Origin of the sequence: Citrobacter sp. ABFQG, assembly GCF_004322975.1 — a bacterium.
Taxonomy (GTDB): Bacteria; Pseudomonadota; Gammaproteobacteria; order Enterobacterales; family Enterobacteriaceae; genus Citrobacter; species Citrobacter freundii.
Genome location: NZ_CP036435.1, coordinates 3108338 through 3339023, shown reverse-complemented (window position 1 = coordinate 3339023; position 230686 = coordinate 3108338). Strand labels below are relative to the sequence as shown.

General features: G+C 50.9%; 204 protein-coding genes and 8 pseudogenes (2 of these 212 cut by a window edge). 107 read left to right on the top strand and 105 right to left on the bottom strand.

The window, feature by feature from the left end; translation table 11 throughout:
- The 7 genes from osmB to fabI form a co-directional block, all read right to left on the bottom strand.
- Positions 1-10, bottom strand: the beginning of a protein-coding gene (osmB, locus tag WN16_RS16390; RefSeq protein ID WP_003020583.1) for an osmotically-inducible lipoprotein OsmB. The gene continues 209 nt to the left of window position 1, outside the view; the window shows 10 of its 219 coding nt (coding positions 1-10); it begins with the start codon at positions 8-10; its stop codon lies off the left edge, out of view.
- A gap of 268 nt (positions 11-278) precedes the next feature.
- On the bottom strand, positions 279-1031 hold the full coding sequence (locus WN16_RS16385) for a DNA-binding transcriptional regulator YciT (protein WP_003020580.1): 753 nt from the start codon (positions 1029-1031) through the stop codon (positions 279-281).
- Between the two features lie 95 nt (positions 1032-1126).
- A complete protein-coding gene (locus tag WN16_RS16380) occupies positions 1127-1309 on the bottom strand; it encodes a hypothetical protein (protein WP_003020577.1) in 183 nt (60 codons plus the stop codon).
- 183 nt (positions 1310-1492) lie between these two features.
- The gene (pdeR, locus tag WN16_RS16370) at positions 1493-3484 is read right to left on the bottom strand and encodes a cyclic di-GMP phosphodiesterase (RefSeq protein WP_103790850.1); all 1992 of its coding nucleotides are present in this window, start codon (positions 3482-3484) and stop codon (positions 1493-1495) included.
- A gap of 264 nt (positions 3485-3748) precedes the next feature.
- Positions 3749-5683: an exoribonuclease II gene (locus tag WN16_RS16365; RefSeq protein WP_044700145.1), complete on the bottom strand. Its 1935-nt coding sequence runs from the start codon at positions 5681-5683 to the stop codon at positions 3749-3751.
- Between the two features lie 89 nt (positions 5684-5772).
- Positions 5773-6918 carry a carboxymuconolactone decarboxylase family protein gene (locus WN16_RS16360; protein WP_044700143.1) on the bottom strand — a complete coding sequence of 382 codons (1146 nt, stop codon included), beginning with the start codon at positions 6916-6918 and terminating at the stop codon, positions 5773-5775.
- Positions 6919-7115: 197 nt separating this feature from the next.
- Positions 7116-7904: an enoyl-ACP reductase FabI gene (gene fabI / locus WN16_RS16355; RefSeq protein WP_003020565.1), complete on the bottom strand. Its 789-nt coding sequence runs from the start codon at positions 7902-7904 to the stop codon at positions 7116-7118.
- 442 nt (positions 7905-8346) lie between these two features.
- Here fabI and WN16_RS16350 point away from each other — a divergent pair, with 442 nt between their 5' ends.
- A complete protein-coding gene (locus WN16_RS16350; RefSeq protein WP_044700140.1) occupies positions 8347-9036 on the top strand; it encodes an EAL domain-containing protein in 690 nt (229 codons plus the stop codon).
- Positions 9037-9073: 37 nt separating this feature from the next.
- On the opposite strand, the gene sapF is transcribed toward WN16_RS16350, so the two are convergent.
- Genes sapF through sapA form a run of 5 tightly spaced genes read right to left on the bottom strand, consistent with a single transcriptional unit; the run spans position 9074 to position 14356 of the window.
- The gene (gene sapF / locus WN16_RS16345) at positions 9074-9880 is read right to left on the bottom strand and encodes a peptide ABC transporter ATP-binding protein SapF (RefSeq protein ID WP_003020558.1); all 807 of its coding nucleotides are present in this window, start codon (positions 9878-9880) and stop codon (positions 9074-9076) included.
- A gap of 1 nt (position 9881) precedes the next feature.
- Positions 9882-10874 (bottom strand): peptide ABC transporter ATP-binding protein SapD, encoded by a 993-nt coding sequence (gene sapD, locus WN16_RS16340; RefSeq protein WP_003020556.1) that lies wholly within the window; start codon positions 10872-10874, stop codon positions 9882-9884.
- A complete protein-coding gene (sapC, locus tag WN16_RS16335) occupies positions 10874-11764 on the bottom strand; it encodes a peptide ABC transporter permease SapC (RefSeq protein WP_044700138.1) in 891 nt (296 codons plus the stop codon). Before sapC ends, sapD begins: the two co-directional genes overlap by 1 nt.
- Positions 11751-12716, bottom strand: coding sequence for a peptide ABC transporter permease SapB (sapB, locus tag WN16_RS16330; RefSeq protein WP_003020545.1), 966 nt, complete (start codon positions 12714-12716; stop codon positions 11751-11753). Before sapB ends, sapC begins: the two co-directional genes overlap by 14 nt.
- Positions 12713-14356, bottom strand: a complete 1644-nt coding sequence (sapA, locus tag WN16_RS16325; RefSeq protein ID WP_103790849.1) for an ABC transporter substrate-binding protein SapA — start codon at positions 14354-14356, stop codon at positions 12713-12715. Before sapA ends, sapB begins: the two co-directional genes overlap by 4 nt.
- Before the next feature lie 311 nt (positions 14357-14667).
- Here sapA and WN16_RS16320 point away from each other — a divergent pair, with 311 nt between their 5' ends.
- A complete protein-coding gene (locus WN16_RS16320) occupies positions 14668-14991 on the top strand; it encodes a hypothetical protein (RefSeq protein ID WP_044700125.1) in 324 nt (107 codons plus the stop codon).
- A gap of 8 nt (positions 14992-14999) precedes the next feature.
- On the opposite strand, the pseudogene WN16_RS16315 reads toward WN16_RS16320, so the two are convergent.
- A pseudogene (locus tag WN16_RS16315) lies at positions 15000-15287 on the bottom strand (pentapeptide repeat-containing protein); the annotation flags it as partial.
- A 44-nt stretch (positions 15288-15331) separates the two neighbouring features.
- Positions 15332-16321, bottom strand: coding sequence for a phage shock protein operon transcriptional activator (gene pspF, locus WN16_RS16310; RefSeq protein ID WP_161799276.1), 990 nt, complete (start codon positions 16319-16321; stop codon positions 15332-15334).
- Positions 16322-16476: 155 nt separating this feature from the next.
- Between pspF and pspA the strand changes: the two genes are divergently transcribed.
- From pspA to WN16_RS16235, 15 genes are all read left to right on the top strand, one after another.
- The gene (gene pspA, locus WN16_RS16305; RefSeq protein ID WP_003020532.1) at positions 16477-17145 is read left to right on the top strand and encodes a phage shock protein PspA; all 669 of its coding nucleotides are present in this window, start codon (positions 16477-16479) and stop codon (positions 17143-17145) included.
- A gap of 54 nt (positions 17146-17199) precedes the next feature.
- Entirely contained in the window at positions 17200-17424 is a 225-nt protein-coding gene (gene pspB, locus WN16_RS16300; protein WP_003020509.1) for an envelope stress response membrane protein PspB, read from the top strand.
- Positions 17424-17783 carry an envelope stress response membrane protein PspC gene (gene pspC / locus WN16_RS16295; protein ID WP_003020497.1) on the top strand — a complete coding sequence of 120 codons (360 nt, stop codon included), beginning with the start codon at positions 17424-17426 and terminating at the stop codon, positions 17781-17783. Before pspB ends, pspC begins: the two co-directional genes overlap by 1 nt.
- Positions 17784-17791: 8 nt before the next feature.
- Complete coding sequence (gene pspD, locus WN16_RS16290; protein WP_003020493.1) at positions 17792-18022, top strand: phage shock protein PspD; 231 nt, start codon at positions 17792-17794, stop codon at positions 18020-18022.
- Positions 18023-18186: 164 nt separating this feature from the next.
- Positions 18187-19893 carry a sugar phosphorylase gene (locus WN16_RS16285; protein ID WP_071682003.1) on the top strand — a complete coding sequence of 569 codons (1707 nt, stop codon included), beginning with the start codon at positions 18187-18189 and terminating at the stop codon, positions 19891-19893.
- 16 nt (positions 19894-19909) lie between these two features.
- Positions 19910-21202 carry an ABC transporter substrate-binding protein gene (locus tag WN16_RS16280; RefSeq protein WP_003840753.1) on the top strand — a complete coding sequence of 431 codons (1293 nt, stop codon included), beginning with the start codon at positions 19910-19912 and terminating at the stop codon, positions 21200-21202.
- Between the two features lie 20 nt (positions 21203-21222).
- Positions 21223-22104: a sugar ABC transporter permease gene (locus WN16_RS16275; protein ID WP_003840754.1), complete on the top strand. Its 882-nt coding sequence runs from the start codon at positions 21223-21225 to the stop codon at positions 22102-22104.
- On the top strand, positions 22091-22933 hold the full coding sequence (locus tag WN16_RS16270) for a carbohydrate ABC transporter permease (RefSeq protein ID WP_003020474.1): 843 nt from the start codon (positions 22091-22093) through the stop codon (positions 22931-22933). The genes WN16_RS16275 and WN16_RS16270 overlap by 14 nt, the downstream gene beginning before the upstream one ends.
- Positions 22934-22960: 27 nt before the next feature.
- Entirely contained in the window at positions 22961-24013 is a 1053-nt protein-coding gene (locus WN16_RS16265; protein WP_003843972.1) for a zinc-binding alcohol dehydrogenase, read from the top strand.
- A 16-nt stretch (positions 24014-24029) separates the two neighbouring features.
- Entirely contained in the window at positions 24030-24818 is a 789-nt protein-coding gene (locus WN16_RS16260; RefSeq protein ID WP_044700120.1) for a sugar phosphate isomerase/epimerase, read from the top strand.
- A gap of 10 nt (positions 24819-24828) precedes the next feature.
- Entirely contained in the window at positions 24829-25884 is a 1056-nt protein-coding gene (locus tag WN16_RS16255; protein WP_044700118.1) for a Gfo/Idh/MocA family oxidoreductase, read from the top strand.
- Positions 25881-28157 carry a glycoside hydrolase family 65 protein gene (locus WN16_RS16250; protein WP_129994014.1) on the top strand — a complete coding sequence of 759 codons (2277 nt, stop codon included), beginning with the start codon at positions 25881-25883 and terminating at the stop codon, positions 28155-28157. Before WN16_RS16255 ends, WN16_RS16250 begins: the two co-directional genes overlap by 4 nt.
- Positions 28154-28822: a beta-phosphoglucomutase gene (gene pgmB, locus WN16_RS16245; protein WP_016150319.1), complete on the top strand. Its 669-nt coding sequence runs from the start codon at positions 28154-28156 to the stop codon at positions 28820-28822. The genes WN16_RS16250 and pgmB overlap by 4 nt, the downstream gene beginning before the upstream one ends.
- A gap of 10 nt (positions 28823-28832) precedes the next feature.
- A complete protein-coding gene (locus tag WN16_RS16240) occupies positions 28833-29915 on the top strand; it encodes an ABC transporter ATP-binding protein (RefSeq protein WP_044700116.1) in 1083 nt (360 codons plus the stop codon).
- A 65-nt stretch (positions 29916-29980) separates the two neighbouring features.
- The gene (locus WN16_RS16235; protein WP_088169095.1) at positions 29981-30886 is read left to right on the top strand and encodes an OmpG family monomeric porin; all 906 of its coding nucleotides are present in this window, start codon (positions 29981-29983) and stop codon (positions 30884-30886) included.
- A 31-nt stretch (positions 30887-30917) separates the two neighbouring features.
- On the opposite strand, the gene WN16_RS16230 is transcribed toward WN16_RS16235, so the two are convergent.
- Complete coding sequence (locus WN16_RS16230; protein WP_003840773.1) at positions 30918-31928, bottom strand: LacI family DNA-binding transcriptional regulator; 1011 nt, start codon at positions 31926-31928, stop codon at positions 30918-30920.
- 228 nt (positions 31929-32156) lie between these two features.
- On the opposite strand from WN16_RS16230, the gene pspE reads away from it, so the two are divergent.
- The 4 genes from pspE (at position 32157) to tyrR (ending at position 36764) form a co-directional block, all read left to right on the top strand.
- Positions 32157-32474: a thiosulfate sulfurtransferase PspE gene (gene pspE / locus WN16_RS16225; RefSeq protein WP_003020447.1), complete on the top strand. Its 318-nt coding sequence runs from the start codon at positions 32157-32159 to the stop codon at positions 32472-32474.
- Positions 32475-32616: 142 nt separating this feature from the next.
- Positions 32617-34014: a YcjX family protein gene (locus tag WN16_RS16220; RefSeq protein ID WP_044700128.1), complete on the top strand. Its 1398-nt coding sequence runs from the start codon at positions 32617-32619 to the stop codon at positions 34012-34014.
- The gene (locus WN16_RS16215) at positions 34011-35072 is read left to right on the top strand and encodes a YcjF family protein (RefSeq protein WP_003840778.1); all 1062 of its coding nucleotides are present in this window, start codon (positions 34011-34013) and stop codon (positions 35070-35072) included. The genes WN16_RS16220 and WN16_RS16215 overlap by 4 nt, the downstream gene beginning before the upstream one ends.
- A gap of 147 nt (positions 35073-35219) precedes the next feature.
- Positions 35220-36764, top strand: a complete 1545-nt coding sequence (gene tyrR, locus WN16_RS16210; protein ID WP_032935606.1) for a transcriptional regulator TyrR — start codon at positions 35220-35222, stop codon at positions 36762-36764.
- A 53-nt stretch (positions 36765-36817) separates the two neighbouring features.
- Here tyrR and tpx read toward each other — a convergent pair whose 3' ends face one another.
- A complete protein-coding gene (gene tpx / locus WN16_RS16205; protein ID WP_003020437.1) occupies positions 36818-37324 on the bottom strand; it encodes a thiol peroxidase in 507 nt (168 codons plus the stop codon).
- A gap of 115 nt (positions 37325-37439) precedes the next feature.
- On the opposite strand from tpx, the gene ycjG reads away from it, so the two are divergent.
- Positions 37440-38405: an L-Ala-D/L-Glu epimerase gene (gene ycjG, locus WN16_RS16200; RefSeq protein WP_044700112.1), complete on the top strand. Its 966-nt coding sequence runs from the start codon at positions 37440-37442 to the stop codon at positions 38403-38405.
- Here ycjG and mpaA read toward each other — a convergent pair.
- Positions 38380-39108 (bottom strand): murein tripeptide amidase MpaA, encoded by a 729-nt coding sequence (mpaA, locus tag WN16_RS16195; RefSeq protein ID WP_003020433.1) that lies wholly within the window; start codon positions 39106-39108, stop codon positions 38380-38382. The two genes, ycjG and mpaA, sit on opposite strands and share 26 nt — an antisense overlap.
- Positions 39109-39292: 184 nt before the next feature.
- Here mpaA and mppA point away from each other — a divergent pair, with 184 nt between their 5' ends.
- Complete coding sequence (gene mppA, locus WN16_RS16190) at positions 39293-40906, top strand: murein tripeptide ABC transporter substrate-binding protein MppA (RefSeq protein ID WP_003840789.1); 1614 nt, start codon at positions 39293-39295, stop codon at positions 40904-40906.
- A gap of 37 nt (positions 40907-40943) precedes the next feature.
- Here the strand turns inward: mppA and WN16_RS16185 are convergent, their stop codons facing one another.
- Complete coding sequence (locus tag WN16_RS16185; RefSeq protein ID WP_044700109.1) at positions 40944-41507, bottom strand: MarR family transcriptional regulator; 564 nt, start codon at positions 41505-41507, stop codon at positions 40944-40946.
- 114 nt (positions 41508-41621) lie between these two features.
- Here WN16_RS16185 and WN16_RS16180 point away from each other — a divergent pair.
- Positions 41622-41852: pseudogene (locus tag WN16_RS16180) on the top strand (glutaredoxin domain-containing protein).
- Positions 41853-41918: 66 nt separating this feature from the next.
- Positions 41919-42203, top strand: coding sequence for a Rho-binding antiterminator (locus WN16_RS16175; protein ID WP_044700107.1), 285 nt, complete (start codon positions 41919-41921; stop codon positions 42201-42203).
- Here WN16_RS16175 and WN16_RS16170 read toward each other — a convergent pair.
- On the bottom strand, positions 42200-42970 hold the full coding sequence (locus tag WN16_RS16170) for a DeoR/GlpR family DNA-binding transcription regulator (protein WP_003843948.1): 771 nt from the start codon (positions 42968-42970) through the stop codon (positions 42200-42202). The two genes, WN16_RS16175 and WN16_RS16170, sit on opposite strands and share 4 nt — an antisense overlap.
- A 120-nt stretch (positions 42971-43090) precedes the next feature.
- Between WN16_RS16170 and WN16_RS16165 the strand changes: the two genes are divergently transcribed.
- From WN16_RS16165 to WN16_RS16150, 3 genes are all read left to right on the top strand, one after another.
- The gene (locus WN16_RS16165; protein WP_044700105.1) at positions 43091-43474 is read left to right on the top strand and encodes a VOC family protein; all 384 of its coding nucleotides are present in this window, start codon (positions 43091-43093) and stop codon (positions 43472-43474) included.
- A 333-nt stretch (positions 43475-43807) separates the two neighbouring features.
- Positions 43808-44215 carry a cupin domain-containing protein gene (locus WN16_RS16155; protein ID WP_044700102.1) on the top strand — a complete coding sequence of 136 codons (408 nt, stop codon included), beginning with the start codon at positions 43808-43810 and terminating at the stop codon, positions 44213-44215.
- A gap of 43 nt (positions 44216-44258) precedes the next feature.
- Positions 44259-45311 (top strand): NAD(P)-dependent alcohol dehydrogenase, encoded by a 1053-nt coding sequence (locus tag WN16_RS16150; RefSeq protein WP_044700101.1) that lies wholly within the window; start codon positions 44259-44261, stop codon positions 45309-45311.
- 36 nt (positions 45312-45347) lie between these two features.
- On the opposite strand, the gene WN16_RS16145 is transcribed toward WN16_RS16150, so the two are convergent.
- Complete coding sequence (locus WN16_RS16145; protein ID WP_044700098.1) at positions 45348-46379, bottom strand: mechanosensitive ion channel family protein; 1032 nt, start codon at positions 46377-46379, stop codon at positions 45348-45350.
- A 244-nt stretch (positions 46380-46623) separates the two neighbouring features.
- Between WN16_RS16145 and WN16_RS16140 the strand changes: the two genes are divergently transcribed.
- A complete protein-coding gene (locus tag WN16_RS16140; RefSeq protein ID WP_003020403.1) occupies positions 46624-46884 on the top strand; it encodes a DUF2534 family protein in 261 nt (86 codons plus the stop codon).
- A gap of 48 nt (positions 46885-46932) precedes the next feature.
- Here the strand turns inward: WN16_RS16140 and uspE are convergent, their stop codons facing one another.
- From uspE to ogt, 3 genes are all read right to left on the bottom strand, one after another.
- Positions 46933-47883 carry a universal stress protein UspE gene (gene uspE, locus WN16_RS16135; protein ID WP_003840808.1) on the bottom strand — a complete coding sequence of 317 codons (951 nt, stop codon included), beginning with the start codon at positions 47881-47883 and terminating at the stop codon, positions 46933-46935.
- 151 nt (positions 47884-48034) lie between these two features.
- Positions 48035-48787: a fumarate/nitrate reduction transcriptional regulator Fnr gene (gene fnr, locus WN16_RS16130; RefSeq protein WP_003020397.1), complete on the bottom strand. Its 753-nt coding sequence runs from the start codon at positions 48785-48787 to the stop codon at positions 48035-48037.
- A 194-nt stretch (positions 48788-48981) separates the two neighbouring features.
- Positions 48982-49497: a methylated-DNA--[protein]-cysteine S-methyltransferase gene (gene ogt, locus WN16_RS16125; RefSeq protein WP_032935619.1), complete on the bottom strand. Its 516-nt coding sequence runs from the start codon at positions 49495-49497 to the stop codon at positions 48982-48984.
- Positions 49498-49722: 225 nt separating this feature from the next.
- Between ogt and smrA the strand changes: the two genes are divergently transcribed.
- Positions 49723-50286, top strand: coding sequence for a DNA endonuclease SmrA (smrA, locus tag WN16_RS16120; RefSeq protein ID WP_032935621.1), 564 nt, complete (start codon positions 49723-49725; stop codon positions 50284-50286).
- Between the two features lie 12 nt (positions 50287-50298).
- Here the strand turns inward: smrA and WN16_RS16115 are convergent, their stop codons facing one another.
- Entirely contained in the window at positions 50299-51531 is a 1233-nt protein-coding gene (locus WN16_RS16115) for a sensor domain-containing diguanylate cyclase (RefSeq protein WP_003020387.1), read from the bottom strand.
- A gap of 67 nt (positions 51532-51598) precedes the next feature.
- Complete coding sequence (locus WN16_RS16110; RefSeq protein WP_044700095.1) at positions 51599-53701, bottom strand: EAL domain-containing protein; 2103 nt, start codon at positions 53699-53701, stop codon at positions 51599-51601.
- Between the two features lie 411 nt (positions 53702-54112).
- Between WN16_RS16110 and WN16_RS16105 the strand changes: the two genes are divergently transcribed.
- The 4 genes from WN16_RS16105 (at position 54113) to dbpA (ending at position 58205) form a co-directional block, all read left to right on the top strand.
- Positions 54113-55222: a methyl-accepting chemotaxis protein gene (locus tag WN16_RS16105; protein ID WP_016150306.1), complete on the top strand. Its 1110-nt coding sequence runs from the start codon at positions 54113-54115 to the stop codon at positions 55220-55222.
- 154 nt (positions 55223-55376) lie between these two features.
- Positions 55377-56360 carry a zinc transporter ZntB gene (zntB, locus tag WN16_RS16100; RefSeq protein ID WP_003020379.1) on the top strand — a complete coding sequence of 328 codons (984 nt, stop codon included), beginning with the start codon at positions 55377-55379 and terminating at the stop codon, positions 56358-56360.
- A gap of 275 nt (positions 56361-56635) precedes the next feature.
- Complete coding sequence (locus WN16_RS24670) at positions 56636-56803, top strand: hypothetical protein (RefSeq protein WP_085951593.1); 168 nt, start codon at positions 56636-56638, stop codon at positions 56801-56803.
- Positions 56804-56831: 28 nt separating this feature from the next.
- Positions 56832-58205, top strand: coding sequence for an ATP-dependent RNA helicase DbpA (gene dbpA, locus WN16_RS16090; RefSeq protein WP_003843930.1), 1374 nt, complete (start codon positions 56832-56834; stop codon positions 58203-58205).
- 93 nt (positions 58206-58298) lie between these two features.
- Here the strand turns inward: dbpA and ttcA are convergent, their stop codons facing one another.
- From ttcA to nifJ, 5 genes are all read right to left on the bottom strand, one after another.
- Complete coding sequence (gene ttcA / locus WN16_RS16085; protein ID WP_003833209.1) at positions 58299-59234, bottom strand: tRNA 2-thiocytidine(32) synthetase TtcA; 936 nt, start codon at positions 59232-59234, stop codon at positions 58299-58301.
- Positions 59235-59432: 198 nt separating this feature from the next.
- Complete coding sequence (uspF, locus tag WN16_RS16080; RefSeq protein WP_003020369.1) at positions 59433-59867, bottom strand: universal stress protein UspF; 435 nt, start codon at positions 59865-59867, stop codon at positions 59433-59435.
- A gap of 81 nt (positions 59868-59948) precedes the next feature.
- Entirely contained in the window at positions 59949-60161 is a 213-nt protein-coding gene (locus WN16_RS16075; protein ID WP_003020366.1) for a KTSC domain-containing protein, read from the bottom strand.
- 145 nt (positions 60162-60306) lie between these two features.
- Positions 60307-61461, bottom strand: a complete 1155-nt coding sequence (gene ompC, locus WN16_RS16070) for a porin OmpC (RefSeq protein WP_032935630.1) — start codon at positions 61459-61461, stop codon at positions 60307-60309.
- 365 nt (positions 61462-61826) lie between these two features.
- Positions 61827-65351: a pyruvate:ferredoxin (flavodoxin) oxidoreductase gene (gene nifJ, locus WN16_RS16065; RefSeq protein WP_044700093.1), complete on the bottom strand. Its 3525-nt coding sequence runs from the start codon at positions 65349-65351 to the stop codon at positions 61827-61829.
- Positions 65352-65625: 274 nt separating this feature from the next.
- On the opposite strand from nifJ, the gene WN16_RS16060 reads away from it, so the two are divergent.
- Positions 65626-65892, top strand: a complete 267-nt coding sequence (locus WN16_RS16060) for a DUF333 domain-containing protein (protein ID WP_003840828.1) — start codon at positions 65626-65628, stop codon at positions 65890-65892.
- A 13-nt stretch (positions 65893-65905) separates the two neighbouring features.
- Here the strand turns inward: WN16_RS16060 and hslJ are convergent, their stop codons facing one another.
- Positions 65906-66325 carry a heat shock protein HslJ gene (gene hslJ / locus WN16_RS16055; RefSeq protein ID WP_003840829.1) on the bottom strand — a complete coding sequence of 140 codons (420 nt, stop codon included), beginning with the start codon at positions 66323-66325 and terminating at the stop codon, positions 65906-65908.
- 112 nt (positions 66326-66437) lie between these two features.
- Positions 66438-67427 carry a 2-hydroxyacid dehydrogenase gene (locus WN16_RS16050; protein ID WP_003020354.1) on the bottom strand — a complete coding sequence of 330 codons (990 nt, stop codon included), beginning with the start codon at positions 67425-67427 and terminating at the stop codon, positions 66438-66440.
- 615 nt (positions 67428-68042) lie between these two features.
- On the opposite strand from WN16_RS16050, the gene WN16_RS16040 reads away from it, so the two are divergent.
- The 4 genes from WN16_RS16040 (at position 68043) to WN16_RS24705 (ending at position 71518) form a co-directional block, all read left to right on the top strand.
- Positions 68043-70682, top strand: a complete 2640-nt coding sequence (locus WN16_RS16040) for a YdbH family protein (protein WP_044700090.1) — start codon at positions 68043-68045, stop codon at positions 70680-70682.
- Positions 70679-70870, top strand: a complete 192-nt coding sequence (locus WN16_RS16035) for a YnbE family lipoprotein (protein WP_003020350.1) — start codon at positions 70679-70681, stop codon at positions 70868-70870. The genes WN16_RS16040 and WN16_RS16035 overlap by 4 nt, the downstream gene beginning before the upstream one ends.
- A 7-nt stretch (positions 70871-70877) precedes the next feature.
- Positions 70878-71204, top strand: a complete 327-nt coding sequence (locus WN16_RS16030) for a YdbL family protein (protein ID WP_003020347.1) — start codon at positions 70878-70880, stop codon at positions 71202-71204.
- 122 nt (positions 71205-71326) lie between these two features.
- The gene (locus WN16_RS24705; RefSeq protein WP_003020344.1) at positions 71327-71518 is read left to right on the top strand and encodes a hypothetical protein; all 192 of its coding nucleotides are present in this window, start codon (positions 71327-71329) and stop codon (positions 71516-71518) included.
- A 43-nt stretch (positions 71519-71561) separates the two neighbouring features.
- Here WN16_RS24705 and azoR read toward each other — a convergent pair whose 3' ends face one another.
- Positions 71562-72167, bottom strand: coding sequence for an FMN-dependent NADH-azoreductase (gene azoR, locus WN16_RS16020; protein WP_003843763.1), 606 nt, complete (start codon positions 72165-72167; stop codon positions 71562-71564).
- A 201-nt stretch (positions 72168-72368) separates the two neighbouring features.
- Here azoR and hrpA point away from each other — a divergent pair, with 201 nt between their 5' ends.
- The 3 genes from hrpA to aldA all read left to right on the top strand — a co-directional run bounded on the left by hrpA (position 72369) and on the right by aldA (position 78788).
- Complete coding sequence (gene hrpA / locus WN16_RS16015; RefSeq protein ID WP_044700087.1) at positions 72369-76271, top strand: ATP-dependent RNA helicase HrpA; 3903 nt, start codon at positions 72369-72371, stop codon at positions 76269-76271.
- A gap of 80 nt (positions 76272-76351) precedes the next feature.
- Positions 76352-77149 (top strand): YdcF family protein, encoded by a 798-nt coding sequence (locus tag WN16_RS16010; RefSeq protein ID WP_170864055.1) that lies wholly within the window; start codon positions 76352-76354, stop codon positions 77147-77149.
- A gap of 199 nt (positions 77150-77348) precedes the next feature.
- Positions 77349-78788, top strand: coding sequence for an aldehyde dehydrogenase (gene aldA, locus WN16_RS16005; RefSeq protein WP_032935657.1), 1440 nt, complete (start codon positions 77349-77351; stop codon positions 78786-78788).
- A gap of 41 nt (positions 78789-78829) precedes the next feature.
- Here aldA and WN16_RS16000 read toward each other — a convergent pair whose 3' ends face one another.
- Positions 78830-79756, bottom strand: coding sequence for an alpha/beta hydrolase (locus WN16_RS16000; protein ID WP_044700086.1), 927 nt, complete (start codon positions 79754-79756; stop codon positions 78830-78832).
- A 126-nt stretch (positions 79757-79882) separates the two neighbouring features.
- Positions 79883-80884 (bottom strand): type I glyceraldehyde-3-phosphate dehydrogenase, encoded by a 1002-nt coding sequence (gap, locus tag WN16_RS15995; RefSeq protein ID WP_003020325.1) that lies wholly within the window; start codon positions 80882-80884, stop codon positions 79883-79885.
- A 189-nt stretch (positions 80885-81073) separates the two neighbouring features.
- Between gap and cybB the strand changes: the two genes are divergently transcribed.
- From cybB to WN16_RS15980, 3 genes are all read left to right on the top strand, one after another.
- Complete coding sequence (cybB, locus tag WN16_RS15990) at positions 81074-81604, top strand: cytochrome b561 (RefSeq protein ID WP_044700084.1); 531 nt, start codon at positions 81074-81076, stop codon at positions 81602-81604.
- Between the two features lie 172 nt (positions 81605-81776).
- A complete protein-coding gene (locus WN16_RS15985) occupies positions 81777-82196 on the top strand; it encodes a translesion error-prone DNA polymerase V autoproteolytic subunit (protein WP_003020321.1) in 420 nt (139 codons plus the stop codon).
- Between the two features lie 2 nt (positions 82197-82198).
- Complete coding sequence (locus tag WN16_RS15980; protein WP_047715763.1) at positions 82199-83467, top strand: Y-family DNA polymerase; 1269 nt, start codon at positions 82199-82201, stop codon at positions 83465-83467.
- A gap of 122 nt (positions 83468-83589) precedes the next feature.
- Here the strand turns inward: WN16_RS15980 and fdnI (WN16_RS15975) are convergent, their stop codons facing one another.
- Genes fdnI (WN16_RS15975) through fdnG (WN16_RS15965) form a run of 3 tightly spaced genes read right to left on the bottom strand, consistent with a single transcriptional unit; the run spans position 83590 to position 88186 of the window.
- On the bottom strand, positions 83590-84243 hold the full coding sequence (gene fdnI / locus WN16_RS15975; protein WP_003843753.1) for a formate dehydrogenase-N subunit gamma: 654 nt from the start codon (positions 84241-84243) through the stop codon (positions 83590-83592).
- Entirely contained in the window at positions 84236-85123 is an 888-nt protein-coding gene (gene fdxH / locus WN16_RS15970) for a formate dehydrogenase subunit beta (protein WP_003020306.1), read from the bottom strand. Before fdxH ends, fdnI (WN16_RS15975) begins: the two co-directional genes overlap by 8 nt.
- Positions 85124-85135: 12 nt before the next feature.
- Positions 85136-88186 carry a formate dehydrogenase-N subunit alpha gene (gene fdnG / locus WN16_RS15965; protein ID WP_016150294.1) on the bottom strand — a complete coding sequence of 1017 codons (3051 nt, stop codon included), beginning with the start codon at positions 88184-88186 and terminating at the stop codon, positions 85136-85138.
- Positions 88187-88361: 175 nt separating this feature from the next.
- On the opposite strand from fdnG (WN16_RS15965), the pseudogene WN16_RS15960 reads away from it, so the two are divergent.
- The 6 genes and pseudogenes from WN16_RS15960 to WN16_RS15930 all read left to right on the top strand — a co-directional run.
- A pseudogene (locus tag WN16_RS15960) lies at positions 88362-88537 on the top strand (DUF4113 domain-containing protein); the annotation flags it as partial.
- Positions 88538-88713: 176 nt separating this feature from the next.
- The gene (gene rclC, locus WN16_RS15955) at positions 88714-89313 is read left to right on the top strand and encodes a reactive chlorine resistance membrane protein RclC (RefSeq protein ID WP_032939118.1); all 600 of its coding nucleotides are present in this window, start codon (positions 88714-88716) and stop codon (positions 89311-89313) included.
- Positions 89314-89347: 34 nt separating this feature from the next.
- Entirely contained in the window at positions 89348-89806 is a 459-nt protein-coding gene (locus WN16_RS15950; protein ID WP_008322331.1) for a DUF302 domain-containing protein, read from the top strand.
- A gap of 121 nt (positions 89807-89927) precedes the next feature.
- Complete coding sequence (locus WN16_RS15945) at positions 89928-90203, top strand: metal/formaldehyde-sensitive transcriptional repressor (RefSeq protein WP_003020296.1); 276 nt, start codon at positions 89928-89930, stop codon at positions 90201-90203.
- A 32-nt stretch (positions 90204-90235) separates the two neighbouring features.
- Positions 90236-91354, top strand: a complete 1119-nt coding sequence (locus tag WN16_RS15940; RefSeq protein WP_003020293.1) for an S-(hydroxymethyl)glutathione dehydrogenase/class III alcohol dehydrogenase — start codon at positions 90236-90238, stop codon at positions 91352-91354.
- Positions 91355-91523: 169 nt separating this feature from the next.
- A complete protein-coding gene (locus WN16_RS15930) occupies positions 91524-93212 on the top strand; it encodes a methyl-accepting chemotaxis protein (RefSeq protein ID WP_003836088.1) in 1689 nt (562 codons plus the stop codon).
- 49 nt (positions 93213-93261) lie between these two features.
- Here the strand turns inward: WN16_RS15930 and WN16_RS24585 are convergent, their stop codons facing one another.
- From WN16_RS24585 to pcaQ, 7 genes are all read right to left on the bottom strand, one after another.
- Positions 93262-93837, bottom strand: a complete 576-nt coding sequence (locus WN16_RS24585; protein ID WP_225990731.1) for a hypothetical protein — start codon at positions 93835-93837, stop codon at positions 93262-93264.
- A 520-nt stretch (positions 93838-94357) separates the two neighbouring features.
- Positions 94358-94939 carry a fimbrial protein gene (locus tag WN16_RS15920; protein ID WP_003836094.1) on the bottom strand — a complete coding sequence of 194 codons (582 nt, stop codon included), beginning with the start codon at positions 94937-94939 and terminating at the stop codon, positions 94358-94360.
- Positions 94940-94947: 8 nt separating this feature from the next.
- The gene (locus WN16_RS15915; protein WP_003843747.1) at positions 94948-95490 is read right to left on the bottom strand and encodes a fimbrial protein; all 543 of its coding nucleotides are present in this window, start codon (positions 95488-95490) and stop codon (positions 94948-94950) included.
- Between the two features lie 3 nt (positions 95491-95493).
- Positions 95494-98079: an outer membrane usher protein gene (locus WN16_RS15910; RefSeq protein WP_088169150.1), complete on the bottom strand. Its 2586-nt coding sequence runs from the start codon at positions 98077-98079 to the stop codon at positions 95494-95496.
- A gap of 24 nt (positions 98080-98103) precedes the next feature.
- Positions 98104-98826 carry a fimbria/pilus periplasmic chaperone gene (locus WN16_RS15905; protein ID WP_044702362.1) on the bottom strand — a complete coding sequence of 241 codons (723 nt, stop codon included), beginning with the start codon at positions 98824-98826 and terminating at the stop codon, positions 98104-98106.
- An 86-nt stretch (positions 98827-98912) separates the two neighbouring features.
- On the bottom strand, positions 98913-99470 hold the full coding sequence (locus WN16_RS15900) for a fimbrial protein (RefSeq protein WP_044702361.1): 558 nt from the start codon (positions 99468-99470) through the stop codon (positions 98913-98915).
- A 387-nt stretch (positions 99471-99857) separates the two neighbouring features.
- Positions 99858-100781 (bottom strand): pca operon transcription factor PcaQ, encoded by a 924-nt coding sequence (pcaQ, locus tag WN16_RS15895; RefSeq protein ID WP_003843743.1) that lies wholly within the window; start codon positions 100779-100781, stop codon positions 99858-99860.
- Between the two features lie 231 nt (positions 100782-101012).
- Here pcaQ and WN16_RS15890 point away from each other — a divergent pair, with 231 nt between their 5' ends.
- The 4 genes from WN16_RS15890 to WN16_RS15875 all read left to right on the top strand — a co-directional run bounded on the left by WN16_RS15890 (position 101013) and on the right by WN16_RS15875 (position 105620).
- Positions 101013-101915, top strand: coding sequence for a manganese-dependent inorganic pyrophosphatase (locus WN16_RS15890; protein WP_003020285.1), 903 nt, complete (start codon positions 101013-101015; stop codon positions 101913-101915).
- 120 nt (positions 101916-102035) lie between these two features.
- Entirely contained in the window at positions 102036-103379 is a 1344-nt protein-coding gene (locus WN16_RS15885; RefSeq protein ID WP_044702360.1) for a VOC family protein, read from the top strand.
- A 193-nt stretch (positions 103380-103572) separates the two neighbouring features.
- Positions 103573-105228, top strand: coding sequence for a glucan biosynthesis protein (locus WN16_RS15880; protein ID WP_003836107.1), 1656 nt, complete (start codon positions 103573-103575; stop codon positions 105226-105228).
- Positions 105229-105395: 167 nt separating this feature from the next.
- Positions 105396-105620: a YdcH family protein gene (locus tag WN16_RS15875; RefSeq protein WP_003020276.1), complete on the top strand. Its 225-nt coding sequence runs from the start codon at positions 105396-105398 to the stop codon at positions 105618-105620.
- A 66-nt stretch (positions 105621-105686) separates the two neighbouring features.
- Here WN16_RS15875 and alr read toward each other — a convergent pair whose 3' ends face one another.
- The gene (gene alr / locus WN16_RS15870; protein ID WP_003020268.1) at positions 105687-106913 is read right to left on the bottom strand and encodes an alanine racemase; all 1227 of its coding nucleotides are present in this window, start codon (positions 106911-106913) and stop codon (positions 105687-105689) included.
- Between the two features lie 218 nt (positions 106914-107131).
- Between alr and rimL the strand changes: the two genes are divergently transcribed.
- Positions 107132-107677 carry a 50S ribosomal protein L7/L12-serine acetyltransferase gene (gene rimL, locus WN16_RS15865; RefSeq protein ID WP_044702358.1) on the top strand — a complete coding sequence of 182 codons (546 nt, stop codon included), beginning with the start codon at positions 107132-107134 and terminating at the stop codon, positions 107675-107677.
- Here the strand turns inward: rimL and ydcK are convergent.
- Positions 107669-108649 carry a YdcK family protein gene (gene ydcK, locus WN16_RS15860; protein WP_044702357.1) on the bottom strand — a complete coding sequence of 327 codons (981 nt, stop codon included), beginning with the start codon at positions 108647-108649 and terminating at the stop codon, positions 107669-107671. The two genes, rimL and ydcK, sit on opposite strands and share 9 nt — an antisense overlap.
- Before the next feature lie 113 nt (positions 108650-108762).
- Between ydcK and tehA the strand changes: the two genes are divergently transcribed.
- From tehA to WN16_RS15845, 3 genes are all read left to right on the top strand, one after another.
- Entirely contained in the window at positions 108763-109764 is a 1002-nt protein-coding gene (gene tehA / locus WN16_RS15855) for a dicarboxylate transporter/tellurite-resistance protein TehA (RefSeq protein WP_044702354.1), read from the top strand.
- Positions 109764-110360: a tellurite resistance methyltransferase TehB gene (tehB, locus tag WN16_RS15850; RefSeq protein ID WP_044702353.1), complete on the top strand. Its 597-nt coding sequence runs from the start codon at positions 109764-109766 to the stop codon at positions 110358-110360. The genes tehA and tehB overlap by 1 nt, the downstream gene beginning before the upstream one ends.
- Before the next feature lie 168 nt (positions 110361-110528).
- Positions 110529-111200 (top strand): DUF3313 domain-containing protein, encoded by a 672-nt coding sequence (locus WN16_RS15845; protein ID WP_003020253.1) that lies wholly within the window; start codon positions 110529-110531, stop codon positions 111198-111200.
- A 37-nt stretch (positions 111201-111237) separates the two neighbouring features.
- Here the strand turns inward: WN16_RS15845 and WN16_RS15840 are convergent, their stop codons facing one another.
- Positions 111238-112146: a DMT family transporter gene (locus tag WN16_RS15840; RefSeq protein WP_003836122.1), complete on the bottom strand. Its 909-nt coding sequence runs from the start codon at positions 112144-112146 to the stop codon at positions 111238-111240.
- Positions 112147-112331: 185 nt separating this feature from the next.
- Between WN16_RS15840 and WN16_RS15835 the strand changes: the two genes are divergently transcribed.
- On the top strand, positions 112332-113201 hold the full coding sequence (locus WN16_RS15835; protein WP_044702351.1) for a helix-turn-helix domain-containing protein: 870 nt from the start codon (positions 112332-112334) through the stop codon (positions 113199-113201).
- Here WN16_RS15835 and WN16_RS15830 read toward each other — a convergent pair.
- The gene (locus tag WN16_RS15830) at positions 113184-114350 is read right to left on the bottom strand and encodes a benzoate/H(+) symporter BenE family transporter (protein WP_003020244.1); all 1167 of its coding nucleotides are present in this window, start codon (positions 114348-114350) and stop codon (positions 113184-113186) included. The two genes, WN16_RS15835 and WN16_RS15830, sit on opposite strands and share 18 nt — an antisense overlap.
- Positions 114351-114454: 104 nt before the next feature.
- Here WN16_RS15830 and WN16_RS15825 point away from each other — a divergent pair, with 104 nt between their 5' ends.
- Together WN16_RS15825 and rlhA are read left to right on the top strand one after the other, a co-directional pair.
- The gene (locus tag WN16_RS15825; protein WP_003836127.1) at positions 114455-114991 is read left to right on the top strand and encodes an XRE family transcriptional regulator; all 537 of its coding nucleotides are present in this window, start codon (positions 114455-114457) and stop codon (positions 114989-114991) included.
- A 79-nt stretch (positions 114992-115070) separates the two neighbouring features.
- Positions 115071-117038, top strand: a complete 1968-nt coding sequence (gene rlhA / locus WN16_RS15820) for a 23S rRNA 5-hydroxycytidine C2501 synthase (protein ID WP_044702349.1) — start codon at positions 115071-115073, stop codon at positions 117036-117038.
- Here rlhA and WN16_RS15815 read toward each other — a convergent pair.
- From WN16_RS15815 to WN16_RS15800, 4 genes are all read right to left on the bottom strand, one after another.
- The gene (locus tag WN16_RS15815; RefSeq protein ID WP_003020233.1) at positions 117035-117265 is read right to left on the bottom strand and encodes a DUF2554 family protein; all 231 of its coding nucleotides are present in this window, start codon (positions 117263-117265) and stop codon (positions 117035-117037) included. The two genes, rlhA and WN16_RS15815, sit on opposite strands and share 4 nt — an antisense overlap.
- A gap of 189 nt (positions 117266-117454) precedes the next feature.
- The gene (locus tag WN16_RS15810; RefSeq protein WP_003020230.1) at positions 117455-117580 is read right to left on the bottom strand and encodes a DUF2474 domain-containing protein; all 126 of its coding nucleotides are present in this window, start codon (positions 117578-117580) and stop codon (positions 117455-117457) included.
- Positions 117580-118590: a cytochrome d ubiquinol oxidase subunit II gene (gene cydB, locus WN16_RS15805; RefSeq protein ID WP_003020227.1), complete on the bottom strand. Its 1011-nt coding sequence runs from the start codon at positions 118588-118590 to the stop codon at positions 117580-117582. Before cydB ends, WN16_RS15810 begins: the two co-directional genes overlap by 1 nt.
- Entirely contained in the window at positions 118590-119993 is a 1404-nt protein-coding gene (locus WN16_RS15800; RefSeq protein ID WP_003843730.1) for a cytochrome ubiquinol oxidase subunit I, read from the bottom strand. Before WN16_RS15800 ends, cydB begins: the two co-directional genes overlap by 1 nt.
- A gap of 243 nt (positions 119994-120236) precedes the next feature.
- Here WN16_RS15800 and WN16_RS15795 point away from each other — a divergent pair.
- The 7 genes and pseudogenes from WN16_RS15795 to patD all read left to right on the top strand — a co-directional run.
- A pseudogene (locus tag WN16_RS15795) lies at positions 120237-120419 on the top strand (type II toxin-antitoxin system HicB family antitoxin); the annotation flags it as partial.
- 92 nt (positions 120420-120511) lie between these two features.
- A complete protein-coding gene (locus WN16_RS15790; RefSeq protein ID WP_044702348.1) occupies positions 120512-121921 on the top strand; it encodes a PLP-dependent aminotransferase family protein in 1410 nt (469 codons plus the stop codon).
- A 328-nt stretch (positions 121922-122249) separates the two neighbouring features.
- Positions 122250-123395, top strand: coding sequence for a putative ABC transporter substrate-binding protein YdcS (gene ydcS, locus WN16_RS15785; RefSeq protein ID WP_003020212.1), 1146 nt, complete (start codon positions 122250-122252; stop codon positions 123393-123395).
- A 16-nt stretch (positions 123396-123411) separates the two neighbouring features.
- Complete coding sequence (locus WN16_RS15780) at positions 123412-124428, top strand: ABC transporter ATP-binding protein (RefSeq protein WP_003020210.1); 1017 nt, start codon at positions 123412-123414, stop codon at positions 124426-124428.
- Complete coding sequence (locus WN16_RS15775) at positions 124429-125373, top strand: ABC transporter permease (protein ID WP_003843727.1); 945 nt, start codon at positions 124429-124431, stop codon at positions 125371-125373.
- Positions 125363-126169 carry an ABC transporter permease gene (locus tag WN16_RS15770; protein ID WP_003020204.1) on the top strand — a complete coding sequence of 269 codons (807 nt, stop codon included), beginning with the start codon at positions 125363-125365 and terminating at the stop codon, positions 126167-126169. Before WN16_RS15775 ends, WN16_RS15770 begins: the two co-directional genes overlap by 11 nt.
- 21 nt (positions 126170-126190) lie before the next feature.
- Complete coding sequence (patD, locus tag WN16_RS15765) at positions 126191-127618, top strand: aminobutyraldehyde dehydrogenase (RefSeq protein WP_003020201.1); 1428 nt, start codon at positions 126191-126193, stop codon at positions 127616-127618.
- 886 nt (positions 127619-128504) lie between these two features.
- On the opposite strand, the gene WN16_RS15750 is transcribed toward patD, so the two are convergent.
- Entirely contained in the window at positions 128505-128672 is a 168-nt protein-coding gene (locus WN16_RS15750; RefSeq protein ID WP_164846956.1) for a hypothetical protein, read from the bottom strand.
- Positions 128673-128823: 151 nt separating this feature from the next.
- A complete protein-coding gene (yncL, locus tag WN16_RS15745; RefSeq protein ID WP_071524268.1) occupies positions 128824-128919 on the bottom strand; it encodes a stress response membrane protein YncL in 96 nt (31 codons plus the stop codon).
- 192 nt (positions 128920-129111) lie between these two features.
- On the opposite strand from yncL, the gene WN16_RS15740 reads away from it, so the two are divergent.
- Entirely contained in the window at positions 129112-129285 is a 174-nt protein-coding gene (locus WN16_RS15740) for a GhoT/OrtT family toxin (protein WP_003020198.1), read from the top strand.
- A gap of 19 nt (positions 129286-129304) precedes the next feature.
- On the opposite strand, the gene WN16_RS15735 is transcribed toward WN16_RS15740, so the two are convergent.
- From WN16_RS15735 to WN16_RS15725, 3 genes are read right to left on the bottom strand one after another with little or no spacing between them, the layout of a single operon-like run.
- A complete protein-coding gene (locus WN16_RS15735) occupies positions 129305-131467 on the bottom strand; it encodes a virulence factor SrfC family protein (protein WP_044702346.1) in 2163 nt (720 codons plus the stop codon).
- On the bottom strand, positions 131464-134445 hold the full coding sequence (locus WN16_RS15730) for a virulence factor SrfB (protein WP_088169048.1): 2982 nt from the start codon (positions 134443-134445) through the stop codon (positions 131464-131466). Before WN16_RS15730 ends, WN16_RS15735 begins: the two co-directional genes overlap by 4 nt.
- Before the next feature lie 4 nt (positions 134446-134449).
- The gene (locus tag WN16_RS15725; RefSeq protein WP_044702343.1) at positions 134450-135757 is read right to left on the bottom strand and encodes an SrfA family protein; all 1308 of its coding nucleotides are present in this window, start codon (positions 135755-135757) and stop codon (positions 134450-134452) included.
- A gap of 282 nt (positions 135758-136039) precedes the next feature.
- Here WN16_RS15725 and WN16_RS15720 point away from each other — a divergent pair, with 282 nt between their 5' ends.
- Positions 136040-137638, top strand: coding sequence for an ABC transporter substrate-binding protein (locus tag WN16_RS15720; protein ID WP_044702342.1), 1599 nt, complete (start codon positions 136040-136042; stop codon positions 137636-137638).
- Between the two features lie 17 nt (positions 137639-137655).
- On the top strand, positions 137656-137889 hold the full coding sequence (locus WN16_RS15715; protein WP_003020183.1) for a YdcY family protein: 234 nt from the start codon (positions 137656-137658) through the stop codon (positions 137887-137889).
- Between the two features lie 60 nt (positions 137890-137949).
- Here WN16_RS15715 and WN16_RS15710 read toward each other — a convergent pair whose 3' ends face one another.
- Positions 137950-138399, bottom strand: a complete 450-nt coding sequence (locus WN16_RS15710; protein WP_003836163.1) for a DMT family transporter — start codon at positions 138397-138399, stop codon at positions 137950-137952.
- Positions 138396-138914 (bottom strand): L-methionine sulfoximine/L-methionine sulfone acetyltransferase, encoded by a 519-nt coding sequence (gene mddA, locus WN16_RS15705; protein ID WP_044702337.1) that lies wholly within the window; start codon positions 138912-138914, stop codon positions 138396-138398. The genes WN16_RS15710 and mddA overlap by 4 nt, the downstream gene beginning before the upstream one ends.
- A 37-nt stretch (positions 138915-138951) precedes the next feature.
- Between mddA and WN16_RS15700 the strand changes: the two genes are divergently transcribed.
- The 4 genes from WN16_RS15700 (at position 138952) to WN16_RS15685 (ending at position 142305) form a co-directional block, all read left to right on the top strand.
- Entirely contained in the window at positions 138952-139527 is a 576-nt protein-coding gene (locus WN16_RS15700; RefSeq protein WP_044702336.1) for an XRE family transcriptional regulator, read from the top strand.
- A gap of 58 nt (positions 139528-139585) precedes the next feature.
- On the top strand, positions 139586-140620 hold the full coding sequence (locus tag WN16_RS15695; protein ID WP_044702335.1) for an NADP-dependent oxidoreductase: 1035 nt from the start codon (positions 139586-139588) through the stop codon (positions 140618-140620).
- 264 nt (positions 140621-140884) lie between these two features.
- Positions 140885-141946 (top strand): YncE family protein, encoded by a 1062-nt coding sequence (locus WN16_RS15690; protein WP_003843717.1) that lies wholly within the window; start codon positions 140885-140887, stop codon positions 141944-141946.
- Positions 141947-142083: 137 nt separating this feature from the next.
- Entirely contained in the window at positions 142084-142305 is a 222-nt protein-coding gene (locus WN16_RS15685) for a YgdI/YgdR family lipoprotein (RefSeq protein WP_003020157.1), read from the top strand.
- A 41-nt stretch (positions 142306-142346) separates the two neighbouring features.
- On the opposite strand, the gene ansP is transcribed toward WN16_RS15685, so the two are convergent.
- Both ansP and WN16_RS15675 read right to left on the bottom strand, forming a co-directional pair.
- Positions 142347-143789, bottom strand: coding sequence for an L-asparagine permease (ansP, locus tag WN16_RS15680; RefSeq protein ID WP_003843715.1), 1443 nt, complete (start codon positions 143787-143789; stop codon positions 142347-142349).
- A gap of 279 nt (positions 143790-144068) precedes the next feature.
- A complete protein-coding gene (locus WN16_RS15675) occupies positions 144069-145610 on the bottom strand; it encodes a PAS domain-containing methyl-accepting chemotaxis protein (RefSeq protein WP_044702330.1) in 1542 nt (513 codons plus the stop codon).
- Positions 145611-146117: 507 nt separating this feature from the next.
- Between WN16_RS15675 and WN16_RS15670 the strand changes: the two genes are divergently transcribed.
- From WN16_RS15670 to WN16_RS15640, 6 genes and pseudogenes are all read left to right on the top strand, one after another.
- On the top strand, positions 146118-147116 hold the full coding sequence (locus tag WN16_RS15670) for an MsnO8 family LLM class oxidoreductase (protein ID WP_044702329.1): 999 nt from the start codon (positions 146118-146120) through the stop codon (positions 147114-147116).
- Positions 147116-148237, top strand: coding sequence for an amidohydrolase (locus WN16_RS15665; RefSeq protein WP_044702327.1), 1122 nt, complete (start codon positions 147116-147118; stop codon positions 148235-148237). The genes WN16_RS15670 and WN16_RS15665 overlap by 1 nt, the downstream gene beginning before the upstream one ends.
- Positions 148238-148262: 25 nt before the next feature.
- Positions 148263-150521 (top strand): annotated as a pseudogene (locus tag WN16_RS24380) (NtaA/DmoA family FMN-dependent monooxygenase).
- A gap of 10 nt (positions 150522-150531) precedes the next feature.
- Positions 150532-151041: a GNAT family N-acetyltransferase gene (locus WN16_RS15650; protein ID WP_032949329.1), complete on the top strand. Its 510-nt coding sequence runs from the start codon at positions 150532-150534 to the stop codon at positions 151039-151041.
- 9 nt (positions 151042-151050) lie between these two features.
- Complete coding sequence (locus WN16_RS15645) at positions 151051-151977, top strand: amino acid ABC transporter permease (protein ID WP_047715770.1); 927 nt, start codon at positions 151051-151053, stop codon at positions 151975-151977.
- On the top strand, positions 151961-152734 hold the full coding sequence (locus tag WN16_RS15640; RefSeq protein WP_044702321.1) for an amino acid ABC transporter ATP-binding protein: 774 nt from the start codon (positions 151961-151963) through the stop codon (positions 152732-152734). Before WN16_RS15645 ends, WN16_RS15640 begins: the two co-directional genes overlap by 17 nt.
- 36 nt (positions 152735-152770) lie before the next feature.
- On the opposite strand, the gene WN16_RS15635 is transcribed toward WN16_RS15640, so the two are convergent.
- Both WN16_RS15635 and WN16_RS15630 read right to left on the bottom strand, forming a co-directional pair.
- The gene (locus WN16_RS15635) at positions 152771-153760 is read right to left on the bottom strand and encodes a zinc-dependent alcohol dehydrogenase family protein (RefSeq protein ID WP_103790855.1); all 990 of its coding nucleotides are present in this window, start codon (positions 153758-153760) and stop codon (positions 152771-152773) included.
- A 98-nt stretch (positions 153761-153858) separates the two neighbouring features.
- On the bottom strand, positions 153859-154779 hold the full coding sequence (locus WN16_RS15630; RefSeq protein ID WP_044702317.1) for a LysR family transcriptional regulator: 921 nt from the start codon (positions 154777-154779) through the stop codon (positions 153859-153861).
- A 112-nt stretch (positions 154780-154891) separates the two neighbouring features.
- On the opposite strand from WN16_RS15630, the gene WN16_RS15625 reads away from it, so the two are divergent.
- Positions 154892-155509 carry a glutathione S-transferase family protein gene (locus tag WN16_RS15625; RefSeq protein ID WP_044702315.1) on the top strand — a complete coding sequence of 206 codons (618 nt, stop codon included), beginning with the start codon at positions 154892-154894 and terminating at the stop codon, positions 155507-155509.
- A gap of 69 nt (positions 155510-155578) precedes the next feature.
- On the opposite strand, the pseudogene WN16_RS15620 reads toward WN16_RS15625, so the two are convergent.
- Positions 155579-155692 (bottom strand): annotated as a pseudogene (locus WN16_RS15620) (glucarate transporter); the annotation flags it as partial.
- 289 nt (positions 155693-155981) lie between these two features.
- On the opposite strand from WN16_RS15620, the gene pptA reads away from it, so the two are divergent.
- Entirely contained in the window at positions 155982-156209 is a 228-nt protein-coding gene (gene pptA / locus WN16_RS24575) for a tautomerase PptA (protein WP_044702368.1), read from the top strand.
- Positions 156210-156237: 28 nt separating this feature from the next.
- On the opposite strand, the gene WN16_RS15600 is transcribed toward pptA, so the two are convergent.
- Positions 156238-156810 (bottom strand): flavin reductase family protein, encoded by a 573-nt coding sequence (locus tag WN16_RS15600; RefSeq protein WP_044702312.1) that lies wholly within the window; start codon positions 156808-156810, stop codon positions 156238-156240.
- A gap of 157 nt (positions 156811-156967) precedes the next feature.
- On the opposite strand from WN16_RS15600, the gene nhoA reads away from it, so the two are divergent.
- Both nhoA and WN16_RS24570 read left to right on the top strand, forming a co-directional pair.
- The gene (nhoA, locus tag WN16_RS15595) at positions 156968-157813 is read left to right on the top strand and encodes an N-hydroxyarylamine O-acetyltransferase (RefSeq protein ID WP_003843702.1); all 846 of its coding nucleotides are present in this window, start codon (positions 156968-156970) and stop codon (positions 157811-157813) included.
- Positions 157814-157857: 44 nt separating this feature from the next.
- A pseudogene (locus WN16_RS24570) lies at positions 157858-157956 on the top strand (hypothetical protein); the annotation flags it as partial.
- A 37-nt stretch (positions 157957-157993) separates the two neighbouring features.
- On the opposite strand, the gene WN16_RS15590 reads toward WN16_RS24570, so the two are convergent.
- The 11 genes from WN16_RS15590 to WN16_RS15540 form a co-directional block, all read right to left on the bottom strand.
- A complete protein-coding gene (locus WN16_RS15590; protein ID WP_032935715.1) occupies positions 157994-158407 on the bottom strand; it encodes a hypothetical protein in 414 nt (137 codons plus the stop codon).
- Positions 158385-159515, bottom strand: a complete 1131-nt coding sequence (locus tag WN16_RS15585) for a hypothetical protein (RefSeq protein WP_242670824.1) — start codon at positions 159513-159515, stop codon at positions 158385-158387. The genes WN16_RS15590 and WN16_RS15585 overlap by 23 nt, the downstream gene beginning before the upstream one ends.
- Before the next feature lie 326 nt (positions 159516-159841).
- A protein-coding gene (locus tag WN16_RS15580) for an IS1-like element IS1B family transposase (RefSeq protein WP_095033700.1) occupies positions 159842-160539 on the bottom strand; the annotation gives its coding sequence in 2 pieces (ribosomal slippage) (positions 159842-160290 and positions 160290-160539; 699 coding nt in all).
- Positions 160540-160589: 50 nt separating this feature from the next.
- Complete coding sequence (locus tag WN16_RS15575; RefSeq protein WP_242670818.1) at positions 160590-160952, bottom strand: hypothetical protein; 363 nt, start codon at positions 160950-160952, stop codon at positions 160590-160592.
- 555 nt (positions 160953-161507) lie between these two features.
- Positions 161508-162401, bottom strand: a complete 894-nt coding sequence (locus WN16_RS15570) for a PhzF family isomerase (RefSeq protein ID WP_044702414.1) — start codon at positions 162399-162401, stop codon at positions 161508-161510.
- Positions 162402-162499: 98 nt separating this feature from the next.
- On the bottom strand, positions 162500-163180 hold the full coding sequence (narI, locus tag WN16_RS15565; protein ID WP_044702415.1) for a respiratory nitrate reductase subunit gamma: 681 nt from the start codon (positions 163178-163180) through the stop codon (positions 162500-162502).
- A complete protein-coding gene (narW, locus tag WN16_RS15560) occupies positions 163177-163872 on the bottom strand; it encodes a nitrate reductase molybdenum cofactor assembly chaperone (protein ID WP_044702417.1) in 696 nt (231 codons plus the stop codon). Before narW ends, narI begins: the two co-directional genes overlap by 4 nt.
- The gene (gene narH, locus WN16_RS15555) at positions 163872-165416 is read right to left on the bottom strand and encodes a nitrate reductase subunit beta (RefSeq protein WP_003020103.1); all 1545 of its coding nucleotides are present in this window, start codon (positions 165414-165416) and stop codon (positions 163872-163874) included. The genes narW and narH overlap by 1 nt, the downstream gene beginning before the upstream one ends.
- On the bottom strand, positions 165413-169153 hold the full coding sequence (locus WN16_RS15550; RefSeq protein WP_044702419.1) for a nitrate reductase subunit alpha: 3741 nt from the start codon (positions 169151-169153) through the stop codon (positions 165413-165415). The genes narH and WN16_RS15550 overlap by 4 nt, the downstream gene beginning before the upstream one ends.
- 49 nt (positions 169154-169202) lie before the next feature.
- Positions 169203-170588 carry a NarK family nitrate/nitrite MFS transporter gene (locus WN16_RS15545; RefSeq protein ID WP_003020098.1) on the bottom strand — a complete coding sequence of 462 codons (1386 nt, stop codon included), beginning with the start codon at positions 170586-170588 and terminating at the stop codon, positions 169203-169205.
- A gap of 211 nt (positions 170589-170799) precedes the next feature.
- Positions 170800-171378, bottom strand: a complete 579-nt coding sequence (locus WN16_RS15540) for a TetR family transcriptional regulator (RefSeq protein WP_003843697.1) — start codon at positions 171376-171378, stop codon at positions 170800-170802.
- 116 nt (positions 171379-171494) lie between these two features.
- Between WN16_RS15540 and WN16_RS15535 the strand changes: the two genes are divergently transcribed.
- Positions 171495-172979: an MFS transporter gene (locus WN16_RS15535; RefSeq protein ID WP_003836218.1), complete on the top strand. Its 1485-nt coding sequence runs from the start codon at positions 171495-171497 to the stop codon at positions 172977-172979.
- Between the two features lie 3 nt (positions 172980-172982).
- Here the strand turns inward: WN16_RS15535 and WN16_RS15530 are convergent, their stop codons facing one another.
- From WN16_RS15530 to yddG, 3 genes are all read right to left on the bottom strand, one after another.
- Positions 172983-173363, bottom strand: coding sequence for a GFA family protein (locus WN16_RS15530; protein WP_085951544.1), 381 nt, complete (start codon positions 173361-173363; stop codon positions 172983-172985).
- 143 nt (positions 173364-173506) lie between these two features.
- Positions 173507-174589, bottom strand: coding sequence for a porin OmpD (gene ompD / locus WN16_RS15525; RefSeq protein WP_003836220.1), 1083 nt, complete (start codon positions 174587-174589; stop codon positions 173507-173509).
- A gap of 461 nt (positions 174590-175050) precedes the next feature.
- Complete coding sequence (yddG, locus tag WN16_RS15520; RefSeq protein WP_003020082.1) at positions 175051-175932, bottom strand: aromatic amino acid efflux DMT transporter YddG; 882 nt, start codon at positions 175930-175932, stop codon at positions 175051-175053.
- Between the two features lie 287 nt (positions 175933-176219).
- On the opposite strand from yddG, the gene fdnG (WN16_RS15515) reads away from it, so the two are divergent.
- The 4 genes from fdnG (WN16_RS15515) to WN16_RS15500 all read left to right on the top strand — a co-directional run bounded on the left by fdnG (WN16_RS15515) (position 176220) and on the right by WN16_RS15500 (position 181546).
- Positions 176220-179267 (top strand): formate dehydrogenase-N subunit alpha, encoded by a 3048-nt coding sequence (gene fdnG, locus WN16_RS15515; protein WP_088169047.1) that lies wholly within the window; start codon positions 176220-176222, stop codon positions 179265-179267.
- 13 nt (positions 179268-179280) lie between these two features.
- A complete protein-coding gene (gene fdnH, locus WN16_RS15510) occupies positions 179281-180165 on the top strand; it encodes a formate dehydrogenase N subunit beta (protein WP_003833024.1) in 885 nt (294 codons plus the stop codon).
- Positions 180158-180814, top strand: a complete 657-nt coding sequence (gene fdnI / locus WN16_RS15505; RefSeq protein ID WP_003020054.1) for a formate dehydrogenase-N subunit gamma — start codon at positions 180158-180160, stop codon at positions 180812-180814. The genes fdnH and fdnI (WN16_RS15505) overlap by 8 nt, the downstream gene beginning before the upstream one ends.
- 129 nt (positions 180815-180943) lie before the next feature.
- Positions 180944-181546, top strand: a complete 603-nt coding sequence (locus WN16_RS15500) for an inorganic diphosphatase (protein ID WP_032935729.1) — start codon at positions 180944-180946, stop codon at positions 181544-181546.
- Positions 181547-181625: 79 nt separating this feature from the next.
- Here WN16_RS15500 and WN16_RS15495 read toward each other — a convergent pair whose 3' ends face one another.
- The 3 genes from WN16_RS15495 to sra form a co-directional block, all read right to left on the bottom strand.
- Positions 181626-183341 carry an ABC-F family ATP-binding cassette domain-containing protein gene (locus tag WN16_RS15495; RefSeq protein WP_032935731.1) on the bottom strand — a complete coding sequence of 572 codons (1716 nt, stop codon included), beginning with the start codon at positions 183339-183341 and terminating at the stop codon, positions 181626-181628.
- 309 nt (positions 183342-183650) lie between these two features.
- The gene (gene maeA, locus WN16_RS15490) at positions 183651-185348 is read right to left on the bottom strand and encodes a malate dehydrogenase (RefSeq protein ID WP_003020042.1); all 1698 of its coding nucleotides are present in this window, start codon (positions 185346-185348) and stop codon (positions 183651-183653) included.
- Between the two features lie 179 nt (positions 185349-185527).
- Positions 185528-185668, bottom strand: coding sequence for a stationary-phase-induced ribosome-associated protein (gene sra, locus WN16_RS15485; protein ID WP_003020039.1), 141 nt, complete (start codon positions 185666-185668; stop codon positions 185528-185530).
- Between the two features lie 227 nt (positions 185669-185895).
- On the opposite strand from sra, the gene osmC reads away from it, so the two are divergent.
- On the top strand, positions 185896-186327 hold the full coding sequence (osmC, locus tag WN16_RS15480) for a peroxiredoxin OsmC (RefSeq protein ID WP_003020036.1): 432 nt from the start codon (positions 185896-185898) through the stop codon (positions 186325-186327).
- A gap of 47 nt (positions 186328-186374) precedes the next feature.
- Here osmC and WN16_RS15475 read toward each other — a convergent pair whose 3' ends face one another.
- From WN16_RS15475 to WN16_RS15450, 6 genes are read right to left on the bottom strand one after another with little or no spacing between them, the layout of a single operon-like run.
- Positions 186375-187145: a 3-hydroxybutyrate dehydrogenase gene (locus WN16_RS15475; RefSeq protein WP_003843689.1), complete on the bottom strand. Its 771-nt coding sequence runs from the start codon at positions 187143-187145 to the stop codon at positions 186375-186377.
- 11 nt (positions 187146-187156) lie between these two features.
- The gene (locus WN16_RS15470; protein WP_196491835.1) at positions 187157-188551 is read right to left on the bottom strand and encodes a GntP family permease; all 1395 of its coding nucleotides are present in this window, start codon (positions 188549-188551) and stop codon (positions 187157-187159) included.
- 37 nt (positions 188552-188588) lie between these two features.
- A complete protein-coding gene (locus tag WN16_RS15465) occupies positions 188589-189512 on the bottom strand; it encodes a 3-hydroxyacyl-CoA dehydrogenase family protein (protein ID WP_044702425.1) in 924 nt (307 codons plus the stop codon).
- Positions 189502-190707 carry an acetyl-CoA C-acetyltransferase gene (locus tag WN16_RS15460; RefSeq protein WP_044702426.1) on the bottom strand — a complete coding sequence of 402 codons (1206 nt, stop codon included), beginning with the start codon at positions 190705-190707 and terminating at the stop codon, positions 189502-189504. Before WN16_RS15460 ends, WN16_RS15465 begins: the two co-directional genes overlap by 11 nt.
- Positions 190708-190717: 10 nt before the next feature.
- On the bottom strand, positions 190718-191374 hold the full coding sequence (locus WN16_RS15455) for a CoA transferase subunit B (RefSeq protein WP_003020022.1): 657 nt from the start codon (positions 191372-191374) through the stop codon (positions 190718-190720).
- A gap of 2 nt (positions 191375-191376) precedes the next feature.
- Positions 191377-192084: a CoA transferase subunit A gene (locus WN16_RS15450; RefSeq protein ID WP_044702428.1), complete on the bottom strand. Its 708-nt coding sequence runs from the start codon at positions 192082-192084 to the stop codon at positions 191377-191379.
- Between the two features lie 142 nt (positions 192085-192226).
- Between WN16_RS15450 and WN16_RS15445 the strand changes: the two genes are divergently transcribed.
- A complete protein-coding gene (locus WN16_RS15445; RefSeq protein WP_003020016.1) occupies positions 192227-193117 on the top strand; it encodes a LysR family transcriptional regulator in 891 nt (296 codons plus the stop codon).
- Positions 193118-193136: 19 nt separating this feature from the next.
- On the opposite strand, the gene WN16_RS15440 is transcribed toward WN16_RS15445, so the two are convergent.
- The 7 genes from WN16_RS15440 to WN16_RS15410 are packed head-to-tail and all read right to left on the bottom strand — an operon-like array spanning position 193137 to position 200054.
- On the bottom strand, positions 193137-194072 hold the full coding sequence (locus WN16_RS15440; protein ID WP_032949300.1) for an ABC transporter ATP-binding protein: 936 nt from the start codon (positions 194070-194072) through the stop codon (positions 193137-193139).
- Entirely contained in the window at positions 194065-195051 is a 987-nt protein-coding gene (locus WN16_RS15435; RefSeq protein WP_003836252.1) for an ABC transporter ATP-binding protein, read from the bottom strand. The genes WN16_RS15440 and WN16_RS15435 overlap by 8 nt, the downstream gene beginning before the upstream one ends.
- Positions 195048-195944, bottom strand: coding sequence for a D,D-dipeptide ABC transporter permease (gene ddpC, locus WN16_RS15430; protein ID WP_003020010.1), 897 nt, complete (start codon positions 195942-195944; stop codon positions 195048-195050). The genes WN16_RS15435 and ddpC overlap by 4 nt, the downstream gene beginning before the upstream one ends.
- Positions 195941-196963, bottom strand: a complete 1023-nt coding sequence (locus WN16_RS15425) for an ABC transporter permease (RefSeq protein WP_103790818.1) — start codon at positions 196961-196963, stop codon at positions 195941-195943. The genes ddpC and WN16_RS15425 overlap by 4 nt, the downstream gene beginning before the upstream one ends.
- 44 nt (positions 196964-197007) lie before the next feature.
- The gene (locus WN16_RS15420; RefSeq protein WP_044702431.1) at positions 197008-198570 is read right to left on the bottom strand and encodes an ABC transporter substrate-binding protein; all 1563 of its coding nucleotides are present in this window, start codon (positions 198568-198570) and stop codon (positions 197008-197010) included.
- 15 nt (positions 198571-198585) lie between these two features.
- A complete protein-coding gene (gene ddpX / locus WN16_RS15415; protein ID WP_044702432.1) occupies positions 198586-199173 on the bottom strand; it encodes a D-alanyl-D-alanine dipeptidase in 588 nt (195 codons plus the stop codon).
- Positions 199174-199187: 14 nt separating this feature from the next.
- Complete coding sequence (locus tag WN16_RS15410; RefSeq protein WP_044702434.1) at positions 199188-200054, bottom strand: MurR/RpiR family transcriptional regulator; 867 nt, start codon at positions 200052-200054, stop codon at positions 199188-199190.
- Positions 200055-200455: 401 nt separating this feature from the next.
- Between WN16_RS15410 and hdeB the strand changes: the two genes are divergently transcribed.
- The 5 genes from hdeB (at position 200456) to WN16_RS15385 (ending at position 205215) form a co-directional block, all read left to right on the top strand.
- On the top strand, positions 200456-200785 hold the full coding sequence (gene hdeB / locus WN16_RS15405) for an acid-activated periplasmic chaperone HdeB (protein ID WP_003019999.1): 330 nt from the start codon (positions 200456-200458) through the stop codon (positions 200783-200785).
- 155 nt (positions 200786-200940) lie between these two features.
- Positions 200941-202884 (top strand): methyl-accepting chemotaxis protein, encoded by a 1944-nt coding sequence (locus tag WN16_RS15400; RefSeq protein WP_044702437.1) that lies wholly within the window; start codon positions 200941-200943, stop codon positions 202882-202884.
- A gap of 179 nt (positions 202885-203063) precedes the next feature.
- Positions 203064-203378, top strand: a complete 315-nt coding sequence (locus tag WN16_RS15395) for a helix-turn-helix transcriptional regulator (protein ID WP_003836258.1) — start codon at positions 203064-203066, stop codon at positions 203376-203378.
- On the top strand, positions 203371-204642 hold the full coding sequence (locus WN16_RS15390; RefSeq protein WP_044702438.1) for a type II toxin-antitoxin system HipA family toxin: 1272 nt from the start codon (positions 203371-203373) through the stop codon (positions 204640-204642). The genes WN16_RS15395 and WN16_RS15390 overlap by 8 nt, the downstream gene beginning before the upstream one ends.
- Positions 204643-204696: 54 nt before the next feature.
- Positions 204697-205215 carry a hypothetical protein gene (locus WN16_RS15385; protein WP_044702439.1) on the top strand — a complete coding sequence of 173 codons (519 nt, stop codon included), beginning with the start codon at positions 204697-204699 and terminating at the stop codon, positions 205213-205215.
- Here the strand turns inward: WN16_RS15385 and WN16_RS15380 are convergent.
- The 5 genes from WN16_RS15380 to WN16_RS15360 all read right to left on the bottom strand — a co-directional run bounded on the left by WN16_RS15380 (position 205212) and on the right by WN16_RS15360 (position 215422).
- Positions 205212-206579 (bottom strand): glycoside hydrolase family 10 protein, encoded by a 1368-nt coding sequence (locus WN16_RS15380; protein ID WP_046155116.1) that lies wholly within the window; start codon positions 206577-206579, stop codon positions 205212-205214. The two genes, WN16_RS15385 and WN16_RS15380, sit on opposite strands and share 4 nt — an antisense overlap.
- Before the next feature lie 12 nt (positions 206580-206591).
- Positions 206592-206879 (bottom strand): VF530 family protein, encoded by a 288-nt coding sequence (locus tag WN16_RS15375; protein ID WP_003019974.1) that lies wholly within the window; start codon positions 206877-206879, stop codon positions 206592-206594.
- 134 nt (positions 206880-207013) lie between these two features.
- Positions 207014-208342 (bottom strand): HlyD family type I secretion periplasmic adaptor subunit, encoded by a 1329-nt coding sequence (locus WN16_RS15370; protein ID WP_170864050.1) that lies wholly within the window; start codon positions 208340-208342, stop codon positions 207014-207016.
- Complete coding sequence (locus WN16_RS15365) at positions 208342-210081, bottom strand: type I secretion system permease/ATPase (RefSeq protein ID WP_044702443.1); 1740 nt, start codon at positions 210079-210081, stop codon at positions 208342-208344. Before WN16_RS15365 ends, WN16_RS15370 begins: the two co-directional genes overlap by 1 nt.
- 10 nt (positions 210082-210091) lie before the next feature.
- The gene (locus tag WN16_RS15360; RefSeq protein WP_044702445.1) at positions 210092-215422 is read right to left on the bottom strand and encodes a peroxidase family protein; all 5331 of its coding nucleotides are present in this window, start codon (positions 215420-215422) and stop codon (positions 210092-210094) included.
- A gap of 1001 nt (positions 215423-216423) precedes the next feature.
- Between WN16_RS15360 and WN16_RS15355 the strand changes: the two genes are divergently transcribed.
- From WN16_RS15355 to WN16_RS15320, 8 genes are all read left to right on the top strand, one after another.
- A complete protein-coding gene (locus WN16_RS15355; RefSeq protein ID WP_080941992.1) occupies positions 216424-216978 on the top strand; it encodes a fimbrial protein in 555 nt (184 codons plus the stop codon).
- A 14-nt stretch (positions 216979-216992) separates the two neighbouring features.
- Positions 216993-217706 (top strand): molecular chaperone, encoded by a 714-nt coding sequence (locus WN16_RS15350; protein ID WP_224770006.1) that lies wholly within the window; start codon positions 216993-216995, stop codon positions 217704-217706.
- Positions 217693-220170, top strand: a complete 2478-nt coding sequence (locus tag WN16_RS15345) for a fimbria/pilus outer membrane usher protein (protein ID WP_044702449.1) — start codon at positions 217693-217695, stop codon at positions 220168-220170. The genes WN16_RS15350 and WN16_RS15345 overlap by 14 nt, the downstream gene beginning before the upstream one ends.
- On the top strand, positions 220167-221510 hold the full coding sequence (locus tag WN16_RS15340; RefSeq protein ID WP_044702450.1) for a fimbrial protein: 1344 nt from the start codon (positions 220167-220169) through the stop codon (positions 221508-221510). Before WN16_RS15345 ends, WN16_RS15340 begins: the two co-directional genes overlap by 4 nt.
- Before the next feature lie 7 nt (positions 221511-221517).
- Positions 221518-222174: a molecular chaperone gene (locus WN16_RS15335; protein WP_044702455.1), complete on the top strand. Its 657-nt coding sequence runs from the start codon at positions 221518-221520 to the stop codon at positions 222172-222174.
- A gap of 55 nt (positions 222175-222229) precedes the next feature.
- Complete coding sequence (locus tag WN16_RS15330; RefSeq protein WP_044702451.1) at positions 222230-222994, top strand: winged helix-turn-helix domain-containing protein; 765 nt, start codon at positions 222230-222232, stop codon at positions 222992-222994.
- The gene (locus WN16_RS15325; RefSeq protein ID WP_016150237.1) at positions 222981-223451 is read left to right on the top strand and encodes a hypothetical protein; all 471 of its coding nucleotides are present in this window, start codon (positions 222981-222983) and stop codon (positions 223449-223451) included. The genes WN16_RS15330 and WN16_RS15325 overlap by 14 nt, the downstream gene beginning before the upstream one ends.
- Before the next feature lie 694 nt (positions 223452-224145).
- Positions 224146-225186 carry a hypothetical protein gene (locus tag WN16_RS15320; protein WP_000368395.1) on the top strand — a complete coding sequence of 347 codons (1041 nt, stop codon included), beginning with the start codon at positions 224146-224148 and terminating at the stop codon, positions 225184-225186.
- 517 nt (positions 225187-225703) lie between these two features.
- Here the strand turns inward: WN16_RS15320 and WN16_RS15315 are convergent.
- Positions 225704-226465 (bottom strand): hypothetical protein, encoded by a 762-nt coding sequence (locus WN16_RS15315; protein WP_001176973.1) that lies wholly within the window; start codon positions 226463-226465, stop codon positions 225704-225706.
- 104 nt (positions 226466-226569) lie between these two features.
- Positions 226570-227575: pseudogene (locus WN16_RS15310) on the bottom strand (IS3 family transposase).
- 263 nt (positions 227576-227838) lie between these two features.
- Between WN16_RS15310 and WN16_RS15305 the strand changes: the two are divergent.
- Positions 227839-228594: a DUF2971 domain-containing protein gene (locus WN16_RS15305; RefSeq protein WP_042199392.1), complete on the top strand. Its 756-nt coding sequence runs from the start codon at positions 227839-227841 to the stop codon at positions 228592-228594.
- 391 nt (positions 228595-228985) lie between these two features.
- Here the strand turns inward: WN16_RS15305 and WN16_RS15300 are convergent, their stop codons facing one another.
- Positions 228986-229240: a hypothetical protein gene (locus WN16_RS15300; protein ID WP_000876161.1), complete on the bottom strand. Its 255-nt coding sequence runs from the start codon at positions 229238-229240 to the stop codon at positions 228986-228988.
- Positions 229241-229524: 284 nt separating this feature from the next.
- Positions 229525-230686 carry the end of a chromate transporter gene (locus WN16_RS15295; protein ID WP_000467150.1) on the bottom strand. It continues 1952 nt past the right edge of the window, so 1162 of the gene's 3114 nt are visible here — the last part of the coding sequence; its start codon lies beyond the right edge, outside the window — the gene reads right to left on this strand; it ends in the stop codon at positions 229525-229527.

Below are 230686 nucleotides of genomic sequence, written 5' to 3'. Positions count from 1 at the left end.
TTACTAACATAATACTTTCTCCTGAATTATTGATTCACGGAATCCAGTGTTCTTTAAGAATAGCGCTAAATTTAGGCTAACGAAGATATTTCCGTGAAACCGTTTAGCGAAGGCATTACAAACACTATCCTGAAGTTGGAGGTTCGTTCCTGTTATATCGCTAACATTAATTTTACGACTTAATCCTGTTAACGACAGGTAAAAAGTCTTAATTGGACTGTCAGATAACTCTCAGAGAGGAGATGATTTGCCAACTGACAAATCATCTGCTGAAGATGTTACGCGTGGGCATCAATGATATTGACGGTTAATCCGGAATGCTCAAGCTGCATTTGTACGCTGGCGCTAAGCCTGGAGTCCGTGACTACGCGGCTGAATCGCTCTAATGGACCCAGCGTGTACGGGTGAATGGCTTCGAATTTTGAGCTGTCAGTAAGCACAATAACTTCTGCACCTTTTTCCAGCACCGCGTTAACCACATCAGAACGCATCATGTCGCGTCCGGTGAAGCCGGTGTCAGCCTGCCAGCCATCAATGCCGATAAAGGCCTTGCTGAAGTGTACCTGCTGGATAAACTGGCGAGTTAAGGGCCCAACCATACTTTCGCTTTTTTTCTGATAGATGCCGCCAAGGAGAATCACTTCGCAGGGGGTTTCTTTCAGCAGATGGGCTATATAGCTGCTGACGGTAATGATGGTGACATCTTTTTGCTCCGCGAGCGTTCTGGCTAAGAGCGCATTGCTGCTGCCGTTTTCAATGAATACGGACTCACCTGGGCTTACCAGCGATGCGGCGAATTCAGCCAGCTCACGCTTCAGCGTAAAATTAGTCATCATGCGCGTTTCCACATCATCGCTGTTCAATGAAACAGCAAAACCGTGCGCACGGCGTAAATAACTCTGTTTTTCCAGTGTGTTCAGATCCTGTCGAATCGTCACTTCTGAGACACCGGTGATTTTTGCCAGTTCGGCAACGCTCATCTGACCTTTATCAGTCACCATCTGCAAAATAGATTGTTGTCGGGAATTCATAATATTAATTTTATTGCGATATCGTATCGGAAATTAAACGGAAACTGCCTCACGTGCAGTTTGCTTATAGCAGCGACATTAAAGGGTTAATGTCGTCAGATCTCCCAGGGAGCCTTGTGCTTTTTGGGCAAGGATTCGGCATCTTCTTTGGTCATGTTTAGCAGCTCAGCCTTCAGAATTTCGAGATTATGGATAGCTGAGTGGTAATCACCTGCAACGAGGATATCCAGCACGGTATCAATGCGTTCGGCCAGACGCTGAGCGTCGATATCAGACATGGTTATCATCCTAATGGCAATAGAGTTTGAATTTCATGATGCAGAATTTCATGGCAAAAGAGAAGGGAAAAATAGTATTAACTATCAACGATAGAAGAATATTATATATTCTGTGATTACATGCAGATAGGATCGTTACGTAATGTCCATTTATGGCTATTTTCAACGTTTGATCCCACTGCATTAGCGTGTTTTTTTATTGAGGTGCCGTCGATACCAACGCTCAAACGCGGCGGCTGGCATTGGTTTGGCAAACAAAAAACCCTGACGCTCGTTGACGCCATTTTTGGTTAAAAACGCATCCTCTTTCGCGCTTTCAACACCTTCGGCGATGACCTGCAGGTTGAGTGCCTGTGCGACCGCAACAATGGCACGTACCAGCGACTGCGAAACAGGTTGTTTGTGTACATCCCTGACAAAGGTTTGATCCAGTTTAATTGCATCAAGTGGGAACCGGGCCAGTTGAGACAGTGACGAATAACCGGTACCAAAATCATCCAAATGGATTTGCGCCCCCATCTGGCTAAACTGCTGAATCACGGACAGTGCCAGTTGCTCATTTTCAATTAAACTGCTTTCCGTTAACTCGACATCGATGGGGCAATATTCAAAGTCGAGCTCATGAAGCACCTGCTTGAGATCGGTAAATAGCGTCTGATCGGCGAGCTGCCGGGCAGAAACGTTTACCGCCACGCGCAGATTGATTCCCTTTGCGCGCCATTTTGCTATCTGACGCACAACGTCCAGAATAACCCAGCGACCCAGAGGAACGATAAGCCCTGATTCTTCGGCGTAGGAGATAAATTCCAGTGGTGGAATGAGGCCACGTTCCGGAGACTGCCAGCGAACCAGCGCCTCCAGGCTGCGCACTTCGCCTCGCCAGGTTATCTTTGGCTGATAATGGATAACCAGTTGATCGTTTTCCAGCGCCTTGCGCAGATTAGTATCCAGCCACAGATATTCAAATACCCGCTGATTCATTTCCGGAGAGAAAACACAAAACTGTCCACGGCCACCTTCTTTTGCGGTGTACATGGCCGTATCGGCGTTACGAATGACGCTCTCGCAGTCCTGACCATGTTGTGGGGCGAGGGAAATACCAATAGAGCATCCGGTATAGATTTCAATCAGGCCGATGCGAAAAGGTTGACGCAGGCGTGTCAGAATACGCGACGCGGTGGCTTCCAGTGAACCCTGGGATGTTTCGGTGGCAAGGACAATAAACTCATCGCCGCCAAACCGTGCCAGTAACTGGTTTTCGCTAAGGCAACTGAGTATTGCCAGCGATACGCTTTGCAATAGCTGATCGCCAAACATATGCCCGTAGGCATCGTTTACCTTTTTGAAGTTATCCAGATCGAGGTACACAATCCCGACCTGCGTATCGCCCGCGTTCTCAATCGCATTGCTGATCAGATTATGAATAGCGTTGCGATTGGGTAATCCAGTGATCGAGTCAGTATTCGCCAACACCCGCAAACGCTCCTGGGCGCGGCGTTCTTCAGTGATATCGGTCCCGGAACAGATCAGAAATATTTCGTTCTTGCCGCTACCGTTATGCACAAATTTATTACGAAATAAAAACAGACGCTGTCCTTTGCAGGTCTTCACCCAGCGTTCAACTTCATATGAGTTACCTTCGCGAAAAAAGACCTCGATATTGCATCGTGACGCGGCAGCTTCACGTCGACTCATAAATAATGTGAATACACTTTGGCCAATGACTTCACGTTCTTTGAGTCCGGTATACTCTTCGCACAGTCGATTAAACCGCTGAATGTTGCCCATGCGATCAAGAATGACAATGACTGAATTGGCTTCAGAAACCACCTGTTCGGCAAAAGAGAGGCCATGAGCCAGGTCACGGGCGACGGAAGGGGTGTCATCCCAGGCGGATGCGCTACCGGCCCATTCACGCTTATTGATTTTTCGGCCGACCAGATGCACGGGAATGTTGTCATCTTCAATCGGTAACGTCATTAATAAACTTGACGTAATTACCGTCATCTCGCGAATGCGTTCGGCTTGTTCCGGGGATAATTCGATGGTCTGATCGGCCTCTGACGTTTCTTCGACAGAGAAATGCAGGATGTTGCAATCCTCTGACAAACGCCAGTAAGGGTTATTAGTGCCAACATAGCTATACAACGTAATCAGCTCCCGGACGTCTTTCATGATGTGTACTATCCCGTTTAAAGCGCATAGAGCCTCAAAAGTATGGGTAGCCATGATTCATTCAGGGTGATTATGGCTGAACGTATTGTTTTTTTTATATATTTATGTGTAATCCAGAATCCGTAAAAAGCAAAGCCAACGGAGCTGAAAAATAGTAAATAAATTTTTTGACTGGATGAAAGAAGTGTAGTGCGCGGTTGAAATTTGGGAGGTAAAAAGAAAACGACCTTTCAAAAATGAGAAAGGTCGCTTGATTTATGCGTGTTACGCGGCTGGACGCGCGATAACGCTGCGGGTTTCCATCCGTACTTCAGCGATAGTTACGTCAATCACATCTGTGACTTTGTAAACCACTTCACCTTTAATTTGCACGGTGCCGCTTTCCTGGCTGCATACCAGTTCATCACGAACGGCGTGCAGGAAGGGAGCAGGAATAAAGGCAACAGCGCCATTATCAACTAAACGCACGCGCATGCCACCGCGGCTGACGTCAATGATCTCGGCCGCAAAGCGGGTGTCGGTACCGGCTTTATCACTCAGGAAACGGGCGTAAAGCCAGTCACCCACGTCACGCTCAGCCATCCGGTTCAGGCGACGACGTTCTGCCATTTGCACGGTGGTATCATCCTGAGGTCGGGCGATGGTTTCGCCTTTGATGACAGCCTTAAGCAGACGGTGGTTGATCATATCGCCATACTTACGGATTGGGGAAGTCCAGGTGGCATATGCCTCCAGACCCAGCCCAAAGTGTGGACCTGGCTCAATACTTATTTCAGCGTAAGACTGGAAGCGGCGAATTCGGCTGTCGAGGAAGCCTGATGGCTGAGCATCCAGTTCGCGGCGCAGTTTGCAGAAACCTTCCAGAGTCAGGACTTCTTCGGCATCGACGTGCATACCGTGGGTTTTCAGCAGCGCGGCCAGAGCGTCGGCGTTGGCCGGGTCGAATCCCATATGGACGTTATAAATACCGAAGCCCAGCTTGTCGCGAAGCACACGGGCGGCGCAAATATTTGCCGCAATCATGGATTCTTCCACGATACGGTTTGCGATGCGACGTGGTTCAGCGACGATGTCCAGTACTTCACCTTTTTCACCGAGAACGAAACGGTAATCCGGGCGATCTTTAAAGACCAGCGCGTGGTTATGGCGCCACTCTCCTCGGCTCAGACAAATACGATGCAGCAGACGGATCTGTTCCGCAATCGCGTCGTTTTCTGGTTGCCACTCGCCTGTACCTTCCAGCCAGTCGGAAACATTGTCATAGGCCAGCTTCGCTTTTGACTCAATTGTCGCAGCGAAAAAGGTGATGTTGTCTTCAATCGCGCCATCGGCGGTAATGCTCATACGACAAGCTAAAACCGGGCGCACTTCGTTCGCGCGCAGAGAGCAGAGATCGTCAGACAATTCACGTGGCAACATCGGGATATTGAACCCCGGTAAATAATTGGTGAACGCGCGAATTTTTGCCGTTTTATCCAGCTTACTGCCTTCTGCAATCCAGGCTGTTGGGTCGGCAATGGCGACGGTTAATTGTAGCGTGCCGTCAGCTTGTTCTTCAGCATACAGCGCATCGTCCATATCTTCGGTGCTGGCGTTGTCGATGGTGACGAAATTAAGGGCGGTTAAATCTTCACGAACCAGGCCTTCGTCCAGCATTTCGGTTGCTACGCCGTCCGGTGCTTCTTTTTCCAGATTATGGCGTGCCAGTGTGACCCACCACGGGACAAAGTGGTCATCAGCAAAAGTGATAAATTGGGTTAACTCGGCGTAGAAGGTGCGATCGCCTTTCAGCGGGTGACGGCGCATTTCTGCAACTGCCCAGTCGCCTTCTTTAAATTCATGTTCAACGCCACGGGTGGCACGACAAGGAATAGCATCTTTCAGTAACGGATGATCCGGCACGATGGACAGACGATCATTTTTGCCCTGAACTTTACCCACGAAGCGCGTCAGGAAGGGTTCGATCAGTTCTTCCGGCTCTGCAGACTCACGATCTTTTTCTGTATGGATAACCGCAACAATGCGGTCGCCATGCATCACTTTTTTCATCTGCGGCGGTGGAATGAAATAGCTTTTTTGTGCATCGACTTCCAGGAAGCCAAAGCCTTTTTCCGTGGCTTTTACCACCCCTTCAGCACGTGGCGTCTGGGAATGTAGTTGCTGTTTAAGCTGCGCTAGCAGCGGGTTGTCCTGAAGCATAATTGTCTATTTTCGTGGCTAAAAGAGCGGCTGACAGTTTTACGCGATTCTGCCAGTGGCAGCAAGCGCTCTTTCAGTAAGTGGATCGGTTAATCAGTGTCGCCCAGCGCGATTTTCAAGCGATTCAACCATCCGCACAATCCACTCCAGGCTAGCAGGTTGATGGCCTGCTCTGAAGAGATTCCCTGATCGAACAAAGACGTTAACAGTGCGGTGCTAAAGCGGTCGGGCGCCCGGGTCAGCCATTGTACCGCCTGTAGGGTGACGCGCTCAACCGGATGTCGTTGTTCCCAACGTTGTAATTCACGTTCATCCAGGCGAAGCAGGGCGATAACGTCGACTAATTCATTTGCTGTATGCGCCTGCTCGTTAAAGCAGGCCACGCTGCCGTTAATTCGTGACGTCACCAGCGCTGCCAGTGAAAATTCCTGTACTGATACAGTGCTGCGCCGGACAGCGGAAATCAGCGTCGTGAGTAAATCTAAAATGACCGGTGAATGTATCAATAATGGCACCAACGCTTGCAGTTCATCGGGATATCCTCTGGCAGAATTCTCAGCATGGGGGGGATATTTTTCGATCGGGAATGGTGCAGCATGCCAGGTTGTCTTTGTAGCGTTAAATAACGAAGCGTGAGCAAATTGCTGAATATCCAGCCCCGGTATTCGGCGTACCGGATGACCAGACCAGGCCTGAAACAGGGCCACGGTTCGGGCCTGAAAACCGATGAAGCCGATGATTTGATTCATCAGAATATTATCGCTGGTGGTCAGTCCGACCGCTTCCAGATGCTGACGGTCGCGTTCGCCTATCACGGCAGGAGAGCTGGCAAGTTGGCGAGCATATTGGGTGATTTGTGCCAGTCGATGGTTACTTTCCCGCGAGGAGTCCGGACCGGGAAGCGGTGTTAAACGCGCGGCATAGTGATTACATAATCGCTGCACACCATACACCTGAGCGACGGTCAGGGCTGTACTCATCCGTTCATAGGCACTGAACGTATGCATCTGATTCAGGTTTACATGAGCCGGGAAGAGCATCTGGGCAAGTTTACGGGCAGGGGTTAACCAGGATTGAAAGGGCGAAAGAGCGTCATCAGGTAATGCCAGATCCAGTAAAAAACTGTCGTCGACATGAGCGGCTTCCGGGACCAGCGGCAGAACATCATGCGGATACGTGCTGGATTGCGTCTCATGATACCAGTGGCTTTTGCCTTCAATTCGGCGTTGTTCCATGGGCGTTCCTTGGTCTAAAAGTGGCGACCCGGACTTGTCGTCATACTACTACGCCGGATCGTTTGCGCTGCAATATCCTGACGTAAGCAAATGAGGGGATGAAAGATTGTTACGTGATAATAAATATCAGAAAGGCATATGTGGTGGCTGAGGGGAGTGTCATGGGCGGTGCAAGACCGCCCATCGAGGTCTTAGGATTATTTAAGTTCCAGCTCGTTCATTGCGGCGATGCTGAAGCCACCGTCAACGTGTACGACTTCACCAGAGATACCGGCAGAGAGATCGGAGCACAGAAATGCTGCGGAGTTACCCACATCTTCAATGGTAACGGTGCGTCGAATCGGTGTAACCGCTTCACAGTGCGCCAGCATTTTACGGAAATCTTTAATGCCAGAAGCGGCGAGTGTACGGATTGGACCTGCGGAAATGGCATTCACACGCACGCCTTCAGGTCCCATCGCATTAGCCATATAACGGACGTTCGCTTCCAGGGAGGCTTTCGCCAGGCCCATGACGTTATAGTTAGGGATTGCACGCTCTGCGCCCAGATAGGACAACGTCAGTAGCGCAGAACCAGGGTTTAGCATGGAACGACATGCTTTTGCCATCGCAACAAAGCTGTAAGCGCTAATGTCATGCGCAATTTTAAATCCTTCGCGGGTAACTGCATTCACATAATCGCCATCCAGTTGGTCAGCAGGTGCGAAGCCGATTGAGTGTACGAAACCGTCGAATTTCGGCCAGGTTTTGCTCAGTTCAGCAAACATGGCGTCAATGCTGGCATCTTCAGCCACATCACACTGCAAAACAATGTTGGAGCCTAATTGCGCTGCAAATTCTTCCACACGACCTTTCAGCTTGTCGTTCTGGTAGGTGAACGCCAGTTCAGCACCTTCGCGATGCATCGCCTGAGCGATTCCCCATGCGATAGACAATTTACTGGCAAGGCCTGTCACCAGAATACGCTTACCTGATAAAAAACCCATGGCTTTAATCCTTTTTGTTAACACTTATCTTTTACCAATCAATGAATTATGATTGACGCGTTAAGCTCACTCGAAATTGGTCTGAAATTATATCCCACGCCTTTTCCCTGAGGAATGGTTATCAACCTCACGTGACCAGTCACTTCATTGCATGTGGGGAGTATATCATTCCCCTCCGGTTATGCTTCGTTCAGGCATTTAACGTCGGTGAATCAGAGAAAATGCAAGGTTTCAAAGGCATTGAAATGGTATTATTTCATTGCTAGCTGATGTTAATAAACATAGCAAGGTAGGAACTTTCTTAAAACAAAAAATATGACAATATTCAGCTTGTTATGATATATTGTTTTTATCGATCAATATCGACACATTGATCGATATTATTGATTGATTGTGATTAGAAGTGCATTATCAGGATGTTATGATCAATTGGAGTGGTCTTATGCACTATCATTTCATCGCGGAAACGATGAGAGACACAACAGATAAATTACTGGGCGTAGAGATCAACGCCCGGTTTACTTCAGATACGGTTCAACCGTTGCATCCAGATTTCATCATTTCAGCGTGGGATAGCGAACAAAAGCGTAATTTCATGCTCGAGCAAATTCGATTAATTGCCGAAAAGCGTGACTGGTTTGAGCGCAACAACCTTATTTGTACCCTGAAACTCATTGACGAAATGGCGCTGTTGGCGATTGGTGATCCAGCCATCAAGTCGGCCTTACAGGCACTACCATTTATTGCGCTGGAACTTTCAGAACGTTTTTTGACGAATACCGTGTGCCTGAATAGTCTGTTGATTAATTCACTTCGCGGCGGCCCAAACGCATTGTGGTTAGGCGATCTTGGCTCCGGCAGCGTAGGGGCCAGCCCGCTGGTTTGCGGTCATTTTGACGTTGTTAAACTGGATCGCGGTTTCTTCCTGGAACAGGTAGAAAAACCGATGTTCCCGGTGCTGATCAAAAATATCAGGGAATATTGCAACCGTGTTGTCGTGAAGGGAGTCGAAACAGCACAACTTGTCGACGAGGCCAGTGCTGCAGGTGTCTGGGCAATGCAGGGTGCCCTTTACCCGTCAGTCACGTTTACCGAAGTTGATACGCTGCTCTTACCTACGTTGTGTCACTGATGGCAGAATGCCCCCCGGTTAAGGGGGCATTCGTTTGTTAGCGATCTTTCCGCCAGGCGTCGGCGGTAAGCGCTTCGCCGAAATGACCTGCAATCAGGCGACGGGTAAGTTCATGCAACGGGGAGGCCAGAACGTCCGCTGTACTGCCGCGCTCAACAACTTCGCCCTGATGCATGACTAATACCTGGTCGCTGATGTGCTTCATCATGCCAATATGCTGAGTCACATAGATATATGAAATCCCCTGTTTTTCCTGTAATTCCAGCATCAGATTGATGAGCTGCGAACGCATCGACATGTCCAGAGAAGCCAGGGCTTCGTCGGCGATAATGACTTTGGGTCGTAAAATGAGCGCACGGGCAAGGCCCAGACGCTGTTTTTGCCCCGGCGCTAACATATGCGGGTAATAGCTTACGTGATCCGGCAGCAGTCCGACCATGCGCATGGTCTCCACGATCTGTTTACGACGCTGCTCAGGCTCGAGGTCGGTATTCAGACGTAGTGGAAAATCGAGGATCTGTGAGATACGTTGCCGAGGATTAAGCGATGTTGACGGATCCTGGAAAATCATACGGATCCGCTGACTACGAAATGAATAATCACCATATTTTAACGGATGATCGTCAATCAGCAGCTCACCGCTGGTAGGTTCAATCATACCCGCCAACATTTTTGCCAGCGTAGATTTCCCTGAACCGTTTTCACCAATGACGGCGAGCGTCTGACGTTCGCGCAGGGTGAAACTCAGGGGCTTGACGGCCTCCACGGTCTGGCGGCGAAATAAACCTGTCCGGTAGCGAAAGGTTTTGCTCAGATTACGAACTTCGAGCAGGGTTTCTACCATGTCACTCTCTCTCCATGTTCAGCGGGAAATGACAGGCGTAGAGATGATTCTTTGCTCCGGTCAGTCTTGGGGTTTCAATACATTCGCGTTGTGCATAAGGGCAGCGCGGCCCCAGACGACAGCCGATGGGTAATTGTTCCAGCAATGGAATTGCTCCTGGCATGGTATTCAGGCGGCTTTTGTGCGGCATTGCGCTACCAAAATCAGGAATAGCGCGAATCAACGCTTGAGTATAAGGATGATGCGGAATGGTCACCAAATCTTTACTTGGCGCGGTTTCCACCGTTTGTCCGCAGTACATCACGTTGATTTTGTCAGCCCACTGGCTGAGCATTTGCAGGTCATGGCTTATCAACAAAATGGTGGTATTGCTGTTTTGATTCAGACGGGTTAGCAGACGGAAAATTTGCGCCTGGGTGGTTGGCTCCATCGCGTTCGTCGGTTCATCGGCAATCAGCAAACGCGGCTGATTCGCCAATGCGATAGCGATCATGACCTTCTGGCATTCGCCGTCGGTTAGCTCATATGGGAAGCTGCGCATGGCATCTTTATGGTCTTTTATCCCGACGCGGTGTAAGAGTTCAATCGCACGGCGTTTGCGCCAGCCAATGCGCTGCCACCAGCGGCCCTTGTAAGTCCAGGCGGGAATATTTTGCATTAGCTGCCGTCCGATCCGCTCGGACGGATCGAGACATGACTGTGGCTCCTGAAAAATCATGGAGACGTTATGACCGACCAGTTTGCGTCGTTCACGCGCGGAAAGGCGTAGCAGATCGATATCATCAAAACGCATACGGTCTGCGGTTACGCGCCAGTTATCTTTAGCGACGCCGCAAATGGCCTTAGCGATCAGACTTTTGCCGGAACCAGACTCGCCGACCAGCCCGCGGATTTCACCCTCGTTGAGGGTCATGCTGACGCGATCAACTGCCTTAACCCAGTCGTCACCGGTTCTGAATTCAATCGTCAGGTTGCGGATATCCAGTAATGGCATTATTCCACCCCCGCAATAATTGCGCGGCGCACGCCGTCACCCAGTAGGTTAACCAGCAGCACGCTTATCATAATTGCTGCGCCTGGCAGCATGACCGTCCACGGTGCGACATAAATCAGCTCCAGCGCGTCGCCGAGCATGGCCCCCCATTCCGGGGATGGCAGCTGTGCGCCAAGGTCGAGAAAACCCAGCGCGGCGATATCCAGAATCGCCATCGACAGTGCGCGGGTGATTTCAGTAATCAGACCGGCGGTAATATTGGGCAGAACGGCAAACCACAGAATATTCAGTGTGGTTGCACCATCCAGGCGAGCGGCAATGACGTATTCTTTCTCCAGCTCGTCATGCACCATGCTGTAAACGGAGCGCACCATGCGCGGCAGCAACGCCAGCCAGACCGCAAACATGGCGTGTGTCAGATGCGGTCCGGCAAAGGCCACCACAATAATCGCCAGCAGCAGAGAAGGGATCGACAGCAGGGTGTCCAGAATGTGGTTCAGCACTGCGGAGCGCAAGCCGTGCGTCGCACCGGCAACTACGCCCAATACAAGGCCACACAGTGTGGCGGCAAGAGTGACGACAAACGCGCCTCCAACGGTCGGGGCCGCGCCGCTGAGCAGACGACTTAAACCGTCTCGTCCCAGATCGTCAGTTCCGAGGAAGAAAGAGACTTCGCCATAGCGTGACCATGACGGCGGTAAAAGCTGATAGCCGAGAAATTGCTGATCGATGCCGTAAGGGGCAAACCAACCACCAAAAATACACAAAACAGCCAATCCCGCGCAGCCGTACAGGCCGATCATCGCAGTTGCATCACCATAGAAATTGCGCCATGCGGTGCGCAACGTACCTGGCGGGCGTTTTTCGCTATAGACGCTATCGTAAGGCATACCATTCCTTATGTTTCAGAGGGTTAGCCATAGCACCCAAAATATCAGAGATAACGTTGACGATGATAACCAGTGAGCCAATAACCATAACGCCCGCTGAAATCGCCGCGTAATCCTGCTGGCGAATCGCGTTAATCAACCAACGGCCAAGACCAGGCCAGCTAAAGACCATCTCGGTGATCATCGCCAGCGTCAGCATGGTGGAAAACTGTAAGCCCAGACGCGGGATCACCGGCGGGAGGGCGTTGTGCAGAACGTGACGGCGCAGAATCGTTAAGCGTGACAAACCGCGTGTGGCCGCCGCTTTGACGTAGTTCTGATCAAAGACCTCAATGGTGCTGATACGCATCAGGCGGATGACTTCGGTGGTGGGCGCAACGGAGAGCGTTAGCACCGGGAGCACCATATGACGGATAGCGCTGACCAGCATTTCATCGCGCCAGGGTGAGTCGGAGATCCACGCATCAATAATGGCAAAACCGGTAACGGGTTTCACCTCGTAGAGAAGATCAAAACGCCCGGAAACGGGTAACCAGCCGAGGGTCAGTGAGAAGAGCAATGTCAGCAGCAGAGCCAGCCAAAAAACGGGGATAGAAAACCCCATCAGAGCCAATGCGCTGATGCAACGATCCTGCCATTTGTTGCGCGTGATGCCTGCCAGCATACCAACGGGGATCCCGACCATTAGTGCAAAACCAAAGGCAAGAATGCACAGTTCCATTGTGGCCGGGAACACCTCTTTCAGCTGTTCTGAGATCAACTGACCGTTGATACTGGATACGCCGAAATCCCAGTGAATGAGACCATTGAACCAGAATACCCAGGCGTTCCACAACGATGCGCCCTGTAACGGCGCATGAGGTGTGAAGTAGCTCAGGCTGAATCCAATAAAGGTCAGAAAGAACAGGGTGACCAGCAGCAACAAAAATCGACGCAGGGTGAAGATAATCATGGTTTTTTCACCTCATCTTTCTTTTCCCGGGACACCCCGGCAAAAGAGGAATTGCCGAACGGACTGAGTACCAGCCCTTTGATGTCGTAGCGGTAAGCCTGTAGACGCAGTGAAGAGGCCAGCGGCAGGATCGGTAACTCTTGCGCCAGAATATTTTGCGCTTCGTCATAGGCATCTATTCGCGATGAAAGCTGCTGCGAAGAGAGGGCTTTGCGCAGAATGCTGTCAAACTGCGGATTACACCAGTGGGCAAAGTTGGTCTGTGAATTGATGGCGGCACAGCTGAGCAACGGCCGGAAAAAACTGTCAGGATCGTTACTGTCCGTCGCCCAGCCGGATAACGTCAGATCATGGTTCATATCCATTAATCTTGCCTCCTGAAAACGGCCTTCTACCGGGATGATCTTCACTTTCACACCCACCTGAGCCATATCTGCCTGAATCAGCTCTGCGGTTTTCAGCGGACTGGGGTTCCAGGCCTGAGAGCTGGTAGGGACCCAAAGTTGTAACGTCAGATTCTCCAGCCCCAGCGCTTTTAGCTGCTCGCGCGATTTTGCCGGGTTGTACTCTGTAATTTTAGCTTCGTTATCATAAGCCCACGAGGCGCGAGGCAAAATAGATGCCGCGGTTTCTGCCGTCCCGTAGTAGATAGACTGCATTAACCGTTGGTTGTTGATCGCTAGCGCCAGCGCATGCCGCACGGCAGGGTTATTCAACGGCGGTTTATTGGTGTTGAACGCCAGGTAGGCAATGTTCATCCCCGGGCGCAGCGTCAGACGCAGGCGAGGGTCATCACGCAATATGCTGAGCTGGCTGGCGGCAGGCCAGGCTAAAACGTCACATTCGCCGGTCAGTAACTTTGATAACCGTCCGGTTCCGCCAGAACCGAGGTCCACTACCACCTGCGGCATCAGAGGAGTGCCACGCCAGAATTTTTCATGCCGCTGCAACCGAATATATTGGCCGGCACGATTCTCCGAAAGTTGGTACGGTCCTGTGCCGACAGGTTGTCTGTCGAGCAGTTCCTGACGATCCTGTTTTGCCAGGTTAGCCGCATATTCCGCCGACATTACGGAGGCATAGTGTGTGGCAAGATGCCACATGAAGGAGGCATCAGGTTGAGTTAAGCGGAATTCAACGGTGTTGTTGTCCAGTTTGCGCACACTTTGGACGTTATCGGCGAACTGCAGGCTGTCGAAGTAGGGGAAATTGCTGCCGTTCACATTGTGCCATGGATGGTGGCGATCAAAAATGCGCTCGAAGGTAAACACCACATCGTCTGCATTCAGTTTGCGGGTGGGAGTGAACCAGGCGGTCTTTTGAAACTGTACGTCACGACGCAGATGGAAGCGGTAGGTTGCGCCGTTATCCAGCACCTCCCAGCTTTCAGCCAGCTCAGGCACCAGTCGATAGGTGTAGGGATCTACATCAAGCAGTCGGTCATACAATTGGGCCGCTAACGTGTCGACGATGAGACCACTGCTCGTTTTTTGCGGGTTGAACGTATTGACCTGCCCGCTGACGCAATAGACAAACCCACTGTCACTGATATCAGCGTGCGAAGCTTGCTCAGGCGCAGCAGCAGCCTGACCACTCAGAAATCCAGCCATCACGATCAGAGATGATAAAACCAGGCGCATAATTTTAATGGATTATATAAAGAGGCTATCTTACTAATACTTAATGACATTTGCCATTACCGTTTGTTTTTGGGAGCAACAGGTTCGATAAGCGCGAGTTCAACACCGCGTCATGGTCAAAATTCATACCTGCTATCCACTTTGAATCTACTCTGTTAACTATCTTAGCATTTTCATGCCCCATCTGACTTGCTATAAACGCGGTGCAGGATGTGGACAGTTGGCGTAATTTGTTACGGTTTCCTCGCTGTGACAAAATGCGTAAGCGATTACAATGCGTTAGTGTACGAATCAACGGGAATATTTAATAAATGAGCAACTTAGCGGATTATGTCAATGCTATAAAAATAGGCAAAAATGTTATTTGTATTGAGGATGTCAGTAAACGGGATGACATGGCTGAAGTTGAGATTATAAATAAGACATGGCTTCATGATTCGGGAGTGGTTATTCGTTATTCTCGCGAAAATGAATTGGTTAAATATTCATCAAATGCCTGTCCGGAATGCAGCATTAGATGGCATGTCGTTGATGCGGCAGGTCAGGATATTCGTCCACTGGAGAAAACGTTTCACAATGCTTGCCAGGAGTCGTACTGGTTAAAAGTAAATCGTCAAACGCATCTCCCGGTGTAAACGCTGGGCTAACCAATCACAGCGATACCAAGCCGCTCCATGAGCAACGATGCCCGGTAGTTGTCTAACTTAACGCCTTGTAAATCAACACCCCGAATATCTAAGTCACCTAACTCCGAATTGGTCAGATCGCAATGTGCGAAGTTTGCTGCTTGCCAGTCGAAAGTAGAAAACTCGCCGCCGGAGAGATCTGAGCCACTGAATGTCGCACCCAGTACCTGAGTCCCCATCCAGCGGTTCTCCCGCAGCTCACACTTTTCCAACACGACTTTCGAAAAATTGGCGTAGCTTAGATGAGGTTATGCGTCAAACCCGCCAGTATGACACTTGCAAATGCGTGCTAGATCTGGTGCTTCTTCAGCAAGGCTCGTAGCTGATGATAAGTGAGACCCAGTAATTCAGCGGCTTTTTTCTGGTTAAATTTAGCCAGCAGTAAGCTGGTTTGTAGAAAGTCTTTCTCTTGTTGCTGCTGGAATTCACGAAGATCCAGCGGTAATGCTACAGATGTTGGTTTTGCTTCCTGCACCTGAGATTCCACGACATGACGGCGGAAGGGGTCAATGATTATCTCATCCAGCGGGTAATCACTGGTCCCATGTCGATAAACGGATCGCTCCACGACGTTTTTCAGTTCACGAATATTGCCCGGCCAACGGTAGTGGAGGAGCGTTTCTCTGGCTTCGGCACTAAACCCTGGAAACAGTGGTAACCCGATCTCGCGGCACATCTGAATGGCAAAATGCTCGGCCATTAACATTATGTCGCTTTGGCGTTCGCGTAACGGTGGGAGTTGCACTACGTCAAAGGCCAGACGATCCAGCAGGTCCGCGCGAAAAGTACCTTCGTTGACCATGCGAGGTAAGTCGGCATTGGTTGCACAAACAAGTCGTACGTTAACCTGCAACGGCTGGCTGCCGCCAACACGTTCCAGCTCTCCATATTCAATAACGCGCAGCAATTTTTCCTGCACCAACATCGGGGCGGTTGCCAGTTCATCGAGAAACAGTGTACCGCCGTCGGCGCGTTCGAAACGTCCAGGATGGCGTTTTTGAGCGCCGGTAAAGGCACCTGCTTCGTGACCAAACAGTTCGGAATCAAGCAAGTTCTCGTTGAGCGCTGCGCAGTTAAGCGAAATAAACGGGCCTTGCCAACGGGTGGACAGATAGTGCAGGCGGTTGGCAATAAGCTCTTTCCCAGTACCTCGCTCACCGATAACCAGGACAGGCTTATCCAGCGGTGCCAGATGAGAAACCTGCTCCAGCACTTCAATAAAGCTGTTTGCTTCACCCAGAAGATTGTCTTTGTATCCTGCCATGATGAAATTCACCATTTGTTAGTGTTATTCACCAATTTACCCTAATTCTCTCGCCAGGTAAAATTAGATATAATTATTAAAATCAATGAGATAAAAAGTTGGCACGCCAAGTGCATTACGAAATCAGCAGGGCTTAGCCCGATATCAGAACAGTAAGTGAGGATTACATTATGGGTATTTTTTCTCGTTTTGCCGACATCGTGAACGCCAACATTAATGCGTTGCTGGAAAAGGCTGAAGATCCGCAGAAGCTGGTGCGGTTAATGATCCAGGAAATGGAAGATACGCTGGTTGAGGTGCGTTCAAACTCCGCACGCGCTCTGGCAGAAAAGAAACAATTATCTCGTCGTATCGAACAGGCCAGCGCGCAACAGGCAGAGTGGCAAGAAAAAGCTGAGCTGGCGCTGCGCAAAGAGAAAGAAGATTTGGCGCGTTCTGCGTTAATCGAAAAACAGAAATTGACTGACCTGATTGCCTCTCTGGAGCATGAAGTCACGCTGGTCGACGATACGCTGGCGCGTATGAAAAAAGAGATTGGTGAGCTGGAAAATAAACTCAGTGAAACCCGTGCTCGTCAGCAGGCACTGATGTTACGTCATCAGGCAGCGAGTTCTTCACGTGATGTTCGTCGTCAACTGGACAGCGGTAAACTTGATGAAGCGATGGCGCGCTTTGAATCTTTCGAGCGTCGTATCGATCAGATGGAAGCTGAGGCTGAAAGCCATAATTTCGGTAAACAGAAGTCCCTGGATCAGCAATTTGCTGACCTGAAAGCAGATGATGAAATCAGCGAGCAGCTGGCGCAACTTAAAGCCAAAATGCAGCAAGACAAGCAATAATAACATCTGGCGGCGCCCGAACGCGCCGCCGCTCATCACCTGTAAGGAGTACTCATGAGCGCGCTATTTCTGGCTATCCCGTTAACTATCTTTGTGTTGTTTGTTTTACCGATTTGGCTCTGGCTGCATTACAGCAACCGTTCCAGTCGTGGCGAACTGTCGCAAAGTGAACAGCAACGTTTGGTCGAACTCAACGATGACGCACAGCGGATGCGCGAGCGCATTCAGGCGCTGGAAGACATCCTTGATGCTGAACATCCAAACTGGAGGGACCGCTAATGGGAGGCGTTAATCTGAACAAAAAACTGTGGCGTATTCCGCAGCAGGGCATGGTGAAGGGGGTTTGTGCAGGTATTGCGCATTATCTCGATGTGCCTGTGAAGCTGGTACGGATCCTGGTGGTGCTGTCAGTCTTTTTTGGTCTGGCCTTTTTCACCTTCGTCGCCTATATCGTGCTGACATTTGTGTTGGATCCGATGCCGGACAATGTGGTTTCCGGCGAGCAGCAGCCATCAAGCGGTGAGCTGTTGGATGCCGTCGATCGCGAGCTGGCGGCTAGTGAAAAGCGTTTGCGTGAAATGGAACGTTATGTGACGTCCGATACTTTTTCCTTACGTAGTCGTTTCCGCCAATTGTGAGGTTAGAAATGAACAATCGCTGGCAACGTGCCGGGCAAAGGGTTAAGCCGGGCTTTAAAATAGCAGGTAAGCTGGTGCTTTTAACGGCGCTTCGCTACGGCCCGGCGGGGGTAGCAGGGTGGGCGGTGAAATCCGTCGCCCGACGCCCGCTAAAAATGCTGCTGGCGTTGGTTCTGGAACCTGTGTTGAGTCGGGCTGCGGCAAAATTGTCGAAACGATATTCCGGTAATCGAACCTGATATTTGAATCAGTAAAAGCAAGCAACAATTAATCAACATTCCCTCAGTTAATTTGCGGCAGCTCACAAATACGATTTTTTGGCTGCCAAAATTCTTTTTTTACCCCCCTTCAGACCACCTCAGCTAATTGACAGCTTATTTTACGCAGAGTAGTCTCTTGGTTCATGGGACCGCTACCACGAGAATCGAAGGTGAACCAAAAAATCCAAAAATGCCTGACAGAAGTTTATGGTCATACATTTACTTCATGCCACTATGAAGCGCTGTTTGCACGTTTAGAGAAATCACAGGGATTAATTAAAAAAATCCGTAAAGCGCATTGGGATGAGGGCGATGTGGTGCTTATTACCTACGCCGATCAATTCCACGGGGTTGGTAAAAAACCGTTGCCGACGTTTAATCAGTTTTATAATGAATGGTTTAAGTCGACATTTTCTCATGTGCATCTTCTGCCATTTTATCCGTGGTCATCGGATGATGGTTTTTCCGTGATTAATTACCATCAGGTTGCCGAAGAAACCGGTGACTGGAATGATATTAAGGAATTAGGTGAGTCCAGTCGACTGATGTTTGATTTTGTTTGTAACCATATGTCAGCTAAAAGCGAGTGGTTTAATAATTATTTGCAACAACTTGACGGTTATGAAAATTTCTTTATTGCAATGGATCCTGATACGGACCTGAGCAACGTCACACGTCCACGCACATTACCGTTACTGACACCATTTACGCTAAAAGATAACACCGTGCGCCATTTATGGACGACGTTCAGCGATGACCAGATCGATCTCAATTATGCCAACCCGGTGGTGTTACTGGCAATGGTCGATGTGCTGCTGAGCTATCTTGAGCAGGGCGCAGATTATGTTCGCCTGGATGCGGTTGGCTTTATGTGGAAAGAGCCTGGAACGAGCTGTATTCATCTGGAAAAAACGCATCAGCTTATCAAACTATTCCGCGCTATTGCGGACTGCGCGGCGCCTGGTACGGCGATTATTACCGAAACCAACGTCCCGCATAAGGATAACGTGTCCTACTACGGTAATGGCCATGATGAAGCGCATATGGTGTACCAGTTCTCGCTGCCGCCGCTGGTGCTGCATGCGGTACAACGCCAGGACACGTCGATATTGTGCCAGTGGGCGCAATCACTGGAGCTGCCGTCTGGTGAGACAACCTGGTTTAATTTTCTCGCATCACATGATGGCATTGGTCTCAACCCATTACGCGGTTTGTTGCCTGAAGACGAGATCATGCGGCTGGTGACAGAACTACAACAGGAAGGTGCGCTGGTTAACTGGAAAAATAATCCTGATGGCAGTCGCAGCCCGTATGAAATTAACGTGACATATATGGATGCGCTAACCCCTGGTAATTGTAGCGATGCCGAACGGTTTTCTCGCTTTATTCTCGCACATGCCATTTTGCTGAGTTTTCCAGGCGTGCCGGCGGTTTACATTCAAAGCATACTTGGATCACGCAATGATTATAAAGGTGTTGAGACGTTCGGTTATAACCGCGCGATCAACCGCAAAAAATATCAGGTGAGACAAATAGAAGCGGAGCTGGCAGATGAAACCAGTTTGCGTCACGCTATTTATCATGAGTTATCCCGACTAATTGTAATACGTCGTAATAATAAAGCATTTCATCCTGATAGTGATTTTCAAATTAACAGTATTACACCAGCCGTAATGCAAATTAAACGTACTGCGGAAACAGGTGAGGAAATTACCGGGTTATTTAATGTCAGCGGTCATACTCAAACCATTTGTATTGATATAGAAAATGGAGTTGATTTGATTGGCGGTAAAACTATTTCCGGTAAGGAATTAACGTTGTACGCCTGGCAGGTCATGTGGGTTAAGTAATAAAAAGGAACATTTCATGCTTAAAGCTAAAATTGTGCTGATTTCAGCACTGGTTTCCTGCGCCCTGGTTTCCGGGTGTAAGGATGATAAAAAGTCCTCTGTCGCGATTGAATTTATGCACTCTTCTGTTGAGCAGGAGCGGCAGGCGGTCATTGCAAAACTGATTGAGCGTTTTGAAAAAGAAAACCCGGGCATCAGCGTCAAACAGGTTCCTGTGGAAGAAGATGCTTACAACACCAAGGTCATCACCCTGGCGCGCAGCGGTTCACTACCTGAAGTCATTGAAACCAGCCATGACTACGCGAAAGTTATGGATAAAGAATCCCTCATCGACCGTAAAGCGGTAGCGCAGGTCATCAACGGTGTAGGTGAGGGTACTTTTTATGATGGTGTCCTGCGTATTGTACGCACTGAAGACGGTAGTGCATGGACCGGGGTTCCGGTCAGCGCCTGGATTGGCGGGATCTGGTACCGCAAAGATGTGCTGGCAAAAGCCGGACTGGAAGAGCCAAAAGACTGGCAGCAATTGCTAAACGTGGCGCAGAAGCTCAACAATCCTGGCAGTAAGAAATACGGCATTGCGCTGCCGACGGCAGAAAGCGTTTTGACCGAACAGTCATTCTCCCAGTTTGCGCTCTCTAACCAGGCCAACGTTTTTGATGCGCAGGGAAAGATTACGCTCGACACACCTGAAATGGCGCAGGCGTTGCAGTATTACCGCCAACTTGCCATGAACACTATGCCTGGCTCGAACGACATCATGGAAGTCAAAGATGCTTTCATGAACGGCACGGCGCCAATGGCGATTTATTCCACCTATATCCTCCCGGCGGTGATCAAAGAGGGCGATCCTAAAAATGTTGGCTTTATGGTGCCGACGGAAAAAAATTCCGCTGTTTACGGCATGCTGACGTCGCTGACCATTACCGCAGGTCAAAAAACCGAAGAAACAGAAGCGGCAGAGAAATTTGTCACCTTTATGGAGCAGGCAGACAACATTGCGGACTGGGTCATGATGTCGCCAGGGGCGGCGCTGCCGGTCAACAAAGCGGTGGTGAATACTTCGACGTGGAAAGATAACGCTGTTATCAAAGCGCTGGGTGAATTACCCGATCAACTGATTGCCGAACTGCCAAATATTCAGGTCTTTGGTGCCGTCGGTGATAAGAACTTTACCCGCATGGGCGACGTAACCGGCTCCGGCATCGTGAGTACCATGGTGCACAACGTCACGGTAGGAAAAGCTGACCTTTCATCGACCATCAAGGCAAGCCAGACAAAACTGGATGACCTCGTTGAACAACGCTAATGGGGAAATGGAAAGCCGTGATGAATAAGTTCTTTTCAGGTCGATCTGATATGCCATTTGCCATGCTGCTGCTGGCGCCCAGCTTGCTGTTATTGGGCGGTTTAGTGGCGTGGCCAATGATATCTAACATCGAAATCAGCTTTATGCGTTTGCCGCTTAATCCGCAAATTGAGTCTACGTTTGTCGGGCTGAGCAACTATATCCGTATCTTATCCGATCCCGGATTCTGGCATTCGCTGTGGATGACGGTCTGGTATACCGCGCTGGTTGTGGCAGGGAGCACGGTGCTGGGGCTGGGAGTGGCGATGTTTTTTAACCGTGAGTTTCGTCTGCGGAAAACTGCGCGCTCACTGGTCATCCTCTCTTACGTAACGCCATCAATTTCGCTGGTGTTTGCCTGGAAATACATGTTCAACAACGGCTACGGCATTGTGAACTACCTCGGCGTGGATCTGTTGCATCTCTACGATCAGGCTCCGCTGTGGTTCGACAATCCCGGTAGCAGCTTCGCGCTGGTCGTGTTGTTCGCCATCTGGCGCTACTTCCCGTATGCCTTTATCTCGTTTCTGGCGATTTTACAGACTATTGATAAATCGTTGTATGAGGCGGCAGAAATGGATGGCGCGAACGCCTGGCAACGGTTTCGCATCGTCACGCTGCCAGCGATCATGCCGGTACTGGCGACCGTAGTCACACTGCGTACGATCTGGATGTTTTATATGTTCGCCGATGTTTATCTGCTGACCACTAAAGTCGATATTCTCGGGGTCTATCTCTATAAAACAGCGTTTGCATTTAATGACTTAGGAAAAGCGGCCGCGATTTCTGTTGTCCTCTTCGTCATCATTTTCGCTGTTATCCTGCTGACCAGAAAACGGGTGAACCTCAATGGCAACAAATAAGCGCACGCTTGGCCGCATTGGCTTTTACTGTGGATTAATTGTCTTCCTGGGCATCACGCTATTTCCATTTTTTGTGATGCTGATGACCTCATTTAAAAGCGCAAAAGAGGCGATTTCGCTGCATCCGACGCTGTTACCGCAGCAATGGACGCTGGAACATTACATCGACATCTTCAACCCGATGATTTTCCCGTTTGTTGACTACTTCCGTAATAGCCTGGTGGTATCGGTGACTTCTTCGGTGGTGGCGGTATTTCTGGGCGTGCTCGGGGCGTATGCGCTTTCCCGCCTGCGTTTTAAGGGACGAATGACCATCAATGCCAGTTTTTACACGGTGTACATGTTTTCGGGGATCCTGCTGGTGGTGCCGTTATTCAAGATCATTACGGCACTCGGCATCTACGACACCGAAATGGCGTTGATTATCACTATGGTCACCCAGACGCTGCCGACCGCAGTGTTCATGTTGAAAAGCTATTTCGACACCATTCCGGATGAGATCGAAGAAGCCGCGATGATGGATGGGTTGAACCGTCTGCAGATCATCTTTCGTATTACCGTGCCGTTGGCAATGTCTGGTCTGGTTTCGGTCTTTGTGTACTGCTTTATGGTGGCGTGGAATGACTATCTGTTTGCTTCGATTTTCCTTTCCAGCGCCAGCAATTTTACCTTACCGGTCGGTCTGAACGCGCTGTTCAGTACACCTGACTATATCTGGGGACGCATGATGGCTGCATCGTTAGTCACTGCATTGCCGGTGGTCATTATGTATGCGCTTTCCGAACGTTTTATTAAAAGTGGTTTGACCGCTGGCGGCGTGAAAGGCTAAGCGGCCAGTTTAATTAAGGAGTTGTAAATGAAGAAGTTAGTTGCCACAGAACCGCGCGTTGCAGCGCTGGTGGAATATGAAGACAGAGCGGTATCCGCCAATGAAGTTAAAGTTCGCGTTAAATTTGGCGCGCCGAAACATGGCACGGAAGTAGTCGATTTTCGCGCTGCCAGCCCGTTTATTGACGAAGATTTTAACGGTGAATGGCAAATGTTTATGCCGCGTCCGGAAGAGGCACCACGCGGGATCGAATTCGGTAAATTCCAGCTTGGCAATATGGTGGTGGGCGATGTTATTGAGTGTGGCAGCGATGTGACCGAATACGCCGTTGGTGATTCAGTTTGCGGCTACGGTCCTCTGGCTGAAACGGTTATTTTTAATGCGGTGAACAACTACAAACTACGCAAAATGCCTGAAGGCAGTTCGTGGAAAAATGCCGTGTGCTATGACCCGGCACAGTTCGCCATGAGCGGTGTGCGCGACGCCAATGTGCGCGTCGGTGACTTTGTGGTCGTCGTGGGCTTAGGCGCAATTGGCCAGATTGCCGTGCAACTGGCTAAGAAAGCGGGAGCCTCAGTGGTCATCGGCGTGGATCCGATTGCCCATCGCTGCGATATCGCGCGTCGCCATGGCGCGGATTTCTGTCTGAATCCGATTGGCACCGATGTAGGCATGGAAATTAAGAAGCTGACCGGTAAGCAGGGCGCAGATGTGATCATCGAAACCAGTGGCTATGCAGATGCGCTGCAGTCGGCGTTACGCGGTCTGGCCTATGGTGGAACCATTTCCTATGTCGCTTTCGCGAAACCTTTTGCTGAAGGTTTCAACCTGGGGCGTGAAGCGCACTTCAACAACGCCAAAATTGTCTTCTCTCGCGCCTGCAGTGAACCGAATCCAGATTATCCGCGCTGGAGCCGCAAGCGTATTGAGGAGACCTGCTGGGAACTGTTGATGAACGGTTACCTGAACTGTGAAGAACTGATCGACCCGGTAGTGACTTTCGCCAGCAGCCCGGAAAGCTATATGCAGTATGTCGATCGCCATCCGGAAAAGAGCATCAAAATGGGTGTGACGTTTTAATTAAGGAATGCAGAAGATGAAAATTGGAACACAGAATCAGGCTTTTTTCCCGGAAAATATTCTCGAGAAATTCCGTTACATCAAAGAGATGGGATTCGACGGTTTTGAAATTGACGGTAAGTTGCTGGTCAATAACCTTGATGAAGTAAAAGCGGCGGTCAAAGAAACAGGTTTGCCTGTTACCACTGCGTGTGGAGGATATGACGGTTGGATCGGTGATTTTATCGAAGAGCGTCGTTTAAACGGGTTGCGGCAGATTACCCGCATTCTCGAAGCGCTGGCCGAAGTTGGCGGACAAGGCATTATTGTACCTGCTGCATGGGGCATGTTTACCTTCCGCCTACCGCCGATGACCTCTCCGCGTAGCCAGGAAGGCGATCGTAAAGCTATCAGTGATTCATTGATTTATCTTGATAAAGTTGCCCAGCGTACGGGTACGGTGGTGTATCTGGAACCGCTCAACCGCTATCAGGATCATATGATCAACACCCTGGCGGATGCCCGTCGCTATATCGTGGAAAATAATCTGAAGCATGTGCAAATCATTGGTGATTTTTACCATATGAATATCGAAGAAGACGATATGGCACAGGCGCTGCACGACAATCGCGATCTGCTGGGTCACGTCCATATTGCGGATAACCATCGTTATCAGCCGGGAAGCGGTACGCTGGATTTCACTGCACTGTTTGACCAGTTACGTGAAGATAATTATCAGGGCTACGTTGTGTACGAAGGGCGCGTACGAGCAGAGAATCTGCCGGAAGCGTATCGTCAGTCACTGGCCTGGCTGCGTACTTGCTAAGAGGATTTCCGTGAAAAGTGCACTGACAAGCGCTCCGTTACGTGTCGCCATTATTGGTGCCGGGCAGGTGGCGGATAAAGTTCATGCTTCGTACTACTGCACCCGCAACGATCTGGAACTGGTGGCTGTCTGCGACAGCCGCCTGTCACAGGCGCGGTTGTTTGCAGAAAAATACGGTAATCCGCAGGTTTGGGACGATCCGCAAACGATGTTACGCGAAGCTAAGCCAGGTATCGTCAGCATCTGCTCGCCCAATCGCTTTCATTATGAACACACCATGTTGGCATTGAACGCTGGATGCCATGTGATGTGCGAGAAACCTCCGGCAATGACGCCAGACGAGGCGTTGGAAATGTGTAAAACGGCGCGTCGGGTGGGAAAAGTACTGGCTTATGATTTTCATCATCGTTTTGCGCTGGATACGCAACTACTTCGTGAGCAGGTGATGGCCGGTATTCTGGGTGAAATCTATGTCACCAATGTCCGCGCTTTGCGCCGCTGCGGCGTGCCCGGCTGGGGAGTGTTTACCAACAAAGAACTGCAGGGCGGCGGGCCGCTGATTGATCTCGGTATTCATATGCTTGATGCCGCCATGTATGTGCTGGGGTTCCCGGCGGTAAAGCGTGTTAACGCGCACAGCTATCAACGCATTGGCACGATTAAAAACAGCGGTCAGTTTGGGAAATGGGATCCCACTACATATACCGTGGAGGATTCTTTGTTCGGCACGATTGAATTTCATAACGGCGGTATCCTGCGCCTGGAAACCTCTTTCGCGCTGAATATTCCTGAACAATCGATTATGAACGTTAATTTCTGCGGCGATTTGGCGGGGGCGACGTTATTCCCGGCCCAGGTTTACACCGACCGTGATGGTACGCTTGACGTGCTGCTTGCGCGCGAGATGGCTGATGACAACCGTCATTATCGCAGCATGGAAGCCTTCGTTAACCATGTCCAGGGCGAGCCTGTCACTATTGCTGACGCAGAGCAGGGCGTCGTTATTCAACAACTGGTTGCCGCACTGTACCAATCGGCTGAAACAGGGACCTACGTAGACTTATGACGAAGCCAGTAATGCTAACTGAACCGGCTTTTTGCCCACACAGCCTGAATAAATATGCGTCACTCATGACGACCGGTAACGGGTATATGGGAATTCGCGCCAGCCACGAGGAAGCTTACACCTTACAGACTCGTGGCATGTATCTGGCTGGGTTGTATCACCGTGCGGGTAAAGGCGAAATTAATGAACTGGTTAATCTACCCGATGTAGTCGGAGTGGAGATCACGCTTAATGGCGAGATTTTCTCGCTAACCAGCGGCGTGATTGAAAGCTGGCATCGCGAACTGGATTTTGCCAGCGGGGAATTGCGCCGTGCGCTTATCTGGCATGCGCCTGGCGGGGCGCGTTTCGCTATTGAGAGTCGGCGGTTTGTCTCAGCACAGAAGCTGCCGCTGTTTGCTATGGAAGTGGTCGTAACGCCGCTGGATGCCGATGCCAGCATTGGTATCTCAACCGGTATTGATGCCACGATCACCAATCATGGTCGTCAGCATCTGGATGAAACACAGATTAGAGTATTTGGTCAGTATCTTCTGCAGGGCATTTACACAACCCAGGACAATCGCAACGATATCGCGATCACCTCATATTGTGACGTCGACGGCGCAGCGCAGCGCTGCTTCACCGCGAAAGAACGTCGGTTGTTACAACACAACACCGTGCAGGCGCAAGCCGGGCAGCGCGTCACGCTGACGAAAATGAGTTGGGTTGACTGGACGAGCGAACGCAACCTGTCGCTTGAGACCTGGGGACGCCAGTCGCTGCGTAACATTGAAGCATGCGCGCAACAGGGATATGACGCTCTGTTGGCTGAGTCGAGCGCCAACTGGCATGCCTGGTGGCAAACTCGTCGCGTTCAGGTTACCAGCTCTGATATTAGCGATCAGCGCGCGCTGGACTATGCCCTCTATCATCTGCGTGTGATGACCCCAGACCATGATGAGCGCAGCAGTATTGCGGCCAAAGGTCTGACGGGTGAAGGGTATAAAGGCCACATCTTCTGGGATACTGAGGTGTTTTTGTTACCGTTTCACTTGTTTACCGAACCGAAAACCGCGAGAAGTCTATTGCGTTACCGCTGGCATAATTTGCCGGGCGCGCGTGAGAAAGCCCGCCGTAACGGTTGGCAGGGCGCGTTGTTCCCGTGGGAAAGCGCTCGCAGCGGTGATGAGGAAACGCCTGAATTCGCGGCGATCAACATCCGTACCGGGCTGCGGCAAAAAGTGGCCTCCGCACAGGCTGAACATCACCTCGTGGCGGATGTTGCCTGGGCGGTAATCAATTACTGGCATGCCACAGGGGATCTAAACTTCATGACCCGTGAGGGCATGACGCTACTGCTGGAAACGGCGAAGTTCTGGATTAGCAGGGCTGTCATGGTCAACGATCGTTTAGAGATCCACGATGTGATTGGCCCGGATGAATACACTGAGCATGTGAACAACAATGCGTTCACCAACTACATGGCCTGGTACAACGTAGAGCAGGCGCTGGGTTTTGCCCGTCGGTTGGGCTGTGGCGATGACACGTTTATTCATCGCGCAGAGCATTTTTTACAGTATCTCTGGCGACCGGAAGTGCAGCCCGATGGCGTGCTTCCTCAGGATGATACCTTCCTGAACAAACCGGTTATCGATCTGTCGCAGTACAAAGCCAAAGCGGGCAAGCAGACCATTTTGCTCGATTACTCCCGTGCAGAAGTCAATGAGATGCAAATTCTCAAACAGGCTGATGTCGTGATGCTGACCTACATGTTGCCGGAGCAATTTAGCCCGCAAACCTGTCTGGCTAACCTGCGTTATTACGAGCCACGTACGATTCACGACTCCTCTTTGAGTAAGGCGATTCACGGGATTGTGGCTGCGCGTTGTGGTGATTCGGCTCAGGGGTATCGGTTTTGGCGCGAAGGTTCGCTAATCGATCTCGGGGATGACCCGCACAGCTGCGATGATGGTATTCATGCGGCGGCAACGGGCGCAATCTGGTTGGGCGCTATCCAGGGATTTGCCGGAGTGAATGTTCGCCATGGGGAGTTACATCTTGCCCCTGCATTACCGGAACATTGGCAAACACTGTCTTTCCCACTGCGCTGGCAGGGTATCGATTTGCAGGTAACCATCAATGCAACTGAAATCCGTATTAACAGCGCCGAGCAGATTACTCTTTGGGTAAAAGGGGAAGAGATCTCTGTTCAGGGGGAGATAGTTATCTGCAATAACGCCATTATTTCGCCCACTTATGGGACCGCTACCACGAAAGGGGATGATGAATGATCCTCAAACCACAGGCCATCATTTTTGATTTAGATGGCGTGATTACCGACACTGCACATCTGCATTTTCTCGCCTGGCGGCAGGTAGCCGGTGAAATAGGGATTGCGATTAACGAGGCATTTAATGACAGCCTGAAAGGGATTAGTCGCGGCGAATCGCTACAGCGTATTTTGCAATATGGCGGGAAAGCGGGGGAGTTTACACCTGAGGTTTGCGCACAATTGGCCGAGAGAAAAAACAGACTGTATGTCCATTCTTTGCGCCAGTTGACGGTGAACTCGGTATTGCCGGGAATACGTGAGCTGCTGATGACGTTGCGGGAAGAGCGGATTCCGGTGGGGCTGGCCTCTGTGTCGCTCAATGCCCCTGCGATTTTACAAGCGCTTGATCTTAAATCTTATTTTGATTTCTGTGCGGATGCCGCGCTAATTTCTCGCTCGAAACCGGATCCGGAGATTTTTCTGGCAGCCTGTGCGGGCCTTGGCGCTGACCCGCAGCAGTGTATTGGCATAGAAGATGCTCAGGCGGGTATTGATGCGATCAACGCCTGCGGCATGCTCTCTGTTGGCATTGGTACGGGGCTGAACGGAGCAAGCTTGCAACTTCCTTCAACCGAATTTCTGACGTGGCCGTGCTTATCGGCTCTCTGGCAACACGACAAGTAAAGGATTCAACATGGCACAGCTTTCGTTGCAACACATTCAAAAAATTTACGACAACCAGGTACACGTCGTTAAAGACTTCAATCTGGAAATTGAAGACAAAGAGTTTATTGTTTTTGTTGGCCCTTCAGGCTGTGGGAAGTCAACGACGTTGCGCATGATCGCCGGTCTGGAGGAGATCAGCGGTGGCGATCTGCTGATTGACGGTAAACGGATGAACGATGTGCCGGCGAAATCGCGCAACATTGCGATGGTCTTTCAGAACTATGCGTTGTACCCGCACATGACAGTCTATGACAACATGGCGTTTGGCCTGAAAATGCAGAAAATTGCCCCTGCAGTGATTGAGGAACGTGTCAACTGGGCGGCGCAAATCCTTGGCCTGCGCGATTATCTGCAACGTAAACCGGGTGCGTTATCCGGTGGTCAGCGTCAACGAGTGGCACTTGGGCGTGCGATTGTTCGTGAGGCAGGGGTCTTCCTGATGGATGAACCCTTATCGAATCTCGATGCCAAACTTCGCGTACAGATGCGGGCAGAAATAAGCAAGCTGCATCAGAAACTCAATACCACCATGATATATGTTACCCACGATCAAACAGAAGCCATGACGATGGCGACGCGTATTGTGATTATGAAGGATGGTATTGTTCAGCAGGTCGGTGCGCCGAAAACAGTTTATAACCACCCAGCAAATATGTTTGTCGCAGGATTTATTGGCTCACCGGCCATGAACTTTATTCGTGGCGCGATTGACGGTGATAAGTTTGTTACTGAAACACTAAAATTAACGATTCCAGAGAATAAATTAGCACAATTAAAAACGCAGGGTTATGAACATCAGGCGATCACGCTGGGTATTCGCCCTGAGGATATCCATCCGCAGCTTAATAATGAAAATAGTGTATCGGCAAAAATTAGCGTTGCAGAACTCACTGGCGCTGAATTTATGCTTTATACCATTGTTGGGGGGCATGAGTTGGTGGTCCGTGCCGGTGCAGTGAATGATTATCACGCAGGAGAAAATATCACTATTCATTTTGATATGGCGAAATGCCATTTCTTTGATGCTGAAACTGAAGTGGCTATTCAATAAAATTTCGGGGGGTATCCCCCCCAAGCCTTGGGGCATTTTTGCGAGTATTTTAACAAGGAATAATAATGAAAACCCTACTGTCCGCGACTGCGCTGATTATCAGCGCAGGAATGGCCTGTGCGCAGGCTGCTGAAAAGAATGACTGGCACTTTAATATTGGTGCTATGTACGAAATAGAAAATGTTGAAGGTCAGGGCGAAGATATGGATGGGCTGGCTGAGCCGTCCGTCTATTTTAATGCGTCCAATGGGCCGTGGAAAATATCGCTGGCCTATTACCAGGAAGGACCGGTTGATTACAGCGAGGGTAAGCGCGGTACGTGGTTTGACCGCCCTGAACTGGAAGTCCGCTATCAATTCCTTGAAAGCGAAAATGTTAATTTCGGCCTGACCGGTGGCTTCCGTAATTACGGTTATCACTATGTCAATGAACCCGGAAAAGACACAGCTAATATGCAGCTCTGGAAAGTGCAGCCAGATTGGGATGTTAAACTTACCGATGACCTGCGCTTTAGCGGCTGGTTTGCGATGTATCAATTCGTTAATGATTTGAGCACCACCGGCTACTCTGATAGCCGCGTCGAAAGTGAGAGCGGGTTGAATTATACGTTTAACGAAACAGTAGGGTTAACGGTCAACTATTACCTTGAACGCGGCTTTAATCTGGCAGATTCGCGTAATAATGGTGAGTTCTCAACCCAGGAAATTCGTGCTTATCTGCCTCTGTCCTTCGGCAATACAACCCTGACGCCGTATACCCGTATCGGGCTTGATCGCTGGTCAAACTGGGACTGGCAGGATGATCCTGAACGCGAAGGCCATGATTTCAATCGCCTCGGTTTACTGTATGCGTATGATTTCCAGAACGGTTTATCAATGTCTCTGGAGTATGCTTATGAGTGGGAAGATCATGACGAAGGTGAAAGCGACAGGTTCCATTATGCTGGTATAGGCGTGAACTACGCATTCTAAAAATGAACAGGGCATTATTATGCCCCTGTTTTTACACCAGTGAATCGGCCAACGATATTTGCGTGCTCACCGTGATATTCTGTAATCCTTTTTCACCTGCAATCAGATTAAATAATAAATTACAACTTTGTTCACCCAACTGCTGAGTAGGTACATCAATTCCACCAGGAACTGGTGTGAGCATAAAAGAAAGTAGCTCATTACTATAGCCTACAACGGCAAGTTGCTTTGGAATGGAAATGTTTTTCTCGGCCGCTACGCGATATAAACTCATTAACTTCAAGCTGTCTGTCGCAAATACGGCATCGGGTAACGGTTGCTGACTAAGTAATTTTCGAGAAGCAAGTAGGGCGGTTTCATGAGTATACCCCCCGTCAATAACCCACTCATCGCGCATTTTAATATTATGTGCCTGAAGGCTGGATTTATAACCGTTAACGCGATCGATAGAAACATGAACGTCAAGCGGTGCATGCAAACAGGCTATATTACGGTGGCCACTCTCAATCAGCGCATTTGTCAGCGTAATACTGTCGCGATAATTATCGGTGTCTACAGAATAGACATTAGTGTAGTCACCTTCAACCTTCCCGATAACCACAACCGGGACGTTGTATTTATCCAACCGAGCAAAAAATGATTCATCGGCAGGAGAGCTCAGCATAATGATCCCTTTGATCAACTTCTGCTTAATTTTGCTCTCACATTTTTGTAAATCATCTTCGGTGCTTCGCGACGTCTGTAATATGACATCAAAACCGACTTCTTCAGCCTTGGCAGTAATTGCATGCAACACTTCAGAGAAAAACGGATTACCGGCAGTTGTTTTTGCAGAACGGGTAGATATCACCATTATTGCATCAAACCCGGAAGAGGTAAGCGCGCGAGCAAGCTTATTAGGCTGATACTGTAACTCATCAATTGCGCGCAGCACCTTTTCAAGCGCCTCCGGCGAGATGTTGGTTTGCTTATTAAGCACGCGCGATACCGTGGATTTTGATACGCCAGCGGCTCGTGCAATATCATAAATGGTAGGAGACATAGATCCCAAGCTCCGTCCGAGAGTCAATGGCGGACATATTATGGAGTTAAGTGGCGAATGACAACAATCTCGGAATGCGGGTAGGAAAATCAAAAGGCTAATCGCACTATGTGCGTGCTGAGGAACAATCGTCCACGGGTGCGGACGGTGATAATGCGGTCGCAATATTTTCTTAAGAACTGGCGTATAGTGTAGGGGTTAAATCCAACTATCAGTCAGGAAGATATTATGTTGAAGAAAAGCGTATTAGCGTTGGCACTGGTTATTGGCATGCCGGTTTATGCTGCCGAGCACTGGATTGATGTTCGCGTTCCTGAACAGTACCAACAGCAGCATATTCAGGGGGCTGTCAACATCCCGTTAAAAGAGATCAAGGCGCGTATCGTAACTGAAGTTCCAGATAAGAACGATACCGTGAAGCTCTATTGCAACTCCGGGCGTCAATCAGGGCAGGCGAAAGATATGCTGACTGAAATGGGCTACACGCAGGTGACCAACGAAGGTGGCATCAATCAGATAGCGCTTCCTAAAGTAGAGAATAAATAAACCGCCCACATTCATTCTGCTACAGGCGGTAAGAATAATGCCGCCTGATACAGCTCAGGTAGTTGATAAGTAAGAATTGCCCCCTATCTTTACTCCCTGTTTGTTATAATTTCTTCGGTTCCTTCAGCAAAACGGGATGGCGATGAAGCGACTTAAAAATGAATTCAATTCGCTGGTTAATCGTGGCGTAGACCGGCATTTGCGCCTGGCTGTCACCGGACTTAGCCGGAGTGGCAAGACGGCGTTTATCACCGCAATGGTTAATCAGTTACTCAATATTCATGCCGGTGCGCGTTTGCCGTTGCTCAGTTGCGTGCGCGAAGAGCGTCTGCTTGGTGTGAAACGGGTTCCACAACGCGATTTTGGTATTCCGCGCTTTACCTATGATGAAGGACTGGCGCAGCTGTATGGCTCTCCGCCGACCTGGCCGACACCAACGCGCGGTGTGAGTGAAATTCGTCTGGCGCTGCGTTACAAGTCTAATGACTCATTACTGCGCCACTTTAAAGACACCTCCACGCTGTACCTGGAAATCGTCGATTATCCGGGGGAGTGGCTACTCGATTTACCGATGCTGGCCCAGGATTATTTGAGCTGGTCGCGGCAAATGACCGGATTATTACAGGGTCAGCGTGGCGAATGGTCGGCAAAATGGCGGCAGTTAAGCCACGGGCTGGATCCACTGGCACCTGCTGACGAAAACCGTCTGGCGGAAATCGCTGCTGCCTGGACGGAGTATCTGCATCAATGCAAGCAGCAGGGACTGCACTTTATTCAGCCGGGCCGTTTTGTTCTGCCAGGAGATATGGCGGGCGCGCCTGCGTTGCAATTCTTCCCGTGGCCGGACGTTGATGCCTGGGGAGAATCGAAGCTGGCGCAGGCAGATAAACACACCAATGCGGGCATGCTGCGCGACAGGTTTAATTACTACTGTGAAAAAGTCGTGAAGGGATTTTATAAGAATCACTTCCTGCGCTTTGATCGTCAGATTGTGCTGGTCGATTGCCTGCAACCGCTCAACAGCGGGCCACAGGCGTTTAACGACATGCGTCTGGCGCTGACCCAACTGATGCAAAGTTTCCATTATGGACAGCGCACGCTGTTTCGTCGGCTGTTTTCTCCGGTGATCGACAAACTGCTGTTTGCCGCCACCAAAGCTGACCATGTCACGGTCGATCAGCACGCCAATATGGTGTCGCTTTTACAGCAGTTGATCCAGGATGCCTGGCAAAACGCTGCGTTCGAAGGTATCAGCATGGATTGTCTGGGCCTGGCATCGGTGCAGGCAACCACCAGCGGCCTGATCGATGTGAAGGGTGAGAAGATCCCCGCGCTGCGTGGTAATCGTCTGAGCGATGGCGAACCGCTGACGGTCTATCCTGGTGAAGTCCCCGCGCGTTTACCTGGACAGGCATTTTGGGACAGCCAGGGCTTCCAGTTTGAGGCATTTCGCCCGCAGGTGATGGATGTCGATAAGCCCTTACCGCATATTCGTCTTGATGCCGCGCTGGAGTTTTTAATAGGAGATAAATTGCGATGAGCGAGCCGTTAAAACCGCGTATCGATTTTTCAGGTCCGCTGGATGTGGAACAAAATGCGGCGTTTAAAGCGCAGCAGATGTTTAACGAAACGGAGGCGCAGACTTTTTCTCCGGCGACAGTGGATGAACCACTGGAAGACGAAGGTCAGGCAGAAGCCGTTATTGATGCGGCCCTTCGCCCTAAACGTAGTCTGTGGCGTAAGATGGTGATGGGTGGCCTGGCGCTGTTTGGCGTGAGCGTTGTCGCTCAGGGTGTGCAGTGGACCATGAATGCCTGGCAGACTCAGGATTGGGTCGCGCTGGGAGGATGTGCCGCAGGCGCATTGATTATCGGTGCAGGGGTTGGATCAGTGGCGACCGAATGGCGTCGGCTATGGCGATTGCGTCAGCGCGCGCACGAGCGCGATGAAGCGCGAGATCTGCTCCACAGCCATGGAACCGGAAAAGGCCGTGCATTTTGTGAAAAGCTGGCGCAGCAGGCGGGCATCGATCAGTCTCATCCGGCATTGCAGCGCTGGTATGCCTCAATTCATGAAACGCAGAACGATCGTGAAGTGGTTAGTCTGTACGCCCATCTGGTGCAGCCGGTGCTGGATGCGCAAGCCCGGCGTGAGATTAGCCGTTCAGCGGCAGAATCCACACTGATGATTGCCGTCAGTCCGCTGGCGCTGGTGGATATGGCGTTTATCGCCTGGCGCAATCTGCGGCTGATTAATCGTATTGCTTCGCTGTATGGCATTGAGCTGGGTTATTACAGCCGCCTGCGTTTGTTCCGTCTGGTGCTGTTGAATATCGCTTTTGCCGGGGCCAGTGAACTGGTGCGGGAAGTAGGAATGGACTGGATGTCGCAGGATTTAGCCGCCCGCTTATCTACGCGTGCAGCTCAGGGCATTGGCGCGGGGTTATTAACGGCGCGTCTGGGCATTAAAGCTATGGAACTTTGCCGACCATTGCCGTGGTTCGATGATGATAAGCCACGGCTGGGTGATTTCCGCCGCCAACTGATTGGTCAGGTGAAAGAGACCTTACAAAAGAATAAATCTCCGCGCGAAAGTTAACTATAAAACAGGCGCCGATCGTTTAACTTTACGCCCCGGCGCCCAATTTTCCAGCTCGCTGTCAATATTTGTTGACAGAGTTCTTCCTGCAAACCAAATACTGGCTTATCATTTAACACATAATCCCTTGTCCAGGTGAAGGTTCCTATGCGTTTGGAAGTCTTTTGTGAAGACCGTCTTGGTCTGACCCGCGAACTGCTCGATTTACTGGTGCTGAGAAGCATTGATTTACGCGGTATCGAGATTGACCCCATCGGGCGAATTTACCTTAATTTTGCGGAGCTGGAGTTCACCAACTTCAGCAGTCTGATGGCTGAAATCCGCCGTATATCAGGCGTTACGGATGTGCGTACTGTACCCTGGATGCCTTCAGAGCGTGAACATCTTGCGCTGAGCGCGCTGCTTGAGGCGCTACCAGAACCGGTCCTTTCTCTGGATATGAAAAGCAAAATCGAGATGGCGAATCCTGCGAGCTGTCAGCTTTTCGCCCACAGTCAGGAACGGATGCGCAATCATACCGCTGCCCAGTTAATCAATGGGTTTAACTTCCAGCGCTGGCTGGAAAGCAATCCGCAGGATTCCCATAGCGAACATGTCGTGATTAACGGACAGAATTTCCTGATGGAAATTACGCCTGTCCATTTGCAGGGCGAAAATCAGGAGCAGATGCTGACCGGTGCGGTGGTGATGTTGCGCTCCACTATCCGAATGGGACGCCAACTGCAAAATATGACTACGCAGGATCTCAGCGCGTTTAGCCAGATTATTGCCGTCAGCGCCAAAATGAAACATGTGGTGGAACAGGCGCGTAAGCTGGCGACGCTGAGCGCGCCGCTGCTGATTACCGGTAATACCGGCACCGGCAAAGATCTCTTTGCTCATGCCTGCCACCTGGCAAGTCCGCGTGCGTCAAAACCGTATCTGGCGCTGAACTGCGCGTCAATTCCTGAAGATGCGGTTGAAAGCGAGCTGTTTGGCCATGCGCCAGAAGGTAAAAAAGGCTTCTTTGAGCAGGCGAATGGCGGTTCGGTTCTGTTAGATGAAATTGGCGAAATGTCGCCGCGTATGCAGACCAAATTGCTGCGTTTTCTCAATGACGGCACGTTCCGTCGTGTGGGAGAAGATCACGAAGTTCATGTTGATGTTCGCGTGATTTGCGCAACGCAAAAGAACCTTGTGGAACTGGTGCAGAAAGGACTTTTCCGTGAAGACCTCTATTATCGTCTGAATGTACTAACGCTAAACCTGCCGCCGCTGCGCGATTGCCCACAAGATATTATGCCGCTTACCGAACTGTTTGTGGCGCGTTTTGCCGACGAGCAGGGCGTGCCGCGTCCGAAACTGTCCGCAGATCTCAGCACGGTACTAACTCGTTATGGTTGGCCGGGCAACGTGCGTCAGCTTAAAAATGCGATCTACCGGGCGCTGACCCAGCTAGAAGGCTATGAGCTGCGACCACAGGATATTTTGCTGCCGGATTACGATGCGGCAACGGTTGCTGTCGGAGAAGAGGTGATGGAAGGGTCGCTGGATGAAATCACCAGCCGCTTTGAACGCTCCGTGTTGACGCAGCTGTATATGAATTATCCCAGCACGCGCAAGCTGGCCAAGCGCCTAGGTGTTTCGCATACTGCGATTGCTAACAAATTGCGTGAGTATGGACTGAGCCAGCAGAAAAAAAGCGAAGAGTAATGCCGTAAATGAAAATGCCTCCATGCGGAGGCATTTTTGTATGCAGACGCAGCTTACGCTTTCAGTACGTCCAGCGCAGCGGTGTAGTCTGGTTCGTTGGTGATTTCATTGACCAGCTGGCTGAAAACAACGTTATCATTTTCATCAATAACGACCACGGCACGTGCGGCCAGGCCTTTCAGCGGACCTTCAGCGATTTCAACACCGTAGTTTTTCAGGAATTCAGCGTTGCGCAGGGTGGACAGCGTGATAACGTTGCTCAGACCTTCCGCGCCGCAAAAACGAGAGTGGGCGAATGGCAGGTCGGCTGAGATGCACAGTACGACGGTATTGTCGATTTCTGTCGCCAGTTGGTTAAACTTACGTACCGATGCCGCGCAAACGCCGGTATCAATGCTTGGGAAAATATTCAGCACTTTGCGCTTGCCTGCGAACTGGCCCAGCGTAACGTCAGACAGGTCTTTAGCCACAAGGGTAAAAGCCTGAGCTTTGCTTCCAGCCTGAGGAATAGAGCCGGCAACTGCAACCGGGTTGCCCTGGAAATGAACGGTTTGTGACATGGTTATCTTCCTGTTTACATATAGTTAACGTCGAGGCTAGTTTATGCCATCAGCAGTTAACACGGCAAACGCTATTTGCGGATATCCGCTTCAGGGACTGCATTAAGGAAAACAAATGAGAACAGTTAAGGTATATGAGGAAGCCTGGCCGCTGCACACTCCCTTTGTCATTGCCCGTGGGAGCCGGACCGAAGCGCATGTGGTGGTTGTCGAAGTGGAAGAAAACGGCATCACAGGTATAGGCGAGTGCACACCGTACCCGCGCTACGGTGAAAGCGATGCCTCAGTGCTGGCGCAAATTATGAGCATTGCGCCACAACTGGAAAACGGAATGACGCGTGAAGAGCTGCAAAAGCAGCTGCCAGCGGGTGCAGCGCGTAATGCCGTGGATTGCGCGTTGTGGGATCTAAGCGCGCGTCAACAGCAGCAGTCGCTGGCGGAACTAGTGGGAAGTGAACTGGCGGAAGTGGTGACTACGGCGCAAACCGTAGTGATTGGCTCGCCGGAACAAATGGCTGCGAGCGCGGCTGCGCTGTGGGAAAATGGCGCGAAATTGCTGAAAGTTAAACTGGATGCTCGCTTGATTAGTGAGCGAATGGTTGCCATTCGTGCAGCTGTTCCTGACGCCACGATTATTGTCGACGCCAACGAATCCTGGCGGGCAGAAGGCCTTGCGGCACGCTGTCAACTGCTGGCTGATTTAGGGGTTGCGATGCTGGAGCAGCCGCTGCCGGCGCAGGATGATGCCGCGCTGGAGAATTTTGTACATCCGCTGCCCATCTGCGCAGATGAAAGCTGCCACACCCGTAGCAGTCTGAAAGCGCTGCACGGACGCTATGAAATGGTCAATATCAAACTGGACAAAACAGGCGGCCTGACGGAAGCGCTCGCGCTGGCAACCGAAGCACGCGAGCAGGGATTTGCGCTGATGCTGGGCTGCATGCTGTGTACCTCCCGGGCGATCGGCGCGGCATTACCCCTTACGCCACTGGTTAGCTTTGCCGATCTTGATGGTCCAACGTGGCTTGCCACCGATGCGGTGCCAGCCCTGCATTTTACGACCGGGCAGCTCCATCTCTAGGGTGCCAGCGCAGGAGATTGGACATGGCCAGCAGGTATTTTTCGCTCGCTTCATCCGATGAAATGGGCGGAAATTCGGCGGTTATACAGTGTAAGTTTAGGTCTGCGCACCAGCTACCAAAAGAGCCGGGCGTTTCATAACCTACACTGGTGACCAGAGGCAATTCAAACGATTGTGCCAGCCACGCGCCCAGCTCGCTGCTTCTGGGATCTTCAATACAGGCCAGTGGATCGTGAAAAGAGACTACCCAGGCGGGATGAATTCGGTGAATAAGCTGACACAATGCCTGGGTTTCTGGTTCCGAGCCTGGATGATCGCCGGTCAACAACACCACATCACGCTCTTCTGCGCTACTGTTCCAGCGATACACCGTTTCGCCTGCTTTCCAGTTTGCGGCGGGAAAGTTACGGTTAAGATCGACGCCGTTCGCATTTGCGCGCAGCCCAAGCTGGCAACCGTCAGGGTTTACGGCTAGCACCACATGATGGCGACGCAGGGAAGGGTTAAGCGTACGCAATGCGCAGGAAAGGGTAACTACCGAGGAGTTTTCGTCGCCGTGCGTTCCCGCCAGTATCAGGCCGCTTTCACGATCGGCTGCCAGTGCAGGAAACCAGATTAGCGGTGCGCCTAACAATGAACGTCCGTAATGTTCGGTTCCAGGTGGGAATGCGCCGCGCTCGGCACGGGGACGGGTAACGGTCATAGTCATCTCTGAATGCTTGGATTGTTACTCGCAGTGTTGTGCAAAATGTATGGATAATCAAATCGTTTTCACACACTTATCTTTTCAGGTGTAATATCACTTTCTTGTCGGAAGTTAATTGCATTTCCTGCTGGCGATACAAATAATTACACATTCACTTAGTAGCCGGAATCGAGGGTATCTTATGCAGCATTCTGTTTCAGTAACCTGTTGTGCGTTGTTGGTTAGCAGCATTTCTTTATCCTGGGCTGCTGATGTTCCCAGCGGAACGGTTCTGGCAGAGAAACAAGAACTAGTGCGTCATATAAAAGACGAACCGGCGTCGCTTGATCCGGCAAAGGCCGTCGGGCTCCCTGAGATTCAGGTAATTCGTGATTTATTTGAAGGGCTGGTCAACCAGAATGAGAAGGGTGAGATCGTACCTGGCGTCGCTACCCAGTGGAAGAGTAACGATAACCGCATCTGGACGTTTACGCTGCGCGACAATGCGCAATGGGCGGATGGTACGCCCGTAACGGCGCAGGATTTTGTCTACAGCTGGCAGCGTCTGGTTGATCCAAAAACGCTGTCGCCGTTTGCCTGGTTTGCTGCGCTGGCGGGTATTAATAATGCTCAGGCTATTATCGATGGCAAAGCCACGCCTGATAAACTTGGCGTTAGTGCTGTCGATGCACGGACATTGAAAGTTCAACTGGATAAACCGCTGCCCTGGTTTGCCAATCTGACGGCGAGTTTTGCATTTTATCCGGTACAAAAAGCCAACGTTGAGAGCGGCAAAGAGTGGACCAAACCGGGCAACCTGATTGGTAACGGCGCCTATGTGCTAAAAAATCGCGTCGTGAACGAAAAACTGGAAGTTGTCCCGAACACGCATTATTGGGACAACGCCAAAACAGTGCTGCAAAAAGTCACATTCCTGCCAATTAACCAGGAATCGGCAGCGACCAAGCGCTATCTTGCTGGTGATATTGATATCACGGAATCCTTCCCGAAAAATATGTACCAGAAACTGTTGAAGGATATCCCGGGTCAGGTTTACACCCCGCCGCAGCTTGGTACTTATTATTATGCCTTTAATACCCAGAAGGGACCGACTGCCGATTCACGCGTGCGTCTGGCGCTCAGCATGACTATCGACCGTCGCCTGATGGCGGAGAAGGTGCTGGGTACCGGTGAGAAGCCTGCATGGCATTTTACGCCGGATGTAACGGCAGGATTTGTGCCGGAACCTTCACCGTTTGAGCAAATGAGTCAGGAAGAATTGAATGCGCAGGCGAAAACGCTGCTGCGTGCGGCGGGTTATGGCCCACAGAAACCGCTTAAACTGACGCTGCTGTACAACACCTCAGAAAATCATCAGAAGATTGCTATCGCAGTGGCTTCTATGTGGAAGAAAAACCTCGGTGTTGACGTGAAACTGCAGAACCAGGAATGGAAAACGTATATCGACAGCCGTAATACCGGTAATTTTGATGTGATCCGTGCCTCCTGGGTGGGCGACTACAATGAGCCTTCTACGTTCCTGTCATTATTAACATCGACCCATACGGGCAATATCTCCCGCTTTAATAATCCGGCATACGATAAAGTGTTGACCCAGGCTACTCTGGAGAATACAGAAAAAGCGCGGAATGCTGATTATAACGCTGCGGAGAAGATTCTGATGGAACAGGCACCTATTGCGCCGATCTATCAGTACACTAATGGGCGTTTAATTAAACCATGGCTAAAAGGGTATCCGATTACTAACCCTGAAGATGTGGCCTATAGCCGCACAATGTATATCGTTAAGCACTGACAGAGATAATGGCTGGTGTGATTTTGCATCAGCCATTCTACGTTTCCGGCGGTTGATGCTCACGGCAAATCAGCAACGAGTCTTCTTCACTTAATCTCTCTTTCGTCAGATTACAAAATCCCTGGCCGTCAATTTTTTGGTGGAACCGACAGCTATGGCAAAGACCAAAGCCAGGCACATTGTTGGTCCTCTGGATCCCGCGTAACAGTTCTAACAGCAGCTCTCTGAGTACGCTCGCCCGTTCACCCATTGCCGATTCACCCTCCACTAAAAACGTGGGGGGCAGCAGGGCTTCCAATAAGGTATTGGCCGACTCACTTAAGTGTAGATGGACGCTACGTTTATCACGGTCATCCGGTTTGCGAACAATCAACCCTTTGTTTTCCAACAGCTTCAGCGATTGCGACACGGTACCTTTGGTGAGACCAAGGTAGTCTGTCACGCCAAGCGGCGTATTGGAATAACGGTTACAACGGGCCAGATACATTAACGCACTAAGTTGTACTGGCTGAAGATCCACCAGTAAAGGATGCTGGCGAAACCACATCCGTGTCAGGCTGGAAAGCCGGTCAAGTACGTCGAAAAGTGACATGTCGGGCATAACAAATCCTCCTCGGCATATAGTATCGATTAAAAACTATATTGACAAAGAATAAAAGCAACGTACTATAAATTATAGTATCGAATCGATACTATAATTTAAAGGAGATGTATCATGACTAAAGCTCGTTTCTATCATGCAGGTTGCCCGGTTTGTGTTTCCGCAGAACAAGCTCTTCTGTAGCACTTGTCTGCGGATGTTGAAATCGATGTGGTTCATCTGGGAGAGCATCCTGATCGGGTTGCCGAGGCTGAAGTGGTTGGCGTGAAATCTGTACCGGCGCTGGTGATTGACGGCAATGTGCTGCATATTAATTTTGGCGCTCCCATTGAAGCGTTGAAATAGCTGGATAGTTCGGGAAGTTGCGTTGGCGATTTCCCGAATATACAAGACGTTGGGGAAGGTAACGCGATGAACACGACCGAAGAGTATCACCCGATAGATTGCGATCTTCATGATTATCTGGAAATCGCCTGCATGTACCACTATTGGTTGCGCACTGAACTAACGGATGGCACATGTTTTGATGCTAAAGCGCTGACGACGTGTACCACCGTGGAAAAAGAAGAATTTCTGGTAGTGGGGCAATCTGAAAATCAGCAAAAAATCCGTCTGGATTGTCTGTCAGCTATCACCGCGCTGACGCCAGGAGCGACGTTTAGCACAGTAAGTTTTCAGAGAGCCTGCCGCGGTTAGACGGTATAAATCCGAATGTCGTGCGCCTGGAATGCTGTGGCGTACTCTTTGCTGATGTTGTCCTCTACAACAATTACATCAATATTGCTGCTTTCGGTAACGACATATCGGGCGACGGCTGGGATTTTTTCAGCGGTTAGCGCGACGATAGTTTCATTACATTGTTTGATCACCGCTTTTTTGAACTCACAATCCGCGTAATCAAACCCCGTTAAGCCGGATTCAGGCGACATCGCACAGCCGCCAATAAATCCCTGATCGAATAAAATGTCCTGCACTTGTGCGATGGCGGAAGCTCCCACACACCCGCCTGAAGATCTCTGTACCGCGCCGCCCAGCATAATGACCTCAAACAGCGGTTTTTTTAGCAAAACGGCGGCAATCTCCGGTGAATTTGTCACCACGGTTAACGCTAGTTCGGCGGGCAGAGCTTCTGCCATCGCCAGATTGGTGCTACCCGTGTCGATAAAAATACAGCTTCCGGATTTGACCAGTCTGGCACATCGCTGCGCGATGTTGCTCTTTTTGGCCACATTAATACCCTTGCGCACGGCAATGTCTTCGGATTCAGGGAGTGCAATTACCGCGCCACCATAGACCTTCTTGCATACGCCATCTTTGCTCAATTCATGCAAGTCACGACGAATTGTATGTTCAGAAACGCCTAATCGGTTCGCGAGTTCAGAACAAATGACTCTGCCGTTTTCTTGCAGGATCTGATAGATAAGCGCCTGGCGCTGTTCCGGGAATGCGGCGTAATCGAGCATAGATACTCCAGGTAAAATAAACATCGAGCAATAAAGTGCATGATCGTGCATTATGATTAACGATGTCAACATCCCTTACAGGGACCGTACTATTCTGGATACAACGGAAAGAGGTAAGCTATGAAAATTGCGCATATGGCGTTATGGACACAGAATCTCGAGCAGCAAGCTCGCTTCTGGGGCTCATTTTTTGACGGTAAGATCAACGAGAAATACTGCAGTAAAACCAACCCTGGGTTTGAATCTTATTTTGTCAAAATTGGCGAGGATATTGCAATTGAGTTAATGACCAAACCGGGTCTTGTCGGGCAGCAACCTGACAATAATCGTTGCGGATGGGTACACCTCGCCATTTCTGTTGGCGGCAATGAAAATGTTGATGCCGTTGCAATGCAAGCGCAGAAACAGGGGATATTAGTCTCAGGTCCGCGCACTACGGGCGATGGTTATTACGAAGCGGTGATAAAAGATCCTGACGGCAATTTAATCGAGATTGTGGCGTAAGCCATCAATCAGTAACCTGCAAATAAAGAGTACCTGCTGCTTATTATTGATGAGCTCAGCTCATAAGTTTGTCCTTCTTTTCCTCTCTAATCACCGACACGTCGAGTCTCTATAATTTTACTGTTTTCAGCCCCCGGTGGTGCAATGTTGCCACCGCTCTGGAGAGTCGAATATGCAATACCAACTGGATGCGGGACTCACGCTCAATGAAGCACAGCTCTATGCATACTGCGGTTTCCCTCGCAGTCTGAACGGCCGGTCCTGCTATGCCCGTACGGTTTTTGATGAATGTCTTGCACGAACACCGCAGACATTATTCATACTGGAGTCACTATGAACGAACAATTTGATGGTAACAGCGTCTTTCCGCGAGGCGAGAAAAATGAAGCTTATGCGAAGTATTTCACTGGTGATAGCTATCTGACCATGCTCTCCATGGAAGGTGTGGTAATTGGCAATGTCGCATTTGAACCGGGTTGTCGTAACTTCTGGCATGTTCATCATGAGGGCGGACAAATATTGCTGGTGACCGGTGGTAGAGGCTGGTATCAGGAATGGAATCAACCGGCGCGCGAGCTGGAAACCGGTGATGTCGTGCATATTCCGGCGGGAATGAAACATTGGCACGGCGCTGCGTGTGATAGTTGGTTTGCCCATATCGCCGTGGAAATCCCTGCCCCTGGCGCGTCGAACGAATGGCTGGAACCGGTTAGCGACGCTGAGTACAACCTGCTGCCCTGAACTATGCTGGTTCTGGTAACACCTAATCCCTGAGGAGATCTCAATGGTCATGAACGTGAAGGGTTATGCTGCTCTGGCAGTGAAAGAAGATTTAGTCCCCCATAGTTTTGTTCGTCGTGACCCGCGTGAAGATGATGTGGTTATCGATATTTTATACAGCGGTGTTTGCCACTCGGATATCCACAACGCCTACAACGATTGGGGCGGTGCTAAATATCCGATGGTACCAGGGCATGAAATCATTGGCCGCGTGGTGCATGTTGGTAAATCGGTAACGAAATTCAACGTGGGCGATCTCGCAGGGGTAGGCTGCATGGTTGATTCATGTCAACACTGTAGCGCCTGTGAACAAGGGCTGGAACAATATTGCGAAGAAGGCAACACGCTAACGTATAACGATATCGACCGTCATGACGGTCTGCCCACTTTCGGCGGCTATTCTGACAAAATTGTCGTTACCGAAAAGTTTGTGGTGAAGGTCCCTGAAGGGATCGATTTACGCGGTGCGGCACCGCTGCTCTGCGCCGGGATCACGACATGGTCGCCTCTGCGCCATTGGCAGGTAGGCGAGGGCAGTAAAGTCGCGGTTGTTGGTCTGGGTGGACTTGGGCATATGGCAATCAAACTTGCAAATGCACTGGGCGCGGAAGTTACGCTGTTTACGCGTTCACCGGGCAAAGAAGCTGATGCCAGACGTTTGGGTGCCAGTCATGTTGTGCTTTCCACTGACAGTGAGCAGATGAAAGCGACAGCGAATCAGTTTGATCTGATTATCGATACTGTGCCCTACGTTCATGACCTGAACCCGTATATCCCAACCCTGGCACTAAGCGGTACGCTGGTGCTGGTTGGTTATCTCGGTGCGTTGGATCCGTTTCTGAATACGGTTCCCCTGATCCTTGGACGTAGGTCTGTGGCGGGTTCAGTTATCGGCGGTATTGCCGAAACGCAAGAGATGCTCGATTTTTGCGGTCAGCATGGTATTACCGCCGATGTCGAAGTGATCAATATTCAGGATATTAATCATGCCTGGCAGCGGATGTTGAAAAGCGATGTGAAATACCGCTTTGTAATTGATATTGCCTCATTGAAATAAGTACAAAAAAGACGCGGATTTCCGCGTCTTTTTTTGTTAGTGTGTCGACGGCGATGCTTCAGGATTATCCATATACAGCGTCTGGCTGGGGAACGCAAAGTCGGCGCCATTTGCCTGGACTATCGTGATAATCTTTAAATAAACGTCTTGCTGTACCGTGAGCCATTCCTTCCAGACGGTGGTTTTCGTGAAGCAATACACCATGATATTCAACGATGAATCGGCAAATTCATTAAAATAGACCAACAGAGTTTGTTTCTGGTCTATTCCTGGATGGTTTTGCAGCATTTCTCTGACCGACTCGACAACAGCACCGACTTTATCGGCATCCTCATATCGTAACCCGATCACCGTTTTAATACGCCGGTTGGTCATGCGCCCTGGATTTTCTACGCTGATGGAGGAGAAAATCGAGTTTGGCACATACAACGGACGATGGTCGAAGGTGTTTATTTTAGTCATTCGCCAGCCAATTTCGGCCACAGTGCCTTCAATATTGCGGTCCGGGGAGCGGATCCAGTCGCCGATGCTAAACGGTCTGTCGAAATAGAGCATAATGCCTGAGAAGAAGTTGCTCAGAATATCTTTCCCCGCCATACCCACAGCGATACCGCCGATGCCGCCAAAGGTTAACAGGCCGGATAAGCTCATACCGAAGTGTTCGCCATACAGTAAAATGATGGCAACCACGATGGTAATCTTGATGATACGCGACAAGATCCTCGCGCTGGTGATATCTCTACCTTTATTAATCTGCGTCTTTTCAAACTGATTAATCACCAGAAAAAGTTTGATGGTCAGGATTAACGCAATCAATGAGGTGCAGATAAAGTCGACCACGCTGGGGGAGATAAATTTCAGGCTGTAACTTTCGATAACGTTATTAGCAATGCTGCCAAACGTCCCAATGATAATGGCATAGACAAAAAATTGTGCGGCATGAAATATGAATCCTTTGCAGCGACGCTCTTCACGATGATACCAGACGCTCATCAGGACCAGCGCGGCACAGCAACTGAGAATTACCGTCAAATTAAACGCATTATTCATAAACAGTTCAGCGATCATGATTCTTCCTGGCAACTCCATGTTATCTAAATATCATCTGACATCTTAATCCCCGGATATTTTACTCAGTTAGGGTGGTCAGATCATTAATCAAAAGGAGAGATAAATAATGCAATCAGCGTTATTTTCAGCGAAATAATGCTGACGTCAACCCTGTATGCGGTTTATGTAGCAGACAGTCAGTTGATGTCATGGTATTGTTAGCGCAAAGTAACAAGGTTTTCATCTGCAAAAGGACAGTACTATGATCATGGCTAAGCTGAAAACAGCGAAGGGACGGAAGTTTCTGTTGTGCCTGCTTGGAGTGTTTATTATCGCAGCGTCGGTCGTGACGCGCGCGACGATCGGCGGCGTTATTGAACAGTATGACATTCCGCTATCCGACTGGACCGCTTCAATGTATGCCATTCAATCTGCAATGATTTGTGTCTACAGCATGGTGTTTACGATTCTGTTGGCTATCCCGCTTGGTATCTATTTCCTCGGCGGCGAGGAGCAACACTAGGCGTTTAAAATGCCGGATGATATCGCCATCCGGCATTTTATTATGTGGTTAATCGTCTTCTTCGTCGTCCAGTTCAACTGGCGTCTGATATTCATCTGGCTTGATGACCAGCAGGTCACAGCGTAGATGATCGATAACCTGTTCCGCGGTATTACCAAGGAACGCGGCAGAAATACCGGTACGTCCGACGGTCCCCAATACCACAATACCTGCCTGTAGGTGCTCGGCTAAATCAGGAATGACCTCTTCAGGTAAGCCTTTTTCAACGTGCGTCACTTTCTCATCAATACTGAATTTCTGGCGTAGCGCCTTCATGGCCAGCAGATGCTGTCCACGGATTGCGTCGTTATAAACGCTGGGATCAAATTCAGGCAGTTCAATCGCGATGTTGATTGGCGTAACAGGGTAGGCGCCTACCAGATGCACTTCGGTATGGTTAACCTGTTCTGCAAGCTGTAGCGTCTCTTTGACCAGTTTTTCATTGAGCGCGTTGTGATAAGCCTCTTCACTGGCGAGGTTTACTGCAACCAGTGCTTTACCCCCTTCAGGCCATGGCTGGTCTTTCACCATCCATACCGGACTTGGACATTTACGCAATAAATGCCAGTCGGTTGGCGTAAATATTACGGCTTCGAGGCGGTCGTGTTGGTGCGCCATCTTGAGGACCAGGTCATGCTTGGCGCTGATGACTTCCTGGATAATGGCTTCAAAGGGTCGGTTATGCCAGACCACTTTAATCTCCAGAGGGATCCCTGCTTCGATATAGTATTTCGCTTGTTCACGTATCCATGCAGTTCGCTGGCTGATAACCCCCTGACGCATTGCCGTACGCTCATCGGGCGACAGCAGGGTAGTCATCTCATAGGAAAAGTCATAGATCGGCAAAAAGGCTTTAATTTTGCCACCAATCCGTTGATGCAAATAAACAGCTCGCCGTAATGCTGGTTGATCGTCCTGGTTCGGGTCGATGACGACCAGCATATTTTTATACATAGCCATACAGGGTCTCCTTACAACTGTCATCGCAGTTTGTAACTAAAAGAGTAACCCAATAATGTGGTTTGAAACAGGGAATAACCTCCTGCCAGATCAATAAATCGGGATAATTTAGCGATTTGACAGAAGGATAACAGAGAGGCTTGCGGAAAGATTACGCAACGTTACGCGTATGGCCAGCAAGAACTGCCAGCGCGTCGCTATTCTCAATAGTGATGTATTTGCCTTTCACCGCCAGCATACCGCTTTTCTGGAAACGACCCAGCAGGCGGCTGATGGTTTCAACCGTCAGACCGAGGTAGTTACCGATGTCGCCACGGGTCATGGTCAGGCGGAATTCACGAGGCGAGAATCCACGCTGGGCAAAGCGACGAGACAAATTGTAGATAAAGGCCGCCAGGCGCTCTTCAGCGTTTTTCTTCGACAACAACAGGATCATATCCTGGTCGCCTTTGATTTCGCCACTCATCAGACGCATCATCTGCTGACGCAGATTTGGCATTTTGCCGGACAGGTCATCAAGGGTTTCGAAAGGAATTTCGCATACCATCGAGGTTTCCAGCGCCTGAGCAAAGCTCGGGTGATGTCCGCTGCCAATCGCGTCAAAACCGACCAGATCGCCCGCCAGATGGAAGCCAGTAATCTGCTCATCGCCTTGTTCGGTAATGGTATAGCTTTTAATCGTTCCGGAGCGGATAGCATAGAGTGATTTAAGCTCATCACCTGCTTTAAAGAGCGTCTGCCCCTTTTGGATAGGCTTTTTGCGCTCGATGATGTTATCGAGCTGGTCAAGCTCATGCTCGTTAAGTGTGAACGGGATGCAAAGCTGGCTGATGCTGCAATCCTGGCAATGGATAGCACAACCGCCAGACTGAATGCGCCGTATAATTCGCTTTTCCGGGATCATAGGTCTGCTCAAGCCGTAATTGATATTTGTCAATTTTAACATCTTTTTGGTGAGCACGTAAGCCTGAGCTACTCCCAAGAGAGAATAATTCAAGCATAACTGGAGTGAATATTTGTATCTGCTTGATTAACCACAATTAATTTGGGATCGCATTATGCGGAAGTGTGATGGATAAGGCATTAATTGCCTGGAATCTAGAGTAGCAAATAACCTTCGTGACGCAATAACCACTCTTTTCGTTGTACGCCACCGGCATATCCGGTCATGGTGCCGTTACGTCCAATGACGCGATGACAGGGGACCACAATGCTTACTGGATTGGAGCCATTAGCTGCGCCGACGGCTCTTGCAGCACCGGGGCGTCCCAACTGTTCGGCCAGTTGACCATAATGCATGACCTGCCCGCAGGGGATAGTGCGTAACGCTTGCCAGACTTCACGCTGGAAAGGCGTCCCAGCGGTTGCCGTTTCCAGCGTGTCAATGATGCTGAGGTTTCCGGCAAAATACTCAGCGAGTTTGTCGCTTAATCCACCTGGGTTTTTGGCGGTAATGCGCTGATAACCTTCTGTGCGGTAATGAATATTAAGCAATTGTTCCATGCGATCGCTGTGCTGATCCCATTCCACTGCGCGCAGGCGAAATTGCTCATCACAAATAACCCACAGCGGGCCCAGCGGCGTGTCGATGGTGTCTTCCAGTAAGTTAAGCATCCGTTTCTCTCATTACAGCATTCAGGCGAGGCTACACATTATCACGCCAGTGACCGTCGCAGCTATACCTCTAAAAATGGATATCAACTTGTCGTGAGTAGATCGGTTCAGCGCGACGGATCCGGTTAATTATTGGAAATAACCGTAAACCGTTACCGGTATAGTTGTCGGTATAATAGTGCGCGGTTATGATAATGCCCGTCGCAATACGCTGGAGGATGAAACATGAACCTTGATGATGCATCGTTGTTTCTTGACGCTATGGGGGATGTTCAACCGCTGAAAAGCCATTCCGATGTACACTGGCAGCCCATGCGCAATCTTCGCACTCCGGCGCGTATCGATACGCTTCAACTGGATAATTTTCTCTCGACGGGATTTCTCGATATTGTCCCGTTAAGTGTGCCGCTCGAGTTTCGTCGCGAAGGTTTACAGAACGGTGTGACTGACAAGCTGCGAAACGGAAAATACCCGCAGCAGGCGAGTCTTAATCTTATTCGCCAACCTGTTGAAACATGTCGTCAGATGCTCTTTAGCTTTATTCTGCAGGCGCAGCAAGAAGGGTTGCGTAACGTGCTGGTGATACACGGCAAGGGACGTGACGATAATTCTCATGCCAATATTATTCGCAGCTACGTAGCGCGCTGGTTGACGGAATTTGACGACGTGCAAGCATACTGCGCCGCACTGCCGCATCACGGCGGCAGCGGGGCATGCTATGTGGCATTGCGTAAAACCGCGCAGGCAAAACAGGATAACTGGGAGCGTCACGCTAAACGTAGTCGCTGAACGACGTAATCATCAGGCGGCCAGCACTCTGTTCCTGCCTTCGTTCTTGGCTTTGTACAACGCGTCGTCAACACGTTTGAATAACTCATCGATACTTTCATTTGTTTCGTGCCGTGCTACACCAATGCTGACGGTAAAGCGGGGAAGGCCAGGGAGAGTCACCTTTGCCACTGTTGCACGGATCACTTCTGCGAGGTTGAGAGCGACATCCAGCGACGTTCGCGGCAGGAGCAGCACAAATTCTTCACCACCCCAGCGAAAAATAAGATCGTCTTTTCGCGCACAGGATTCCAGGGTGCGTGCCAGAGCACAAAGCACTTCGTCGCCTTTTAAATGGCCAAACAGATCGTTAATGCTTTTAAAGCGATCCGTATCGATCAACAACAGGCTGTAGTCCTGCGTCAATGATATCGCATGCGTCTGTTCCGGCTCGGTTACCTGATAAAAATGTCGGCGGTTAAGTAATCCCGTTAAAACATCTCGCAGGGCCGCACGCTCCAGCTCCTGTTCCAGCCGCTTTTGTTCGGTAATGTCATGAATAATGCACAACATCAGTTTATTACCGTAAATTTCGATCGGTCCGGCGTAGGTTTGCACATGACGGGAAGTCCCATCAGCCAGTTTATGGACAAAATGTAAAGGTTTATGGCCGCCGGGCAGATGGGCGATTTCATGCATCACCGGAAGTATATGGCGGCCCAGCATATTGATTTCCCATGTATGTTTCTGACACATCACATCATGAGTGTATCCATAAAAATTGAGCGCACTGAGGTTTGCATCCACGATCAACCCATCGCGTGACGGATCAATAAGTAACATTGGCGCGGAATTAGTCTGGAAGAAGCGTGCATAAAATCCCTGCTTTTTCCGCTGATAGGTTGCTGAACGGCTCGCTTTCAGACCCTGTGCAGTAGGCGTTTCAATGCCTTCGAAAAGGATGACTTCACCCATGCCTGGTAGGGGTTTAATGGAAAGGCGACTTGCCATCGCAATCTCTTCACCGTCGCGGTAAACCGTGAGAATTTCCACTACATGGTGATGATTTCTCAAGTCGCTGAGATACATAGTTAAATCATTTTGAGCATGCGTTGAAAATGTTCCCTTGCGGAGCGGGGAAAAACAGAGACCCTGCATTAGCTCCCGTGCAACGTTATTAGCGAACACCAGCTCTTCGGTATGTGGCAAAACAATCCACACCGGAATGGTTAATAAATCCAGTGAATGCAGCTCGGTTGTGCTCATCGATAATCCCGTTATTTTTATCTGCTGTGTTGCCTGTTAAATGGCGAATATTTTTAGATATTACGTCTCACAATGTTATTGATTGTCGGTGAGACAAGGGGTGTACAACTGGCTTTTGCTTGATACTGTTTTCTTGTTGTATCAGTTCATGAATCTTATGTGCTGGCAGCGGTTTTGCAAACAAGAAACCTTGCAGCATGCTACACCCCATCTGAGTAAGGAGTATTTCCTGTTCCTGGGTTTCTATTCCTTCTGCCACCACACGCATATTCATGGAGTGAGCTATGTCAATAATGGTAGACACAATTTTTGTGTTTTTGCTGTTCTCGCTGATATCTTTGACAAATATCCTGTCAATTTTTAATTCGCGCGCCGGAAGAGACTTCAGCATCAATATATTTGAATAACCTGTACCGAAATCATCAATAGATACGGTGATCCCCAAAGCAGAAAAAGCATTCAGGACTTCCACACTGCGTTTCAAATTTTTAAGGGCGGTGCTTTCAGTGAGTTCCAGCGTGAGGCAAGCAGGTGACAGTTGATACTGCGCCAGGGCGTTACAAACAACATCAATAATATCATGCTGTTCAAACTGGGCGGGTGAGAGGTTAACGGCGAGCGTCCATTCTGTATTTCCCTGTAATTTCCATTGATGCAACTGCAGGCATGCCTGCTGGATAACCCATTTCCCAACGGGAATAATCAGGCCCGTATCTTCCAACGCAGAAAGAAATTCGGCTGGCAGCAGCATGCCGCGTTCTGGATGATGCCAGCGTAATAATGCTTCAAAACCGGTTAGGGAATGATCTCCAGCGGTATATTTAGGCTGATACCATAGCTCAAACTGGTTGCGTTCAAGCGCTTGCGACAATTCTTGTAAAAATGTCGGCGGTGTATCCGCGATAGCTTCCATTTCCGGATGATAAATAGCCCAGCCGTTTCTGCCCGCCTGTTTGACATGATACATCGCCATATCGGCCTTCACTTTTAGCTCATGCAGCGTTGAGCCATGCTCAGGGTAAATACTGCTCCCCGCACTTAACGAAACCCGAATGGTATGTTCGAACAAGGTAAAGGGTTCACCGATCACATCGGCAATCCGCGTCAGCAGGGCGGAGATATCCTGCTGGTTGCAGTCTGGAACCAGTAGGATAAATTCATCGCCCCCCAGTCTTGCCAGCGTCATTGAGTCATCAAGGCAAGTGAAGATTCGCTGTGTACTGGCTATCAGTAGCTGATCGCCAATGTGATGTCCCCAGGTATCGTTAACGACTTTAAAACGATCGAGGTCGATAAATACCAACGCGAAATGCTGCTGATGCAGTTTAGAATGCCGCAGGCAGGCCAGTAAGCAGGTGTCTATTTGCGTACGATTAGCGAGACCGGTCAGCGCGTCGAAGTGAACCTGATGCTCAAGCTGGCAGTTCAACTGATGCAGATTGTCAGCCAGTCGGGAGGTACGGAGTTGCGAATCCACCAGCATGATCCCCAAAATAACAAGCGTGACGGCGCAGACCCAGATAGAAAGTTCCAGCGTGCTGAGACCATCGTGCGCAGTGTGTCCAAAATGGGTGAACGTAGCTGCTCCCATACCGGTGTAATGCATAGAGGCTATTGCCAGCGCCAAAATAAAGGCAGCAATAAGCCGATTTATTAGCGCTCGACGGCTATTTTGGCGTAAGTGAAAGGCCAGCCACAAACCCACGCCAGACGCAGCGACGGCAATAATCACGGAGAGCAGGATCAGCGAGCGATCCCAGGTTATAGCCACATGTTCGATAACGGCATACATACCAACGTAGTGCATTGTAACAACACCGGCACTTAATATGCTGGTAGCAATGAGCAGGCGTTTTGTTGATAGCGTATTACCAGAAATGGCGATATTGATGGCGACTGTCGCAGAAATGAGCGCAATAAAGAACGAAAACGCGGTGAGGGATAAATGGTAATTTATTGGCATACTCATTTTCATGGCCAGCATACCGATAAAATGCATCGACCAGATCCCCATACCCAGCGTAGCGCCGCCAGAGAGTCGCCAGAAGGTAGATTCACGTCTGCTGGAAATTGCCACTTTGCCCGCGCTGTCGAGAGCAATAAAGGAGGCAATAAACGCGACAATAAAGGAAATCCCAATCAATACAGGGTCCCACGACACGTGCAACATCTTACTACCTATCAAAAAAAAGACGTGATGATAAATTTAGCAGGTTTTGTCCAGTTAACCTGATAAAACCTGGGATGTTCTTGTGTTTTTACAATGACTATTAGGGGGAAGGGGCAAACATCGAAAATGATAGACCTTTACTTATACAAATATTCATCAGATTTATAATTCTGTGCATTTTATGCACACGACGTGCTTGTCATCACAATAATCTAACGACAAGCGCCAGTCTCATCCTTTGTAGGATAAAACACTTGGTTAATGTAAAGTAATAGTGTGATTACCTGTCTTAAGTGAAAGGATTGCAGACTCTCATTGAAAGTTCGTCTTTCGTCTCCGCGTTATGGAAATCTGCATTGCAGATGCTATAAAAAATAATATCCACGTTATTTCTTAGCGCACAGGACTAAAATGTTAAATGATATTAGCGTCAGAACCTTTATTATTTTATTTCTGCTCATTACGGCGGTCGCTCTCAATGTTTTTGAAATAATATTTTCCGCTCCCCCGGTAATTATCATTGGAACTAATTTGGTCAGTTTTACTTCTATATTATGTTTGTGGTGGTACATGACGAAATATTTGGTCGTGCCAATTAATACAGTTAAAAGAAGCATTGAGGAGGTAACCTCCGGGAATCTGGCGATTAGTATTCCAGAGTTTGGCAATAACTGTGCGGGGAGATTAATACCGGGCATTAATAGTTTATCAAGTAATATTTCAACACTCGTTAATGAGATCAGAACATCTTCGCAAACGGCGATGGCGCTCTCTGAACAGCTCGCGGAACGCAGCGCTGAGTTATCAGTAAAAACAGAGCAGCAATCCGGAGCATTAATGCAAACGGCTGCCAACATGGATGAAATAGCGGTCAGCACGCGTAACAATGCAGAGAATACGCAAATGGCGAGTGCTAAGGCCAATATTGCAACACTATCTGCCCGGCAGGGCGGTGATTTAATGGTGCAGGTCGCAACCAATATGCAGTCGATCACCGAGTGCGCCCAGCAGATGACAGAAATTATTACCCTGATAGATGGTATTGCATTCCAGACAAATATTCTGGCATTGAATGCCGCCGTAGAAGCGGCGAGAGCGGGAGAACATGGCAAAGGTTTTTCCGTGGTGGCCGGAGAGGTACGAATGCTCGCGCACCGTAGCGCAGATGCCGCTAAGAATATTAAACATCTGATTGCCCAAACTCATGAAAACGTTCAGCAAGGTGCGGCTATTGTGCGTGAAGCTGAAAAAAATATGCAGGATATTGTTGGTGGTGCCGGGCAATTAAACCAACTGATGGGCGAGATATTAACCACTACGCAGGAGCAGGAGAAAGGGATCATCAGTATTACTCATGCGCTCGCGGAACTGGAAAACGTTACCCAGAGTAACGCCATTATGGTGGATGAACTGTCTGACTCTTCGGATATTCTGAAAAATCAAGTGACTGACCTCCAGTCGCGAACGCACAAGTTTCGTTTAAGTCACGCTTTTGAATCTGAGAGACGCCAGCGGGCTTAACAGGGTGCCTCGCAACAAGCGCCACATTTGTCGGCGCTTTTTTTGTTATCAGATACTTTTATGAGTCATTTCAGCACAATGGGACAATGAGATATTGCTTAACATATTCTGACGGCTAGACTAACGAAAAAAGCTGAATGTTTGTGGAGGCGCTGTGGAAGCCATTAAGGGAACGGATGTTAATGTGCCGGATGCCGTGTTTGCCTGGCTGTTGGATGGGCGTGGTGGGGTGAAACCACTGGAAGATAACGATGTTATCGACACTCAGCATCCCTGCTGGCTGCATCTTAATTATACTCACCCTGAAAGTGCGCAATGGCTGGCGACAACGCCCTTACTTCCCAATAACGTGCGTGATGCGCTGGCGGGTGAAAGCACGCGCCCGCGTGTCAGCAGGGTAGGAGAAGGTACGTTAATCACGCTGCGCTGTATCAACGGCAGCACCGACGAGCGGCCTGACCAACTGGTAGCGATGCGTTTATATATGGATGAACGTCTGATTGTCTCAACGCGTCAGCGCAAAGTGCTGGCACTGGATGATGTGGTCAGCGACCTCCAGGAAGGTACAGGGCCGGCTGATTGTGGCGGTTGGCTGGTGGATGTTTGTGATGCGCTGACCGATCATGCCAGCGAATTTATCGAACAGTTGCACGACAAAATTATCGATCTGGAAGATAACCTGCTCGATCAGCAGATCCCGCCGCGTGGCTTCCTGGCATTACTGCGTAAGCAGTTAATTGTGATGCGCCGTTATATGGCGCCACAGCGTGATGTCTATGCCCGGCTGGCGAGCGAAAGGTTGTCCTGGATGACTGACGACCATCGGCGACGGATGCAGGATATCGCTGACAGGCTGGGGAGAGGGCTGGATGAAATCGATGCCTGTATTGCCAGAACCGGTATCATGGCGGATGAAATTGCGCAGGTGATGCAGGAGTCTCTGGCTCGCCGAACGTATACAATGTCATTGATGGCAATGGTTTTTCTTCCCAGCACATTCTTAACCGGGCTTTTCGGCGTTAACCTCGGCGGTATCCCCGGCGGTGGTTGGCAGTTCGGTTTCTCACTTTTTTGTATTCTGTTAGTGGTCCTGATTGGTGGTGTTACTTTATGGTTGCATCGTAGTAAATGGTTGTAACAACAACGTTTTTTAGTGACTTTTGCGCATGAAAACGTCCTGAATTTTGAGCGAGGTCAATAAACCATCTACCTATTCGGGGCAATATCTCTCTCGCAGGTGAATGCAACGTCAAGCGATGGGCGTTGCGCTCCATATTGTCTTACTTCCTTTTTTGAATTACTGCATAGCACAATTGATTCGTACGACGCCGACTTAGATTAGTCGGCTTTTTTTTGCCTGCAGGAAATCAGCGTCTACCCTAAAAGAGTCAACCTGAATGACTGGAGGAGTATATGACCTGTCTGATTGCAACTGCGCACACGGATTCGCTCCCGACTGACCCGGTTCCCATTCCCGATCCCATTCCTCGTCCGCAGCCAATGCCGGATCCGCCGCCGGATGAAGAACCTATTAAATTGTCGCATCGTGGGCGTAGATCTGCGAGGATACGCGCCTGCTGAATGTGAGTTTTTACCGCGAGATTAAATTGTGACCGCTTTTTCAACCCTGAATGTTTTACCTGCTGCTCAACTCGAGAACCTTAACGAGCTGGGTTATCTTGAAATGACGCCTGTTCAGGCTGCCGCATTACCGGCAATCCTGGCGGGGAAAGATGTTCGCGTGCAGGCTAAAACCGGCAGTGGCAAAACGGCTGCTTTTGGTCTTGGGCTATTACAGCATATTGATGCCGCGCTGTTTCAGACGCAGTCTCTGGTGCTGTGCCCAACCCGAGAGCTTGCCGACCAGGTGGCGGGTGAACTGCGTCGTTTAGCGCGCTTTCTGCCAAACACCAAGATCTTAACGCTATGCGGTGGGCAGCCCTTTGGTGCACAGCGTGACTCTCTGCAGCATGCACCTCATATTATTGTCGCCACGCCGGGGCGTTTACTCGACCACCTGCAAAAAGGCACCGTTTCTCTGGAAGCCCTGAATACGCTGGTTATGGATGAAGCCGACCGCATGCTGGATATGGGCTTTAGCGATGCGATTGATGATGTCATTCGCTTTGCACCAGCTTCTCGCCAGACCTTGCTGTTTTCTGCGACCTGGCCGGAAGCCATTGCCGCCATCAGTGGCCGGGTGCAACAAAATCCATTAACCATTGAAATTGATACGGTCGATGCGTTACCGGCGATTGAACAGCAGTTTTTCGAAACCTCCAGCCACGGAAAAATTCCGCTGCTGCAAAAATTGCTCAGCCAGCATCAGCCTGCTTCATGCGTCGTTTTTTGCAACACCAAAAAAGACTGTCAGGCCGTGTGTGACGCATTGAATGCGGCGGGGCAAAGCGCACTTTCACTGCATGGCGATCTTGAACAGCGCGATCGCGACCAGACGCTGGTGCGTTTTGCCAACGGCAGCGCACGCGTTCTGGTTGCCACCGATGTGGCCGCACGTGGCCTGGATATTAAATCACTCGAACTGGTAGTTAACTTCGAACTGGCGTGGGATCCGGAGGTTCATGTCCATCGTATCGGACGTACCGCGCGAGCCGGTAACAGCGGTCTGGCGATTAGTTTCTGTGCGCCGGAAGAAGCACAGCGTGCCAATATTCTTTCTGAAATGCTGCAATTGAAGCTGAACTGGCTGCCAGCGCCAGCTAACGTGTCAATCCTGCCGCTGGAAGCAGAGATGGCGACATTATGCATTGATGGTGGCAAAAAGGCTAAAATGCGTCCTGGTGATGTTCTGGGGGCTCTGACCGGTGATATTGGCCTGGATGGCGCCGATATCGGCAAAATTGCCGTTCATCCGGCACACGTCTATGTCGCCGTTCGCCAGAACATAGCGCACAAGGCGTGGAAACAATTGCAAAACGGTAAGATTAAAGGCAAGACTTGCCGAGTTCGTTTATTGAAATAAATACCCATTGGAGTGCCTGATGGCGCTCCGCTTATCAGGCCTACAACGGGTATATGCTCGTTGTAGGCCTGATAGGGCGTTTACATAATCGACTTACTTCACTTCCACCACGTTCAGGCGTAACTCATCCAGTTGAGCATCATCTTCTTCTGGCTGCCAACCCGCAGGCTGCAGCGGGATCTCTTCACGATCGAACGCTAAATCACCGCCGTCCACAACCTCTGAACCGTGCTTAATGCCTTTAAAATCGAACAGATTGATATCGCTCAGATGTGAAGGCACAACGTTCTGCATCGCACTGAACATGGTTTCAATCCGACCTGGATAGCGTTTGTCCCAGTCACGCAGCATGTCAGCAATGACCTGACGCTGCAGGTTAGGCTGTGAGCCACACAGATTGCACGGAATAATCGGGAAACCTTTCGCTTCGGAGAAGCGCTCGATATCTTTCTCACGGCAGTAAGCCAGCGGGCGGATCACGATGTGCTTACCGTCATCACTCATCAGCTTCGGCGGCATACCTTTCATTTTTCCGCCGTAGAACATGTTTAAAAACAGCGTTTGCAGGATGTCGTCGCGATGGTGGCCGAGCGCAATCTTGGTGGCACCTAACTCGGTTGCCGTACGGTACAGAATGCCGCGACGCAGGCGAGAGCAGAGCGAGCAGGTCGTTTTGCCTTCAGGGATTTTGTCTTTGACGATCCCGTAAGTGTTTTCTTCGACAATCTTGTACTCAACGCCCAGCTGTTCCAGATACTCCGGCAGAATGTGCTCTGGGAAGCCAGGTTGTTTTTGATCGAGGTTAACCGCAACCAAGGAAAAACTGATCGGGGCGCTTTGCTGCAAATTACGCAGGATCTCCAGCATGGTATAGCTGTCTTTCCCGCCGGAAAGACACACCATAATGCGATCGCCGTCTTCGATCATATTGAAGTCGGCAATGGCTTCGCCCACGTTACGACGCAGACGTTTTTGCAATTTGTTCAGGTTGTATTGTTCTTTCTTGCTAATATCTTGATTTTGCGACATTTAATAGAGGCTCAATTCATAGTGTGGCATCAGAAGAGTATGCATCACGCCGGATAGTCCGGCAAAAGAAGTCTGATATAAAAACTGTGGCGTGTATGGTACGGATAAGCGGGAAAAATGTCAGCACATTTAGGACAGGAATCGTGGGGTATAAGTGGTAGAAACAAAAAGCCCGCAGCGATGTGCGGGCCTGAAAGCTTAGCGGACTACCAGTACCGAACACTCCGCATGACGCACTACTGCTGCGGCGTTAGAGCCCAGCAGGTAGGTGGTGATGTCAGGTCGGTGTGAGGCAATAATGACCATATCAGCCGGTAATTTTTTGGCGATCTCCAGAATCTTATCTTTCGGCGCACCTTCTGCGACATGAATGTGCACTCTGTCCGTTGGGATATTGAACTTCTTGATAATCTCTTCCAGTTGAGATTTTGCTTCGGCTTTCAGATCGTCCATGGCCGGTAACTCTGCCGAGTAGGCCAGTCCCAGAGAAGCGTAGTAGGGCAGTGACGGAATTACGGTCAGAAAATGGACCTGCGCATCGTCAATTTTGGCCTCTGCTTCAACATGGGCAATAACGCGTTGAGTTAATTCTGAGTCTGAAATATCGATGGGTACAAGAATCGTTCTGTTCATAAAACCTCCTGTTTAAGTATCCACCTAAAGCTTACCGCGTAATGGCACTTTATGTACAATGACAAAGATCACATTTTGGCATCACTTTATTTTGATTTCAGGAAACTTGCCTTTTATTACGCCGTCGTAAAATCGACCTTTCGAGACCACGCTCAGGAAATCACGAAAAATACGGGCAGGGACAGGCTGATATTGCAGGGTAGCCAATTGGTGAAAGCGAATTTCCAGCGTGTGAGAGGATTCGTCATAGCCGACGGATGCAATACGGGATGATTTTACAGGATGATGATTCATTGCAGGTATCCTCTACTACAGGTCTTAATGCAAGATATCATCTATCAGAGAGATGTTTTAACGCAACAGATATAATGTTTTGATCTGGATAAAACAGAATTGTTAGAACATAAAGAGAGCCCGCTGTTGCCAGCGGGCTGACGGATTAGAACTGGTAAACCATACCCAGTGCTACAGTGTCATCAGTAGAGATGTCATTGCGAGTGTAGAAGCTGTCGTCTTCGTCCAGCAGGTTGATTTTGTAATCAACATAGGTGGAGAAGTTTTTGTTGAAGTAGTAAGTAGCGCCTACAGAAGCATATTTGACCAGATCTTTGTCACCGCTTGTTCCTGCTGGGCTTGCAGCAGTACCTGGCATAGTCAGATCCTTACCTTTAGACATCAGGAAAGAAACTTCCGGACGCAGACCGAAGTCGAACTGGTATTGCGCAGTCACTTCAAAGTTCTGAGTTTTGTTGGCGATAGTATTATCACTACCGTCAGAACCACCATACGGAGTCATATTGCGGGTTTCAGAGTACATGGTTGCCAGGTAGATATTGTTCGCGTCGTATTTCAGACCAGCAGTCCATGCGTCAGCTTTATCACCACCTGCAGTTGAATGGTTTACCTGCTCGTTAGTACGGTCAGAAGAAGTGTATGCGGCACCGAAGCTTACGCCCATACCCAGATCGTAGGTAGAGGAGATACCGAAGCCGTCACCGTTAGAGTTCTTCATGTTACGATCGTCGCCACCGTTATTGGTGCCTTCTTGTTCTGGTGACTGATTTTCGTTCGCGCCTTGGTACTGCAGCGCAACGTTCAGACCGTCAACCAGACCAAAGAAGTCGGTGTTACGGTAGGTTGCAACACCGTTTGCACGACCGGTCATGAAGTTGTCTGCTTTGGTGTAAGAGTCGCCACCGAATTCTGGCAGCATATCGGTCCAGCCTTCAACGTCGTACATGACGCCGTAGTTACGGCCGTAGTCGAATGAACCGTAGTCGCCGACTTTAATACCTGCGAATGCCAGACGAGTCCAGGAGTCGCCTTTATCGCCTTCGGTGCCGTTGGCCTGAACCTGATATTCCCACTGGCCATAACCGGTGATCATATCGTTAACCTGAGTTTCGCCTTTGAAGCCCATACGCATATAAGTCTGATCGCCATCGCTGTTAGCATCGTCAGAGAAATAATGCAGGCCGTCTACTTTACCGTAGAGATCTAATTTGTTGCCGTCTTTATTATAAACTTCAGCAGCGTGAGCAGCGCCTGCAGCCAGCAGGGCAGGAATTATGAGAGCCAGTACTTTTCTGTTCATTGAAATAATCCTTTAGTTTTTTTATTAACCTGTGACTACCCATGTAGGGAGTAAAAGCATGCTAAAGGAGAAGTTCCGTAAAGAGATAAATATGAATTGTTACGCCTTAAGTAAAACCTTAAATAAATAATTCTACGGAAATGATGATAATTGCGATGAATGTGTTGCGTGAAAATATATAAAATAAAAATTATACAATTGAATTTTGTTGGGCTATTCTGCGCGTGTTATATGCCTTTATTGTCACGTTTTATTTTTCGTTGGTATATTGATGGTAATTATTAATTAGCCAGCGAATAAATTGACAAGCCCGAACAACTGTTCGGGCTTTTTTTTGGTTCCAGGCAAATACTGAGATAAATGTATTACTCGGCACCGCTCTTTTCTGCTTTACCTGCCAGTTGGGCCAGGAAGTCGTAGCGTTTTTGCAGATCGGCGGCGGCGTCTTTCCACAGCTGCTCAGCAACTTCTGGCTGTTGGGCATTCAGGCGGCGGAAGCGCTGCTCGTTAAGCAATGTTTCGGCCAGCGCGTCTGACGGTGGGCGAGAGTCCAGCGCCAGCGGCAATTTACCTTCATTTGCACGACGCGGATCAAAGCGGTACAGCGGCCAGAATCCGGTCGCCGTCAGCTGGCGCATCTGATCGTGGCTTAGCGCGAGATCGTAACCGTGCTCCTCACATGGGCTATAGGCGATAATCAGTGACGGACCTGGATAGGCTTCCGCTTCCTGAATCGCTTTCACTGTCTGGTTCAACTGTGCGCCCAGAGAGATCTGCGCGACATAAACATGCCCGTACATCATCATACTGACGCCAAGATCTTTACGCGCCTTGCGCTTGCCGTGTTCGCCAAATTTGGTGACAGCCCCGAGCGGTGTGGCTTTCGACGCTTGTCCACCCGTGTTGGAGTAACATTGAGTATCCAGCACCAGAATATTGACGTTCTCGGTCAGACTCAGGACGTGATCCAGACCGCCAAAACCAATATCGTAAGCCCAGCCGTCGCCGCCAATCAGCCAGATGGATTTCTCGACCAACGCGTCGGCATCGGTTAACAGCTGCTGTGCGCCTTCGACATCTTTCAGGTGCTGGCGCAGCGCGGCAACTTGTTCACGGCGTACTTCTGGCGTCGCTTCAGCGTGCAGGGCGTCATTCAGTTCAGCCGGAATGTTATCGGCAAACTGTTCCAATAAACGCATAACGCGCACACGGTGCTGATCTACCGTCAGACGGAAGCCCAGACCGAACTCGGCGTTATCCTCAAACAGTGAGTTTGCCCACGCGGGCCCACGACCGTTAGCGTCGGTGGTATACGGCGTTGAGGGCAGGTTACCGCCATAAATCGATGAACAGCCGGTCGCATTGGCGATCAGCATGCGGTCGCCGTACAGTTGCGTAAGCAGCTTGATATACGGCGTTTCACCACAGCCCGAGCAGGCGCCGGAATATTCAAACAGCGGCGTTATCAACTGTGAGGTACGAATATCAATGCGTTCCAGTTTAGTGCGGTCTATTTCCGGCAGATTGAGGAAGAAGTCGTAGTTAACTTTTTCTTCTTCAACATGCTCAAGGCGCGACATCATATTGATGGCCTTGATCTCCGGATTCTGCCTGTCTTTCGCCGGGCACACTTCGACGCACAGATTACAACCGGTGCAATCCTCAGGCGCAACCTGCAGGACATATTTCTGACCGCGCATATCGCGTGATTTCACATCCAGAGAATGCAGGCTGGCAGGGGCGTTTTCCATCGCTTCTGGTGAAACCACTTTGGCGCGGATTGCCGAGTGCGGGCAAGCGGCAACGCAGTGGTTACACTGGGTACACAGCTCTTCCTTCCAGATGGGGATCTCTTCGGCGATATTGCGTTTTTCCCAACGCGTGGTGCCCATTGGCCAGGTGCCGTCTGGCGGCAGCGCGGATACGGGAAGAGCATCACCCAGACCGGCGAGCATTGCCGCGGTAACGGTTTTCACGAAATCCGGCGCGGCATCAGAAACCACCGGTGGGCGGTTAGCGCTGTGCGGGTCAACTGGCTGGAGTGCCACTTCGGCGACGGATTCACGCGCCAGAGCCAGCGCCTGCCAGTTACGTTCAACCAGATCCTGACCTTTACTGCTATAGCTTTTCGCAATAGCACCCTGCAATTCAACCAACGCGCTGTCGCCGGGTAAGATTTGCGTCAAATGGAAGAATGCCATTTGCATAACGGTGTTAATACGCGCTGCCAGACCGCATTCGCGAGCGATTTTGGCCGCATTAATCACGTAGAAACGGGCCTTCTTCTGATTCAGTACTGCCTGAACTTCCTGCGGCAAACGCGCCCAGACTTCATCCACGTTGTAAGGAGTATTAAGCAGGAAGATCCCGCCTGGTTTCAGGCGCTCGGCCATCTGATACTTATCGATAAATTGTAGCTGGTGACAGCCAACAAAATCGGCTTGTGAAACCAGATACGCTGATCGAATAGGCTGCTCGCTGACGCGCAGGTGAGAAACCGTCAGACCGCCTGCTTTTTTCGAGTCATACACGAAATAACCCTGCGCATACCACGGCGTCGAGTTACCGATAATCTTGATATTATTTTTGGTGGCCGACACGCTGCCGTCACTGCCCAGACCGTAGAACAGCGCTTCGAGCTTCGCGGTACCGGGCAGGGTGTTTTCCGGTAGCGGTAGTGACAGGTTGGTGACATCATCATAGATACCAACCGTAAAGCGAGGTTTCGGCTTCGCGCTACTCAGCTCAGTAAATACCGCCATGACGCAGTCCGGGCCAAACTCTTTGGAGGAAAGGCCATAACGCCCGCCAATTACGCGTGGTAGGGTTTCCCGCTCTCCGCAGTTAAAGGCTTCCGCCAGCGCGGTCATTACATCCAGATACAGCGGTTCTGCCTGGGCACCCGGCTCTTTAGTGCGATCCAGAACGGCGATGCTGCGTACGGTTTCCGGCAGGGCGCGCAGTAAATGTTTGGCAGAGAATGGGCGGAACAGCCGAACTTTCAGGACGCCAACTTTCTCTCCACGAGCAAGTAACTCTTCGACGACTTCTTCGCAGGTACCAATTGCAGAACCCATCAAGATAATGACACGTTCCGCCTGTGGATGACCGTAATACTCAAAGGGTTGATACTGGCGGCCCGTCGCCGCGGCGAAGTCGTTCATCGCCTGTTCGACGTTTTCGTAAACCGCGTTGTACCAGGGATTTGTCGCTTCACGCGACTGGAAGTAGGTATCCGGGTTCGCAGATGTCCCGCGAATAACGGGATGTTCAGGGTTCAGCGCGCGGGCACGATGCGCATCAATTTCAGCTTGCGGCATCAGGCTGAGGATCGTGTCATCGGCCAGCGGCACAATTTTATTGATTTCATGCGATGTGCGGAAACCATCAAAGAAATGAATAAACGGAACCCGACTTTTCAGAGTGGCCATTTGTGAAATGAGCGCAAAGTCCTGTGCTTCCTGCACGCTGCTGGCACACAGCATCGCGCACCCTGTCTGGCGCACTGCCATTACGTCGGAATGGTCACCGAAGATAGACAGCGCATGAGTAGCAATGGTACGCGCGGCAACGTGCAGCACAAATGGCGTCAACTGACCGGCCAGTTTGTACAGCGTTGGGATCATCAGCAACAGGCCCTGCGATGAGGTAAACGACGTAGAGAGCGCACCGGTCTGCAATGCACCGTGAACGGTCGCGATTGCGCCGCCTTCTGACTGCATTTCTACGACGCGAGGGGTATCTCCCCAGACGTTTTTAAGCCCGTTTCCGGCCCAGGCATCTGCCTGTTCAGCCATTGTCGAACTGGGCGTAATCGGGTAGATGGCGATAACTTCGCTGGTACGAAATGCGACTGAAGCAACCGCACCATTACCGTCAATTGTGATCATACTGACACCCTTACATTGCGCAAAAAGAGGGACTCGCGTAACTGCGGCGAATCCTGTAGTTATCTTTCTATTTTAGCAAAAGCGCTAAAGACAGATTTTCGCTTTTGTGTCCTGGGAATAATCAGAATGAATGGTTTGATCAAAGGAGTAGCCAAAAAATTGCCAGAAAATGTAAATAGCACGCATAAATGCGCATTTTGCCTCTCGACGGCAGTGTTTCCGCTGCCTATTATTTATGGCTGTGTCGTTTGGTTAATATTCAGAGGGGAGTAAGATGCGCGCAGCGTTTTGGGTAGGGTGTGCCGCGTTATTATTATCGGCGTGCAGCAGTGAACCTGTTCAGCAGGCAACCGCCGCTCATGTCGCACCGGGAATGAAGGCCGTAATGTCCAGTTCTGGAGAGGCAAATTGCGCCATGATTGGAGGTTCGCTCTCCGTGGCACGCCAACTGGATGGTTCTGCCATCGGCATGTGTGCATTACCTAACGGCAAACGCTGTAGTGAGCAGTCGCTTGCCGCCGGAAGCTGTGGGAATTATTGAGCCACTGCTTTTATTACATTAAATCTGCCAGTTTAAACGTCAACGTTTGTTCTGCCGTAGCCAGTGTTAACTGGTCAGCAGTCAGATCAACTTGTGCGCCTTGCTTAAACATCTCGCTGACGATGCCGTCGAGCGCGTTAAGCTGTGGATCGGCGCACATCATGCGCGTCATTGCCATGTCTTTCACTTTTAATTCACCGTCGGACAGCTTGCCCTGACCATGGAACTGATTACACATTTTTCCCGACACCGTCATATTTTCACCGAAACTTAATTCAGGTGGGTTATTGGCGACGGTTACCGGCTTACCATTGACGCTCTGCAAAACGAAGCGGTGATGCTGCAACTGTTCGCGATTGACGGACACTTTTCCATTGCTCACACAGCCAGCCATCAGCATGCTGAGCGCAATCAACGTGACAACTTTCTTCATTCTATTTCTCTGGGTTTGTGACGGGAATACATTCAATATAATAATGATACTGAGTGTTTTATCATCGGTGATTGTCTGAAAATGCTCCCCTGAATCCAGGGGAGCACGGAAATCAGAAGAGGGCGTTTGGACAGGTTTCGCCTTTGGAGATTTGTGCCAGATTCTGTAGCGTAGTCTCAGAAATGCTGGTTAACGCTTCGGCGGTCAGGAACGCCTGGTGCCCGGTAAACAGCACGTTATGACAGGCCGACAGACGACGGAACACATCATCCTGAATCACGTCATTGGATTTATCTTCAAAGAACAGATCGCGTTCGTTTTCATACACGTCCATACCCAGAGAACCAATTTTCTGGTTTTTCAGCGCATCGATAGCGGCTTGCGAGTCGATCAATGCACCACGACTGGTGTTAATAACCATCACGCCGTTTTTCATTTGCTCAAAGGCTTCGTGATTGAGCAGATGATAATTCTCCGGTGTTAACGGGCAGTGCAGAGAGATGACATCGGACTCGGCAAATAGCGTTTTAAGATCGACATATTCAACGCCTAACTCCAGCGCAGCAGCGCTTGGGTAGGGATCAAACGCCAGCAGGCGCATACCAAAACCTTTCAGGATCCGCAGGGCCGCAATACCGATTTTACCGGTACCGATCACCCCAGCCGTTTTGCCATACATGGTAAAGCCGGTCAGCCCTTCAAGAGAGAAGTTGGCATCACGGGTACGCTGATAAGCGCGGTGAATGCGGCGATTCAGCGTCATCATCATGCCAATCGCATGCTCAGCGACGGCTTCCGGTGAATAGGCTGGCACACGTACGACCTGCATACCCAGCTCTTTTGCAGCGTCGAGATCGACGTTGTTGAACCCGGCGCAACGTAGCGCGATATATTTCACGCCATGCTTTTTCAGCTCTTCCAGAACAGGGCGGCTACCATCGTCGTTGACGAAAATGCACACGGCTTCGCAGCCATGGGCGGTTTTGGCTGTTTTTTCCGTCAACAGAAAGTCAAAGAATTCAAGTTCAAAACCAAAAGCCTCGTTAACCTGCTGCAGATACTTCTTGTCGTACTGTTTTGTACTATAGATGGCGAGTTTCATAAGACTTTCTCCAGTGATTTTGACGTCACATTAATCCAATTCAAATTATTTTACAAAATATAAAAAGTTATTGATAGTCATAGACGTAATGAATAATTCCAACGTATATCTGGTTAGTGTGGGCAGATTACGCGTTTTCAACAACTGGAGAATTTTCATCCAGCTCATGCCGGTAAAGACAACGTGGTTAAAAAGCCAGCCGAATCACATCCTGACAGCTACGCTTATACAGGTAGCAAATATCGGGAGGAGTCATGCTAACTCATTCTGAAGCAAAACGATGGGCCACCTTAATGCTGAAGGCGGCATTATGCGATGGTATGAAACCTGATGAGATTTCCCGGCAGGTACATCTGGTCTGCGATCATCATGGTAGGGAGTGCCTCGAAGAACTCATTGAAGAAATTCTGATAGAAGCTGGTCGTATAGGACCTAAACATAGCGATGGACAACTGAGGCCCCATTGAGTCTGAATCTTAATATCCCCGACGGCACGTGTAACAGCGTGCCTATAAAACGGTTATCTATCCTTAATGTGGGCATATCCAGTTAAACATGCCACAATACAGGCCTAAACCGGCTTAAATTTTTGCTAAATCAGGATATTAACTACCCATGAAGGGTAAATATAAAGCCGTTCTGGCACTCCTCTTATTATTGATTCTCGTGCCGCTGACGCTAGTGATGACGCTTGGCCTGTGGGTGCCTACGTTGGTGGGTATCTGGTTACCCGTTGGAACACGCATCGCGCTGGACGAGAGCCCGCGGCTGACACGGCATGGGTTACATATACCTGAACTCCGCTATCTGGTTGAAGATTGTCCGCTAGCGCGTATTACTCAGGCGGATCTGTCTCACCCCAGCCGCTGGTTGCTGAATGTCGGGACCATCGAGCTGGACTCAGCTTGCCTGGCCAAATTGCCACAGACAGAGCCGTCGCCAGTAGCGCCCAAAACGCTGGCTGAATGGCAGTCAATGCTGCCTAATACCTGGATTAACATCGACAAACTTATTCTCTCTCCATGGCAGGAATGGCAGGGAAAACTGTCACTCTCGCTCACTCCCTCCACTCAACAGCTGCGTTACCAGGGGGAAAAAGTTAAATTCCAGGGGCGTTTGCACGGGCAAAACCTCACAGTAACTGAGCTGGATGTTGCGGCATTTGAAGGCCAGCCGCCGGTAAGACTGGTCGGTGAATTCACTATGCCACTGGTGCCCGATGGACTGCCGGTAAGCGGTCATGCGGTTGCGACGTTAAGTTTGCCGCAAGAACCTACGCTTGTGGACGCCGAACTGGAGTGGCAACAAAACAGCGGACAACTGATCGTCATGGCGCGGGATAATGCCGATCCGCTGCTGGATCTCCCCTGGGAAATCACCCGCCAACAGCTGACTATCAGCGACGGACGCTGGAACTGGCCTTATCAGGGATTCCCGTTAAGTGGCCGGCTGGGCATGAAAGTTGAAAACTGGCAGGCAGGACTGGAAAACGCGGTGGTGAGTGGGCGTCTGAACGTTCTGACGCATGGCGACGCCGGTAAAGGAAATGCCGTATTAACGCTGGGGCCGGGTAAGCTTGGCATGGATAGTAGCGAGATGCCGCTACAGTTGACCGGTGAGGCGAAACAGGGCGATCTGATCTTCTACGCGAAATTACCCGCGAGACTCACCGGAAGTCTGAACGATCCGCAGCTGGCTTTTGAGCCAGGCGCGCTGCTGCGTTCCCGTGGACGGATTATTAACTCGCTGGATATTGACGAAATCCGCTGGCCGCTGGCTGGTGTCAAGGTGACCCAGCGCGGGGTGGACGGGCGTTTACAGGCTATTTTACGCGCTCACGAAAACCAGATGGGCGGCTTTGAACTGCATCTCGATGGTCTGGCCAATGATTTCCTTCCTGACGCCGGTCGCTGGCAGTGGCGATATTGGGGCGAAGGCAGCTTTACGCCGATGCATGCCCGCTGGGATGTGGCAGGCAAGGGCGAATGGCACGACAACACCCTGAAGCTATTTGATCTTTCTACCGGATTCGATCATCTGCAATACGGCACCATGAAAGTGGAGAATCCGCGTCTGGTGATGGATGAACCGATCGTGTGGGTGCGGGACGCGGCACAGCCGACGTTTAGCGGCGCGTTGTCGCTGGACGCAGGGAACACCACCTTCACCGGGGGAAGCGTGTTACCACCATCGACGCTGAAGTTCAGCGTCGATGGTAGCGATCCGACAATCTTCCAGTTCAAAGGCCAGCTTCACGCTGGGGCGATTGGGCCCGTACAGTTGAATGGTCGTTGGGACGGTATCCGCCTGCGCGGACAGGCCTGGTGGCCAAAACAATCGCTCACCGTATTCCAACCGCTGATCCCACCTGACTGGAAAATGAAGCTACGAGAAGGTGAGCTGTATGCGCAGGTCGCGTTTTCGGCAGCCCCGGAGCAGGGCTTTGAAGCGGGCGGTCATGGAGTGTTAAAAGGCGGTAGCGCCTGGATGCCCGATAACCAAATCAACGGTGTCGATTTTGTATTGCCTTTCCGGTTTAGTGAAGGTGCATGGCAACTGGGTACGCGTGGACCTATTTCATTGCGTATTGCGGAAGTGGTGAATCAGGTGACGGTGAAAAATATCGCCGCCGATCTGCAGGGGGCATACCCCTGGAGTGAAAACAACCCGTTACTGTTGAGCGATGTCAGCGCTGACCTGCTGGGGGGCAAAATCATCATGCAGCAACTGCGGATGCCGCAGCACGATCCGGCCTTATTGCGAGTGCAGAATATCTCTTCCAGCGAGCTTATCAGTGCGGTTAACCCCAAACAGTTCGCCATGTCTGGCCCGGTCAGTGGCGCGTTGCCATTATGGCTGGATAATGAAAAATGGATCATTAAAGACGGCTGGTTGACTAATCCAGGGCCGATGACGTTGCGTATTGATAAGGATACCGCTGATGCGGTCGTCAAAGATAACATGGCGGCGGGGGCGGCCATTAACTGGCTGCGTTATATGGAAATAAGCCATTCGTGGACGAAAATAAATCTGGATAACCTCGGTGTCTTAACCATGCAGTCAACCGTGACTGGCAATAGTCGGGTGGATGGCAAAGTAGGTACAGTTAATTTGAATTATACCCACGAGGAAAACGTCTTTACGCTATGGCGCAGCTTGCGTTTTGGCGACAATTTACAGGCATGGCTTGAACAAAATGCAGCGCTGCCGGAAACCCATTGCCCGGAAGGCAAGGAATGTGAGGAACAACAATGAAAACGATAGCTGCCATGCTGGGTCTGCTGGCTTCATCTCTGTTGGTAGGGTGCACTCCCAGAATCGAAGTGGCTGCGCCAAAAGAGCCCATCACTATTAATATGAACGTCAAAATCGAGCATGAGATCCATATCAAAGTTGATAAAGACGTCGAAAGCTTATTGAAATCGCGCAGCGATTTGTTCTGAGGTCATGATGAGAAAACAGTTTGCAGTGGCGCTGGTCGTTCTGAGTTTACTCAGTAGCAATGCGTGGGCATTGACCCTGAATGAAGCCAGAACTCAGGGTCGAGTAGGAGAAACGCTCAATGGCTATCTGGTTGCATTGCAAACCGATGCCGAAACGCAGGCACTGGTGAGTGAGATTAATAAAGCGCGCAACGCCAGCTATCAGCAACTGGCAGAGAGCAATAATATTCCGCCAGATGAAGTGGCAAAAATGGCCGGGCAAAAGCTGGTTGCTCGCGCTAAACCGGGTGAATACGTTCAGGGTATAAATGGTAAGTGGTTGCGGAAAGAATAAATCTCTTTGTACACAACCCCTGGTCACGACGCTGACTTACTCATCGACATCGCAATAGTTGCCACACGGCATAAAATGGATGCTGATATAGTCCAACACCGGTCGCGTTGTGGGGTGAAATCATGTGGCTTCTCAAGTGGTATGTCTGGAATCGTTGGGTATTCAAACTGTTAAGCCGGGATGTCGCGGAGCCTGAACAATTTTTGCTTCATTGCTGGGAAGAGAATCTGGCGAAATGCAGGGATTATGCAACCATCTGGCGTGATATTAATCGCATTCACGGCAAACAGATACGGGTACAGGTAAAGAAGTAAGTGCCGGAGAAACCCTCTCACCGGACGGTGAGAGGGGAAATTATCAGGCAGCGACTACGCTGTCGATAGCGGCTTTCGCGTCGGATTGTGCTTTAGACGCCACTTCCGGGCCGTAAGCAATACCTTCAGCAAAGACGACATTCACGTCGGTGATGCCGATAAAGCCCAGGAATACGTTCAGGTACGGCGTGATCAGGTCGGTTGGTGTATCTTTATGGATACCACCACGGCTGGTCAGCACCACAGCGCGTTTACCCGTCACCAGACCTTCCGGGCCTTTCTCGGTATAACGGAAAGTCACACCAGCGCGGGCAATCAAGTCAAAGTAGTTTTTCAACTGAGTTGGGATGTTGAAGTTGTACATCGGCGCGGCGATAACAATCACATCATGCGCTTTCAGCTCAGCAATCAGCTCATCGGACAGCGCCAGCGCTTCCTGCTGACGCGGCGTCAGCGGTGCATCGCTCGGGCGCATCGCACCCACCAGTTCGCCATCCAGTACCGGTACAGGATTTGCTGCCAGGTCACGGACAGTGATTTCATCAGCAGAGTGCTTTTCACGCCACTGTTCAACAAAATAATCAGACAACTGACCAGACTGAGAGTACCCTGCCAGAATACTGGATTTAAGAACTAATACCTTGCTCATGGGTGTTTCCTTTTATGTGTTTGAAGGGGGTGAGCCCCGTTGCTTGTTGACACTTTATTCACAATCCTGTCGCAGTGATAGCGCAATATATCGAATCCTATGTTCGAAATTATTGAACAACACATGAAAAGCGCCGATGTGGTACTCTATACCCATCATCTAAAAGAGATTTAACCCGGCAGAGCACTGCCTTTTAACGCTATGACAGAACAACAAAAATTAACCTTCAACATGTTGCAGCAACAGCTGGATTCATTGATGCTGCGTGACAGACAGCGTTTTGCCCGCCGCCTGCACGGCGTGAAGAAGGTTAAAAATCCTGATGCACAACAGGCCATTTACCAGGAGATGGCGAAAGAGATTGAGCAGGCAGCCGGTAAAGTTGTGCTGCGTGAAGCGGCGCGTCCGGAAATCAGCTATCCGGAAAACCTGCCCGTCAGCCAGAAAAAACAGGATATTCTGGACGCAATTCGCGATCATCAGGTGGTGATTGTTGCTGGCGAGACCGGCTCGGGGAAAACCACCCAGTTACCCAAAATCTGTATGGAACTGGGGCGCGGGGTAAAAGGGCTGATCGGCCATACCCAACCGCGTCGTCTGGCGGCGCGCACCGTGGCGAACCGTATTGCGGAAGAGCTGCAGACCGAGCCGGGCGGCTGTATTGGTTATAAAGTTCGTTTCAGCGATCATGTCAGTGATAACACCATGGTCAAGCTGATGACGGACGGTATCCTGCTGGCGGAAATCCAGCAGGATCGACTGCTGATGCAGTACGACACCATCATCATCGATGAAGCGCATGAACGCAGTCTGAATATCGACTTTCTGCTCGGCTATCTGAAAGAACTTCTGCCGCGTCGCCCGGATCTAAAAATTATCATCACTTCGGCGACCATCGATCCTGAACGCTTTTCAAAGCATTTCAATAACGCGCCGATTATCGAAGTCTCCGGCCGAACGTATCCGGTGGAAGTGCGCTATCGCCCGATTGTTGAAGATGCAGATGACACCGAGCGTGACCAACTGCAGGCGATTTTTGATGCCGTAGATGAGCTAGGCCGTGAAAGTCAGGGCGACATTCTGATCTTCATGAGCGGCGAACGTGAAATCCGTGATACCGCCGATGCCCTGAATAAACTGGATTTACGCCACACCGAAGTGTTGCCGCTGTATGCGCGTCTTTCAAACAGTGAGCAGAACCGTGTATTCCAGTCGCACAGTGGTCGCCGTATCGTGCTGGCGACCAACGTGGCAGAAACGTCGCTGACCGTTCCGGGAATCAAATACGTCATTGATCCAGGCACCGCGCGTATCAGTCGCTACAGTTACCGCACCAAAGTTCAGCGCTTGCCGATTGAACCGGTGTCGCAGGCTTCTGCCAACCAGCGTAAAGGCCGCTGTGGTCGTGTTTCGGAAGGGATCTGTATTCGTCTGTATTCCGAAGACGATTTCCTGTCGCGTCCGGAGTTTACCGACCCGGAGATCCTGCGTACCAACCTGGCATCCGTTATTTTGCAGATGACCGCGTTGGGGCTGGGCGATATCGCGGCGTTCCCGTTTGTTGAAGCGCCGGATAAGCGCAATATTCAGGACGGTGTACGCCTGCTCGAAGAGCTGGGGGCGATAACCACCGACGAACAGGCAACAGCTTACAAGTTAACGCCGTTGGGCCGTCAGCTGTCGCAACTGCCGGTGGATCCGCGTCTGGCGCGCATGGTGCTGGAAGCGCAAAAACATGGCTGCGTACGTGAGGCGATGATCATTACCTCGGCGCTGTCCATTCAGGATCCGCGCGAGCGTCCAATGGACAAGCAGCAGGCTTCCGACGAGAAGCACCGCCGTTTCCACGACAAAGAGTCTGATTTCCTCGCGTTTGTGAACCTGTGGAACTATCTCGGCGAGCAGCAAAAAGCGTTGTCGTCAAACCAGTTTCGTCGCCAGTGCAAAGTCGACTTTCTGAACTATCTGCGCGTGCGAGAGTGGCAGGATATCTACACACAACTGCGCCAGGTGGTGAAAGAGTTGGGTATTCCGGTTAACAGCGAACCTGCTGAATATCGGGAGATCCACGTCGCGTTGCTGACCGGTTTACTGTCTCATATCGGGATGAAAGATACCGATAAACAGGAGTTTACCGGGGCGCGTAACGCTCGCTTCTCGATCTTCCCGGGGTCAGGTTTATTCAAAAAACCGCCGAAGTGGACGATGGTAGCGGAGTTGGTGGAAACCAGCCGCTTGTGGGGACGCATTGCCGCGCGTATCGATCCTGAATGGGTGGAGCCGGTAGCCCAGCATCTGATCAAACGTTCATACAGTGAGCCGCACTGGGAACGCGCGCAGGGTGCTGTGATGGCGACAGAAAAAGTCACTGTCTACGGCTTACCGATTGTTGCGGCCCGTAAGGTGAATTACAGTCAGATCGATCCTGCGTTATCGCGTGAACTGTTCATTCGTCATGCGCTGGTGGAAGGTGACTGGCAAACGCGCCATGCGTTTTTCCGCGATAACCTGAAACTACGAGCGGAGGTGGAAGAGTTAGAGCACAAATCACGCCGCCGCGACATTCTCGTCGATGACGAAACGATGTTTGAGTTCTACGACCAACGTATCAGCCATGAGGTGGTTTCTGCTCGTCACTTTGATAGCTGGTGGAAAAAGGTCAGCCGTGAAACCCCGGAGTTGCTCAACTTTGAAAAGAGCATGCTCATCAAAGAGGGCGCGGAGAAAATCAGTAAGCTGGATTATCCGAACTTCTGGCATCAGGGTAACCTTAAGCTGCGCCTGAGCTACCAGTTCGAACCCGGAGCCGATGCGGACGGTGTGACCGTACATATTCCACTCCCGCTGCTCAACCAGATCGACGAGAGCGGTTTTGAATGGCAAATTCCAGGGCTGCGCCGCGAACTGGTGATCGCCCTGATTAAGTCGTTACCAAAACCGGTACGACGCAACTTTGTACCCGCACCGAACTATGCGGAAGCGTTTTTAGGCCGCGTCACGCCGCTGGAACTGCCGCTGCTGGACTCGCTGGAGCGTGAACTGCGCCGCATGACCGGCGTCACCGTTGACCGTGAAGACTGGCACTGGGATCAGGTGCCCGATCACCTAAAAATCACCTTCCGGGTGGTGGATGATAAGAACAAGAAGCTGCAGGAAGGGCGTTCGCTACAGGATTTGAAAGATGCGCTGAAGGGCAAAGTTCAGGAAACATTGTCTGCGGTGGCCGATGACGGCATCGAACAGAGTGGATTGCACATCTGGAGCTTCGGCCGGCTTCCGGAAAGTTACGAACAAAAACGCGGTAACTATAAGGTGAAAGCGTGGCCGGCGCTGGTCGATGAGCGTGACAGCGTTGCCATCAAACTGTTTGATAATCCGCTGGAACAACAGCAGGCGATGTGGTGCGGTTTACGCCGCCTGTTGCTGCTGAATATTCCATCGCCAATCAAATATTTGCACGAGAAGCTGCCCAATAAAGCCAAGCTGGGGCTGTACTTTAACCCGTACGGTAAAGTTCTGGATTTGATTGACGACTGTATCTCCTGCGGTGTGGATCAGCTAATTGACGCCAACGGTGGTCCGGTGTGGACCGAAGAAGGCTTTGCGGCGTTGCATGAAAAAGTGCGCGCCGAACTGAACGACACCGTGGTGGAGATTGCCAAACAGGTCGAACAGATCCTGACGGCGGTGTTTAATATCAACAAACGCCTGAAAGGTCGCGTGGATATGACCATGGCGCTGGGGCTTTCGGATATCAAAGCGCAAATGGGCGGGCTGGTCTACCGTGGATTCGTCACCGGCAACGGTTTCAAACGTCTGGGCGATACGCTGCGTTATTTGCAGGCGATTGAAAAACGGTTGGAGAAACTGGCCATCGATCCACACCGCGATCGCGCGCAGATGCTGAAAGTGGACAGCGTGCAGCAGGCCTGGCAGCAGTGGTTCAATAAACTGCCGCCCGCGCGCCGCGAAGATGACGATGTCAAAGAGATCCGCTGGATGATAGAAGAGCTACGCGTCAGCTACTTTGCCCAGCAGCTTGGCACGCCGTATCCGATTTCGGATAAGCGTATCCTGCAGGCAATGGATCAGATTACGGGTTAATGCAGTGCTGGACCGTAGGCCGGATAAGGCGTAGTCGCCATCCGGCATCTGTATCCGGTAAAGCATAAATTCCAGGAGTCATGAACATGAGACAGTTTCCGCCACTTTCCGCTAGCACCCTTGCGGCGATTAACACCGTGGGGCAATGGCTGGCGCAAAATGATTTCGCTGAAAATATTACGGTGCAGACAGATTGCGTGATTCTGGCCGGGAACGCAGTGATCCCGACCATCGATGCAGCCTGTCGGATAGCGAAAGAGCAACAGGTTCCCTTGCTGATTAGCGGCGGTATCGGTCACTCAACGACCTTTCTGTATGCCGCCATCGCAGAGCATCCACGCTACCACACGATTCGTACCACTGGTCGCGCGGAAGCGGCGATCCTTGCCGATATCGCGCACCAGTTCTGGCACATTCCTGGTGAGAAGATTTGGGTAGAGGATCAGTCCACCAACTGTGGGGAGAACGCCCGGTTTAGCTGTGCGTTACTGCGTCAGGCGACCCAAACCATGGGGACCGTCATTGTGGTGCAAGACCCTACCATGCAGCGCCGCACCATGGCGACATTTGAACGCGTCACGCGTGACGACCCTCAGGCCCCACGCTGGATCAGTTTCCCCGGTTTTGTCCCCGAGTTGACTGAGCAGGGCGACGGCGTGGATTTTGCCCCGACCGCCGAAGGTCTGTGGTCGGTGGATCGTTACCTGTCTCTCATTACCGGTGAGCTTCCGCGCCTGCGTGATGATGCAACCGGCTACGGGCCTTGCGGCCGCGATTTTATCGCCCATGTTGATATTCCTCAGGACGTTGAGCAAGCCTGGCTGCAGCTAAAAAATGATACCGCGCTGACCGACTTACTTGAGAGCCGTTCTCTGTAATCCCTTCTGCCCGTTTGTCGGCGTTTTACGGCAAACGGGCAGAAAGCCCACCCGTTTTTTCTCTTCATAATCACTTTGCCAGGCGCTTTTATGAAGCAGTTCACAGAACCGCCACTCCAGCGATAATGCGCCATGCATGATTGATATTAATTAACAATAGTTTTACTTGTTGAAAACAAATCAATCACAGGAGAGCCGCATGTCAGTACCCGTACAACATCCTATGTATATCGATGGGCAGTTTGTGACCTGGCACGATGACGCCTGGATTGATGTCGTCAATCCGGCCACGGAAGAGATTATCTCGCGTATTCCCGATGGGCGTGCCGAAGACGCACGTAAAGCGATCGATGCCGCGGATCGCGCTCAGCCGCAATGGGAAGCGTTGCCTGCCATTGAACGGGCAAACTGGTTACGCAAAATTTCTGCGGGTATCCGCCAGCGAGCCGATGAAATCAGCGCGTTGATTGTGGCGGAAGGTGGAAAAATTCGACAACTGGCTGACGTTGAGGTCGCGTTTACCGCCGACTATATCGATTACATGGCGGAGTGGGCGCGTCGCTATGAAGGTGAGATCCTGCAAAGCGATCGCCCGGGTGAGAATATCCTGCTGTTTAAGCGTGCACTGGGCGTGACGACGGGCATTCTGCCGTGGAACTTCCCGTTTTTCCTGATTGCCCGCAAACTGGCTCCCGCCTTGCTGACGGGGAATACCATAGTCATTAAGCCGAGTGAATTCACACCGAATAACGCCATCGCCTTTGCCAAAATTGTTGATGACATTGGTTTACCGCGCGGGGTCTTTAATCTGGTGCTGGGACGCGGTGAAACGGTCGGTCAGGAGCTGGCCGGAAACCCCAAGGTGGCGATGGTGAGTATGACCGGCAGCGTCGGCGCGGGCGAGAAAATTATGGCCGCAGCGGCCAAAAACATCACTAAAGTTTGTCTGGAGTTGGGTGGTAAAGCTCCGGCTATCGTGATGAACGATGCTGATCTTGAGCTGGCGGTGAAGGCCATTGTTGACTCGCGGGTGATCAATACCGGACAGGTATGCAACTGTGCTGAGCGCGTATACGTTCAGAAAGGTATCTATGACCAGTTCGTTAATCGTTTGGGTGAGGCGATGAAAGCCGTGCAGTTTGGCAATCCGGCCGAATGCAATGACATTGCGATGGGGCCGCTGATTAACGCCGCTGCGCTGGATCGTGTGGAGCAGAAAGTCGCACGAGCGGTGCAGGAAGGGGCCAGAGTGGTGCTGGGCGGTAAGGCTGTTGTCGGCAAAGGTTATTACTACCCGCCGACGTTACTGCTAGACGTGCGCCAGGAGATGGCGATTATGCACGAGGAGACGTTTGGTCCGGTGCTGCCGGTGGTGGCGTTTGATACGCTGGAACAGGCGTTGACAATGGCCAATGACAGCGACTACGGTCTGACCTCATCGATCTATACGCAGAATCTGAATACGGCAATGAAGGCGATTAAGGGGCTGAAGTTTGGCGAAACCTATATTAATCGTGAAAACTTCGAGGCGATGCAGGGCTTCCACGCTGGCTGGCGTAAGTCCGGGATTGGCGGGGCTGATGGTAAACATGGTCTGAACGAATACCTGCAAACGCAAGTGGTGTATCTGCAGTCCTAAGTTTTTCGCCGGGTGAGTCTGTACGCCACCCGGCGCAATCTTCACACTTTAGTGGCTACCCAGTTCATCATCATTTCCGGCCAGATTGCCAGCGGTAACCCTTGCGCATCACGAATACCAAATCCGTGCTTACCGCGTTCAAACAGATGCATTTCGACCGGAACGCCCTGCTCACGTAGCGCATTAAAGAAGACCAGGCTGTTTTCTACCTTCACCGCCGGATCGTCAATGGCGTGTAGCAGGAATGTCGGCGGCGTTGTGCTATCCACGCGTTCTTCCAGAGAATAGTGGCGCAGATCTTCCTTTTCGGGCTTAGCGCCAACCAGCTCAAGACGAGATCCCGGGTGACCGATGTCTTCGCGCAGAGTGACAACCGGGTACACCAGTGCCATAAACGCAGGGCGCGCAGGTTGCTCGTCTACGTTATCTATCGGCGTATAAACCGTTTCGGCAAACCGGGTTCCCAGACTGGCGGCCACGTGACCACCGGAAGAGAAGCCCAACACACCGATACGATCAGGGTTAATTTTCCATTCATGGGCGTTGGCGCGAATGTAGCGTATGGCGCGCTGGGCATCGGCCAGCGGCGCGTTTGCGCCTTCCTCATGGCCATCACCCGGCATGCGGTAGGTCATCACAAACAGGGTATAACCGCGAGCGTTAAAGAACGGTGCCAGTACGCTGCCTTCTTTATCCATCACCACGCGACGATAAGAGCCGCCTGGCGTGACAAGGATCCCTATGCCGTTAGGTTTTACGGGGGCATAAACGGTAATTTCCGGGGCGCGAATACCGGTGACCGCACGATCATACTGAGATGTTCCTGTATGTCGGGGTTCAGGCGTAAACACCGCATCGCTGTTTTTTGCTCCGGGGGCTTCACCCTGCGGCCAGAATGAGACGGTGGTGGCCTTAGCAACGGCTTGCTCCATCATGTTTTCTAACGTTTCACGACTCAGTGCTTCCATTACTATGCTCCCTCAGTGGCAAAGGTTAGCTATAGCACAGTCAGTGAATCGAAAACGGGGAGAGACTCACAACGTATTGAATTCGCGGGAAATGAAAGAGGGCGGAGGCGAGCCTCCGCCAGAACATTAGAGCTTGATAAATTTATCCAGCGTACGAATAAGTTGGGTGACAAAACCGTATTCGTTATCGTACCAGGCGACTGTTTTTACCAGTTGCAGATCGCCCACTTCGGTAATTTCGGTTTGTGTCGCATCAAATACCGAACCGAAATGCGAGCCAATGACATCTGACGAGACGATTTCCTCATCGGTATAACCAAATGACTCATTGTCTTGCGTGGCTTTTTTCAGCGCGTTGTTGACCTCTTCAGCAGTGACTTTTTTCCCCAATACCGATACCAGTTCCGTGACGGATCCTGTTTTCACCGGAACACGCTGGGCGTGGCCTTTTAATTTTCCGCTCAATGCCGGAATGACCAGACCAATGGCTTTGGCGGCTCCGGTGGTATGGGGAATGATATTCTCCGCTGCTGCCCGTGAGGCGCGCAGATCTTTCCCGCGAGGTCCATCAACCAGCGACTGCGTTCCCGTGTAGGCGTGGATGGTGGTCATGGTGCCAAGCTGAATACCGAAGCTGTCGTGCAGGGCTTTCGCCATCGGTGCGAGGCAGTTAGTGGTGCACGATGCGACCGAGATAATCCGATCGTTCGCATCCATTGTATCGTCGTTGACGTTAAAGACGATGGTTTTCATATCGCCAGCCGGGGCGGATATCAGCACTTTTTTGGCCCCTGCATCCAGGTGCGCGTTGGCTTTTTCTGTCGAGGTATAAAAACCGGTGCATTCGATGATTATCTCAGCGCCAGTCGTTTTCCACGGAATATTTTTGGCCTCTTTTTCTGCGTAAACCGCGATTTTTTTACCGTCGACAATCAGCGCGTCTTCGGTAAAGTCGATGCTCCAGGGAAACGGGCCGTAGTTTGAATCGTGCTTTAACAGATAGGCGAGAATTTTGGGCGAAGTGAGGTCATTAATGGCCACAACCTCCACGTTGCTTTTGACTTCCAGTAGTCGACGCAATACCAGACGACCGATACGACCAAAACCGTTAATGCCAATTTTACTCATGGTTTTCTCCTGTCAGGATGAGGCGGTACGACATATTTTCCCTACCAGGCTTAGTCCAGACAGGCATCCTCGGCAATAGCGGTTCTTGCGGTTAAGCGTAAGCGACTGAAAATGGGTGAACAAAAGTTAATGAATTTTTAACAAAAGCCCGTTATGTTGACGCATTATTGTTTTTATTCAGGAAGTGTTATGGGGAATAAGTATTCTGGCCTGCAAATCGGTATTCACTGGCTGGTCTTTTTGTTGGTTATTGTGGCGTACAGCGCCATGGAGTTTCGCGGATTTTTCCCGCGCAGCTATCGCCCCTTGTTCAACATGGTGCACGTCTCCTGCGGTATCACTATTTTAACGCTGATGGTGGCGCGTCTGCTGGTCAGGCTGAAATACCCGGCTCCGCCGATTGTGCCAAAACCGAAGCCGATGATGACCGGAATGGCGCATCTGGGGCATCTGGTTATCTATCTGTTGTTTATTGTCCTGCCGATTATTGGGCTGGTGATGATGTACAACCGGGGTAACCCGTGGATTGCATTCGGCATCGTTATGCCGCATGCGCCAGAGGCGAACTTTGATTTAGTGGATATGCTGAAGTCCTGGCACGTGACGCTGGCAAATCTGGGTTATTTTGTTATTGCTCTGCATGCTGGTGCTGCCCTGATGCATCACTATTTCTGGAAGGACAATACGTTGTTGCGCATGATGCCGCGAAAACGCTCCTGAGGTAATGCCCCGCAAATGTGGGGCATTTTTTTAGCCGATTATTTTTCCAGACATCATAAAAGCTTATCGACAAGATGGTTAAACAACGCTCAATTCGCCACACTTGTCACTTGATCACTGTCTTCATTAAAACTACTGTATATAAATACAGTTACATGAGAGGCAGATTATTATGTTGTTTTTCCAGCCAGTTGAACACCGCGAAATCAAACACTTCCCGCTATTTAGCGATCTCGTGCCCTGCGGTTTTCCCTCTCCTGCGCAGGATTACGTTGAGAAACGTATCGATCTCAACGATCTGTTGGTGCAGCATCCCAGCGCAACCTATTTTGTTAAATCGTCTGGCGACTCCATGATGGGGGCAGGGATCGGTGCTGGCGACTTGCTGGTAGTCGACAGTGCCAGAAAAGCGGCCCACGGAGACATTGTGGTTGCTGCTATTGAAGGCGAATTCACCGTTAAGCGCCTGCAATTGCATCCGGTGGTGATGTTGAAGCCAGAGAACAGCGCCTACGCGCCGATCATGATCGGCAGCGAGGACACGCTGGATATATTTGGCGTGGTGACATTCATCATTAAATCTGCGGGCTGATTATGTTTGCGCTGGTGGATGTTAACTCATTTTATGCCAGCTGTGAGTCGGCATTCCGGCCCGATCTGAAGGGCAAACCCGTTGTCGTTCTTTCAAATAACGATGGCTGTGTCATTGCCAGTAGCGCGGAGGCAAAAGCGCTTGGCGTTAATATGGGCGCACCATATTTCAAACAGAAAGATCTGTTCAGGCGCTATGGCGTGTTCTGTTTTAGTTCGAACTACGAATTGTATGCGGATATGAGCAGCAGGGTGATGTCGATTCTGGAGGAGCTGTCGCCGCGTGTGGAGATGTACAGTATTGATGAAGCCTTTTGCGATTTAACGGGCGTGCGAAACTGCCGGGATCTGACGGATTTTGGTCGGGAAATCAGAGCAACCATTTTACAAAAAACACGCCTCAAGGTTGGGGTCGGTATCGCCCAGACCAAAACCCTGGCCAAGCTGGCTAACCATGCGGCCAAAAAGTGGCAGGAACAGACTGGCGGGGTGGTGGATCTCTCGAATATTGAGCGCCAGCGTAAGCTGATGACTGCGCTCCCGGTTGATGAAGTCTGGGGTGTTGGACGCCGTATCAGTAAAAAACTTGACGCTATGGGCATTAAAACGATCTGCGACCTGGCAGATACCGATATTCGCTTTATCCGCAAACATTTCAACGTTGTGCTTGAGCGCACTGTGCGGGAATTGCGCGGTGAACCTTGCCTGGAGCTGGAGGAGTTTGCGCCAGTTAAGCAGGAAATTATCTGCTCAAGATCGTTTGGTGAAAAACTCACGGATTACAACGCGATGCGAGAGGCAATTTGTACCTATGCTTCACGTGCTGCGGAAAAGCTGCGCAGAGAGCACCAGTTCTGCCGGTTTATCTCTACGTTTATCAAAACCAGCCCATTTTCCCTGAATGAACCGTATTACGGTAACAGCGCATCGATAAAACTGCTGACACCAACCCAGGATAGTCGGGAAATTATAAGGGCGGCCACATGTAGCCTGGACGCAATATGGCGAGAGGGGCTACGTTATCAAAAAGCAGGGGTCATGCTGGGCGATTTTTTTAGCTCAGGTGTTGCACAGTTGAATCTTTTTGATGACAACGCTCCACGGCATAACAGCGATAAGCTGATGGCCGTTCTGGATACGCTCAATGCTGAAAAGGGTAAAGGAACGCTCTATTTTGCCGGACAAGGTATACAACAACCGTGGGCGATGAAGCGAGATATGCTCTCACCGCGTTATACCACGAGATACAGTGATTTGCTGCGGGTTGGATAGGGTTTGTTCATTATTGAATGGAGGGCCTTTTATTCGCCTGATAATCAGGTCTTGCAGCGCCGCAGTATATCACTGGGCCATTGAGAGAATAAGACCGCTGAATAACAGCGGCCTTATTGCTTTTATTTAGACTCTAATTCCGGTGCTTTTTCTTCATTAAGTTCAACCTCACGATACCAGCGAGGATGGTGTTTCTTCGCCCAGCGTCGACTCACTTTCCCTTCGATCATCCCTTTAATTGAACCTTTTACCCAAAACGCCATGTACATATGGATCAGAATGGCGTGGATCAGCACAATGGCTGCTGTCGCGTGGATTAACAAACTCCAACGAACAATGTTAATTGAGAAATAATGGGCAAAGTAGGGCCTCCAGATAATAACGCCGGTAATCAGTAATACCAGAATTAGACTCATGATGCTCCAGAACATCATTTTCTGCCCTGCGTTGTATTTCCCCACATCAGCGACTTTATGCTCATTGCCTTTAAGTACCTCAACGATCCCTTTAATCCAGGGAAGGTCCTGTTTATCGGGAATGTTGTGGTGTACAAAACGGACGAACATAAACATCAGCACGATGAAAATCATCACCCCGAAAAACGGATGTAGAATTCGCCCCATTTGCGGTGTACCGAAAGTTTCGGTGAGCCATTGCAACGTCGGGAAGAACAGCGCAATACCGGAAAGCGACACCAGGAAGAAGCTTATTACCACCGTCCAGTGACAAGCACGGTCGATGAATTTGGTGCGCAGAATCATTTTGCTTTTACTCATGACCGTTCTCCTCTTCATCATCATCCGTCTCTTTGTTTGGGCCGACTCCCACGTAGTGGTAAATCAGCCCGGCAAAGGTGGCGATAAATCCGGCGGCGGAGAGTGGTTTTAAAATCCCCTTCCAGAGGTTCACTGGTGCGGCGATTTTTGGCTCATCCGGCAGATTGTGGTACAGCGATGGTTGATCCGCGTGATGAAGTACATACATCACGTGGGTGCCGCCGACCCCTTGTGGGTTGTAGATGCCCGCATTGGCATAGCCGCGTTTTTTCAACTGCGCCACGCGAGTTTCCGCTACATTGAGCATCTCTTTTTTGGTGCCAAACTGGATAGCGCCGGTCGGACAAGTTTTCACGCAGGCCGGTTCCTGGCCCACGCTGACCCGGTCAACACACAGCGTACATTTGTAGACCCGGTTATCTTCGGGATTAAGTCGCGGAATATTGAACGGGCAGCCAGCAATGCAGTAGCCACAGCCAATACAGTGCTCGGACTGAAAGTCGACAATCCCGTTGGCATACTGAATGATTGCTCCAGCGGATGGACAGGCTTTCAAACAGCCGGGATCGGCGCAGTGCATGCAGCCGTCTTTGCGGATCAGCCATTCCAGCTTGTCGTTCTGGGTGGTTTCGCTAAAGCGCATCACCGTCCAGGACTTAGCGCTGAGATCGGTCGGGTTGTCGTAGACGCCGTTGCAGTAGCCCACTTCATCGCGAATATCGTTCCACTCTGAGCAGGCGACCTGACAGCCTTTACAGCCAATACAGGTAGTGACATCAATTAATTTTGCCACTTCTGCACGGTAATCCCGCGCCTGGGGCGGCGGCGTGATGCTGTTCGTCGCCGAGCGTTTAATAATATCTTGTGATTGCATAGCCATGAGTTCCCTTCCTTACGCTCGCTCGATGTTGACCAGAAACGCTTTATACTCCGGTGTTTGCGAGTTCGCGTCACCCACCGATGGCGTTAACGTATTGGCGAGGAACCCTTTGCGTGTGGCGCCTTCAAAGCCCCAGTGACAAGGGATACCGATAGTATCGACTTGCTTACCATCGATCGTCAGCGTTTGCAGACGTTTGGTGACCACCGCCTTCGCTTTGATAAAGCCGCGTTTCGACATCACTTTCACCGTATCACCTGCCGCAATGCCTTTTTTGCTCGCCAGCGCCTCACCGATTTCGATGAATTGATCGGGTTGAGCAATGGCGTTGAGCAGTGCATGTTTGGTCCAGTGGCGGAACAGTTCGGTAATGGAGTAAGTTGTGGCGACGTACGGGAAGGCATCCGCTTTACCCATATTGGCGATATCGTCATGGTAGATACGCGCAACCGGGCTGGATACAACATCCGGGTGCAGCGGGTTGGTACCAATAGGCGACTCAATGGGTTCGTAATGTTCCGGGAATGGCCCGTCGTTCATTTTGTCGATGGAGAACAGACGCGCTACGCCTTCCGGATTCATGATAAACGGACCAACGTTGCTGCCCGGTGCGGCCTGGCCGTAGTCGGCTACGTCCATACCGGCCCATTTTTTGCCATTCCAATGCAGCAGGGTTCGTTTGGGATCCCACGGTTTTCCTGATGGATCGGCCGAAGCGCGATTGTAGAGAATACGGCGGTTGGCAGGCCATGACCACGCCCAGCCCGGTGTGCAGCCCAGACCATACGGATCGCTGTTGTCGCGATTGGCCATCTGGTTGCCTTGTTCTGTCCAGCTTCCGCAGTAGACCCAGCAGAAACTGCTGGTCGAGCCGTCATCGCGCAACTGTGCAAAGCTGCTGAGCTGCTGGCCTTTTTTGGCTATAAGCTGGCCTTTGTCATCATAAAGGTCTTCAAGCGCCTGGCCATTTGCTTCACGCGCAATCTCTTCTGGGTGTGGGTCGTAGGGATCTTTATAATTCCAGGCAATATTCAACAAGGGTTGCGGATTCGCTCCACCTTCCTGTTGATACAACTCGCGCAGCCGCATAAACAGGCGACCAAGGATCTTCCCGTCATGTAAGGCTTCACCTGGTGGTTCTGCCGCAGCCCAGTGCCACTGCAACCAACGCCCTGAGTTAGCGATTGAACCATTTTCTTCAGCAAAGCAGGAAGAGGGCAGACGGAAAACTTCGGTCTGAATATCTGCCGGGTTTACATCGTTCATCTCGCCATGATTTTGCCAAAAATTGGACGACTCAGTGACCAGCGGATCGATAACCACCATATATTTCAGTTTTGAAAGCGCGCGAGTTGATTTGTTTTTATCTGGAAACGCCGCCAGCGGATTGAAGCCCTGAACGATGTAACCATTAATCTTCCCTTCGAGCATCAATTCAGCCTGGGTCATTACGTCATACAGGCGATCCCATTTAGGTAGCCAGTCGTAGCCCCAGTTATTTTCCACTGTTGCATTGTCGCCCCAGAAACTTTTCATCATGCTAACAAAGAACTTCGGCGTATTTTGCCAGTAATTGACCTCATTCACGCCTAGCGCAGGCGGCGTGATTTGCGAAATATAGGTCTGGTAGTCTGGCTGTTTTTCCGACGGCAGCGGCATATAGCCCGGCAGGTTCGTCGACAACAAGCCAAGATCGGTATAGCCCTGAATATTGGAGTGGCCACGTAAGGCGTTAACGCCACCGCCCGCCATGCCTATATTGCCCAGTAGCAACTGGAGCATAGCGGCGGCGCGGATAATCTGTGCCCCGGCGGAGTGGTGTGTCCAACCCAACGCATACAGAATAGTAGCGGTGCGGTCAGGCACGCTGGTGCTGGCGAGAATTTCGCAGATACGATTGAAATCTGCCACTGAGGTCCCACACAACCGGTTAACCATTTCTGGCGTATAGCGGTCGACGTGGGCTTTCAGCAAATTCCACACGCAGCGTGGATGAGACAATGTTTCATCACGCAGGGCATTACCCTGTTCGTCAAGCTGATAGAACCAGCTCGATTTATCGTACTGGCGTTTTTTGTCGTCATAGCCGCTGAACAAGCCGTCGTCGAACTGATAGTCATCGCGGATAATCAGGCTGGCGTTGGTGTAATGGCGCACATAGTCGTGCTGCACCTGGTTGTTTTCGAGCAGATAACGGATTACACCGAGCAGGAATGCGGTGTCGGAACCCGCGCGTATTGGCGCATACAGATCGGCGACGGCGGCGCTACGGTTAAAACGCGGGTCGACTACCACCACGGTGGCGTCGTTTTTAGTTTGCGCTTCGACTACCCATTTAAAGCCTACCGGATGTGCCTCAGCGGCATTACCGCCCATAATAAGCACTACGTTGGCATTTTTAATATCGACCCAGTTGTTGGTCATCGCACCACGTCCAAACGTTGGTGCAAGAGCAGCAACCGTGGGGCCATGACATAACCGTGCTTGACAGTCGATAGCGACCATACCTAGTCCGCGAGCAAATTTACCGTCGAGGATCCCGGTTTCATTACTTGCCGCTGAGGAGCATAGCATGCCCGTGGTGGACCATCGGTTGACGGTAACGCCCTGGGCATTTTTCTCAATAAAGTTGGCATCGCGGTCATCTTTCATAAGTCGGGCAATACGATTAATCGCATCATCCCAGCTAATACGCTGCCATTTATCCGAACCCGGTGCGCGATATTCGGGATACTGCAGACGGGTTTCACTATGAATATAATCCAGCACGCCAGCGCCTTTAGGGCACAACGATCCACGGCTCACCGGATGATCCGGATCGCCCTCAATATGGTAGATACTTTCTTTGACGTTTTTGGCTGTATCGCCAAGGCTGTACATCAGCATGCCGCAGCCTACTGAGCAGTACGTACAGTTATTACGTGTCTCTTTTGCTTTTAAGAGTTTGTATTGACGGGTTTCCGCGTGAACGGAAAAAGATGATAAGAATCCGAGAGATGCAACAGTTGTTCCTGCCATACCGCCCGCGCAGATTCGAAAGAACTGCCTCCGGCTGAGCTCCATTTTTTTCTCCAGCTTAAACTTAAGACATGAAAAAGTATGGTTATTGTAAGGTTAAATTGTTTTATAAACCATTAACTTTTAGTGGTTATTGACGTGGGAGCATATTAATGCTGTAAGCCTGGGGTATGGATTGGTAAAAATTGATCATGTCAGGTTGGTTGCCGATACGTACGGTGAACTGAATCTTTTTGACGACAACCTAACGCCGCGGCGTAACAGCGATAAACTGATGGAGGTATCTGGGAAAAGGGTAAAGGAACGCTCTGCTTTGCCGGACAAGGGATACAGCAACCGTGGGCGATGAAGAGAGACATGCTTTCACCACGTTATACAATCAGTTGCTGCAAGTAGTTTGATAGCCAAACTGAAAAACAAGGAGTTCATTCCACTCAACCGAACTTATCCATAGTCTATATTTTGACCTATCCAGACGATCTAACAAAAATTATAGATTCCTGAACATATAGGCATATAAATAACAAGGTTATAAAGGTCGTGATTTCTACAACACAGGACCTCTGGATATGATGGATAAACTATACCAATATGTTTCAACGAAAGAAAACGTGGGAATAAATCTTTGTCGCATTTCTATTGCCATTGTATTTATGTGGATAGGATTGTTGAAGTTCATTCCCTATGAAGCAGATAGCATCGTTCCTTTTGTAGCTAATAGCCCATTTATGTCTTTCTTTTATAACGATCCGAGTAATTATACTCAGTTTATGAACCATGAGGGCGAATTAATAGAGGCTAACCGCGCATGGCATCATGCGAATAATACTTATGGGTACTCTACCGGACTTGGTATTGTTGAAGTCATTTTTTCATTATTAATCCTTGCTCATTATGTATCACCAAAAATCGGTTTTTGGGGGGCGACACTTGCCTTCTTAACTCCTTTTGTCACTCTGACATTCCTGATATTTACACCAGAAACATGGGTAAGTGGCCAGGATTCTCACACCGGGTTTCCCTATCTTTCTGGCGCCGGGCGACTGGTCTTAAAAGACACGATAATGATGGCTGCGGGTCTTATTGCGATGGTGCATTCTGCCAAATGTATCCTTGCACAGAATCAGCACGAGAGAGATTACACCGGCAAAGTATCCGCTGGTCTTAGATAGCTTTCCAGACTATCGTTAAATTAAGGATGTTGTGATGCTTCGGTCTCTAAAAAATATATTTATTACAGCTGCACTGTATCTGCTTATGACGGTAACCAGTCATGCTGCCAACACCGGGAATACTATGATCAAAACGTATAGTACTTATAATTACCAGCAGACCAGAGAGCATCTCATTGCTGCCATTGAGAGTAATAATCTTGTTTTTTTTGGAGAATTTGATCATGCGAAAGAGGCTAAAAATGCTGGACTAACCATGTTACCCACAACCGTCATTATTTTTGGCAATCCTAAAGGTGGCACATCATTAATGCAGGCATATCCTGATATGGCGCTCGATCTTCCCTTTAGAGTATTGATTCGGGAAGAGTCGGATGGACGTGTAGTCGTTGGATATCATCCGGTTGAGATATTACAGACTTATGGACCAGATACTGCGGCAATTCAACCCTTAAAAAATCTGGAAAAATTAGTTCAGAAAGCCATTCAGTGACCTGGCGACCAGGGCTCATCTGACGAGGCCTGGTCGTCACCCTTTCATTAAATAGATGTTAGTTTTTTACAATTACATAAAAATTCTGATAGTATACCCCCCTATAGTATATGGAGGGCGTATGCCGCATTCACCCGAAGATAAAAAACGCATTCTCACTCGTGTACGCCGTATTCGCGGTCAGGTTGATGCGCTTGAGCGCGCACTGGAATCTGGCGAACCATGCCTGTCGATCCTGCAACAAATTGCCGCCGTACGCGGCGCATCCAATGGTCTGATGGGCGAAATGGTTGAGATCCACCTGAAAGATGAACTGGTCAGTGGGGAGACAACACCAGACCAGCGAGCTGTGCGCATGGCTGAGATCGGCCATCTTCTGCGTGCTTATCTAAAATAACACCATCACCTTGCAATAATGGGAAGAGACAAATGAAATCACGTGCAGCAGTTGCATTTGGCCCCGGCCAACCGTTAAAAATTGTTGAAATCGACGTCGCACCACCAAAGAAAGGTGAAGTGCTGGTTAAAATTACCCACACCGGCGTGTGCCATACTGACGCTTTTACGCTCTCAGGCGACGATCCGGAAGGCGTGTTCCCGGCGGTACTGGGCCATGAAGGCGGCGGCATTGTGGTTGAAGTGGGGGAAGGCGTCACCAGCCTGAAACCGGGCGATCATGTGATCCCGCTGTACACCGCAGAGTGCGGCGAGTGCAAGTTCTGTAAATCGGGTAAAACTAACTTGTGTCAGGCCGTGCGGGCGACACAGGGCAAAGGTCTGATGCCTGATGGCACAACGCGCTTCTCGTATAACGGCGAGCCGATTTATCACTATATGGGCACCAGTACCTTCAGCGAATATACCGTTTGCGCAGAGATCTCGCTGGCGAAGGTTAACCCGCAGGCTCCGCTGGATAAAGTGTGTCTGCTGGGATGTGGCGTGACCACCGGTATCGGAGCGGTCCATAACACCGCGAAAGTGAAGGAAGGCGATACCGTAGCCGTATTTGGTCTGGGCGGTATTGGCCTGGCGGTGATTCAGGGCGCAGTGCAGGCAAAAGCCGGGCGTATTCTGGCTGTTGATACCAATCCGGAGAAATTCAAATTGGCTGGTGAAATGGGCGCGACCGATTTCATCAACCCAAACGATTACGATAAGCCGGTGCAGGACGTGATTGTTGAGCTCACCGACGGTGGCGTGGACTTTAGCTTTGAGTGTATCGGCAACGTTAACGTGATGCGTGCGGCGCTGGAGTGTTGCCATAAAGGGTGGGGCGAAAGCATCATCATTGGGGTGGCGGGTGCCGGTCAGGAGATCAAAACACGTCCGTTCCAGTTAGTAACCGGTCGCGTGTGGCGCGGTTCCGCGTTTGGCGGCGTAAAAGGGCGCACTCAGTTGCCGGGTATGGTCGAAGAAGCAATGAGCGGAAAAATTCAGTTAGATCCGTTTATTACGCATCGCCTGCCTCTGGAGCAGATTAACGAAGCGTTCGATTTAATGCATCAGGGTAAATCCATCCGTACTGTTATCCATTTTGGTGATAACTGATTCATTGGCCAGCGGATTTCACCGCTGGCACTTTCCTGAATTTTTTAGAATTATGTTGTGAAAGTGTGACGAATCCGGCGCTTTTCACGGTAAGTAAACTTCCCGGATTGCCGATGACTATCTAACGGGCGTGTTTTCACGCATAAACCCTACAAGAGAGTCGACGGTCATGGACAACACTACATCGATGCAAGCCCTGCATAAACTGGGCTTTCTGCATCAAATCCGGCTGGTTCCGCTGTTTTCCTCCATTCTCGGTGGCATCCTTCTGCTATTCGCCTTAAGTTCCGGGCTGGCAGGTTATTTTCTTATGCAGGCCGATCGCGATCAGCGCGATGTAACCGATGAGATTCAGGTCCGGATGGGGTTATCTAACAGCTCTAACCACTTACGCACCGCGCGTATCAACATGATCCATGCTGGTGCGGCGAGCCGTATTGCTGAAATGGATGACATGAAGGCCAATATTGCCGAGGCAGAAAAACGTATTAAGCAATCGCAGGACGGTTTCAATACTTATATGGCTCGTGCGGTGAAAACTACTGCCGGAGAGGCGTTAGACGCTGAACTGAGCGCCAATTTCAAAGCCTATATCGATGGCTTACAGCCTATGCTCAAGTACGCTAAAAACGGCATGTTCGAGGCGATCATCAACCATGAAAATGAACAGGCCAGACCGCTGGACTCTGCTTACAACAAGGTATTGTTAAAGGCGATCGATATTCGTACCGCCAGGGCGAATCAGTTAAGCGAACAGGCGCACCAACGTACACAGCTTGGCATGGCCTTTATGCTGGGGGCATTCGTTCTTGCGCTGGCACTGACCGTGATGACGTTTATTGTTCTGCGCCGTACCGTTATTCATCCTCTGTTACGTGCGGCCCAGCGCATTGAGCAAATTTCAGAAGGGGACCTGACAATGCCAGAGGAACCAACCGGGCGCAGCGAAATTGGGCGCCTGAGCCGTCATCTGCAGACAATGCAACGGTCGCTGGCGAAAACAGTGGGCACGGTACGTCAGGGCGCGGAAGAAATCTACCGCGGTACCAGTGAGATTTCGGCGGGTAATACCGATCTGTCTTCACGTACCGAACAACAGGCCGCGGCGATTGAACAAACGGCGGCCAGCATGGAAGAGCTGACGGCTACGGTGAAGCAAAACGCCGACAACGCGCATCATGCGAGTACGCTGGCGGAAGATGCATCCGGCAAGGCCAGCCGGGGCGGTCAGATGGTCTCTGGTGTGGTGAAAACCATGGGCAATATCTCAACCAGCTCGAAGAAAATCTCCGAAATCACCGCCGTTATTAATAGCATTGCTTTCCAGACCAATATCCTGGCGCTGAACGCGGCGGTTGAGGCGGCGCGGGCAGGAGAGCAGGGGCGTGGGTTTGCAGTGGTGGCTAGTGAGGTCCGTACGCTGGCAAGCCGCAGCGCTCAGGCGGCAAAAGAGATTGAAGGATTGATCAGCGAATCTGTCCGACTGATTGACCAGGGTTCCGGAGAAGTCGTCGCAGCGGGCAATACGATGACGGATATTGTCGATGCGGTAAAACGCGTGACCGACATTATGTTGGAAATTGCGGCGGCCTCTGATGAACAAAGCCGGGGCATCGTCCAGGTAAGCCAGGCGATTTCAGAGATGGATAAGGTCACACAGCAAAACGCCTCATTGGTTGAAGAAGCATCGGCTGCTGCGGCCTCTCTTGAAGAGCAGGCCGCACGCTTAACGGAAGCCGTCGGCACATTCCGTTTAACCGGGACAAGCGCAATTAGACGCGTTACACCTGCCGTTCATCCATCGGTTTCACTGCCAAAATCAAACACGGTAAATACGGATAACTGGGAAACATTCTGACAGGCCAGCCATCCGGTAATACGATCCTTTGTATTACCGGATTTACTATCTATTTGTACGTGGCACTAATAGTTCCCGCTGCGGTGAACGCGCCAGGGGTGTAGTCATCGCAGGTACTGTTATTGCTGGCGGAGGTGCAGGTGAGTAACCCGGCCATGGTGATATCTTTCGCCGTTACGATGGAACCAAAGTCGATGGACACTGAAGAATTTGTGTCATTCGCCGACAGATATTGCCGGGACGATCCCTCGTAAGAAACCGCCACTCCCCGTCCGCCCGCTGCTGAGGTGCCAGTTGTGGTATTGGCGAGAATAGACAACCCGCTATTATCATAAGCCGCTTTGGTCGACGTCAGTTTAAGGGTAACCCCTGAAGCATTAACGCAGTTGCTATTTTTCAAGGTGAAGGTTTTTCGTGGTTTGTCATTACCCACATCGCCAAAGTCGATGGTGGTGGGGGATACGGATAAATTACAGGTTGGCGTGGCGAATTTTACGGTGAATGAAGATGCGTTTACTGTAGCGACAACCTGTTGACTACTTACATCTTCATTCCCTGCTTTAAACCTGCCTACTTCACCATTTATAACAGGATGCGCTTCACCATTACCTATTGAGGAAACCACCCCACGCTGCCAAACTTCGATGTATAATCCAACAGGAAAACCTCCTTCTGCGGCATTATCGATCTCACGTGTCCAACTCGTATTAGACGGAATGTAAGCTGTATAAGTAGCATTAATAGAATTAGCTATGTAAATGTTATAATATATTCTAGGTATGCTCGTTGGAAAAAAACTCTGTTGTAGCTATATTTTGTACTACCACTGGTGCTGGTATAACTATCGTATTGCGTACCGCTTGTTGCTGTGGATCTTCCATAAAAATCAGAACCATCATTACCTGTATTACAAGTTATGTGACCATATTCTCCCGCACTGAGCGTCCCCAATAGCACGGGTGTTGTACTGGATGGGTTATAATTATTCACGACTAACGTTCCCGCGCTTACCGTGCTGGTATTAATTTTGTCAAAATAACACTCCTTAGCCTGCACCTGATATGAATAAATTCCGTTCAACAGCAATGCCACAAAAGAAATTGATCGTGAAATCATCGTGCTCATATTAACCTGCCGTTTATCCATTATTTGTAGCTCACGCTGATTTGCACCTGACTTAATACGCCACCTGGAGTGACCGTTTTTGCTGAATCCACTTTTTGAAAACGAGCCGAAAGGGTGATATCAGAATAGGTAGTGGTTGAACCTTTATAGTTAACAATATTGACGGCAGAGGTATTGTCTTTATTAAGCACATTAATAGCAACTGGACTTGTTCTCCCCTCAAAGACCACAACGCCCACGTTTCCCGCTGCAGTCATCGGACCGGTATATTCATTCGGGAATATCTGATTACCGGTGAGTTGCGCTTTTTGCGGCTTAAAGCTCAACACCAGCGTTTTGGCGAGAGAGCCTGAATCACAGCGGAAGCTAATCTTTAGGGGCTGTGTGGGGACGTTACCCTTCGTTGTTGCTGATAAATTCGCCCATGCGCCGCCAGCGGCGAACTCGCTCGCGTCTAAGTCGCCCAAATCAACATCGGAGGCGGTGATGTCACAGCTACCAGTAACCAACTCCGCCTTAACCGTTAATACATTTGTATTGGTACTGTTCGCGGCCCATAGCGGCGTGGATATCAGCAATAAGGCTATTGGTATAAATTTCATGGTGGCTCCTACTGATAGGTGGTGGTGAACGTCAACGAACCGTTGAAGGTGCCACTTGTCGCGGTGGTTGAGTAAGACGTTGGACGCAGAGATAAAACCAGGTTCAGGGCCTTATTGGTGCGCTCAGTTGAGGTCCAGTCAAACGGCGTACTGCTATTGAGAACTAACAGAGAATTTGGGGAGCCAGAACGATACAAAACTGCTGCGGCCCCGTTATTCCCACCATAGAGTTCGGTTGGATAGCCGTTGTACCACGAAGAGGCTTTAATACCCGTTTTCATCCAGGTAACCGTCTGGTTTGTACTGGATCCGATCGTGCAGTTGCTGTACTGCAACGAAAAATCTTTCAGCGTATTAGCGCCCTGAGCTTCCAGTTCTGCGCGGGTTAATACACCAAAATCAATGGTCTGGTTCACCGCTTTGCTTGAACCAACAACAATATTGACGGTGCAGGTCATAGCAAGCAAATTGGCTTTAAAGTTAACCACGACATCTGCCGCAAAGAGATGTGGGCTGCATAATAGAAAAGAAACAAGCATTACCTGGCGCATAAGCTATTTCCCGGCTCCTGGCATCTGGCAAATTAACGTCTCCAGACGAATTGATTTTCCGATCATCGCGGGCGCGTCAGGGATCTGGTAGCTCACATCGCAGTAGCTTGCGGCGTCGCTCCCCCAAATAACCTTCAGGCTGCCACGTTGTTCGATCCCACGTAAAAAGGCGCGGCCCGCCTGACCCATTGCGCCAACGGATTCTCCCTGTTCATTGAGAATGTTCGCGCCCAATGGAATGAAACTGTTATCACTACGTCTGAGCGTGACAAACACCGATTGACCTTGCTGGGTGGCGAAAGTGACTTTCACCACGGCACCATCGCGCGGAACCACGGCGGCGGAGGTGTTTTTCACTTCGACATCTGCCTTGATGGTGCTGAGATCCAGCCCGACGGTATTCTCGGCATAAGGCGAAAGACTGGTGGCAACTGCATATCCGGCGCTGTCAATCTCACCATACCCATTGGTGGTGGTCGCGCCATCTGCACCTTGCGCTTCAATAAGGGCTATGGCGCTTTGTGCGTTGACATTACCCGGTAACAGCGTCAATCCACCGCTGTGTAACAGCACACCGCCGTTATTGTTTAGGGAATACTGCTGGTTATGATTTTTATCGACTGTAGCGGAAACGCTGGTCGCTCCATGCGCGCCGTTATAGGTGGAATATCCGCTGACGGAATAGGTGTCTTCTCCCTGGCTGGCCTGGTTAGCGGTAGTACTGAGGCTGTAGTTCCATTTATTGTTGCTACTGTTACCACTGGCCGTACTGGTGAAACCGTTGTTGCCGCTAAAGTCGCTATTGGCGCTGAGGTTCAGACTGGAGAATGCTGGTTGATCGTTTTGAGCGTTGCTACCAAAAGGAATACTCAACCCAACGTACAGGCTGTCATCTTCATCACCCCATTCGTTATAACTACGCTGCAGCGAGATATTCCACGAGATGGTGCGGAAAGTATTGCTGTAGCCCAGCGAATACTGAGACGTTTTGTCTGAGCTACCCCAATAACTCGTCCAGGTGCCGCTGAGATAAAATGAACCGTAATCTTCTCCGTTAAGGTTGATCGGTTGATTGACGTTAGCCTGAAGCTCATTTTTGGAATGGCTGTAGCTGTTGCGATACGCATCGTTACGGTTAGTATCGTGATCGTCGCTATAACTATCGATGCTATTTTGCAAAGAGATGACGTCATTAAGCGAGAGGTAATCTTTGGTGCTGTATCGATAGGCGCTAAAGCTGAAATTGGTCTGTGTTGCGTCCAGCACATTACTGTAGCTTACACGGTAACTCTGCCCCTGCAGAGCGCCAATATCTTCAAGTGAAGCGCGAGAGTGGATAACATCGACTGCGATAGCACCAAGACGCGTATTCATCGCCAGACCCAGCATCCCCGCCAGATAGTCTTCTTCCATTGACTGTATGCCGCCATACAGCGTGAAAATATCGCTCAGTCCATAATTACCGTTCGTGGTGAGCACCCATGGGGAGTCGCTGTTGTCATTGTTGTCTAATGTCCCAACGGCAAAATCCCAGTCAACTTCACCCTTGGTCATTAACTGAGCAACAGAGGCATACGGTACGGTGAATAACCGTTTTGACCCATCAGCTTCTTCCACGGTAACGTCGAGGTCAGCGCCGTTGATTGCCACATAATAATCCTTCAGAGCAAAAGGACCTGGGGGAACGGTGGTTTCATAGATGATGCGCGACTGCTGTCGTACGGTAATTTTGGCATTACTGTTGGCCACGCCGTTGATGACGGGAACGTAGCGACCATCATGCGGATCCATGCGTTTGTCGTTATACAGATGTATGCCTTTAATGCCGATACTATCCAGTACTTCGCTGCGAGAGGTGACCTGGCCCAGTTCCATTTGTGCCCGCATAGGGGGTAAATCCCGTGCTAAATAGAGATCGTAGTTGTCCCAGGTTGCACTATCGTCTTTTGTCCAGTTCAGCGCGCCGCTGGAGCGTAACCGCCATGCTCCAAGGTTGAGACCATAGCCGAGCCCCAGATAACCACTGTCAGAGGCGCTACCGTCATTTTCACTGTGATAACCGCTGAAGCTCCAGTTCAGTATTGCAGCAGGAATACCGGCATCCCAGCGTGCGGGGTTGACATAACCCGCAGGGTGGCTGACGAGAAACAGTTGCGGAATTGTGAGCATCAGGATCTGTGAATTAGGATCGTAACTCACGCTGGATGAGGGGTAATAATCCGCCAGGATATAGCATTGCGATTCACCTTCGTCCGCATCTGCCGTGGGGAGTTTGCTTACATCAACGTTTGCTTCATCGAGCACCTCACGAGTCAGGCAGGGAGACGCGTTCGGGGTGTGGTTGTCAATAAACTGGATCTTTGCAGTTTGCTGTTGCTCACCGTTAATCCAAACTGAGACGGTATATATACCGGGTTTCACCGGGTTGCCGCGTGCATATTGTGACACGTCGATTGCCGATTTTTTACCTGCATTGCTGAAGATAAAGTCATCGTTGAATTCAATGTAATTATCGTCAGCAAAACCTGTCTGACAAATAGCCAATAATACCCATACTGAGGTCGCTAACAGGTGTTTTGACATTGACATAGAGCAATCCTTGCACGCGTTTTTTTATTTATCCGTTACGTCAACGTTAGCCCCGTAATCATTGACTGCTGTCCATGAAACGGATTCTAGCCGGGGAGTGGTGAGCGTTTTCACTTCATAGCTGGCGCTGGAAAAAGGGGCGACCATGTCGGGCTCAATTTTGTATTTTTTCCCCCCGGAAGTGATGTTAGCGCCAACAAGCGAAACAAAATAAGGAGAGTCATTTTTCGCCGTCGCCCAAATTTGTTTACCTTGGTTTGCAAGGCCCCATTTCAGATGTTGGATTGCGTCATCCGCCGAACCAGGAAGGGATGCGGGGCGATAAAAAACCTTGATGCGGGTTTTCAGCGCGATCTGCAGCTGATTTGATTTAGCGGCATCTTTATTTTTTCCGGGGATTTCAAGTGCATTAAACCAATACACGCTTTCACGATCGGTGGGTAACGGTTGCCCGTCCCAGTTTAAGCGTACGGTCAGTCCCTGTTTAGGATCGACCCGACTGACTGGGGGGGAGGCGATAAAAGGAACGTTTAAGGTTTGCGGATCAACATCTTCATGACCATCGTCTAACCAGGACTGGACTAATAAAGGTTGTTGCCCCTGATTAACCATTTTAATTAGTGCCTCCTTCGCGTCGGAAGGGTAAATAACACGGGTAGCGTTAATCACTATGCTGGCGACTGACGAATAGCTAAAAGAGATAGCGGCAGAAAATATAATTAATCTGAATGTATTTTGTGGAATCATATCATTTTGTGTCTTGGTTAAATAGCTGCAACCTTGAATTAAAGTTGCAGCAGAGTTATTAACTAATGTTGATCTTATACAGCTTGTTAGGGGTAGGTTGTTACAAAGGTGGTATTCGCTTTCACTACACCAACAGTCGGCGTACCAGAACCTGAGTAGATATAACCGACGGTATAATTAAATACTGCACCGTTGGTGGTATCGTAAGTGGCTTCAGATTGCGGTGTGGCTGATGTAAAATCGATAATGGTACTGGTTGCGGTATCTTCTACCTGGAAACCCGCATCTTTATCTCCTGCGGCAGCGTTTAACAATGCTTTGCTGGTGCTATTGTAATTACCGGTTGTTGAAAATTGCCCTTTTACTTTACCACCCGCTGGTTCAGTGGCGCAGTTTTTAACGGTGATCTGAAATTTGGTTTTCATCGCAGGACTACTGACAGCCGCTTGCATCGCAGGAACAGTGATATCTGGCAGTTTGACCTCTTTGGAAGCAGAAATACCATCAATACTGACATCACAGGTTGATGATGTAATATTTCCTGAAAAATCAATGTTTGCAGAATCAGAACCAGCCGCTTGGGCCTGAAAAGTAGCACCTGCGACCAGAAGCGTTACTGCGCTTAAACAATTAACAAATTTCACGTTATTTTCCTTAATAACAAATTAAATGGCGAAAACATTATATGTCGTGAGATTCTGACTGAATAGCGGGTGAAGCTGAGGTTAGTGTTTTTTAAGAATTTGTTTAGAGGTAATAGCTAATTATTTAATGTAATATGAAATTAACTTAATTGGATTGATTTTTTATTCTTCATTGAATTCCAAGGAGAAATTTTTAGATGTAAGTTTGTGTCGGGGATTTCGTCCGCCATTATTCGACAGAGATATCATCAATAATAAGTGTTGCTTAAATTGCTTTTAAGAAAAAATACGCTTTTAGCTGTGTTTTATGACGGTTTCACCGTCCATATATTGAACATTTACATGAATTGGGCCTGCAGGTACTAACAGGCCCAATCATCAATACGATTAAACAGGTACGGTTTTGCGTATTGCGGCGATAAGGATCTGCGCGGCCTGAGAGAGTTGCACATCGACACGAGTAAGAATCCCGATGGGTTCACCCGCCCCGTGGGTAGGTATCGGCAACGACACCAGCGTCGCCTGGCGTAAATCCTCTCTAACTGCACCTGAAGGGACAAACCATACATAGTCGTAATCAACCGTCAGTTGGCGGGAGAGCGATGCTGACAGTGTTTCAATGCAGCCAGGCGGCATTTTACAGCCCTGACTTTGCAACAATGCTTCTGCGTGCTGGCGAGGCGCGGTTCCTTTTGGCGAAACCACCACCGGCCACTCCATTACCCGACTTAACGTGATGGTTTCCTGCAACAACGGGTGGTTAGGGCGCACGACCAGTTTAAGTGATTCCAGAAACAACAATTCATAATTCAGACCGACCATTAATTCCGGATCGGCCATGCGACCAATGCCGAGATCAATTTCTCCGGACTTTAAACCCGCCAGGATCATTGGGTTACTCATGGTGGCAACCTGCAGCGTGGTCTCCATTTGCTGCTTGTGGAAAGGACCAATTACCGCAGGCAGAATGCCCAGTGCCGCGGTGGGTAAGGCCCCAATCCGTACGACATCAGTCTGCGATTCTTCGCGCTGATTTAACGCTTGCCCGGCAGTGTTGAGCGCATCCAGCACTCTTACCGCGTGGGTAAGAAACTGCTCTCCTGGCAGCGTTAACTGCGCGCCAAGGCGGCCACGCTCAAAGAGCCGAGTCCCGGTCAGTTGCTCCAGTTCATTTAGCGTTTTGGAGAGAGCCGGTTGACTCAGGTTAAGGGTCTCAGCCGCGCGCCCCAACGTTCCCTGCTGTGCAACGGCGACAAAAGTATGAAGATGGCGCAAGCGAATGCGCTGATTGAACAGAACATTTTTTTCCATAAGCGATGTTAAAAACAGAGCCGTATCGGTGACAAGTAAAGTTGTTTGTTTTTGATAACCTGATAGCAAAATATTATTAACATTTATCATGTTTTACTTACAACTGATTTATTTTGCTTATGTTTTGTACAGCGTTGCTGGGTGGTGGGATCATGGAAGGGAGTATGTTCAGTCGTTATACTTTGGTTATTGTTTACTTTTGAACGATTTCTCTTCACAAGGCACTGATGAATGATACATGTAATAGGGCACCTTAATCCCGATAGCGATGCCATCTGCACCGCCGCAATGACGGCTCGTTGGCTTAGTTTACGTGGCCAGCAGGCGACGGCATGGCGTTTGGGCGAGCCTAACCGCGAAACGCAGTTTATCTTTGAGCATGCGGGGCTGACGATGCCTGAACGGTTGACGTTTGAACTGACCGATCGTGATGTCTGGTTGGTCGATTTCACCGAGCCTGCCCAGGGGCCGGAATCGTTGACAGAAAGTAACGTGGTGGGAATTATCGATCATCACCGACTTGGTGGGTTAGTCACCCGTCTGCCACCGGAAGTGTGGGTGAAGCCCGTCGGCAGTAGCGCAACCCTGCTGTGGCAACTGATGACGGAAGATGAACGCAATCAGTTATCTTCCGCTGAGGCTATTTTACTGCTCGGCGCCGTATTGAGTGACACTGTCACGCTTCGTTCACCAACGACCACCACTGACGATCGCCTGGCGGTTGATGCGCTGGCCCAAAAAACCGGAGTGGATCTTGACGCTTTCAGTCGCGACCTGCTGTCAGCCAAAACAAGCGTGGAAGGGATGAGCGCCCGCGAACTTTTGCAGAAAGACATTAAAACCTTCACCATCCATGGACATTCAGTCTGTGTAGCGCAGCTTGAACTGTATGCGCTGCAACAGGTGGATGCGGTGCTGGACGATCTCCGTCAGGAAATGGCGCGCTATGCAGAGGAAAAGAATGCTGCGTTGGTCGTGCTGATGCTTACCGACATCAATCTGGGTGACACCAGCCTGTGGTTTGCTGGAGCAGAACTTTCAGACATCCCGCAACCCTGCAAGGTAGAAGGTATGCTTAGCCGTAAAAAACAGATGCTCCCCTGGCTGGAAAGCCATTTGAAACCCCGTCAGTAGGTACTGTTCATCGTTTATATGGGTGGGAAGTTTACGCGGGGTCACACTTTGTAAATTCTTCCCACCGGAGTCAGCGGTGTTTTCTACACTCCAGGTAATATTCACTGGAGGCATGACATTATGGCGAACACCATCACGGCAGATGAGATTCGGGAACAATTTTCGCAGGCAATGTCAGCAATGTACCAGCAGGAAGTCCCGCAATACGGCACGTTGCTGGAACTTGTCGCTGATGTGAATCTGGCGGTACTGGAAAATAATCCGACGCTGCATGAAAAACTGGCGAATGCGGATGAACTGGCCCGGCTAAACGTTGAGCGCCATGGCGCTATTCGAGTGGGTACCGCGCAGGAGCTTTCTACGCTGCGCCGAATGTTTGCCGTTATGGGCATGTATCCGGTGAGTTATTACGATCTCTCCCAGGCAGGCGTCCCCGTACATTCCACAGCCTTTCGTCCCATCGACGATGCCTCGCTATCGCGCAACCCGTTTCGGGTATTCACCTCGTTATTACGGCTCGAACTAATCGAAAACGCCGCGCTGCGGCAAAAAGCCGCTGAGATCCTTGCGAAACGCGATATTTTCACTCGCCGTTGTCACGAGCTGCTGGATGAATTTGATGCGCAGGGCAGTTTTACATCTGAACAGGCGCAAGAGTTTGTGCATGAAGCGCTGGAAACATTCCGCTGGCATCAGCACGCCACGGTCGATGAAGAGACCTATCACGCATTGCATAACGAACACCGGCTGATTGCTGATGTAGTGTGTTTCCCCGGTTGCCATATCAACCACCTGACGCCGCGTACGCTGGATATCGACCGGGTGCAGTCGATGATGCCGGAATGCGGCATTGAACCGAAAATACTGATTGAAGGGCCGCCACGCCGCGAGGTGCCCATTTTATTACGTCAGACGAGTTTCAAAGCGCTGGAAGAACCGGTGTTGTTTGCCGGTGAAATGCGCGGCACTCACACGGCACGTTTCGGTGAAATCGAACAGCGCGGTGTGGCCCTGACGCCGAAAGGCAGAGCGTTATACGACGAATTGCTGAATAAAGCGGGAACGGGGAAAGACAATCTGACGCACCAGTTACATCTTCAGGAGGTGTTCAAGGCGTTCCCGGACAGTGAGTTTCTGCTGCGCCAGCAGGGACTCGCCTGGTTTCGTTATCGACTGACGCCATCAGGCGAAGCGCATCGCCAGGCAATCCGTCCGGATGACGACCCGCAACCGCTCATTGAGCGAGGGTGGCTGGTTGCGCAACCCATCACCTACGAAGATTTTTTACCGGTGAGCGCCGCAGGGATTTTCCAGTCCAATCTGGGGAATGAAACGCAGGCTCGCAGCCACGGGAATTCCAGCCGCGACGCGTTTGAACAGGCGCTGGGTTGCGCGGTTTATGATGAGTTTACGCTGTATCAGGAGGCGCAAGAGCGAAGTAAACGTCGGTGTGGTTTACTTTAATGGAATTTACATGGGATTCGGTCTGTTCCCATCGACATAAAATATTTTCGATTTTGTACAGATAATCGGCGACCAACAATTGGATTATTAATGAATTTTGTCTAGAGTGAGCGGTCAGAAATGTGCACTCTCTTGCCGCTGATTTTGACCGGCGCGGGACCATTTACACGACCAGAAGGACTCACTTTCAGGCATGAATCGCAGACGATTTATTAAAGGTTCAATGGCAATGGCCGCCGTGTGCGGAACCAGTGGTATTGCATCACTCTTTTCCCGCGCCGCCTTTGCGGCAGAGTCTGACATTGCAGACGGAAAAACCGTACGTTTTGATTTTTCCGTTTTGCAATCGATGGCCCATGACTTAGCACAGAAACCCTGGGGCGGCGCACCGCGCGCGTTACCGGACACGCTGGCGAAACTGACGCCGCAGGCCTACAACAGCATTCAATATGACGCAGAGCAGTCTCTGTGGAACAACGTTGAAAATCGTCAGCTTGATGCGCAGTTCTTCCACGTGGGAATGGGTTTTCGTCGCCGTGTACGCATGTTCTCGGTTGATGGCAGTACGCATATGGCGCGTGAAATTCACTTCCGTCCGGAACTGTTTAAATATAACGATGCGGGCGTGGATACCAAACAGTTGGAAGGGCAGACTGACCTCGGATTCGCCGGGTTCCGTGTTTTTAAAGCGCCAGAACTGGCCCGCCGCGATGTCGTTTCTTTCCTGGGTGCCAGCTATTTCCGCGCCGTGGATGACACCTATCAGTACGGTTTATCGGCCCGCGGTCTGGCGGTAGATACCTATACCGACAGCAAAGAAGAATTTCCTGATTTCACCTCTTTCTGGTTCGAAACGGTTAAACCGGGCGCAACCTCCTTTACCGTGTATGCACTTCTCGACAGCCCAAGCGTAACTGGTGCATTCAAGTTCGTGATCCACTGCGAGAAAACGCAGGTGATTATGGATGTACAAAACCACATCTATGCGCGCAAAGACATCAAGCAGCTCGGCATTGCGCCGATGACCAGCATGTTCAGCTGCGGCAACAATGAGCGTCGGATGTGCGACACTATTCACCCGCAAATTCATGACTCCGATCGTCTGGCGATGTGGCGGGGCAATGGCGAGTGGATCTGCCGCCCGCTGAATAACCCGCAAAAGCTGCAGTTCAACGCCTATACCGATAACAACCCGAAAGGGTTTGGCTTGCTGCAACTCGATCGGGACTTCTCCCATTACCAGGACATCATGGGCTGGTATAACAAGCGTCCAAGCCTGTGGGTCGAACCGCGCAACCAGTGGGGCAAGGGGACCATCGGCCTGATGGAGATCCCGACGACCGGCGAAACGCTGGATAACGTTGTCTGCTTCTGGCAGCCTGAGAAGAAGATCAAAGCCGGCGATGAGCTGGAATTCAAATATCGCCTGTACTGGAGTGCTCAGCCGCCGGTGCGTTCACCGCTGGCTCGCGTGATGGCGACCCGGACAGGCATGGGCGGTTTTCCGGAAGGATGGGCGCCGGGCGAGCACTACCCGGAAAAATGGGCGCGCCGTTTTGCCGTTGATTTTGTTGGTGGCGATCTAAAAGCTGCTGCGCCGAAAGGCATTGAACCGGTGATTACGCTCTCAAGCGGTGAAGCGAAACAGATTGAGATCCTCTACGTGGAACCAATCGACGGTTATCGCATTCAGTTTGACTGGTATCCGACCTCTGACTCAACCGATCCGGTAGATATGCGTATGTTCCTGCGTTGTCAGGGTGACGCCATCAGCGAAACCTGGCTGTATCAGTACTTCCCACCAGCGCCGGATAAACGTCAGTACGTTGACGACCGCGAGATGCGTTAATCACTCTCTTTACGGCTCTCCTGATGGGGAGCCGTATCTGCATTCATCCTCATAACGATTCTGTACACTATTTACTCGATCCTGTTCGCATTTTTCTGTATGGCAAATGGGTACTCTGTGAGTGTGTATTTCTTATACACGTTCTTGTCCACTAACAGGGAGAAAGTATGTTTCCAGAATATAGAGACCTTATTTCCCGACTGAAATCCGAGAACCCTCGCTTTCTGTCCTTATTCGAAAAACACAACAGCCTTGATCATGAGATCTCCAGACTGGAAGGTTCGGATGGTCGGGGGTATAGCTTGGACATTGTTCGTCTTAAGAAACAGAAACTCCACCTGAAGGAAGATTTGCTCAAAATTTTGCAAAGAGAGAGTGTCAGTGAGAGCTAAGTAGAATGGCGCTTGCTGTGTAAAAGGGCTTCCAGCGAGAAAAGGAAGCCCTTCCTGTTTTAGGTGTTAATCGACCATCACGCGTTTGTTCGTCGCCCCCCAGAGGATCGACATTTCAGTGAACAGCGCGCCGCTAATTTCTTCGACTTCTTCTGCGCTAACCTGCGCATTTCCCTGTTTACCGAACAGTACCACTTCATCGCCAGATGCAACCTGCGGTAAATCGGTCACATCGACGATCACGGTATTCATGGATGTTTTACCCAGTACCGGAACCCGCTGGCCGCGGATCAGCACGTGTCCCGCGTTACTGAATACACGGCGATAACCATCGGCATAACCTGTCGGGATATTGGCCAGAACGGAATCACGTTTAAGGGTATAGGTTCTGTCATATCCGACGGTGTTTCCTTTGGGGTAATGGTTTACCGACGCGATGGCGGATTTAAATGTCATGACGCGTTTGTATTCGGTGCTGGCGATGGTATCGCCATAAAAAATACCGCCAACACGAACCATGTCGAGCCAGGATTCTGGAACGGTCAGGGTGGCGAACGTATTCGCAACATGCAGGGTGACATCTTCGCGCTTAAGCCCGGTAATTTTCAGTACCTGGGCCGATTGCGTGTTGAAACGGGCCAGATCGCGTCTAACCACCGCAGCATCTTCTTCCGGGAAATGCGACATGATGCCAACAATTTTCAGGCCGGGTAATGCGGAAATGGCGCGGGCTTCTTCCAGACCTGCAGCGGTACTGACTTCCAGACCGTTACGCGACATACCGCCAGAGTTCAGTGCCAGATGAATACGAATGATTTTACCTTTCTCCTGAGCAATGGCACTCAGACGCTTAGCCATATCCAGATTACCGATCAGCTCTTCGGTATCGAAGTCCGCTGCCTGGCGCATCTCTTTTTCCGTCGCGTTGCGAACGCGCATGAGCTGTGATGTATAGCCTGACTGGCGAACGGTTCTAATCTCCTCATTGCTGGCGATGCCAATACATTGCACGCCGTTTTGCATCATCACCGGTGTTACCAGTGAGAGATCGTGGCCATACGCGTCTCCTTTAAGAATGGCGCACATCCGGGTTTTATCTGCCAGCAGTTGCTGAACTTTATGAATGTTATATTCCAGTGCGCTACGGGAAATTTCCAGCGTGGTATTATCCACGACCTGTTGCTGATTGACTGCAAAGGGAACGGGGCCTGCTTGAGTGGAGGAAACGGGTTGGTGACAGGCGGTAATCAGTAAAAGCGGAATAAGTGCTAAACGACCCAAAGGTGCTGCCATGCTTGCTCCTTAGCAATAAAGTGAAAGTGTTATTGTCATCATTACGGTCTATCCATGAGGGGATACCCGGATCACCAGAGTAACGGGTTCCACGCCAGAGATTCTTTCTAAGTGATTGCTGTTACAGCATAAAAATAAGACCTCCCCGACTCTAAACAGAGTAATATCGGCTACTGCCAGTCAGAAATGCCCCGTTTACGATTGCAAAGGAGATAAACATGTCAGAAATAATTATCGTTAGTGACGCGCTGGAACTGCGTGCCGTCGAAGAACAACACGTCACCCCTCTGCATCAGTTGGTGCTTAAAAATAAAGTCTGGCTCCAGCAGTCGCTGAACTGGCCGCAGTTTGTGACTTCTGTGGAGGACACCCGCAAGAATGTGCAGGGCAATATGATGTTGCACCAGCGCGGCTACGCCAAAATGTTCCTTATTTTCGAACAAGAGGAGGTGGCTGGCGTTATCTCGTTTAACCAGATAGAACCGCTGAACAGAGCCGCTTATATTGGTTATTGGCTGGACGAAGATCACCAGGGCAAAGGTATTCTGTCTCAGGCGCTACAGGCATTGATTCAGCATTATGCGCAGCGCCAGGAGATTCGCCGCTTCGTGATTAAATGTCGTGTAGATAACGTCAAGAGCAACCAGGTGGCGTTGCGCAATGGCTTCCAACTGGAAGGATGCTTACGACAAGCGGAGTTCCTCAATGGCGATTACTATGATGTGAATCTCTATGCCCGCATCATTGATGACTCCTCAGAATAAACCGGCGATAGGGGTGCGCGTAATACGTTGTTCGCCGTTGATCACTTTTGGCCCGCGCAGATGGATCGCATCGCCATCAAAGGCTTCAACTTGGGCCTGACCGGTTATCTCAATATGATGCTCGATCAGCACTTCACCCAGAATACAGGCGTGGCCTTCAATCAGGATGTGCCCATCCAGCAGAATTGGGCCGCCGCGTAATTTTGCATGCCCACCGACCAGCACATGGTGCTTCAGCACACAATTACCTTCAACCTCCGCGTGTTCCGCCACCTGCGAGCTATAGCGCAGGGTAGGAATGGCGTCTTCATCAGTTCCGGCGATGACACGCGCATGTCCATAGACTTTAGCGCAATCGCAGATCCAGACATTATTCTCTTCGTTACCTTCTACCCGTGCAAAATCAAAAACTTCAGCCCGATGTTCTATAAAGGCATAGTTGATAATCGCATCACCATAGATCTGCACCTGATGCACCACGCGTGAATTGCTGACTATCGCTCGATCGTAAATTTGCAGGAGCTGGTCGTTTTCACGAGTAAGTCCTTTGGCGGCGATAATTTCAGAGTCACACACAATGCGCGCATCACCGCAGAGAAGGCACTCACCGCGAACAACTGAATCCTGAATGGTGACGTTGTCACGTATTTGCGCGTTTTGGCTGATTTCTGCTCGGTCAATCCAGGCGGCATCGCCAATCTGCGCGCCATCTCGGACCACGCTTGCCTGTGTAATACGGGCATTTCCGGATATCGTCGCGCCGGAAAACGCGAGCGCATTCTCATCGTAAATCCAGCAATCGCCACTTTGCGATAGCACGCTTTCATCATCAATCCAGCCACCGGGCGTACCGGCTTTGACATCATTAAAATCAATGAGCGCAATTATCTGGCGTAGTAATACGCTCTTTTTATTGCCATTATCCTGGTAATTAAAGGCGCGAGGTTCATCGCCCAGACGATATTTGGTCATAGCTCATTTCCATGTTGCGCACCTTAGTTAAACGTAGCAAAGTTTTCCGTACTGGCTAAATTCGTGGAAATTCCATAAAATGCATTTCAAATATACTTTAAAAAATAAACAAAATGAGTAAGAGCAAGCAAAGTGAGCGAGTCCTCAATCTTCCGGCCGGTTATTTTGGCATGGTACTGGGCATCATCGGGATGGGGTTCGCGTGGCGATATGCCAGCCAGGTATGGCCTGTAAGCCACTGGATTGGCGACGGTTTAGTGATCCTTGCGATGGTCATCTGGGGATTGTTGACGCTGGCCTTTATTAGTCGTTTACTGTGTTTTCCTCATAGCGTACTGGCGGAAATTCGTCATCCGGTGATGAGCAGTTTTGTCAGTCTGTTTCCGGCTACAACGATGCTGGTCGCGATTGGTTTTGTCCCGTGGTATCGACCGCTGGCGATTGTGTTGTTCAGCATCGGCGTGGTGATACAGCTGGCGTATGCGGCCTGGCAAACGGCTGGATTATGGCGTGGCGAGCACCCGGAAGAGGCCACCACACCGGGTCTGTATCTGCCAACCGTTGCCAATAACTTTATCAGCGCCATGGCCTGTGGTGCGCTTGGCTTCAACGATGCCGGATTGGTGTTTTTGGGCGCAGGGGTATTTTCCTGGCTCAGTCTCGAGCCGGTTATTCTGCAGCGTTTACGAAGCTGCGGCGAGCTGCCGACGGTTTTACGGACTTCACTTGGTATACAACTGGCGCCTGCGCTGGTCGCCTGTAGCGCGTGGCTTAGTGTGAACGGTGGCGAGGGAGATACGTTAGCCAAAATGCTGTTCGGCTATGGTCTGCTGCAACTTCTGTTTATGCTACGCCTGATGCCGTGGTATTTGTCACAGCCGTTTAATGCGTCTTTCTGGAGCTTCTCGTTCGGCGTGTCGGCACTGGCGACTACGGGGCTGCATTTAGGGCACGGCAGCGAGTCAGGTTTTTTTCATACGCTGGCGATCCCGCTGTTTATTTTTACCAATTTTATCATTGCGCTATTACTGATACGTACGTTTGCATTGCTGATGCAGGGAAAACTGCTTATTCGCACCGAACGTGCTGCATTACTGAAATCTGAGGATAAATAATGATCCGTTGTGACGAAAACTACTTTACTGAGAAATATGATTTGACCCGCACGCATTCCGATGTCGTCGACGCGGCAAAAATTGTTGCCCCGGGCAAAACGTTAGATCTGGGCTGCGGGAATGGCCGTAACAGTCTGTACCTGGCGGCCAACGGTTATGACGTTACTGCATGGGACAAGAATCCGATGAGCATCGCCAATCTGGAACGCATTAAAAACGCGGAAGGGCTGGCTAATCTGCACGCTGAGGTGGCGGATCTCAATGCGCTAAACTTTGACGGTGAATACGATTTTATTCTTTCTACCGTGGTGATGATGTTCCTGGACGCGAAAACCATCCCGGGCCTGATTGAAAATATGCAGCGCTGCACCAACCCAGGTGGGTATAACCTGATCGTCGCGGCAATGGATACCGATGATTTTCCGTGCACCGTTGGGTTCCCGTTTGCGTTTAAAACAGGGGAGTTACGCCGTTACTACACAGGTTGGGATCTGCTGAAATATAACGAAGACGTAGGTGAACTTCATCGTACGGATGAGCACGGCAACCGAATTAAACTACGCTTTGCAACAATGCTGGCGCGTAAAACGGTCTGACCTGCCCATTTGTGATAACTCTTTCTACGTTCAGCATTTTTTTCGTGCTGAATATTAAGAAAACGTTAAGATAGAATTGTGCGGGCCTTACCATTTTTAGTTCATCCAAAATGATTTCCTTTTGCTATTATTTCAGATGCATATCTGCAAATACTAAGGGATCGTTCCATGCGTGCTCAAACTTTATTTAAAGTTGCAGTGCTTACGGGTTTACTGGCGTTATCAGGCTGTGCTTCAAAAATTACGCAGCCTGATAAATATTCAGGTTTTTTAAAAGATTACTCCGGCCTGAAGGAAACAAAATCTGCAACCGGACAGCCGGTGCTGCGTTGGGTTGATCCCAACTTTAATGAGTCTAAATACGATAACATCGTTTATAACCCGATCACGTATTATCCGGTTCCTAAACCAACCACCCAGGTCGGTCAGCAGGTTCTTGATAAGCTGTTGAGCTATACCAATACCCAAATGAAAACTGCCCTGGCAAAACGTAAACCGCTGGTTACGACGCCAGGCTCGCGCAGTCTGATTTTCCGCGGGGCAATCACCGGTGTTGCTACCAGCAAAGAAGGGCTGCAGTTCTATGAAGTGGTCCCGGTTGCACTGCTCGTTGCGGGTACGCAAATGGCGACGGGGCACCGTACCATGGACACGCACCTCTTTTTCGAAGGTGAGTTGATTGATGCGGCAACCAATAAACCTGTCATTAAAGTTGTACGTCAGGGTGAAGGTAAAGACCTGAACAACGAAAGTACGCCGATGGCGTTCGAAACGTTGAAGAAAGTTGTTGATGACATGGCGACTGATGCTTCCATGTTTGACGTAAATAAAAAACAATAATAACGAAGAACGCACCATCCCTGGATGGTGCGTTTTTTTATGCCGCCCGGCGACGATATACGAGTTTACCCATCAGCGCTTCTGGTCGGGCAAACATCACCAGATTCCCCAGCAAAATCAATACTAATCCCACAATCGCATTAACCTGCCAGACATACCCTTCATACAACGTAGACAGCGTTAGCGCCACCAGTGGAAAAAGCAGTGTACTGTATGCCGCTTTACTGGGACCAATGCGTCCGACCAGCGTGAAATAGGCGCCGAAGGCGATTACCGAACCAAAAATAGCCAGATACAACAGCGCACTGAGATAACTGAAGGTCCACTGTGGCGTGAAGCTGTCGCCGCGCACCAACGCAATGGTAGCAATCAACACAGTGCCGTACAGCATCGCCCAACTGTTGGTGGTCATCACCTCGAGACCTTTTTTCTGATGACGCAGACTTATCATATTGCCCAGTGAGAAACCAAAAGTGCCGAGGGCGCTTAAACCAATCCCCAGCAGCAGCGAGTGATTCAACCCGCTGTTGACCAAATCCTGCCAGAACAAGGTGACGATACCTGTCAGCCCCAGCCCGGCGGCAACATAAAAGCGTCCTGGTGGTTTTTGACCAAAAAACAGGTAGCTATTAACCGCATTGAACAGGACCGCCATCGAGAAAATGACGGATTCGAGACCGGTATTGATCCACGCAGCGGCAGTGTAAAAACACCAGAAGTTAAAGCAAAAAACGCATCCACCTTGTAACAGACAAAACAGATGATCGCGTCCGGAAAGCTTACGCAATTTCCCGCTGATCAGCAGGATGGCTATCATCACGGTGCTGGCGATGGCAAAGCGCCAGAAGATGGAAACTGGCGCCGCAACCGGGCCTTGTTGCAGGTAAATCGCAATCCATGTCGTTCCCCAAATCACCACCACCAGGCAGTACAACAGTCCGTTCATACAACTCTCTCTTTTTGGTCTTCAGGCGCACACTGTGCCACGTCGGGTAGCAGGGGGCTTTCATCGGCTTGCGGTGGACTTGCAAAATCTTGCGCTTTTTTTAGTGTAAAGGTGAAAAGGAAGCTGTTAACGATATGTAGCTGATATAGACTGAAAGCCTGCTAACTTATTTTGAATGTGATGGTATGTCTCAGCCCTACGGTGCCTTTGAAAACTTACGCAAACACAATGCCGTGCTGCACGAGTCGGTTGCGTTACATTCGGGGATCCAACTGGCTGCCTGGTCAAACAAGCGCGACACCATTACCCAGTATTGCGATCACCACACGCTCAGTTTATACATCGCGGATGGCTACGAGAGTTATCACAAAACGGCGGAAGGCTGGAAGAATGGCGGCGGACCGGATCGTTTTTGCCTGATGCCAAAAGAGAGTGAGTCCAGTTGGGATATTCGTGACGATCTTTCCTTTGTTCATCTCTATTGTACCGATGCTCACCTGCGCGAAGTGGGTGAAAAAGTCTGGGACAAAAGCCCCTATAGCTTCACGCTGGACGAGCATACTTTTGGTAGTGACCCGGGGATCACGGCGGTTTACCGTCAGTTTTTGCTTGGTAACGACTGGCTGCAACCCGCTAATCACCTCACGCTTAGCGCGGCATCTTCACTACTGTTAACGCATCTGATCCAGCATTACAGCAACGTTCAATGGCGGCTTCCCGTTGTCACCGGAGGGCTTGCACCTGCCACCTTGCGTAACGTGCTGGCCTATATTGAAGCACATCTGGCGTATCCCATAACGTTGAGCGATCTGGCTGGTGAAGCAGCGCTAAGCGAATTCCATTTTGCCAGAATGTTTCGCCAGTCGATGAATATGGCGCCGCATCAGTACGTCATGCAACGCCGTATGGCACTGGCGCAGCAACTGGTCTGTTATTCATCACGCAGCCTGTCGGATATTGCAATGGCCTGCGGATTTAGCTCGGCGAGTCATTTCAGTAACCGGTTTAAACAAGTGACAGGTAAAACACCAACGCAGCTACGCGCGGCGAAATAACGTCAACACTGCGTAGCAAATACCGCCGACAACCAGCCCCCAGAATGCAGACCCAATGCCAAATACCGTCAGACCACTGGCCGTAACCAGAAAAGTTACGATGGCCGCATCGCGTTCAGCTTCATTATGTAAGGCTTGATATAAACTACCGCTAATCGTGCCGAGTAATGCAAGACCAGCAAGCATCTGGATCCAGCTTACGGGCAGGGCTGCCATCAGTCCTGTAACCGAACCGCCAAACACCCCAGCCAGAAGATAGAAGACGCCTGCTGCCGCTGCGGCGAGCCAGCGCCGATTTGCATCCGGATGCGCTTCAGGACTTTGGCAAATTGCGGCGGTTATGGCGGCGATGCAGATGGAATAGACGCCAAAAGGTGAAAATAGCAGCGCCAGTAGACCCGTAAAAACAATCAGAGGGGAAACGGGTAACGAATATCCTGATGCTTTCATGGTCGCAATACCGGGGGCATTTTGCGAAGCCATAGTGACCAGAAATAACGGTAGTGCAATGCTGATACTGTGGGCTAATGAAAAGTGCGGGGTAATAAACGCTGGGATAACCGGTGACAGATTAACATCATTAGTGACAATGTCACCTTTCATCAAGGCGATGGCAATACCCACTAACATCGCAGCGATAACGGCATATCTTGGGGCAATAACTTTTAGCACCAACCATGCCACCAGCATACTACCGCACAAAATAAGCTCACTGTTCAGGCTATTAAATGCCTGCAAACCAAAACGCAGTAAGATCCCAGCCAACATGGCTGATGCCAGCGAGTGGGGAATGATTTTCATCAGGCGGGCAAACAGTCCGGTTACGCCGCACAGCACAATCAGCGCGTTAGCCACGATAAAAACGCCGATGGCATCCTGAATAGATACCCCGTGCAGGCCCGTCACCAGCAGCGCGGCACCGGGCGTTGACCATGCGGTAAGTACAGGAGCGCGATACCACAATGTCAGCACCAGCGTACTGACCCCCATTGCTAACCCCAGTGCGGTCATCCACCCTGCAATTTGCCCGGTAGTCGCACCTGCGGCGAGTGCCGCTTGCCAGATAATGGCCGCCGAACTGGCATAGCCAACCAGGACCGCCACAAAACCCGATAATACAGTGGGCAGGGGGATGGAGAATGCACGCATATTCACTCCGTGTGCGTTATAACGGTCAATCACTGTAGCACTGTGCGTTATAGCGTACAAGTGCTAAACTGTAGCCCCGAGTAAGGAGAGCGACGAAGGAGAAAATGGACAACTTAACCCACTATCTGGCCACAACGCTCAGGACATTACGTCACCAGCGGGAATGGAGTCTTTCGCGTCTGGCGGAGGAAACTGGCGTCTCAAAAGCGATGCTGGGGCAGATTGAACGTAATGAATCCAGTCCAACGGTGGCGACGTTGTGGAAAATTGCCACTGGGCTGAACGTCCCGTTTTCAACGTTTATTTCACCACCAGAGTCAGACGGCACGCTAACATTCGATCCCCAGCAGCAGGCAATGGTCGTCACGCCGTTGTTCCCGTGGGATCCTCAACTGTGCTTCGATCATTTTTCGATACTATTGGCGCCCGGCGCGCTCAGTGAATCTACTCCGCATGAGACCGGCGTAATAGAGCACGTGGTGGTGATTAATGGTCTGCTGGATATGTGTATTGAGGGGCAGTGGCGCACCCTTAAATCTGGTGAGGGTGTCCGTTTCGCCGGAGATATGGCACACAGTTACCGTAACAGCAGCGAACAAACGGTGCACTTTCATTCGCTGATCCATTACCCGCGCAGTTAATCGGGAAAACTATTCCGAAAAGCTGCGCTTGTGACTACAATAGCCGCCATTTTTACCGCTTGTGGATGGTAACAACTGTATGCGCCAGCAGCTTCATCACCTTGAATTGTTAAGCCCGGCTCGGGATACCGCCATTGCGCGCGAAGCCATTTTGCACGGCGCAGACGCCGTTTACATTGGTGGACCGGGTTTTGGCGCGCGCCATAACGCCAGTAATAGCCTGAAAGATATCGCCGAACTGGTGCCTTTCGCCCATCGCTATGGGGCGAAAATCTTTGTGACGCTAAATACTATCTTGCACGATGATGAACTGGAACCCGCGCAGCGGTTAATTACCGATTTGTATCAGACCGGTGTTGATGCTCTGATCGTACAGGATATGGGGATTCTGGAACTGGATATTCCCCCGATTGAACTGCATGCCAGCACCCAATGTGATATTCGCAGCGTTGAGAAGGCGAAATTTCTTGCTGATGTCGGATTCACCCAGATTGTCCTTGCGCGCGAACTGAGCCTTGAGCAAATTAACGCCATCCATCAGGCTACCGATGCGACCATTGAGTTTTTCATTCACGGCGCGCTGTGCGTTGCCTATTCAGGTCAGTGTTATATTTCACATGCGCAAACCGGACGCAGTGCTAACCGTGGCGACTGTTCCCAGGCTTGCCGTCTGCCGTATACCCTGAAAGACGATCAGGGACGCGTGGTGTCCTATGAAAAACACCTGCTGTCGATGAAAGACAACGATCAGACCGCCAACCTCGGCGCATTGATTGACGCAGGTGTGCGTTCCTTCAAAATTGAAGGGCGCTATAAGGACATGAGTTATGTCAAGAATATTACCGCGCATTATCGCCAGATGCTCGATGCCATCATTGAAGAGCGCGGCGACCTGGCCCGTTCATCAGTGGGACGTACCGAACATTTCTTTACCCCATCCACGGAGAAAACCTTCCATCGTGGCAGCACCGATTATTTTGTGAATGCCCGTAAAGGGGATATCGGCGCATTCGACTCACCAAAGTTTATCGGTTTGCCGGTCGGCGAAGTCCTGAAGGTGGCGAAAGATCATCTCGATGTTGAGGTGACAGAACCGCTGGCTAACGGGGATGGCCTGAACGTGTTAATCAAACGTGAGGTTGTTGGATTCCGCGCCAACACCGTGGAAAAAACGGGGAACAATCGTTATCGGGTATGGCCGAATGAAATGCCTGCCGATCTGCACAAAGTGCGTCCGCATCATCCGCTGAATCGCAACCTCGATCATAACTGGCAGCAAGCGTTAACCAAAACCTCCAGCGAACGCCGTGTTGCGATCGATATTGAGCTCGGCGGCTGGCAGGAGCAGTTGATTCTGACGCTCACCAGTGAAGAGGGCGTGAGCATTACCCATACGCTGGATGGCCAGTTTGAGGAAGCGAACAATGCGGAAAAAGCGTTGAGTAACCTACAGGACGGACTGGCAAAACTTGGGCAGACGATGTACTACGCCCGCAATATTCAGGTGAATCTGCCGGGCGCGCTGTTCGTGCCAAACGGTCAACTAAATCAGTTACGACGTGAAGCCGTTGATATGCTGGATGCAGCGCGCCTGCAAAGCTATAAGCGCGGTAGCCGCAAACCAGTATCCCAGCCTGCGCCGGTTTATCCGCAAACGCACTTGAGTTTCCTGGCTAACGTCTACAACCAAAAAGCGCGTGAGTTTTATCACCGTTATGGCGTTCAGTTGATTGATGCAGCCTATGAAGCGCATGAAGAAAAGGGCGAAGTACCGGTGATGATCACCAAACATTGCCTGCGTTTCGCCTTTAACCTCTGTCCGAAACAGGCGAAAGGGAACATCAAGAGCTGGAAAGCGACACCGATGCAACTGGTTAACGGCGATGAAGTCCTGACGCTGAAATTTGATTGCCGACCGTGCGAAATGCTCGTGATCGGCAAGATGAAACATCACATTCTGAAGATGCCGTTGCCGGGTAGCGTCGTGGCTTCGGTCAGTCCGGAAGAACTGATGAAGACACTGCCGAAGCGTAAGGTTAATCGTTAGCTCAGATGCGTATCGGGTTTGCGTGATTTTTGCCAGTGATGGTGTTCACGAAGATCGGCGGCGGATTCTTCCGCCGTCACTCGCAGCTCATCGCTGTCGGCCGTGTGTCGTAGTAAATGATCGGCATCCTGCACCTGAAGATATTCATGTCCCTGATTAGTAGCGAAAAGTTGACCGGAAAAAAGCGCGCTGGCCAGCAATAACACTGTTAACCCTTTCTTAAACATCATGCACCCTCTGGTACGTTAGCTGCGGAATTGGCGATAATTTCGCCTGGTGACTATTCAATATTTTAATCGGGATAATGACAATCTCTGTTTTGTCATTTCGATGTTTTTTACATTTTTGTTTAGTCGATGTTGGGATTTGTAACACCCGGGCAGTGCAGCGCTGCCCGGGTGTTATCAGGGAGAGATTCAGGACTTAAATCCGGCGGCCGTCATCAGGAGACGAAAGAACATGCCAACAGCGGCGAGGGCCAGCACGCTGCCGCCCCAGAGGATCACCAGCCACATCAGGCGTTTCCAGATTGTTTGTTGCATCAATGATACCCCTCACCATGTTGAACTTTGCCGCGGAAAACGTAGTAGCTCCAGAAGGTGTACACCAGGATTATCGGGATAATCAGCAGTGCGCCAACCAACATAAAGCCCTGACTTTGCGCCGGAGCCGCCGCTTGCCAGAGCGTAATGGACGGCGGAATGATGTGTGGCCAGATACTGATCCCCAGCCCGCTAAACCCGAGGAAAATCAGCCCCAGTGTCAATACAAAAGGCAGCGTATGGCAGTTATGTTGCCCCAGCGAACGCCACAGCCAGATGCTGATAAGCGCAACCAGCAGCGGAACCGGCATCAGGAACCATAGGTTGGGCAGACTAAACCAACGCTCGGCAATCGCGCTATGCGCCAGTGGTGTCCACAGGCTGATAATGGCAATCACAATCAACATTGCCAGCAGCAGTTTTTTGGCCACGCGACGCATTTTATCCTGCAACGGATTTTCACTTTTCATCACCAGCCATGTCGCCCCCAGCAGGGCATAGGCTACAACCAGACCAACGCCGCAGAACAACGTGAACGGAGTCAACCAGTCGAAAGGACCGCCGCTGTAGCTGCGTCCGGTAACGGAAAATCCGTTGAGTACGGCACCCACCACCACGCCCTGGGTGAATGTCGCCAGAATTGAACCGCTGAGAAAGGCTTTATCCCAGAATGGTCGATGCGCCGGTGTGGCCTTGAAGCGAAACTCAAACGCGACGCCGCGAAAAATCAGGCCGATTAGCATCAGGGTCAATGGGATCGTCAGCGCATCGACAATCACCGCATAGGCCAGCGGGAACGCGCCAAATAACCCGGCCCCGCCCAGCACCAGCCAGGTTTCATTCCCATCCCATACGGGAGCGACGCTGTTAACCATCACATCGCGGTCATCAGCGTCCTGAATCGCGGGGAATAAAATGCCAATCCCGAGATCAAAACCGTCCATCACGATATACATCAGCGTGGCGAATACGATAATCACAAACCAGATAACTGATAAATCGATACCCATTAGCGATGAGCCTCCGGTTGAGAATCAAGGACGGCAGCCGAAAGCGGCCGGGCAGGCGTGCCGGTTGGCGGAATTGTTGAGTCATCTTCATGTGGCCCCTTGCGGATCAGGCGTATCATGTAGCTGTAACCCACACCAAACACTGAGCTGTACACCACAAAGAAGGACAGCAGGCTGATGCTCATATGTAAATCACCATGTGCGGAAACCGCATCCGCCGTACGTTGCAGACCGTAAACCACCCACGGTTGACGGCCAACTTCAGTGGTCACCCAACCGGCAAGGATGGCAATCAGACCTGAAGGGCCCATCCACAAGGCAAAGCGCAGGAAAGGGCGCGAGGTGTATAAACGCTGCTTATAGCGCAGCCACAGGGCAAAAGCGCCCAGCAGGATCATCAGCATGCCTAGCCCGGCCATTATGCGAAACGACCAGAACACCATAGTTGAGTTAGGCCTGTCTTCTTTAGGAAACTCTTTTAGTGCCGGGACCTGTTTGTCCAGGCTATGGGTCAGGATCAGACTGCCCAGGGCAGGAATTTCCAGCCCATAGCGGGTGCGTTCCTGCTCCATATCCGGCCAGCCGAAGAGTAGTAGCGGGGTTGGTTCGCCGGGCGGATTTTCCCAGTGCCCTTCAATCGCAGCAATTTTTGCCGGCTGATGCTTCAGCGTATTCAAACCGTGCATATCGCCAATCAAAGCCTGCAGCGGGGCGACGATTAACGTCATCCATAGCGCCATTGAGAACATGGCGCGAATAGCCGGGGTGTTATTCCCGCGCAATAAATGCCATGCACCTGACGCTGCAACAAACAACGCGCTGCTGAGGAAAGCGGCAACGGACATATGCAGTAAACGATAAGGGAATGAAGGATTGAAAATAACGGCGAACCAGTCAACGGGAACGACCTGGCCGTTAACTATTTCATAGCCTTGCGGTGTCTGCATCCAGCTGTTAGAGGCGAGGATCCAGAAGGTTGAAATAATGGTACCCAGTGCGACCATGCAAGTGGCAAAGAAGTGAAGCCCTGGGCCAACCCGGTTCCAGCCAAACAGCATTACCCCAAGGAAGCCCGCTTCGAGGAAGAAGGCGGTGAGCACTTCATAGGTCAGAAGCGGCCCGGTGATGCTACCGGCGAACTCGGAAAAACCACTCCAGTTGGTACCGAACTGATAAGCCATCACCAGCCCGGAAACTACACCCATACCAAAGTTTACGGCGAATATTTTCGACCAGAAATGGTATAGCGAACGCCAGGTGGGATTTTTCGTCTTTAGCCATAACCCCTCAAGTACTGCCAGATAACTGGCGAGGCCGATGGTAATGGCCGGAAAGATGATGTGAAAGGATACCGTAAACGCGAACTGGATCCTCGCCAGGTGAAACGCGTCAAGACCGAACATGCTTAACTCCGCAGGCAAAATTGATTTGGCGCAATTCTAAGCCTGAGAAGCAATGCGGGGCAGAAACAGAACAGTTCTTTTTAACCATAACAGTTGCAGTGCTGTTATAGGTTGTACACGCTGATATGAAATCTGGAAGCTGGATTCCTGTTATTAGATAGCGTCCTCCCCACGTTAGTGATTTTGCGATATTAATAGCAAGGTAATTAAAAGGTAATCATAAATGTTTACTTTGTGTGTATAAAGGTTCTTCTGCTGAATGCCTTCCTTGAATCAAAAATCACCCAGCAGGAGCTGGCGAACAGGATCGGCAGACCTAAGCAGGAGATCACCCGTTTATTTGATTTAAAGCACACGACAAAAATTGATGCCGTGCAGATTGCTGCGCGCGCCTTAGGCAAAGAGCTGGCGTTAACGATGTTGTAAAACTGTTAACTATAACAGTTATAAAAAACACCCTGATTATGTAAACTGATATACACAGTGATTGTCACCGACACCGGTAATCAGGATCAAAAATGAAAAAGTACCAGCGACTGGCAGAGCAAATTCGCGATCAAATTGCGTCTGGCGTATGGCAGCCAGGCGATCGCTTGCCTTCCTTGCGTGAGCAAGTGGTCAGCAGCGGAATGAGTTTTATGACCGTCGGACACGCATACCAGTTGCTGGAAAGCCAGGGGCGGATTATCGCCCGGCCGCAGTCTGGTTATTATGTCGCCGCGCGCCCCGAACGTGAACTGGCAGCGCCGCAGGTACAGGTCATGCGCGACGAAGCGGTGGATATCAATACCTATATTTTTGATATGTTGCAGGCCAGCCGGGATGCGTCAGTGATGCCCTTTGCCTCAGCATTCCCCGACCCGCGTCTGTTTCCACTTCAACAGTTGAACCGCTCGTTGGCGCAGGTGAGTAAAACCGCCACCGCCATGAGTGTGATTGAAAACCTGCCGCCGGGGAATGCTGAGTTGCGTCATGCCATTGCCCGTCGCTATGCTCAACAGGGGATGACCATTTCACCGGACGAAATCGTCATCACCACCGGCGCGCTGGAAGCCCTCAACCTGAGCCTGCAAGCTGTCACTGAACCGGGTGACTGGGTGATTGTCGAAAACCCCTGTTTTTACGGAGCGTTGCAGGCCCTGGAGCGATTACGTCTGAAGGCGCTGTCGGTAGCCACCGACGTTAACGAGGGGATCGATCTTGCCGCGTTGGAGCAGGCGTTGCAGGAGTACCCGGTAAAAGCCTGCTGGCTAATGACCAACAGCCAAAATCCGCTGGGTTTTACGCTCAGCGCAGAGAAAAAGGCGCGTCTGGTTGCCTTGTTGGAAAAATACCACGTAATGCTGATTGAAGATGATGTTTACAGCGAGCTGTACTTTGGCCGCGAAAAACCGCTACCTGCCAAAGCCTGGGATCGCGCCGACAGCGTTCTGCATTGTTCGTCTTTCTCGAAGTGTCTGGTGCCAGGATTTCGTATTGGCTGGGTGGCAGCAGGGAAACATGCCCGGCGTATTCAGCGACTCCAGCTAATGAGTACTTTATCTACCAGTTCGCCCATGCAGCTTGCACTTGTTGATTATCTTTCAACCCGGCGCTATGACGCGCATTTGCGACGCTTGCGTCGGCAACTGGCGGAACGTAAACAACAGGCCTGGCAAACGCTGCTGCGTCATCTTCCGGCGGAAGTCAAAATTCACCACAACGACAGTGGTTATTTTCTGTGGCTGGAGCTGCCGGAACCGCTTGATGCTGGTGTGCTCAGTACCCATGCGCTGGCACACCACATCAGCATTGCGCCGGGTAAAATGTTTTCGACCTCGGGAAGCTGGACACGTTTTTTTCGTTTTAATACTGCATGGCACTGGGGAGAGCGAGAAGAGCAGGCCGTAAAACAGCTTGGCAAATTAATTCGTGAAATGATGAAATAAACCATAACGCGCTATTCAATATAAATGAATAGCGCATTCTTATTTTCGAAATAGTGAATGCTGAACCACGGTATTATTTATATCGGGTGCGGCCATACAAAATATCAATAGTTAATACTATTGCCACCTCTGCGTCTAACTCCTTGTCTATACTCCAGAAGATTACCCCCTTGGTCAGAGTCTGTAGCGTAATGAGCGTTAGCTCACAACCTGATTAAATTTCCTTGCACCAGCAGGAACGCTTACCACACCCCGACTATTTTTAGAAAAGGACATATATTTACGGCAAGGCTGCCGCTCAATATTTTTTCGACAGGAGTAAGACGTTATGAGCAAGCAACTTGCCCTCAGTAGCCTGTGTGCCTTCAGCATGACGCTGATGACTGCGCAGGCAGCCGAACCCCCCACATCATTAGATAAACCGGAAGGCCGCCTGGATATTATTGCCTGGCCGGGTTATATCGAACGTGGGCAAACCGATAAACAATATGACTGGGTCTCGCAGTTTGAGAAAGATACCGGCTGTGCGGTCAATGTAAAAACGGCGGCCACCTCTGATGAGATGGTCAGCCTGATGGCTAAAGGCGGTTACGACCTGGTAACCGCTTCTGGTGATGCCTCACTGCGCCTGATAATGGGAAAACGCGTTCAGCCGATTAATACTGCGCTGATCCCTAACTGGAAAACCCTTGATCCGCGAGTGGTAAAAGGGGAGTGGTTTAACGTTGGCGGTAAAGTTTACGGTACGCCATACCAGTGGGGACCAAACCTGCTGATGTATAACACCAAAACCTTCCCAACGCCGCCGGACAGCTGGAACGTGGTATTCGTTGAACAAAATCTGCCTGACGGGAAAAGCAATAAAGGTCGCGTTCAGGCTTACGATGGCCCGATCTATATTGCCGACGCCGCATTATTCGTTAAAGCCACCCAGCCGCAGTTGGGTATTACCGACCCCTATCAGCTCACTGAAAAACAGTATCAGGCGGTGATCAAAGTCCTGAGCGATCAGCACGCGTTGATCCATCGCTATTGGCACGATACCACCGTGCAAATGAGCGATTTCAAAAACGAAGGCGTAGTGGCGTCAAGCGCCTGGCCTTATCAGGCTAACGCCTTGAAAGGCGAAGGTCAGCCAATTGCCACGGTCTTCCCAAAAGAGGGGGTTACCGGATGGGCTGATACCACCATGCTGCACAGTGAAGCGAAACACCCGGTTTGCGCTTACAAATGGATGAACTGGTCATTAACCCCGAAAGTACAGGGCGACGTAGCCGCCTGGTTTGGTTCTCTGCCAGTGGTGCCTGAAGGTTGTAAAGCCAGCCCGTTACTGGGTGAAAAAGGCTGTGAAACCAACGGCTATAGCTATTTCGACAAAATTGCCTTCTGGAAAACACCAATTGCCGAAGGTGGAAAATTCGTTCCTTACAGTCGCTGGACGCAGGATTACATCGCCATTATGGGTGGTCGTTAATTCCGCTGGGGGTTTTATGACGTACGCAGTGGAGTTTCATAACGTCTCGCGTTTGTATGGGGATGTTCGTGCAGTGGATGGGGTGAGTATTGCGATTAACGACGGTGAGTTTTTCTCTATGCTGGGGCCATCCGGCTCCGGCAAGACCACCTGTCTGCGCCTGATTGCCGGGTTTGAGCAACTGTCAGGCGGCGCAATCACTATTTTTGGTAAACAGGCCAGCGAATTGCCGCCCTGGGAACGGGACGTCAATACGGTATTTCAGGATTACGCGTTATTCCCGCACATGTCGATCCTCGACAACGTCGCCTATGGGCTGATGGTTAAAGGCATTGATAAAAAACAACGCCACGCGAAAGCACGTGAAGCACTGGATAAGGTCGCACTCGGTTTTGTTTATGAACGTAAACCGTCGCAGCTTTCCGGTGGGCAACGTCAGCGTGTGGCGATTGCCCGGGCGCTGGTCAATGAACCGCGCGTCCTGCTGTTGGATGAACCGCTCGGGGCATTGGATCTCAAACTGCGTGAGCAGATGCAGCTGGAGCTGAAAAAATTACAGCAATCCCTTGGCATCACCTTCATCTTTGTCACCCACGATCAGGGTGAAGCCCTGTCGATGTCCGATCGGGTGGCGGTGTTTAATAACGGTCGCATCGAACAGGTGGATTCTCCGCGTGAACTTTACATGCGTCCGCGGACGCCGTTTGTGGCAAGTTTCGTCGGAACGTCAAATGTCTTTGATGCGACGATGTCGGCGAACGTTTGTGGGCTACAGGGTATGTTCTCCCTACGTCCCGAACACATTCGCTTGAATGATGCCGGAGGAGAAGTCCAGGCCCGGGGTGTTATTCAGGCGGTGCAGTATCAGGGGGCGGCGACGCGGTTTGAGCTGAAACTTGCCGGAGGGGAAAAACTGCTGGTTAGCCAGGCGAACCTGACGGGAGAAATGCTACCGTCAACGTTGTCGCCGGGTCAGCAGGTGATGGCATCGTGGTCCCGCGACGTGATGGTACCGCTGGTTGAGGAGAGGTGAATGGCTATGAACGTCTTACATTCGCCTCCACAGTCGACAAGCCTTAACCGGATCTCAGGTTACTTCTGGCGTAATCCGGGGATGGGTCTGTTTTTGCTGCTCCTTGGACCACTGATGTGGTTTGGCATTGTCTACTTCGGCTCATTACTGACGCTGTTGTGGCAAGGTTTTTATACCTTCGACGATTTCACTATGTCGGTCACGCCGGACCTGACGCTGGCGAATTTGCAGGCGCTGTTTAATCCTGCTAACTACGACATCATTTTGCGTACCCTGACGATGGCGGTGGCGGTCACCATTGCCAGCGCGATTCTGGCGTTTCCGATGGCGTGGTATATGGCGCGCTATACCAGCGGCAAAATGAAAGCCTTTTTTTACATTGCCGTAATGTTGCCAATGTGGGCCAGTTACATCGTTAAAGCCTATGCGTGGACGCTGCTGTTAGCTAAAGACGGTGTGGCGCAGTGGTTTTTAACCCATCTTGGGCTGGAGCCGCTACTGCTTTCGTTCCTGACGCTGCCTGCGGTAGGCGGCAATACGTTGTCGACTTCAGGCTTAGGGCGCTTTCTGGTGTTCGTATACATCTGGCTGCCGTTTATGATCCTGCCGGTACAGGCCGCACTGGAGAGACTTCCGCCGTCACTGTTACAGGCCTCCGCTGATTTGGGCGCGCGTCCGCGTCAAACCTTCCGCTATGTGGTTCTTCCGCTGGCAATACCCGGTATCGCTGCGGGATCTATCTTTACCTTCTCTCTGACGTTGGGCGACTTTATCGTGCCACAGCTGGTGGGACCACCAGGCTATTTCATCGGCAACATGGTGTATTCGCAACAAGGGGCGATCGGCAATATGCCGATGGCGGCGGCATTTACTCTGGTGCCGATTGTGTTAATCGCACTGTATCTGGCGTTCGTGAAGCGTCTGGGAGCTTTCGATGCACTCTGAACGCGCGCCCTGGTTACTCAAACTGGCGGCATGGGGTGGGGTTATTTTCCTGCACTTTCCCATCCTCATCATTGCCACCTATGCTTTTAATACTGAGGAGGCTGCTTTTAGTTTTCCACCGCAGGGATTAACGCTGAAGTGGTTTAGCGTTGCGGCGCAGCGTAGCGATATCCTGGAGTCTGTGACGTTGTCACTTAAGATCGCTGCGTTGTCGACCGCTATTGCCCTTGTTCTGGGGACGCTGGCTGCGGCCGCGCTGTGGCGTAGGGACTTTTTTGGCAAAAGTGCAATATCGCTGTTGCTACTGTTGCCGATCGCGCTGCCGGGCATTATTACCGGCCTTGCGCTGTTGACGGCGTTTAAAACCATCAACCTGGAACCGGGTTTTCTCACGATCGTAGTGGGCCATGCGACGTTTTGCGTGGTGGTGGTGTTTAACAACGTTGTGGCGCGTTTTCGCCGTACCTCATGGAGTCTGGTTGAAGCGTCTATGGATCTTGGTGCCAACGGCTGGCAAACCTTTCGTTACGTCGTGCTGCCCAATCTGGCATCGGCACTACTGGCGGGCGGGATGCTGGCGTTTGCCTTGTCGTTTGATGAAATCATCGTGACAACGTTCACCGCCGGACATGAAAGAACACTTCCTCTGTGGCTGCTCAATCAATTGGGCCGTCCACGGGATGTGCCGGTCACCAACGTTGTGGCATTGCTGGTAATGCTGGTGACAACACTGCCAATTTTAGGGGCCTGGTGGCTAACGCGTGAAGGCGACACTCTCGCCGGAAACGGTAAATAAACGACGATATGGGAAATTGCTATGCAACATCAATTACTGATTAATGGCGAGCTGGTCAACGGTGAAGGTGAAAAGCAGCCAGTCTATAACCCTGCCACTGGTGAACTCATTCTGGAGATTGCTGAGGCGTCAGCCATGCAGGTTGATGCCGCGGTGCGTGCGGCAGACACCGCGTTTGCCACCTGGGGGCAAACCACGCCGAAAGTCCGCTCTGAACTGCTGCTGAAACTGGCGGACGCTATTGCCGATAACGCGCAAACCTTCGCTGAGCTGGAATCACTTAACTGCGGTAAGCCACTGCACTGTGTCCTCAACGATGAAATTCCAGCTATTGTCGACGTTTTTCGCTTCTTTGCCGGGGCGGCTCGAACTCTGCAAGGACAGGCGGCCGGAGAGTATCTGGAAGGACATACGTCGATGATTCGCCGTGATCCGCTCGGCGTGGTGGCCTCTATTGCTCCGTGGAACTATCCGCTGATGATGGCGGCGTGGAAGCTGGCTCCAGCGTTGGCAGCGGGAAACTGTGTGGTGATTAAACCATCAGAAATTACCCCGCTGACGGCGCTTAAATTGGCCGAATTTGCCAAAGATATTTACCCGGCTGGCGTTATCAACGTCCTGTTTGGTCGCGGTAAAACGGTGGGCGATCCGCTGACCGGCCATGAAAAAGTCCGCATGGTTTCGCTGACTGGCTCCATTGCAACCGGTGAACACATTATTCAGCACACCGCGCCGTCAATTAAGCGCACACATATGGAACTGGGCGGCAAAGCCCCGGTGATCATTTTTGATGATGCCGATCTGGATGCGGTAGTGAGCGGCGTGCGGACCTTTGGTTATTACAATGCCGGGCAAGACTGTACCGCCGCTTGTCGAATCTATGCCCAAAAAGGCATTTATGACGCGTTGGTTGAGAAACTCGGCGCCGCGGTTGCCAGCCTGAAAATTGGTGCGCCGAACGACGAATCGACGGAACTGGGACCGGTAAGCTCGCAGGCACATCTTGATCGCGTGACTAAAGCAGTCGATGAGGCCAAAGCCCTGGGGCATATCAAAGTTATCACCGGCGGCAAGAAAGTGGATGGCGCAGGCTACTACTTTGCCCCAACGCTGCTGGCCGGGGCGAAGCAAGAAGATGCCATCGTGCAGCGGGAAGTTTTCGGCCCGGTGGTCAGCGTGACCGTATTTGATGATGAAGACCAGGTGCTGGCGTGGGCAAATGATTCGAAATACGGACTGGCATCTTCCGTCTGGACCCGGGATGTTGGGCGTGCGCATCGCTTTAGCGCTCGCCTGCAATATGGTTGCACCTGGGTCAATACCCATTTCACGCTGGTTAGCGAGATGCCGCACGGTGGGCAAAAACAGTCTGGGTATGGCAAGGATATGTCGGTTTATGGGTTGGAAGATTACACGATTGTTCGCCATGTCATGATCAAGCATGAGTAATCTTTTAAGCGCGAGCGGTAAATGGGGCACGGATAGCTAAATATCGGCAAACGTGTGTCTATACTATTCGCGCCACTGGCCTCGTCGCCATCGGACGGCGGTAAGTTGGAAATATCCGCGAGGTCAGGCTAATTGATACAACAAAGCCCCGGCATGCCAGTCAGTAAAGCATTACAGGGAACATGTGATTCCGGCTCAGGGTTCCGTTCACCTCAGCGGCATCACTTCTCTGAGGCACTGATACCCGTGAACGTGCAATGGAGGCTCACCGCCGCCTCCCTTGCAACCCAGGCTCCCGGCGGGAAAATCGTCGCTGCGCGATTCATTCGTCTTATGCCGTCTGCCTGTCGGGTCGGGGTCGAGCCTGCATCCCTGCAGGCCGTCCCCTCTGCCCGCATCCCTGCGGGCAGACCCGGTCAGCCGTCAACACCTCATCGATTTTCAGCCGGACCGGGGTCATCGTTGCAACGCTCTGACTTCCAGTTAAATCTGTTTTGCTGTTTAAACAAAAAATCCAGGTGGCCAGGTGTGGGCTGGTCCGGCTGAAAATTGCCGACGTGTTTCCGTAAGGCCGGGAGAACCCGCAGGGATGCGGGTTCAGGGCGCGTTTTACAGGGACGTTGCATCGCGCCCGGCCCGGTAGCCTGGAGGAATAAGCGGAGGGGACCACGAAGTGGCAATTTTCCCGCCGGGAGCCGGGATTGTTAAGGGTACGGCGATAGTACCCTTAACACGTTCACAGGCAGTATCGTTTCAGAGAAGTGAAAAACATAAGGTGAACGGAACAATACACCAGAGGCAACAGATTCATTACCTTCGGTTCGTTAACTGACAAGCATTACGGCTTAATATCGGGCTTTGTGCTTTCAGGTATACCGTACAGTAATCAGCGGCGTAAGCTGCAAGGCCAGGCAAGTAGCGCACAAACGCTCAGAACCAGTCCCAGTTGTTGCACCATGCCTGCAAATCCCAGCATCATTCCCAGCAACAGGTAACAGCTGTAGCCACCACGTGGCGAGACCTGAAAATGCAGCAAACGGCTCTGGAACTTCACCTAGGGCAGCATAATACCATAGAAGGATTAGGGGTATTACATACTAAGGATAATTTACCCGGCAGTGCGAGAATGGGAAAATAGTTTACTAATGGCAGAGAGAAGTCCCTCTCTGCCAACGGACGCTGCAATTAATCAAACAAGAACCACATCAAGCAAACCAGCCGAACCTTGCGGAAATCAGACTGAAAAGTCCTACAGCAGCAAATATATTTATCAGCACCACCGTTTTACTGGAAACATTCATTTGTGCCACCTTTCGTTTTAACCCCTATGGGTATAGTACGGGTTATAACTATCCGCAATAGTACGAATTCTGAACATAATGAAAATGGGTTGTTTTACAGCCGCTTTTCTTAAATTAATTAATAAAACTTGATGTAGGTCATGAAAAAGAGCATATTGCGCGCGATTTCACCTTTCGGCCCGGATGCCTTACATGTCTTTGTACCAAAAAATGTTGGTTTTTTATGCGGTGATGGCCGTTATCACGGCAATCATCACCTGGTTTCTTTCCCGCGATAAAAAGCGAATTCGCTTTCTCAGCGCGGTATTAGTCGGTGCGACCTGGCCGATGAGTTTTCCCGTCGCGTTAATGTTCTCTCTCTTCTGATGACGGCGTAAACGCCGCTTCAGGCGGAAAGCAGGGCATCCAATCGCTTTTTGTCGACTTCGCTGACATCCTGTGGATGCTGATACCCCACGTTCTCATTCGCACGGGTATACAAAGCGACCAGCCAGTCGTATACGTAGCGGCTTGCGCCGTGCGAAGGTTGTTCATCCAGCTTCGTCAGGCGTAACATCGGCTGTTGCTTCGGCGCGCTAAAAATAGCCGATCCTTTCTGGATCCTGCTGGCAGGGCGCTGCTCCTCTGCAACGTCGGCAAATCCAAGCCAGGTAATAAAATCACCGATATCGGCGTATAGCTGCGCGGCACAGACGTTTTCGCGCTGCATAATGCGCTGTAAGCGCTGCGGCATCTCCAGGCGATAGCTGGTGGTGACGAGGATGTCGGCAACCTGTCTTAACGTACGGGGATCGAGTCGTAAACGGCGGGCATTATTTTCATCGCGACACCACTGGCGCACGTGGTTAATCCACATTTTGTGAGCCTGATATCCGGTCTCCTGGCTTTCCGGTGAGTGCATTGTGTCACGCACCTCGGCAAACAGGTCAATCTCTTCATTAAATAAACCACTTACCTGCTCCTCGCGCGGTTGCTGAATACGCAGCAGCGACTCAAAAATGCGCATCGGCGGGAGCAAACCATCCAGCAGTTCGCCATGCTTTGCCGCCTGAGCTTGTAGCTGGCGGATCACTGACTCATTGCTTGCTGATTCGGTCTCAACGGGATTAATCCAGCCGATTAGGGTTTCGCGTACGCGCTGTTGGTGCTGTTCACGCAGGGAGGTCAGCCTGGCCTGGCGCTGCTGTGGTGAGGTTGCCTGAGTCAACCATTCGACGAGGCGTTGTAAGCTGTGTTTATCCAGCGCCTGCAGCGTGCCCCAGTGCAGTCCGGGTTTGCCCATTAATTGCTGCACGGATTCATCAAGATTTTGCTGGGTACTAAAACGCGCATCCTGCGGGGTAATGGCCCAGACCACGCCTGGCAATGCGGCGTCGTGGACGGGTTGAGTATCGTTAACCCAGCCCAATAGCTTGCGGGTGATGGCGGGCGTCTGGGCGCGGGTAGAGACAGCGTTGCAGATTAAGAGCACATCCGGTTGCAGGTGCTGGCGATAATGTTCCAGCATCCAGCCTAATTTTGCCTGCCACAGTGGATGCGGATGAGTATCCGGGGCGAGGGGAATATCGAGCAGATCGACATTCTCCAGCACCGCGTCTTCAACCGTCAGGACCAGTTCGCGCGTGAGCAGCGCCAGTGACGACAAAGAAAGGCTGACTGCATTGAGCAACTGATGATTTTCAATCGGATGAACCACCACATCGCTTTGCGCCTCATTATTGCCTGTTAATGCCACCTGGGTCAGGAAACTTTCGGCAGGTAAACCAAAATGATCAACCAGCAGACTCAGCGGGGCCGCTAATTCTTGCGCGTGTCCGGTTTGTTGCAACGTGTGCGCCAGAGTCAGCCACTGCTGCGTCAATTCTGGTTGTTCTCCCCACAGTAGTGCCCAGGCGTTTGCCCGGGTAGTCAGATCCAGTGCGGGCAGCAACGTGGCAAACTGGTGCCATAGCGCATCGTCAATTTGCTGCTGGTTTGCCGGTACGCAGGAGCGCCAGAAACGACCGATTGCCGCAACATCATGTGCGGTAATGCCCGGCACAGGGTGACGCTGACGCAGCGTTTGCCATTTTTCCAGGCGCGCCTCAATAATCGATTTCTCGACCTGCCGGTTATCCGGGAGCGCGCTGAACTGGGCGATAAATAGCTGTACCAGTTCCGCTTCACTGAGTAACCGCAGACGCAACGGCCATTCGCTATCATGCGGATTTTCATCGCGCGTAAAGCGGATCGCCATATTGGTTGGCGCATGGCCAGGATTAATATGCGAGAAATAATCAAAGCTGCGATCCGGGGTAACAATATTCACTTTGCCAGTGGCATTGCTGCACAATGCCGCAAGCAGATGTGCTTTTGCCGATTGTGAATGTCCGTATAACCCTATACATCCTTGCGATGAAAAGGTTGTCTCCAGCACAGATTCACTCACTGCGGCTAGCGTAAGCTGTGCCAGCAGGGCATCCGCTTCATCATCAAGACGCGCCGCACGTTGACGGGTATCTACCACCCACTCGATGGCGGCCTGCGCGGTATTTAACATCTTACTCATTTCAGGTACACGCTCCCGCTATCAATCCAGTAATGGCTTCCGCTATGGCGACGGTCTGCCAGCGTATTCAGTTTTAACGTTAAGGCATTGGCGGCAACGGGGGTACCATCCTGTAACCAGGCATCGCTCAGGACGAAGAATTCTGGGCCACTTTCTTTGCTGCCGCCGCGTAGCTGCAGCCGTACATTCAACACGCCATCTCCGGCGATGGTTTTTGCCAGTTCGGCGGAATTTATGCTGAGCGTATACAGCGGCGTGGCAGGCCAGCGGCTGTTTGCCAGTTGCCGGAATCCTAACGTCACGTTGCCACGTAACGGGAAGTGCAACCGGGCATCCAGCTTCGCACCGGGTTTATCCAGATCAATATCGTGATACCAGATGTTCTCATCGCGCAGGGTATTGACCGTGTTATCCAGTACGCCAAGATAACGTACGGTCGAGTAAGCGCCGATATCGGCAGCTTTAAAGTTAAAACGCGGCAAACGCAAATCCAGCGCCAGGCTACACAGCATGGCGCCGACTGCCGCGGTGGATTTGGGATTACCAATCCGCCCTTGTTGGCTGAACGGATACCACTCATGCACGCGGTAGTTATCCATCCAGATCATACGGTTAACCGGAACAGGTTGCAGATGGCGGATCAACGCCTGCACGCCCGGTAAACAGGCGGGCCTGCCGGTCACTAATAAAATATCGCAGCGATAATGTGAAATAGCCTCACAAACCGCGTGCAGCGGGGAAGTCAGGGTAAATTGCCCCGCTAACAGAGCTTCTTGTAACTGCCTGAACTGTACCTGCAACGGCACGCTCAGAACATCAAACGCTGGCGAACCTGCTGGCAACGCATGGTCGATAGCCTGCTGGATGTAGTTCATCACGTTGCGCGTTGGTCGTTGGCTCAGGAGTTCTCCGAATGTGGCATGCAGACCAGCGACCGGATCGTTAATATCGCTTTGTTCCCAGGCACTGAGTACCGCATGACCGAGCGGCATAAAGAGCTGCAATGCCGTTTGTTGACGCAAAATCGCCTGGGTATCGATGCGACCGGAATCGCCAAACAGCGTGGCCAGTAATGCAGCGGCATCGGTCACGCCAGCTTGTTGTAAGCGGGTTTGCAGCGCAGGCAACACGCAACGCTGAATCACGTCCAGAAGCATGTCATCGCCTGCCACCTTAAAACCCTCACGGAACAGCAAATGCGGGGTAATTTTAACGTTCGCGCCGACGCCGTCATCAAGCTGATAATGGACGACGGCCATATCCGTTGTCCCGCCGCCAATGTCGATCGATGCCACGCGCAGCGCCCGACCTTTAGTCTCACCGGGTTCCGGCAAACGGTCCGGGCGGGCAAGGGCGTTAAAGAATGATTCGGTGTGGCCATCGTAGTGAGAGATAGCCTCGTTATACAGCCACACCAGTTGCCCGCAGCTGGCTTCATCCCATTCCATCTGAATTTCAGGTACGGGAACCACACTCTTTTCCTGCTGTTTACGGGTAGTGAAGTCTTCATCCTGCGGGTGCCAGCCCATTGCTTTCCAGACCAGGGCAATAGCTTCAAACATGCGCAGGCGGAAAATCTCGCGCTCCTGTTTGGGCATCGCCGACGGTAGGGTCAGGATCAGCGTCCGTAACTGACGAGGAGATGCCGGGAATCCGAGGCGCAACCGCGTCGCTACGCTGTTAATTTGCCCCAGCGCCTGGGCCAGTATTTCGCATAACATATGCGTCATCAGCGTGCTGCGGCTGTATTGCGGTGAGAATACCGGCAGACGATCGTCCTGCGGCAGGCTGAACAGCGGTTGCCCGTCATCGTTCATCAGGTTCATCAGCGGGAAGGCGGTAGCCAGCGGCTCGCGCTGGATTTTGCCATTCATCTGGCTAAAGCGCCAGTCATGTAACACCGGCGTTTCATCCCACAGATAACGGCGCGGGCTGGAGATCCCACTATTGCCCTCGGTGCCCATACGCTGCATCGCCAGCTTACGGGCTTCATCACCCACACGCACAATCGACGGCCAGATAAAGGCGTCATCACGTCCGCTCTCAACGGAAAAATGCTGCTTACCAAAGCGCGCTTCGGAAAACTCCAGCCGGCTGGTGAACAGCGGATCGTTGAGGAACTGCGGCTCGCTTAACGAACGGACCTGCAATTCAGCGGTCTGACGCAGCCCGTCATTGGCATCCCCGTGATCTTCAATCAGGACGCCACAGGTATGGGTATTACCGATATCTAAAATAAGATCGACGGGAATAGCGGGTGTGCTAAGGGTATGCGTAACCAGTTTCACTTCCGGGACAGAAAGCTGCTCGCCTAACAGAGTCAGCACATTCAGCCAGTGCGCCTGGTATTCAAAGTTACGCAGCGCCAGCTGGATCTCTTGTTCTGAGCGATTCTCATGTTGGGTGACATGGTGCATAAAAGATTCGCGCAACCAGCCGTCAATCCAGGTCTGGTCAAGGAAATCAGCAATTTCATTGTCATGCCAGGCCAGCGCGAATCGTGTCCCGTTGAGCAGGTCGTTCTCATTAGGCGTTAACGCTGCAGGGGCATTTTCAGTGAGCTGGCTATCCAGCGCCACGGTAACGCGGTGGGTGTTGCCCGCGCTGTCGGGTTGCGCCAGTTTTCGTACCTGCACGCGCGCCCAGTTATCCGGGCCTTCAACAAACGTGCGCGGTGGGTTAAAGCGCAGAAACGGCAGCGGCAGCCAGACACCGTCGAGGACATCCAGCGAATAATGCAGCGTCTGGGTACTTTCCGGCTTCACCACTTCGGGCTGACCGCCAGTGCTGCCAGGCAAGGTATAGCGACCCGTTGCCAGATCGAAATCCAGCCGTAGCAGGGGACCGTTTGCCGTTTTGCGCACAAAGCGGCCATGGTGTGCAGATTCCTGCGGCGTCAGGCCAAAATCCAGGAATTGAACACCGCTATTGGCGATGAGCGTCACGCTCTGCTTGTAATCACACAGATTCACCAACATAGAATCAGGCACCTATCTTTTTGATTGTCAGAGGGATTTCCGCGTGATCGTCATAACGCGCGGTACAGGCGGCGACGTCGTTGGTTCCCGCTTTGCAGGTAATTTCAGGCATCGGATAACGTGACCCGTCTGTACAACGAGCATTGCCGCGACTCTTAATCATTAATTCACCCGACTGGTGCAAACCGGAGAAAATCTCGGCACGACAAACAATATTGTCACCATGAACCACGCGAGCAGTGCCTTTATTAGCCTGGATCTGATAGCGCAGCGACGGCGCTTTGCCGCTCACCGGATCTTTAACATCGACCATGACGCGCCAGTTACCATTGAGGAAGCGCGTCGTTCCTGCCTTCATCTGATTGGCATCCATCACCAGCGCATCTTTTGGAATCGCGGCGATCACCACCGGTCCTTCTACAGGTTTCTCTTTCTTCGCAGCTGGAGTCACTTCAGCACGATGCAAAGGCAGAGCAGATGCCAGTGCTGGCAGTGGTGCCATATCAATCTTAGCGACTTCAACAGCCGCGGCTGCGGGTACGGGCTGGGTGGTCTGTTGCTTCCACAGCAGCGGCCCAACGATGGCGGCAATGATGACTGCGGCAACGGGCAGGCTCCACAGCGGCAGGCGGCGCGCAGGTTTCTCTTGTGCCAGCGGCGGTGTAACCTCCGGTTCGTTAACTATAACCGGTGGCTGTGGCTCAGGTTCAGCCGGTTTAGCCAGCTCGACGACTGGCGTCAATAAAGGCGCATCAGCCTCGGCGAAGGTGATTCCCGGGGGGATTTCTTCTTCCTGTTCCGGCTCTGCTACGGTAACGACAGGAGGAATATCGGCAAGTCGCAGGCAATCGAGCACATCGTCGCGGGGATTTTCATTCAGATTGACGAAGCCCCAGAACGTAATAACGGGTTTGCCATCAACCAGAAACACGTGGTTTTCACCGGGAAACTGGATGGCTTTTTCGAGCAGAGAGCCAAACAGCTGTAGGGAGGTTTTTCCCGACTGCAGGCTTTTACGGCTCAGAGCCGCCGCATTTTCCAGCGTGCTTCCCAGATAGCGCAGCGCACGAAAACGTGCTTCTTCATCAGCGGCTTTCCACGCCACGGCTTTCCCTTCTATCGGGGAATACCAGTCAACCCGATCGCCGTTGTCGTTAATTTGTGGGATCGCCAAACAATCCACCATCGCCTGCTGTTTACGCAGACGAAGCGTTTCACGAATTTGCAATGCTGAATCAAAAACGGCCTGACCACCGCCGCCCACGGCCTGATAGTCATCCAAATTGCCGCTGCGCAAGAGAGTTTTTGCCACGTTGTTACCCCTTAGACTTCTTCACGTATCTACTTTACGTTTTATAAAAACGAGCAAACGGAGAAAGAGAGGCAAAAAGGGGCTAATTTTCATGGCATAGAGTGCCGGGAAAAATCTTGACGTTTTGAAAAAGACTTAAGGGAAATTAATTCGCTTAGGGTGATGAATTATTCAGCGAAATACACCGGATTAGAATAACCTGATAGTGATTTGTTATTGGTCAGTTTTTGTCAGCTATGCTCTGATATCTCGGTTAATAATAAAATAAGAAGGCTTATAACCATGATTGCAAGGAAAACGTTACTCGCGCTGGCTCTCAGCACCGTCATACCGTCAGGCGTTGCGTTCGCGGCCAATACTGACACCATCATCTATTGTTCTGAAGCATCGCCGGAGTCATTTAACCCGCAAATTGCCAGTTCCGGTCCCTCATTTGTGGCCAGTTCACAAGTGCTCTACAACCGACTCATCAACTTTGATCCGGTAAAGAATACCCCGGTACCATCTCTGGCAACGGACTGGACGATTTCTCCGGACGGAAAGACTTACACCTTTACCCTGCGTCAAGGCGTGAAATTCAACAGTAATAAATTCTTTAAACCGACCCGCGACTTCAACGCTGACGACGTGATTTTCTCGGTATTACGGCAGAAAGATGCCGATCATCCGTATCACAAGGTTTCTCAGGGAAGCTATGAATACTTTAACGATGTCGGTCTGGATAAACTGATTAAAGAAGTGAAGAAGCTCGATGATTATCACGTTCAGTTTGTCCTGAATGAACCTAACGCTGCGTTTCTTGCCGACTGGGGAATGGATTTTGCCTCGATTCTCTCTGCGGAATATGCCGACGCGATGCTAAAAAAAGGTACACCGGAAAACGTCGACAACTGGCCGATTGGCACCGGACCTTACGTGCTGCAGCAGTACAAGCAGGACTCGCAAATCCGCTATCTTGCCAACCCTAACTACTGGGATGGCGCCGTTCCAACGAAACACCTGATCTTCTCAATCACGCCAAACGTCCAGACGCGGCTGGCAAAACTGCAAACCAATGAATGCCAGATAATCCCAGCACCTGCGCCCGTACAGTTTGACGAGATTAAAAAGAATAAAGATTTGACGCTGCATTCGGTTGACGCGCTGAACGTCGGGTATCTGGCATTTAATACCGAGAAAAAACCGTTTGATAACGTACTGGTGCGTCAGGCGCTAAACTACGCGACCGATAAAAAGGCCATTATTAACGCCGTCTTCTTAGGTTCCGGTACGGTGGCAAAATCGCCGATCCCACCGAATATGATGGGGTTCAATAAAGATCTGCAGGATTACGCTTACGACCCGCAAAAAGCGAAAAACCTGCTGAAGCAGGCTGGGCTGGAAAATGGCTTTGAAGCGACGCTGTGGTCAATGCCGGTCCAGCGCCCATACAACCCGAACTCCCGACGGATTGCCGAAATGATCCAGAGCGACTGGGCAAAGGTGGGCGTGAAGGCGAAAATTGTATCGTACGAGTGGGGTGAATATCTCTCCGGAATGCGTAAAGGTGAGCATGACACCGCGTTGTTTGGTTGGATGTCAGACAACGGCGATCCGGATAACTTCGCGGATGTGCTGCTGGGCTGCGACAGCATAAAAACCGGATCTAACGCCGCGCGCTGGTGCGATAAAGAGTATAATTCGCTGGTTGAAAAGGCGAAACTGGTGAGCAAACCGGAAGAGCGCGCCGCGCTTTACCAGCAGTCACAAGAGATTTTCTACCAGCAGGCTCCTTGGATAGCCCTGGCAAACGGTAAAACGTTCTACGCTACGCGTAGCAACGTCAGCGGATACAGCGTTAGCCTGATGGGCAGTGATTTTTCAAAAGCAAAATTAAATTAATGAGTTAAGGAGAGGTTATGTCGCATCTGGATGAGGTCAGCGCACGTGTTGATGCCGCCATTGAGGAGAGCGTCATTACGCATATGAATGAATTGCTGATTGAGCTCAGCGATGATGTCGCGTTGAGCCGGGAAGACCGCTATACCCAGCAACAGCGTTTGCGTACGGCTATCGCGCATCATGGCCGTCAGCATAAAGAAGATATGGAAGCCCGTCGCGAACAGTTGACCAAAGGCGGCACTATTCTTTGATATTTCCTCGCCGGATCTTATCCGGCCTACAGGCGCGTTCTGTAGGTCGGATAAGCGCAATTAAAACGAACGTCTCGCCACCAGCCATGCCCCGATCACCAACATTACCGCGCCACAAATTGGGCCCACTAGCGCCCGTAGCGGCACGCCGTGACTGCGCAGAATATCCAGTATCAGTCCCCCGATAAGCTGGCTGGCAACCAGTACCGCAATCGTCGTGGCAGCGCCTACATTTTGATATCCACTAATGCTGGCGAAAACAAAGAACGATCCCAACAAGCCGGGGATGAGTGTCCACCAGCGTATGCTGGAAACCAATTCACCAAACCCTGCTAAACCTTGCTTAAACCACAATATGCTGACAAACAGCACGATCCCGACCAGCGAGTTAAGTAACATGGCGATAAGGATCGTCGAGGACGTCTGCGTGATGCGTACCATCAAGGTATTTTGCACCACCAGACCAATACCAGCGGCAATCAGAAAGGAGAGGGTCAGCGTCTGGTTCATCTAAGGTCATCCGGTTCACGACGATCGTCTAACTGCAACTGCATGAAAGTCAGATCCAGCCACCGCCCAAATTTGGTTCCAACCTGTGGCATTTGCGCGGTGGTTTTAAAGCCCAGCAAGCTGTGCAGATGCAGTGATGCCTGATTCTGAGACTCAATCCCTGCCACCATTACATGCTTGCCGCATGCGCGGGCTTCGTCTATCAGTCTGCTGAGTAGTGCTCGTCCGAGTCCTTTTCCCTGATGTTCTGGATGGACATACACCGAATGTTCAACGGTATGACGGAAGCCATCAAAGTTACGCCAGTCGCCAAAGGAGGCGTATCCCGTAACCACGCCATTCTCTTCACTCACCAGTACCGGATACCCCATCAATTGTCGGGATTCATACCAGGAAATACGGTTTTCGGCATCGACCGTTTGATCATTCCAGATAGCCGCCGTATGCAGTACCGCATGGTTGTAGATTTCTGCAATGGCGGCGCAGTCTTCTTTGCTGGCAAATCGAATTGACATGTTGAACCTCAGGGCTTGTTCACTATAGTATTACAATATGAATACTATTGAAGACAGTATAAATCAACGGATCAGTGCAAGAATTCGCATTGAGCGGGAATCTCGCGGTTGGTCACTCACGGAACTTGCCGAGCGCGCGGGCGTGTCGCGGGCCATGATCCATAAAATAGAACGCGGCGAGAGTAGTCCAACGGCTACGCTGCTGGGTAGACTTTCCGGTGCGTTTGGCATCAGCATGTCTACCCTGATTGCGCGGGCTGAAATGCAGGAGGGCAAGCTGCTGCGCTTCGCTGACCAGCCCGTCTGGCACGATCCGCAAAGCCACTATCTGCGCCGCCATGTTTCACCGCACAGCGATCTACCTATCGATCTGGTGCAGATTGAATTACCCGCCGGAAGTGATATCCCGATGCCAGCTTCTTCCTATGTGCAGGCCAGACAACTTATCTGGTTACAGCAGGGGGAATTAGTCTTTGTGGAAGGGGACATACGCCATGAAATGCAGGCAGGTGATTGCCTGGAACTTGGCCCGCCGAATGACTGTCGGTTTATCAATGAAACCGCGAAACCCTGCGTTTACCTGGTTGTGCGGTTAAACCACGTCGTCAGCTAAATAGCAGGCGCAGACTGCTACTATTGATGGATTCATGCCAAAAGCAGAGGAGCACATCATGGGTCAACAGACTAATCGTAACCGTCGCTGGGTACTGGCTTCCCGTCCACATGGCGCGCCAGTCCCAGAGAACTTCCGTCTTGAAGAAGATGAGGTGGCATCCCCGGGCGAAGGCCAGGTTTTGCTGCGCACTGTTTATCTTTCCCTCGATCCCTACATGCGTGGCCGCATGAGCGATGAGCCATCTTACTCACCACCAGTAAAGATTGGTGGTGTTATGGTGGGTGGTACCGTAAGTCGCGTGGTGTCATCCCGCCATCCGGACTACCAGCCAGGCGAATGGGTATTGAGCTACAGCGGTTGGCAGGACTATGACATTTCCGACGGTACCGGACTGGTGAAGCTTGGCGCTCATCCCGAACATCCCTCCTGGGCGCTGGGTGTTATGGGTATGCCGGGGTTTACCGCTTATATGGGCCTGCTGGATATTGGTCAGCCGAAAGCGGGAGAAACGCTGGTGGTAGCCGCCGCAACCGGGCCGGTTGGCGCAACGGTTGGGCAGATCGGTAAGCTTAAAGGCTGTCGGGTAATCGGTGTGGCTGGTGGGGCAGAGAAATGCCGACATGCCACAGAGGTGCTGGGCTTTGATGTTTGCCTCGATCACCACGCACAAGATTTTGCGCAACAACTGGCAAAAGCCTGCCCGCAAGGAATTGATATTTATTATGAAAACGTCGGCGGAAAAGTATTTGATGCCGTTCTGCCATTGCTCAATACTTCAGCGCGGATTCCGCTTTGTGGCCTGGTCAGTGGTTATAACGCAACGTCTCTTCCGGCCGGACCTGACAGATTACCGCTGTTAATGGCAACGCTGCTGAAAAAGCGTATCCGGATGCAGGGTTTTATCATTGGTCAGGATTATGGTCACCGCATTCAGGAGTTTCAGCGGGAGATGGGGCGCTGGCTTAAAGAGGACAAAATCCACTACCGCGAGCAGGTGACCGACGGCCTGGAAAATGCGCCACAAATCTTTATCGGTCTGCTGACTGGCAAAAACTTCGGCAAGGTAGTTATTCGTCTTGCTGAGGATTGATGCGTAAGAGTGGAAGACGGTGAATGTCTGTAACCAGGCCTGCTTCGTACGAAATGTAGGTCTGGTAAAATGCCAATGACGTTATCTGGATGAAAAGCGATTATTCATGGAGAAAATGAGAAGGTTACAACCCGAAAGCAAATAAATACTCCACATTGAGATAAATAATGATTACTATTCTCATTCTTAAAAAGGCAAAACCATGATTTTGCTCATTGAAGCTATGTGAAGCAGTAACAAACGAATTTATCAAAGGGAGTCGTCATGTCTTTACGTCATCTGTTTTCACCGCGTCTGCGTGGTTCTTTACTGTTAGGTTCACTGCTCGTTGCATCATCTTTTACTACGCAGGCTGCAGAAGAACTGCTGCGCAAAGCCGTCGGTAAAGGCGCTTATGAAATGGCGTACAGCCAACAAGAGAACGCGCTGTGGCTGGCGACCTCACAGAGCCGCAAACTGGATACCGGCGGGGTGGTTTACCGCCTTGACCCGGTCACCCTCGAAGTGACTCAGGTGATTCATAACGATCTCAAACCGTTTGGTGCCACCATCAATAACGCCACGCAAACGCTGTGGTTCGGCAACACGGTAAATAGCGCGGTAACGGCGATGGATGCTAAAACGGGCGCGGTGAAAGGACGTCTGGTGCTGGATGCGCGTAAGCGTTCTGAAGATGTTCGCCCGCTGCAGCCGCGTGAGCTGGCCGCAGATGACGCCACTAACACGGTATACATTAGCGGTATTGGTAAAGAGAGCGTGATTTGGGTGGTGGACGGCGACGCCATTAAACTGAAGGACACCATCCAAAATACCGGCAAAATGAGCACTGCTCTGGCTGTCGACAGCAAGGCTAAGCGCCTGTACACCGCCAACGCAGACGGTGAATTCATTACCATCGATACCACCACCAACAAAATTATCAGCCGCAAAAAACTGCTGGATGATGGGAAAGAGCATTTCTTTATCAACCTGAGCCTGGACACAGCGGGCAACCGTGCATTTGTCACCGACTCTAAAGCGGCGGAAGTGCTGGTAATCGACACCCGTAACGGCAACGTACTGGCAAAAGTCGCCGCGCCGGAATCCCTTGCCGTGCTGTTCAACCCGACGCGTAATGAAGCCTACGTGACTCATCGCCAGGCCGGTAAAGTGAGTGTGATCGACGCGAAAAGCTATAAAGTCGTCAAAACATTCGAGACCCCAACATTCCCGAATAGCCTGGCGCTCTCTGCCGATGGTAAAACCCTGTACGTCAGCGTGAAACAGAAATCTACCCGCGAGCAGGAAGCTACCCAGCCGGACGATGTTATTCGTATTGCGCTGTAAAAAATCAGGAGGGGGAAACCCCTCCTGTCATTTCTCTAAACCCCACGATACGCCTCGTTACACCCCGCCAGTAGCCCGACCCACTTCAGGGACTTACACTACGCCCTCAACGGCTAACTGAATAACACGGGAATACCATGAAAAAGCCATTTATCTGTCTTTGTGCAGGCGTAATGCTGTTTACTCTGGCAGGATGCACCACTGATTACGTCATGACGACCAAAAGCGGACAAACCATTACCACCCAGGGTAAGCCAAAACTGGATAAAGATACGGGAATGACCAGCTATACCGATCAGGATGGAAACGCGCGGGAAATTAACAGCAACGATGTAGCGCAGTTGATTGAAGCGAACTAAAAAAGAAGGCCTGAAGGGTTAACCTGTCAGGCCTTCAGCCATTACGGTGCGGTGCGGTGGATTTCCGCGACGCGCTTACGCACGCCGAACCAGCCTGCCACCAGCAGGATGGCAATCAACGGTAATGACGCGATAGTGTAGGTGCCGTTTGGATAGTCAAACGCCATCAACACCAGCACGCTCAACAGGAACACCAGGGTTAGCCACGAGGTAAACGGAGCGCCCGGCAGTTTAAAGCTAACGTCTGCCGTTTTACCTTCTTTTATGGCCCGGCGCAGACGCATCTGACAGACCATGATAAAGCCCCACGACGCAATAATGCCCAACGACGCGAAGTTCAACACGATCTCAAACACCTGCGACGGCACCAGATAGTTAAGAAATACCCCGACGACATAGACGACCAGCGTGGCGAGGATCCCCGCCCAGGGTACCTGTTGACGGCTCATTTTAGCCATGAATTTCGGCGCCGATCCGCCCATCGACATGGAACGTAAAATACGTCCGGTGCAGTACAGCCCAGAGTTAAGGCTGGAAAGCGCCGCGGTGAGCACCACTATATTCATGATACTGCCGATATACGGCACGCCCAGTTTGGAGAAGAAGGTAACAAACGGGCTTTGCCCTGCCTGATAGGCATTCCACGGCAGTAACAGAACCAGCAGCACGACAGAACCCACATAGAACAGACCAATACGCCAGATAACGCTATTGATCGCTTTCGGCACCATGGTTTGTGGATCTTTGCATTCTCCAGCAGCGGTGCCCACCAGTTCAATGGAGGCAAACGCGAAAACCACCCCCTGAACCAGTACCAGCGCCGGCAGCAAGCCATGTGGGAAGAATCCACCGTTGTCGGTGATCAGGTGAAAACCCGTGGCGTTACCATCCAATGGCTTTCCAGTGCCTAAAAAGACGGTACCCACCACCAGGAAAATCACAATCGCCAACACTTTGACCAGTGCAAACCAAAACTCCATCTCCGCGAACCACTTCACGCCGATCATGTTCATGGTGCCGACAATGGCCAGCGCGCCGAGGGCGAATACCCACTGCGGTACATCACCAAATGCGCCCCAGTAATGCATATACAACGCCACCGCGGTGATATCGACAATGCCGGTCATCGCCCAGTTGATAAAGTACATCCAGCCAGCCACATAGGCGGCTTTCTCACCTAAAAATTCACGGGCATAGGAGACAAAGCTGCCGCTGGAAGGGCGATGTAAAACCAGTTCGCCAAGCGCGCGCAGTATAAAGAACGAAAAAATACCACACACCAGATAAACCAGCGCCAAAGCAGGACCAGCCATCTGCAAGCGCGCGCCAGCCCCTAAAAACAACCCGGTACCAATTGCGCCGCCAATGGCGATCATCTGTACCTGTCGATTTCCCATCGCTTTGTGATACCCCTCTTCGTGGGCATTCAACCAGCGTCGTTTCGCCGCATGTTGTTCCGCGGCTTGCGTGTTGTTTGTGTTCATTACTTTTCCTGTTGACCTGACAAAAATACAAATCCTTTTTGCCGCACCTGCTGCGGCGAAAACAGCCTTACCCTTCATTGTGTTACGGGGGAAAACTGCCGGCCGAGCATCCTACATTCAATTGTTCGGTTCCGCAAAGCCTCGATAACAAGAATTCAGCATTTTTGTACAGCCTGCACTGGCGCGGTGTGGCCTCGATTCAGCCAATAAAAGAGAAGGGCGTAAATACCTGGAGAGGAGTGCGCTTATCGAGACATTCACCCGATAAGCGCCGTAAGGTTATGCTGATACGCCAAAGACCTGAACGGCCTGCTGTAAGCGCGATGAACGTTGAGTCAGATCGGCGGTAGCATCGGTGACACGCTCTACCATCTCGGCATTATTGTGTGTCATGGTGCCTACGCGTGAAATCGAATCGTTAATCAGATCCAGCGCCAGGGTTTGCTCACGCGTCGCCAGACTAATATCTTTGATCATCATCGACATCTGCAGGACATCGCCAATCATCCCGGTAAGATGCGTCTCCGTTTGTTCTACCATTTTGACGCCGCTATTCACGTTGGCGACGTTCTTCTCAATCAACTGTTTGATCTCTTTTGCTGCAGACGCTGAGTGCTGTGCCAGATTACGGACCTCTGCCGCCACAACGGCGAAACCGCGTCCTGACTCTCCGGCTCGCGCGGCCTCGACCGCGGCATTGAGCGCCAGAATATTGGTCTGAAAGGCGATACTATCAATGACGCCGATGATGTCGACGATCTGCCCGTTGTCACGCGATATCGCCTGCATCATGGCGATAGTTTGTTTCATGATATCGCCGCCTTCTGCCGCATTGGCGCTGGTTTTATCGGCCATGGTCATAGTATGTGCCGCAGTCTCAGCAGTTTGCTGTACCGCGCTACCAATTTCTTCAATGGCGGCAGCGGTTTGTTGCAGGTCGGCGGAGGTTTCTTCGGAACGCTTATGCAGCGCCGTACCTTCTTTTGATACTCGCTGACTGATAGCGCGAATACCGGATATTTGCGTACTGACATCATCGACCAGTGAATTCAGATTAAGCCCGGACTGATTAACCAGGCGCATCAGCATTCCGATCTCATCCACCCGATTTAAATGACAGTTATCAGGTTTTCTCCCGGATACCACTTTCTTCATTTGCGTCAGTAGCGTATTAACTGGCTGACAAATTTGATACTTAAGGTAAATAGCAAGCATCAGAAATAAGAACAGCAACCCTCCCGCCTGAATAAATGGATTAACAGGAGCAAAAAGAAATAGCGCAGCGAGCAGGGCGATTACCCCTAAAGAATAATTGACGCGCTGGCTAATGCTCATCCATTTAAACATTGATGCCCATGACAATATGCCGCGGCGAATGATAATGCCTTTAAAAAGTCGAAACCCTTTAAACTGCTGGCTATTAATTTTTTGATATAAACTTTCGCTTTGAGTTATTTCATCGCGCGAAGGAACGGTACGCACTGAAATGTAGCCAGTGAGCTTTTCATTGTGCCAGACCGGTGTAACGTTGGCGCGAACCCAGTAATGGTCGCCATTCTGCCGACGGTTTTTCACCATCCCCGTCCAGCTGTCTCCCTGCTGTAGCGTGTACCACATATCGGCGAACGCCGCGGGAGGCATATCAGGATGGCGAATAATATTATGCGGTTCGCCCATTAATTGCTGTTCGTTAAATCCGCTGGCATCAATAAATGCGGAGTTGGCGTAGGTAATATGACTTTCTTTATCCGTCGTAGAAAGCAGCGTCGCTTTATCGTTAAGTGCGTGCTCAATTTGTGTAACAGGCATGTTACTTTTCATAGAGGTCCCATGATGCTATGTATAATCCATACAAAAATCCCCGCAATGAAATCGGGGGATATTAGAAATCTGTTTTAAACCGTTTTAATAAGAAACGTTGCATTCTCTACTAATCATCATTTCTGTGGAAGTAGTTAAAATAAAAATTTCCATGTAAATCATTCATCCCGCGTCATAAAAGTGAAACAATTAATACAAGCGCATAACGTTACAAGTCGTTTAAACTGACTTAACGTAAATTGCGCTAAAAAACCATTTCGAAAAAAGAAAACTGGCATGAAAAGATTTTGATGTTATTACCGTGATATCAACGACCCTATTATATTTTGTAGGCTATTAATTGCGGGTGTTTTTCAGTTTAGCGGTACAGGGCGATCCAAATTTTAACCCTGGCTGCTGCAGGGTTTGTTATCTACTTTTTAGCTGAGTAAATGTGAATTAAATGTTTCAGTATGGCTATTTGATAAATTAATAATAAAGACATGTTAACAAACATAGGCTCGTAACATGTCATATCGCCTGAGTATTCTGGATAAAAGCCCCATCGGGGAAGGTGAAACTGCCGCGACTGCGCTTTCCCGGACGTTGCGCCTGGCGCAACTGGCGGAAGAGTGGGGGTACCATCGTTTCTGGATCGCGGAACACCATAATACGCCACAGCTGGCCAGTCCATCGCCGGAGCTGGTGATCGCCTGGATCCTCGGGCAAACCCAGCGTATCCGCGTTGGTTCCGGCGGCGTGATGCTGCAACATTACAGCCCGTACAAAGTGGCGGAAAACTTCAATCTTCTGGCATCACTGGCTCCTGGACGTGTCGACCTCGGCGTAGGGAAGGCCCCTGGCGGGTTACCGTTGTCGACTCAGGCGTTACAGCATGGACTGCATCAGGAAGAAAAAGGCAGTTTTGCCGATCAGCTTTCTCAGCTTAACGGCTGGCTGGCGCTGAACGGAACGGAAAGCGGGGAAACGGTATTCCCGACGCCAATCCCACCAATACCGCCAGAAGGATTTGTACTCGGAGCCAGTGTGCAAAGCGCACAGTTAGCAGCGCAATCCGACTGGAATTTTATCTTCGCTGCGCACCTCAACGGTGACAAAACGTTATTACGTGAGGTTTTGTCCTTCTGGCAGACCCACAGCGACCGCCCGACGATAGTCGCCGTTCAGGTGATTGTGGCTGACAGTCACGATACCGCTGCGCAACTGGCGGAAAACGTGCAAATCTGGGGCGTTGAGCTGGAAAATGGTCAACGCGTTACAGTCGCCAGCGAAGAGCAAGCCCTGGCATTCGCCGTACAGGCGGGTAGTTCGCCACGCAAAATCGCGCGTCGTGAACTGGCGTTGTTACACGGCACCGCTCAAGAGGTGATGGTAAAGCTGAATGCTCTGCATACGCAATTTGGTATTGATGAGTTCATTATCGACACGCCAGTGGCGGAGGGCCACCCGCGTCTGACATCGCTGCGTTTGTTGGCACAAGTCCATAATGCCGTGGAGCTGCTCTGATGACCCTCAGCTCAACGCTTATCAACTGGCGTCGTGAATTACATCAGCACCCGGAGCTTTCCCTGCAGGAGGAAGCAACCACCGGGCGCATTCAGGCCTGGTTGCACGCTGCGGATGTCGACATTCTGCCGTTCGAGCTGAAAACCGGTCTGGTCGCGGAAATCGGCAAGGGAGAAGATGTCATCGCGCTACGAGCGGATATCGATGCGCTACCGATAGAAGAAAGTGCCGACGTTCCGTTTCGTTCCCTCACACCGGGCGTGATGCATGCCTGCGGGCATGACGTCCATACCAGCGTGATGCTTGGTGCAGCACTGCTGCTTAAACAACAGGAAACAACCTTACCGGGGCGAGTACGTATTTTGTTTCAACCAGCTGAAGAGAGTTTCGGCGGTGCAAAAACGTTGATCCGCGCCGGTGCGCTGCAAAACGTAGCGGCTATTTTTGGTATGCACAATGAGCCCGGTTTGCCGGTGGGCGAATTTGCCACACGCGGCGGTGCGTTCTATGCCAATGTCGATCGCTTCGTGCTGCGCATAAATGGCAAGGGCGCACATGCGGCGCGTCCGCATGAAGGCAAAGATGCCATCCTGCTTGCCAGCCAGTTGGTAACCGTGTTGCAAAGCGTTGCCAGTCGCGACGTTAACACGCTGGATTCGGTGGTACTCAGCGTGACCCGTATTCAGGGAGGAAATACATGGAACGTACTGCCAGAGTCCGTTGAGCTGGAAGGGACGCTCAGAACGCACCGGACTCAGGTACAGCAGCGGGTTAAAGCACGGGTTAATGACATCGCTGCCGGATTTGCCCATGCCTTTGGCGCACAAATAGACGTTATCTGGCATGCAGGGCCGACCGCGTTGGTGAACGATGCGCGTTGGGCCGATATCGCCACCACGGTGGCGAAACAGTCAGGCTACACAACTCACCATGCTGACCTGCATATGGGCGGGGAGGATTTTGCCGTCTACCTGCAAAATACGCCAGGCGCATTTGTCAGTATTGGCAGCGCCAGTGAATACGGATTACATCACCCGGGATTTAATCCAGACGAACGTTTAATTGAACCTGCCGCACATTACTTTGCGCAGTTAGCAAAAACGGCATTCGCACACCTTTAAGTTTACCTGTTGGGTAGGGGTTATTATGGCTGAAAATCGGCAACTACGGCTCGGAACTATTCTGCATGGCGCATCGGGAAATATGTCCGCATGGCGCCACCCGGCGGCTCAGGCCGATGCCAGTATTAATTTTGAGTTTGTCAAAGAGACGGCGCTTATTGCGGAAAAAGGGAAGCTGGATTTTATTTTTGTCGCCGATGGTCTGTATATTAATGAAAAATCAATCCCGCACTTTTTAAATCGTTTTGAGCCGCTAACAGTATTATCCGCTTTGGCCAGCATCACCCAGAATCTGGGACTGGTTGGCACAGTGTCCACATCATACAGCGAGCCGTTTACGACCGCACGACAGTTCGCCAGCCTGGACCATCTCAGCAACGGGCGTGCGGGCTGGAACGTGGTTACGTCGCCTCTGGAAGGATCGGCAAAAAACTATTCTCGCGCTCAGCATCCGGAGCATGCCCAGCGTTATCGTATTGCCGATGAATATTTACAGGTAGTGAAAGGACTGTGGGATTCCTGGGAAGACGATGCTTTTACCCGTAATAAAACAAGCGGGGAATTTTTTAATCCGCATAAACTGCACACGCTAAACCATCATGGAGATTATTTCCAGGTCGCCGGGCCGTTAAATATTGGGCGTACGCCACAAGGTCGTCCGATTATATTTCAGGCGGGAGCTTCAGCAGATGGCAAGAAATTAGCGGCGCAGCATGCTGATGCCATTTTTACCCATCAGGAGTCGCTGGCAGAGGCTAAGGCGTTCTATCAGGATGTAAAAAGTCAGCTGGAAATCGCCGGACGACATCCCGATCAACTGCATATATTCCAGGGCGTCAGCGTTATTGTTGGCGACAGCGAAGAGGACGTTGAGCAGCAGTATCAGACTACCGCTGCGCTGGTCTCCGTTACCGACGCGCTGAACTATCTTGGCCGCTACTTTGAACATCATGATTTTGCCCAATATCCGCTGGACGCACCGTTCCCGGATCTTGGCTCTCTCGGACAAAACAGCTTTCGCAGTACGACTGATGAGATCAAACGCAACGCGCGCGAGCGTGGCTTAACACTCCGTCAGGTTGCTCTGGAATCGGCCAGCCCACGTCCGCGTTTCAGCGGCACGCCGGAACAGGTCGCCGACGGCCTGCAGCAGTGGTTCGACGAGAAAGCCGCAGATGGTTTTATTATCCAGGGCGGAACGCCGGATACCTTCCCGCGTTTTGTCGAACAGGTTGTCCCTGTGCTTCAGGCGCGGGGCCTGTTCCGCCATGAATATCCCGGTACGACCCTGCGCGCAAGCCTGGGATTAACGACACCTGCAAATCAATTCGCACAATAAGAGAAAAACGCTATGCAGAAAAAATCAGTATTCCTCGCGCTGTCGCTGGCTTTCAGCGCGACTGTCTGGGCAAATGATGTGACGATTAACGGCACGGGCGTAAGTCTGGAAGCCAATAAAACGCCGATCAATACGGCAAAGAATCCGCAGGCGATTGCGCAATTGCCTGCAAATCTGCACCTGGCCGTACCGGGCAAATTCACCGTGGCGATTGCCGGGCTCAGTCAACCGCCGCTGACCGTCTTTGCCGATGACAATAAGACGCTGATCGGCAGCGAGGCGGACATCGCGCGTCTGGTGGCTGACAGTTTGGGGCTGGAACTCAACGTCGTACCTACGTCATGGGAAGACTGGCCGCTGGGCGTCACTTCCGGCAAATACGATGCCGCGATCAGTAATATTACCGTCACCAAAGCACGCAAAGAAAAATTCGATTTCGCGACGTATCGGAAGGACTCTCTTGGCTTTTATGTCAAAACCGGTAGCAAGCTGAAGAAAATCGAGCAGGCGGAAGATATCGCTGGACTGCGCATTATCGTCGGTTCAGGGACGAACCAGGAAGCCATCCTGCTGGCCTGGAACGATGAGAACGTGAAGAAAGGGTTACAGCCGTTTACGCCGGTGTATACCAAAGATGATGCCGCGCAAACCCTGGCCCTACAGTCAGGTCGCGCCGATGCCTACTTCGGTCCTAATGTAATCGGCGCATGGAAAGCTGCACTCAACGGTAAAACGCAATTGGTGGGTAGTGTTGATGGCGGTTGGCCAAAAGCGGCACACATCGCAGTGACGCTGAAAAAGGACAGCGGTCTGGTTCTGCCGGTACAAACCGCCCTCAACGGCGTGATTGGCAACGGCGATTATGACAAGGTGCTGAATCGCTGGGGAGAAGGGGTGGAACGCATTCCGCAATCTGAAATCAACCCGGCCGGTTTAGGCGACTAAGGAGGTCATCGTGAGCGATCAATTTCGCGTGGTCTCACCTGAAGCCAGCGAGCTACAGCCCATTTTGAACGGTCTGTTCGGTGAGTATGCTGCCCGCTACGGCGATTATTTTTCTCGCGACGCTGAAGTGGAACTGACCGAATGGTATCTGGCACCTCAGGGACTTTTTGTGGTCCTGGAGCGTGGCGGAGAAATTATCGCCACCGGGGCTTACAAACCTTACGACAAGGACACTGCCGAGATTAAGCGTATCTGGACAAAAAGCAGCCTGCGTCAGCAGGGACTTGCGGCGCGTGTAGTGCAGGAACTGGAACGTCGGGCGCTATTCGCGGGCTACAGCCGGATATATCTGACCACAGGATTTCGCCAGCCGGAGGCCGTCAGACTTTATTTAAGCCAGGGCTACGATCCACAATTTGATACGACGCGCAATCCCGAAGAGTACAGCCAGCCACCGTTTGATGGACGGCTGCGCTTTACCAAACTGCTGACTATTGCCGGTCAGGCCAGAATCGCCTGAGGAGAGAAGATGAAAACGACAGATAGCATTAAAGTCGTACCGGCGCGTTACCCCATGCGCACCGTTGGCGCGATCATTGCTTTGTTTGCCCTGGCGGTGATTCTCCAGTCTGTGGCGTTTAATCCGCGCTGGGAATGGAGTGTGTTTGCCCGCTGGTTCTTCGATCCGGTGATTTTGTCTGGTCTTGGACAAACGCTGTTACTGACACTTATCGGGACGCTGTTGAGTATTCTCATCGGCGGTCTGCTGGCGCTGGCGCGGCTTTCATCTTCCTGGCTGTTGAACTGTCTGGCCTGGGGGTACATCTGGCTGTTTCGTTCGTTACCACTGATTGTGGTGCTAATCGTTCTGTACAACTTCTCCTATCTATACGACACGCTGACGATTGGTATTCCGTTTACTCCCATTCAGTGGGGAAGTTTTGAGACCATCAATGTACTCGGTCAGTTTTCCACTGCGGTGGTTGGCCTGACGCTGGTGCAAAGCGCCTATACCGCTGAGATTATACGTGGTGGATTTTTGGGGGTTGATCACGGTCAGTACGAGGCAGCGGCAGCACTGGGCTTACCGGCAGGGCGACGTACGCTGCGGATTATTCTGCCGCAGGCGCTGCGCACCATTTTGCCTGCTGGCTTCAATGAAATCATCAGCCTGGCGAAAGGGACGGCGATGGTATACGTGCTGGCAATGCCGGAGCTGTTCTACACCATCCAGATGATATACAACCGCACGCAGGAAGTGATCCCGCTGCTGATGGTGGGTGCGGTGTGGTATCTGGTGATCACCAGCATTCTGTCGCTTATTCAGCATCTGGTCGAACGCACGCTGGCACGCAGCGAACGACGTTCAGCGATCAACACAGTCCGGGTGAGCCGTGCAGAAAAACGCAGTCGTCAACGTCCACAGCAGGAGGCCGTCCATGTCCCACTCGCCTGAAGGTCATATTTCTATTACCGGCGTCAGCAAATACTTTGGTCGCCACAAAGCATTGGATAATGTGTCGCTGGAGATCCCTCCCGGAACGGTTACGGTCATTCTCGGGCCGTCCGGTTCAGGGAAATCCACACTCCTGCGTACCATCAACCATCTGGAACGCGTCGATGAGGGTTTTATTCAAATCGATGGCGATTACATTGGCTATCGTCGGCAGGGAGACAAGCTGTATGAGCTGAAAGAGGCGGAAATTTTGCGCCAGCGGGTTAACGTCGGCTATGTGTTCCAGAACTTTAATCTGTTCCCGCACTTAACGGTGCTGGAGAACCTTATTGAAGCACCCATTGCGCACGGACTGGCATCGCGTAAAGCCGCCACCGAGCGGGCATTAACGCTGCTTAATGCGGTAGGGTTGCGCAATAAAGCCGATGCCTGGTCGCGTCACTTATCTGGCGGTCAGCAGCAGCGTATCGCTATTGCCCGTGCACTGGCGCTAAATCCGCGCGTCATGCTGTTTGATGAGCCTACATCTGCACTGGATCCTGAACTGGTGGGCGAAGTCCTGGATGTCATCAAAGCGCTGGCGAAGTCGGGAACCACGCTGGTGGTGGTGACACACGAGATTGGCTTCGCTCGGGAAGTGGCGGATCAGGTGGTGTTTATGGTTGATGGCAAAATCGTCGAGCAGGGCAGCAGCGAGCAGGTGTTGAATCATCCACGCCACACGCGCACCCAGCAGTTTTTGTCGAAAGTGCTTTGAGGGTAATTTGCGGCACAAGACTGTGCCGCACAAGGATTACAGGGTGACGACGATTTTGCCCACCTGACCGTTGGCTTCCATGTATTGATGTGCTTCAACGATATCATCAAAGGCAAAGGTTTTATCAATCAGCGGTTTGAGCTTGCCGGATTGCAGTCCTTCAAAGATAAACCGTTTTGCACGTGACAGTTTTTCCGGGTTCGTGGTGATTTCGAAAATCTCATAGCCGCGGAAGGTCAGATGACGACCGAGTATCTCAATTACCGGAATCGACAAATCACGCGCATCAAGAGAGCCATACTGGAAAAAGAGTCCGCCGGCAGGCATCACCTGGGCAATTTTTGCCACGCCAGGGCCACCGACCGGATCGAAGACCACGCGGGTACCTTTGCCGTCAGTGATCCGGTTAATCTCCGCCACCAGATCCTGCTCCTGGCTGGCGATAACCTCTGCCGCGCCAAGTTGCAGAAGCTGGGCACGTTTCTCACTGGTGCGCGTCATCGCAATCGGTTTTGCTCCCCGCATGTTAGCAATCTGAATTGCCGCCAGTCCGACGCTGCTGGAAGCAGCATTGATCAGCACGTTATCACCAGGCTTAATATCCGCATATTCAACCAGCGCACCGAAAGCGGTCACATACATCATCCAGCTCGCCGCGGCTTCCTCGAAGCTAAGATTCTCAGGATGTTTGACGACAGCATGGGCTGGAGCATTGACGACTTCACCGTACATACCATACTCATGGAAGCTGAAAGCCGGGATGACGCTGACGCTATCGCCGGGCGCAAACTCACGCACGTTGTCTCCCACGGATTCAACAACGACAGAAGCCTCATAGCCCAGACGTGCCGGGAATTTGGGTTGGTAAATATACTGGCCGGTACGATACATAATTTCCGCACGGTTAATGCCGATTGCGCGTACGCGTATCTGAACTTCATCCGCACGCGGAGCCGAAACTGGCATATCCTGGATTGTCAGGACGTCAGCGTCGCCTGGTTGATTAAAAACCACGACCTTAGACATAGCAAACCTCTGTAAATTGTTCTGTATTGGGTCTGCACAATTTAACGGCTCAGATGAGGGTGAAAAACCGCCGTTGCGGAACTTCACTATTACTCAGATTATAATAATCCCTGTAGGCGCGATTTTTGCTCGGTAAAAAGCGCACACAGCCAGTCAATAAACACCCGAACGCGGGGGGCAAGATGGCGCCTGTCCGGGTAGAGCACGGAAACGGGTTTTGATTCCCCGGCATAATCGGCCAGCACCTCTACGAGCTGGCCCGACTGGATCCAGGGGGCCAGTACCGCGTGCACACCGTGGATGATACCGAGTCCGGATAAACAGCCTGTCAAAAGGATGTCGGAGTTATCAACGCTGATGTGACCTGTGGGGATAAACGACACGGTTTCACCCTCACGGACGAAGGACCATTCCAGTGCTTCACGATGACGTTCACTGAAAAAGTTAATTGCCTGATGTCGGGATAAATCCTCTGGCGTCTGCGGTACGCCGTGTTTTTGCAAATAATCCGGGGACGCGCATGTCACCATTTTTACCTCACCAAGCCGCCGTGAAATCAGAGAAGAGTCTTGTAACTCGCCAATGCGAATCATGCAGTCGATACCTTCGGCAAGCAGATCGATTCTGCGGTCGGTGGAGGTGAGGACAATCTCAATATCCGGGTAGCGCGACTGGAAATCGTTCAGGGCCGGGACTAATACCGAGTGAGCCAGCGACAGGGGGGCATTCACCCTAAGTTTTCCGCGCGGAGGGCGGGTGGGTGAGAAAGAAGCCATGATGTCATCAACGTCACTGAGCAGGATTTTTGTGCGTTGGTAAAAAGCGTCACCTTCTTCTGTCAGACTCACTTTACGAGTCGTGCGGTTAAGCAACTTTGCTCCAAGATCGTCTTCAAGATGTTGGATAGCTTTGGTCACTGCAGGGCGGTGCAGGTGTAACACGTCTGCTGCTCTGGCAAATCCACCTTGCTCAACAACCTGTACAAAAATGTTCATATATTCAAACATACTGGAACGCATGGCTTATTCTCCCCCGGTATTCGACCATTGTTATTATGAAAGTAATAATCACGTCTGCATAGGTTGCCGAATGCTGCTCTACACTTAGGGTTTTAACTTTGGGGATTGCAGCATGATTAAGGTCTATGGGGTACCGGGCTGGGGATCGGCCATCAGTGAAGTGATGCTCACACTGGCGGAGATCCCTTATCATTTTATTAATGTCGACGGTTTTGACAGTGACGGCCCTCAGCGGGAGTTGCTTAAGACGATGAATCCACTATGCCAGGTGCCCACGCTGGTACTGGAAAATGGCAGTGTGATGACGGAAACGGCGGCGATCGCGCTGATGATCCTCGATCGTCGCCCTGAACTTTCACCACCCGTTGGACACGCCGAACGTCAGCAGTTTCAGCGTCTGTTGATATGGCTGGTAGCAAATGTCTATCCCACGTTTACCTATGCCGACTATCCAGAACGCTGGGTACCGGACGCCCCGGCGCAGTTGAAAAAGAACTGCATTGAGTACCGTAAATCCCTCTATATGTGGCTGAACGATCAGCTAAACGCCGAGCCGTACGCATTCGGGGATCAGCTAACACTACTGGACGTATATATTGCCGTTATGCGCATCTGGGGACCAGGGCATGACTGGTTTCAGGACAACACGCCGAATATTAGCGCTATCGCTGATGCAGTTTGTCAGCATCCGAGGCTACGTACTGTACTGAAAAACAATAAGATTATTTGAATAAAAAAACGCTGTTCCGCAGGTGTGCAAATCCCGGAACAGCGGGCAAACTATCGCCATAAGGTTAAATTACGCGACAGAAGGGGTCAGCGTAATACGATCCAATGGACTCACGATAAACAGATAAGAAATCAGGCCAATCGGCCCCATCGAACCGACGTACAGAATGGCGTAATCAAAAGACTGGGGATTGTCACCCATGAGGGTGAGCAGGGCGCTAAATAGCCCGCAGCTGGTGCGCCCGAAGACCGCGGAAAAAGTGATGCAGGCGGTGGCAGACTATTTGCTGAAAAAAGGTTATCGTCGTCATGGTTTGCTATGGACCGCCGATCGCCGGGCTATTGGACAACGCGTCGCCTCGATCGTATCGAACAAACTCCACGTGAAGACGATATTATTGATGTCGGATTTCACCTGGTTGAACGAGAGTCCGCATAAGTTACCTGCATCCCAAAACAATAAGGAACCTGTCATGCCGCACGTTGATATCAAATGTTTTCCTCGCGATTTGAACGAAGAAGAGAAGGACGCGTTGGCGGCGGATATTACCGAAGTCATTATTCGTCATTTACAAAGCAAAGGGAGTTCAGTGAGCGTGGCGCTGAATGAAATTGAGCCCGAGGCGTGGCAGAGCGTGTGGGATGCGGAAATTGCGCCACAGATGACGAGGCTGATTAAAAAACCCGGCTACAGCATGTGAAAGAGAACGGGCGATTATTGCGCCCGTATTATTCAGCCGCAGTTATGCGTTTCCCGCTGGTGACAAACGTTCCGGCACCAAGATGATGCAGGGTATTGAGTTGGTCATCATCAAACTGCCAGCGTCCTTCCACGAAAGCTCGTTCATCAGCGGCAGCCGAGACCACTTCCCCAAACAGGGTGTCATATTTTTCCTGTGCTGCCGTTGCAGGCAGCAGACGACACTCCATCCAGGCCAGACATTTCGCTTCTATTAACGGTAATCCCAGCACCGGACCTTTTACCACCGGAATACCGTAGCAGTTAAATTTATCTTCCACGCGACCGGAAACGCTGCCCACCGCGTAAGTCCAGTTGGTAGCGGCCACGCCCGGAATAACAATACCGAACTTGCCGCTACGCTCAATCAGTTCACGCGACCAGGCGGTCTTATCAACAACAATTGCAATCCGCGGCGGTTCAAATTCCACCGGCATTGACCATGCCGCCGCCATCACATTGCGCCGCTCGGTATGCTCATCCCGGCTGGTGATCAGTATCGTAGGGCCGTGGTTAAGCAGCCGACTGGCATGTTTTAATTCGATTGAACGGAAATGGCTCATGGATGCTCCTGGGCTGAGAGATAATACACCACAATAGATATAGATATTAACGGTATTAGCGATTTTGTCGCCTCGTCTGGAGGAACAACGCACAAAATCGACGGCGTAAAATTAAAAATGCGTTATAAGTACTGCATTAATCGAACAGGAACTCCCTATGACGCCTTTTTTAACCGCTTATTTTGCCCGTATTGGCTGGTCAGATTCGGCCAGCGTCGACATTGAAACTTTAAAAGCGCTGCATTTACTGCACAACGGCGCGATTCCGTTTGAAAACCTGGATGTATTACTGCCAAGAGAGATGCAGCTTGACGATTTGTCGCTGGAAGAGAAGCTGGTGACGGCGCGTCGTGGCGGTTATTGCTTTGAACAGAATGGAGTGTTTGAGCGCGCGTTACGCGAAATCGGTTTTAACGTACGCAGCCTTCTCGGTCGTGTGGTACTGGCAAATCCGTCAAGTCTGCCGCCGCGCACGCATCGTCTGTTGCTGGTTGAATTACAGGGAGAGCAGTGGATCGCCGACGTTGGCTTCGGCGGGCAAACGCTGACGGCGCCGATTCGTCTGCAGGCCGACATTGAGCAGCAAACGCCACACGGCGAATATCGTCTGGTTCAGGAGGGGGACGATTGGATCCTGCAGTTCCGCCATCACGATCACTGGCAATCAATGTACCGTTTTGACCTGGTCGTGCAGCACCAGAGCGATTATCTGATGGGCAATTTCTGGTCCGCGCACTGGCCACAATCGCATTTTCGTCATCATTTGCTGATGTGTCGTCATCTTCCGGACGGCGGTAAGCTGACGTTGACCAATTTTCATTTCACCCGTTATCAGGATGGTCGTGCGGTAGAGCAGATTAATCTGCCCGATGTCGCCAGCCTGTATGCCTTGCTGCAGGAACAGTTTGGACTGGGCGTGGATGACGTGAAGCATGGGTTTACCGAAGATGAGCTGGCGACGGTCATGGCGGCGTTTGATACGCATCCAGAGGCGGGGAAATAGGGGTATCGGAAGTCATGCCGGATGCGGCGTTATCGCCTTATCCGGCAGACCCTAAAGTAAATCCGAATGTATTTGTAAGCGGGTTACTACCTGTTGCTACATATGGCTGGATTGTTGATCAAATTTATGGGGCATTGAAATAAAAAATAACAATCACTCCAATGGAGTCCCTTTAAATTATCATTCAAATAATGCGTGTAAAATAAATCCTATTAACATTGGTGGAATCGATATAATCCAAAGAAAACCCTCAATTCTAAATCCAATAGTTAATTTCATTGGTAAGGAATTAATGTAATTATATTGCTCTATTGTCATATCATGATTAGAGAACTTGTTATACGGCAATATTAATGAATCCATAATAAAACCAACTTTTGCATGGTATGACCCTGGTGTTAATATCAGGCTAGCTTCTTTTGCTAATCCTGCCATAATAGGCAATCTATTATACTTTTTAATATATAAATCAACAACCATAGCATAATATTTTTTATTTACCAATGAAATAATAACAATAAATAACATTCCAATCATGGAGAATGTTATTAAATATAAAATAAAGTTTGGATTATTTTTTAAATAATTGCTCATAAATTATATGTTCTCCGAATAATTCACCATAATGTTCAGCACTATCCTCGACAACTTTTGCGGTTCCTATACTTACGCCAACCCCCGTTACAAAGCATAAACTAGCACCTACGGCACCCACTTCCGTAGTTACTAGCCCAAGAACCCACATGCAGGCACCTCGCGCAGCTAAACCACTGGCCCAACCAACCCCCATACTCGTCCCCTGTTTAAAACCAAACTTACTATATTCAGTAATTGCAGCCTTTTTGCAAGCATCTTCACGGCCTCTGGAACAAGCGTCATATACATTTGCTGAATAACCAGCAAAATCTAAGCCAACACCAATGTATCCTACATTTTTCATTATTTTTATCAATTTGGAAGAATGCTCAATATAATTCGCATATCCTTCAATATTATCGACTCCAGATTGGTCCCACTTATGCATAACAGAAGATGTTGAGAGGCCCAGCGCTTTCTTTATACTGTTATATTCTTCTAAATTTAATTGTGATTTAGAGAACTTATTTAATACAATACCCAATCTTTTAAAAAGCCTCGATCTTTGTCCAAAAAACTCCTCTCCAGATATTTTTCCATTATTATGCGTGTAAGTTTTTTTGTATAGATCTTCAATTTCTTTTAATATGTCATTTATCTCTTCATAGTATCCTTTGCCTATTTCACTTATATATCCAAAACCATCCCCGGCCTTACCTAAATAATCTCCATAAAGCTGATATGAAAATGTATCTACGACGGCTCTGTTATCGTGTAAAAGTTTTGCTTCCTCTATAGTAAGAGGTTCAAGTGCTTTATCAATTTTATCTCGTGCTTTTTGCAGAGTCTGAATCTGCTTTTGATCTTGCTTTTCAGGATCAACAACAATCAATATAGAGCCTGGTTTTTTTTCCATTTCTGGATTTAGCTTACGGTATAACTCTTTTACTCCTGATGGCGGATTGACTATTAACTCACACTCATATTTCTTAGGTGATGTTTGATCTGGTACTACACAAAAACCAGGTTCTACCGTTTGTCTTGCTTCTGGGGGGCGCTGCTGCCGTACAGGTGGTGTATCAGGTATTGAATTACTGGTACTATTTACTGACTGAAAACTGGACAAAAGGTATTCATCATATCTGTATGTTATATTAAAATGCGGTGTAAACCTGCAATGACATTTGCATGAACCTCTGCTGTGTGCGGAACCTGCAAGGAGACATATTATTTCGGTTTCATAATCTGATAAATCTCGCCCCATCCTTGAGTAAATATCAAATAAATGTTTGGGAATCCTTGTTCGAAAACCTGTGCTAAAATTTGAAGTTAAGAATTTATTTTTCTTTTCTCCAGTAATGATTTTTTTCCGTCCAAGTATTATCCCTCCAGCCGTACCAATAAAATCATCGTGTTCAAATCTTTCATCGAAGTCTCGGTAATGACTCCAACTTATTGATAGTGTTTTATGTTCAGATAATGCCCGATGACTTTGTCATGCAGCTCCACCGATTTTGAGAACGACAGCGACTTCCGTCCCAGCCGTGCCAGGTGCTGCCTCAGATTCAGGTTATGCCGCTCAATTCGCTGCGTATATCGCTTGCTGATTACGTGCAGCTTTCCCTTCAGGCGGGATTCATACAGCGGCCAGCCATCCGTCATCCATATCACCACGTCAAAGGGTGACAGCAGGCTCATAAGACGCCCCAGCGTCGCCATAGTGCGTTCACCGAATACGTGCGCAACAACCGTCTTCCGGAGCCTGTCATACGCGTAAAACAGCCAGCGCTGGCGCGATTTAGCCCCGACGTATCCCCACTGTTCGTCCATTTCCGCGCAGACGATGACGTCACTGCCCGGCTGTATGCGCGAGGTTACCGACTGCGGCCTGAGTTTTTTAAATGGCGGAAAATCGTGTTGAGGCCAACGCCCATAATGCGGGCGGTTGCCCGGCATCCAACGCCATTCATGGCCATATCAATGATTTTCTGGTGCGTACCGGGTTGAGAAGCGGTGTAAGTGAACTGCAGTTGCCATGTTTTACGGCAGTGAGAGCAGAGATAGCGCTGATGTCCGGCGGTGCTTTTGCCGTTACGCACCACCCCGTCAGTAGCTGAACAGGAGGGACAGCTGATAGAAACAGAAGCCACTGGAGCACCTCAAAAACACCATCATACACTAAATCAGTAAGTTGGCAGCATCACCCGAAGTCTCTAAGTGAATCATGCGAGCGTCTATGTAAACCGGTTTCCTCTTGCATTTGTCTGAATATTTCTGAAGAAGGTGTTATTTTTCGACCTTCATGATCAATGTCGTTATCAAATGCACTTTTGAAGGTGTCTCTATATAAAATCCTGCTTGCTTCTATATGTGAGCCATTTGGTACGCCACCCTCAATTTGGTATCGTTGACCATCAAAACCACATATATACTCATCCCCCTCACATGCTATTTTTACTCCTCTAATACGAGGAAGGTCGGAATTTTCTAAAATATAACCACCACAACTTGTTCTATCTCCCGGAGATAATAAAAATCCTTTCTTAGCATCCCAGAAACTCATATGGCAAATCCTTATTTTAAATATCAAGACTAAAGAAAGTATGATATCAAACTATTTGTAATTTAATTATTGTGACTGCCATCGCAAATTATAAAAAAAAGCCTGAATCTTTTTTAAAATAATTCAGGCCTTTTATAACCAGTTTAATTGAAATTCATTAGATAAATGCCTCGTAAACTCTTTTTCTTTTCTATGATGAGATTAATCTCATTAAGCCCGTCATTTGACAGTGGAACCTGTAATGCCTTCTCCCATTTTAACGTGATTTCACGTTTCTCAATAATATAATCATATCTGTCATAATGTTTTTTTCGATGATTTTATTAGCATGTTGATTAACAATGTCTTTTTCATTCTCTGTGAAGTGGAGCGTTCCAGACAAGGTTTTAAATGTTCTCCTTATGTCGCGCATTGAGAATACAGATTCTAAATTCTTTTTCGCAAAAATATTTACTGGCTCTGCCCAATAAGAAGAACTTAAGCCTATGGTCGATTTTAAAGTTCGCTTTAGTTTGTCTGTTTTGATTGTAGGCCTTATCCGGCCTACGGGAACAATTAAAAATCTATCGCCCATTCGGCGTGAAACAGGATCACTGCCGAACCGGTAATGGTCACTTTTTCCGGCAGGTTTTCACGGATAGCCACCGTCACATCAACAATACCGTCACGCCCGAGCGCGCGGCCCTGATGTCCCTGAACACGTAGCGTTTTCCCGTCATGCGGCATCAACCCATGTTGAACCAGCCACGCGCCCATTGGACCGTTGGCATTGCCGGTAACCGGATCTTCCACAATACCAATAGCAGGCGAGAACATGCGGCCATCGGTGGCGTTTTCGCCCTTGCGAATTTGAAAAGGGAAGAAACCGTTACAGCCAATTTGCTGGCTGATAGCGGTCAGGGCAGGCAAATCCGGGGAAAGGGCGTCGAGGTCCACCTCAGACTTCAGCGCAATCATTACTTTAGAGTGTCCGGTGGTGGCTACCTGAATGGGTAATCCGGGCAGCATATCGTCTTCGCTCAGGTGCAGTGCATCGATTATCGCGGCACGTACAGCACCTTCCAGCGGAGCTTCGAATCCAGGTACGCCTTGTTCAAGGCTAATGCGATAGTCATTGTCACTCGCTTCAATATCGACCCGATGACGACCAGCGAGCGATGTTTGCCAGACGGTGCTGTTGCCCAGACCCAGCACCTTGGCGCGCACATAATGTGCGGCGACGGTAGCGTGTCCACAGATAGGAACTTCGACCGTCGGGGTGAAATAACGAATGCGAACATCGCTGTCGTCACTGGTCAGCAGGAATGCGGTTTCCGAATGACGTAGCTCGCGAGCAATAAGTTGCATCTGTGCTTCGCTTAATCCATCAGCATGCAACACCACTCCCGCTGAATTGCCGCGAAAGGGTACTGAAGTAAAGGCATCGACGTGATAAACCTGTGGTTTCATTAGCGTTCTCCCTGGGATGGAGAAGCATCATAACGTACAAAAAGCGGGATAGCGATCCAGGCCCGGTAAGCGCTAGCGCTACCGGGCAGCAGAGAAAATTAGCGGCGCGAACGCACTATCTGATAACGGCGGGTAAAGTACTCAAACGGCGCACTCCACACGTGGACCAGTCGGGTGAACGGGAACAGCAGGAAAATGGTCATCCCCAGAACCAGATGCACACGGAAAATCCACGCCACGCCATCCAGATGCGCAGACGCACCGCCCTGGAAGGTCACCACCGACTGCGCCCAACCGACCAGTTTTAGCATTTCACTGCCGTCAGGATGCTGTGCAGAGAACGGGATAGTGGTTAAACCTAGAATACATTGAATCAGCAGAACGCAGAGGATCAGAATATCGGCGGTCGAGGAGGTTGCGCGAATGCGCGGGTTAGTCAGCCGGCGCACCAGCAGGCCAGCGCCCCCCACCAGTGTGAGCACGCCACAAAGTCCGCCAGCAATCATCGCCATCTGCTGTTTTACCGCAATCGGCAGGAACCAGACATACATCCAGTGCGGCGTTAACATGCCAAACAGGTGCCCGAAAAAGATCCCCAGAATGCCGATGTGGAACAAGTTTGACCACAACACCATGCCGCGTTTGTCCAGCATCTGGCTGGAAGACGCGCGCCAGGTGTATTGGCCGTAGTCGTAGCGGAGCCAACTGCCGAGGATAAACACCGTACCGCACAGGTACGGATAGATATCGTAAAAAAAGACGTTCAGGTACTGTATCATTTCGGGCCTCCCGCGCTGACGTCGACATACTGAGGTGCCACGTCCTGGCTAAAGCGTCGTTGATAGTTTTGTAACGGTGAACTGTCACAGGCGGTGGCATTATCTTCGATAAACTTCACCTGTTCCTCTTCCCAGACTGCATCCAGCGCCTGTCGGGTATCGTCGCGCGTTTCCGCGCCAACTTGCTTAGTGACACTGTCACTCGAAAGAGGACTTCCGGCAAGCTGCAACAGGGCATCAAACAGTTGATACCACGGCGTATCGCGCTGTTTTAAGCGCCCGCCAAGCAACGCCAGAATCGGTGCGACGTTCTGCAGTCCTTCTTTGGCCTCCGCTTCCGGTAACACGCTTAAGTACTCAAGATATAAAGGCAGGTGATCCGGCAGTTCGCGACAGTTTAGCTGCAGCCCGACCTTTTCATACTGCGCCAACAAATCAACCATCGCCTGGCCCCGGTCACGGGACTCGGCGTGCACATGCTCAAACAGCAGCAGTGAGGTGGCCCGACCCCGGTCAAAGATTTCGCACCATTCGGCTTGTTTATCCAGTAACGGCTCATTGAGCAGCTCCTGGCTAAAATCACTCAGCGTGGGGGCATCGCTGGCCACAAGCGCCAGCGCGTCGTCTTTACACTCCCATAGCAGCTCGTCGGGGTACTCCATCAGCAGGCCGATAACCTTCAGGATTTGCATTATTCACCCTCCGCTTTATCGCGCACTTCGGTGATGTCGATGGCATCAATACGGCTGCTGTTGAACAGGTTGAATTTGGTGTCGGAACCATGACAACCGTCGCCGAAGGTAAAGCCGCAGCCGTTTTTCTCCGGGAAGGCATCACGCGCCATTTCGCGGTGACTGGTCGGGATCACGAAACGGTCTTCATAGTTGGCGATGGCCAGATAACGATACATCTCCTCGACCTGCTCAACGCTCAGACCCACTTCCTCAATCGCGCGGGTGTCCGTGACGCCTTCTACGGTTTGCGCACGCATATAGTGGCGCATGGCCATCATCCGTTTGAGCGCCCTCAGCACCGGACCGGTATCACCCGCACTGAGCATATTGGCGAGGTACTGAACCGGAATTCGCAGCGACTCAACCGCAGGCAAAATGTTGCCATTGTGCGGCAGTCCGCCCGCGTCGGCGACCGACTGAATCGGTGACAATGGCGGCACATACCAGACCATCGGCAGGGTGCGATACTCCGGGTGCAGCGGTAGCGCCAGCTTCCAGTCCATCGCCATTTTGTAAACCGGCGAGCGCTGAGCTGCTTCGATGACGTTGTGTGGAATACCTTGTTTTAGCGCCTCTTCAATCACCGCCGGATCGTTCGGGTTGAGGAACACATCGCACTGACGCTCGTAGAGATCGGTTTCATGCTCGGTGCTCGCTGCTTCCTCGATACGGTCGGCGTCGTACAGCAATACCCCGAGATAACGGATACGCCCAACGCAGGTTTCTGAACACACCGTCGGCTGGCCGGACTCAATACGCGGGTAGCAGAAAATGCACTTCTCTGACTTACCGCTCTTCCAGTTAAAGTAGATTTTTTTGTACGGACAGCCGCTGATGCACAAGCGCCAACCGCGACATTTGTCCTGGTCGATCAGCACAATGCCGTCTTCTTCACGCTTATAGATAGCACCGCTCGGGCAGGTGGCGACACAGCTTGGATTCAGACAGTGCTCGCACAGGCGCGGTAAATACATCATAAACGTGTTTTCGAACTGACCGTACATCTCCTTTTGCATCTTCTCGAAGTTACGGTCGCGGGCGCGTTTTGAAAATTCGCCGCCAAGCAGTTCTTCCCAGTTTGGACCCCAGATAATCTTGTCCATCCGTTTACCATCTATCAGCGAACGCGGACGCGCGGTGGGCTGATTCTTGCTCTCCGGCGCGCTATGCAGATGCTGATAATCGTAGGTAAACGGTTCATAGTAATCATCGATTTGCGGGATCACCGGGTTGGCGAAAATTTTGGTGATCACGCCCATCTTACCGCCCAGACGCGGTCTTATCTTGCCGTTGACATCGCGAACCCAGCCGCCTTGCCACTCTTCCTGATCTTCCCAGTTTTTCGGATAACCAATCCCCGGTTTAGTCTCGACGTTGTTAAACCACGCATATTCCATCCCTTCACGCCCGGTCCAGACGTTTTTACAGGTGACGGAGCAGGTGTGGCAGCCGATGCACTTATCCAGATTAAGAACCATGCCTACCTGTGAGCGTATTTTCATTTTTTCGCCTCCTGTACCTGATCGCGACCTTCATCATCCAGCCAGTTAATGTTTTTCATTTTTCTAATCATGATGAACTCATCGCGGTTAGAGCCGACCGTCCCGTAATAATTGAAGCTGTATGCCAGTTGCGCATAGCCGCCAATCATATGCGTGGGTTTCGGGCAGACGCGGGTGACCGAGTTATGGATCCCGCCACGCATCCCGGTGACTTCCGAGCCAGGGATATTCATGATTCGCTCCTGAGCGTGATACATCATGGTCATTCCCGGCGGCACGCGTTGACTCACCACTGCACGCGCGGTGAGCGCACCGTTGGCGTTGAAGGCTTCAATCCAGTCGTTATCCTCAATGCCCAGCTCTTTGGCATCGGTCTCGCTGATCCAGACAATTGGGCCGCCGCGCGAAAGCGTCAGCATCAGCAGGTTTTCACTGTAGGTAGAGTGGATCCCCCATTTCTGGTGCGGCGTCAGGAAGTTGAGGGCTTTTTCCGGGAAGCCGTTAGGCGGAACTTCGCGCATTTCACTGACGCTGCGAGTATCGATAGGCGGACGATACGCCACCAGGCTTTCACCGAACGCTCGCATCCACGCGTGATCCTGGTACAGCTGCTGGCGACCGGACAGGGTACGCCATGGGATCAACTCGTGGACGTTGGTATAGCCTGCGTTATAGGAGACATGTTCGCTTTCAAGGCCGGACCAGGTAGGGCTGGAGATGATTTTGCGTGGCTGCGCCTGGATATCGCGAAAACGGATCTTCTCGTCTTCTTTATTCAACGCCAGATGCGTATGGTCGCGTCCGGTCATCGCCCCCAGCGCTTCCCAGGCTTTCACCGCTACCTGACCGTTTGTTTCTGGCGCCAGGGCGAGGATCACCTCAGAGGCATCCAGCGCGGTGTCAATCAGCGGTCGGCCTTTTGCCGGGCCTTCGCGTTTGGTGTAGTTCAGCTTGCCGAGGAAATCGACTTCCGCCTGGGTATTCCACGCAATGCCTTTCCCACCGTTACCAAGCTTGTCCATGAGCGGACCGAGTGAAGTAAAACGTTCGTAGGTGGCGGGGTAGTCACGTTCCACAACGGCGATATTCGGTGCCGTTTTCCCCGGGAGGAGATCGCATTCGCCTTTGCGCCAGTCCAGAATGTCAAACGGCTGCGCCAGCTCTGCCGGAGAGTCGTGTTGCAGTGGTTGCAACACCACATCCGTTTCTTGTCCAAGGTGTCCGACACATACCTCGGAGAACACTTTGGCGATGCCTTTATAAATTTCCCAGTCACTCTTCGATTCCCATGCCGGGTCGACCGCCGCGGACAACGGGTGAATAAACGGATGCATATCCGAGGTGTTCATATCGTCTTTTTCATACCAGGTAGCGGTTGGCAAAACGATATCGGAGAACAAACAGGTGCTGGACATACGGAAATCGAGCGTGACCAGCAGATCGAGCTTGCCCTCTATCGCCGCGGACTGCCATTCAACCTCTTCAGGTTTAATACCCTCACTTGAACCGAGCGCTTCCCCCTGGATCCCGCTTTCGGTACCCAGTAAATACTTGAGCATGTATTCATGCCCTTTACCTGAGGAACCGAGCAGGTTAGAGCGCCAGACGAAGAGGTTGCGTGGGTGGTTTTTGCCGCTATCTGGCTGCTCGCAGGCAAAACGAATATCACCCGACTTCAGCGCTTGGGCAGTGTATTGCGCAGGAGATAACCCAGCTTGTTCTGCCTTCGCTTTGACGGTCAATGGGTTAAGGTTAAGCTGCGGCGCAGAGGGCAGCCAGCCCATTCGTTCAGCACGTACGTTAAAGTCAATCAAATGTCCGCTAAACTTCGACGCATCGGCCAGCGGAGAGAGGAGTTCTTGCGCGGTGAGTTTTTCATAACGCCACTGACTGGAGTGGTTGTAGAAAAACGAGGTGCTGTTCATCTGACGCGGTGGGCGGTTCCAGTCCAGGGCAAAGGCCAGCGGCAACCAACCGGTTTGCGGACGCAGTTTCTCCTGACCCACATAGTGCGCCCAGCCGCCGCCGCTTTGTCCCACGCAACCACAGAACACCAGGATGTTAATCATCCCGCGGTAGTTCATGTCCATGTGATACCAGTGGTTAACGCCAGCCCCGAGGATGATCATCGAACGGCCATGCGTTTTGTGCGCGGTATCGGCAAACTCACGGGCGATTTGTTCGATATGACGGCGTGGCACGCCGGTAATTTGCTCACCCCAGGCCGGGGTGTAGGCTTTTACTTCGCTGTAATCTTGTGCGCTATGAACATCATCCAGACCACGGTCGAGGCCGTAATTCGCCAGCACCAGATCATAGACGCTCACCACCGGGCAACGGCTACCGTCAGCGAGGGTAAGATATTTTACCGGTAGTTGACGGACCAGCACTGGTTCCTGTTTTACACTGCGAAAATGTGGGTTTTCGTTGCCGCCAAAATAGGGGAATGCCACGCCGGTCACGTCATCATGCTGACCAAGCAGCGAGAGGGAAAGTTCAGTTTCAGCGCCAGCCGCCAGGGGTTCCAGGTTCCATTTGCCTTTCTCGCCCCAGCGAAAACCGATGGATCCATTCGGGACAACCAGTTCACCTTCGCGGTTGAAAGCCACCGTTTTCCACTCTGGATTGTTGCTTTCGCCGAGACCATCAACAAGGTCTGAGGCGCGCATCATGCGTCCAGGCACGTAGCTGCCATCTTCGCGGGCATCCAGCAGCACCAGCATCGGCATATCGGTATAGCGACGACAGTAATTGAGGAAATAATCGCTGGGATTGTCGAGATGGAACTCTTTCAGGATGACGTGGCCCATCGCCATTGCCAGCGCGCTGTCTGTCCCTTGTTTCGGTGCCAGCCACTGGTCGCACAGTTTGGCGACTTCCGAGTAGTCTGGCGTAATGGCAATCGTCTTGGTGCCTTTGTAGCGTACTTCAGTAAAAAAGTGCGCGTCCGGGGTACGGGTCTGCGGCACGTTAGAGCCCCAGGCGATGATATAGCTGGAGTTATACCAGTCGGCGGATTCAGGAACGTCGGTCTGCTCGCCCCAGGTCATCGGTGACGCTGGCGGTAAGTCGCAGTACCAGTCATAGAAGCTCAGACAGGTTCCGCCCAGTAGCGAGAGATAACGCGTACCTGCGGCATAGGAGACCATCGACATTGCGGGGATGGGCGAGAATCCGGCCACACGATCCGGGCCGTAGGTTTTCACCGTCCAGACGTTGGCAGCAGCAATCAGTTGATTAAGTTCTTTCCAGTTGGAACGGATAAACCCACCGCGCCCGCGTACCTGCTTGTAGCTCCGGCATTTTTGCGGGTCGTTCATAATGGATTCCCAGGCCAGCACCGGATCGGGCTGGCGGGACAGGGCGTCGCGCCACAATTCGATTAAGCGTTTACGCACCAGTGGATATTTCAGGCGGTTAGCGCTGTAGAGATACCACGAGTAACTTGCGCCGCGTGGGCAGCCACGGGGCTCATGATTTGGCAGGTCAGGGCGGGTACGCGGGTAGTCGGTTTGCTGAGTTTCCCAGGTTACCAGCCCGTTTTTGACGTAGATTTTCCAGCTGCATGAGCCGGTACAGTTAACGCCGTGGGTAGAACGCACAATTTTATCGAACTGCCAGCGCTGACGATAGCTGTCTTCCCAGTCCCGGTTGGTGTGCATTACTTGCCCATGCCCCTCGGCAAACGTATCGCCCTTTTGTTTAAAGTAGCGAAAGCGGTCTAACAGTTTACTCATGACATAACTCCTGCTTCGAATAACGTTGCCTACACAGGCCAAAAGATGACTATTTTTTTTGTGATTTACGGCCGTAAACCAGCCAGGTCACCAGCACGCAGACGATGTAGAACACAAGGAATATTTTCATGGCGCCGACCGGAGATCCGGTCAGCGCCAGCGATGAACCAAACGCTTTCGGGATAAAGAAGCCCCCGACAGCGCCAATTGCGGAGATAAATCCCAGGGCGGCTGCGGTATCGGTTACCGCCTCACGCTGGGCCTGTTCTTCAGTACCACCGTGCAGCTTCACCCGGTAAATGGTGATTTTGCGAAAGATCACCGCAATCATCTGGAAGGTCGAACCACTGCCCAGACCCGCGGTCAGGAACAAGCCCATAAACACCAGGTAAAACGCGATAAAGCTTCCTTCGCCCGAGCCGGGCAAAGTGAGAAACAGCAGGGCGCTGAACAGTGCCATAAAGATGAAGTTAATTAAGGTGACCCGCACACCACCAAACTTGTCAGAGATAACACCGCCCGCCGATCGCGCAAGCGCACCGATGAAGGGCCCGAAGAACGCCAGTTGCAGAATATTCACGTCAGGGAACTGTGTTTTCGCCAGCATGGCAAAGCCTGCTGAAAAACCGATAAATGAACCGAAGGTGGCGAGATACAGCAGACTTAATAACCACAAATGAAAACGCTTGAGGACCGGTAGCTGGGAGGCAATTGAGGCCTTCGAACTGGCAATGTCGTTCATTCCTATGCCCGCTGCCACGGTCGCTATCAGCAGTAGCGGCACCCAAATCCATGCGGCATTGGCCAGTGACAGTAACGATCCGTCAGCTTGTGGTACGCCCTGCACGCCCAGGAAGGTAAAAATGGGGAGAAAGATCACCAGCGGCGCGATCAACTGCATCACGCTGACACCGAGGTTGCCGAGGCCACCGTTAATGCCTAGTGCGCTGCCTTGCTTCGCTTTGGGGAAGAAAAAACTGATATTGCCCATGCTGGAGGCAAAGTTAGCGCCAGCAAACCCACACATCAGCGCAATGATAATAAATACGCCAAACGGAGTAGCGGTATTTTGCACGGCAAAACCGAGCCAGACGCAGGGAATAACCAGAATGACGGTGCTAAAAATGGTCCAGCGGCGCCCCCCAAATATAGGTACCATAAAGGAGTAGGGAACGCGCAATATTGCACCAGAAAGAGAAGGTAATGCCGTTAATAAAAACAGTTGATCGGTGGTAAAATTAAAACCAATTTTATTCAGATTGACAGCAACAGCGCTGAACAACATCCAGACGCAAAACGCAAGCAGCAAGCAACTCACTGATATCCAGAGGTTTCTTCGGGCAATGTGCTTACCTTTGTTTTCCCAAAAGGCAGGATTTTCGGGTTTCCAGTCAGTTAAAAGATAACGATTATTTTTCTCATTTGATGCTGACATATTATTCTCCATGCACATGCCGTTCATGAAAAAGAAATAAACGCATACAGCGCCGCGCGAGTTCTTTTAGAAACTATTGAAAAGTTTTGGGAATATTGACTGAAAGAATAGATAAAAAAGCGCAATAACGCGGCGTGATGAGGGAATTACACGTTGCTTAAGTGTTACCAATTGTAAATATAAAAGATGTATTATTAATTCATCTATAACATCAATTAACTAACTCTAACGTAATCATACGATCCAGGTGGCGTTCGAATGCAGGATCGGCCATTTCCTCAATGCCTAATACATAGATGCCATCCAGACCGCATACCAACGCAATTAAACGCCACGCCACATCGGCAGCATCCGGGCCTGGAGAAAACTCACCGGCTTTCTGTCCCTGAGAGATGATAGCTGCGGTTTCTTCGTGCCACATCCGCATGGTCAGCAGGTAAGCGCTTTTGATTTCCGGATCTTTATCCGCCAGAACCTGCGCTTCACGCCATAGTTTTATATAGGGTTCGAACCCGCCATCTTCGCTGCCCAGCATGGCATGCAGCCGTTCACGGAAGCTGGCGTTTGCGCTGACCAGTTCGGCATCCAGAAGAGTACGGATCAGTTGCACAAAAGCGAGGGATTTTAACTCGCCGGCAGACGTAAAGTGATGATGCACCTGGCCGGTTGACACCTGAGCTTCCGTGGCAATACGCCGCACCGTCATGGCGGTAAATCCTTCCTCAAGCGCGACGCGCATTGCCGCCTGCAGAATCACTTCCCGACGTTCATCCCGATTTAGATAGCTCATCGTTCCTCCCATATCCGTTTAGCACGCAGTCTAACAAAAAGTTGGACATACGTTCAAATTTCCGTAGGATCGCCGAACCTGGACGTGTGTCCAGTTTCAGTTTTGAAGGGAGTTTTATGTTTCGTCAGTGGTTAACGTTAGTGATTATTGTGCTGGTCTACATCCCTGTTGCGATTGATGCAACGGTGCTGCACGTTGCCGCGCCCACGCTGAGTATGACGCTGGGTGCCAGTGGTAACGAGCTGCTGTGGATCATTGATATTTATTCTCTGGTAATGGCCGGTATGGTGTTGCCCATGGGGGCGCTGGGCGATCGCATTGGCTTTAAACGCTTGCTGCTGTTAGGTGGAGGCTTGTTTGGTCTGGCATCGCTGGCGGCCGCTTTTGCTCATAGCGCCAGCTGGCTGATTGTCACCCGGGCCGTGTTGGCGATTGGCGCGGCGATGATTGTGCCGGCAACGCTTGCGGGGATTCGCGCCACTTTCGCTGAGCAACGGCATCGTAATATGGCGCTCGGCGTCTGGGCCGCGGTTGGCTCCGGCGGTGCGGCGTTTGGCCCACTGGTTGGCGGGATGCTACTGGAGCACTTCTACTGGGGATCAGTATTCTTAATTAATGTACCGATTGTCCTGGTGGTAATGGCCTTAACCGCACGCTTAGTGCCGCGCCAGGCTGGACGTCGCGATCAATCGTTAAATTTTGGTCATGCGATAATGCTGATTGTCGCCATTCTGCTGCTGGTATACAGCGCCAAAACCGCGCTGAAAGGGCATACGGCGACCGTTGCTATCGCTCTGACGCTGTTAACCGGCGCTTTGCTGTTGTGGCAGTTTGTCCGCATCCAGCTTGCGGCAGCCCGCCCGATGATTGATATGCGGTTGTTCACGCATCGCATCATTTTAAGTGGTGTCGTGATGGCGATGACCGCGATGATAACGCTGGTGGGTTTCGAGTTACTGATGGCTCAGGAGCTACAGTTTGTCCACGGCTTAACACCGTATCAGGCAGGGTTGTTCATGCTGCCGGTGATGCTGGCAAGTGGTTTCAGCGGACCGATTGCCGGTATGTTGGTTTCACGTCTGGGATTACGTTGTGTGGCAACGGCGGGCATGGCGCTGAGCGCTGTTAGCTTTTACGGCCTTGCGATGACGGATTTCAGTAGCCAACAGGTACAAGCCTGGATTTTGATGGCTTTGCTCGGCTTCAGCGCCGCCAGTGCGCTTCTGGCTTCAACAGCGGCTATCATGGCAGCAGCACCTGCGGAAAAAGCCGCGGCCGCGGGTGCCATCGAGACAATGGCTTATGAACTGGGAGCCGGACTTGGGATCGCTATCTTTGGTTTGCTGTTGAGCCGTAGCTTTTCTGCATCGATTCTGCCGCCAGCCGGACTTAATCCGCAGGAAATGGAACGTGCCTCATCGTCAATGGGGGAGGCGGTACAACTGGCGCACTCGCTCCCGTCGTCACTGAGTGAGGCATTGCTGACGGCTGCCAGAGAAGCGTTCACCTGGTCACATAGCGTGGCCTTAAGCAGCGCCGGCAGCATGCTTATCGTATTAGCGATAGGAATGTGGTTCAGTCTGGCAAAGGTACAACGTTAATAACTAGTGAGCTAAATGACAGGGGTAATCCATCTCTTCGACTTCTTTCCCACTCAGTCGAGCGTATTGCCCCGTCAATCTCCAGAACGCAGGCTGTGTTTCCGTATAGATTTCTGCTGCTAATATCAGGCGGCGGCGATCTACCTCATTAAGCTCCAGAAGTGTCCACGGAATAAAGTAGCGATCGCTGTCCGTCAACGTAAACCACAGTGGGCATCCGCAGCCGGAACAGAAGAACCGTTCACCACGATTTGAGGAAGGAAAGTGCGAAGGTTCTACCGATTCTGGTGACATCAGCGGGTGAGCGCTGGCTTCCAGATACATGGCGATGCCGCCAGACCATTTCTGACACAGCGTACAATGGCAGGCATAGACATCCAGCATTTCGACGTCGACGGTAAAATGACTCTGTCCGCAAAGACAACGACCAGTGAATGTCTGCACGGCATACTCCTTATGACCGAGTCTACATCAAGAGAAAAAGCCAGCCCTTGAAGGACTGGCTTTGTATTCTGACTACAACAAAATTAGAACTGGTAGTTCAGACCAACAGCCACGATGTTGTCAGTTGACACTTTCGCTGCATTGGTGAAGTTGTTGTCATCCAGCAGGTTGATTTTGTAATCAACGAAGGTGGACATGTTTTTGTTGAAGTAGTAAGTAGCACCCAGGTCTACGTATTCAACCAGATCCTGGTCGCCGTAACCGTTGATGTCTTTACCTTTGGATTTCAGGTAAGCAACGGACGGACGCAGACCGAAGTCGAACTGGTACTGAGCAACTACTTCAAAGTTTTGTGCTTTATCTGCAATACCAGTAACACCGGAGCCACCATAGGTGGTCATGTTGCGGGTTTCAGAGTAGGTGGTTGCCAGGTAGATGTTGTTCGCATCATATTTCAGACCAGCGGCCCATACTTCAGCGTTTTTACCGGAAGCCATGAAACCGCCGTTACCGACAGACTGTTTGTCGGTACGGTCAGATTTCGCATAGGTAGCACCTACGCCAAAGCCTTCATACTCATAAGTGGTAGACAGACCGAAGCCGTCACCGTTAGCTTCTTTCAGGTTGTCACGGTCATTTTTGCCCTGGTACTGAGCAGCAAAGTTCAGACCTTCAACCAGACCGAAGAAGTCGGTGTTACGGTAGGTTGCAACGCCAGTAGTACGGCCAGTCATGAATACGTCAGTCTGGGTCCAGGTATCACCACCGAACTCAGGCAGGACGTCGGTCCATGCGCCGATGTCGTAGGCCACGCCGTAGTTACGACCGTAGTCGAAAGAACCGTATTCAGCGAATTTCAGACCAGCGAATGCCAGACGAGTTTTGTCTGCTTCAGAGCCCTGGGATTCAGAACGGTTGCCTTTGAATTCATATTCCCACTGACCAAAACCAACCAGCTGGTCATTGATCTGAGTTTCACCTTTGAAGCCCAGACGCGCGTAGGTTTTGTCGCCATCGCTGCCGTTGTCGTCAGAGAAGTAGTGCTGAGCGTGAACTTTTCCGTAGATATCCAGTTTGTTTGCGTCTTTGTTATATACCTCAGCTGCGTTTACCGCACCTGCCGCCAACAGGCTAGTCACTGCCACTGCAACTAATTTAAGTTTCATTCTAAATAATCCTTATAATTTTTTCTTGGTGTGTTTCCTAAACCATTGCTAAACGAAGGGGTTCGTCAATGGCAAACTATTTTTAAATGACGCAGTGGTATAAGTTCAATAATAAGTTTCATAATATTGCGAAATATTTGAAGTTGTGTGATCCAGATCTACATAACATGGTTGATTGTATTAATCTTTATATGTGACAAATCTGAATGGGTATATTTACGTAGGGGACTATTATCAGGGCTATGATTTAAATGGCGTTAGTTCCGCATGTGTAATATATGCATATGAATGGATATAGATAACCGCATAATATTTTCGTGTGTTAACTAATTACCATATATTTAACATTTAATTAAACAAATGAAAACATAAATCGCAAGTGGAATGAACAATTATTATTCATCAATTTGTCTAAAGTATAGCCGGGTTTTATTTGTTTGTGATAAAACCCGGTTTTTTTTTCAGGCGCGGCGCGTTGCTAGCCAACAAAGTAGTGAACCCGCGCAGACCATCAGTGCGCCCTGCCAGAAAGATAGCGAAAGCGGTGCACTGAGTAACACAGCAGCCAGTGCAGAAGAGAGCACAGGGGTAAAATAGGATCCTACGGCCATGATGGTCACGTTGCCATGCAAAATGCCAATATTCCACGCCGCATAGGCAAATCCTAACGTTAATGCCGCTGAGAACATTTTAATAGTCACCGAAGTGCTGAAAATCATTTCTGGTTGCGGAGTCATAAAATAGTAAATCCACAAACTTGCGGCTGTTAGTAAAACGAACACGGTGATGCCGTTAAAGCCTTTTGCATATTTATTGGTCACCGTGCAATACGTTGCCCAGATAAAAGCGCCGAGAAAGGCGAGAAAATAGCTCAGCGGACTGCTGGCAACATTGCTGATAATTTCATCAAGGTTAAGACCGTTTTCACCACCCAATACCCAACAAACCCCGGTCAATGCGATAATTAATCCAGGGATTACCAACCAGGTTGTTTTTTGACCATTAAATAAAATAGCAAACAATATTGTCAAACTTGGCCAGAGATAATTTACCATACCGACTTCAATAGCCTGGTGACGAGTAGCCGCATAACCGAGAGCCAGCGCTAAACATATTTCATAGGTAACAAAAAGCACGCTACCAGCGATTAAATAACGCACAGGAATTTTTCTGATATTCGGAAAGCCGACGGTAAATATCAGCAACAGACCACTTAACGAAAAAATCATTGCTGCGCCGCCCGCAGGACCCAGTCCTTCACTTACCCCACGCATGAGTCCGACCATCGTGCTCCAGAGCACGATGGCAATGAGCCCAATTAACGTTGCCTTTTGTTTTGTCATTCTGATTGTCTGTCCATGGTACTGGCAAAAATTTAAGCTGAAATTTATAGCACTTTTATACCGTAGCGCGCTAATTAATTGCCTTTCCCATACTCCCTTATGGGTACAAGAGTTAAACAAAGTGCACTATTTAGTAGCGGAACCGTTTCGTTATTGATTTGACGCAAAAAAAATATGGATATAGCTGATAGTTTCGTCGCGAAGTTGTACATGGCATCTTTCAGACTGCCGCGCTGGCGCAATTTGAGAGATTTCCTGTACGAACCCCTGCAAAAAAGAGGAAAGCAATGGACGTCAGCCGCAGACAATTTTTTAAAATCTGCGCGGGCGGTATGGCGGGAACAACAGTGGCCGCTTTGGGTTTTGCACCCAAAATGGCACTGGCTCAGGCGCGAAACTATAAGCTGTTACGCGCCAAAGAGATCCGAAACACCTGCACATACTGTTCCGTAGGTTGCGGGCTATTAATGTATAGCCTGGGAGATGGAGCAAAAAACGCCAAAGAGTCGATTTACCATATTGAAGGGGATCCGGATCATCCGGTGAGCCGCGGGGCATTATGTCCTAAGGGCGCTGGATTACTGGATTACGTGCACAGTGAAAACCGTCTGCGTTACCCGGAATATCGCGCCCCTGGTTCCGACAAATGGCAGCGTATCAGCTGGGATGAAGCATTCACCCGTATCGCGAAGCTGATGAAAACTGACCGTGACGCCAACTTTATTGAGAAGAATGAGCAGGGCGTAACGGTAAACCGCTGGCTTTCAACCGGGATGCTGTGTGCATCTGCGGCAAGTAATGAAACCGGTATGCTGACGCAAAAATTTGTGCGCTCACTCGGCATGCTGGCAGTAGACAACCAGGCGCGCGTCTGACACGGACCAACGGTAGCAAGTCTTGCTCCAACATTTGGTCGCGGTGCGATGACCAACCACTGGGTTGATATTAAAAATGCTAACGTCGTGATGGTGATGGGCGGTAACGCCGCTGAAGCACATCCGGTGGGATTCCGCTGGGCGATGGAAGCAAAAAACAACAATGATGCCACGCTGATTGTTGTTGACCCTCGTTTTACACGTACAGCTTCGGTGGCGGATATCTATGCGCCAATTCGTTCCGGCACGGACATTACGTTCCTGTCCGGCGTCTTGCTGTACCTGATTGAAAACAACAAAATCAACGCTGAATACGTTAAGCATTACACCAACGCCAGCCTGCTGGTGCGGGATGACTTTGCTTTCGAAGACGGTCTGTTCAGCGGTTATGACGCAAACAAACGCCAATATGATAAATCGTCCTGGAACTACCAGTTCGATGAAAATGGCTACGCGAAACGCGATGAAACGTTAAGCCATCCTCGCTGTGTCTGGAACCTGCTAAAACAGCACGTTTCCCGCTACACGCCGGATGTGGTGGAAAACATTTGTGGTACGCCGAAAGAAGACTTCCTGAAAGTCTGCGAAGTGCTGGCTTCCACCAGCGCAGCCGATCGCACCACCACGTTCCTGTATGCGTTGGGTTGGACTCAGCATACCGTCGGGGCACAGAACATCCGCACCATGGCGATGATCCAGTTGCTGCTCGGCAACATGGGGATGGCAGGTGGCGGTGTCAACGCCTTACGCGGTCACTCCAACATTCAGGGGTTAACCGATTTAGGTCTGCTCTCTACCAGCCTGCCGGGCTACCTGACGCTGCCGTCAGAGAAACAGACAGATCTGCAAACCTATCTGGCCGCGAACACGCCAAAAGCGACATTGGCCGATCAGGTTAACTACTGGGGCAACTATCCGAAGTTCTTCGTCAGCTTGATGAAATCTTTCTACGGCAATGCTGCACAGAAAGAAAACGACTGGGGCTTTGAGTGGCTGCCGAAGTGGGATCAGTCCTACGACGTCATCAAATACTTCAACATGATGGATAGCGGAAAAGTCACCGGCTACATCTGTCAGGGCTTTAACCCTGTTGCGTCCTTCCCGGACAAAAACAAAGTGGTGCAGAGCCTCAGCAAACTGAAGTATCTGGTGGTTATCGATCCGCTGGTGACCGAGACCTCAACGTTCTGGCAGAACCACGGTGAGTCAAACGACGTTGATCCTGCGTCGATTCAGACCGAAGTCTTCCGTTTGCCTTCTACCTGCTTTGCGGAAGAGGACGGCTCCATCGCCAACTCCGGCCGTTGGCTGCAGTGGCACTGGAAAGGTCAGGACGCACCGGGCGAAGCTCGCAACGACGGCGAAATTCTGGCCGGTATTTACCACCGCCTGCGAGAAATGTATCGCACTGAAGGCGGTAAAGCTGTAGAACCCGTTCTGAAAATGAGCTGGAACTATAAGCAGCCGGACGAACCGCACTCAGAGGAAGTGGCGAAAGAGAACAACGGCTATGCGCTGGAAGATCTCTATGATGCCAACGGTGTACTGGTTGCGAAGAAAGGTCAGTTGCTCAACAGCTTTGCGTTGCTGCGCGATGATGGTTCTACGTCATCATCCTGCTGGATTTATACCGGTAGCTGGACCGAGCAGGGCAACCAGATGGCCAATCGCGATAACGCTGATCCGTCAGGTCTGGGTAATACGTTGGGCTGGGCCTGGGCATGGCCGCTGAACCGTCGCGTGCTGTATAACCGCGCTTCGGCGGATCCACAGGGTAAACCGTGGGATCCAAAACGCATGCTTATCCAGTGGAACGGTACGAAGTGGACGGGTAACGATATCCCGGACTTCAATACCGCGGCACCGGGCAGTGGCACCAATCCATTTATCATGCAGCCGGAAGGGCTGGGGCGTCTGTTTGCTATCGATAAGATGGCGGAAGGTCCGTTCCCGGAACACTACGAGCCGATGGAAACGCCGCTGGGTACTAACCCGCTGCACCCGAATGTGATCTCCAACCCGGCAGCGCGTCTGTACGAGGCGGATAAACTCCGTATGGGCACGAAACAGGACTTCCCGTACGTCGGGACGACCTATCGTCTGACCGAACATTTCCATACCTGGACCAAGCACGCATTGCTGAATGCGATTGCCCAGCCAGAGCAGTTTGTGGAAATCAGCGAAACGCTGGCGGCAGCGAAAGGGATCAACAACGGCGATCACGTGAAAGTTAGCAGTAAACGTGGATTTATTCGCGCAGTTGCCGTGGTGACCCGTCGTCTGCGTACCCTGAACGTCAACGGTCAGCAGGTTGAAACGGTTGGGATCCCAATCCACTGGGGCTTTGAAGGAGTCGCGCGTAAAGGCTTTATCGCCAACACCCTGACGCCGAATGTCGGTGATGCAAACTCGCAAACGCCGGAATACAAAGCGTTTTTAGTTAACATCGAGAAGGCGTAAGGGAGGCGAACATATGTCTATGGAAACGCAGGACATCATCAAACGGTCCGCAACAAACTCCATCACGCCGCCGCCTCAGGCCCGTGATTACAAAGCCGAGGTCGCGAAGCTGATCGACGTTTCCACCTGTATAGGCTGTAAGGCCTGTCAGGTGGCATGCTCAGAGTGGAACGATATCCGCGATGAAGTTGGCCACTGCGTCGGGGTGTATGACAACCCCGCCGATCTCAGCGCCAAGTCCTGGACGGTGATGCGGTTTACCGAAACCGAACAGAACGGCAAGCTGGAGTGGTTGATTCGTAAAGATGGCTGTATGCACTGTGAAGATCCGGGCTGCCTGAAGGCATGCCCGTCTGCCGGGGCAATCATCCAGTACGCCAACGGGATTGTCGATTTCCAGTCAGAACACTGTATTGGCTGCGGCTACTGTATTGCCGGGTGTCCATTTAATATTCCGCGCCTCAATAAAGAGGATAACCGCGTGTATAAATGTACGCTGTGTGTCGACCGGGTCAGCGTCGGGCAGGAACCTGCCTGCGTGAAGACCTGTCCGACCGGGGCAATACATTTCGGCACCAAGCAGGAAATGCTGGAAATGGGCGAACAGCGTGTGGCAAAACTGAAAGCACGCGGTTTCGAACACGCCGGTCTCTACAACCCGGAAGGTGTGGGTGGTACGCACGTTATGTACGTTCTGCATCATGCCAACCAGCCGGAGCTGTATCACGGCCTGCCGAAAGATCCGCAGATCGATACCTCTATCAATCTGTGGAAAGGGGCGCTGAAACCGCTGGCCGCTGCCGGATTTATCGCCACCTTCGCCGGGCTGATTTACCACTACATTGGTATCGGTCCGAATAAGGAAGTGGACGACGACGAGGAGGATCATCATGAGTAAGTCGAAAATGATTGTGCGCACGAAGTTTATCGACCGCGCCTGTCACTGGACGGTGGTGATCTGCTTCTTCCTGGTGGCGCTGTCTGGGATTTCGTTCTTCTTCCCGACTCTGCAATGGCTGACGCAAACCTTCGGTACGCCGCAGATGGGACGCATTTTGCACCCGTTCTTCGGCATACTGATCTTCGTCGCGCTAATGTTCATGTTTGTGCGCTTTGTGCACCACAACATCCCGGATAAAAAAGATATTCCGTGGCTGAAAAACATTGTGGAAGTGCTGAAAGGCAATGAACACAAAGTGGCGGATGTGGGCAAGTACAACGCCGGGCAGAAAATGATGTTCTGGTCGATCATGAGCATGATTTTCGTGCTGCTGATTACCGGTATTATTATCTGGCGTCCATACTTTGCACAGTTCTTCCCAATGCAGGTCGTGCGCTATAGCCTGCTGATCCATGCGGCGGCGGGGATTATCCTGATGCACGCCATCCTCATCCATATGTATATGGCATTCTGGGTGAAAGGTTCGATTAAAGGCATGGTTGAAGGGAAGGTGAGCCGTCGCTGGGCGAAGAAACATCACCCACGTTGGTATCGCGAAGTTGAAAGACAAGAAGCGAAAAAAGAGAGCGAGGAAGGGGTTAACTAATCCCTGATGTTCCCTCTACGCAATGGCGCTACATCGGTAGCGCCATTTTTTTGCCAAAAAAACGTCATGTTTCTGTCATATGCTGAACGTAAGGTGTTGTCTTTCCAATAATAGAAGAGTTAAAAGACAATGCATCTGGTGAAAAAACTACTCGCAATCAGCGTGTTTCTTTGTGCTTCAGCTCAGGCGCAGAACATCCTCGAATTTCCTCAGCCGGAGAATAACCCGGAAGAGTTTTATGCCGTAACCGAAATCCCGGCAGGTGGAATGATTAAATATGAAACCGACGCCAAAACCGGGTTTATCGTTGCCGATCGCTTCCAGTCAATGCCGGTTGCCTATCCCGCCAACTACGGTTCACTAACCCAGTCTTTAGCCGGTGACGGCGACCCGCTGGATGTTATCTTTTATACTCGTGCGCCGCTGGCCCCGGGGACGTTGATTAAGCTGCGCGCAATAGGCGTCCTGAAGATGATCGACGGCGGTGAAAAGGACGACAAAATTGTCGCCGTGCCGGCCAGTAAAATTGACCCCACTTATGACAACATCAAAGAATTGAGCGATCTGCCCAATATTGAAGTTCAACGTCTGGAATCTTTCTTCCGCGTGTACAAAGATCTGCCGGAAGGGCGCAAGAAGGTCGAATTAAACGGTTTCAACGACGCCGCTACGGCAAAGCAAGAGATCAAACAGGCCTGGGATGCCTGGAAAGAGAAAAAACCGCAGCAATAAATGGTATGCCGGATGGCAGGCCTACACGCGCATTTTGCTGGTGTAGGCCGGATAAGCTTGCGCCATCCGGCAAAAAAGATTACTCCAGTTGTGAGTTCAGACGCTCAATCTCTTTACGCCATTGCGCCTGTAACAGCGGTTTTTGATGTTTCGGCTTGCGGGCGAGATCGTCGGCCAGACGCTGTTCCAGATCGAGGAGTTGTTCCAGCAATCCATCGCTGTCACAGCTTATTTCAGCTTTCGCTTCGACCACTGTTTTGGGAACGGTTATCTCCGCGGACGTTTCCCTAATACGCGCATTGACCGCCTCCAGATCGTGCCATTCACTGAGTTCGCCATTGTCGATTAACCAGAACCGGTTACAGCTTTGGCTGATAAGCTGCCGGTCGTGACTGACCAGCAACACGCCGCCGTTATAGCTTTGTAGCGTTTCTGCCAGCGCCTCTTTACCTTCCATATCCAGATGGTTAGTCGGTTCATCGAGCATCAGCAGACTGTAGCGCGCAAGCGTCAGCCCCACAAACAGCAGCCGGGAGCGCTCACCACCGCTTAATGTACTGACCCTCTGCGTATGACGAATCCACGGAAAACCCGCGCTAATCAGCGCCATCTTGCGAATCTCTGGCTGCGGGGCAAACGCTTCCAGCGCGTCAAACAATGAATCGTTATCGGCAAGCTGATGCAGCGTCTGATCGTAATAGCCCAGCGTAACGCGCGGGTGCAACACCAGTGAAGGCGATGCCAGCTGTGATTGAAACTGTTGCCAGATAAGCCTTAACAGCGATGATTTCCCGCAACCATTACGCCCGACAATTGCCACGCGATCGCCGCTTTTTAACCGGATACCGGCAATGGAAAACAGTGTATCTGCGTCGGGAGCAGGGGCTACAGACAGATTGGTCATCTCCAGCAAACGATCTGCTCGCAGGGAATCACCCTGCAATGTTAGTGTCCACTGACTTCCTGCCGTCACTTCTGTCTGCACCTCTTTCAGGCGCTGCACCTGTTTTTCCATCTGCTTGGCCTTGCGGGAGAGATCTTCGTTGTCGTAGACCCGCCCCCAGGTTGCCAGCCGTTTGCCGCTGGCGGTAACCCGGTCTATCTCTTTTTGCTCAGCCTTGTGGCGCAGAGCATCGCTGACGTCTCTTTCTGCCAGCGCCTGACGTGCGGCGCTACAGGGCAGATCAAAGGCATGGAGAGTGCGATCGCGTAGGATCCACGTTCCGTGGGTCACCGCGTCCAGCAACTGCGGGTCGTGGGAAACCACCACAAAACTGCCAGACCAGTTCTGTAAGAACTGCTCCAGCCACAGTAATGTTGGCAAATCCAGATGGTTACCCGGTTCATCCAGCAGCAGCAGGTCAGGATTACGCATCAATGCCCGCGCTAATAGCAAGCGTGTGTGCTGGCCACCGCTCAACGTTTGCGCTGTCAGAGATAAATTCTCTGGCGTGAAACCCATTTCGGCAAGCAGCGCTTCAACTCGCCATTGTTGAGCCGCACGCTCATGCTCAGGAAGTTGAGCGAGAACGGCTTCCTGCAGTGTAAGAGGCAATATATCGTCAGGTAGATGTTGTTCTACACGCGCGAGATGGCAGTGATTCGCTTGCGCGATTGCTCCACTGGTGGGCGAAATCGTGCCATCGAGCAGTTTTAACAGCGTGCTTTTGCCGCAGCCGTTGTAACCGATAAGCCCGATGCGGTCGCCTTTTTTCAGGGTAAAGGAAAGATCGTCGAATAGCGTGCCGAATGCCGTATCAACGTGTAAGGATTGTGCGGTTAGTAATGTGCTCATTGTTGCTTACTCAAGAGTTACAGGCGTGAAAACGCCTCGTCAAACATCGCTGACGATAACCCGGTAAGCCCGAGAGAAGGGGGTTTAGAAGTTAGCTTCGCTCAAGCAGAAGTTATCGCAGCACGATACCGATAACGCTTGAGCACTGGCGATCGCCAAAAGCATGTGAAACGATAAAACGTTCACAGTACAGCATAAGTATCCTCCTTTTGTTTTTCAGAGTGTTGATCGGTAGCGAAAGTGTAATCGCAAATTACACTTTCGCGCAAACTTTGCACGCCCGGCAGCAATGTGCCGCCGGGCAAACCGTCAGATAGAAGTACGACGGTAGTCGCGATATTCCGCCTGCCAGAAATTATCGTCAATAGCCTGTTGCAGCGCTTCAGCGGAGGTTTTCACCGCCACACCTTGCTGCTGGGCCATTTTACCGACGGCAAAGGCAATGGCACGAGAAACCGTCTGAATATCTTTCAATTCCGGTAGCACCAGTCCTTCACCGTTGAGCACCAGCGGTGAATACTGTGCCAGCGTTTCACTGGCCGACATCAGCATTTCATCAGTGATGCGCGACGCGCCAGAAGCAATCACGCCAAGGCCAATACCCGGGAAGATGTACGCATTATTACACTGCGCGATCGGGTAAGTTTTCTCTTTCCACAGTACCGGTGCAAACGGGCTACCGGTCGCAACCAGCGCGTTACCTTCGGTCCAGGCGATGATATCCTGCGGCGTGGCTTCTACACGAGAAGTCGGGTTAGACAGCGGCATGACGATCGGACGCGGACAATGCTTGTGCATTTCGCGGATGATCTCTTCGGTAAACAGACCAACCTGTCCGGAAACCCCGATCAGGATGTCAGGTTTAACGTTGCGGACCACATCGAGCAACGACAGGACATCTTCTTGTGTATCCCAGTGCTGCAGATTTTCGCGTTTTTGCACCAGTTTGGTCTGGAAGGAGAGCAGGTTCGGCATTTTGTCGGTTAACAGGCCGAAGCGATCGACCATGAATACGCGTTGACGCGCCGCTTCTTCGCTTAAACCTTCTCGCTGGATTTGCGCAATGATCTGCTCGGCGATCCCGCATCCGGCGGAACCCGCGCCGAGGAAGACGATGTTTTGTTCGCTCAGCTGGCTTCCGGCCGCGCGGCTAGCCGCAATCAGCGTACCGACGGTAACCGCCGCGGTGCCCTGAATATCGTCGTTAAATGAGCAAATTTCATCGCGATAACGGGTCAGCAGTGGCATAGCGTTTTTCTGGGCGAAATCTTCAAACTGCAACAGCACGTCCGGCCAGCGATGCTTCACGGCCTGGATGAATTCATCAACGAATTCGTAGTATTCATCATCAGTGATACGCGGATTGCGCCAGCCCATATACAGCGGATCGTTCAGCAGTTGCTGGTTGTTGGTTCCCACGTCCAGTACCACCGGAAGTGTATAGGCCGGGCTAATTCCGCCACATGCGGTATACAGCGACAGTTTACCGATTGGAATGCCCATCCCGCCGATCCCCTGATCGCCAAGACCTAAAATACGTTCGCCATCGGTGACAACGATGACCTTGATATTGTGGTTAGGGACGTTTTGCAGGATATCGTCCATATTGTGGCGGTTCTGATAAGAGATAAACACGCCGCGCGCACGACGATAAATCTCAGAGAAACGCTCACAGGCTGCGCCGACCGTTGGGGTATAGATAACTGGCATCATCTCATCTAGGTGATTATGCACCAGTCGGTAAAACAGGGTTTCGTTGGTGTCCTGGATGTTGCGCAGGTAAATATGCTTGTCGATTTCGGTTTTGAAGCCCTGATATTGGATCCAGGCGCGTTCAGCCTGTTCTTCAATCGTTTCGACGACTTCCGGCAGTAACCCCAGCAGGTTGAAGTTACGGCGTTCTTCCACACTGAAGGCGCTCCCTTTATTCAGTAAAGGGAATTCCAGCAGTACCGGGCCAGCGTAAGGGATGTAAAGGGAACGCAGTTTTTTAGTTTCGTTTTCCATGTCACTCACTCTTTTTTGAATAACCGTCCCTGGCGCTCTTTATGATCGTATGTGGCCTGTCCGCCAGGGAAACGGGCGAAGTATAAAGCATTGTGAATGGGTTAAGGGGTTTTATAAGCAAAAACACCACTGCGGTTGCAATGGTGTTTATCTCGTTACTCAGTCAGACGTGCGAAAGGCTACTTGCCGTCAGCGCGGCGCTTTCTTCCAGTAGGATTGTTGACCACGTTGGTTTTGTCACCTTCGGTCACGATTTTACGTTGATTTGAGATTTTGTGGTCCAGTCCGAGAATATGACGGGCCTGACGGTTCGATTTCATTCTAACTCCTTAATCCTGTTACTGGTTTCAAGGGCGAGCCCGTATGAGAACGGACGAAATACAACCTGATATAAAGCCGATGTTCAACATAACGGCTTTCTGGATGGTCGGTCATTTTGTCTGAAAGGTCAATGCTTAAGCGGCAAATGAGAACTATCCCGTATGTAACATGCTTTTTCCCGGGCGTCCTATACTAGTAACTCCGACGACAACACAGGAGAGCGGTAATGACTATCCATAAGAAAGGTCAGGCACACTGGGAAGGCGACATTAAGCGCGGCAAAGGCACTGTGTCAACCGAAAGTGGCGTGTTGAATCAGCAACCGTATGGGTTTAATACACGATTTGAAGGTGAGAAAGGCACCAATCCTGAAGAGTTGATTGGCGCGGCCCATGCAGCCTGCTTCTCGATGGCGCTTTCACTGATGCTGGGCGAAGCAGGGTTTACCCCAGATGCCATTGATACCACTGCCGATGTTTCTCTGGATAAGGTAGATGCCGGGTTTGCGATCACTAAAGTCGCGTTACATAGTCAGGTGAGCGTGCCGGGGATAGACGCCGCCACGTTTGACGGCATCATCCAGAAAGCAAAAGCCGGATGCCCGGTATCTCAGGTTCTGAAAGCGGAAATAACGCTGGATTACAAACTGAAGTCTTAATAAAGTCGTGCCGGATGCGACGATGTCTTATCCGGCACCTGATGATGTTATTGCGCTACCCAACCGCCATCCATATTCCACGCAACGCCACGCACTTGCGCCGCACCGTCTGAACATAAGAATAACGCGAGATTCCCTAACTGCTCTGGGGTAACGAATTCGCGCGACGGCTGCTTTTCAGCCAGCAGGGCGTCACGGGCTGCCTCAGGCTCTGCGCCTTCGGCAATACGCTTATCGATCTGCTGCTGGACCAGCGGCGTTAGCACCCAGCCGGGACACAGCGCATTGCAGGTAATTTCCGTCTGCGCGGTTTCCAGCGCGATGGTCTTGGTTAATCCCACCACACCGTGCTTCGCTGCTACGTACGCAGATTTCTCTTTTGAAGCCACCAGGCCGTGAACAGAAGCGATATTAATGATGCGCCCCCAGTTTCGCGCGCGCATACCGGGAAGCGCCAGACGCGTGGTGTGAAAAACGGAGGAGAGGTTAATCGCGATAATCGCGTTCCATTTATCAACCGGGAAGGTTTCTATCGGTGAAACATGCTGGATCCCGGCGTTATTGATAAGAATATCCACACCGCCGAATTCGCTCTCTGCATAGCGCATCATGTCGGCAATTTGCGCTTCATCGCTCAGATCCGCGCCATGATAGCCTGGCGTTTTGCCATACTGCGCAACAGCGTCTTTGGCAGCATCAACATCACCAAACCCGTTGAGGATCAGAGTGGCGCCAGCTTGCGCCAGCACCTGTGCGATACCTAATCCGATACCACTGGTCGAGCCGGTAACCAGGGCGGTTTTTCCCGTTAAGTTCATGATGATTCACCTTAAACAATTCCGGTGGTGTAGAAGACGCCGATGACAAACAGTACGGCCAGACTTTTAATGATGGTAATAGCGAAAATTCCGCCATACGCCTGACGATGACTAAGGCCGGTGATAGCCAATAAGGTAATGACCGCGCCGTTATGCGGTAGGGTGTCCATACCGCCGCTGGCCATAGATGCCACGCGGTGGAAGACTTCAAGTGGGATATTGGCGGCATGTGCGGCAGCGATGAAAGTGTCAGACATGGCGGCAAGGGCAATACTCATCCCGCCAGACGCCGAACCGGTGATCCCGGCAAGCGTGGTAATGCTGATAGCCTCATTGAGCAGCGGGTCAGGAATAGCCGCCAGCGCTTTTGACAGCACGAGGAAGCCCGGCAGGGCGGCGATCACTGCGCCAAAACCGTACTCTGACGCGGTGTTCATCGCCGCGAGGATCGCGCCGCCAACCGCCGTTCTGCTGCCTTCCGCCAGGCGACCTTTAATGTTGCGGTAGCCGAAGAGCACCACCAGCAGGATCCCAGAAATCAGCGCCGCTTCCACTGCCCAGATAGCGGTGATTTTACCGACTTCGGTGGTAATCGGTTTGGCAAGACCCGGAAGTTCAAGTTGATGCGTGGCGCCGTACCACTGTGGGATCCAGCGGGTAAACAGCAGGTTAAATACCCCAACCAGGATCAGCGGAGAGATCGCGATGATCGGGTTCGGCAGATTAATGTTATCCGGCGTTTCCGGCTCGTTTAACAGTTCAGTGCCATAGCCTTCATTCTTTGCCTGCGCTTTACGACGCTGACGTTCGAGATAAACCAGACCGACGAAAATAATAAACAGCGAGCCTATCAGCCCCAGCCACGGCGCAGCCCAGGCGTTAGTCCCAAAGAAGCTGGTCGGAATAATGTTCTGGATCTGCGGCGTGCCTGGCAGAGCATCCATGGTGAAAGAGAATGCGCCCAGCGCAACGGTGGCCGGGATCAGGCGCTTAGGAATATTACTCTGGCGGAACAGCTCCGCCGCAAATGGATACACCGCAAACGCCACGACGAACAGCGAAACCCCGCCGTAGGTTAACAGCGCACACACCAGCACGATCACCGGGATGGCGTGACGACGACCGAGGATGTTGATAGCGGCGGCAACAATGGAACGTGAAAATCCAGATAACTCGATTAACTTGCCAAATACTGCACCCAGCAAGAACACCGGGAAGTAAAGCTTCACAAAACCGACCATTTTTTCCATAAACAGGCCGGTGAAAGCAGGGCCGACGGCGCTGGGTTCAGTGAGTAATACAGCACCTAATGCCGCGATGGGGGCAAACAGGATGACGCTATATCCGCGATAGGCTGCAAGCATCAGCAGGCCCAGCGCTGCCAGGGCGATTAATACACTCATCATGACTCCTTATTATTATATTGGGGTACAGAAAGAGACGTTATGGTTTCAGGGCAAAACGCAGTTGATGCTCTCTGCGTTGCTGGATGTACTCCTTGCGCGAATCATCCCAGCGATAAAATCCCTGACCGCTGCGTAAACCGGTATCACCGTTGGCTACCTTGTCAGCGACCAGCGACATCATCTCGCTGCCGGTTGCCAGTTCCGGGAGCAGATGCCGACAAATATCCTGCACCGTAGAGAGTCCGGTCATATCTGCCGCTTCCAGCGGACCAACCATCGCATAGCGACGTCCGAGCGAGGCGCGCATGACCTGATCCACCACCTCTGCGCTGGCGATGCCGCTTTTAACGATATGAAGCGCTTCACGAAGCAAAGCAAACTGCAGTCGATTGCCGACAAACCCTGGTGCGGCGCGATCGAGCACGACGGCTTCCAGTTGCATCGAGAGCAGCAACTGTTGCAGCTCACGCAGGTATTCCGCTTTGGTGGCGGTGCCGGGGACGATTTCGACCAGCGGAATAAAATGTGGCGGGTGCCAGAAATGGGCGATGAGCAGCCGCTCAGGATGGACGAGCTTTTCTGCCAGCGCATCCGGCGGCAGGCCGCTGGTATTACTGGCAATGACGGCCTCAGGCGCGATCAGATCTTCCAGTTGCGCATACAACGCGTGCTTGAGCTCGAGCCGCTCCGGGATCGCTTCAATCAGTAACCCGCACGCAGCAATCTCCGGTAGCGAAGTCGTACCGTGCAGACGACTCACAACCTGTTCTTTTTCGTCTGCGGCAAACTGTTCGGCGGTAATCAGCTCATGCAGAATACCGCTGGCAACGGCGCTAATTTCTGCAATTCGGCTGCTATCGGTGTCATACAGCCAGATATCGTGACCATAACGGGCGAAGTGGGTGGCAATACCGACCCCCATTAACCCCGCCCCCAGAACGCAGACAGGCTTACTTTGCATGAGAGACCTCCTGCAAACGCTCTACCGCCAGCGCTACGCCCTGACCGCCGCCTACGCACAGCGTAGCCAGCCCTTTGGTCGCGTTACTGCGGGCCATTTCGTGCAACAGTGTCACCAGGATTCGGCAACCAGATGCACCGATGGGATGGCCCAGCGCAATCGCGCCGCCATTTACGTTCACCCGGTCGCTGTCCCAGTTCAGGGATTCGCCAACCGCCAGCGCTTGTGCGGCAAAGGCTTCGTTGGCCTCAATGAGATCGACATCATTCAACGTCCAGCCCGCTCGCTTCAGGCACTGGAGTGACGCTTCTACCGGCCCAAGGCCCATAATGGCGGGATCGACACCAGAAACCGCGTAGCCTGTTACCCGGGCAAGCACTGGCAAATTGAGTTCTGCGGCTTTGCCGGCGCTCATCAACATCACCGCGGCGGCACCATCATTGATGGATGATGCATTTCCGGCGGTCACCGTGCCGTTTCCTGGTCGAAATGCTGGTTTAAGTTGCGCCAGCTTGTCGGCCTGAGTATCCGGGCGAGGCTGTTCGTCACGGTCCACCACACGTGACGGCTTTTTGCCTTGTGGGACGCTAACCGGCGTGATTTCCGCGCTAAAACGACCCGCTTCAATGGCAGCGGCGGCTTTTTGCTGGGAGCGCAGGGCAAAAGCGTCCTGCTGCTCACGACTGATTACGAACTTATCCGCCAGATTTTCGGCAGTAATACCCATGTGATAGTCGTTGAACGCATCCCACAGGCCGTCATGCACCACGCTGTCTTTCATACTGGCATGACCTAACCGCAGACCAGCCCGCGCGCCGTCGAGAAAATAGGGCGCATTGCTCATGCTCTCCTGGCCTCCGGCAATCACGATTTGCGCATCGCCACAGCGAATTGCCTGTACCGCCTGATGCACCGCCTTCAGGCCAGAACCGCACACCAGATTAATAGTTAACGCCGGTGTGGTTGACGGCAGTCCTGCGCGTAACGCCGTTTGTCTGGCCGGATTCTGGCCGCAGCCTGCCGTCAGAACCTGACCTAAAATCACTTCATCAATTTGTTCAGGCGCCACAGCCGTTTTTTCCAGCAGCGAACGGACAACCGCTGTACCTAACTCCACGGCGGAAAGTGGTGCCAGCGCACCATGAAAACTGCCAATCGGGGTGCGCGTTGCCGCGACAATTACAACATCCTGCATGGTCAGCTCCTCAGTTAAATTGCATTTCGGGGACAGTTTCGGGCACGATCAGCTTGCCGGCGGTTCTGGCGACGATTTCATCCACACTGATACCCGGGGCGCGTTCACGCAGAATGAACGCCCCGTCGGCAATTTCCAGCAGAGCCAGGTCGGTAAGCACGCGTTTGATGCAGGCCACGCCGGTCAACGGCAGGGTGCAGGCGGGAAGCAGTTTGGACTCACCGCTTTTGGAAGCATGGGTCATTACCACGATGATGTTGTCGGCTCCGGCAACCAGGTCCATCGCGCCGCCCATGCCTTTCACCATTTTCCCGGGGATCATCCATGAGGCGATATTGCCGTTAACATCTACTTCAAACGCACCGAGCACCGTCAGATCAACGTGGCCGCCGCGGATCATGGCGAAGGATTGCGCAGAGTCGAAAATCGCCGCGCCTTTGCGCGCCGTCACGGTCTGTTTCCCGGCGTTAATCATGTCGGCATCAATTTCGTCTTCTGTGGGAAACGGCCCCATACCCAGCAAACCGTTCTCTGATTGCAGCATCACGTCCATGCCATCAGGGATATAATTTGCCACCAGAGTGGGAATGCCGATCCCAAGGTTGACGTAATAACCGTCGCGCAGCTCTCGGGCGACGCGCATCGCCATTTGTTCACGCGTTAACATGGTCAGGCTCCTTTCTGGCGCAGGGTGCGTTGTTCAATACGTTTTTCAAACTGCCCCTGAATAATGCGGTTAACGAAAATTCCGGGAGTGTGAATCGCTGCAGGGTCCAGTTCTCCGGGAGGGACAATCTCTTCGACTTCCACGACGGTAATGCGCCCGGCGGCAGCCATCAGCGGATTAAAGTTCTGTGCGGTGTGGCGATAGATGACGTTGCCGTACCAGTCGGCTTTCCAGCCTTTAACCAATGCAAAATCACCGGTTATCGCCTGTTCAAGGATGTAAGGGCGTCCGGCAAACTCGCGAACCTCTTTCCCTTCCGCTACGGGGGTTCCATATCCGGTCGCGGTAAAAAATGCCGGGATCCCCGCGCCGCCCGCGCGCAACTGCTCTGCCAGCGTACCCTGTGGCGTCAGGATGGCTTCCAGTTCGCCGCTAAGCACCTGCTTCTCAAACAGGGCGTTTTCCCCTACATAGGACGCGACCACTTTGCGCACCTGGCGCGTTTCCAGCAGTACGCCGAGGCCAAAGCCATCCACGCCACAGTTGTTTGATACAACGGTAAGTTCCTGTACTTCTCGACGGCGTACTTCGGTAATCAGGTTTTCAGGGATCCCACATAAACCAAAACCGCCCGCCAGCAGCGTCATGTTGTCGGTCAGTCCTTCCAGCGCCTCTTGATAAGTGGCAACACGTTTATCCAGTCCAGCCATACACTTGCCTCCCCAGTTGTCCTTGCCGACATCATTGGGGGTGAAAAATGATTTGTTAATTTTAAATTTGTGACTCACTTATTGGGTTTTTTTATCAATTTAATGTTAATTAAAGGTATTCAACAAGTTAAAGGAATGCGAAATGGGAATGAGCATCAAACAGTTACGCGCGTTTTTAGCGGTAGCTCACACTCTGAATTTTGCTCATGCCAGTGAAAGACTGAACATGTCGCAACCCGCATTAAGCCTGGCGATTAAAGGACTGGAAGATTCGCTGGGCGGGGCGTTACTGTTGAGAACCACCCGCAAAGTGACTCTGACGCAGGAGGGAGAAACGCTGCTGAATATGGGGAGACAGTTGCTGGCGGACTGGGAGAATACGGAAGAAGCCATGCGCCAACGCTTTACGCTGCAGCGTGGTAAAATCTCGATCGCCGCCATGCCCTCATTTGCCGCTAACGTCCTGCCATCGGTACTGAAAACGTTTCGTGATTCTTATTCTGGTATCAACGTAACGGTTCATGATGTGATCAATGAACACGTGATTGAAATGGTCAGTGAAGGGCGGGTCGAGATGGGCATAGCCTTCGAGCCGGACTATTCGGGACATCTGCATTTCACGCCGCTCGGCGTGGATCGTTTTATCGCGATTGTGCCGCCAACATGTCGGCTGGCAGACAGGGATCGTATTGCATGGCGCGAACTGCTGACGCTGGATTTCATCACCTTGCAACGTCCGTCAGCCGTGCGGCTGATGCTGGAAGAACAACTGGTGCAAAGCGGACATACGCTGGAAGTAGCGCTGGAGAGCCATCAATTAGTAACCGTTGGCCGTCTGGTGGCTAACGGTCTGGGCGGTAGCGCCGTACCTGCACTATGCCGCACGCAAATGACAGAGTTAGGCGCAACCTGTATCGATCTGGATACGCCGGTGATCCAGCGTCGGATCGGGGTTTTGCGTTCAGCACATCATAAATTATCTACTGCTTCCGAGGTGCTGGTGGATTCACTGAAAAAGGCGTATCGCACCTGACTTTTCTCAACGGCTCAGGTCATGTAACCGCCCGCCAGCATCGAACATCACATCCGGTATCACTTTTCAGTAATGCCTGTTTTTTCTCACAACCGTGGGTTGCCAATGGACATCTGTCACGGAAAAAGCATCCCTGGGGCAACGTTCGGTTTCCCGGTAGCTCGGTTTTACGTAACACCAAATCTTCCGTCAGTGGCGCGCCCGTTTTAGGGACAGAGTCCAGCAATAACCGTGTGTACGGATGGGCGGGGTGAGTGAGAACGTGTTGAGCATCGCCCAGCTCAACAATTTGCCCTAAGTACATCACCGCCACACGGTCGCTCATATGGCGGACCACCGACACGTTATGCGATATCAATACGTAGGTCAGATTTCTGCGCGCCTGTAGTGACACCAGAAGATTGAGAATTTGCGCCTGCACAGAGATATCCAGTGCTGAAGTGGGCTCATCGAGGACGATAACATCCGGTTCTGACGATAGTGCCCGGGCGATGGCGATACGCTGGCGTTGTCCACCGGAAAACGCATGCGGCAGACGGTCGAGATATTCCCGGCGGATGCCTACCTGTTGTGCCAAATCTTCAGCAAGCATGCGGCGCTCACGTTCCGGACTTCGTTTTTGGATCCATACCGGCTCAGTGATCGTGCGCCACACCGGTAAGCGAGGATCCAGCGATGAAAGAGGGTCCTGAAAGACCATTTGCATACCGTTATGTTGTTTATTACCACGGCGAGAATAGCTTCCCTGGCTGGGTTTCAGCATGCCCATCAGCAGTTGCGCCAGCGTACTTTTTCCACAACCGGATTCGCCAACAATCCCCAGCGTTTCACCCTGGCGAATCTGTAAATCCAGGCCGTTGAGCGCATGCACCCGTTCCGTAACCTTGCCAAGCCAGTTTTTACGCGCAGGAAAGTTGACATGAACATCCTGCAGCGCCAGTAAAAAATCAGACATGTGTTGTCTCCAGTTGTGGATACCAGCAGGCAGATTGTTGATCTACGCCTCCCTGACTACTTAACGCAGGCGTTTCTTCACAACGAGGACCAGCGGCAAAGCAGCGCTCACGAAATGCGCATCCGGCAGGTAAGCAGGTTAGGTTCGGCACGGTGCCGGGGATCGCAGGTAACAATGCGCGCGGCTCGCCGTGTTCCGGCGCGCATTTCAGCAAGCCGATGGAATAGGGATGCGTCGGACGTTGAATAACGGTTTGCGTCGGGCCACTCTCAATCACGCTCCCGGCATACATGACGTACAACCGGTCGCATAACTGTGAAACCACCGCCATATCATGACTGATAAATAACACGGCTGTTCCGCTGGCCCGTGCTTTTAACTTCAGCAAACGCAGCACCTGCAGTTGCACCGTGACGTCCAGCGCGGTGGTCGGTTCATCGGCAATAATAAGCTCTGGCTCGCACGAAAAGGCCAGCGCAATCATCACGCGTTGGCGCATCCCGCCGGAAAGCTCAAACGGAAATCGTTTCATAACCTCCGGCGCGTCCGGGATTTGCATCTCTTCGAGTAGAGCGACGGCTTTCTGGCGGGCATCCGTGCGGCTTAACGCCTGGTGATGGCGGATCACCTCCACCATTTGCTGACCGATACGCCGGGTCGGATTCAGTGCCGTCATGGGCTCCTGAAAGATCATCGCGACGCGTGCGCCGCGCCATTGGCGCATTTGTTTCTCACTGGCGTTGAGCACATCTTCACCCAGCAGTGAAACGCGTCCCTGGTGAATACGATAGCTTCCCTCCGGAAGCAGGCGCATGGTGAGCATGGCGGTCACGGACTTACCGGAACCGGATTCACCCACCACACCAACGATTTCTCCACGGTTGATGTGCAGTGATACATGGTTCAGCGCATGCACATCAGCTTTATAGCCGGGGAAACTCAGATGTAAATCTTCGATTTCCAGTACGGGTTGTGTCATGACTGTTTTCCTCCGGCTTTCGGATCAAGCAGATCGCGAATACCATCGCCAAAGAGATTAAAGCCCACGGCGGTAATCAGAATGGCGGCGCCGGGAAAAGCACAATACCACCACTGATCAAGCACGTAATTGCGGCCAATTGCGACCATCGCGCCCCACTCAGCGCTGGGTTGCTGCGCGCCCAGACCGATAAACCCGAGCGTGGCAGCCATCAGGATCGCACTGCCGATATCCAGCGATGCCTGCACAATGAGTGGCGGCAGTGAATTGCGTAAAATGTGCCAGCTAATCAGATGCCAGCGTGAAGCGCCGTAGGTCCGGGCAGCCTGTACATAGCTAAACTGGCGCACCACTAACGTCTGACCGCGGGCGAGGCGCACATAGAAAGGGATACGGACGATGGCAATCGCCAGCATAGCGTTAAACAGGCTGGGGCCCAGCGCGGCGGCCAACGCCATCGTCAGCACCAGCGAAGGAATGGACAGCATAATGTCCATCATCCGCATAATTATCGCGTCGGCGCGCCCGCCCATGACACCCGACAAGCAGCCCAGCAGTGATCCCAATCCCCCGGCGATACCCACCACTACCAGACCCGCAACGACCGACTGCTGACTTCCTACCAGAACGCGGCTGAACAGATCGCGGCCGACTTCATCGGTACCAAACCAGTGAGCGGCTGACGGGGGCAGCAGGCGCGCACTCAAATTGATGGCATTAGGATCGTGTGGCGTTATCCACGGCGACAGCACCATCAGCAGCAGTATCAATACGATGATGACCCCGCCAACCAGCGTCAGCGGGCTACTTTTCATCATCCAGAACAGTTTGGCCCAGTCCGTGCGGCGTCGTGCTGTCTGAGGGGCTGTCGGCGTTTCTTGTGTGAGCATCATTCAGCACCTCCACGTCCAATTCGAGGATCTACCCACAAATAGAGCAAATCCACCACCAGGTTGACCAGCACATAGGCGAACGAGACCACCACGGCAAATCCCATTACCGCCGGGAAATCGAGCGCCTGAATTGAGGTCACTACCAAAGCGCCCATACCTGGCCAGGCAAAGACCGTTTCGGTCAATACCGCACCGTAGAGCAGATCGCCCAGCGCCAGGCCGAGGACGGTGATTGATGGGATGAGTGCGTTAGGCAATGCATAGCACAGCACGATGTACCAGCCCGGTAACCCGCTGGCGCGGGCGGTACGAATGTAATCTTCACTCAGTTGCTCCAGCATGGCGGAACGAATCTGGCGGGCAACGATCCCAAGATGTACAAAAGCCAGTGTCAACGACGGTAAAATCAGGTGCTGAAGCGCATTGAAAAAGACTTCGCCGTTGCCTTCCAGCAGTGCATCAATCAGGTAGAACCCGGTGACGTGAGCAGGTGGATCCAGCCAGTCGTCTAAACGTCCACCGCCGGGTAAAATTTGCAGATGACCGTAAAACAGCACTATAACCCCCAGCCCCAGCCAGAATGCTGGCGTGGAGATACCGGTAATTGCCATTAGCCGAACAAGGTGATCAAGCCAGCGGTTACGCCAGACCGCAGATAAAATACCCAGCGGGATACCTATCACCAGCGCCAGCAACAAAGAGCAGAAAGCCAGCTCAAGGGTAGCGGGGAAGAAAATGCGCAGTTCATCCAGTACCGGACGCCCGGTGCGAATGGAGGTGCCTAAATCGCCGTGAAAAATGTCGCTGACATAGCGAAAAAACTGGACATACAGCGGTTGATTCAGCCCCAGCTGTTGGCGAATATTTTCGACAATTTCATCGCTGGCGCGGTCGCCCGCCAACAGCCGTGCGGGGTCGCCAGGTATCAGATGTGAAATAATAAAGGTGATTACGCAAACACCGATAACCACCAGAATAAGTCCCCAGCATCGCTGGCGCAAAATACTCCAGAACGTCATTAGCTTCCCCTTGCGGAGCCAGAGCGGCTCCGCGTAAACGTGGCTTATTTACTCATGGTGGAGATATTGAAGACCTGTTCCAGCATGGGGTTGAATACAAATCCTTTGACGTCTTTGTTCATCGCCAACTGATAGTTTTTCTGGAATAAATAGACGTAGGCCGCTTCATCAATCACGATGGTTTGCGCCTGCTGGTAGTCATTGGTTCTGGCCACCTGATCGGTCGTGGCCAGCGCGCTACGCAGCAGCTTATCGACCTCACTGTTTTCATAGAACGAACGGTTACCCGGCAAGCCTTTCTTATCTGACTCAAACCAGTAGTTCATAAACATGTACGGGTCGGCAAAATCCGGACTCCAGTTGCCAATGGCAATGTCGTAATCGCCTTTGCCCACGCGGTCACGCATGGTGGCGTTCGCCAGTTTTTCCAGCTTCACCTTAATGCCCAGTTTGCCAAGGCTTGCCTGGGTAGCGAGCGCGATAGGTTCCCAGTTCGGATCATTATCTGAGTACAGGAAGCTCAGGCTTTCAGGTTTGGTGGCAACTTTGTCCCACGCTGCTTTGGCTTTGGCTTCATCGAAGCTGTACTGCATGGCCTTATCGTCAAAACCCCACATGCCTTCGGGGATTGGGCCACGCATTTGCTTTCCATTGCCGCTCAGGATCCCGTTGACCATGCCTTTATAATCGGTGGCCCACGAGATAGCGCGGCGTAAATCCACCTGATTGAGCGGGGCCTTACTGTTGTTGAGATACAGATAAGTCACGCGCAATGAGGGATAATCCGCCACGTTCACTTTGCCTTCCTGTTTTAAAGCAGCAAGCTGGTCAACAGGAAGCGCATCGGCAATGTCGATATCGCCACGCGACAGTTGCAGGCGACGGGAGGCGCTTTCACCAATGATTTTGACTGAGACGCGCTTAAACGTCGGTTTTGTACCGGCATAATGCGGGTTAGGCACCAGCACCAGTTGTTGCCCCTTTTGCCAACTCTTCAGCATGAAGGGACCAGATCCTGCCGTGTTCTGCGCCAGGAATCCGCGGGCGTCGTCTGCGGCATGCTCTTTTAAGATGCCCGGGTTAATGATTGAGGCTCCGTCATTTGCCAGCGTATACAGAAACGGAGCAAACGGCTGGCTGAGGGTAAACTTCACCGTGGTGTTATCAATAGCCTCAACCTTCAGATCTTTCGGGAAAGCCTCCGCAGGTCCCTGACCAATCTTGAGCAATCGTTCGAAGGATTGCTTTACCGCATCAGCCGTCACCGGTGTTCCGTCGGCGAATTTGGCATCGTTTTTCAGGGTAAACGTCCACTCTTTCTGGTCGTCCGAGGCTTTCCAGCCGCTGGCTAAATCGCCTTCAACTTCCGTGGAACCTTTACCACCATCGGTTTTGTATTGAACCAACCGCTGGTAAGAGGGATAGGTGACCGTCCAGTCATTGTTATCTATGGTCACGGCGGGATCGAGCGTCTGCGGATCGGCGGCTTTACCAATCACTAACATATCTTTGGGAACGGCAGCCTGCGCGGCGGGCAGGGCAACCGCTAACGCAACGGCTATCAGAGCGGGGCGGAAAAAAGCGTTTAACGCAGGTGTAGTCTTCATAACCAGGCTCCAGAATTAAAGGGGATGTTGTGTTGTTATAGACGTGACAGTGTAACAATCAATTTGATCGTCAAGCAGCGGGTAACGGGCGGCATCAGGTAATTCAAAATGCCACCATTCGCTGTTAATACCGACAAAACCACCACCAAACATAATGGCATTGAGCAGCAGGCGGTTACGCTGCGCTACCGGAGGAACAGACGGATGCCAGGCATGGGAACGGTCGTGCATTTCATCAAAACCGGCCCCCATATCAAGGAGATGGCCGCGATCGTCCATCAACGTGACGTCAATGGCCGTACCCCGACTGTGATTGGAACCAATCGCGACATCGACAACATATTGCGGGTCGGGACAGGCATTCCACAGTATCGCCTGCGCCTGCTGGGGGCGATACGCGTCGTACACCACCAGCGACAAGCCCGCCAGTTGCGCAATGCTGATGCTTTTTGCCAGCGCGGTTACCGCCTCGGTGTGCAACAGGCAACGCGCTTCCCTGTAGATAGGTGCGCCGGTAATGTTGTCGGCAGTAGCGTATTTAAGATCGATATGCAGCGACGGAAATATCACCGACAGATCGACCAGTTCTGGGAGTTCTGACATAGCACGTTTCCTGTTTATTGTTCGAATTGACCAAATTGTTGTTGTAACTGGCGATTAGTTTGCAGGCGTCCTGCGAGGGCGTCACCCAGTTGCGCCACCACCGCAGAAAGTAATAAGTTGAACAGACAGCTCACTGGTGCCAGTGAGTCCCAGAAATGTCCGGTGTCGGTTTTTACCTGAAGCAAATCAATGGAATAATCCCTGGCCCATGGACACCACACATCGGTAATTAGCGCCAGCGGAATGCCTCGTTCAGTGGCGACACGGCAATATTGTCGCGAAATAGCGGAGTAGGCGCGCATATCGGTAATAACCACGTAAGGCTGGCTGAATCCCGAGTTCAGCGACTCTACCCAACTGCCGGAAAGGCCTTCGGAGTAGCTGACTTTAGGTCGCAGATATTCCAGGTGACTAAAAAAGGCGTTAGCGATCCCGCGTGTGGACTGGATCCCGAGGATGTACACGGCTTCCGCATGCGCCAACTGCTGTGCAATGCGTAGAAACGTCTCACCCTGAGCAAGTTGGTAGACGTGGGTAATGGCGTCGATTTCCAGTAACAGCGACTGGTGCGCCCGATCTGGCAGGCTTTGTTGCTGGTGCCAGGAATCCAGTCGTTCATTCATTCCCCAGGGCTGATACGGAACTACAGGCAGCTCACGCAGACTGGCTTTTGCATCCTCCAGGTTACGAAAGCCCAGTTTACGCAGATAACGTCCGACGGTAATGCCGCTGGTTCCGGTCGCTTTAGCGATGCCATCCGCGGTTTCAAATGGGATCTGCACAACATGGGCTAACAGCCACCCAGCCACGCGCTTTTCGCTGGGCGTCAGCTGGCTAAAGGTTTGCTCTATGCGGGTAAATAACTCTGGTTTGGCTGTCATTACCTTCTCGCTGTTAGTTGTCTGTCAGATTACGGCTCACTGTTAGCGAATTAACAATGCAGGACGCGTGCCAAGCTGCTAACAGCGGCATGCTGGCTGTTTTTGTTAAAACTCCGCTCAAATTCGTTAACTAATGATCAACATTTGTGCAGGGTAGTTCAGTTTTGGTGCAACGGCAGAGGAAGCGGGGTATGAATCTGCTGATTTCGTCGGAACGATCACATTGTGGGCAACATTTATCCCTAAGACATAAGAATCAGTAATTGAAAATATAAATTTCAGCCATATCAATAACACCAATCTTTATTCTTATGACTATAAGGGTATTATTTTTCACGAGCTACATTAACGGTGTTAAGCGCAAGTGTAGATATTATTTATATTATACATGGAGTACTACAATGAATAAATTCTCCCTTTCTACAGCAGGTATTCTGGTCGCAGCGCTGTTAACCAGTGTCAGCGTCAATGCAGCAACAGATAACGCTAAAACTGAAGTGACTCCGAAAGGCATGAACTGTCAGGAGTTTATTGATTTGAACCCACAAACTATGGCTCCGGTGGCCTTCTGGGTGCTCAATGAAGACGAAGACTTCAAAGGTGGCGATTACGTAGACTATAACGAAACCGTTACGACTGCAGTTCCTCTGACCGTTGAACTTTGTAAGAAACATCCGCAGAGCGAATTAAGTAAAATAAAAGACGAAATCAAAAAAGAATTATCTAAATAAAATTAAGCCGTTATTAAAACCCAGCCAAAGTGCTGGGTTTTGTTATTTGTGACATTGTCACTTTTTTCTTTTGCAATACTTAAGAAATCTTTATAAAGATATAAACGCCTGTGCCGATACTGGATAAAAGTTAGCCTTTTGCAGAAGGAGTTTGTATGGCCTGGTATCCTACTCGTATTTCAACGCGTTTAACCATCGGCGGCATTCTGCTGCTTGCAGTAACGACTATTGTTATCGTGGTGATTATGCTCTGGCGTGGTCAGCCGCGCGTCGTTGAAATCAACACCGCCCTGATCGAAGAAACAGGGCAAGGTTTAACCCGTCAGTTGAGTACCGTATTGTCCCGAATTGAAGGTGAGACAGTCAGCATGTCGCGACTGGCTGAAGTGTTGCCTAACGATGAATCTCTGTATCAAAGCGTCGTTCCGCATCTGATTGGTGAAGGTAAAGACTCGATTATTACCGGCGGCGGCATCTGGCCAGAACCAGACGCCTTCACCGCAGGTGTGGAGAAAAGAAGCTTTTTCTGGGCGCGTAATGCCGAAGGAAAGCTTGTCTATTCCAACGATTATAACGTCGAAGGATCAAGCGGATACCACAATGAAAGCTGGTATCAGCACGCCAAAGGGCAATCACAAAACAACTGCCTATGGTCTGATGTTTACCAGGATGCCAGTTCAGGCGTCAACATGGTGACATGCAGCGTGCCTTATCAGCAGGCGGGCAAGTTTGCCGGTGTCGCGACCACCGATATCCGTCTGGATAACGTCGCAACTTTCATGCAGCAGCAGGGCAACAGTACTGGCGGTTACGCGTTTGTGGTAGACAAGCAGGGACAAATTCTCTATTTCCCGCAGGCCGACCTGGCCAAACATAAAACCATTAACGATCTGGCGCAAAGCGCGCAGTGGCTTATCCCGGTGCAAAACGGTCTGAAATCTTTGCGCCCGACAGATGGGGTGAAGACCATAACGCTGGAAAATGATCTCGTCCTGAATACAGCGTCACAGGTCATGCTGTTCCCGATGCCAGATACCGGCTGGGTCGTAGGGCTTGTGACACCAGAATCACGTATTGTCGGTCTTGCCAAAGTGATGATGCAGGATGTTCTGGAGGTATTGATCCCTATCATGACGCTGTTGCTGGTGGGATCATGGCTGGTGGTTCGTCGACTAATTTCACGTCTCGATGATACCCGTCAGGCTCTTGATGACATCGCGCAGGGAGAAGGCGATCTTACCCGTCGTCTGGATGTTCGCGGCAAAGATGAGATTTCGGCTATCGCCGAGGCGTTTAACCTGTTCGTCGATAAAATCTCGGCCATCCTGATTACCGTCAGAAGCAGTAGCACAGTGGTGGCGAATAACGCCGTTAGCCTGGCTGACAGTAATATGGAGCTTTCATCTCGCGTAACGCAGCAGGCCGCTGCGCTGGAAGAGAGCTCAGCGGCTATGGAGCAGTTAAATGCGACCGTTCATCAAAACGCCAGTAATACACAATTGGCGGATGAGCTATCCGATAACACAGCGCAAACGGCCAACCGTTGCGGTGATGTGATGCAGGGCGTCATCTCTACGATGGATAACGTCAGCGCCTCATCCGGCAGAATGGTGGAAATTGTCGCGGTCATCGACAGCATTGCGTTCCAGACCAATATTCTCGCCCTGAATGCCGCGGTTGAAGCCGCCAGAGCGGGTGATGCTGGCAGAGGGTTTGCCGTCGTGGCCTCCGAAGTGCGCACGCTGGCTCAGCGCAGTGCCACCGCTGCCCAGGAAATTAAAGCGTTGATTGATGAATCCGTTTCTCATGTTGGTAGCGGAAGTCAGCAAATTCACACTGCCGGCGAACGTCTGGGAGAACTGGTCAGCAATGTGCGTCAGGTACGCCAGTTGATGGGGGAAATACGCGTTGCTGGTGAAGAACAGCGTAAAGGTGTTTCCGAAGTTACGCTCGCCGTTACCGAAATGGACAGCACCGTTCAGCAAAACGCATCATTAATTGATGATGCCGCAGCACGGACGCAGGCGCTGAAAGAGGAGGCGGAACAGCTGGCATTGCTGGTCTCTTCGTTCAGATTACCTGAGCCTTCCGTTGCCTGATAACCACATCCTATCCGGGTACAGATCTTGTGCCCGGATAATTCCAGTATAATGGTGCTTAACCATGATTAATTGATTTAACTCCTCTTTATTGTGTCTTACAAAACTTTGAATCATTCTCCTCTTAACTCTATAATATTGGGTGTAAAGTCGTTTTTATTCCAATAAGAGCCAATATTATGGATTTAACGCTCAATACAGCAGCCGATATCGTCAAACTACTTTGCGACAGATTGCGTAAGGAACGGCTCGCGCAGCAAATGACGCAGGCAGATGTTGCCGCGCGTTCAGGTGTCGGTGTGAATACCGTTTCGAATCTGGAGGCCGGTAAAAATGTAGGATTTGAGAATCTGGTCAAAGTCGCGATGGTGTTAGGCTATGGTGACGCGCTGGAGGGCTTATTCAAACCCAGGATCGACAGTCTGGATGATATTTTGCGTTACGAGAAGAGCGCGGCACGCCAGCGGGTGAAAAGGAAAAATACTGATGCCTGAGCAAGTCGATGTCTTTTATGAAGGCTGGGGTGAAAAATGGTTGTGGGGAAAACTGGTGTCTTCCTCAGCCCTGACCGGACGCCCGTTGATCGCCTTTGAATACAGTGAAGACGCTATACGTAAGGGGCTGGAGCTGTCCCGGTTAAGGTTACCGCTGAACGGTCCTCGTTTACGCAGGGATTTCCCGGCTCATCAGTTGGGATTACCAGGACCCGTGTACGATTCGCTACCTGATGGTTGGGGTATGCTGTTGATGGATCGTTTATTTAAACGCCGTGGACTCAACGCAGCGCGCATAGGACCTCTGGAGAGGTTAACCTGGGTCGGCAATAACGCAATGGGCGCCATGACGTTCCGGCCCGTTCAGTCAGATGCCGAGACGCTTTCAAAAGAGGATGTTCCTCTCGAACAACTGGCATCTGAGGTTCAGGAAGTCCTGAGCGGCGAAGGCGGGGAATTCTTGCAAAAACTGCTCCAGATGGGCGGTTCACCGCAAGGGGCCAGGCCAAAAGCGTTACTTTATCGTGACAGTGTCACGTCAAAGTTCACCACTGCGCCTCTCCCGGGGAGCGAAAGCTGGTTGATTAAATTTCCTGCCAGGCATGAGCATGCTGAGGTATGTGCCATCGAAGCGGTATATGCTGAATGTTTGCGGCAATGTGGGATCACTACGCCTGATACCGCGTATTTTAATCTGCCTGACGGGCAGGCGGCATTTGCTACCCGCCGTTTCGACCGTGACCAGTCGGTCCGTATTCCTATGCAGAGCCTGGCGGCATTTACCGGTGCAAATTACCAGATACCCGGTGCTTTAGATTACCGGGATTTTCTGCGCGCCACACAGATTTGTACCAATGATGTCAGAGAAAAAGCGAAAGCGTTCGAACGCGTGGTTTTCAACGTGGCATTTAACAACCGCGATGACCATCCCAAAAACTTTGCCTATTTAATGTCAGCCGCAGGAAACTGGACTTTGGCTCCGGCTTACGACGTGACCTGGTGCGAAGGACCCGGCGGGTATCACCAAATGGACGTGCTGGGAGAAGCGCTGGATATCGAAAGGAAGCACCTGCAGCAGCTTGGCGTACAGGAAGCTGAGCTGTCAGCTGAGCATGTGAACGCTATAATCGACAAGATCTGCCACCATGCAACAGCGCTAAGCGTTACAGCCAAAGACAAATACGCCGATCAGATAACACAAACTACGCTGAATACGATACAGAAACAGATTAATGATAATGTCCGCCGGTTAATGTCCCTGTGATGCAGAGACAGCCGCTACACTTAGCGAAGAATTAAATCTGAGCGAGGCAACGTTATGGCTGAATTTGTCGTGAATATGCTGAAAAACACGCCAGTTTGGGTGTATCTGCTGTTTGCCTTTCTACTGTATCGAGGGATTAAAGCCAGAACACCCGCCACTGTCACGCTGGAAAAGCTGGCGCTGATCCCCGCTATTTTTTTAGTCTGGGATATCTACGATTTAATCACTTATCGCGACCCGACCCTCATTACGTATATTCAGTGGGCGATAGGTATCATCAGCGGCGCAATCATTGGCCACATATTAATTAACCCCGGCCGTTTGAGCCGCAGTAGCGCACCACGGAGTATTCACCGTCCGGCAGATTATTCCGCATTGCCATTTATGCTGCTGGCATTCGGCGTTAAGTACGTACTTGGCGTACTTAACGCCATTTCCCCCGACGTTTTACGTCAACCCGCAATGAGCGCCCTGGTTATCATTACTGGTGGCATGTTCGCCGGAATTTTTGTGGGGAAATTTACCCGCTACGTGAGCGTCTGGCTCAGGCTTCCCGCTCAGAGCAACCATTAACGTCCCCAACGATTGCGAATATAGGTCACAGCTTCCTGCGTTTGCGGTTGATTAAGGTAATCTTCGCGAAACAGGATCGTGCCGTTAATGTACGGTTCGGTCTCGTTTAGATCGAGCTGCTTTTTCAGTTCCGGCACACCGCCTTTGACCGTCCAGTCTGGCTCTTTTCTCGATGGTTCACCAACTTTATACAGCGCTACACCAATGTAGAGGCGAGTGTTGGTTGATTTCACGACATCTGCCCACCATTTTGCCAGTACATCGTAGCGCGCTGCATCGCGGGCAAAAGGCCAGTAGAGTTGCGGTACGATGTAATCCAGCAAGCCTTGTTGCACCCAACGGCGGGTGTCGGCATAAGACTCATCATACGCTGCCGCACCGCGCGTGTCGGAGCCCGCTGGATCGTGCGAACGGTTGCGCCATACGCCCGCAGGGCTGACACCGAATTCAACCTCAGGCTTGAGTTTCTTGATAGTCCGTGATACCTGGGCAATCAGCCGTTGCGTGTTATCGCGGCGCCAGTCAGCTTTGGAAGCGAATCCCTGGCCGTATCTTCTGAACGTCTGGCTGTCATTGAGCGCAGAGCCAGGAGACTCGGTATAGAAGTAATCATCAAACTGCACACCGTCAACCGGGTAATTCTCAACCACTTCCGCCACGATGCTGGTTATCCAGTCACGCACTTCGGGAATACCGGGGTCTAACACAAAACGCTCGCCCGCGGTGCGGATCCAGTCCCGATGCAGGACGTATACGCTGGACGGTGTTTGTGACAGCGTGCTGTTTAATTCAGTGACCGTTGAAGGTTTGGTGTTTACAGACACGCGATAGGGGTTAAGCCAGGCATGAACTTTCATTCCGCGCTTATGCGCTTCATCGAGCATAAACTGCAGCGGATCGTAACCTGGATCCTGGCCAATCGTGCCGGTCAGGGTATCTGACCACGGTAGAATCTTTGACTTCCACAATGCGGTCCCATCGGGCTTAACCTGGAAAAAAACGGTGTTAATACCCAGCCGTTTCAGGTTGTCCAACTTATCCGTCAGCGCTTTTTGCTGCTGGCTGATGCGTACAGCAGGTGAACTGATGTTCACGGATGAGATCGGCGGCCAGTCAAGACGTGAAACCGTCGCCAGCCAGATCCCACGCACTGGTTCCTTGCTCTGCTGGGGTTTGCTCACCGGAGGTTGCGAAGTGGTTTTGGGGCCGGGCGGTTGTGAAGAGCAGCTGCCAAGTAACAACATACTGCCCACAAGTACAGCAAACCATTTCATGTTGGTCAGCGGTAGTCTGGCTCGAGAACGGGCGAGAATCTTCGCCAGTTTTTTCTGATAATTTCCTGAAAAGAAACCGGATGCTGCCATCTGATTTTGCTCTTATTTCTTCTTATTGCGGCTGTTAGCCCAGGGATCGAAGGCCGGTTCGGGAGTGTTATTTGAGGCCTGGTCATGTAGAGAGTCCAGGTACAGTGCTTCTACTTCTGCCCGCGCCCACGGCGTACGGCGCAGAAACTTCAAACTGGATTTAACGCTCGGTTCATTTTTAAAGCAGTTGATATTAATGCGTTGCGCCAGCTCAGCCCAACCATAACGTTCAACCAGGGCATTGACCTGCATTTCTAGCGTCACGCCATGTAAAGGGTCTTTAGAATTATGAGCATTCATATGAAGTCCAGTTCAGTGGTTCCAGATTTTGTCAGTAGTGAGACGGGAAGAAGGTTACAAGAAAGCAAAGCTGCCAGCAACGGCAGAAAGCGGTATGGCGTGACAAGCCGTACGTCATACCGGCAATGGATGGATCAATACTCTTTAAAAGCCAGTTCCAGACGGGCAATCAACGGTTTAAACAGATAACTCATCAGGGTTCGTTCACCGGTCTTGATCGTCACGCTGGCGGGCATTCCCGCTTTAATTTTGTAATCGCCCAGCAAACGCGCGCCCTCTGCTGAAACCTGTACTTCCGCAAGGTAGTAAGGCTGCTGAGTGGCTTCATCAACTAAGCGGTCCGCAGAGATAGTCAGAACCTGGGCCGGAACCGACGGTAACAGCGCATGGTTAAGGGCAGGGAACAGCACATCAACGGTTAAACCGGGGACCAGTTTATCAATGGCATGTACGGGTATTTTGGCATCAATTTGCATCGGTTGTCCGGCGGCGACGATATCCATCAAATGTTCTCCAGGCTGAATGACGCCGCCCACGGTACTGACTTTAACATCCAGCACAATACCGTTAATCGGTGAGCGGATCTCGGTGTTATCCAGCTCATGACGCGTTGATACCAATTCATCCTCCAGCATTGCCACTTCTTTTTGGTTTTCCGTCAGTTCAGACTCAACTTCACGTAAATATTGATGACGCACCTGATAGGCTTTAATTTTTAATTCGTTCTGCTGCGATTTCAGTTTGGCAATGTTAAGAATATCTTCTGAAACGCTGCCAGATATTTCTGCTGCCTCGCGCTCCAGCACCAGTAATTGTGCTTTGGGGTAATAGTTTTTTTCGCTCAGCGCCCGAATAGCCCCTAACTCCCGGTTAATCAGAGAAAACTGGTGGTCGCGATAGCCTTTTATTTTATTGAGATTATCCGTCTGTCCAACCAGACCATCGAGCGTCTCCTGAATCATCGACAGTTCATCCTGAATCGTTTTGCGACGGGTATCGAAAAGTTTAGCCTGCAGATTTCTGACTTCTGATAGCCGTTTATTGCCAGAGAATTGCTGCGTCAGCGTAGTATTAAAGCGGATCACATCCAGGTCATCGCGTTCTGCTAACAGACGATCTTCGATACTTTTTGCAGAAATATACTGGGCATTCAACGCGCTGAAACGCATTTCAAGCTGCATTTTATCCAACCGGACGAGGACCTGATTTTTCTTCACGAAGTCGCCTTCTTTGATAAAGATATCGGTTACCCGACCGCCGCTCAGATGCTGAATGGTTTTGCGGTTACTCGATACGGTAACCGTACCATCGGCGACCACGCCCGCATCTAACGGAGCTTGCACTGCCCAGAGGATAAAACTACCGACACCAAGCACAATGACGATCACGCCCCGGATAATCGGCGACCAGATATTGGTATCTACGCCAGCAGAGGCCGTGTTGTGGGGGTTCTTTTTCATCATCAAGCCTCACGTTGCTGTTCAGTCGTGGATGGAGAAGGCGTAGCCACCGGTTTCAGTACGTTGGCCTGACGCAAATGGGCAAAAACCTGATCGCGGGTACCAAACTCCTGTATAACGCCATCGTTAAGCAGCAAAACCTTATTGACCACGCCGAGCAGCGTCGGGCGGTGTGAGATAATGACTGTGGTTTGTCCCTGGGTACGCAGAGCATTGATGGCTTTAACGAGTGCAAATTCGCCCGCGTCGTCAAGATTGGCATTCGGTTCATCAAGCACGATAAACGCAGGATTGTTATACACGGCGCGCGCCAGCCCGATGCGCTGCCGCTGCCCACCGGAGAGCTGGTATCCACCTGCGCCCAGCAGAGTGTCATAACCTTGCGGCAAGCGCAGGATCATCTCATGAACGCCTGCCAGTAATGCGGCGGCGACGATAAGCTCACTGTCATTCTGCGCGAAGCGGGCAATGTTTTGTGCGATGGTACCGTCAAACAGTTCCACATCCTGCGGCAGATAGCCAATAGACGGGCCCAGCAGCGCTTTATCCCACTGGCATATATCTGCGCCATCTAATCTGACTTTCCCTGATAACGGTTTCCAGACACCAACCAGAACCTTTGCCAGCGAGGTTTTTCCTGAGGCTGAAGGGCCGATAATCCCCAGCACTTCACCTTGCTCCAGCTGGAATGAGATATTACGCAGTAGCGGAGAAGGCTGGCCGGGGGCTGCAGCGAAGACGCTTTCGACGCTGATGTTGCCATTCGGACGCGGCAGGGTCAGTACCTCTTTCGGCGCCGGATACTCCTTCAGCAAGGTTGAGAGCTGATGCCACGCGCTACGAAACTGCACGAACTGCTTCCAGCTGCCAATGACTTGTTCTACCGGGTTGAGGACGCGGCCAAGAATGATCGAGGCGGCAATCATCAAGCCCGGGGTAATATGGCCGCCGATCACCAGTAAAGCCCCGGCGCCCAGCGCAATCGACTGCAGCAATACCCGCACAAAGCGGCTGAGACTGCTTAACCCAGCCGTTTTGTCGGCAATCTGTGTTTGTAGCGCCAGCACTTTGTTATGTTGTTCCTGCCAGTTGGACTTCAGGGTCGAAAGCATCCCCATCGCTTCAATGGCATCGGCGTTTTGCAGCTGTTTATTCAGTTTACTGGCATTGTTAATGGTTAAGGCGTGCGCTTGCTGAATCGGGCGCTTGGTAGAGATTTCAGATACCAGCGTCAGAATAAATAATAACGTTATTCCGCCGAGAGAAAGATATCCCAGCAGGGGATGGACCAAAAAGGCGATGAACAGATATATCGGCGTCCAGGGAATATCCAGTAAGGCGAACAGACTATTCCCGGAAAGAAACTGACGGATCTGATCCAGTTCGGCTAAAGATTGCGCCGGGTTGTTATCACCGGTAACCATCTTTCTTTTAAAGGCTGCGTTAAAGACCAGCTGACTTAGCTTTATATCCAGCCTGTTGCCAAGCCTGACCATAACCTGCGCGCGCGCAGATTCAATCATGGCAATAACGATATACAAGCCGACAATCAATAAGGTTAACATTAACAGCGTGGTGGTATTTTTACTGACCAGCACACGATCGTAAACCTGTAGCATATAAATTGCCGGCGCCAGCATAAGCATATTAATCACACAACTAAAAAACAGCAGCATCAGAAAAGTGGGTTTCGTTCTCTTTAATGCATCATTCAGTTCTGTTGGCGTATGCTGGCGCGACATAGTCTTCTCCTTATACGATCAATGAACTATTGCCATTGTTGCTGGCAAGGGTAGTGGGCATTTCCAGATAAAAGTCACCAATATTCACGGTGGTCGAATTGACGCCCACCAATGTGATGGTGTCTGTACCGATAGTCACAATGGTGTTGCCATTGTTTCCGGTGATAGACACGCTGCTGGCAAAATTACCCGCGTTGATACCTAACAAGACGAGATCAAGGAAGTCCTGCCCGCCGTTGGGGTTACTGTCAAAACCGGTAATTCGGTCCTGCCCAAAGTTGGCCCCAAAGGCGAAGATGTCGCTCCCGGTGCCACCGTCCAGAATGTCGTTACCTTCCTGACCATTGAGAATATCGTCCCCGCTACCGCCGGAGAGGGTATCCGCGCCCGCACCGCCAATCATGACGTCGTTGCCAACACCACCTTGCAGGTTATCAACGCCATCTCCGCCATCGAGGAAGTCATTCCCGATACCACCAAACAACTGGTCGTTACCGCCCATACCAAACAGATAGTCGTTACCAGAACCGCCCGTGATGGTATTTGCAATGGCATTACCGGTACCGATAAAACTGCCGCTGCCGGTAAATACCAGTTCTTCCACGTTATCGGTGAGGTCGTAGCTGCTGAGGCTGGTTCGGACAACGTCTGTGCCGCCATTCACACCTTCGATAACCACATCACCGAAATCATCAACGATGTAGGTATCATCGCCCGCGCCACCGGTCATACTGTCGGCACCAAGCCCGCCATCAAGCGTGTCGTTACCGGCATCACCTTGCAGAATATCTTGTCCCGCCTGACCAGAGAGGCTGTCGTTTCCAGCACCGCCGATGAGCAGATCGTCACCTGCACCGCCAAGTAAGGTGTCATTACCGCCTTCACCGCGCAGGATATCGCTCCAGGCAGTACCGACGAGGGTGTTAGCCCCGTTGGTACCAACAATCAGATCGCCCACAGGCTGGGTGGTGGTCGACGTCAGGACAACAGGGGGGTTGCCTTCATCGTCGACGACGGTAACGACCACCTGCAACGTTCTGCCGACCATAGCCTGGCCCGGCGTATAGGTAGCGGATGTCGCACCGTTAATGTTGACGAATCCGGTTGGCGAACTCATTCTCCATTGATAAGTGAAATTACCGCCGCTCAGACCATCAGCGTCAGAAATGCCTGAAACCACCGCTGTCAGCGTCAGGCTTTCAGTTGGGGTGAGGTCGTTAATTACTGGCACACCGGTCGTGGCCTGATTGCGCGGGAGGATTGCCTGAGTTTGTGCCGACACCAGGGTTTCAGCGTCACCCATGCGGTCGTTAAAACTGGCGACCACACGCAACGGTGCGCCCTGAATAGCGCCAGGCACTCTGAACTCAACGCCTGTTGCCTGATCTCGCCATTGGCCGTTGACGAATGCCTGCCAGGTCATAGTGATGGCCACATCCGCCGCCAGCCCGTTACCATCCAGCAAGTTCGCCACGTTGACGCGCAGCAGGTCACCCACCGAAGGGTTAGGATTGCTGATGGTCAGATCGCCCGTTGCTTGTTGCCCCGTCACCCACAGCTGCTTCCCATCGCCAAACTCCAGTTTTTCGATGTTCAACAGACGATCGATGCCATCATTCAGGTTCAGCGTGGCATCCGGCGTAGCGTGATCGACGCGCAGGCTACCGTCCGCCATACGGGTAAAGACATAGTTGCTGCTGACATCACGGTACACCGCGACGTCAGTTTCCGTGCCGTTACCTTCATGCAGAATTTCGCGCACAATCGACAGTTGATTCGGTTTCAGCGTGCCGGCCAGCATGTACGATTTCAGTTCGGCCATACCTTCGGCGCTGGTGAGTCCCGCCATACCCGTAACGGCAATACGAACGTTGAGCCACGCATCACCATCAATGATATCGTTACCAGCTTTACCCATGATGCGGTCGCTACCACCACCACCGAGTAAAATATCGCTACCATCATCAGGGTTCAGTAGCACCGCGTCCGGATTTGTAGAACGCTCTACGCCGAGAATAGCCTGTAGACCGTTGATCCGGTCCGCACCTTCCTGGGTCAGGTTGTTAGAGAGGGGAACGCCCTGAACAGGCGCAGTACCTATCGGCTGTTCTGTTCCGATCAGGATATCGTCGTGTTTCCAGCCCGACAGCCCTTCAACAAGATCAAAACGGTCGCGTAGAATAAACTCCTGCTGGTTGACGAAAATAGGGATCCCAAGGTCAGAGTTAGCGCCATTTGGGTCGCCTTTATGGATAGCCCAGTCGAAACCGGCCATGCCATTATTGCGCTGGATCCCCGCGCCCTGAACCATGATGTCGTCACCGGCTTCGCCATCGTAGTCGGTGTCGTTACCCTGACCGTTGAGGACATCGTGACCGATAATGGTACTGTTGAAGAACAACTCAGAGTTGTCACCCGCCAGCGTGTCAAACCCGTCGCCGCCTTCCAGCCAGTCATCGCCTTCGTTGCCCATCAGGAAATCACCACCCGAGCCGCCAAGCGCAAAGTCGTTATCCTGACCCGAGAAGACCTCCTGCGCATCTTCGCCGACCACCACGAAGTCGCTGCCGCTGCCACCAAAGACCAGATCGTTTCCGTTACCGGAAAAGATAACGTCATGTCCGGCATCGCCATGCAGGAAGTCCGCATCACCAACAGGCGTTCCGGTATCGGTAATAATGTCATCACCGTCACCGCCGTGGACCACATCTGCTTCGTCACCGCCGTCCAGTCGGTCATCTCCGCCATCGCCCCACAGGCTGTCGATCCCTTTACCGCCGATTAACGTATCGTTGCCTGCCGTCCCACCAAGCACCACATGCCCATCGCCGGTATATTTCAGATACCCACCATCGGCAAAACTATCGCCGTCAACATCCACCCCTGGGTCGCGACGCACCAACAACGGCGAGAGTAGATCTTTCAGCGGATTACCCCATTTCGGGTCGATTTCCGTTTGCAGCACGCGGTTCACTTCAAAAATATGGTCCGGTGTCTGGAACAGATTAGCGGGCAGGTGGGAGGAACCCTCATCACCAAGATCGCTGTTACGCATTACCAGCGCGGAAAACGAGTTGGCCTCCAGTTCATTGAGTAAGTTCAGCCCCTGAACGCGGCTCAGATAGTAGAAACGATCACCGTCCTGAAGCATTTCCATTTGTGTTTCAAAGACGAAGTTGAAGGTTGAGCCGAGCATGCCGCCAAATTCATTTTTGCGCTCAGCCAGCCCGCCAATCCAGAAATCGACCATATTCAGACCGGTCTCTTTGGTTGCCCACGCTCCGGTACTGTTAAAGAAATCCATCGCATCCGCAGGCGGGGAATTGTTAGCATCACCAAATAACAGGAAGTTAACCGCTGCGCGCTTACCTTCAAGGCTGGTAGCGTTGAGGATCAGTTCGTGCTGGCCATAGGCGGCCATAAAGTTAATGATTGAAGCGGGATTTTTCAGGTAGGTAGTGAAGTCAGCCCAGCTGGTATAAGGCTTTAGTTGGCTATCGCCGCTTAAAGCAAAAAACTGCTCGCGGGCCTGGTTCAGCGTCGGCATTGCGGTGTCACGGCCACGGGCTATATTAAGCGCGCCTAAATCGAGGGGCAGGCCGATGAGATTATTACGCAGAGCATCGGTAATAAATTCATCAATTTCGTTACCCACCTGACGCGTCATACCACGCACGATTGCGCCGATAGCCTGATCGCCCGTGACGGTGGCCCCGTTGATTTGATTAAATGCTACCGGATTCAGGAATGCTGAAATCAGGTCAATATCACCCCTTTGCATATCAATGTCGGTACGCGCCACGGTTTCTGTCAGCATTGAATGCCCAAAACGGTAAACAACATGCGCAAACTCTGCAAAGATCAGCGGGTTAATATCCGCCGTGTTGGAGAAGACAAACGGATCGACGGCAGGTTGTACGGTACGGGCAAACTCCTCGAATACGAGGTGCTGATATTGCATTTCCGTGGAGAAGCGGCCTGCCTGGAATAAGTACTCACCGTTCCATACCAGAGTATTGGTATCGGCAGGTAATTCCGTGATTTGGTGGTTGGGCATCAACCACTGATTAATGAGGTCGATATCGCCGGTTTCCAGCAGAGTGGTTTTATACTGCTCAACCAGGCGGTTATGCTCGCTGTGGAAAACGGCGTGCACCGCAGTTAAACCTATATTTTCGTTCCCGCGCCCGTCACCGGTGATAAAGTGGCGATCGAGCAGTTCGTTATCATAGGTTCCTGCCGGTTGCGGTCCTTCTCCGCCGATGGCGCTGTCATCATCTGCCAGCAGACCAGCTTTTGGCACGGCAGTATGAGCGATGTCATCCAGAAACGCATGACCGGTGCGGAACGTCTCCGCGGGTAACAGGCCTCCGTTGGCTTCAACCAGCCCCCCGGTGGTAACAATCTGTACCTTTCCGTTTTCACTTAAAATCAAATTACCGTAGCGATCCGTTGCCAGCAGGGGAACATTAAACACGTCCTGATCGGTAAGTTTAATGCCAAGCAGGGTTTCAGCCTGGTTTTTAACGTCGGCCCAGGTCGCCAGTCCACCGTTCGCACCACCCAATAAATTCCCGGTAGGCTCAGGTTTCCCATCAATAATGACGTATTCGCGGATGAAAATTTGATGTGAAGGATGGGAGGTGTAGGTTTGGTTTTGGTCGATGAAGGGGGTCGTCAGGTTTACTGTCTCTCGATTTTCATCCACCGTTGCCCGGGTTAATAGCATAAAGTTTGTCGACGACCCTTCAACATATAAAGGGTCATCGGGCTGGAGCGGAATGAAAACGATACCGTTGCCTCCTTTCGGAATCAGATCCAGACCATGGTCGAAAAACTGGCCAAAGAAGGTCATCCAGCCGTTAAAAGCAGGGGAGAGACCGATATCGGGAGACTGATTGGGAATGGATAAGCTGCCATCCCCAGTAACAGTCCCGCCGCCGGGCGCATCTTTTAATGCGTTAAAAGCCTCCAGCGCGGCCGGGTTTGAGGCCGTCTGGTCTGAAATTAAATTGCTAATTATTCGTGGGTCGGCATCAATAACAGTGCCACCAATTTGGATATAACTGGTCATTTGATCCGCATCCTGCCAGTTTAATGCGGTTAATCTCGGCATTGTCTGATCGGCAGAGCCGTATAATTCCTGACCTGGTAAAAGGTTATTCCATGAGCCATCTACCGTGCGAAGTCCATAGGGCAAGAGTGGGCTGGAGACTAATTCCCGAAGCATTTCAGCATTAACGCTCCCGTCTGGGTTAGTTGCCGCTTCGGATATTTTGATCTGCTTAAGAATAAAAGCAAGATCGTGCAGGGTGACAGTAAAGTCATATTGTGAGGCCATAAGTCATTACCCCTATCTTTACTTGTATTAGCTATCATCATTCGTTCTCATGTTTATAAAAAACATGTGAGAATGAGTCGTATTTAGTGCTTGATTGTTATTGCTTGTACAACTCCATTTAATAAAATGCTCAGATTATCAATGACGTATTTAGCGTCATCTTCGTGGATATTCACATCGCGAAATAATGTAGTCGCAGGTTTAAAAGTTTGCTATTTGTGTGCAAGAGACACACTTGCTCTCTTGAATTATCAGGCATATTCAAGGTCTGCTGCGTCGCAAGTTTGAGCGTAGTAAGGGTTAGATGTGTTGTTTTTTTCTCACATTACATTTCTGTGATGATCATAACTATGGTTTTTCCTTTGCCGACTTCACTCATACTTTTCTATGAATAAGATTGTATTTTCATTTCTTTACATTAGGGGGTGGCAATTTATTTTTACACCGAAGACAACGTTGAGTAGACTGCATTGACGCTTCAATTTATGAGGAAAATATAACGTTATCTCGGTTAAACATTCCTCTCATCTTAAAATTATGTGCTACTTTGCCAGGTTGAATTAACCCGGGCAAGTTATGTTAACACCAGTACGAGCACGGGTAATAACGAAGGTTAACTTTAAGACTAAACGGTCACAAGGTTGGCTGTGGCTGCATTAACCTGTGATGAATATGGTCTTTGTCGTGTTTAATTCAGGTTAAGGAAATTTTTCTTAGGGAAATTATGCCTGTAGATAAAATCTAATATAAACAATGAGTTATATCGATAGCATCGAGATTTAGATCTTATTTAAGACCGACCTAATATGATTTGAGAAAACAAAGGTTTTAATCTCTGGGATTATTCTTAAACTAGCAGTCATCGTAGGGTTAATCCTACGGAGTCATAAGACATTACTGGCGTCGCTGTATCCCTCAATAAATACTCCGCTCTCAGCGGAGAGGGACTATTGAATTATTTATTACGATACCGATGTATTTATTAATTAAGGACAGACAATATGAAAATCAATAATCCTCATACCAGTTACATATTTGCAGCTGGTGGCCTTGCGTTATTGTTAGCGCAGATAGCGTATGCTGATTCAGCAAATACCATCACCTTTAAAGGCGAAGTGACCGAACAAACTTGCGAAGTCACGGTTAACGGTGTAAATGCACGGCCGGTAGTATTACTGCCGTCGGTTGCGAAAAGCGATCTCGCAGCAGCAGCATCTTCAGCAGGCCTGACAACATTCACCCTCGGCGTTACTGGTTGTACTGTTGATTCTAATGCGTTGGATATTAAAACCGTCTTCGTTGCAAATAATATGACCGAGCGTGGAAACCTGGCTAATACGGGTACAGCGCAAAATGTTGAATTACAACTACTGACCGATAGCGCGGGCACTACGCCGATTGATTTGCGTACTGGAACTCCAATTGCAGGAATCACCGTTGCGGCCGGAAATACGTCCGGTGAGCACGACTTTGCCGTGCAGTATTTTAGCCCGAACGGTGGAGCAACCGCCGGGACAGTTGTCGGCACTGTGCAATACGCCATTTCCTATTTGTAAGCGAGATCTGCGTGATGAAAGGATTGGCTATTGGTTTAGTTGGAATGATGATGTGCTTCTGCGTGCAGGCAAGCATAGTGATGACCGGCAACCGGATAATCTATCCGGCAGACAGCCGGGAAGTCAGTGTGCAATTAACTAATCGCGGCGACGTCCCTGGTGTCGTTCAGGTTTGGCTTGATGATGGCGATGCACAATCCGTACCACAAACTGCGGCCGCTCCTTTTGTCACCACTCCACCGGTCTTTCGGATGGCGGCCCACGCGGGGCAAACTGTGCGGCTGCGTTACATCGGCAAACCCATTGCACAGGACAGGGAATCGCTATGGTGGTTTAACTTCATTCAGATCCCGCCCATAAATAAGGATGCGCAAAACGATAACCAGCTTCTGGTGCTGGTACGTAGTCGCGTAAAAGTATTGGTAAGACCCAAAGGGCTGGTGGGTTCGCCGCTGGAGATGGCGAACACCAGCCGGGTCTGGTTGCAGAATGGCAAGCTGCATTTACGCAATAACAGTGGTTTCTATCTTGCGCTCTCGTCACTTGACGTCAGCGGTGCGGGAAAAAAACAGCGCATTCAGAGCGAAACGATCGCACCGTGGGCGACAATGTCGTGGCCTGCAAAAATTTCGCAAGTGAATGACGCGCAAATGCGCTGGATTAACGATCAGGGAGCCTCATTAAGCGGGCGCGTGGCATTGGAGAAACAGGACAATGTCCGAAACTAATCCACGCTGGTGGTGGCTTTTTTTGCCCGCTGCGATGCCTGTTTTTGCCAGCAATTACACCTTTGACGAAACATTGTTGCTTGGGAGTGGTTACGAAAAAAGCCTGGCAATGCTCAACGATCCGGATGCGGTGGTCGCGGGACGTTATAGCGTGGATATCTGGCTCAATGGACGGTATGTAGGGCGGGATGATGTGTTGTTTCGCCAGAATACAGCAGGGCGTACCGAACCCTGTCTTCCGGCGAAATTCTGGGATGAACAGGGCGTAACAGCAGCGTCGGAACAAGCGCAGGATTGCTTCGCCCCTGAAGCTCGGATCAGCGGTGGACGCTGGGATTTTGACCAGAGCTTTTTGCGTCTGAATCTCAGCGTTCCTCAGGCGGCATTAAAACGTACCCCCATGGATTATGTACCGCCGTCGCAGTGGCAAAGCGGCGAGAGCGTGTTGTTCAGTAACTACAATCTGCACGCCTATCACAATAAAAATAACGGTCAGCAAAGTGATTATGGTTGGCTGGGACTGAGCAGCGGATTCAACATGGGGAGTTGGCAATTTCGCCAACAGTCGTCTGCCAACTGGCGGCGCGATGGCGATCGAGAAAGCCAACGCTGGGATGCGCTTCAAACCTGGCTTCAACACCCTGTCGCATCTCTGGAAAGTTTACTGACGGTAGGCGAAAGCTACACCTCGGGAAATCTGCTTGGCAGTATGGCGTTTACAGGTGTCAAACTGGAAACCGATCAACGAATGTGGCCACAGTCGCGACGCGGCTACGCCCCAGAAATTCGTGGTACGGCATCTACACCTTCACGCGTTGTGGTCAAGCAGAATGGTCGAACGCTTTACGAAACCAGCGTACCACAAGGCCCTTTTGTACTTGATGATTTGCCGAATACAGCCTGGGACGGTGATTTACAAGTTGAAATCACCGGCGCCGATAACAAAAAGAGTAGCTATACCGTGCCATATGCCAGCGTACCTTTATCACTGCGTCCCGGCGTCTGGCGCTACGGTCTGGTGGCAGGTAAGACCCGGGATTACAGCGCCGCCGATGGTCTGTTTACCGATTTCACGCTTGAGCGCGGGATGACGAATCTCCTGACCGCTAATGGCGCTTTGCGGATCGGCGACGACTATCAGGCACTCCTGATGGGAGGCGTTCTGGCAACGTCGATGGGCGCTTTTGGTGTCGATGTTACCGGTTCGCGGGCCCGGATTGCTTCTCAAACCATGAGTGGCTGGCGGCTGCAAACCAACTGGAGCAAAACGTTCACCCCGACAGGAACTCACGTCGCGCTGGCGGGTTATCGCTATTCCACAGAAGGGTATCGTGACTACGGTGACGTTCTGGGTGAGCGAAGCGTCAGCGGAAGCAATACGCAATGGCGCTCGGATACGCTGCGTCAAAAAAACCAGTTTACCGTTACTGTGAACCAAACGTTGAGCAGCTACGGAAACCTATGGCTGTCGGGATCAATGATGGATTACTACAGTGACCGTGGCAGCAGCACTCAGTTGCAGGCTGGGTATAACACCACCTTTGGACGAATGACACTAGGTATGTCATTCAGCCGACAGGACACCTGGTGGCGTAACGGCGACCGTTCACAAGTGCAAAAAGAAAACATGGCAACGCTTACCGTCTCAATGCCTTTGGGTATAGGCGAACGTGAGCATACGCTGGCGCTGTCGGCGAGTCAGGCTCAACAGGCTGGGCGCAATGCGCAGTTGGCATTGTCTGGTGCGCTTGATCAGGATGAAACCCTTAATTACGCGCTGTCTACTGGCTGGCAACAGGGGCAAGGTGAGTCAAACAGCGTGACCGACTGGGGTGGTTCACTGCAAAAAAATACGGCTTTCGGCACGCTAAACGGCAGCGTCTCACAGTCACAAAACTATCAGCAATGGTCTGCAGGGGTACGCGGGGCGCTCGTTGTACATCGCCATGGCATTGTTGCCGGCCCGTGGGTTGGCGACACATTTGCCTTGGTGGAAGCGCCAGGCGCTGCGGGAGCCAGAGTCGGGGGCGGACAGGGTGCAACCGTCAACAGCGGGGGTTATGCGCTGGTCCCCTCATTGACACCTTATCGTTATAACAATGTGACTCTCGACGGCAGTGGAATGAACTCCAACGCAGAGCTTCAGGAGAGTCAACGGCGCATTGCGCCAATGGCAGGGGCCGCAGTAAAACTGCGTTTTGCAACGCTCTCTGGCTATCCGCTACTCATCACTGTGAAGAGTGACGTGACGTTACCGATGGGAGCGGCAGTGACCGACGGTCGAGGTCGTGTAGTCGGGATGGTTGCCCAGGCGAACCAGGTATATGCCCGCGTTGAAGACGAAGAGGGACTATTGATGCTGGAAAGCAGTGATTGTTCATTGCCGTGGAAACTTAACCAACAACAACGTACAGAACCGTTAATTGCATTAACGGTCGCTTGCGTAACAAAAGGGCGCTCATGAAACTATTTTTTCTGGTGCTGGCGCTGTTTTCTTGTCAGATACAGGCCGCATGTGAATACATTATTTATCCATATAAATCAGGAAGTAGTGGCGCACAAGGCACGCACAGGCTTAGTGCAAGTACGGACGGCATTGCCAATGACTGGCGCTCCGGCGGCGGCAACGATGCCTGGAACGGGCTATTGCCGGGATTGAGTAAATCTGTCGATATCACCAGTAATAGCAGTTTTCAGCCGGCAGGGACGATCCTGACCTCCAGCGGCGGGATCCCTTTTACCACTTATGCCCATAAAGGCGGCGGTTACGATCCTGAGCAGGTATTTTTCCGTTGTACACCGGACACCGCCGGACAACTCTATGAAGCCTGGTCAACTAACGGCGATGACACCGTGGCTGGCTGGTATGAAGCAACGGATGTACCTGGCGCGTATCTGACCATCATGAAAAACGTCGCATTACGCTTGACGCACGATGCGACAGGCAGCGTCTTTACCGACAGCTGGCAGCAACGCCCACTGGAAAACCTGGATCTTGATACCAATGGCAACTTCCTGATTAAGGCCAAGAACTTCTCGACGATAAGTGCCGAGTTGATTAAAACGCTGGATACACGCTACTACGCCAACCAGGCGCAGTCTGCTACTTACAATAGTTATGTGAATCCCAATGCTTACGTGGTTTTTCGTGGGCCCGGTACAACTTCGTGGGGTATCAAGATAGGTCAGCCACACCGTGGAGGAAATTGGGCTGGCTGGGCGAATGACTGGCCGTCAGTGATTAGCCTGTACAATAACGGGATCTTCGTCAAACGTGCAGCAATGTGTCAGGTTACCGATTTTACGCCCGTTGTGCATCTGCCGCCAATTTCCGTGGCCCAGCTCAAGCAGGGGGAGTATTCATCAGCGCCCTTCCAGATAGGATTTGCCTGCGAATCAACGGTGGTTTCCGGTGTGGCGACCGGGAAGAGCAATGTCGCAATGGGGCTGCTTGCACCGGAAAGCAGCGTCAACAGCGCCTGGGGTTTTAATTTGATTACTGGTAAAACCGTAACCTGGCTATTAGATACGCAATATGGCGCTCCCGGGCGGGCTCGCGGCGTTGGCGTGCGAGTTTACCGCGCGGGTAGTCCGGTGAATTTTATGGCGGTATCAACTGTCGGCAGCGGTAGCGAAGGCGGCTGGATGCCAGTCATTGGCAGCAATACGCAGCAAAATGGCAGCCAGGATGGCATCAATTACTACAGCGAAAGCTTCGAAGCTCGTCTGGCAAGTTTTGGTGCAGATACGTTAACGGCGGGGGGCTACCAGTCACATGTACAAGTTTTATTGCGTATTCAGTAGCCTCTGGATGTTGGCATTTGGCCTACATGCGGCGGTTAACATCAGTACTACTCGGGTCATCTTCAACCACGGAGAGACTCAACGCTCGGTGATGTTAGTCAACGACGGTAATTATCCCGTGGTGGTTCAAAGTTGGGTAGATGACGGCACGCCAGAGAAAGGGCCATCTCAGGCCAGCTCGCCTTTTATCGTGCTTCCCCCGGTGCTAAAAATTCTCCCCGGTGAACAACGCGAGATAAAGGTGATGACGACTGGGGCGGGGCTTGCCAACGATTATGAGTCGTTATTCTGGCTCAACGTGTACCAGGTTCCAGCGGAGTTGAAAAATAGCCCAACTGGTGAAAAAGTGCGCTTAACGTTAAGAAATCAGCTAAAAGTCCTATGGAGACCGAAAAACACAGGCGTGTTGACTGAAAAAAGCATCAATCTTCTGAGTTTTCACCATGAAAACGGGGGGATTTACGCTGTTAATCAGAGTTCCTGGAACATATCTCTGGCTAATGTAGATTCAGGAGACTATTCCATAACTGGAATAGTGGTTTCACCGCGTTCCCGGCAGGTAATTTTTAAGTCAGCACCTCCTGAAATGCTGAATAATAAGATAAACTTTACTGTGATTAACGATGAAGGAAATCGTTGGGGATTTTCAACTGTCGTAAATTAACGCTGGCAGTGCTCGCTCTAGCTAAATTGACAAAAATCCATATTCAGGGAACATAATGGCACACGTGTTTTTGCTTAACAGTACCGTTGTATTCTGGCCAGAGCGGAACGTACTCTACGCGAAATCAGATGAGACCAAACGTATAACATTAAGCAATCCGGCAACCCGTTGTTTACTATTATTAATTCAACAACAGGGGCAGGTTATTGAACGTGATTATTTCTTTGAGCATGTCTGGTATATTAACGGTGCGCAGGTCACCAATAATACGTTCTATCAGAATATTTCCTTGCTGCGTCGCGCGTTTAAAGAACTTGGCCTGAATGAAGAACTTATCGTAACCGTACCGAAAGTCGGAATCCGCCTGGAGCCACAACTGGAAGTGCTGGAACAGAAGATTGAAGAACCGCTTAGCGATCTCTCTGTCACGCCATCGGTAACGCCGGTAAATACAGTGACAAAATCACTGCGTATGCACTCACTGTGCTGGATTCTGGCGGGTGTTGTGTGTTGCGTTATAGCCGCAATAGTGACTTGGGAGGCACAGTTTGATCCCAAACTCAGTCGCTATGTGTCTTTAGGCGTAGGGGAGGGATGCCACTGGTACGTCAATCAGGATGTGCTTAAATTTGATCAGCACCAGCAGTTTATCAAAACAAATACGCTGGATTGTCAAAGTTATCCCTGGGTTTATCTCACGCTGTATCCTAATTTCCCGCGGATCTCCGCATTAACTTGTCGAAAGCAATTTAGCCGATGGCAGGATAATGATTGTGTGACCCATTATTATTTCGCGGAGTCCAGACATGTGGGGACGTAATATAAAATGGTGTGTTGGCATCATCTTAGCAGTAGCGTTAACAATTGCAGTCACGATGACGTTACAAAACTGGCAGCGGTCACATTTTGATTGCTCCGGAGAATTAGTAATGGAGTATCCAGATATTCGTGGTGATATTTCAGTCAGATACGTTTTTAATGGCAGCAATGGGGTGGCTATTTTACGCGGAAAAATCACTGATAATAACGGTGAAAAGCTGGCGGTAAATCAAAATGTCTGGTTTACCTTTACCCGCAAGGATGATGATTACTTTATGGAATCCGGAAATGTCGCTTCAAGTTCCGGTGGCACTAACATTCATCCATTGTTAGCGAGAACGTTGCCAGATTTTTTCCTTAAACCCAAAGAACCATTTTATTTCAGCATATTGCGACTCAATAGCAGTACATGGCAGTTCTATACCAGCCGTTCGCCGTCGGTGTTTTGTCAGCGTTAAACCGTTGAGATTGCACTCTGTATAGCGTTTGCATCCAGAGTGCTTGTGCTCAAAGCATTTCAACTGCAGGAGCGAACTTTGTTGCTCAGACCTTCATGATTGGTTATTCGATAGAGAAATCAGAAGGGGCGAAGACTGAACAGGTCCATGGGGTTAGAAGCCTAATACAGTTCAGATTCAATTTAACTTATGTTGTGTAAGAATTCAGTTCATAAGGCAAATGCGCCACATTTAGTTGTTTTAAATGAATATTTCTAATTTAGATACCAACTAACTTCCAGGTAACTTCATGAACTAACAGAGAGTCCGCTTCTTATGGGCATTTCCTGTCAACTTATTTTACTCTAGTTCATGAACTATTTCCCTCCGTAATCGCATAACCAGATTTATAAGTTCTTAGGGTTTATCTGATTGCATTCTTGAGCAATCCATGAATTTCGGTAATATATAGATGCATCATTACTTAATCAGAACTGATATCTCTGAGGGCGGTAGCGTTGTCAAGGCTGGCTTGGTTTATAGTCTGGTAAGAGGGCTATTAAGATCTATGTTGGATGAGCGGCGTGAAGCGAGCACTAATGGTATGTTGGTGCAGTTTGTAAGTCTTACAAGGTGTTATAACCCTTACTATTTTGCTCTGATAGGGTTAAAAATAATTCTGATAGGTAGGCTTAATTTTCAAAAGGGATAACTCATGGATAACGAATATATGTATCAGGAAGCAATTGGAAATATCAAGTATCAAGCTCACAAAATAACATATCTTGCTAATGGTTTCAATGCTTCACTTATAGATGCTATTAATCTTTTTTTAAAGTCTGGCAACAATAACGTTAATCCAGTCGATAATGATGTTTTTTTTAAAGCTCAAGTGAATGCAGATTCATTGTTAAATGCATATGCGTCATTGATAGATTATTATTATATCGCTATTGCGATTAAGATGAATGCCCCTTTAGATGTTATTAATAGTGTTCAATACAAGAAAATCACTAACGAGTTAATTGCAAAGAAAGAGTCATGGAGTAAATATCTACAACATTTAAAACCAATTCTTGAGGAGAAGTTTGAGCCTGAAAACGACATATGGAATGAGTTTTATTTTATGTGGGGTGGTGTTTTTAAACAAGAACTAGTTAAATGGAGAGTGCTTAAGACTGAAGATCCTGCATTCTCAGAATTGACGAAAGAAAATGGGAAGATTGACATTCTTCCCAACGAAGCTGTTCTGGAATATTACCGCCTTACACATTTCCTTTACTGCAATAGAACAGGTTCCGGTCATAAGTATAATATTTATTTGGAACTTAACAACTACTTGAAACACAATAGATATCCATTAGTTAAGTATGAGACACAGAGGCTTAAAGATGGTGACTATGCTTATGCGTTTTATACTATACATCAAAATGAATATCATTTATTAAAAGCTGGCATTATACGAACTTTCGCTGAGATTGATTTTGATACTCTGAAAGAGGGATTGAAGCATTGTTATGAAAACAGAGGAGTAATCTCTAGTCTGGAGATGGAAATTGGTTTACCCATTATCAATGTTGACCGGGCGAATGGTTATGAATCGAATTCATGTCTTTATTTTCAATTGGATGGAGTTCTGATGTCAAGGAGCGTGGATTCTATATCGGTCAATGCACATAGCCTTTTTTCAGTCTCAGGATCGTTACTTCGAGAAATAAGCAATGCTCTTGACTGCAAGTTGATACCAGATATATAGTAATGCAACCAGAATGTTACGCCATTCACAGCATGGTGTAATTATAACTATATAGCGGGTTGATTTTCTTCGAGTTGGTAATCCCCGCATATCCTTCCCCGCGAACATACTACGCTGGAGTGCGGGTGTTTGCGTTAGCAAACTGGCAAAAAAAGCAATAACTCAGAATGTCAGTGTAAATAACCTAATATTCTATTTGGTTATTCAGTAAGTGTACTCTGAACCCAACGCAAGAAACGGGAGGGATTTCAGAAAACACAATGTATTCCCTTTAGTGGAAATCAGCTTTCGAATATATTTATCATGTACGCAGTTGGCACAAATGCAATGCTCTTCGTCCATATTTTCCATCATTAATTTTGCTGGTGATTCTGAGATAGAGTGTAACCTTTTGAATATCCTCTATGTCAGAACGATGAGAGAGCCGCGGGGGTGTTTCGCCGCGCTGACAGCAGCGTGCATAATTGCGCACCGGTCGGGTATGGGAAAATTATCTGCTTCACCGTAGTGAGTCAGTTCACGAAATCGTTGCGATAAGCAAATAGCTAGGAACTATTTTTGATTGCCATCCCATGCCCACAGGGAAATCCTCGCGAATTAGAATACGTTCGCTAATCGTGATTTCTGCACCTGTTTCAAACAAAACCTCCCGTTCATGGCCTTTCCTTGAAAATCCCTCTTCGTTATCTTCGTGCGAGAAGAAATAAGCCCTAGATTTGGGCTGTGTAACGGTCAGCATTACTAGATCAATGTAACCTGCCTCAAAGGCTTTACCCAAGTGCCATCCATTTGCAATTGCAGCTCCCGGACAGAATGATGTAGCTAGCGGTCTTTGAGAGGTGTATTGCCAAGGCAGATCAGCAAATTGCCCGCCGTGGAAAAGTACCTGTCCTTCAGGAGGGATTGCACCATATTGTTTAATGAGAGTGTCAACGTTACTAAGATTCAGCACATTATAAGTTTCCTGATACCGCTCAAGTGCAGCAGGCGTTGGCTCAGGCATAAGATGTCGCCAGTTCTCGAATATGGGATTGCTCCTGAAGTAATCGCTAACATGTCTGGTTAGCCCAGGAGAATGCGCAAATGCGGTAAGCGCTCCTGCTTTGCAGGGGGCATCAATGAATCCATATTGGTCATCCTCATATAAACCAGGATACAAGCGGTTAACTCTATCTGCCTCTGGCGGAGCCTCTGCAATTCTGTAGCGTTCCGGTAGAAAACCATCGGGCATTTTAGCCGGGCATGGAGTGCAGAAAGGATTTAAAACTTGTAATTGCATAGCTGACGTTCCATGTATGTAATGTAACTAGCCATTATCGGCATGAGCAATAAAGCCAGTATTTTACCTCCGCGAGAACATTGATGTGAATCGCCACGGATAATCTAGACACTTCTGAGCCGTTGATAATATTGGTTTACATATTCTGTCGGTGACATCTGATCACTCGAACCATGCCGACGCTTACTGTTATAACACATTTCGATGTAATCAAAAATATCGCTACGGGCTTCTTCCCGCGTTCCATAGAACTTTTTCTTTATCCGCTCGCGTTTCAACAACTGGAAAAAGCTGTCTGCAACCGCATTATCGTGGCAGTTACCGCGACGGCTCATGCTGCTCTCCAGGCCGTGTGATTTCAGGAACGACTGCCACTCATGGCTTGTGTACTGACTGCCCTGATCCGAGTGAACCAGCACCTGTTTTTGGGGATTACGCCGCCAGACAGCCATCAGTAGTGCGTTCAGGACAATGTCCTTTGTCATCCGGGATTGCATTGACCAGCCGATAATTTTGCGTTAGAACAGATCGACAACCACGGCAAGATACAGCCAGCCTTCGTAGGTCCTGATGTAGGTTATGTCTGTTACTCAACGCTCATCCGGATTGAACTGTCGTCAGACTCTGTTCACTCCGCACTTTTGCCCACTGTCCCGTAGATCCAGATGGATCTTTCGATCTCCATATACGCATCCCGATTCCAGCCAGAACTGTTTAATCTGCCCTGTAGTCTTAGGTCTGCCTGATGGCGTTGCGAATGCGGCTGCTGAAGCCAGGCGTAAAAGCCACTGGGATGAACATCCAGCCCCCGACAGAGCAGGCGAACAGGCCAGCAACAGCTGTTGTCACGGATAAAGGCGTACCTCAGTCGGACAGCTTTGCGAAGTACGCCGCGGCTTTTTTTAATATGTCCCGTTCGTCGGTAACTCGCTTCAGCTCTTTCTGGAGACGGCGGACCTCGGTCTGAGCATCTGACTGTTCTTTATGAGTGGAAGAATCTGGACCGTACTTCTTTATCCAGGCATAAAGGCTGTGGGGGGTGATATCGAGACGTGTTGCAACGCTGGAAACAGAATTACCACGATCAATAACCTGCTTGACTACTTCAATTTTAAACTCTTCGGGATAACGCTACCGCTCATGGGCACCTCTCTTTAAGCCATCTTAAATGACTCTGAGGTGTCTGTTAAAACCGTGGCGATTTAGTTCAATTCATGAGGTTAGGTAACATCTTGTCACGCCATTTCCAGCTCTTTACTTGATGAAGGTTGGAATCAGGCATAGTCTACGATGAAATCAAGCGCGAGCTGATTAAGAAAGGTTGAACTTACTAGACGCTGGAAGGTGCATTTTAAGTGGAGTGATTTCAGACCATGTTGTACAAATATGTAGGGAATGTTGACGACAATAAAGTCATCGAGTATTTAGATGCTTTTGTTGAGAAAGGTACAGTATATGCCAGCAGAGCCTTAGGATTTAATGATCCAGCCGAGCTAAAGCTAATTTTTGACTTCAATGCCGAATTTGAGGTGATCAAAAAACGATTTCATCAGGCCCGTCCAGATAGAACAGAACAAGAATTTTGGGCATGGTACAAATCATTTGATGAAAACTCCAGGTGGGGTATTGAGAATAGTATGCGAGAGCATACTTTGACGACAAAAGGTATTGTGTGCCTTACGCGTGACTATGATAACTATTTGATGTGGTCACATTACGCTAGTTCGCATACCGGATTCTGTATAGGCTTTGATGATGCTTTCTCTCATAGTATTGAAGATCGTGGGATTGAGGGCGATGTTCTCTATGTTGATTCATATCCCCATTATAACTATTACACTGATTCTCCGAAAGACTATTTAAACGCCACATATCTTCATAAGGGTAAACCGTGGGCTTATGAAAATGAGTACAGGGTAATTACTGAGGGTTCTGGTGTTAAACAATTTGATAAGTCTCTTATCAAAGAAATTACTTTAGGTTGCAGGGCTTCAGTTAAACTTCAAGATTACGCCAGTAAGCAAATAGACAAAGGAATAGATGTCTACAAAATGGCATTAGATCGTAATTCATATAGATTAATACGAATTCGTGTAAAAGAAGGCCATTATTTCCAAGGTGACACATAGTCCGTAAGTAAAATCAGGCGGGTAGAAACCCCCGCCTAATACATTCTAACCCAGATTATTAGTAATTTAACTCGCCGAATAATCCGATCATCAGGTCTCCGTCCAAAATTTCCATAGCTGCGACATTAAGGATCTGTTCTAGAGATGGCCGGTATTTGCCGTCATATTTAGTGCGCAAGGCGTCGAGAGGATCACGCAAATACGAACGATAGTGCCCGTTCAGCTCTTAAGCCGCCTCAATAAGATCGACAATGTGTGTTGTGTGTTGTGCGCTCCAGCGAAAAGGCGTTACGATTGAGTATCTGGTCCTGCTCTGTCAGTAGCGCAGACAACGCCGCCGCCTGCGCAGCGATTTTCTCATTTAGTTTAGTCAGCCTGCGGTAGTCAGCCTTCAACCGACTGCTATGATCCCTAGTGCCATAAGCCCTCGCAAAAAAATCTGCTCCAGCAACGTGTAGCACTTCTTCCAGCAAAGCCGTTGCTGCGCAATGTTTTCCCATACCTGCATCATTTCTGTTTCACGGGAAATAAGCCTGTCCAGCAGCGGCCAGTGTGGCTTTCGTAACGTATGCTCGTGGAGATAATCACGGTACGCTTTAATTGTATTAAGCACCTCATCGGCAGTACGGGTATGCAGGTATTTCATGTCTTTTCCTCATCATTTGCGGCTCCACCAATTATGTCCAGGCACCACAAGGATGTCGGGAACGCAGGAGAGAAATATTTTCAGTCGCTGCGTTACTTCACTTCTGGATCTGGCATTTTTCGGATCTTAGCGGAGGAGGAGAGAAAGTTAGTACAGATAAAGCACTAATGAATCAAAACTATTGTGAATAAGAGATTATTGCAAATATTTAAAGTAAATACTTTCATTATTAGCATATAAGCATAAAAAGGCGACGCCCTGTCTGCGTCGCCGGAAGGATGAAATCAAAGGTGGTCGAACCGGCCGGCCAAGGGGCCTTTTACCTGCATGTCAAATTCCCACACCGTTCTAAGCTCCCCCTCAAGCGGATCGGCGCTACTGCGATAGAAGGTATTGAAAAGCGTGCCATCCGGATACCGGAACAGCTTCAGTTCACCAAAGGTTTCCCTGTTGACCAGCAGGGAATAATTCTGCAGGGCATGGCGAACCTGATAAATGAGACAGTTATTGATCCTGACGGGCAGTCCGTGGACACCCCGGACAGGGGTATCAATCTGTAGATTTAGCGCAGCATGCCTGTCCGGCTGGTAACTCAGCTCCCGTAATTCGTCACTGAACCGGGAACCATAAATAATGAGCACAGAATCGCGCTGATCTGCTGTGTGCTGCCGGACAGCCTGCAGCAGATCCGGCAGGTTGCTTACCGGTGTATTAAGGGTGGAGGGTAATTTACCCAGCATAAAATGCAGCCGGTGAAGCATGCTTCCCTTCAGGTCTGCCGTGGCAGGAAAATCGCCGTAGAAATTCGTGTTCAGATGGCGGGCCACATATTCTCTGGGCACTCCTGCCGAATAGCACCTCATTTGCCAGTCATGCCGGAAATCCGGGTCCGCAGTGAAGTTGAAGCGTGCAAGGAGAGGGTCTTCTGACAACGCCCCTGGCAACTCTGCCGTCAGACGAATATCGGTCTTTCTCAGTCGTTCCGTATCCACTTCTGCTGCCAGGATATCAGCTGTCCTGCTGCGGCTAAACGCCTCAATATACCGGTCCAATATGCCATTGAAAAAGGGAACCTGTCCGGCATATTCGGCGGCCGACAGCATATACCCCTGATAAGGGACAAACGGGTCTCGTTTGAGTCTTTCGAGTGTATGAATGATCTGCTCTTTACGAAAATAAGAAAACAGGCCCCCGGCCAGTGCCTCCGAAACGCGTTCGGTTACAGGCTCTGACGTTCTGGCGAGCCGGATGGCCAGGAGCGCAAACGCACCATAAAGAGAATCCAGATCATCCTTTATCCCTGAATAGACTCTGCCGGATATTAACGGTCTCTCATTAAACGAGGTCAGGGCTTCAATGGTCTCTGACAGGGCACCATACCAGTTGTCATGGTTCTGCGGCCGGTAATGTTCGATTCTCAGGATTATATCGATAATATCCGTGGCC

Coding starts and splice junctions, on each gene's coding strand:
- WN16_RS15695 (WP_044702335.1), top strand. CDS start 139,586: ATGGGTCAACAGACTAATCGTAACCGTCGCTGGGTACTGGCTTCCCGT.
- WN16_RS15700 (WP_044702336.1), top strand. CDS start 138,952: ATGAATACTATTGAAGACAGTATAAATCAACGGATCAGTGCAAGAATT.
- uspE (WP_003840808.1), bottom strand. CDS start 47,883: ATGGCTATGTATAAAAATATGCTGGTCGTCATCGACCCGAACCAGGAC.
- WN16_RS15350 (WP_224770006.1), top strand. CDS start 216,993: ATGAAAGGATTGGCTATTGGTTTAGTTGGAATGATGATGTGCTTCTGC.
- WN16_RS15320 (WP_000368395.1), top strand. CDS start 224,146: ATGGATAACGAATATATGTATCAGGAAGCAATTGGAAATATCAAGTAT.
- WN16_RS16185 (WP_044700109.1), bottom strand. CDS start 41,507: ATGCCCGACATGTCACTTTTCGACGTACTTGACCGGCTTTCCAGCCTG.
- WN16_RS15345 (WP_044702449.1), top strand. CDS start 217,693: ATGTCCGAAACTAATCCACGCTGGTGGTGGCTTTTTTTGCCCGCTGCG.
- WN16_RS16040 (WP_044700090.1), top strand. CDS start 68,043: ATGAAGGGTAAATATAAAGCCGTTCTGGCACTCCTCTTATTATTGATT.
- nhoA (WP_003843702.1), top strand. CDS start 156,968: ATGACGCCTTTTTTAACCGCTTATTTTGCCCGTATTGGCTGGTCAGAT.
- WN16_RS15915 (WP_003843747.1), bottom strand. CDS start 95,490: ATGCGCCAGGTAATGCTTGTTTCTTTTCTATTATGCAGCCCACATCTC.
- WN16_RS15330 (WP_044702451.1), top strand. CDS start 222,230: ATGGCACACGTGTTTTTGCTTAACAGTACCGTTGTATTCTGGCCAGAG.
- narW (WP_044702417.1), bottom strand. CDS start 163,872: ATGCAAATCCTGAAGGTTATCGGCCTGCTGATGGAGTACCCCGACGAG.
- WN16_RS15815 (WP_003020233.1), bottom strand. CDS start 117,265: ATGTTTAAGAAAGGGTTAACAGTGTTATTGCTGGCCAGCGCGCTTTTT.
- WN16_RS15340 (WP_044702450.1), top strand. CDS start 220,167: ATGAAACTATTTTTTCTGGTGCTGGCGCTGTTTTCTTGTCAGATACAG.
- azoR (WP_003843763.1), bottom strand. CDS start 72,167: ATGAGCAAGGTATTAGTTCTTAAATCCAGTATTCTGGCAGGGTACTCT.
- WN16_RS15425 (WP_103790818.1), bottom strand. CDS start 196,963: ATGACGTTCTGGAGTATTTTGCGCCAGCGATGCTGGGGACTTATTCTG.
- fnr (WP_003020397.1), bottom strand. CDS start 48,787: ATGATCCCGGAAAAGCGAATTATACGGCGCATTCAGTCTGGCGGTTGT.
- WN16_RS16075 (WP_003020366.1), bottom strand. CDS start 60,161: ATGAATCATCATCCTGTAAAATCATCCCGTATTGCATCCGTCGGCTAT.
- patD (WP_003020201.1), top strand. CDS start 126,191: ATGCAACATCAATTACTGATTAATGGCGAGCTGGTCAACGGTGAAGGT.
- WN16_RS16110 (WP_044700095.1), bottom strand. CDS start 53,701: ATGTTGCACGTGTCGTGGGACCCTGTATTGATTGGGATTTCCTTTATT.
- WN16_RS16175 (WP_044700107.1), top strand. CDS start 41,919: ATGAACACGACCGAAGAGTATCACCCGATAGATTGCGATCTTCATGAT.
- hrpA (WP_044700087.1), top strand. CDS start 72,369: ATGACAGAACAACAAAAATTAACCTTCAACATGTTGCAGCAACAGCTG.
- WN16_RS16240 (WP_044700116.1), top strand. CDS start 28,833: ATGGCACAGCTTTCGTTGCAACACATTCAAAAAATTTACGACAACCAG.
- WN16_RS15790 (WP_044702348.1), top strand. CDS start 120,512: ATGAAAAAGTACCAGCGACTGGCAGAGCAAATTCGCGATCAAATTGCG.
- ansP (WP_003843715.1), bottom strand. CDS start 143,789: ATGAACACAAACAACACGCAAGCCGCGGAACAACATGCGGCGAAACGA.
- WN16_RS15465 (WP_044702425.1), bottom strand. CDS start 189,512: ATGCAAAGTAAGCCTGTCTGCGTTCTGGGGGCGGGGTTAATGGGGGTC.
- WN16_RS16380 (WP_003020577.1), bottom strand. CDS start 1,309: ATGTCTGATATCGACGCTCAGCGTCTGGCCGAACGCATTGATACCGTG.
- fdnI (WP_003843753.1), bottom strand. CDS start 84,243: ATGAGTAAAAGCAAAATGATTCTGCGCACCAAATTCATCGACCGTGCT.
- WN16_RS15460 (WP_044702426.1), bottom strand. CDS start 190,707: ATGCAGGATGTTGTAATTGTCGCGGCAACGCGCACCCCGATTGGCAGT.
- pgmB (WP_016150319.1), top strand. CDS start 28,154: ATGATCCTCAAACCACAGGCCATCATTTTTGATTTAGATGGCGTGATT.
- WN16_RS16270 (WP_003020474.1), top strand. CDS start 22,091: ATGGCAACAAATAAGCGCACGCTTGGCCGCATTGGCTTTTACTGTGGA.
- gap (WP_003020325.1), bottom strand. CDS start 80,884: ATGAGTAAAATTGGCATTAACGGTTTTGGTCGTATCGGTCGTCTGGTA.
- WN16_RS16115 (WP_003020387.1), bottom strand. CDS start 51,531: ATGAGCACAACCGAGCTGCATTCACTGGATTTATTAACCATTCCGGTG.
- sapF (WP_003020558.1), bottom strand. CDS start 9,880: ATGGTAGAAACCCTGCTCGAAGTTCGTAATCTGAGCAAAACCTTTCGC.
- WN16_RS15810 (WP_003020230.1), bottom strand. CDS start 117,580: ATGCAACAAACAATCTGGAAACGCCTGATGTGGCTGGTGATCCTCTGG.
- WN16_RS15645 (WP_047715770.1), top strand. CDS start 151,051: ATGAAAACGACAGATAGCATTAAAGTCGTACCGGCGCGTTACCCCATG.
- WN16_RS15980 (WP_047715763.1), top strand. CDS start 82,199: ATGTTTGCGCTGGTGGATGTTAACTCATTTTATGCCAGCTGTGAGTCG.
- WN16_RS15735 (WP_044702346.1), bottom strand. CDS start 131,467: ATGAGTAAGATGTTAAATACCGCGCAGGCCGCCATCGAGTGGGTGGTA.
- WN16_RS15670 (WP_044702329.1), top strand. CDS start 146,118: ATGTCATATCGCCTGAGTATTCTGGATAAAAGCCCCATCGGGGAAGGT.
- WN16_RS15630 (WP_044702317.1), bottom strand. CDS start 154,779: ATGCGTTCCAGTATGTTTGAATATATGAACATTTTTGTACAGGTTGTT.
- WN16_RS15590 (WP_032935715.1), bottom strand. CDS start 158,407: ATGAGCAATTATTTAAAAAATAATCCAAACTTTATTTTATATTTAATA.
- ydcS (WP_003020212.1), top strand. CDS start 122,250: ATGAGCAAGCAACTTGCCCTCAGTAGCCTGTGTGCCTTCAGCATGACG.
- WN16_RS15475 (WP_003843689.1), bottom strand. CDS start 187,145: ATGAACTTAACGGGAAAAACCGCCCTGGTTACCGGCTCGACCAGTGGT.
- WN16_RS15395 (WP_003836258.1), top strand. CDS start 203,064: ATGGATTTAACGCTCAATACAGCAGCCGATATCGTCAAACTACTTTGC.
- WN16_RS15690 (WP_003843717.1), top strand. CDS start 140,885: ATGTCTTTACGTCATCTGTTTTCACCGCGTCTGCGTGGTTCTTTACTG.
- fabI (WP_003020565.1), bottom strand. CDS start 7,904: ATGGGTTTTTTATCAGGTAAGCGTATTCTGGTGACAGGCCTTGCCAGT.
- narH (WP_003020103.1), bottom strand. CDS start 165,416: ATGAAAATACGCTCACAGGTAGGCATGGTTCTTAATCTGGATAAGTGC.
- WN16_RS15770 (WP_003020204.1), top strand. CDS start 125,363: ATGCACTCTGAACGCGCGCCCTGGTTACTCAAACTGGCGGCATGGGGT.
- WN16_RS15390 (WP_044702438.1), top strand. CDS start 203,371: ATGCCTGAGCAAGTCGATGTCTTTTATGAAGGCTGGGGTGAAAAATGG.
- WN16_RS16250 (WP_129994014.1), top strand. CDS start 25,881: ATGACGAAGCCAGTAATGCTAACTGAACCGGCTTTTTGCCCACACAGC.
- fdnH (WP_003833024.1), top strand. CDS start 179,281: ATGTCTATGGAAACGCAGGACATCATCAAACGGTCCGCAACAAACTCC.
- tehA (WP_044702354.1), top strand. CDS start 108,763: ATGAGTAAGAGCAAGCAAAGTGAGCGAGTCCTCAATCTTCCGGCCGGT.
- pspB (WP_003020509.1), top strand. CDS start 17,200: ATGAGCGCGCTATTTCTGGCTATCCCGTTAACTATCTTTGTGTTGTTT.
- WN16_RS16170 (WP_003843948.1), bottom strand. CDS start 42,970: ATGCTCGATTACGCCGCATTCCCGGAACAGCGCCAGGCGCTTATCTAT.
- WN16_RS16165 (WP_044700105.1), top strand. CDS start 43,091: ATGAAAATTGCGCATATGGCGTTATGGACACAGAATCTCGAGCAGCAA.
- WN16_RS15800 (WP_003843730.1), bottom strand. CDS start 119,993: ATGTTCGGTCTTGACGCGTTTCACCTGGCGAGGATCCAGTTCGCGTTT.
- pspF (WP_161799276.1), bottom strand. CDS start 16,321: ATGGTGAATTTCATCATGGCAGGATACAAAGACAATCTTCTGGGTGAA.
- fdnG (WP_016150294.1), bottom strand. CDS start 88,186: ATGGAGCTCAGCCGGAGGCAGTTCTTTCGAATCTGCGCGGGCGGTATG.
- WN16_RS15710 (WP_003836163.1), bottom strand. CDS start 138,399: ATGAACCAGACGCTGACCCTCTCCTTTCTGATTGCCGCTGGTATTGGT.
- WN16_RS15540 (WP_003843697.1), bottom strand. CDS start 171,378: ATGAGCTATCTAAATCGGGATGAACGTCGGGAAGTGATTCTGCAGGCG.
- WN16_RS16035 (WP_003020350.1), top strand. CDS start 70,679: ATGAAAACGATAGCTGCCATGCTGGGTCTGCTGGCTTCATCTCTGTTG.
- WN16_RS15530 (WP_085951544.1), bottom strand. CDS start 173,363: ATGCTGGATGTCTATGCCTGCCATTGTACGCTGTGTCAGAAATGGTCT.
- alr (WP_003020268.1), bottom strand. CDS start 106,913: ATGGCAGCACCTTTGGGTCGTTTAGCACTTATTCCGCTTTTACTGATT.
- WN16_RS16285 (WP_071682003.1), top strand. CDS start 18,187: ATGGGACCGCTACCACGAGAATCGAAGGTGAACCAAAAAATCCAAAAA.
- sapB (WP_003020545.1), bottom strand. CDS start 12,716: ATGATTATCTTCACCCTGCGTCGATTTTTGTTGCTGCTGGTCACCCTG.
- yddG (WP_003020082.1), bottom strand. CDS start 175,932: ATGACAAAACAAAAGGCAACGTTAATTGGGCTCATTGCCATCGTGCTC.
- pspE (WP_003020447.1), top strand. CDS start 32,157: ATGTTGAAGAAAAGCGTATTAGCGTTGGCACTGGTTATTGGCATGCCG.
- yncL (WP_071524268.1), bottom strand. CDS start 128,919: ATGAATGTTTCCAGTAAAACGGTGGTGCTGATAAATATATTTGCTGCT.
- ompC (WP_032935630.1), bottom strand. CDS start 61,461: ATGAACAGAAAAGTACTGGCTCTCATAATTCCTGCCCTGCTGGCTGCA.
- pspC (WP_003020497.1), top strand. CDS start 17,424: ATGGGAGGCGTTAATCTGAACAAAAAACTGTGGCGTATTCCGCAGCAG.
- WN16_RS16235 (WP_088169095.1), top strand. CDS start 29,981: ATGAAAACCCTACTGTCCGCGACTGCGCTGATTATCAGCGCAGGAATG.
- ycjG (WP_044700112.1), top strand. CDS start 37,440: ATGAGAACAGTTAAGGTATATGAGGAAGCCTGGCCGCTGCACACTCCC.
- tpx (WP_003020437.1), bottom strand. CDS start 37,324: ATGTCACAAACCGTTCATTTCCAGGGCAACCCGGTTGCAGTTGCCGGC.
- WN16_RS15890 (WP_003020285.1), top strand. CDS start 101,013: ATGATACATGTAATAGGGCACCTTAATCCCGATAGCGATGCCATCTGC.
- WN16_RS15845 (WP_003020253.1), top strand. CDS start 110,529: ATGCGTGCTCAAACTTTATTTAAAGTTGCAGTGCTTACGGGTTTACTG.
- ddpX (WP_044702432.1), bottom strand. CDS start 199,173: ATGTCAGAACTCCCAGAACTGGTCGATCTGTCGGTGATATTTCCGTCG.
- WN16_RS15365 (WP_044702443.1), bottom strand. CDS start 210,081: ATGTCGCGCCAGCATACGCCAACAGAACTGAATGATGCATTAAAGAGA.
- WN16_RS15440 (WP_032949300.1), bottom strand. CDS start 194,072: ATGTCTGATTTTTTACTGGCGCTGCAGGATGTTCATGTCAACTTTCCT.
- cybB (WP_044700084.1), top strand. CDS start 81,074: ATGGGGAATAAGTATTCTGGCCTGCAAATCGGTATTCACTGGCTGGTC.
- WN16_RS15675 (WP_044702330.1), bottom strand. CDS start 145,610: ATGAAAAGTAACATGCCTGTTACACAAATTGAGCACGCACTTAACGAT.
- hdeB (WP_003019999.1), top strand. CDS start 200,456: ATGAATAAATTCTCCCTTTCTACAGCAGGTATTCTGGTCGCAGCGCTG.
- WN16_RS15930 (WP_003836088.1), top strand. CDS start 91,524: ATGGACAACACTACATCGATGCAAGCCCTGCATAAACTGGGCTTTCTG.
- WN16_RS16215 (WP_003840778.1), top strand. CDS start 34,011: ATGAGCGAGCCGTTAAAACCGCGTATCGATTTTTCAGGTCCGCTGGAT.
- WN16_RS16360 (WP_044700143.1), bottom strand. CDS start 6,918: ATGGAACAACGCCGAATTGAAGGCAAAAGCCACTGGTATCATGAGACG.
- WN16_RS24670 (WP_085951593.1), top strand. CDS start 56,636: ATGACCTGTCTGATTGCAACTGCGCACACGGATTCGCTCCCGACTGAC.
- WN16_RS15940 (WP_003020293.1), top strand. CDS start 90,236: ATGAAATCACGTGCAGCAGTTGCATTTGGCCCCGGCCAACCGTTAAAA.
- WN16_RS15355 (WP_080941992.1), top strand. CDS start 216,424: ATGAAAATCAATAATCCTCATACCAGTTACATATTTGCAGCTGGTGGC.
- WN16_RS15825 (WP_003836127.1), top strand. CDS start 114,455: ATGGACAACTTAACCCACTATCTGGCCACAACGCTCAGGACATTACGT.
- pptA (WP_044702368.1), top strand. CDS start 155,982: ATGCCGCACGTTGATATCAAATGTTTTCCTCGCGATTTGAACGAAGAA.
- WN16_RS16220 (WP_044700128.1), top strand. CDS start 32,617: ATGAAGCGACTTAAAAATGAATTCAATTCGCTGGTTAATCGTGGCGTA.
- rclC (WP_032939118.1), top strand. CDS start 88,714: ATGGATAAACTATACCAATATGTTTCAACGAAAGAAAACGTGGGAATA.
- rimL (WP_044702358.1), top strand. CDS start 107,132: ATGTCAGAAATAATTATCGTTAGTGACGCGCTGGAACTGCGTGCCGTC.
- tehB (WP_044702353.1), top strand. CDS start 109,764: ATGATCCGTTGTGACGAAAACTACTTTACTGAGAAATATGATTTGACC.
- WN16_RS16145 (WP_044700098.1), bottom strand. CDS start 46,379: ATGATCGCTGAACTGTTTATGAATAATGCGTTTAATTTGACGGTAATT.
- sapD (WP_003020556.1), bottom strand. CDS start 10,874: ATGCCATTACTGGATATCCGCAACCTGACGATTGAATTCAGAACCGGT.
- WN16_RS16010 (WP_170864055.1), top strand. CDS start 76,352: ATGAACATGAGACAGTTTCCGCCACTTTCCGCTAGCACCCTTGCGGCG.
- narI (WP_044702415.1), bottom strand. CDS start 163,180: ATGATACAGTACCTGAACGTCTTTTTTTACGATATCTATCCGTACCTG.
- WN16_RS15450 (WP_044702428.1), bottom strand. CDS start 192,084: ATGGCTGGACTGGATAAACGTGTTGCCACTTATCAAGAGGCGCTGGAA.
- WN16_RS16385 (WP_003020580.1), bottom strand. CDS start 1,031: ATGAATTCCCGACAACAATCTATTTTGCAGATGGTGACTGATAAAGGT.
- ddpC (WP_003020010.1), bottom strand. CDS start 195,944: ATGATGCTCACACAAGAAACGCCGACAGCCCCTCAGACAGCACGACGC.
- WN16_RS15715 (WP_003020183.1), top strand. CDS start 137,656: ATGTCGCATCTGGATGAGGTCAGCGCACGTGTTGATGCCGCCATTGAG.
- WN16_RS15835 (WP_044702351.1), top strand. CDS start 112,332: ATGTCTCAGCCCTACGGTGCCTTTGAAAACTTACGCAAACACAATGCC.
- ydcK (WP_044702357.1), bottom strand. CDS start 108,649: ATGACCAAATATCGTCTGGGCGATGAACCTCGCGCCTTTAATTACCAG.
- maeA (WP_003020042.1), bottom strand. CDS start 185,348: ATGGAAAACGAAACTAAAAAACTGCGTTCCCTTTACATCCCTTACGCT.
- WN16_RS15885 (WP_044702360.1), top strand. CDS start 102,036: ATGGCGAACACCATCACGGCAGATGAGATTCGGGAACAATTTTCGCAG.
- osmC (WP_003020036.1), top strand. CDS start 185,896: ATGACTATCCATAAGAAAGGTCAGGCACACTGGGAAGGCGACATTAAG.
- WN16_RS15945 (WP_003020296.1), top strand. CDS start 89,928: ATGCCGCATTCACCCGAAGATAAAAAACGCATTCTCACTCGTGTACGC.
- WN16_RS15720 (WP_044702342.1), top strand. CDS start 136,040: ATGATTGCAAGGAAAACGTTACTCGCGCTGGCTCTCAGCACCGTCATA.
- WN16_RS15420 (WP_044702431.1), bottom strand. CDS start 198,570: ATGAAGACTACACCTGCGTTAAACGCTTTTTTCCGCCCCGCTCTGATA.
- WN16_RS15550 (WP_044702419.1), bottom strand. CDS start 169,153: ATGAGTAAACTGTTAGACCGCTTTCGCTACTTTAAACAAAAGGGCGAT.
- WN16_RS15385 (WP_044702439.1), top strand. CDS start 204,697: ATGGCTGAATTTGTCGTGAATATGCTGAAAAACACGCCAGTTTGGGTG.
- tyrR (WP_032935606.1), top strand. CDS start 35,220: ATGCGTTTGGAAGTCTTTTGTGAAGACCGTCTTGGTCTGACCCGCGAA.
- WN16_RS16320 (WP_044700125.1), top strand. CDS start 14,668: ATGAGCAACTTAGCGGATTATGTCAATGCTATAAAAATAGGCAAAAAT.
- pdeR (WP_103790850.1), bottom strand. CDS start 3,484: ATGAAAGACGTCCGGGAGCTGATTACGTTGTATAGCTATGTTGGCACT.
- WN16_RS15500 (WP_032935729.1), top strand. CDS start 180,944: ATGCATCTGGTGAAAAAACTACTCGCAATCAGCGTGTTTCTTTGTGCT.
- aldA (WP_032935657.1), top strand. CDS start 77,349: ATGTCAGTACCCGTACAACATCCTATGTATATCGATGGGCAGTTTGTG.
- smrA (WP_032935621.1), top strand. CDS start 49,723: ATGAACCTTGATGATGCATCGTTGTTTCTTGACGCTATGGGGGATGTT.
- mppA (WP_003840789.1), top strand. CDS start 39,293: ATGCAGCATTCTGTTTCAGTAACCTGTTGTGCGTTGTTGGTTAGCAGC.
- WN16_RS16030 (WP_003020347.1), top strand. CDS start 70,878: ATGAGAAAACAGTTTGCAGTGGCGCTGGTCGTTCTGAGTTTACTCAGT.
- WN16_RS15840 (WP_003836122.1), bottom strand. CDS start 112,146: ATGAACGGACTGTTGTACTGCCTGGTGGTGGTGATTTGGGGAACGACA.
- sapC (WP_044700138.1), bottom strand. CDS start 11,764: ATGCCTTACGATAGCGTCTATAGCGAAAAACGCCCGCCAGGTACGTTG.
- WN16_RS15570 (WP_044702414.1), bottom strand. CDS start 162,401: ATGAAACCACAGGTTTATCACGTCGATGCCTTTACTTCAGTACCCTTT.
- WN16_RS15600 (WP_044702312.1), bottom strand. CDS start 156,810: ATGAGCCATTTCCGTTCAATCGAATTAAAACATGCCAGTCGGCTGCTT.
- WN16_RS15830 (WP_003020244.1), bottom strand. CDS start 114,350: ATGCGTGCATTCTCCATCCCCCTGCCCACTGTATTATCGGGTTTTGTG.
- WN16_RS16155 (WP_044700102.1), top strand. CDS start 43,808: ATGAACGAACAATTTGATGGTAACAGCGTCTTTCCGCGAGGCGAGAAA.
- WN16_RS16060 (WP_003840828.1), top strand. CDS start 65,626: ATGCGCGCAGCGTTTTGGGTAGGGTGTGCCGCGTTATTATTATCGGCG.
- WN16_RS15875 (WP_003020276.1), top strand. CDS start 105,396: ATGTTTCCAGAATATAGAGACCTTATTTCCCGACTGAAATCCGAGAAC.
- WN16_RS16365 (WP_044700145.1), bottom strand. CDS start 5,683: ATGCTTCAGGACAACCCGCTGCTAGCGCAGCTTAAACAGCAACTACAT.
- cydB (WP_003020227.1), bottom strand. CDS start 118,590: ATGGGTATCGATTTATCAGTTATCTGGTTTGTGATTATCGTATTCGCC.
- ttcA (WP_003833209.1), bottom strand. CDS start 59,234: ATGTCGCAAAATCAAGATATTAGCAAGAAAGAACAATACAACCTGAAC.
- WN16_RS15335 (WP_044702455.1), top strand. CDS start 221,518: ATGTTGGCATTTGGCCTACATGCGGCGGTTAACATCAGTACTACTCGG.
- uspF (WP_003020369.1), bottom strand. CDS start 59,867: ATGAACAGAACGATTCTTGTACCCATCGATATTTCAGACTCAGAATTA.
- WN16_RS15985 (WP_003020321.1), top strand. CDS start 81,777: ATGTTGTTTTTCCAGCCAGTTGAACACCGCGAAATCAAACACTTCCCG.
- WN16_RS15300 (WP_000876161.1), bottom strand. CDS start 229,240: ATGAAATACCTGCATACCCGTACTGCCGATGAGGTGCTTAATACAATT.
- ogt (WP_032935619.1), bottom strand. CDS start 49,497: ATGCTTAACTTACTGGAAGACACCATCGACACGCCGCTGGGCCCGCTG.
- rlhA (WP_044702349.1), top strand. CDS start 115,071: ATGCGCCAGCAGCTTCATCACCTTGAATTGTTAAGCCCGGCTCGGGAT.
- WN16_RS16000 (WP_044700086.1), bottom strand. CDS start 79,756: ATGGAAGCACTGAGTCGTGAAACGTTAGAAAACATGATGGAGCAAGCC.
- pspA (WP_003020532.1), top strand. CDS start 16,477: ATGGGTATTTTTTCTCGTTTTGCCGACATCGTGAACGCCAACATTAAT.
- WN16_RS15920 (WP_003836094.1), bottom strand. CDS start 94,939: ATGAAATTTATACCAATAGCCTTATTGCTGATATCCACGCCGCTATGG.
- WN16_RS15495 (WP_032935731.1), bottom strand. CDS start 183,341: ATGAGCACATTACTAACCGCACAATCCTTACACGTTGATACGGCATTC.
- pcaQ (WP_003843743.1), bottom strand. CDS start 100,781: ATGGAAAAAAATGTTCTGTTCAATCAGCGCATTCGCTTGCGCCATCTT.
- WN16_RS15435 (WP_003836252.1), bottom strand. CDS start 195,051: ATGACACAACCCGTACTGGAAATCGAAGATTTACATCTGAGTTTCCCC.
- WN16_RS16275 (WP_003840754.1), top strand. CDS start 21,223: ATGAATAAGTTCTTTTCAGGTCGATCTGATATGCCATTTGCCATGCTG.
- nifJ (WP_044700093.1), bottom strand. CDS start 65,351: ATGATCACAATTGACGGTAATGGTGCGGTTGCTTCAGTCGCATTTCGT.
- WN16_RS16230 (WP_003840773.1), bottom strand. CDS start 31,928: ATGTCTCCTACCATTTATGATATTGCACGAGCCGCTGGCGTATCAAAA.
- WN16_RS15370 (WP_170864050.1), bottom strand. CDS start 208,342: ATGATGAAAAAGAACCCCCACAACACGGCCTCTGCTGGCGTAGATACC.
- WN16_RS15780 (WP_003020210.1), top strand. CDS start 123,412: ATGACGTACGCAGTGGAGTTTCATAACGTCTCGCGTTTGTATGGGGAT.
- WN16_RS15305 (WP_042199392.1), top strand. CDS start 227,839: ATGTTGTACAAATATGTAGGGAATGTTGACGACAATAAAGTCATCGAG.
- WN16_RS15325 (WP_016150237.1), top strand. CDS start 222,981: ATGTGGGGACGTAATATAAAATGGTGTGTTGGCATCATCTTAGCAGTA.
- WN16_RS15910 (WP_088169150.1), bottom strand. CDS start 98,079: ATGTCAATGTCAAAACACCTGTTAGCGACCTCAGTATGGGTATTATTG.
- WN16_RS15640 (WP_044702321.1), top strand. CDS start 151,961: ATGTCCCACTCGCCTGAAGGTCATATTTCTATTACCGGCGTCAGCAAA.
- WN16_RS16260 (WP_044700120.1), top strand. CDS start 24,030: ATGAAAATTGGAACACAGAATCAGGCTTTTTTCCCGGAAAATATTCTC.
- WN16_RS15740 (WP_003020198.1), top strand. CDS start 129,112: ATGTCTTTGTACCAAAAAATGTTGGTTTTTTATGCGGTGATGGCCGTT.
- WN16_RS15635 (WP_103790855.1), bottom strand. CDS start 153,760: ATGTCTAAGGTCGTGGTTTTTAATCAACCAGGCGACGCTGACGTCCTG.
- WN16_RS16105 (WP_016150306.1), top strand. CDS start 54,113: ATGTTAAATGATATTAGCGTCAGAACCTTTATTATTTTATTTCTGCTC.
- WN16_RS15315 (WP_001176973.1), bottom strand. CDS start 226,465: ATGCAATTACAAGTTTTAAATCCTTTCTGCACTCCATGCCCGGCTAAA.
- WN16_RS15455 (WP_003020022.1), bottom strand. CDS start 191,374: ATGTTAACGCGTGAACAAATGGCGATGCGCGTCGCCCGAGAGCTGCGC.
- WN16_RS15575 (WP_242670818.1), bottom strand. CDS start 160,952: ATGAGTTTCTGGGATGCTAAGAAAGGATTTTTATTATCTCCGGGAGAT.
- WN16_RS15775 (WP_003843727.1), top strand. CDS start 124,429: ATGGCTATGAACGTCTTACATTCGCCTCCACAGTCGACAAGCCTTAAC.
- WN16_RS15445 (WP_003020016.1), top strand. CDS start 192,227: ATGGGAATGAGCATCAAACAGTTACGCGCGTTTTTAGCGGTAGCTCAC.
- sapA (WP_103790849.1), bottom strand. CDS start 14,356: ATGCGCCTGGTTTTATCATCTCTGATCGTGATGGCTGGATTTCTGAGT.
- WN16_RS15470 (WP_196491835.1), bottom strand. CDS start 188,551: ATGATGAGTGTATTAATCGCCCTGGCAGCGCTGGGCCTGCTGATGCTT.
- WN16_RS24705 (WP_003020344.1), top strand. CDS start 71,327: ATGTGGCTTCTCAAGTGGTATGTCTGGAATCGTTGGGTATTCAAACTG.
- WN16_RS15665 (WP_044702327.1), top strand. CDS start 147,116: ATGACCCTCAGCTCAACGCTTATCAACTGGCGTCGTGAATTACATCAG.
- WN16_RS15685 (WP_003020157.1), top strand. CDS start 142,084: ATGAAAAAGCCATTTATCTGTCTTTGTGCAGGCGTAATGCTGTTTACT.
- WN16_RS16265 (WP_003843972.1), top strand. CDS start 22,961: ATGAAGAAGTTAGTTGCCACAGAACCGCGCGTTGCAGCGCTGGTGGAA.
- WN16_RS16350 (WP_044700140.1), top strand. CDS start 8,347: ATGCACTATCATTTCATCGCGGAAACGATGAGAGACACAACAGATAAA.
- ompD (WP_003836220.1), bottom strand. CDS start 174,589: ATGAAACTTAAATTAGTTGCAGTGGCAGTGACTAGCCTGTTGGCGGCA.
- WN16_RS15400 (WP_044702437.1), top strand. CDS start 200,941: ATGGCCTGGTATCCTACTCGTATTTCAACGCGTTTAACCATCGGCGGC.
- hslJ (WP_003840829.1), bottom strand. CDS start 66,325: ATGAAGAAAGTTGTCACGTTGATTGCGCTCAGCATGCTGATGGCTGGC.
- WN16_RS15535 (WP_003836218.1), top strand. CDS start 171,495: ATGTTTCGTCAGTGGTTAACGTTAGTGATTATTGTGCTGGTCTACATC.
- fdxH (WP_003020306.1), bottom strand. CDS start 85,123: ATGGCTATGCAATCACAAGATATTATTAAACGCTCGGCGACGAACAGC.
- WN16_RS15375 (WP_003019974.1), bottom strand. CDS start 206,879: ATGAATGCTCATAATTCTAAAGACCCTTTACATGGCGTGACGCTAGAA.
- WN16_RS15380 (WP_046155116.1), bottom strand. CDS start 206,579: ATGGCAGCATCCGGTTTCTTTTCAGGAAATTATCAGAAAAAACTGGCG.
- fdnI (WP_003020054.1), top strand. CDS start 180,158: ATGAGTAAGTCGAAAATGATTGTGCGCACGAAGTTTATCGACCGCGCC.
- WN16_RS15880 (WP_003836107.1), top strand. CDS start 103,573: ATGAATCGCAGACGATTTATTAAAGGTTCAATGGCAATGGCCGCCGTG.
- WN16_RS15410 (WP_044702434.1), bottom strand. CDS start 200,054: ATGACAGCCAAACCAGAGTTATTTACCCGCATAGAGCAAACCTTTAGC.
- WN16_RS15905 (WP_044702362.1), bottom strand. CDS start 98,826: ATGATTCCACAAAATACATTCAGATTAATTATATTTTCTGCCGCTATC.
- WN16_RS16050 (WP_003020354.1), bottom strand. CDS start 67,427: ATGAAACTCGCCATCTATAGTACAAAACAGTACGACAAGAAGTATCTG.
- WN16_RS16280 (WP_003840753.1), top strand. CDS start 19,910: ATGCTTAAAGCTAAAATTGTGCTGATTTCAGCACTGGTTTCCTGCGCC.
- WN16_RS15730 (WP_088169048.1), bottom strand. CDS start 134,445: ATGTTGGTGAATCTGTGTGATTACAAGCAGAGCGTGACGCTCATCGCC.
- pspD (WP_003020493.1), top strand. CDS start 17,792: ATGAACAATCGCTGGCAACGTGCCGGGCAAAGGGTTAAGCCGGGCTTT.
- sra (WP_003020039.1), bottom strand. CDS start 185,668: ATGAAATCGAACCGTCAGGCCCGTCATATTCTCGGACTGGACCACAAA.
- WN16_RS16140 (WP_003020403.1), top strand. CDS start 46,624: ATGATCATGGCTAAGCTGAAAACAGCGAAGGGACGGAAGTTTCTGTTG.
- WN16_RS15360 (WP_044702445.1), bottom strand. CDS start 215,422: ATGGCCTCACAATATGACTTTACTGTCACCCTGCACGATCTTGCTTTT.
- WN16_RS15545 (WP_003020098.1), bottom strand. CDS start 170,588: ATGTCAGCATCAAATGAGAAAAATAATCGTTATCTTTTAACTGACTGG.
- mddA (WP_044702337.1), bottom strand. CDS start 138,914: ATGTCAATTCGATTTGCCAGCAAAGAAGACTGCGCCGCCATTGCAGAA.
- WN16_RS15625 (WP_044702315.1), top strand. CDS start 154,892: ATGATTAAGGTCTATGGGGTACCGGGCTGGGGATCGGCCATCAGTGAA.
- mpaA (WP_003020433.1), bottom strand. CDS start 39,108: ATGACCGTTACCCGTCCCCGTGCCGAGCGCGGCGCATTCCCACCTGGA.
- WN16_RS16150 (WP_044700101.1), top strand. CDS start 44,259: ATGGTCATGAACGTGAAGGGTTATGCTGCTCTGGCAGTGAAAGAAGAT.
- WN16_RS15950 (WP_008322331.1), top strand. CDS start 89,348: ATGCTTCGGTCTCTAAAAAATATATTTATTACAGCTGCACTGTATCTG.